Genomic DNA, 227,672 nt, shown 5'->3' on the forward strand with positions numbered 1-227,672 from the left:
TGCGCTTGGCGTCATCAAGGATGATCCGGACGCCGCGGCCAAGGCTATCGCTGCCGAAATCGGTTTGACCCCAGAGGAAACCGCCGGACAGCTCAAGCAGGGTGTGTACCTAACGCCGCAAGAGTTGGCCTCGGCCGAATGGTTGGGCACCGACGGCGCGGTGGGCAACATCGCGGCCAACTTGCAGAGTGCGTCGCAGTTCCTGGCAGCTCAGTCGCAGATTCCCGAAGCCGCGCCCCTGGAGACCTTGCAGAAGGCGATCTACACCAAAGGTCTGCCGGATGTCCTCACCCAGTGACGACGGTCGGGTCCGTATCCACAATGTGAGCCACCGCTACGGGCACGCCGGCGACGAGGTGACCGCGCTGGGGCCGGTGGACCTCGACGTCGAACCGGGAGCTTTTCTGGTGCTGGTCGGGGCATCCGGGTGCGGTAAGAGCACGCTCTTGCGGCTGATCGCCGGCTTCGAGCGGCCTTCGGAAGGCGAAGTGGCAGTGTCGGGTTCGCCACCGACACCCGGCGTCAGTGCCGGCGTGGTGTTCCAGCAGCCAAGGTTGTTCCCGTGGCGCACGGTCGGCGGCAACGTCGACCTGGCGCTCAAGTATGCCGAGGTGCCGCGGGAGCGGCGGGCGGAGCGTCGCGATCAGCTGCTGGAGCGCGTGGGCCTGGAAGGCACGGCAGGCCGCAAGATCTGGGAGATCAGCGGCGGTCAGCAGCAGCGGGTGGCCATTGCCAGGGCGCTCGCCGCCGACACACCGCTGTTCCTGCTCGACGAACCGTTCGCCGCGCTGGACGCCCTCACGCGGGAGCGGTTGCAGGAGGACGTCCGTCAGGTGAGTGCCGAGTCGGGCCGGACCACGGTGTTCGTCACGCACAGCGCCGATGAGGCGGCGTTCCTGGGATCGCGCATCGTGGTGTTGACCCGGCGGCCCGGTCAGGTGGCGTTGGATATTCCAGTTGACCTGCCGCGCAGTGGTGTTGATCCGGATGAGCTGCGCCGTTCGCCCGAGTACGCCGATCTGCGGGCCGAGGTGGGTCGGGCAGTGAAGGCCGCGGCAGCCTGACCTCAGCGATTTCGGCGTGATCACAGTCGATGAGCGACCGGATTCACGCCGAAATCGCAACTCAGATCAGGTCGATGACCTCGGCGATCGAGGGCAGGATGCGGCCGGGCCGGAACGGGTAGCGCTCGATGTCGGTCTCGGCGGTGGATCCGGTGAGCACCAGGATGGTGTCCAGGCCGGCTTCGATGCCCGCCACCACGTCGGTGTCCATCCGGTCGCCGATCATCGCCGTTTCCTCCGAATGCGCCTCGATGCGGTTGAGCGCGCTGCGGAACATCATCGGGTTGGGCTTGCCCACGAAGTAGGGCTCGCGGCCGGTGGCCTTGGTGATCAGCGCGGCGACAGAACCCGTTGCGGGCAAAGGGCCTTCGGCCGAGGGGCCGGTGACGTCGGGATTGGTGGCGATGAAGCGGGCACCCGCGCCGATCAGCCGGATGGCTTTGGTGATGGCTTCGAACGAGTAGGTGCGCGTCTCTCCGAGCACCACGAAATCCGGGCCGACATCGGTCAGGGTGTAGCCGACCTCGTGCAACGCCGTCGTCAGCCCGGCTTCGCCGATGCAGTAGGCGGAGCCGCCCGGCAACTGGTCGTGCAGGAACGTGGCCGTGGCCAACGCGGAGGTCCAGATGGCTTCTTCGGGCACCGTGAGCCCCGACCGGGCCAATCGTGCCGCCAGATCACGGGGAGTGAAGATCGAGTTGTTGGTCAACACCAGGAACGGACGACCCTTGTCGGCGAGTCGCTGCAGGAACTCGGCCGCCCCGGGGAGCGCATGTTCTTCACGGACCAGCACACCATCCATGTCGGTGAGCCAGCAGGTATTGGGGGAGCGCACGCCCTCGGCGCTCTAAACCGGAGGGTAAGCCGGGGGTGGGTACACGCCGCGCAGTGCCCAGGGGAACCACGAGAAGAAGTACTCGATCTCGTCGCTCGCGTCGTAATCCGGGTTCGGATCCATCAGATGCCTCCCAGCTGTACCAGTGAAATGCAGTCTACTCACCCGACGTTGCAGTACGGCACCGTTCGATGGGGATAAACTGACCAACCAACTGATTGATAGGGCGCCGACGGTCGGTGTTGAAGGAAGAGTGAACCATGGCTTCAGAGAACGGGCTGACTCGCCGCGAGGAGCTGCTGGTGGTGGCCACCAAGCTGTTTGCCGCCCGTGGCTACCACGGCACTCGGATGGATGATGTGGCCGACGTCGTGGGCCTCAACAAGGCCACCGTGTACCACTACTACGCCAGCAAGTCGCTGATCCTCTACGACATCTATCAGCGCGCGGCCGACAACACCCTGGCCGCGGTGCACGACGATCCGTCCTGGACGGCCCGCGAAGCGCTGTACCAATACACCGTGCGACTGCTCACCCAGATCGCCACCAACCCCGAAGGGGCCGCGGTGTACTTCCAGGAGCAGCCCTACATCAGCGAGTGGTTCACCGAGGAACAGGTCGCTGAGATCAAAGAGAAGGAATCCCAGGTCTATGAGCACGTCCACGGCCTGATCGACCGCGGCATCGCCAGTGGCGAGTTCTACCCGTGCGACTCGCACGTGCTGGCGCTGGGCTACATCGGCATGACACTGGGCGCCTACCGCTGGTTGCGGCCGCACGGCCGACGCTCGGCCCCAGAGATTGCCGCCGAGTTCAGCACCGCGCTGCTGCGCGGCCTGATCCGCGATGAGAAGGTGCGGGTGGAGTCACCTCTGGGCGAGGGCACCACCACCGCGTCGGGCTGAATCGCCCCCGCTCGCGGCCGCATCAGTCGTTAAGCGGGGCCGCTAGACTGCCCGCCATGCCTTTGGTGAGCAAGACGGTCGAGGTCGCGGCGGAGGAGTCCGTGATCCTGGGCATCGTGGCCGACTTCGAGGCCTATCCGCAATGGAACGAGGAAGTCAAAGGCTGCTGGATCCTGCACCGCTACCCCGACGGGCGACCCAGCCAGTTACGTCTGGACGCCTCCGTGCAGGGTAACGACGGCACCTACATCCAGGCCGTCTACTACCCGCAGCCCAACCAGATCCAGACCGTGATGCAGCAGGGTGACCACTTCTCCAAGCAGGATCAGCTGTTCTCTGTCGTGGGCATGGGCCCGACGTCTCTGCTGACCGTGGACATGGACGTCGAGGTGGATCTCGGGGTGCCGGTGCCGGCGATGATGGTCAAAAAGGTGATCAACGAGGCGCTGGATCACCTGGCCAACAACTTGAAGGCCAGGGCTGAGGCCCTGGCGACCAGCTAGGTATCCCAGATCCCGCTGCGTTCCAGCACTTCCGTCAGGCGACTGGCGCCATCGGTGAACTGCCACGCGGTGTGGGCCGCGGCGGCATCGGCGTCGCGCGCCCGCAATGCGGCGATGAGATCGCGGTGGTTGGTTACCGCGTCGGCGCCCCATTCCGGATCGGCTCCGTACAGCAATGCGGGCATGGACCTGGCCACGTGCAGCAGGTACCAAGCGAGCTTGATCCGGCCTGCCGCCCGGTTGAACGTGCGGTGGAAGGCGAACTCGGCCAGGACCACCGACTCGGAGTCGCCCGTCGCCACCGCCTCGGCGAGGTTGTCGTTGAGTCGTTCCAGCTGATCGATGTCCTCGTCGGTGATCCGGCTGGTGGCACTGATGGCCAATTCCTTGGCGATCGTCGACTGCAGCCAGAAGATGTCGGCGATGTCCTGCCTGCTCATCGGCAACACGACGTAGCCTCGGTGCGGCTCCAGCTGCACCATGCCCTCACCGCGCAGCGTCAACAGCGCCTCGCGCACCGGGGTGATGCTGACCCCGAGTTGCGCCGCGGTCTCGTCCAGCCGGATGAAGGTCCCTGGGCGCAGCGTCCCTGACATGATCTCCGCGCGCAGCCGTCCGGCCACTTCGTCGGAGAGTTGGGTGCGGCGCAGGCCGGTCCGCCGTGTTTCTGCTGGTGCGGGCACCGTGTCTGGGGCCTCCTCGTGCGTGTTGACTGCCGGGGTTGTCTTCGCCCGGTTTCGCGTCTTAGTGTGACCGGGACAACACAATGTTTGATCAAATGTAAGATTCCCGCAAGTCGGAAGGGGCGCCGAGCGTTGACCGCACAGTCGGCCGGACGAGCGATCACTGACACACCCGCCACGCAGCCGTATCTGGCCCGTCGTCAGAACTGGATCACCCAGTTGGCCCGACACGCGTTGATGCAGCCGCAGGACCCAGCGCTGCGCTTCACCGGCCAAACCACCACCTGGGCCGAGCTGCACCGCAGGGTGACCTCGCTTGCCGACGCACTCGCCCACCGTGGTGTGCGTGCTGGTGAGCGGGTCATGATCCTGATGCTCAACCGCCCGGAGTTCGTGGAGTCCTTCCTGGCCGCCAACATGCTGGGCGCCATCGCGGTGCCGGTGAATTTCCGTCTGACGCCGCCCGAGATCGCATTCCTGGTCTCGGACTGCGATGCCCGCATGGTGGTCACTGAACCGGTGCTGGCGCCGATCGCCATTGCAGTCCGGGATCTGGCGCCGACGCTCAACACCATCGTGGTGGCCGGTGCCCCCACCGATGAGGCGGTGCTGGGATACGAGGACCTGATCGACGAGCTCAACGATCCTCACGAGATCGCCGACGTACCCAATGACAGCGCCGCGCTGATCATGTACACCTCGGGCACCACGGGCCGGCCCAAGGGTGCGGTGCTTACCCACACCAACCTGACCGGGCAGACCATGACCGGCTTCTACACCAACGGTGTCGACATCAACAATGACGTCGGCTTCATCGGGGTGCCGCTGTTCCACATCGCGGGTATCGGCAACATGCTCACCGGGCTGGCGCTGGGAATCCCCACGGTGATCCACCCGCTGGGCGCCTTCGACCCCGGCCAGTTGCTGGATGTGCTGGAGGCCGAGAAGGTGACGGGCATCTTCTTGGTGCCGGCGCAGTGGCAGGCGGTGTGCGCGGCCCAGAAAGCCGCACCGCGGGATCTGCGGCTGCGGGTGATGTCGTGGGGTGCCGCCCCGGCCTCGGACACGCTGCTGCGTGACATGGCGGAGACCTTCCCTGACACCTTGATCCTGGCCGCGTTCGGCCAGACGGAGATGTCGCCCGTGACGTGCATGTTGCTGGGGGACGACGCGATTCGCAAGCTCGGCTCGGTGGGCAAGGTGATCCCGACGGTCGCCGCCCGGGTTGTCGACGAGGACATGAACGACGTCCCCGTGGGCGAGGTCGGTGAAATTGTCTATCGTGCACCGACTCTGATGGCCGGTTACTGGAACAATCCGCAGGCCACCGCCGAGGCCTTCGCCGGGGGCTGGTTCCACTCCGGGGATCTGGTGCGCATGGACTCCGACGGTTACGTCTGGGTGGTGGATCGCAAGAAGGACATGATCATCTCCGGCGGCGAGAACATCTACTGCGCCGAAGTGGAGAACGTATTGGCAGCCCACCCCGTGATCGTCGAGGTGGCGGTGATCGGCCGCGGTCACGAGAAATGGGGTGAGGTACCCGTTGCCGTGGTGGCCGCCAGCGAACCCGGCCTGACTCTGGAAGATCTGCAAGACTTCCTGGGCGACCGTTTGGCGCGCTACAAACATCCCCGCGTCCTGGAGATCGTCGAGGCTCTCCCGCGCAACCCCGCCGGCAAAGTGTTGAAGACGGAGTTGCGGGCCAAGTTCGGTGCTGGGCAAGAACGGGATTCTGGGGACGAAAGCTCCTGATACGGGCCACTTCTCGAATTACGTTCTAATTCTTGACGGGCGTGAAAATTTTGCACAGGCGGCGGTGGAGGGTTAATCGTGAGGATGCGGCACGCGCTGGCCCCGCCATCGGGTACATTCCTGTGGTCTGTCTTACTACTCGCGAGTAGGGAGACGGCTGCCACTAGTTCCGGGTCGGGCCAAGGAGCGAGCGTGCAACATAGCTCGTCGCGCTATCGCGACAATCGGGTGACCGGATTTCGGGTGCCCGCGTGACGGTGTCGTCCGACGGTCTGACCGGCTACGTGCGTGACCAGTTGCGTACGCCGCTGGAGTTGATCGGCGGGTTCTTCCGAATGTGTGTGCTCGCGGGCAAGGCCCTGCTGAGACCATTCGAATGGCGCGAGTTCATCGACCAGAGCTGGTTCCTGATGCGTGTCGCGTTCCTGCCCACCGTCGCCGTCTCGATCCCGCTGACGGTGCTCATCATCTTCACGCTCAACATCCTGTTGGCCGAGTTCGGCGCGGCCGACGTGTCCGGAGCCGGTGCGGCTCTGGGCGCGGTGACCCAGCTCGGTCCGTTGGTGACGGTGCTCGTGGTGGCAGGTGCCGGATCGACGGCCATCTGCGCAGACCTCGGCGCGCGCACAATCCGCGAGGAGATCGACGCACTCGAGGTGCTCGGCATCGACCCCATCCACCGCCTCGTCGTGCCGCGGGTGGCCGCGTCCACGTTCGTGGCCTTCCTGCTCAACGGCGCCGTCATCACCATCGGGCTGGTGGGTGGCTTCATCTTCGGCGTCTACATCCAGAACGTCTCGGCCGGGGCGTACGTCTCCACACTGACATTGGTCACCGGTCTTCCCGAAGTGCTGATCTCGGTCATCAAGGCGCTGACCTTCGGTCTGATCGCCGGTCTGGTGGGTTGCTACCGCGGGCTCACCGTGGCCGGCGGCGCCAAGGGTGTGGGAACCGCCGTCAACGAGACACTGGTGCTGTGCGTGGTGGCTCTGTTCGCCGTCAACGTCGTGCTGACCACCATTGGCGTCCGGTTCGGAACGGGGCGCTGATGTCCACCACACAAGTTCTGCGCAGCCGTTTCCCCCGCGCCTACGACAGTGCCGGGCGGTTGGTCGGCGGCCCGGGCCGCTTCCTCGAATCGATCGGCCACGTCGCATGGTTTGTCGTCACCGCCGTCGGATCCATCGGACACGCCCTGCGCTTCTACCGCCGTGAGGTACTGCGCCTGGTCGCCGAGATCGGGATGGGCACCGGCGCCATGGCCGTCATCGGCGGCACCGTGGCCATCGTCGGTTTCGTCACCCTCTCCGGCGGATCGCTGATCGCCATCCAGGGCTTCGCCTCGCTGGGAAACATCGGTGTGGAGGCCTTCACCGGCTTCTTCGCCGCCCTGGTCAACGTCCGCATCGCCGCACCCGTGGTCGCCGGTCAGGCACTGGCCGCCACGGTGGGTGCCGGAGCCACCGCCGAGTTGGGCGCCATGCGCATCAGCGAGGAGATCGACGCGCTGGAAGTCATGGGCATCAAGTCGATCTCGTACCTGGTGTCGACGCGCATCCTGGCCGGCTTCGTGGTGATCATCCCGCTGTACGCGATGGCGATCATCATGAGCTTCCTGTCGGCGCAGATCACCACCACGTTCTTCTACGGTCAGTCGCTGGGCACCTATGAGCACTACTTCCGGACGTTCCTGCGGCCCGACGACGTGATGTGGTCCTTCGTGCAGGCCATCATCATCTCGGTCATCGTGATGCTCAACCACTGCTACTACGGCTACAACGCCAGCGGTGGCCCGGTGGGTGTCGGTGAGGCCGTTGGCCGTTCGATGCGCGCCTCGTTGGTCCTGATCGTCGTCGTTGTCCTACTCGCCTCGTTGGCGCTCTACGGCGTCGACCCGAACTTCAATCTGACGGTGTAACCGATGACCGCACCCGGGCAGGTCACCTCGCCACCCAATACCCAGCGCACCCCGCCCTACAAGTTGGCGGGGCTGGTGCTGCTGGTCGTCGTGGCCGTGGTGGCCACCATGGTCTACATCCAATTCCGCGGCGGCTTCGCCGACAACACCAAACTCACGCTGGTCTCCAATCGTGCAGGCCTGGTGATGGACCCGGGTTCCAAGGTCACCTACAACGGGGTCGAGATCGGCCGGGTCGCCAAGGTGGCCCCGCTGGAGCAGGACGGCACCACCAAGGCGCAGCTCACTCTCGACGTCGACCCCCGCTACATCGACCTGATCCCTGCCAACGTCAACGCCGACATCCAGGCCACCACGGTGTTCGGCAACAAGTACGTGTCGTTCACCTCGCCGGACAATCCCAGCGCCGCACGGATCACCTCCGCCGACGTGATCGACGTGTCCAATGTGACAACAGAATTCAACACCCTGTTCGAGACGATCACCTCCATCTCCGAGCAGGTGGACCCGGTGAAACTGAACCTCACCCTGTCGGCCACCGCCGAGGCGCTGACCGGGTTGGGCGACAAGTTCGGTGAGTCACTGGTCCGCGGCAACACCGTCCTGGACAACATCAACCCGCGCATGCCGCAGATCCGTTACGACGTGCAGCGACTGGCCGACCTCGGTGAGGTCTACACCTCTGCCGCGCCGGACCTGTTCGACTCGCTGGACAACGCGGTCACGACGGCCCGAACCTTCAACGAGCAACGTGGCGACCTGGATGCCGCCCTGCTGGCGGCGGTCGGTTTCGGCAACACCGGCGCCGATGTCTTCGAGCGTGGCGGACCATTCCTGGTGCGCGGTGCCGAGGACCTGGTGACCACCGCCCGAACTCTGGACGAGTACAGCCCGGCGCTGTTCTGCACGGTCCGCAACTACGCCACCATCGCGCCCAAAGCGGCTGCTGCACTTGGTGGTAACGGCTACTCGCTGAACACCAACACCACGTTCCTGGGGGCGGAGAATCCCTACGTCTACCCCGACAACCTGCCGCGCGTGAATGCCAAGGGCGGCCCCGGCGGTGCCCCGGGCTGCTGGCAGGAGATCACCCGGGAGCTCTGGCCCGCACCGTATCTGGTGATGGACACCGGAGCCTCGATCGCGCCGTACAACCACTTCGAACTGGGCCAACCGATCCTCACCGAGTACGTCTGGGGCCGCCAAGTCGGGGAGAACACGATCAACCCATGAAAATCACCGGAACCGCGATCAAACTGGGTGCCTTCTCGCTGGTGCTCCTGATGTTCACCGGCGTGATCATCGTCGTGTTCGGCCAGATCCGCTTCGACCGCACCTCGGGATACTCAGCGGAGTTCGCCAACGCCAGCGGCTTGCGAGCCGGGCAGTTCGTGCGCGCCTCGGGCGTCGAGGTCGGAAAAGTGTCCAAGGTGGAGCTGATCGACGGCGGCCAGCGCGTGCGGGTCGACTTCGACGTGGACCGCACCCTGCCGCTGTACCAGTCCACCACCGCGCAGATTCGCTACCAGGATCTGATCGGCAACCGCTACCTCGAGTTGCAGCGCGGTCAAGGCGAGGGCTCTGACCGGATGCTGCCTCCGGGAGGCTTCATCCCGCTGGCGCGAACCACTCCGGCGCTGGATCTCGACGCGTTGATCGGCGGATTCAAGCCTCTGTTCCGGGCGCTGGATCCCGACAAGGTGAACAACATCGCGCAGTCCATCATCACGGTGTTCCAGGGTCAGGGCGGCACCATCAACGACATCCTGGACCAGACAACACAACTGACCAATGCACTGGCCGACCGGGACCAGGCCATCGGTGAGGTGATCACCAACCTGAACACCGTGCTGGCCACCACGGTCAAACACCAGAAGGAATTCGACCAGACGGTCAACGATTTCGAGGTGCTGATCACCGGGCTGAAAAACCGTGCCGACCCGCTGGCCGATTCGGTGGCTGACATCAGCAATGCCGCAGGCACACTGGGAGATCTACTGGCAGACAACCGCCCGGTGCTGCATGACACGATCGGTCATCTGGAGACCATCCAGCAGCCACTGATCGACCAGCAGGCCCAGCTGGAGGACACGCTGGTCAAGCTGCCCAATGCTTTGAAGATCATCGGCCGCGCCGGTGGTGTCTACGGCGACTTCTTCAATTTCTATCTCTGCGACCTGAACCTGAAACTCAACGGGCTGCAGCCCGGCGGCCCGGTCCGCACGATCAAGGTGTTCACCCAGCCGACGGGTAGGTGTACCCCACAGTGAGATCCATCGAAGGATCCAACCGGATCCACAGTGGCATCCTGGGCATCGTCATCCTGGTGCTCATCGTCGGTGTGGGACAGAGCCTCACCAGCGTGCCGATGCTGTTCGCCCAGCCCACCTACTATGGTCTGTTCACCGACTCCGGCGGCCTCAACACCGGTGACAAGGTGCGTATCGCCGGCATGGACGTGGGCACGGTGGACAGCGTGGTCATCGACGGAGACCACGTCAGGATGGGTTTCTCGTTGGGCGGCAACCAGATCGGTACCGAATCCCGGCTGGCCATCCGCACCGACACCATCCTGGGCAAGAAGGTCCTGGAGATCGAGCCCCGCGGCAACGAGATACTGCGCGCCTCCGGCGAGCTGCCCATCGGGCAGAGCACCACGCCGTACCAGATCTACGACGCCTTCTTCGATGTCACCAAAGCCGCAGGGGGATGGGATATCCAGACGGTCAAGCAGTCGCTGAATGTGCTCAGCGAAACCATTGACCAGACCTACCCACACCTGAGCGCCGCCCTGGACGGAGTGGCCCGCTTCTCCGACACCATCGGCAAGCGTGACGAGCAGTTCAAACAATTGCTGGCCAATGCCAACAAAGTGGCCGGTGTGCTCGGCGACCGCAGCGAGCAGATCAACCAGCTGCTGCTGAACTCTCGGACGCTGCTGGCCGCGATCAACGAGCGCAGCCAGGCGGTGAACTATCTGTTGGAGAACGTGTCGCTGGTCTCGCGTCAGTTCCAGGGACTGATCAACGACAACCCCAACCTGAACAAGGCTCTCGAACAGCTGCAGACTGTCAGCGCCATCCTCGAGCGGCACAAATTCGACCTGGCCGAGTCACTGAGCACCCTGAGTAAGTTCACCGCATCGCTGGCCGAGGCCATCGGCTCCGGGCCGTATTTCAAGGTGATCATCATCAACCTGCTGCCGGGTCAGGCTGTCCAGCCGTTCATCGACGCCGCGTTCAAGAAGCGCGGCATCGACCCCGAACAATTCTGGCGCAACGCCGGGCTGCCGGCCTTCCAGTTCCCGGACCCCAACGGGCAACGCCAGCCCAATGGTGCACCGCCGCCTGCTCCGCAGGTGGTGGAAGGCACGCCGGACTTCCCGGGACCGGCGGTGCCCAAGGGCTCGCCGTGCTCGTACACCCCACCCGCGGACGGGATTCCGTCGCCGGCAGACCCGTTGCCGTGTGCCGATCTGACCGTCGGTCCGTTCGGCGACAACCCGTACGGGCCCAACTACGGTCCTCCGGTGGGTGTCCAGACCTCGGCGCCCAATCCCGACGCCCCGCCGCCGGCACCGGGTGTGCCTGCGGCCAATGAGCCCGGCGGACTGGTGCCGACGGTACCGGGGATCCCCGCTCCGCCGCTGGCGCCGGGTCCGCCCGGAGCGCGCACCGTCCCGGTCGGGCCGCCACCGGGACCAGGGCCCGCTCCGGTGCCGGTGCCGCCGGTGGGGCCGGGCCCCGCGCCGGTACCCGGTCCGGGACAGCAACTCTCACCCAACACGGTGGCACCGTTGCCCGGCAATCCGCCGTTCATCATCCCGTCCACCACACCTGACGCCGTAGGGAACCGGTAGCGATGACGACAATCTTCAACGTGCGAAAGATGAAGCTGCCGCGGATGTCTCGCGCAGCGGTGATCATCGGCGCACTGGTGGTCGTGCTCGCGCTGGTGGGTGCCGTCGCCGGATGGCAGCTCTACAAGAAGCTGACCTACAACACAGTGGTCGCCTACTTCCCGCAGGCGCTGGCGCTGTATCCCGGTGACAAGGTGCAGATCATGGGCGTCCGGGTCGGGTCGATCGACAGCATCGAACCGGCCGGAGACCGGATGAAAGTCACCTTCAGCTACGAGAACAAGTACAAGGTGCCCGCCGACGCCACCGCCTCGATCCTGAACCCCAGCCTGGTCGCGTCGCGCACCATCCAGTTGTCCCCGGCCTACACCGGAGGTCCGGTGCTGGAGAACAACGCCGAGATTCCGTTGGAGCGCACCCAGGTTCCGGTGGAATGGGACGACCTGCGCAACCAGATCACCGATATCGTCTCGCAGCTGGGCCCCACACCTGAACAGCCCAAGGGTCCGTTCGGCGACGTCATCGAGTCGTTCGCGGACGGACTGGCCGGCAAGGGCGAGCAGATCAACACCACCTTGAACGCACTGTCGGAATCCGTCACCGCGCTCAACCAGGGCCGCGGCGACTTCTTCGCCGTGGCCAAGAGCCTGGCGCTGTTCGTCAACGCCCTGCATCGCAGCGACCAGCAGTTCGTCGAGCTCAACGACAACCTGGCCGAGTTCACCAACTCGTTCACCAACAGTGATCAGGAACTGGCCACCGCACTGCAGGACATCGACGGGTTGCTCACCACCGCACAGCAATTCATCAACGACAACGGCTCAGAGCTGTCCACCAGCATCAACAATCTGGCCAGCACCACCAATGCGATCCTGCAGCCTGAACCGCGCGACGGCCTCGAAACCGCGTTGCACGTCTTCCCGAACCTGGCGGCCAACCTGGTCAACATCTACGAGCCCACCAACGGTTCGCTGACGGCCATCCCGGTGGTGGCCAGCTTCGCCAATCCGATGCAGTTCATCTGCAGCTCGATCCAGGCGGGCAGCCGGCTCGGCTACCAGGAGTCGGCGGAGTTGTGTGCCCAGTACCTGGCACCGGTTCTGGATGCCATCAAGTTCAATTTCCCGCCCTTCGGAGTCAACCAGTTCTCCACGGCGGCAACGCTGCCCAAGTACGTGGCGTACTCCGAGCCGCGACTGCAGCCGCCCCCTGGCTACAAGGACACCACCGTGCCCGGTGTGTGGTCGCGCGACACCTTGTTCAGCCACGGCAATCACGAGCCGGGGTGGATCGTGGCGCCCGGCATGCAGGGCCTGCAGGTCCAGCAGTTGACCAAGAACATGCTGACACCGGACTCGCTGGCCGCGTTGATGGGTGGTCCGGACCCGGTGAGTTACCCGCCCGGTGGTCCGCGCGGTGGTGCGGTGCCCAATGCCTATGACCAGAACAACCCGTTGCCGCCGCCGTGGTACCCGCAGCCCGGACCGCCGCCACCACCGGCGCCGGACGTGATCCCCGGCCCGCTGCCACTGTCGCAGCAGGTCCCGGCTCCCGGTGGCCCACCGCCCGCGCCCGCCCCGTCGGGGCCACCGCTACCCGCCGAAGTGGGTGCCCGATGAGGCGCGCCGTGATGCTCACCCGAAAGGCCGCTTGGCGCACCCTGGTGCTGTCCGTCACCGCCATGGTGTTGGCCTCCTGCGGGTGGAAGGGTGTGGCCAACGTGCCGCTGCCCGGCGGACCGGGCACCGGCGGCGACACCATGACCGTCTACGTGCAGATGCCGGACACATTGGCGCTCAACGTCAACAGCAGGGTGCGGGTGGCCGACGTCTACGTCGGCTCGGTGCGCAAGATCGAGCTGGTCAACTGGGTGGCCACCCTGACGCTGGACATCGACTCGAGTGTGCAGCTGCCCGAGAATGCCACCGCCCGAATCGGCCAGACCAGCCTGCTGGGCACCCAGCATGTGGAACTGGCAGCGCCGCAGGATAATTCGTCGTCTCAACCGCTGCGCAACGGTGACACCATCCCGCTGGCCGACAGTTCGGCCTATCCCACCACCGAACGCACGCTGGCCAGCATCGCCACGGTGCTGCGCGGCGGCGGAATCCCGAACCTCGAGGTGATCCAGACCGAGGTCAACAACATCCTCGACGGCAACGCCGAGCAGGTGCGGGCCTTTCTCGGCAAGCTCGACGTGTTCACCGAGCAGCTCAACGCCCAGCGTGAGGATCTCACCCGGGCCATCGACACCACCAACGAACTGCTGTCCATCGTTGCCGCCCGCAACGACACCTTGGACCGAGTACTGACCGAGTTCCCGCCGCTGATCAAGTATTTCGCCGACCAGCGGGACCTGTTCGCCGACGCGGTGACGGCGCTGGGCCGGTTCAGCGCAGCCACCGACCAATACCTGTCGGCGGCCCGCGGTGACCTCGAGACCAACCTGCAGCTGTTGCAGCGGCCGCTCAAGCAGCTGGGCCGGGCTTCGCCGTACCTGGCCGGAGCGCTGACGTTCATGCTCACCGCACCGTTCCCCATAGACAACGTGCCGAAGGTGGTGCGCGGTGACTACATCAACACCTCGGCGACGTTCGACCTCACGCTGAGCACGCTGGACAACGCGTTCCTGACCGGCACCGGTTTCTCCGGTGCGCTACGGGCGCTGGAGCAGGCGTGGGGTCGCGACCCCAATCAGATGATCCCGGATGTGCGCTTCACCCCGAGCCCCAACTCGGTGCCCGGTGGTCCGTTGGTGGAGCGAGGTGAATAGGCGATGCTGACCCGTTTCATCCGAATTCAGTTGGCACTGTTCACCGCGCTGACGGTCATCGCACTGACCGCACTGGGTTGGTACTACCTGCGCCTGCCCAGCATGGCTGGGGTGGGTCAGTACACGCTGCACGCGGACCTGCCCGCCTCCGGTGGTCTGTACCGCACCGCCAACGTCACCTATCGCGGCATCACCATCGGCAAGGTCACCGAGGTGGAGCCCACCGAGTCGGGCGCAAGGGCCACGATGAGCATCGAGGACCGCTACAAGATCCCGGTGGACGCCTCGGCCAACGTGCACTCGGTCTCGGCCATCGGCGAGCAGTATCTGGACCTGGTGTCCGACAGCACCTCCGAGCAATACCTCTCGCCCGGCCAGACCATCACCGAAGGCACCGTGCCACGGGAGATCGGTCCCGCGCTCGATGCCGCCGATCAGGGCCTGGCAGTGCTGCCCAAGGAGAAGATCTCCGGGCTGCTCGACGAAACCGCCATGGCGGTGGGCGGTCTCGGCCCTGCGTTGCAGCGTCTGGTGGACGGTACGCAGGCCATCGTCACCGACTTCGACGCCAACATCGGTGACATCAACGACATCATCGACAACTCCGCGCCCATCATCGACAGTCAGGTGAATTCGGGGGAGGCCATCGGGCAGTGGGCGGCGAACCTGAACAGCATCACCGCCCAGGCCGCGCAGCAGGATCAGACCCTGCGCAGCGGATTGTCGAAGGCGGCGCCGACGGCCGACCAGGTGACGGCGGTGTTCAGCGATGTGCAGGAAGCGCTTCCGCAGACGCTGGCCAACCTGTCGATCGTGCTGGACATGCTCAAGCGCTACAACAAGGGCCTCGAGCAGACGCTGGTGATCCTGCCGCAGGGCGCCTCGGTGGCCCAAGCGGTGGCCGCGCCGTTCGAGAACGCCGCGGCGCTGAACTTCAGTCTGACGATCAACCAGCCGCCGCCATGCCTGACCGGGTTCCTGCCGGCCAGTGAATGGCGTTCGCCGGCGGACACCAGCACCGCGCCGCTGCCGAGCGGGATGTACTGCAAGATCCCGAAGGACACCCCGGCCAACGTGGTCCGTGGTGCGCGCAACTATCCGTGCGTCGACGTGCCCGGTAAGACCGCCGCCACACCACGGGAGTGCCGCAGCGACGAGCCGTACGTGCCGCTGGGATCCAACCCCTGGTACGGCGATCCGAACCAGCTGCTGAACTGCCCGGCACCGGGCGCACGGTGTGACCAGCCGGTGAATCCGGGGCGGGTGATCCCGGCTCCGTCGGTCAACAACGGGATGAACCCGCTGCCCGCTGACAGGCTGCCGCCACCTCCGCCGATCACCAGTGATCCGTTGACCCCGCCGGGCAGCGGTAGCGTGCAGTGCAGCGGGCAGCAACCCAACCCGTGCATCTACACGCCGGCGCCGGCGCCGGCCTCGGCGGTCTACAACCCGCAGGCCGGCGAGGTGGTGGGCCCCGACGGGGTGAAGTACTCGGTGAGCAATTCGACGAACACAGGAGAAGAGGGATGGAAGGAGATGCTGGCACCGGCCGGCTGAATCCCGATGACGTCCCTGACGTCCCCCACAACGAGGACGGCGAACAGGCGCCCGCCCCATCGCCCACCCGGCTGAACAGTCGAGGCTGGTTCCTCGGAGTGTGCGTCACTTTGGTGGTGTTGGCCGCGCTGGTGGCCACCGGCGGCTACTTCGCCCTGCGCACCAACCACGACGCCGACGCGGCGGCCCGCGAAGAGGCTGTGGCCACCCAGGCCGCCAAGGACTGTGTGGCGGCCACCCAGGCGCCCGACACCGCGGCCATGGCGGAGAGCCAGCAGAAGATCCTCGACTGCGCCACCGGGGACTACCAGACCCAGGCCACGCTGTACAGCGGTGTGCTGGTCGAGGCGTACCAGGCGGCCAACGCACAGGTAGAGGTCACCGACATGCGGGCCGCGGTGGAGCGACACAACGATGACGGCTCCATGGACGTGCTGGTGGCACTGCGGGTGAGGCTGACGAATTCCGAAGTACAGCAACAGGAAACGGGGTACCGTCTGCGTGTCCAGATGGCGCCGGAAGACGGCACCTACAAGATCGCGCGCCTCGACCAGGTGACCACGTGACCGCGGTGCTGGACGAGGCGACGGACACCGGAACCGCCACGGTGATCACCTACGGCAGCTGGCCGGCTCGTGCCGGAGCGTTCGTGATGGACGTCGTCCTCGGTGTTCTCACGGTGGCGACGCTGGTGCTGGTGGCCTGGTCCACGGCGCAACGCAGCATGCTCTGGTGGGTATGCGTGCTCATTGCCGGCTTGGTGCTGTTGGCGGTTGTGGTCAACCGGTGGCTGCTGCCCGCGCTGACGGGCTGGAGTCTGGGCCGGGCTGTGGTCGGGCTGCGAGTGGTCCGCGCCGACGGCAGTGGTTGCAAGCACTGGCGGCTGCTGTTCCGGGACCTCGCGCACCTGCTGGACACCGCTGCGGTCTTCGTGGGATGGCTGTGGCCGCTGTGGGATTCGCGAAGGCGCACCTGGGCGGATCTGCTGACCGGCACCGAAGTGCGCCGCACTGAGGACCGCCCGCAGCGGGCAGGCCGGCTGGCGGCAGCGGCGGCGGCGGCGGCGGCGGGCGCAGCCGCGGTGGCGGTGGCGGCGGCAGCGGCCGGTTATGTGGTTGTCTACCAAGCGGATCTGCGGGTGGCCCAGGCGCGCGAACAGCTGGCCGTCCAAGGTCCCAAGCTCGTCGAAGGCATGCTGAGCTACGACGTGCCTACGCTGGCAGAGGATTTCGAGCGGGCTGCGGGATTGGTGACAGATGGTTACCGCGAGCAGTTGACGGCCCAGCAGGACGCCATCAAAGCATCGGGGGCGACGGCCAACGAGTACTGGACCGCCAACAGCGCGGTCCTGACCAATACCGCCGATCGCGGCACCATGCTGTTGGCTCTGCAGGGCCAGCGCGGTGTGCCGCCGGAACAACGGTTCATCACCGCCACGGTTAGGGTGGACTTCGAGAAAACCGACGGCCAGTGGCGGATCGCGGGGTTGACGGTGCTGGCCAGCCCTCAGCGAGCGCCGCAATGAGCCCGAGGAAGCGGGTCGGGGCAGCCGAAGGCTTCAGCGAGCGGCCACCTCTGCGGCGGCGCCGGATCGGCCTGGCGGTGCTGGTCTCCTCGGCGGTGGTGGTGATCGTTGCCGCCCTGGCTGCCAGTGCGCTGCTGCTGGTCACTCACGAGGAACATCGGCGCGCGGCTGTCCGCGATGTTGCGGTGATCGGTTACGTGCGGTCATTCATGACGCAGTACACCTCGCCGGATCCCATGCGTGCCAATGACTATGCCGACGGTGTGCTGGCCCAGGCCACCGGGCAGTTGGCGCAGATGTACCAGGAGCGGATGAACGAGATCGTCGTGCAGGTGGCGCAGGCCGAGCCCACAACGGGCACCGTGCTCGACGCGGGTGTGGAGCGCTGGAACGATGATGGCAGCGCCGACGTGGTGGTGGCCACCAAAACGGTGACGACGTTCCCGGACGGTAGGACGTTCGAGGACGGTTCCCGCTGGGTGGCCACCGCGATCGAGGAAGGAGGCCAGTGGAAGATCAGCAATCTGCTGCAGGTGATCTGACCGACGACCAGGAATCTGCGCAACCGAAGACGCCGGTGGGCAAGGCGCGCCGCATGGCGCGCCGAGTGCCGGAGCCTGACGTGGCCGCGAATCCCGCCGATGCGGTGGAGGCGGCCGTCGCTGCGCGGCCCGCCGCCCCGCGGTGGGCGCCGGTGGCGGTCGGCGTCGCGGCGACGCTGTTCGTTGGTGCGAGCGCGTTCGGCGCTGCCACGGTGCAGCCGTATCTGGCGCAGCGCGCCCTTGTCGACACCAAACTCGACATCGCCCGTACCGCGGCCGAGGCCATCACGACGCTGTGGACCTACACACCGGACAACATGGAGACCTTGGCCGACCGGTCGGCACGGTTTCTCGGCGGCGATTTCGGCGCCCAGTACCGCAAGTACATCGACGCCATCGCGCCCACCAACAAGCAGGCTCAGGTCACCAACAGCACCCAGGTGGTAGGCGCTGCCGTCGAGTCGGTCAGCGGTACTGATGCGACGGCCATCGTCTACACGAACTCCACGGCCACCAGCCCGTTGTCCAAGGACATTCCGTCGCTGCGGTATCTCTCCTACCGGCTGACGTTGGAGCGCAACGACTCGCAATGGCTGGTGACCAGCATGAACACCCTGACGTCGCTGGACCTGACGCCCCAACTCTGAACAACGGTTGCCGAAACGTCAATAGATTTGGTCACGGTCGTGTACATTTCTTACCGCACGCTGTGAGCGGGCTGAGTGCGACGTGTCGGGGCGCTCGTAATCCGTCTGCTCACAGCGGGTATAGCTTGGGCAGTATCTGCCCCAACGCTGTCGGGGGCGGACGCCGGGGGCGGGCGCGCAACGGCGCCTCCCCGGTGTCTGACCATCAGCATTCCTGTTACCGGATCGGCGTACGGTCGGAGCTGACGACAGGAGTGGTCATGGCGAGTGTTCTGGTGACCGGGGCGTCCCGGGGTATCGGCAAGGCCGTCACGGTTCATCTGGCGCAGCGCGGCTGGCAGGTGTTCGCCGGCGTGCGCCGCAGCGAGGATGCCGCGCAGTTCGACGCGACGGCTGGGGTGACGCCGCTGCAACTCGACATCACCGATACGGATCAGGTTGCCGCGCTCCAGGATGAGCTGCCCGAACGGCTCGATGCCGTGGTCAACAACGCAGGCGTCGCCGTCGGCGCTCCGCTGGAGGCTGTGCCGATCGCCGAACTGCGTCGCCAGCTCGACGTCAACGTGGTGGGGCAGATCGCGGTGGCGCAGGCCGTGATCCCGCGACTTCGTGACTCCCGGGGGCGAATTGTGTTCATTTCCAGTGTGAATGGCCGCATTGCCGCACCGATGCTGGGTCCGTACTGCGCGTCGAAGTTCGCACTCGAAGCGGCCGCCGATGCACTGCGAATGGAACTGCGGCCGTGGCGCATTCGTGTCAGTGTGGTCCAACCTGCCCAGACCGCAACGGATATGTGGGACACCGCCGAGCAGGCGGCTGACGAGATGGAGTCGGCGATGACGCCCGGCCAGCGGGTGCTGTACGCCAAACACGTTGCGGGCTTTCGCAAGATGATCCCGATATCGCGAAAGATGGCTGTACCCGCGGAAAATGTGGCGCAGGTGGTCGAGAAGGCGCTAACGGATCGACGACCGAGACCCCGTTATGCGGTGGGGGCGGGGCCACGCCTGCAGATGGCACTGATCAACACGCTGCCCGACGGCGTTGCCGACGTGCTGGTGCGCAAAGCTTTCGCGCAACCCTAGCTGTCAGTTTCAGCAAACTTTAAATTCAACTGATCTTGATTTCTTCGTGCCAAAAATCGGATTCCAGCAATTCGCCGATTAGTTGGCGACGCTGATGTTACCGTCCCTGAGAGGAAGCTGAGGAGCCACGAAGGGACTGGTCAGATGGCATCCAAGCATCGCAAGTACGGTACGAGGGCGCGCAAGATCGCCACCGTCGGAGCCGCCACCGCAACGGTAACCGCCATCACCATGACCGCGGCCCCTCCTCCGCAGGCAAACGCGGCACCGCTGCCGGACGCCATCCTCGGCACTGCGGCCATTGACCCTGCACTGGTCGGAGGGCTCCTTTCGGCGCTGATCGGTGACAACAGTTCCGCCGCGCCTGCAGCCTTGGCGGCTACACCGGGCTCACCCGGTCTGCCGCCGATGGAGCTGGCTCCAGGCGCTCCGGACCCGGCCGACATCCCCGATCTGACTTTCGGGGTCGGGACGGTGCTCTACGACCAATTCCAGGACCTCGGCGCCGCTATCGAGCGGCTGATCCTGGACAACGTCAATCTGTCGGGCCTGCTGCGGGCGTTGGGATACGACCCCGAGCAGGTGGTCAACGATGCCCTGGGCACCATCATCACCCAGGCCCTGGCCGGGATTCCGCTGGACGTGTCCAGCATTCCCGTCGTCGGCCCCATCATCGCGCCGTTTCTCACCGGCGCGGGGATCACCGATGTGCTGGATCTGACGAACCTGTTGGGCCTCGATCTCAGCGACCCGCTGAACCTGGCGGGTGTGGCGGCCCCCGGGCTCAACATCATCACCTCCGGGCCTCCGTTGGATCTGCTGAAGTTCCTCGGCGTGGATCTGGGATGGGTCCCGGAGTTCCCGAACTCCGTGGCCGACGAGATCAATGGCACCCCGTATCTCAACATCGGCGTCGCGGGCATCCTGAACCAGCTGATCGCCGGAATCCAGGCCAATCCGGATCTGAACTTTCTGCAGAGAGCGGCATTGCTCACGCCGTTGCAGGTGGCCCTCGCCGAATTCGGCGGTCTCGATCTGGTGGACCTGCGCATCCCGGTGGTCGCAGGTTGGGGGCTGGGTGCGTTTGCCGCGGGCATGGCCTATCCGCAGGTGGTGGCAGAGCTCGCCAATCAGCCGGGTGGGGCGAACCACGAGGGGGACAGCCCCCTGCTCGGCAGCATCACCGTGCTACCAATGATCTTGCTGCGCAACCCCGGTCGCGCCAACGGCGGCCTCTTCGCCCGAATGTATCCGTTGGCGGCCCTGGCCGGTATCGACACCATCACCCCCGACACCGAAGCCGCCAGCAGCGTCGACCCCACCAGCACCCTGAACATCCCCATCCTGGGCACCGGCATCACACTCGGGGAGCCAACCTGATCCCGGTGAAGGTCGACGCCACCGTGCAGTACGACCCGCTCTCGGACTTCCCGTCCTGGGGCAATCCGGTGTCGCTGCTCAACGCCGGTGCGGCATTCCTCTTCCCGACGTACATCCTGCGCGGGCTGACGCTCACCGACCTGGTCTCCACACTCACCGACCAGGCCACCCCGCAGCTTGCCGAGGCGCTGGCCGGCGTGCTCACCGGGGATCCGCTGGCGCTGAACCTGTACCTGACGTTGCCCACCAACAGCCTGCCGCTGCTGGAGCCGATCCGGCTGCCGGTTGATTTCTTGAACCTGGTCACCGGGATGAACTTCAACAATCCGTTGGCGACCGCGCTGGAGCCGGCGCTGAAGATCCTGACCAACCTCGGGTTCACCGACGTCGACCAGGAAAACGGCTATGAGCGCACCCTGGACCAGGCCGACGTCATCACGCCGTTCGGCACCCTGCCGTCCAACATCGACTGGGGCCGGGTGCCCGGTGATGTGTTCGAGGCCCTGGTCGCCGGAGTGGAGCAGGCCATACAGGACGGCCTCATCAGTTCCACACCGGTGGACAATCCGCTGCGCACCCTGGTCAACATCGTCCGGGCGCTGCTCGGCGACGGCAGTCTCGAGTCGGCGCTCGGAGGTGTTCCCGAAGTCGCGGCGCTGGCCGCGCCTGAAGGTTCCCAACTGCGTTCGGCTCCAGCAGAACTGGTGGTCGAAGACGAACAGCCTGCCGAGAGACCACAGATCGCGGACGTCGAGCCCGCTGCGGGCACCGACGATGACGAGCCTGCTGCCGTCGACCCTCAGGACGCGGACGACGAAGCCGGCCAGGACGAGGCCGCGCAGGATGTTGCTGCTAGCGACTCCGACATCGATCGTGCCGCCAGGAACGCCTTCAAGCAGGTGGACACAGGCGTGAAGAACGCGTTGAAATCGTTGGACGACATCGCCAAGAAGGGCCGCGCTGAGATCGAGCGGGCCGTCCGCGGTGGCCAGGAGCGCGACAACCAGGGCGGCGACAAGGACGACGACACCTCGCGTTCGCGCAGCGAGAAGAAGTCCGAGAAGTCCGAGAGCTCGTCGGCGTCCTCGGCGTCACAGGATTGAGGACGTACTCTCCACAGTGTGTTCGTCAAACGCAACCGCACCGCGCCTGCGGACTTCTTCGCCTGCGAAGCGGTTGGCTTGCAGTGGCTTTCGGAGGCCGGCGGAGTGCGGTGCGCGACGGTGCTCGGGCATGACGACACCAGCCTGACGTTGGAGCGGCTGCTGCCCGGCCGTCCCACCGAAGCTGCCGCCAGGGAGTTCGGCGCCGCGCTGGCCCGCACGCACGACGCGGGCGCAGCCGCCTTCGGCGCCCCTCCGCAGGGGTGGGACGGGCCTGGCTTCTTCGGTCCGCTGGAGCAGCCGCTGCCGATGAGTTACTCCGGCCATGACCGGTGGGGGATGTTCTATGCGCGCGAGCGGCTGGCGCCCATGCTGGACCGCGCGCGCCCTGGACTGAGCGCCACCGCGGTGCGTGACGTGGAGGCTGTCATGCAGCGTTGTGTTGCAGGCGACTTCGATGACGATGACGGTCCGGCGCGAATCCACGGCGACCTGTGGAACGGCAACGTGATGTGGACCGCCGAGGGCGCGGTGCTGATCGACCCGGCCGCACACGGCGGCCACCGGGAAACAGACCTGTCGATGTTGGCACTCTTCGGTTGTCCGCATCTGAGCGTGGTGCTACAGGGTTACGGGAGTGTGCACCCGCTGCATGCGGGTTGGCAGCGGCGAATCGGACTGCATCAGCTCTACCCGCTGCTGGCCCATGTGGTGTTGTTCGGCGGCGGTTACGCCGGCCAGGTGGAGCGGGTGGCACGCGAACTCAGTTGAACCCCAACCAGCTCGGCAATGCGCGTTCGCGGGAGTCGCAGAGCACCGCGTAGGTGTCGCACGATCCCTTGGGAACCCCCGCGCCTGCCCACATCCCGCCGGTGTCGCGGCGCAGCACGATCGCCGACGAGCCGCCGCCGTCCAGCAGTATCGCGGTGTCGCTGCCCATGGCACGGAACAGGTCCTGGATCTGGTCGGGGGTGTAGCTGCCGCCCTGGAACACGTACATCTCGTCCTTGGGCTTCGAGTACGCGATCGCGGTGCGCGCCGCCGACGGACCGGGATCGTTGAGCTGGCCGGTGTCACCGGGGGCGAGCAGGCCCAGTCCGGCCACCGCCACGAACTTGCTGCCCTCGTCGATCATCCGGGTGATCACCGGGCCTGCGGCGTCGTAATCCTCAGTTGACTTGGGTGAGATCACAAATGGAGCTTCACCCGCCGGCAGGACCATGGTGGTCAGCGCCGTCCACTTCTCGTCGCCGCCGGACAACGCCTGCTTGCCCGCGTAGGGGATGGTGCCGGTGACCGCCATGTTGACCTTGCCCTGGCCGCGGGTGTTGTCGACGTACACACCCAGCGGTGAGCTGCACCCCGTCGTCTTCCAGGAGCCGCCCGACTGGCCGCGGATGTCGAAGAAGTTGGCGTTGATGGCGATGGTGGGTTGCCCCATGGCCTGCCAGGCTGCAACCGGGGTGTAGATCTCCGCGGACTGCCACAGCCCTTCGCCGGTGCGTGCACCTGGCGTCCGCTCACACCGGGCCTGATATCCGGCGTGGGTGTCGACCAGCAAGCGTGGCGTCAGGCGTTGGGAGGCAGCCTTGATGATCATCAGGAGCCCGCCGTTGTCCATCTCGTACTCGTGGCCCGCTGCGTTGAGCATGGGTGCCGGGTGGCCGCCGCCGAAGCTGTACACCAGATACGAGCCCTGTGTATTGGCGATGGCGGCCGCCAGGGTCTCTTTGCCGGACGCCCGGGCGACGGGTTCGCCGGCCGTGATCGCCAGGCCGGCGCTCAGCATCACCGCTGCCGCGACAGCGGCGGTGCGCCGGGCGACGGCGATAGCGGTTCTCACGTTTGCCCTCTCGGCGCATGTACGGCTATACGACAAGCATCACAATAGCCACAGCTGACACACTGTCAACTTTGATAACAGTGCAGAAACGGCACGGTTTCACGTGAATCACGTTGGCGCTTATTGACTTTGCTGTCAGTGCGTGTCAGCGCCCGGGTGGCGCCAATCGGTACACCGCGTCGGCGTAGTCGTCGGTGATGTAGACCGCGCCGTCGGGTCCGTCGACAGCGGCCACCGGACGGCCCCAGCGGGAGCCGTCGTCGGCCTGGAAACCGCCCACCAAGGTTTGCTGCCGGCCCAGGGTGCCACCGGTCCACGGGAAGAAGGACACCTCCGGCGCCCGCGGCGGAGATGCGTTCCAGGAACCGTGCACTCCCACCAACGCGCCGCTCTCGTACGGTGCGGGCAGCACGAAGTCGGTGAACGCCAGACCCAGCGGTGCGGAGTGCGCGGGGAAGCTCTGTTCCACCGGCGGCAGCGCCGCACAGTCCATCAGGGTGCCGTCAGGGTTGGTCTGGACGTCATCGACCAAAGGAAGGTTGGAGGGGCCGCCCTCGGGATTGCAGTAGGGCCAACCTAATTCGCGGCCCTCGGGCAGATACGCCATCTGTTCCGGCGGGTTGTCGGTGACGAACTCCTGCACCACCTGGCCGTCGCTGGGGCGGGCGATGTTGTCGCGGCCGTTGTTGGCCGTCCACAGCGATCCATCGGGGGCGGTGGCCAGGCCGGTGCCGTTGCGCACTCCGGTAGCCCATGGCCGGGGCGGACCACCCTCGGGGGCACGACCATGATGGTTGCCCGCGGCGGTGTGGCATCGCGGTCTTCGGCGGAGATGTTGCCCGTCGAGCCGATGGAGAAGTACACCGCGCCGTCGGTGCCCACGGCCACGCTCTTGAGCGCATGCGAGTAGGCGCCGCGCAGGTCAGGGCTGCGGGCATCGGGCAGATTGCCCGCAATCACCCGCCGCTCGCCGAGTTGGCCGTCGGCATAGGGGTAGGCCGTGATCTGGTTGCTCTCGGCGACGTAGAGGGTGTCGGTGCGGAAATCCAGGCCGTGGGGCTGGACGAGGCCGTCGAGCAGCACACTGGCCTGTGCGGTGGCGCCGTCCCGGGTCAGGCGCACCACCTCGCCGGAGTCGGGCGTCGAGACCAGCAGGGTGTTGTCCGGCAGCCACTGCGCCAACCGGGCCTCGGGCACCCGCGCCCACACGGACATCGTCCACCCCGGCGGCACCAGGGCGGTGCGTGCGGTGTCGAATGGCGCCGCGTCCATCCCGGCGGGAACCGTCACCGTCACCGGCTCCAACCCCTGCGCCGGTGGTGCTCCGATGCCCGTGCTGAGCGGTGCCGCGGACGTCGTCTGTTGCGGATCCTGGGCAGGCTGACTGCATCCCGCGATCAGGGCGGCCGCGGCACCGACGGTCAGGCTCTTAACCGGCCAACCCGGCATGCATCTCCCATACGAGGATCTCGGCGGGCTCGGTGGCCGTGACACGTTGGCCACCGGATGCGGTGAAGCGCACCGCATCCCCTTCGTTCAGTGCACCCGCGCCCTCGAGGCTGACCTGGCCACGCGGGACGAACAGGTGCAGGTACGGCGCTTCCGGCAGCTGCACACTCTCACCCGGCTGCAGGCGGGCGCCGTGCAGTGCGGCGTACTTGTTGCGGATGCCGATGGCCGTGTCACCCTGGTGCTCGGGCATGCCCGAGGCGATGGTGACCAGTTTGCCGCGCATCAGCTCGTCGTCGATTTCGAGCTGCTGGTAGCCGGGGGTGATGCCGGACTCGTCGGGAACAACCCACATCTGCACGAAATGCACGGGCTCACTGTGGTTTTCGCCGCCGGTGAGACGCCAGGAGTCGTTCTTCTCCGAGTGCAGGATGCCCTTGCCTGCCGACATGCGCTGGGCCAAGCCGGGATAGATCACCCCGGAGTGTCCGGTGGAGTCCTGGTGCACCAGGCTTCCGCGCAGGACCCAGGTGATGATCTCCATGTCGCGGTGCGGGTGGGTGTCAAAACCGGTGCCCGGCTTGACAATATCGTCGTTGTTCACCAGCAGCAGACCGTGGTGTGTGTTGTCCGGCTCGTAATGATGGCCGAACGAGAAGGAGTGCTTCGAATCGAGCCACGCGATCTTGGTCTTCGCGCGGTCATCGGCACGCCGGATATCGACTGCGGTTGCGGTGGTCATTGCGCACTCCTCGTGAATTGATGCCAGCCTAGCGCGGGCTCTGCAGTCGGCAACATGTATGACACGTCATGTATTCCGGTATGCTGCCGCCATGTGGCTCACCGCGGACCAGCAACGGGTGTGGCGTTCCTACTTGTCCATGGTCAGCGGGCTGCAGCTGGCGATGAACAGGCAGCTGCAGGCCGACTGCGGCATCTCACTCGGCGATTATGACGTCTTGGTGGCGCTGTCCGAGCGGGGCCCGCTGCGGGTGTTCGAACTCGGGGAGACCGTCGGATGGGAGCAGAGCAGGCTGTCGCACCAGCTGCGCCGGATGCGCGACCGCGGGCTGGTGGAGCGTCACGGCAGCGACGACGACCGCCGTGGTGCCACCGTGTCCCTGACTCCGGCCGGACGCGCCGCCTTGGACAAAGCCGCCCCCGGGCACGCCGAGCTGGTCCGCTCGGTGATGTTCGCTGGTGTCGATGCGTCGGATTTGGCGGTGTTGGACCGCTGGATTACCTCAGCGCTTACCAGTCTGACTCGTCGAATGTGATGACACCACGAATGTTCTTGCCGTCCAACATGTCCTGGTAACCCTGGTTGATGTCTTCCAGGCGGTAGGTGGTGGTGACCATCTCGTCGACCTTCAGCAGCCCGGACTTGTAGAGCCCGATCAGGCGCGGTGTCTCGATATGGCTGCTGCCACCGCCGAAGATGTTGCCCTTCAGCGTCTTCTGCAACATGGTGAACAGGAACAGATTGAGCTTGACGTCGGCCTCGAACATCGAGCCCATGCCGGTCACCACGCAGGTTCCGGTCTTGGCAGTCAGGGTCATGGCCTCCTCGATCATCTCGCCGCGGATCTCGCCGACGGCGATGATGGTTTTCTGCGCCATGATCCCGTGGGTGAGTTCCATGATCGGCATGATGGCTTCGGCCATGGTGGGGTAGACGTGGGTAGCGCCGAACTTGACCGCCTGGTCGCGCTTGTACTCCACCGGGTCGATCGCGATGACGTGCCGCGCCCCCGAGATGGCCGCGCCCTGCAGCGCGCTCATCCCGATACCGCCGACGCCGACGATGATCACCGTCTCACCGGGCTGCACCTCGGCGACGTTGGTGGCCGAGCCGAACCCGGTGGGCAGTGCGCAGCCCATGATGGCGGCGGTCTCGAACGGGATGTCGTGATCGATCTTGACCACCGAGTCCTTGTGCACCGTCATGTACGGCGAGAAGGTGCCCAACAGGTTCATCGGGGAGACCTCTTTGGACCCCGCGTGAATCCGCGAGGTGCCGTCGGCGATGGCCTTGCCGCCGAGCAGCAGTGCCCCGCGATCACACAGGGAGCGGAAGCCCTTCAGACATGGCGGGCACTCGCCGCACGCCGGGATGAAGGCCAGGATGACGTGGTCACCCTCCTTGAGGCCCGTCACGTTCTTGCCGACCTTGGTGATGACCCCGGCGCCCTCGTGCCCGCCGAGTGCGGGCAGGCCGATCGGCGTCGCCCCGGTGGTCAGGTGGTAGTCCGAATGGCACATGCCCGCCGCATGCATCTGGATTTGGACCTCATCGGCGACGGGGTCGCCGAGCTCGATCTCGTCGATGCGGAATGGGGTGTTGAGCTCCCACAGCAGTGCGCCCTTGGTCTTCATGGGAGGTGATCATAGTCACGTTTCTGGAACAAGTTCTAATTATCGTCAGGCCCCAGCGACTGAGCTGCGAGCTTGCCGACAACGGTGGGTTGTTCTCGAGCCCCGAAGGGCGCGGGATGTCAACGATGGACTACGCGGAAGTTGACATCTCATCGGGCGGCACGCAGCGCAGGCCGCTTGGCCAACTCGAGCGACGACGTGGTAAACCGGCAGCGCCTACAGATACTCCGGCAGCCCGAACTTCGGGAACACCGACGTGTCCAGGAACGCCACCACGTGTGACACCCCACCTGGTCTGATGTCGAGCACATGCAGCTGGAAGGGCAGGTGCTTGTCGCCTTCGGGACCGGGGGAGCGCATGTACATCGCTGCGGCGGGCTGACCGTTGGCGGTGGTGGGCAGCAGCCTCATGTCTCCGGGCTTCTCGGCCGGGCACTTGTCCCGGGCGAGGCCGACGATGGCCGCCGGGCCGATGTACCAGCTGTCGAACGGCGGCATCTCCCAGACCGCATCCTCGGTGAACAGCCGCACCAGCTTGTCCATGTCGTAGGACTGGAAGGCGTCGATGTAACGGTCCAGCAGATCCTTGGCCTCGGGAGACTCCGGCGGCGCGATGGTGTCGTTCTCCGACGGTCCGATCTCGTCGAGCTGGGCGCGTGCGCGCTGCAGCAGACTGTTGACGGCGGCGGTGCTGGTGTCCAGCGCAGCGGCCACCTCGGCGGCCTTCCACTGCAATACCTCGCGCATCACCAGGACCGCGCGTTGTCGTGGCGACAGGTGCTGCAACGCGGCGACGAACGCCAGCCGCACGGACTCGCGGGAGCCGACGATCACCGACGGATCCGTGGGGTCCTCACCTGTGGTGTCGGGCAGCGGCTCCAGCCACGGCACCTCGGTGCGGACGTTGAGGTCATCGGTGGGCTCGGAGGCGGGGCCGCCGAGCCCGCTGGGCAGCGGCCGGCGTTGCTTGCCCTCCAGGGCGGTCAGGCAGGTGTTGGTGGCAATGCGGTGCAGCCAGGTGCGAATGGACGCCTTGCCCTCGAACTTGTCGTAGGCCTTCCATGCCCGCAGGTAGGTTTCCTGCACCAGATCCTCGGCGTCGTGCAGGGAACCCGTCATCCGGTAGCAGTGCGCGAGCAGTTCGCGGCGGTACTGCTGCGCATCGGCCAGAAACGCGTCGCGACTGCTGTTCTGTTGCATTTCCTGCGCGAGGACGCTCACGGAACTCACCTTACGCAGCGGCCCTGACAAGTCCAGGGCTGTGGCGCGGCTACGCTGCCCTGGTGGTTACCACGCGCACGGAACGGGCCTTCACCGGCCTCGATGGTGTACATATCGTCTACGACACCTGGACGCCCGACAGGGAGCCCAGAGCGGTCATCGTGCTGGCTCACGGTCTCGGTGAACATGCCCGCCGCTACGACCACGTGGCCCAGCGGTTCGGCGACGCCGGCTTTGTCACCTACGCCTTGGACCACCGCGGCCACGGCCGCTCCGGCGGCAAGCGTGTCTATCTGAAGAGCATGGACCAGTACACCGCGGATTTCGCCACCCTGGTCGGCGTCGCCGCCAGCGAACACCCCGAGCTGCCGCGGGTGGTGCTCGGCCACAGCATGGGCGGTGCCATCGTCTTCGCCTACGGCACCGAGCATCCGGCCGATTTCGACCTCATGGTGCTCTCGGGCCCGGCCATTGCCGCGCAGGCCGCGGTGTCGCCGGTGTTGGCGGCGGTGGGCAAGGCCGTCGGTGCGATCCTGCCCGGGGTTCCGGCGCAGGAGCTCGACGCGGATGCCATCTCCCGCGACCCCGCGGTGGTGGCCGCCTACCGGGCCGACCCCCTGGTGCACCAGGGCAAGGTCCCCGCCGGGATCGCGCGGGCGCTGCTGCTGGTCGGGGATTCCATGCCGCAGCGAGCAGGCGGTTTCACCAAGCCGCTGCTGGTGGTGCACGGCGAGAAGGATCGCCTGGTCCTGGCCTCGGGCAGCGAACACCTGGTGGAGTGCGTAGCCTCTGAGGACGTGCATCTCAAGATCTATCCCGAGCTCTACCACGAGGTGTTCAACGAGCCGGAGCGCGACAGGGTGCTCGACGACGTGGTGTCCTGGATCGAGGCTCGGCTGTGAAAGCTGTTGCTGCTGCGCTGCTCTCGGCGGCCTTGTTGTTCACCGGATGTTCGTCGTCGCAGGATTCCGGCACCGAGGCACCCACGGCCGCCGAGCAGGCGGGCGAGTGGACCGAGGACGAGGTCACCTTCGACGCCGACGGTCTGACCATCCACGGCACCTACCGCCACCTCACCGATGACGCGCAGGGCCCGGCTGCCCTGCTGATCTCCGAAAGCGGGCAGACCGACCGCAACGGCGACAACGTCGTCGCGGGTCCGGTCGGCAACATGCGCCAACTCGCGGAATACCTGTCCGACCACGGTGTGGCCAGCCTGCGCTACGACAAGATCGGTACCGGCGCTACCGGCCTCGGCCCGTACGCCGACCGGCCGCAGGACGTGGGAAGCGCGGTCTACACCGCGGGAGCCAAAGCCGCCATCAACTACCTGGCCGCGCAGCCCGGCACCGACAAGGCCAAGGTGTCGGTGTATGGCCTGGGCGAGGGCACCACGCACGCCATGGCGCTGGCCACCAGCACCAATCCCGGCGCACCGCTGGTGCATTCGCTGGTGCTGCTGCAACCCCTGACCGGCCGCTACCTGGACCTGATCACCAGCCGGGTCCGAGCGGACAACGCCGCGCAGCTGAAGGCGGGCAGCAAGACCCAAGAACAGGCAGACGGCGTGCTCGCCGCCTGGCTGGGCGCTGTGGACCAGGTGCGCAAGGACGGCAATCTGCCGCCCGGGCAGCTGCCCGACGGGTTGAGTGCCATCCTCAACCCCGGCAACGTCAAGGCCGTCGCCGAGCAGGACGCCATCGACCCGCTGGCGCTGGCGGCCAGCGTCCCCGGCGGCACGCCGGTGCTGCTGACGTGCTCGGACTCCGACGGGCAGGCCTCCTGCACCGACATCAGGCCGCTGGCCGAAGCGTTGAAGCACACCGATCTGACGCTGGTGGAGCTCAAGGGCGTCAATCACGTCTTGCGTGACGATCCGACCGACAACGTGGCCAACTACGCCAACGGCGATCCGTTGTCCCCGCAGCTGACCGACGCGCTCGACAGGTTCCTGTCATGACCCGCGTGGTGATGGCCGATGCCTACGGGGGAGCGGAAGTCCTTGCGGTGCATCACGTCGAGCTACCACAGCCCACGCTCGAGCAGGTGCTCATCACCGTCCGCGCCGTGGGTACCAATCCTTTCGACTACAAGGTCTACAGCGGCGACATGGGGGACGACCCGGCGCGCCTGCCGTTGCCCGTGGGCTCAGAGGTGTGCGGGGTGGTCGCCGAGGCGTCCGCGCGCGCCGCCGGCTACACCGGCGCGCTGAAGGTCGGCGACGAGGTGATCGCCACCGGCGTCACCGGTGCCTATGCCGACCAAGTGCTCGTCGACGCCGATCAGGTGGGCCACAAGCCTGCGACGCTGACGACGGAGGAGGCGGCCGGGCTGCTGCTGACCGGAGGTACCGCCTGGCACCTGTTGACGAAAACCGATGTGGGGACAGGCGACGTCGTGCTCATCCACGGCGCCGGCGGCGGTGTGGGCCAGATGGCGGTGCAACTCTGTGTCGCCAGAGGTGCCACGGTGATCGCCACTGCCAGCGCCGGACGGCACGAGCAGCTGCGCCGCCTGGGTGCCCAGCCCGTGGAGTACGGCGCCGGACTGGCCGACCGGGTGCGGGCTCATGGGGCACCGACGGTGGCGCTGGATCTGGTGGGCACCGACGAAGCTCTTGACGTATCAGTCGAATTGGTCGCCGATCGCGCGCGGATCGCCAGCATCGCCGCCTTCGCCCGCGGCCCGCAACTGGGCATCGCCGTGCTGACCGGGGCCGACGGCGGCCAGGCCATCCGGGACGCCTCGCGGCCCGAACTGATCAAACTCGCCGCGGCCGGGCTGTTGAAAGTGACTGTCGACAAGGTGTTCCCGTTGGACCAGGCCGCCGAAGCCCACCGCTATCTGCAGACCGGGCACGCGCGCGGAAAAGTCGTGTTGGTTCCGTAGGGTCCCACCGCATGACCGACGACAAGATGCTCGCCCGCATCGCGGCGCTGTTGCGACAGGCCGAGGGCACCGACAATGCGCACGAGGCCGAGGCTTTCATGGCCGCGGCGCAGCGACTGGCCACCGCCACCTCCATCGACCTGGCGGTGGCCCGCTCGCACAGCGCCAAACGTGAAGCGGCGCAGACGCCGACACAACGCACCATCACCATCGGTGAGGCCGGCACCAAGGGCCTGCGCACCTATGTGCAGCTGTTCGCGGTGATCGCCGCCGCCAACGACGTCCGCTGCGACGTGGCGTCCAACTCCGCGTTCGTCTACGCCTACGGGTTCGCCGAGGACATCGACGCCACCCACGCGCTGTACGCCAGCCTGGTGGTGCAGATGGTGCGGGCCTCTGACTCCTACATCGCCTCCGGGGCCCACCGGCCCACCCCCACCATCACGGCCCGGCTGAACTTCCAGTTGGCGTTCGGCGCCCGGGTGGGTCAGCGGCTCTCCGATGCGCGGGACGAAGCCAAGCAGGAGATCATCAAAGACCAGCAGCGCTCGGCCGGAACAGCACTCGCCTTGCGCAACAAGGAGATCGAGTTGCACGACTACTATCGCGGCGCATCCCAGGCACGAGGCACCTGGCGGGCCACCCGAGCGTCGGCGGGTTATTCCTCGGCGGCCCGACGAGCCGGGGACCGGGCGGGTAAGCGGGCCCGGCTGGGTAACAGCCCCGAGTTGCCCGGTGCCCGCACCCCGCTGGACCGGTGAGCGCCCGGGATAGCCAACGCTCCAAGGTCTATGCCGCGGAGAGGTTCGCCCGCACCATGTTCGATCGAGCGTCGGAACGTGGCAGCACTGTCGACTTCTTCGGAACTTCGTTGACGTTGCCGCCGGAAGCCAGGTTCAGCTCGGTTGACGACGTGCAGCGGTACGTCGACCGGGTGCTCGGGCTGCCGTCGAGGCTGACGGTCCGGGCTCGGCGCGGTGCGACGGCGGCGCACTACGAGAACCGCAACGGCACCGGGGTGATCGCAGTTCCGGAGGTGTCCACCCGGTGGGCGCTGCGTGAGCTGGTGGTGTTGCACGAGATCGCCCATCACCTGTGTCCGTGCGATCCGCCGCATGGACCCGAATTCGCGACGGCAATGGCCGATCTGGCGGCGACGGTGATGGGGCCGGAAGCCGGCTATGTGCTGCGGGTGCTGTACGACAAGCAGGGGGTGAAGTTACGGTGAGCGACGTGCCTACGCCCGAGAACTGGACGCCATGCTGAACCAGGCCGTGCTGCCGCAGGACCCGGTGCTGGACGCCGCGCTGGCCGACAGTGCGGCGGCGGGCCTGCCCTCCATCGAGGTTTCGCCGCAGAGCGCTCAGTTGCTGGGCCTGCTGGTGCGGATTGCCGGCGCGCGACGGGTCTTGGAGATCGGCACGCTCGGCGGCTACAGCACCATCTGCCTGGCCCGCGCGGTCGGCGCCGACGGCTCCGTCGTCACCCTCGAGTACGAGCCTCGTCACGCCGACGTCGCCCGCAAGAATCTGGAGCGCGCCGGCGTCGGTGACCGGGTGCAGATTCACGTCGGCGCCGCACTGGACACCCTGCCCACGTTGTCCGGCGACTTCGACCTGGTGTTCATCGACGCCGACAAAGAGAACAATGTCGCCTACGTCCAGGCCGCCGTCGAACTCGGCCACCCCGGAACGGTCATCGTGGTGGACAACATCATTCGTGACGGCCGGGTGCTGAACCCGGCCGCCGACGACCTGCAGGCCGGCGCCGTCAAGGACATGCTGGAGATGATGGGCCGTCACCCGCGGCTGGACACCGCCGCCATCCAGACCGTCGGACTCAAAGGCTGGGACGGGTTCGCGCTCGCACTGGTCACCTGACCGGCCATTGGGCTCAAGCCTCGGCGCTGCCTCCGGGGAGGGCGTCGTCGCGCACCGGACGATCAGCGAGTTCCTCGGCCGTGCCGAACAGCAGCGGATAGGCCACACCGGCGATGGCCGCACCCACCAGCGGGGCCAACCAGAATGCCCACAGCTGCGCCGCAGCGCCGTCGCCGTTGAAGAACGCCACCGCGGTGGAGCGCGCCGGATTGACCGAGGTGTTCGAAATGGGAATCGAGATGAGGTGAATCAGCGTGAGCGTGAGGCCGATTGCCAGTCCGGCGAAACCGTGGGGCGCACGGTCATCGGTCGAGCCGAGGATCACCAGCAGGAAGATGAACGTGAGCACCACCTCGGCGATCAGCACCGCCGCCAGCGAATAGCTGCCGGGGGAGTGGGCGCCGAAACCGTTGGCCGCCATGTTGCCGGTGGCCGTCCAGCCTGCCTTGCCCTTGGCTATCGCGTAGATCACCAGGCCGGCGAGCAGGCCGCCGAGCACCTGGCTGATGAGGTACGCAGGCAGCACACTCCATTCCACGCGCTTGGCCAGCGCCGCCCCCAGAGTGACGGCCGGGTTGAAGTGCCCGCCGGAGATGGTGCCGAAAGCGTAGACACCGGTGAGTACGGTCAGGCCGAAGGCCAGTGACACACCGAGAAAACCGATACCCAGGGCGGACCCGTCGCCGGAGGTGAAGGTGGCGGCGAACACGGCGCTGCCGCAACCGCCGAGTACCAGCCAGAACGTGCCGATGAACTCCGCTGCGAGACGATGTGACAGGGTGGGTGTACGCATGGTGTGGCCTTGTGATGTGCGTGGCGTCGACACTCAAGCGTGGCACGTGTCCACACTCACCGCACGGGTTTGGCGCAACCTGCGAAGAGGCTGTATTGCATTGAATTCAGAACTCGCGCAAGTGATCCCGCAGCATAGTCGTGGTGTACTCGGTGCGGGTGAGACCCCGGCGCTGCAACGCGGGAACCAGGCCGTCGGTGATCTCGGTGAGGTAGCGACGGTTCAGTCGCAGCACCGGGCTGGTCAGTAGGAAACCGTCACCGCCCACCTGCTCCATCACCTCACCCATCTCGTCGGCCACCTCGTCCGGGGTGCCGCAGAACGGAGTGTGACTGGACAGGCCGCTGCCGGTGACCAGTTCACGCAGCGTCTTGTTCTTGTCGGTGCCCACGAACGCCGCCAGCGTGCCTCGCTCCCCATTGGTGGTCAGATCATCGGGTAGTGGCGAGTCCAGATCGAACTGACGGAAATCGATCTCGGTGATCGACGAGATCTCGGCCAGCATGTACTCGACGTACATCGGGTCGGTGAGCCAACGTTCCCGTTTGGCCAGCGCCTCCTCTTTGGTGTCGGCGACGATGGGAGAGGCCAGGTACAACACCTTGCAGTGCGACGGGTCTCGGCCGAAGGCTTTCATGCGGGCGTGGATGTCGTCGCGGTAGGCCTTCATCGACTCCACGCTGTCGGCGGGCGAGACGATGGTGTCGGCGTGCTGGGCGGCCAGAGCCCGTCCCGGCGGCGAGGCGCCGGCCTGGGCGATGGTTGGCCGGTACTGCGGCGAGGGAGCGGTGTTCAGCGGGCCCCGCGACTTGTAGTACTTGCCCTCGAAATCGATGGTGTGGACCTTCTTGTGGTTGGCGTAGGTGCCCGTCAGGTAGTCGCGCTCGACGGCGTCGGGCTCCCACGACTCCCACAGTTTGGACACCAGGTCCAGGTACTCGGCGGCGCGGGCGTATCGCTCGTCGTGCTCGTAGAGCTTGTCCATGCCGAAGTTCTGCGCCGAGCGGTCCTCGGCGGAGGTCACGACGTTCCAGCCGAATCGGCCGCGCGCGATGTGGTCTACGGTGCTGGCCAACCGAGCCAGGAGAAACGGCGGGTAGAAGCTGGTCGACATGGTCGGGATGACGCCGAGGCGGCTGGTGCCCGCGGCGATCAGGACAGCCAGCGGCACGGGGTCGTGCTTGGGGTTGACACCGTGTTTGAGGTCGTACTCCATGGTGTCGCCGTAGGCGGTGGACACCATGAGCTTGTCCTCGATCAGGACATAGTCGAACTTGGCCCGCTCCAGCGCACGAGCCACCTCGACGTAGAAGTCGCCGGTGAAATCGCGGCCGCCGTCACCCCAGGTGCCGTTCCACTCGTCGGCGACGAAGTTCAGGAACCAGCCCAGATGGAATTTCGTGGTCACCTCTACGAGCCAAGTCGTAGACCATTACTGGGCTGTGTCGTCCTGATAGCAAGGAGATTTCAGTGCAGCGCGTAAAGCGGCCACGATGATGTCCTCCTGGGCGAGGAATCGCTCGGTGGGCGCGGGTACCGAGATGGCGACCACCTGACCGCCGCTCACCCGGCCCGCGATCCCGGCAGCCGAGATACCAGGGGTGTGTTCGTCGCGGTCGAACGCGACGTCCGCGACGGCTCCGCCGGCCACGGCGACGGCGGCCTTGCCGTTGGCGGTGGAATCCACGGGGAAGCGTTCACCCACCGCGGACACGGCACGCAGGCGATGTGCCGACTCCACCTGGTCGCTGGCCGAGATGCGGTCGCGCCTCTGGATGGGCGGGCCGTACATCGGTGTGCACTGCGCGCAGGAAATGAATCACCTGGCCGGCTTCCTGCCGCAGTTGTACGCCCAGTTCTGCTGACTGCTCGACGAGGACAACGGCTCTAACTGCAGACCGCACCCACGGCCGCCGAGCCCACCAGCTTGGTGTACTTGGCCAGCACACCGCTGGTGTACACCGGCGGCAACGGTTCGAAACCGGCCTTACGCGACTCGAATTCGTCCTTGTCCACCAACAGGTCCAGCGTGCCGTTCGCGACGTCGAGACGGATCCTGTCCCCGTCGCGCACGAAGGCGATGGGGCCGCCGTCGACGGCCTCGGGTGCGATGTGTCCGACACACAACCCCGTCGTCCCGCCCGAGAACCGGCCGTCGGTCATCAGCAGCACGTTTTTGCCCAGGCCGGCGCCCTTGATGGCGCCGGTGATGGCCAGCATCTCGCGCATACCCGGCCCGCCCTTGGGGCCTTCGTAGCGGATGACCACCACGTCGCCGTGGGTGATGGTGCCGTCTTCCAGGGCGTCCAGGGCGGCGCGCTCCCGCTCGAAAACCCTTGCGGTGCCTTCGAACACGTCGGAGTCGAAGCCGGCGGACTTGACCACCGCACCCTCGGGGGCCAGCGATCCGTGCAGGATGGTGATGCCACCGGTGGGGTGGATCGGATTGTTCATCGCGCGCAACACCTTGCCGTCGGGGTCCGGCGGCTCGATGTGGGCCAGGTTCTCGGCCATGGTCTGCCCCGTCACCGTCAGGCAATCACCGTGCAGCAGACCGGCGTCCAGCAATGCCTTCATCACCACGGGCACCCCGCCGATCTCGTCGACGTGCTTCATCACGTAGGCGCCGAAGGGCTTGACGTCGGCCAGGTGCGGCACCCGCTGGCCGACGCGGGTGAAGTCGGCCAGCTCCAGCTTCACGCCCGCCTCCCACGCGATGGCCAGCAGATGCAGCACCGCGTTGGTGGAGCCGCCGAAGGCCATCACCACGGCAATGGCGTTCTCGAACGCCTCCTTGGTGAGGATGTCGCGGGCAGTGATGCCGCGGCGCAGCATCTCCACCACGGCCTCGCCGGACCGGCGGGCGTACTCCTCGCGGCGCTTGTCGACGGCCACCGGGGACGCGCTGCCCGGCAACGACATTCCCAGCGCCTCGGCCGCCGAGGCCATGGTGTTGGCGGTGTACATGCCGCCGCAGGCGCCTTCGCCGGGGCAGATCGCGCGCTCGATGATGTCGACGTCCTCCCGCGACATCAGCCCACGCGAGCACGCGCCGACGGCCTCGAAGGCGTCGATGATGGTGACTTCCTTCTCCGAGCCGTCGGAGAGCTTGGCGACGCCGGGCATGATCGAGCCGTTGTAGAGGAAGACGCTGGCCAGATCCAGGCGGGCGGCGGCCATCAGCATGCCGGGAATCGACTTGTCGCAACCGGCCAGCAGGACCGACCCGTCCATCCGCTCGGCCTGCATGACGGTCTCCACGCTGTCGGCGATCACCTCACGCGACACCAGGGAGAAGTGCATGCCCTCGTGGCCCATCGAGATGCCGTCGGAAACGGAGATGGTGCCGAACTCCAGGGGGTAGCCCCCGGCCTCGTGCACGCCGCCCTTGACCGCCTGCGCCAGGCGCTGCAACGACATGTTGCAGGGGGTGATCTCGTTCCAGGAGGAACCGACGCCGATCTGGGGCTTGGCCCAGTCGTCGTCGCCCATCCCCACGGCGCGCAGCATGCCGCGGGCAGCGGTCTTCTCCAGGCCGTCGGTGACGTCGCGGCTGCGGGGCTTGATGTCAGGAGTCTCTGAGGGCATGCCCGCCATTATCCCGGGCGGACAACGACCCCATCACGGTTTGAATACCCCTTGGGGGTATCGGGTACGGTGGTGTGATGATTGCTCGGAAGTCCACCCGCCTGGCCGCCGGCGTGGCCGCACTGGCCGCCGCCCTGTTCCTGACCGCCTGCAACAATCCGCAGCCGGCCTCCGACGGGCACACCGACCACTCCCACGAGTCCACCGAGCAGGAGCCCGTGATCGACGGTGAACCCGCCGCATTCAATGATGCCGACGTCAGCTTCGCCTCGATGATGGTGCCCCATCACGAGCAGGCCGTCGAACTGTCCGCCCTGGTGCCCGACCGGTCGACCAACCCCGAGCTGATCGCGCTGGCGCAGCAGATCCAGGCGGCGCAGGAGCCCGAGATCAACACCATGAAGGCGTTCCTGGTGCAGTGGAACGAAGGTGAAGACACTCACGCGGGTCACGACATGTCCACCATGGACGGCATGGTCGCGCCCGCGACGATGACGCAGCTCGAGTCGCTGCAAGGCACCGAATTCGACACACTGTGGTTGCAGTCGATGATCGCTCACCACGAAGGTGCCATCACCATGGCCCAGGCTGAACTGGCCGACGGTGCCAACGCGGACGCCAAGTCACTGGCGCAGCACATCATCGACGGACAGCAGGCGGAGATCGACCAGATGAAGAGCATGCTCGGAGGTGGCTAGTGGCAGATGAACCCGAGCACGGTTACTCACCGAACAAGGACAACTACGCCAAACGACTGCGGCGCATCGAGGGTCAGGTTCGCGGTATCGCGAAGATGATCGACGAGGACAAGTACTGCATCGACGTGCTGACCCAGATCAGCGCGGTCAACAGCGCACTGCAGTCGGTGGCGTTGGGTCTGCTGGACGAACACCTCGGCCACTGTGTGTCCCACGCGGTGGCCGAAGGCGGTGCCGAGGCGGACAAGAAGCTGGCCGAGGCGTCGGCGGCCATTGCCCGACTGGTGAAGTCCTGACCTAACCTTCCAGCTGGCGTTCCAGGCGCTCCACCTTGGCCGTGAGCTGCCCGGTGAAGCCTGGCCGGATGTCGGCCTTGAGAACCAGGCTCACCCGCGGTGACACCGCGGCCACCGCGTCGACGGCCTGCTTCACCACTGCCATCACTTCGTCCCACTCGCCTTCGATGTTGGTGAACATCGCGTTGGTCTCATTGGGCAGGCCGGACGCGCGCACCACGCGGACCGCTTCGGCCACCGCAGCGCTGACGCCACCGGTGTCGTCGCCGCCGGTGGGACTGATGCTGAAGGCAATGAGCATGACTCCAGACTGACATATCCAGGCCGGGAAGCTGCCCCGGGAAGTTCTTTGACACGCCCTCTGAGCTGGGATTTGTGTCACTTGATTGCTGCTGGGCGATGAGTGTGGTGGCGGGACTATGCCAAACTGGTCCTCGAGGGAAGCGGAGGGAATGGCTATGCGTCGCACTGTGGTGGCCATGTTGAGTACGGCCGGGGTGGCCGCATCGATGGTGTTGTCGGCAGCGCCGGCAGCCGCCGAACCGGTACCGGCGCCGCCGCCCCCAGCGCCCGCACCCTTCGGTTTCCCGCCCCCGCCGCCCAACCTGTTGGCGCCGGCGCCCGCAGCGGATCCGCTGGCCGCGCCGATGCCCGGTGCCGTTCCCGGGGCGCCCGGCGTCACCACCGGTACCGCCGCGGGCCAGAACCCGCTGCCCTTCACCGGTGAGCCGCCGTTCCGACCGCCGACGTTCAACCCGGTCAACGGATCGATGGTGGGCGTGGCCAAACCGATCATCATCAACTTCGCGGTGCCGATCGCCAACCGGCAGATGGCCGAGGACGCCATCCACATCTCGTCCAACCCGCCGGTCCCCGGCCGCTTCTACTGGCTCAGCGATTCGCAGGTGCGCTGGCGCCCGCAGGACTTCTGGCCCAAGGGCACCGTCGTCAACATCGACGCCGCAGGCACCAAGTCCAGCTTCCGCGTCGGTGAGTCCCTGGTGGCCACGGTGGACAACGACACCAAGCAGATGGAGATCATGCGCGACGGGGAACTCGTCAAGACCTTCCCCGTTTCGTTGGGCAAACCCGGCTACGACACCAAGAACGGCACCTACTACGTGCTGGAGAAGTTCGCCGACATCGTGATGGACTCCTCCACCTACGGTGTACCGGTCTCGGCTGCCGAGGGCTACAAGGTGGACGTCGAGGACGCCGTGCGCATCGACAACAGCGGCATCTTCGTCCACGGCGCACCGTGGTCGGAAGCCGATCAGGGCGTCCGCAATGTCAGCCACGGCTGCATCAACCTCAGCGCCGAGGACGCCCAGTGGTTCTACGACAACTTCGGCAGCGGTGACCCGGTGGTGGTGAAGAACTCGACCGGCCTCTACGACCAGAACGACGGCGCCCAGGACTGGCAGCTGTTCTGATACGGCGGGCTCGGCTGGTCAAGTGACAGCCAGTCACTCTGTGGCGGGAATTCGTACACATTTGCGCCCAGGAGTGACTGGCTGTCGTTTTTGGTGAGGGTGCACGACCGTCACCCCAAGGTGAGGGTGCACGACCGTCACACCCAAGGGATGTCGGGGAGCTTCAGGTGACCCCGAAGGCAACAGCCAGTCACCCTGTGGCGGGAATGCAGGCAGATTTCCGCCACAGAGTGACCGGCTGTCACCTTCAGTGGGCGCGCGGGTGCAACCAGCGCGCGACAGGTCAGTTCCAGATGCGGACGCGATGCTCCGGATCCAGGTACAGCGCGTCGTCGGCGGACACCTCGAACGCCTCGTAAAAGGCGTCCATGTTCCGGATCACGCCGTTGCAGCGGAACTCCGGCGGCGAATGCGGATCCACGGCCAGTCGCCGAATAGCCTCGGCCTCACGAGATTTGGTGCGCCACACCTGCGCCCAGCCGAAGAACACCCGCTGCACTCCGGTGAGCCCGTCGATCACCGGCGCCTCCTTGCCGCCCAGTGAGATCTGGTAGGCCAGCAGTGCGATGGACAGCCCGCCCAGATCGCCGATGTTCTCACCGACGGTGAACGCTCCGTTGACGTGATGTGCGGAATCGAGGTCACGGGGCGAGAACTCTTCGTACTGTTCGATCAGCGCCTTGGTGCGGGCACCGAACTCGGCGCGGTCGGCATCGGTCCACCAGTCGACGAGGTTTCCGTCACCGTCGTACTTGGCGCCCTGGTCATCGAAACCGTGGCCGATCTCATGCCCGATCACCGCACCGATGCCGCCGTAGTTCGCGGCGTCGTCGGCCTCGGCGTCGAAGAACGGCGGCTGCAGAATGCCTGCGGGGAACACGATCTCGTTCATCCCCGGGTTGTAGTAGGCATTGACAGTCTGCGGGGTCATGAACCATTCGTCGCGGTCCACCGGCCCACCCAGCTTGGCCAGCTCGCGCTCGAAGCTGACTTCGTAGCCGCGGCGGTAGTTGCCGTACAGATCGTCGGGTGCGATCACCAGTGCCGAGTAGTCCCGCCACGTCGCCGGGTAGCCGATCTTCGGGGTGAACTTGTCCAGCTTGGCCAGCGCCTTGCGTCGGGTCTCGGGCGTCATCCACTCCAACTGGTTGATGCTCACCCGGTACGCCTCGCGCAGATTGTCCACCAGCACGTCCATCCGCGCCTTCGACTCGGGCGGGAAATACCGCTCCACATAGAGCTTTCCGACCACATCGCCCAGCAGGCTCTCCACCAGGGACACCCCGCGCTTCCACCGGTCGCGGATGGCCTCGGTGCCGCTCAAGGTGCGCCCGTAGAACCCGAAGTTCTCGGCCACCAGAGCCTCGGTCAGATATCCGGCGCGCGCACTGATCAGCCGCCAGCGGGCCCACAACTTCCAGTCGCCGAGCGTCTCCGACGACCACAGCGAGGCGAACGCGGTCAGGTAATCCGGTTGGCGCACCACGAGTTCGGCCACCTGCTCCGGTGAGGTGCCCAGTGCACCCACCCACCCGGCCCAGTCGAAGCCGGGCGCCTCGGAGTCCAGATCGGCGAACCGGCGCAGGTTGTAGGTCAGGTCGGCGTCGCGGCGCTTGACCACATCCCAATGTGCCGCAGCCAGTTTGGTTTCCAGTGCGACGATGGCGGCGGCGCTGGCCGCGTAGTCCACCGGTGAGGCGTTGTACACCAGCCCGAACATCGCCGCGATGTGCTCGGGATACGCCGTGAGGATGGCCTCGTGCTGCGGGTCGCGGTAATAGGACTCATCCGGCAGGCCGAGGCCGGACTGGCTGACGTGCACCAGGTACCGCGTGGAGTTCTTGGAATCGGTGTCGACGTAGAGCCCGACACCTCCGCCGGCGCCGGTGCGCTGCAACGCGCCCAACGTCGCGGCCAGGGCGGCAGGACTGTCGGCGGCGTCGATCAGCGCCAATTCGTCGAGCAGTGGCTGCACACCGCGGCGCTCGACGGCGTCGGTGTCCATGAAACTGTTGTAGAGGTCGCCGATGCGCTGCTGATCGGTGCCCGCCTGAGCACCGGAGCCGGCTGCTTCGAGGATCAGGTCGCGAACCTGCTCCTCGGCGCGGTCGAACAGCGACCGGAAGGCGCCGTCGGTGGCCCGGTCCGCGGGAATGGTGTAGTCGGTGAGCCAGCGGCCGTTGACGTGTCCGAACAGGTCGTCCTGCGGCCGGGCTGATGGGTCGACGTAGCTCAGGTCGATGCCCGAGCGAATAGCTTCTACCGTCACTCCGCCAGTCTTCCAGAAGCCGTGCGGGTGCTCAGTCCCCTGAGAGCGAACAGGTAGCCTCACGCCATGCCCGACGAGGACGAGCAGGACATCGAAGTCCGGTCCATCACCGGATACGGCATCGGTTCAGCTGTGCTGGGGCTGCTGTGTGTCGGCGCGGTGGTACTGATCACGCTGATCTGGACGGGTCACCGAGCCGAGGAAACCGAGCTGCGCAACCGAGCGGCGGCCATGCAGGCTGCCGCTGACTGGACCCGCGTGCTGATCAACATGAACGCAGGCAACGTCGAACCCAGCCTGCAGACGTTGCACGACGGTACCGTCGGCGAACTGAACGCCGACTTCGACGCCGCCGTCGCACCGTACCGCGACGTCGTGCAGACGCTGCAGTCCAGCACCACCGGTGACATCAACGCCGTGGCCGTCGAAACCGTGCGCAACAACCTCGACGTCGAACCAGGTAGCGCCCCGCCGCCCGAGGAGCCGCCGCTGCAGCCGGGCATCGCCACCCGCACCGACACGGTGTTGGTGATCGCCACGTCGGTCAGTGAGAACTCCGGCGGTGAACCCCGGACAGTGCGGTGGAACCTGCGCCTGGACGTCTCGGACGTCGACGGCCGGCTGCTGATCTCCCGGCTGGAGTCCATGCGGTGAGAAACCTGTGGCGGGTAACGATTTTCGACGTGCTGGCACCGCTGGTGGCCATTGCGGCGATCGTGGTGATCGGTGTCTTTATGAGCTGGCCGGTGTGGTGGGTGGCCGGCGCGGCGATGCTGTGCCTGCTGATCGTCGAGGCGATGGCGGTGAACTTCTACCTGATGCGCCGTGACCGGGTGACGGTCGGCACCGACGACGACGGCCCGGCGCTGCGCTTGGGTGTCATCGGACTGGCCACCGTGGCGCTGGTCGCGGCAACCGCGGTCGGCTACGCCTACTGGACCGTGCCCGACGACGCCCTGGTCCAGGATTCGGGCGAGGTAGTGCGGTTGGCGACGGCGGTGTCGGAGGCCACCGCAACGTTCTCACCGCAGGACCCCTCCTCCTCGATCGATCGTGCGGCAGCTCTGATGGCACCCGAGGCAGCCGAGGCGTTCAAGTCGAATTTCGGCAGGTCCACCGAAGATCTTGCGCGGCGCAACATCTCGGCGCAGGCGCAGACCATCTCGGCAGGGGTGGAGGCCATCGGCCCCGCCGCCGCCAGCGTGGTGGTGGTGATGCGGGGCACCCAGAACGTGCCGGGGCAGCAGCCCAGCCGCGCGGTGCTGGCGCTGCGCGTGACGTTCACCAAGGTCGACGGCCGGTGGCTGGTGATCGACGTGGCGCCCACGGGGGCCTAACGACCTCCGACGAGTTCAGCGTGGTCCACCTTCAGGCAGCGGTCCATCACCACTTGCAGTCCGGCGGCCTGCGCGTCGCGACCCACCTGCTCGTGAAACAGCCCCTGCTGCAGCCAGAGCGTTTTCGGCAGCGCCGGCAGCGCCAGTGTCTCGGCGAGCACTGACGGCAGATCGTCATAGCGCCGGAACACGTCCACCATGTCCGGCACCACCGGCAGATCAGCCAGGCTGGCGTACACCTTGTCGCCGTCGATGTCGGTGATGGTCGGGTTCACCGGGTACAGCTGGTAGTCCGTGTTGGCCTTCAGATAGCGGTACACGCCGTAACTCGGGCGCGACGGGTTGGCTGATGCCCCCACCACCGCGACCGTGCGTGTCTGACGCAGGATGTCCTCGAGTGTCAAGACTTCTCAACTCGGACCGGGGCGGGGTGAGCGCATCTTGGCGAAGCGGTCCGAGAGCCTGCGCATACGGATCATCAGCGATGCCGGCGGCGAGATCTCGCCATCGAGGTAAACCACGAGATCCGCGACGGGAACGCCGATGCGGGAGGCGAACTCCTGCTCCGAGAGCCCGGAGCGGTTCAGCAGCAGCCGAACGTGCCTGGCGGCCTCGGCGCGTTCATTGGCTTCCAGATGTTGTCGGCTGCGCACCAGCACCTCGGACAGTGCTTTGGAGATACCCAGCGGCTCGGACTTCTCCAGTACTTCCTCGACCTGGCGGGCGGTGCGGCCGAACGGGTCGCGCTTGATCGCCACCACGATGCGCTGCCAGACGGTGATGTCACCCGTTTCGAGGGCTGACCGGATGGCAGCGGTGGACCAGAACTCGACCGGCCGGTCGGCGCCGGCACCGGCTTGCAGGCCGGGGCGGTGAGCATCTGCGGCCAACGTCACCTCGCCTCCTCCAGCATCGCCACGGCCACCGTCAGGCAGCGCTGCCTGACTTTCTCCCAGTCTGCCTCAGCAGCGGGCCCGGCGTGCTCGTCGTTCGCGTCGTCGGGATGAGGATCGGCGAGCCTGCGGACCAACTGGGTGGCGACCCATTGTCCATCGGTCGGTTGCCCAGAGTAGTACCTGTCGATACCGGCCAGCGCGAGTGCGGCGGTCTGCGACTCCATGGCATCGACCAGGTCGGCGAACTCCGCGAAGTCGCGACGGTGGTTGCGAGACATGATCAGGTAACCCTTGAGCCGTATGGTCTCGGCGCCGGTCGGGATGCGCAGCCGGTCACCCGTGGGCAGCTGCACGTTGGTGGTCTCCACCGGACACTGCCTGCGCAGCGCGTGGTGGAAATCGCTACTGGGATCGTTTTGCACACTGAGGGCATCCAGTGCGACGGCCAGACGGCCCCGCCACATCGTGACGGGGTGGACGGGGCGCTGCACCCGGACGGTGGCCTGGCCGGAGCCGCCGTCCGGCGACGGGTTCTTCTCGCTGCGGTTGCGACGCAGCGGCAGACCCAGGCGCGCCTGTCTGGCGCTCACCGCGCGGGCGTCGTCGCTGCCCTTGACCTTGACCTTGAACGCGGTGGTGAGGGCACTGAGTCCGGTGCACCCGCTGAACGCCAGCGGATCGGCCACGGTGATGGCGTCCGGCGCCAGGTCTTTGAGCTTGGCCGCCGACTTCACCACCATTCGCAGGTCGGCCCCGGGCGCCACCAACGCCGAGATGTCGTCCGGAATGATCACCAGGTCGCCCAGGTCCACCTTGGGTAGTGGCTTCTCGAAGTCCACCGACGGCAGCACCCTGCCCAGCCACTTGGGCAGCCACCAGTTCCACTGGTCGAACATCGCCATCAGCGCGGGCACCAGCACCAACCGCACCACGGTGGCGTCGACGGCGATGGCCACCGCGCAGGCCACGCCCATCTGCGCCACGAGTGGCATTCCGGCGAAGGCGAAGCCGATGAACACGGCGATCATGATCAGAGCCGCGCTGGTGATGGTGCGGGCGCTGGTCGAGACGCCGTAGGCCACGGCGTCCCTGGTGTCGCCCGACTGCAGGAACCGTTCGCGGACACGGGTGAGCAGGAAGATCTCGTAGTCCATCGACAACCCGAAGGTCAGCGCGAGCACCAGCGGCGGAATGGTGCTGTCGATGGAGCCCAGTGGTTCGAAGCCCAGATCCTGCAGCCAGCCCCACTGGAAGATCATCACCAGGCTGCCGTAGGCGGCTGCCACCGACAAGATGGTCATCACCACGCCCTTGAGCGCCAGGAACACCGAGCGGATGGCTGCCAGCAGCATCACGAAGGCGATCGTCGCGACGAACACGAACACCCACGGCTCCATGTGCGCCACCCGCTCATCGAAGTCCTTGATGAGTGCGGTGGGGCCGCCGACGTCGACGGAGAGGTTCTCGGCACCCGGGGTCTGGGGCAGACGTTCGCGCAGGGAATCGATGGTGTTGCGGGCGGCGATGTCCTCGGGGTCGACGGCCAGGATTCCGGACAGCAGCGCGCTGCGGTTGTCGTCGGAAACCACCGCGGGGGTGACGGACACGATGTTGACCGTCCGGCCCATCTCGGCTCCGATGGCGTCGACGACAGCCATGTTCTCCGGCGCGCCGGCATTGCCGTCGGGGAAGGTGACCAGTACCCGGACCGGTCCCAGCGCACCGGGACCAAGCGCCTCGGCGGCTGCCCCCACGCCACCGCGAATCTCGTGGGTGGCTTCGAACTGGCGCAACATGCTGTTGCCCAACGACATCGACATCACCGGCGCCGCCAGCGCCAGCAGGAACACCGTGGCTCCCAACGCCGAGAGCCACGGTCGTCGCATCACCCCGCCGATCCAGCGGGTCCAGAACCGGGACTGGGTGGTCTCGGCGCGTCGACCCCAGTGCAGCACCCGGGACCGTTTGGCGGCCGCCCGCCCGAAGATGCCGAGCACCGCCGGGATCAGCGTGGTCGACGTCAGCACCGCCACCGCGACCGCGAGGATGGCGCCGGTGGCCATCGACGACAGCACCGGGGTGTCGATGAGGTAGATGCCGGTGACGGACGCGATCACCGTGGCCCCCGAGAGCACCACCGCCAGACCGGATGTCGCCATCGCGGCGTCGGTGGCCTGCTTGGCGTCGCGGCCCGCGCGCAGTTCCTCGCGGAACCGCATCAGGATGAACAGCGAGTAGTCGACGGCCAGCGCGATACCGAACATCGACACCGTCGAGGTCACGAACACCGACATCGTGGTGAACATCGACAGCAGGAACACCAGGCCCATGGTCACCACCACGGTGCACACGCCGATCAGCAGCGGGATGGCTGCGGCTGCCAACGAGCCGAACACCGCCAGCAGCACGATCAGGACGATCGGCAGGTTCCACTTCTCGGCTTCGGCGATGTCGTGTTTGGTGGCCTCCGACGCCGCGGCACCCACCGCGCCCTGGCCGATGACATACAGCCGGACCTTGCCGTCAGCGGTCTGACCGGGTTCCTCGCCGTTGATGCCGACCCTCTGGCGCAGTTGCTTGGCGGTGTCGACGGCGCCGGTGTTGTCGAAGCCCAGCTTCAGCGACACCACGTAGGGGCGGTCCGGCTGCGGCGGCGGCTGGGCGGGGTTGGGCACGATGGTGACCGCGGGAACCTCGGCGACCAGGCGTTCGAGCTCGGCTACCGCGGAGTTCATGTCCTCGTAACTGGCGTCCGCACGCGGGGCCGCCACCAACGCCAGGGGAGAGGCGCCCTCGTCCGGGAAGTGGTCCTCGACTTCGTACTGGACATGCAGGGACTGCGAGCCCTCGACCTCGAACCCGCCGCCGGTGAGGTTGCTCGATTGGGTGAGAATGAGCCAGACCGAGGGCACCAGGGCCAGTAACCATGCGGTGAAGACCAGCCAGCGGAACCTGCGTAACAGGCTGCTCAGTCGCATCATGAACTGCTGGATGGCGATCTCCCCGCATTCTCCCCAGTGGGTGCGAGCGTACCGCAGCAGGCTGTACGGCGAGTCGCCGTGAGATCTCGATCAGATACCGTCCGATCTCGATCGGACGCGCTGAATTCGCACGCCCCTGGAGTGGATGGCACTATCTCTGGTGGATGTAGACGAGGTCGGGGAACCTTGGACCGAAGTCGAACTGTCAGGAGTGCCCCAATGGCCTTCACGAAGACCGCCGCCATCACCCTGCTCGCCGGCGTCAGCGGCGTGGCCGCCGCGATCCTGGCCGCGCCTGCGGCCGTGGCCGCCCCGGATCCCTGCGCGGCCAGCCAGATCGCCAGAACCGTGGGTTCCGTCGGCACCAACACCGGCATCTACCTCGAAGCCAATCCCGAGACCAACGATGTGCTGACCATGCTGGCCGCCCAGCCCGCCGGACCCAACTCGATCGCGGCGCTGAAGCTGTACTTCGAACGGGATCCGCAAGCTGCCAAGGATCTGCAGGCCATCCAGACGCCGTTGACGTCGCTGAGCACCAAGTGCAAGCTGCCGATCTCGTTGCCGCAGGTCCTGAGCCTGATGCAGGCCGCGCAGGGCGCCGATCTCCCCGCGGCGGTGCCCGACGCGGCCAACGCCGTCATCGGAGGCCGTGCTGCCGCGCCGGTGTTGCCCGTCGGCACCGGCAACGGGTTGCGCTGAGGCTCGGGGCTGGCCTGTCGCTGGACGACGCAACCACGGTAGTGTGCCCACAACCCAGGAAACTGGGCACGGAATCTGATTAGCTTTGCAGGTCAGAATCACGGACCCCTCTTCAAAGGAGCCCATCAATGTTGCTCACAGCCCGTCGCACGGTTGTCGGAGTTGTAGGAGCCGGAGCGATGCTGCTTGCCGTCGCCCCCGCGGCGTTCGCCGAGCCGGTGCCGCCGCCCAACTGCACCGCCGCCGACCTTGCCGGCGTCGCCTCCGGGGTGTCAGCAGCCACCTCTGCCTACCTCTTCACCCACCCGGATGTGAACAACTTCTTCACCAGCATGCACGGCCTGCCGCATGAGGAAATCGGTCCCAAGGTGGAGGAGTACTTCGCCGCCAACCCGGTTGTCGCAGGCGAACTGACCAACATCCGTAAGCCCATTCAGGACATCCGGCTCCGCTGCGGTGACACCGATGGGGACGGCGACGTCGACATCCTCTAGGGTGCCGGCCGCAACCGAATCGCCCGTCAAGGGGACGGCGGGCCATATGGTGCTGATGGTCGACGACGATCCGGATGTGCGCACCTCGGTAGCCCGGGGCCTGCGCCATTCGGGGTTCGACGTCAGGGTGGCGGCCACTGGTAAGGAAGCGCTGCGGCTGCTTTCCAACGAAACGCATGACGCGCTGGTTCTCGACGTCCAGATGCCCGAGCTCGACGGGGTGGCCGTGGTGACCGCACTGCGCGCACTGGGCAATGACATCCCGATCTGTGTGTTGTCGGCCCGCGACACGGTCAACGACCGGATTGCCGGGCTCGAAGCGGGCGCCGACGACTACCTGACCAAACCCTTCGACCTCGGCGAGCTGGTGGCCAGGCTGCACGCACTACTGCGCCGCCGCGCCGCCTCCGAGGAACGCTCCGACGCCATGACGGTGGGCCCGCTGACCATCGACACCGCCCGTCGGCTGGTGTTCGTGGCGGGTGAGCGGGTGGAGCTGACCAAACGGGAGTTCGACCTGCTGGCGGTGCTCGCGGAGAACGCCGGAGTGGTGTTGTCCCGCCAGCGTCTGCTGGAGCTGGTCTGGGGCTATGACTTCGACGTCGACACCAACGTCGCCGACGTCTTCATCAGTTATCTTCGGCGCAAACTCGAACGCGACGGCGTGCCGCGGGTGATCCACACCGTGCGCGGGATCGGGTACGTGCTGCGGGACGACTCTTGAGTGTGACGGCCGACCCGGACGCCGCCACAGGATCGCTCTCGTTGTGGCGCCGGTTCACCTACCGGGTGTCGCTGCGCACCCGGGTCGCCCTGGCCGCCGGTATCGCCTCGGCGGCCGTGGTGGCAGTCCTGGCCATCCTGACGTCGGTGGTACTGGCCAACAACGACGAGGCTCAACTCGACCGCCGTCTCGACTCCATCGTCGACGCCAGCATGTACCCCGACCAGGTCCAGGACCCGCGCCGCGGCGTCCTGACCACCGGGCGCGCCAGGGCAGGCGGAGACGTGGTGTTCCAGCGCGGTTTTCAGCTCCCCGCGCTGCCGGAGGGCACCGAGACCGTGACCGTCAACGGCGTCGACTACCGGGTGCGGACCGTCCGACTCAAACAACAGGGTGTCGACGTCCTGATGTCCATCGGTATCCGGGCCGACAGCATCCTGCTGTCCAGCCAACGCATCCCGCTCTACATCCTGGTGGGTGTGGTGGCGGTGCTGTTCGCCGGCGGTCTCGGCTGGTTCCTGGCCGGCGCGGCCACCCGCCCGCTGCGCAAGCTGACCGAGCAGACCCGCCAGCTCGGCGACGGCGGCGTCGAGCAGATCATCCCGGTGCACGGCACCAAGGAGGCCGAGGATTTGTCCGAGGCCATGGTCGGCATGCTCAAACGACTGGCCGCCGCGCAGCAGTCCACTACCAATTCCCTGCAGGCCGCCCAGGATTTCGCCGCCAACGCCGCCCATGAGCTGCGCACCCCGCTGACCGCGATGCGTGCGGACCTGGACACCCTGCGCATCCACGACCTGCCCGCCGACGAACGTGCCGAAGTGGTCGCGGACCTCTCCCGTGCGCAGCGCCGGGTGGAAGCGACCATCACCGCGTTGGGACAACTGGCCTCCGGTCAGCTGGCCCAGACCGCCGATGTCGAGGTGATCGATGTCGAAGAACTGCTTGACCGGGTGGCCAGAGAGAACAGCCGTTCGACGGTGACGGCCGAGATCAGCGTCGAATGTGACGGCGCCGGAACCATTTTGGGCTGGCCCACCGGCCTGCGGCTGGCGGTGGACAACCTGGTGCGTAACGCCCTGACACACGGGCATGCCACCCGTATCGCGCTGTCGGCCGGCAGGCGCGGCGACTCCATGGTGATCGTGGTCGACGACAACGGCCGCGGGCTGCCGGTCGAGGAGCACACCGCTGTGTTGCAGCGTTTCTCCCGTGGCAGTACCGCCGAGGTGGGCGGTTCCGGACTCGGGCTCGCGCTGGTGGAGCAGCAGGCGCTGTTGCACGGCGGCACCATCGAACTGTCCGACGGCCCCCTGGGCGGGTTACGCGCGACGTTGACCGTCGCGGTGGCTCCACCGGCCGAACAGTAAGCGCCAGCCCAGCAGAAAGGCGGCGGTCACCGACGAGGCCACCACGATGAAGCTGGCGGCCACCGGGGCCGCGGTGAGCTTGCGCAGCACCATGCCCACCAGCACCGTGCAGACCCAGACGACCAGGCCCGTTGGCGTCACCGCTGCCGGCTTGCGCCAGCCGCGGCTGAGCACCCAGCCCACGGCGGTTCCGGTGAGGAACGGCCAGGTGGTGGTGGCGATGCCTTTGACCGTCAGCCCCTCGGCGTGGCTGCGTCTGCCGATGGTGCAGAAGGTGACCACGGCTGCGGTGTCGGCGGCAATTGCTACTGCTGTGTCAGATTTCATTGTCCGACAGAATAATTCATGATGTCGAGCTCCAGCGGGCTGACCTCGGATTCGTCCCTGGCGGCAAACCCCGTCTGCAGCGGAGCCGGCTTGCCGGTGAACAACACGTCGAGGCCCGCTGTCGACGCCATCCGCTGGGTCAGCCCGAAATTGTTGATCACGAACGGCAATCCGTTGGCCATCAGCGGATCCGGGCCGTCCATCACATGGAAGTGCAGGTGCGGCGCGTCGCTGTTGCCGGTGTTGCCCAGTTCGGCGAACGGTTGGCCGACGGCCAGATCGTCGCCGGGTTTGACCGTGATGGTGCCTGGCTGCAGATGCGCGTAGAAGGCGTAGTTGCCGTCGCCGAGGTCCTGGACCACGTGGTTGCCGCCGTACTCGTTCAACGGCAAACCTTTCGGCGTCTTGGTCGGCACCTGCTCGGGCAGACCATCCACCACCGCCACCACCTTTCCGTCACCGACGGCGTGGATCTGCGCCCCGAAGTAGGCGTAGCTCTCCGGGGTGGTGGCGCTACCCGAGTACAGCCTGAAGTCATCTCGCAACTGCACGTAGTCGATGGCGAATCGTTCTGCGGCGTATAGCTTTCCGTTGATCGGGTTGAGCGCCGTCCGGTGTGCGGACATGCTGCAGCAACCGTCACCGTTGAGCCAGTTCGGGCCGTCCAACGGCGGCGCGATCGACACCGGCTTGCGGGTCGAGACACTCACCGGGGCCACCGGCTGAGTCAGGGTCGCAGGCACCAGCCCCGGAATCGGCTTGGCCACCGCCAGATCCACGGAATGGGTCAGCTCCGCAGGGATCTCGGCGCCGGCATCCAGCACGACGTCCATCCAGACCGCGATGGTCTGCCCGGGCTTGACCACATCGGTGGGCTTGGCTGCCTCCCGAACGCCCGGGTCCAGAACGCCAGGTCATCACCGGTCAGGGTGGCCAGGGTCTGGTCGCCCGAACGCGCCGACAGAGAGGTCATGGTGACATCTGAGCCCAGGGTGTTGCTCAGCGTCAGCTCGTAGGCCAGATGGACGCGGCCGTCGGTGGCCGGGGTTGCGATCGGCTCGGCCACCGCCGAGCCGATCAGCGGTGTCAGCATCGGCGCCGGGCCTGTTTCGGCGGGTGGGCTCGGTTCGGAGTCCGAGGCGCAACCTGCCAGCGCCAACACCAACACTGAGGTCAACACCATGATGCGCATCAACGGTCCTCGTTCTGCTGCGGATCCTCGGTGTCCGGGGCTGCGGCAGCGGCCTCCACGTCGGGATCGATCTGGCTTTCGGTGCGGAACATGAAGAAGAACACCACCCAGCCGATCGCGGCGATGAAGATCCAGCTGACCAGCCGGTAGATCAACATTGCCGAGATGGCGGCGGGCAGCGTCATGCCACTGGACACCAGGCCGGGCACCAGCACAGCCTCCACCACCAACAACCCGCCCGGCATCAGCGGGATGGACCCGACTGCGCGCGCCGCGGCGTAGGCGACGGTGAGGCCGGCCAGCGAGGGGTGCCCGCCGGCGGCATAGGCGGCGAAGGCCAGGCACGCGACGTCGGCGATCCAGTTGAACAACGACCAGCTGAACGCCGTGCCCAGGGTGCGCCGGCTCATGCTCACCGACTCCAACTGCGCCAGGATTGCACGCCACTTGGTCACCCCGGTCTCGGCCGGCTTGTTGCGCAACTGGTTGAACCAGGACAGCACGCGCACCGCGATACCGTCGAGCAGTTCGGGCCGCGACACCACCGCCTGGGCGAGCAGCAGCAGGACGACGAAGCCGCCGAGGGTGAACAGTAGTGAGAACGGATTGTTCTTGGCGCCCAACAGGAATGCGCCGCCGAGGCCCAGCAGCGCCAGCCCCACCACCTGGAGTGCACCCGACATCACCAGCTGCCAGGACGCCACCACCGGGGATGCTCCCCAGATCCGCTGCTGGCGGTAGATGAAGGTGGCCGAGAGCACCGGACCGCCGGGCAGCGTGGTGGACAACGAGTTGCCCGCATAGAACGCCGCCTCCGAGCGCCACTGCCGCACCGTCACCCCGGCCGATTTCAGCAGGGTGCGTTGGATCTGGGCGAAGCTGTGCATCGACAGCATGGCCGCGGCGACGGCCGCCAGCACCCACCACCAGTTGGCGTCGAGCAGGCTGCGCCAGGCCTTGGCCAGCTGGTCCCACACCAGTGCGGCCTCCACCGCCAGCACGACCACCACGACAGCCAGCACCGCCCAGCGAACCCACCAGTACTTCCCGCGGGTCGCCTCCTGCGATTGGGTGGACTGCGCGTCGGAGGACACGCCAATCAGACTAACGGCGCAGGGTAGTGGGTTCGCCGCGTTGCCGCACGGCGCGCCCTGAGCCCGTTACAGTGACCGAATGCTGCCACCTGGGGCCGAGGACGCATCGGTCACACCGCTGGTCCGCAAAGCCGCCGCGTGGTCGTGGCGGCTTCTTGTGCTGTTCGGTGCGCTCATGGCGGTGCTGTGGGTGATCAAAGAACTCCTGGTTCTGGTGGTCCCGGTGGCGCTGGCCACCATGCTCGCGGCCCTGCTGATGCCGTTGGTGGACTGGCTGGACCGTCGCGGCGCGCCGCGTGGGGGAGCAGTGGCGCTGGTGCTGCTGAGCAGTTTCGCCATTCTGGGTGGGCTCCTGACGTTCGTGGTCAGCCAATTCGCGTCCGGTCTGCCGCAGTTGGTCAACGAGGTCACCCGAAGCATCGACAGCGCCCGCACCTGGCTCATCGAGGGCCCTGCGCACCTGAGCCGCGACCAGATCGACAACTTCGGCAACTCGGCCATCGAAGCTGTGCGCAACAACCAGGAGCGGTTGACCAGCGGTGCGCTGTCCACCGCAGCGACGGTCACCGAGATCGTCACCGGCGCATTGCTGGTGTTCTTCACGCTGATCTTCTTGCTGCACGGCGGCCGCAACATCTGGGCGTTCGTCACCAGGATCTTCCCGAGCACCGTCCGGCAACGGGTCAGTGAAGCGGGACGGGCCGGTTTCCACTCGTTGATCGGCTACATCCGGGCCACCTTCCTGGTGGCGCTCGTCGACGCCATCGGCATCGGCACGGGGCTGGCCATCATGGGGATCCCGCTGGCGCTGCCGCTGGCGTCGCTGGTGTTCCTCGGCGCGTTCATTCCGTTGGTCGGTGCCGTCATCACCGGGTTCCTCGCCGTGGTGGTGGCACTGCTGGCCAAGGGCGTCGTCTACGCGCTGATCACCTTCGGCCTGATCATCGCGGTCCAGCAGCTCGAAGCACATGTGCTCCAGCCGTTGGTGATGGGTCGCGCGGTATCCATCCATCCGTTGGCCGTGGTGCTCGGCATCGCAGGTGGTGGTGTCATGGCGGGCATCGTCGGCGCACTGCTGGCGGTACCCACCATCGCGTTCGTCAACAGCGCCATTCGCGTGCTGCTGGCGGAGGACCCGGACGCCGAAGCGGCCAGGATGGAAGCCGATGACGGTCCCATCGTGGACGCCGAACCCGACGAAGTGCCGGATTCTCGGCGCCAGTAGTCAGAGCTTCCTACCCTCGCGACGGAGCAGGTCCTGGGCGCTGACCCCGCCGCCGCGACGCCGCTTCTCCTCGGATTCGCCGCGGGCGTTCATCTTCTCCGTGGCGGCATCGGCATCCCGCGGCTTCGACACCGGGATGGCCCGGGTGGCGGAGTCGTCCTCATCCTGAGGCTGCGGCTGCGGCTGAGCGGCGAAGGCCGTGGTGGCGTCCTCGGTGTTGTCGTCCCCGGAATCCGAGCCTCCGGCTTCCGGACCCATCGAACGGGTGGGCTCGGCCGACGGCGGTTGCACCGGTGGCTGCTGGCCGGTGGCACCCGGCTTACCACGCAGCTCACCGAGCCACGATTCGATCTCGCGCTCACCGGTGCCACCCTGGGGTGGCCGCGGTCGGGTGCCGGCACCGGAGACGGCGCTGCGAACAGCGTTGCGTGCCGAGGCGAACCGCGTGGTGGGAGCTTCGCTGTCACCCGGACCCGCCACCGGGGAACCGGGGGAGGAGTCGGGATACGGGTGGTGGCACCGGCCCCACCCGAGGGCAGTGCGGACCGCGGGGGAATATGACGCGGGCCGGCGGGGCCGGGATGCGTCGGGTCGTGCACAGGGCGGTTGCGCGGTGGCACGGGGGCACCCGCCCCGACGAGTTCGCGGTCGTCGTCGGTGTCCTGAGTGACGACACGCTTGCGTTCGTCGGGCAGGTGAGTCTCGCCGAGCCCGACCTTGACCTGGATCCGCTTCATCCAGCGCGGTGCCCACCAGCAGTCGTCGCCGAGCATCTTCATGATCGCGGGCACCAGGAACATACGAATCACGGTGGCATCCAACAGAAGCGCGATCAGCAGACCGAACGCCAGGTACTTCATCATCACCAGGTCGGAGAACACGAAGGCGCCGGCCACCACCGCCAAGACCAGGGCGGCGCCGGTGATCAGCCGGCCCGTGGTCGCGGTGCCGATTCGGATGGCCTCCGCTGTCGACATCCCGCGTTCGCGGGCCTCGACCATCCGGGACACCAGGAACACCTCGTAGTCGGTGGACAGACCCCAGATCACCGCGATGATCAAACCGATCATCGGCGCCATGAGGGGCTGTGGCGTGTAGTTCATCAACCCGGATCCGTGGCCGTCGACGAACATCCACGTCAGGATGCCCATCGTCGAACCGAGTGTCAGCGCACTCATCAGCGCGGCCTTGATCGGCAGCACCACCGACCCGAACGCCAGGAACATCAGGATGGTCGTGGTGACGATCAGCACCACCACCATCAGCGGCAGCTTGTCGAACAGGCTCTGGATGCTGTCCTGCTCGAGGGCGGGCGTACCACCCACCGATACCGTCACCCCCGGGGTCGGGGAGATGGACCGCAGCTCTTCGAGTTTCTGGGCGGCGTCGTTGCGGTTCTCCAGACCGTTCTGGATCACCCGGACCGACGGGTCCTTCGAGGCGCCGTCGAGGTAGGGCCGTTCGGTCCACATCTTGTCCGGATCGTTGTCCGGGTCGATGAAGCCGGGGACTTCCATGGCCTTGCTGCGCACCGCGGCGATCTGGTCGTCGGTGACCGGCTTGCCGTCGGTGCTCTGGATGACCATGGTCAGGGGCTCGGTGCGGAAGCCGGGGAAAGTGCGGTCGAACTCCTCCTGCGCCTGGCGCACGGAGTTGTCCGGCGGCAGGTACTTCTCGCTGATGCCGCCGAGAGCCAGCTGACCCAGCGGAATGATCAGCACCACCATCACGATGATGATCGGGATGGCGAACACGGCGGGCCGCTTCATCACGCGGTTGACCAGCTTGCCCCAGAAACCCTTCTCGACCTCTTGGCGGGTCTTGGTCTTCTGGGTCTTCTCGGCCAGCCAGTTGAGCCACCATTCAAACGGCTTGCGGAACCCTGGGACGTACCGCGCAATCGAGAGCAACGCGACGGCGCCGAAGATGAACACGGCGATACCGACCAGGATCCACACGATGACCGAGCTGGCGGAGCCTGAACGGTACAGCTCGTAGAGGCCGTAGCCGACCCAGGCGGCCATGCTGACGTAGCCGAGGATCAGCCCGATGAGGGCGAACTGGGCACCCTTGTCCTGGGTGCGGCGGATCTGATGGCGGGCCAGGTGGCCGGCGGCGATGCCGAGGGGCGGGAGCAGCAGGCCCAGCGGAATGGCCGCCACGGCGAAGGGGTTGGTCTTGGTGGCCGCGGGGTCCGAGTAGATGGTGTCCGGGGCGGTGAACCGCAGCAGCATCTTCACACCGAGTGCGTCGACTCGCGGACCGAGGATGGCCAATGCTGCCGCCAGGACGGTGATCGACAGGATGGCCGCCAGCATCACCGAGGCGATGATCGCGTAGGTGATGGACTTCAGGAAGCCCTGCGGGAACAGCAGCAGCGGTACCGAGGACGCCACGATGATGACTGCGGAGAACACCACCGTGCGGCCCGACGTCATCATCGTTCTTCGGATGGCCACCTCGGTGTCGTAGCCCTCGGCGATCTCCTCGCGGAACCGGCTCACGATGAACAGGCCGTAGTCGATCGCGATACCCAGACCGATCAGCGTCACCACGGGCTGGGCGAAGAAGTGCACCGGGATGAAGTCGGCGGCAAAGCGCATGATGCCCAAGGCCCCGAGGATGGTCAGGCCGCCGATGAACGCCGGCAGGAACGCGGCGACCACGGTGCCGAACACGAAGAACAGCACGACGGACACCAAGGGGATGGCTGCCACCTCGGCGCGCTGCTGGTCCTCGCCGATGGTGCCCGTGAGTTCGTTGGCCAGCGGCTGCAGGCCGGCGTACTGGACGTCGACGCCCTCGTCGCGCAACTTCAGCAGATCCGGCTGGACCAACTTGTAGTTGTTCAGGATGGTGTCGTCGTTGTCGCCCTTGAGCTGGATCGACATGAACGCGTGCTTCTTGTCCGCGTCGGACATGTTGTCCAGCAGCTCGGGGCTGCGGAAGTAACCGATCGACCGCAACACCTCGTCGGGGTGGTCTTCCTGGAGCTTGTCGAGGCTGTCGACGATCTTCTTCTGGAAGGCCGGATCCTCGACCGTCTTGCCCTCCGGCGCGGTGTAGACACCGATGATGTGTGACGAGGTGTCACGTCCATACGCCTCGTCGGCCACCACCGACGCGTGGACCGAGTCACTGCCCTCGTCGTAGAAACCGCTCTGCGTGACGTGCTGTCCCAGGCTGAATCCGTAGATGCCGCTGCCGACGCACAGTGCGACCATCACCCCGATAACCAGATACCGGAAGCGGTACACCATCCGACCCCACCAGGCGAACACGTGAGCTCCTAACCTTCACTGCAAGTTTTGGCGCGATCTCGCGCGCATGTGGCTCTGAAGTTTTAAGCCCGGGACGCCAACAACGACGACAACGGCCGGAACGGTTGCAGCCACGCTCCCTCGTCCGGAAGCGAATCCAGCCCGATTCGCGGCAACGGTTCCCGGAAAACGCCGGGAATGTCCTCCAGGTCGACGAACTCCAAGGTATCCGACGCTAGCGCCCAGCTCGCATGTTCGCGAAATCCGAGCACATGAACCGGTGTCCCGTCATCGCGGGCGATCTCCTCCAACGGCTGGCGAAAGGCCTGACCGTCGGCGGAGGCCACGATCAGCGCTGCCAGGCCCTCGCTGCGCCGCAGCGAGATGTGGTTGAGCATGTCGACGTCGACGTCACTGTCTTCGTCGACCTTGGGTTTCGCAAAAACCGCGAAGCCCACGTTGCGTAGTGCTTCCACCCAGGGCCGGACCACATCGGCGCTGCCAGGGGCGATATTGGTGAAGACGGTGGCTTCGGGTTCCAGTGTGGCGGTACCCGTGCCCGCGGAGATGTCGGCGGTGCGGCTGAGCAGCCACCGGCCCAGGGCGTCGAAACGGGGTCGGTGTGCGGCGGTTGGCCTGCCGCCGAGGATGGCGCCGAGGCCCATGTCCAGGTTGGGGGCATCCCACACCAGCAGCACCCGCTCACGGGCGGCAGCAACGGGGTTCTGGTCGAGCTGGGCCAGGTCCTCGATCTCGATGCTCACCGGCGCTCCCAGATGAGTTCGGTCACGGCGCTGCCTGCATGCTGCGCTTTGCCCTCGTATTTGGTGACGGGCCGCATGACGGAGATGGGCAATGTTGTTAGCCGGTCTGCGGGTACGCGGCGCAACAGCGGTTCGGCATCGCCGACCTCGGCGATCTGTTCTGCGTAGCCGGCGTGGTCGGTGGCGGCGTGTAGAACCCCGCCCGGGCGCAGCCGATCGGCGATCATCGCGACATTCGACGGCTGCAGGAACCGGCGTTTGTGGTGTCGTGACTTGGGCCAGGGATCCGGGAAGAAGACCCGGACACCGGTGAGCATGCCCGGGACCAGCAGATATTCCAGTACGTCAACGGCGTCGCCGCGGATCAACCGGATGTTCGGCACGTTCTCGCGGTCGATGGCCGACAGCAGCTGCGCCAGGCCGCGCTTGTAGACCTCGACGGCGATCACGTCGATGTCCGTCTCGACCCGGGCCATGGCCAGTGTCGAGGTGCCGGTACCGCAGCCGATTTCCAGTACCAGCGGTGCGGTGCGGCCGAACCAGGCTCCGGCGTCCACGAGTGGTGCAGGTTTGTCACCGAGGCGGGCCTGGGTCCCGATCTGCGGCCACAACCGGTCCCAAGCCTCTTGTTGGGATTCGGTGAGGGTGGAGCGGCGGGAGCGAAAACTGGTGATCCGAGGGTGCGGATGCCCTGGTTCCGGGCCGGTGGGTCGGGTGAACTCGTCCACCGACTCGGCTCCGCGTTGGGCACACATCGGTCCATGGTCTCTCATCTGACCGGGTGAACCTGCATCGTGGTGCGATTTGATACCCAACAGTTGCCTGAAGAGGTCACGTCACAGGAGTGTGTGGCTCTCCACAGGCCGGTCGGCAGTGGCTCGCGCCACCAGGGCCCGGATGCCACGATGGGTTCACATGAACGAAGCGGAGCAGTTCAGGGCCGCGGCCCGGCAGCGGGTGGCGGTACACGGCCGACCGGGGGTGGGCACCGGCGCGGTACTGGCGGCGCTGCGGGCGCTGGACCGGTTCGATGTCAGTGACGTCGACGTCGACGTCACCGTCCGGGTGGTGGCAGAAACCGTCAAGCCCGAGGACGTGCAGGCTGTGATGGCGGCCGCCGGGCCGGTGCTGGTGGTGCTCACCAAGGCGGACACACACCCTCTGGGGCGGGGTGGTCCCGTCGAGACCGCCCGCAGGCGGTGCGACGCGTTGGCGGAGGTCGCCGGGGCGCCGGTGGTGCCGATGGTCGGTCTGCTGGCCGTGGCCGCGCTGGATCCGTCGGTGCTCGATGACGAACTGATGCGGGCCGTGCGGACGTTGGCCGTCGAACCTGCGGATCTGAGGACGGCGGACGCTTTCCTCTCCTGTGCCCACGGGCTGCCGGTCGGTGTCCGGCGGCAGCTGATCGAGAAGCTGGATCTGTTCGGGATCGCGCATGCGGTGGTCGCGGTGCGCAACCACCCCGCGGCGACGGTCGATGACGTGCGGGCGGCGTTGCGCCGAGCCGGCGACCTGGATGTGGTGATCGACCTCATCACCGATCTGGGGGCCGAGGGCCGGTACCGCCGACTCCGGGCCGCCCTGGCCACGCTGGAACTGGCGGCCATCACCGACCGATCGGTGGCCGGTCTACTGCACTCCGATGAGGTGATACTGACCCGGATGGCGGCGGCAACGCAGGTGCTGTGTGCCGCGGGCGCACCGATCGGTCCGGTGGAGCACGTGGAACGGGCGCGGCATTGGCAGCGATATGGGCAGGGCCCGGTGTCGGCGGTGCATCGGGCCTGCGCGGCAGACCTCACCGCGGGGTCGTTGTTGCTGTGGAGCAGCCGGTGACCGACGTCGACCAGCTGATCGGCGCCCTTGCACCGGAGGTCGAGCGGCCCGCCGCCGCGCCGCGGGCCGACACCGTGCTGGTCACCGGTCCGTGGCTGGCCGGATGCACCAGTGTGGTTGCGGCCCTTCGTGATCAGCTGCCGGACAACATCGTGGTGGAGTCCGGTGAGCTCGCCGGTGAGACGCCTGCGGTGATCGTCTTCGTGGTGTCGGCCGCCGCGCCGCTCGCCGAGTCGGACTGCGCGCTGTTGGACGCTGCGGCGTCGGGGACCGACGCCGTGATCGGTGCGGTTTCCAAGGTGGACGTCCATCACCGGTGGCGCGACGTGCTCGAGCGCAACCGCGAACTGTTGGGTGGCCATCGCCGGTATCGGCGGATGCCCTGGGTGGGCGTGGCCGCCGCCCCGCAGCTCGGCGAACCGCAACTCGACGATCTGGTGACCCAGGTGCGCGGCCAGCTGGCCGACCCGACGCTGGAGCGGCGGAACAGGTTGCGGCAGTGGGAAAATGCGTTGGAAGCAGCGCGGCTGGCGCACGATGACGCTGCCGACGACCACGAGGAGGTCGCCAACCGGATCCGCGCCAAGCGTGCCGACGTGCTGAGCGAGCGTCGGGTGGATCGCTCACAACGGTCCATCGTCTTGCGCAACGCGCTGCAGCAGGCCCGCGTGCAGCTGTCCTACTTCAGTCGGAGCCGGTGTGCCTCGGTGCTCACCGAACTGCAAGAGGATGCTGCGGGGCTGCGCCGGCGGGGTATGCCGGAGTTCCCCGCCTATGTCCAACGGCGGGTCGATGAGGTGATCGGCGAGGTCGACGACGGCATCACAGCGCACTTCGCCGATGTCGCCGCAGAGCTGGAGTTGCCGGCGGTGTCGGTGCCGGCCTCCGGTTGTGCACTCGAGGTGGGTGGCCCGCCACTGCGGTCACGCACCTTGGAGACACGATTGGTGATGCTGCTCGGCGCGGGTTTCGGGCTGGGTGTCGCGGTGACGTCGAGCCGGTTGGTGGCCGATCTGGCGCCCGGGCTGACGCTGGCAGGCGCCGTCCTGGGGGCGGTGGTGGGTGTGCTGGTGACGTTGTGGGTGGTGGGCACCCGCGGCGTGCTGCAGGACAGGGCAGTGCTGGACCGTTGGGTGAGCGAGGTGATGGCCCGGGTCCGTGCGACCACCGATCAACTGGTGGCCACCCGGGTGCTGACGGCGGAGGCGGAGTTGACCGGCGCGCTGGCCGACCAGGAGGAGGCCGCCACTCGGCGGACGGCGGACCGGATCTCCGAACTCGACGCCCGACTGCGCGAGCACGCATTGGCCCGCGCTCGTGCCGCCGCGGTCCGTGATCGCACTGTGCCGGAACTGGCCCGCGCGCTCGCAGTGGTGCGGTCGGAACTCGACGCTTGTCCTACCGGTGAGTAAAGAGTGGAAAAACCAGACGAATTCGTACTGAATCGTTTCAACGAATTGGATGTCGGGCGAACTGAATCGATGAATAGCGCAGATAAGGCCAATCTGAATCGTTCCTGTGAGTCAATGGACATACTCTCGGTTTACGCCGGGTATGTCACCGGGGTTAACCTCTAGAACCAGGGACGTTCGTGTTCGCCGTCGGGGCATCCGCGCAGCGGAATGGGCATTACGTTCTGGCGGTAAAACCTATCCAGGAGAAATTGATGACCTCAGCGACCATTCCAGGTCTGGACGCAGCACCGACCAAACACCAGGGCCTGCTGGCCTGGGTGCAAGAGGTCGCCGAACTGACACAGCCAGACCGGGTGGTGTTTGCTGATGGCTCGGAAGAAGAGTTCGAGCGCCTGGCCGCGCAGCTCGTCGAAGCCGGCACATTCGAGAAGCTGAACAACGAGAAGCAGCCCAACTCCTACCTGGCCCTGTCCGATCCGTCCGATGTCGCGCGCGTCGAATCGCGCACCTTCATCTGTTCGGAGAAAGAGATCGACGCGGGTCCCACCAACAACTGGATGGATCCCGACGAGATGCGGTCCATCATGAAGGACCTCTACCGCGGCTCGATGCGTGGACGCACCATGTATGTGGTGCCGTTCTGCATGGGGCCCCTGGGTGCCGAGGATCCCAAGCTGGGTGTCGAACTCACCGACTCCGAGTACGTGGTGGTCTCCATGCGCACCATGACCCGCATGGGGCAGGACGCGCTCGACAAGATCGGCGAGGACGGCTTTTTCGTGAAGGCGCTGCACTCCCTGGGTGCGCCGCTGGAGGAGGGCCAGGCGGACGTCCCGTGGCCGTGTAACGACACCAAGTACATCACCCACTTCCCCGAGACCCGTGAAATCTGGAGTTACGGTTCGGGTTACGGCGGCAATGCCCTGCTGGGCAAGAAGTGCTACTCGCTGCGTATCGCCTCGGCCATGGCGCACGACGAGGGCTGGCTGGCCGAGCACATGCTGATCCTCAAGCTCATCTCGCCGGAGAACAAGGCCTACTTCATCGCGGCGGCCTTCCCCTCGGCGTGTGGCAAGACCAACCTCGCGATGCTGCAGCCCACCGTCCCCGGCTGGCGCGCCGAAACCGTGGGTGACGACATCGCGTGGATGCGGTTCGGCAAGGACGGCAGGCTGTACGCCACCAACCCCGAGTTCGGCTTCTTCGGGGTTGCCCCCGGTACCAACTGGTCCTCGAACCCCAACGCCATGAAGACGATCGCGGCCGGCAACACCGTCTTCACCAACGTCGCCAAGACCGACGACGGTGACGTGTGGTGGGAGGGCCTGGAGGGCGAACCCGACCATCTGATCGACTGGAAGGGCCAGGACTGGATCCTCCGCGAGACGGAAACCAAGGCCGCACACCCGAACTCGCGTTACTGCACCCCGATGTCGCAGTGCCCCACCCTGGCTCCGGAATGGGACGACCCCCAGGGCGTGCCCATCTCGGCCATCCTGTTCGGTGGCCGCCGCAAGACCACGGTGCCGCTGGTGACGCAGGCCCGCGACTGGCAGCACGGCGTGTTCATCGGTGCCACGCTGGGCTCCGAGCAGACCGCCGCTGCCGAGGGCAAGGTCGGCACCGTGCGCCGCGATCCCATGGCCATGCTGCCGTTCATCGGCTACAACGTCGGCGACTACATGCAGCACTGGATCGACACCGGCAAGAACTCCGACGAATCGAAGCTGCCGAAGGTGTTCTTCGTCAACTGGTTCCGTCGCGGTGACGATGGTCGGTTCCTGTGGCCCGGATTCGGTGAGAACAGCCGCGTGATGAAGTGGATCATCGAGCGCGTCGAGGGCAAGGCCAACGGCGTCTCGACGCCCATCGGCATCGTGCCCAGTGCCGCTGATCTCGATCTGTCCGGTCTGAACGTCGACTCCGCCGACGTGGACGCCGCCCTGGCGGTCAACGTCGATGAGTGGCGCGCCGAGCTGCCGCTGATCGAAGAGTGGTTCGAATTCGTCGGCGAGAAGCTGCCCACCGGCATCAAGGACGAGTTCGATGCACTGAAAACTCGTCTGGCAGAGGCTGACTGACACCCACATATCGCAGCGCTCGGTACGGCCCCCGGTCTTTTGGACCGGGGGCCGTACCGCGTCTTGCCGCTCTTTCTTCTGCTACGTTGGTAAGTACGTACTTAATACGTAGATAGGTGGCGGGATGTCGATCGGCGAACGGCTCATGGGTTCACGGCCCGGCGAGAGCGTCATCCACCACCCGCGGACCTACGAGCTGATGGCCGACCTGCACTTCCTGGGTTCCCGTCGTCGTCGCCGTGTCTGGGCGGATCTCGTGGCGGCCTCCGGGGCGCGCCCCGGCGATCGGGTTATCGATATTGGCTGCGGCACCGGGTATTTCGCTTCCGCCCTGAGTTCAGCAGTGTCGCCCGGCGGAGCGGTGGTGGGTATCGACCCGTCGCCGACGCTGGTCGACTACGCAGGTCGTGCCAATCCCGGGGGCTGCACTTTTGCTGTGGCCGGGGCCGAGGATCTGCCCTTCGCGGACTCCTCTTTCGATGTCGCGGTGTCCAGCCTGGCGTTCCATCACATTCCCCAGCGACTCTGGTTGTGGTCGATGTGCGAGATCCATCGGGTGCTGCGTCCGGGCGGGCTGCTGTTCCTCGCGGACTTCCGCCCGCCGCGGTTGCCCCTGGGGGTGCGCAAGGTGCTGGCCCGCACCGGCGCCGAGCAGATGATCACCGACGCACGTGTCGATCTGCGGGACGCCATCACCGGGGCCGGTCTGTCGATCGTCCGGGCCCGCGAACACCCCCGCATGCACAGCATCGCCGCCGTCAAGCCGGTCTGACATATCGAGCTCTGATCGTCAGGTCGGAGCTTTCCGCGAAAACCGGTCTTGACACCTGTCAACTGAGGCGCAGTAAAGTCGGCACATGCAGATCCGCGAAACCGCCCAGTCCACTCCGGACAAGCCGGCCATCATCATGCACCCGTCCGGGACCGTGGTGACGTTCGGCGAACTCGAGGCCGGGGCCAATCAGCTGGCGCACCACTTCCGGCAGGCCGGCCTGGTCGAAGGTGATGTCGTCGCGATACTGATGGAGAACAACGCCCACATGCATGCGGTGATGTGGGCAGCACGTCGGGCGGGGCTGTACTACGTGCCCATCAACACCCACCTCGCGCCGGCAGAAGCCGCGTACATCGTCGACAACAGCAGCGCCAAGGCCATAGTGGGGTCTGCTGCGCAGGTCAAGACGCTGACCGACCTCGCTGAGCACCTGCCCCGCGGGCTCCCGGAGCTGCTGCTCATCGCCGACGGCGACTTGGACGGCTGGCAGCGCTACCCCGAAGCGGTTGCCCACCAACCTGTTACGCCCATCGCCGACGAGATCGAAGGCGATCTGCTGCAGTACTCCTCGGGTACCACCGGCCGGCCCAAGGGCATCAAACGCGCACTGCCGCATGTCCCGCCGTCGGAATCGCCCGGCCTGATGGCCGCGCTGGTGTCATTCTGGATGCACCCCGATGCCGTGTATCTGAGCCCCGCGCCGCTCTACCACACGGCGCCGTCCGTATGGTCCATGCAGACGCAGGCGGCCGGTATCACCACCGTCGTCCTCGAGAAGTTCGACGCCGAGGGATGTCTGGAGGCCATCGCGCAGCACCGGATCACGCACGGCCAGTTCGTCCCGGTGATGTTCACCCGGATGCTGAAGCTGCCCGAGGAGGTGCGCAGCTCCTACGACGTGTCCAGCCTGGAGCGGGTGATGCATGCCGCCGCACCGTGTCCGGTGGATATCAAGAAACAGATGATCGACTGGTGGGGCCCCATCGTCGACGAGTACTACGCCTCCTCGGAAGCACACGGCTCCACGCTGATCTCGGCAGAGGAATGGCTGACCCACCCCGGCTCGGTGGGTCGCCCCCTGGCCGGCGTCCTGCACATCGTCGGTGAGGACGGCAACGAACTGCCCGCGGGCGAGGCCGGCGAGATCTACTTCGAGGGCGGCTTCGATTTCGAGTACCTCAACGACGCCGAGAAGACCGCCAAGTCACGTCACCCGCAGGGCTGGAAGACGGTGGGCGACATCGGTTATGTCGACGACGATGGTTACCTGTATCTGACCGATCGCCGTCACCACATGATCATCTCCGGTGGGGTGAACATCTACCCCCAGGAAGCGGAGAACTTGCTCGTCACCCACCCCAAGGTGATGGACGCCGCGGTGTTCGGTATCCCCGATGACGAGATGGGCCAGAGTGTCAAGGGAGTGGTGCAGACCGTCGACCCCGCCGACGCCACCGACGAAGTCGCCGCCGAGCTCATCGGGTGGCTGCGCGAGAGGTTGACCCACTACAAGTGCCCGCGGTCCATCTCCTTCGAGGCCCAACTGCCGCGCACGGACACCGGCAAGCTGTACAAGCAGTCCCTGGTGCAGAAGTACTCGGTCTCCTAGTTGCGCAGGCCGAGGTAGGTTGCCGCGCAACGGAGTTCACGAGCAGATGCTGGGCCTGCCCACCAGGTAGTTGCAGGTGTCCGGGAAGCGGTGCACCATCGGAGGATCCTTGACCTCGCGAAGGCTCAGCGTGAACGGCACCTTTGTCATGCCCGGCGGGGTGCCGCACTCGTCGCCCCACAACGTCGTGCGCATTCCGGTGAGTGCCCTGGAGTCATAGGCGAAGGTGTCGGTCACCGGCACCTTCCTGCCGTCCGGGCAGATCCGGCCCGAGCTCCAGATGTTGCTGAAGGTCCACAGTCCGCCGGTCAGCCGGGCGTCACCCGCGGTGTTGAGCAGCTGCTCGTCCTGGGTGACCTTGTTGTCTGTGCGGCTGGTGACACGACTGAGGCAACCCATGCTCTGGATGGTGATGTCGCTGTAGTCCTGTTGCGCACGGGTGCCGTTGGCCTGGATGCAGACGGTGCTGATCTCCCACACCGCCGCAGGCTTGCCTGGCTCGCTGTAGCTGTAGTTGCCGTCGACAATGGGGACCAGGACGTCGGCCTGTGCGGGTGCCGCGGCACACACCGCAGCCACCAGGACACCTACTGCGCCCGCATAGCGCAATTGCATGCTCGCTCCCCTTCGAACGGTGCTTCTGTGTCTATCACCGCAGCACGGTCGTCACGGCGTTTCGGGGAAGATCCATCGTTTCTCCGCGCTTGTTGTGGCAACGCGGATACGATCCGGTGTTCGCCGCATCCTGTGCACCCGTGACCCAACCGGCGGGACATACTGGCAGGGTGGGCGACGAGTTCGATACTTCCGAAGTGTGCCACCGCGATGACCTGCGCAGCCTGTTCCTCTTCGAGTCACTGTCGGACAGTCAGCTCGAGACGCTGTGCCGCGACGGCAAAGTGGTGCATGTCGAGCCGGGTCCACTGATCGCCGAGGGTGAGCCCGCCGCCAGCCTGTTCGTGCTGTTGGACGGTGAAATAGTGCTCACCAAACGCTCCGGTGAGACGGATATCGAAACGCTCAGGAGCTCTCAGCGTGGGTCGTACTTCGGTGCCTGGTCGGCGTTTCTCGAAGAGGAGCAGCGCTACGAGACCTCTGCCCGCGCGTCTGCGCCGTCGCGGATGTTCGTCATCGACGCCGCTGCGCTGGGGCGATTTCTGCGCACCGAGTTCCCGATGGCGTGCCACTTCCTGGTGGGGTCGACGGTGGGCCGGTCCAACCAGAACCGGATCGTCGGGCCGCACGACAGGATGGTGCAGTTGGGGCAGCTGACCGCCGGGCTCACCCATGAGCTGAACAATCCGGCGTCCGCGGCGGTACGTGCCACCTCGACCCTGCGCGATCGCATCGCCGGAATGCGGCGCACCTTGGCCGTGCTCACCGCCACGTTCGACCAGGCCGCCATCCATGCCCTCGTCGAACTGCAGGATCGGGTGGCCGAAAGGGTGGCGAAATCGCGCGATCTCACGCCGCTGCAGAAATCCGACACCGAGGAAGCCATCGGTGACTGGCTCGAAGACCACGACGTTGCCACCCCCTGGGAGCTGGCGTCCTGCTTTTCCGAGGCAGGGCTGGATGTCGACTGGCTCGACACCGTGGAGGCCACGGTGGCCGACGCGAACGCGTCGGTGGGGCGGGTGCTGGAGTGGTTGCACTACACCGTCGAGACCGAGCTGTTGATGAACGAGATCACCGATTCCGCAGTCCGGGTGTCGTCGTTGGTGTCGCAGGCCAAGCAGTATTCGCAGTTGGACCGGGCACCGTTCGACATCGTCGATGTGCATGTGCTGCTGCGCAATACGGTGGCCATGCTGTCGCACACCCTGACGCCGGACATCGAGGTCGTCGAGGACTTCGACCTCACTCTCGCGCCGCTGGCGTGCTGGCCGGCCGAGCTGAATCAGGTGTGGACCAATCTGATCGACAATGCCGTCACCGCAATGCATTCCAATGCCGATCGGGGCACGCTGACGTTGCGCACCCGGCCGCAGGGTGACAGTGTGCGAGTCGAGGTCCGTGACACCGGCCCCGGCGTTCCGGAGGAGCTGCATCAGCGGATCTTCGATCCGTTCTTCACCACCAAGCCGGTGGGTGAGGGCACCGGGCTGGGACTCGATCTGGCGGCCAGGATCATCGACAAACACCGCGGGAACATGTGGGTGGAGTCGCAACCCGGCGACACGCGCTTTGTCGTGATGCTACCGATGGATCCTGCGATTCGGGCGTGATACCAACCGCTCAGCGACCGGAACCACGCCCAAATCGGCTCCGGCTCAGCTGGCTAACGCTGCTCGCAGATGCGACACCTGCTTGGCGAAGAACTCCTGTGAAACCTGCGATTTGGCCACGATCTGGTCGAACCCGTGGAAGGCGCCCTCCACCACTTCGAGCTCGCACGGCACACCCCGGCTGCCCGCAGCCGCTCGGCGTAGGCGATGTCTTCGTCGTGGAACAGGTCCAGGGTGCCCACCCCGATCCACGCGGGCGGCAGCCCGGCCAGGTCGGTACGTCGGGCAGGCACTGCCACACCCGGGTCTGCGTTACCCAGATAGGACGCCCAGCCGAACTGGTTGGAGCGCCGGGTCCACAGCCGGGCTTCGATGGCGTCGAGATGTGAGTGATGGGCGCTGCGGTCATCGAGCATCGGATACACCAGAAGCTGTGCGACGGGCGTGATCTCGCCCCGGTCGCGGGTCAAGAACGCGAGGGCGGCCGCCAGTCCGCCACCGGCACTGGCCCCACCGATTGCGATGCGCGACGGATCCACCGCGGGCAGGCGTGTCAGCCACTGCAGCGCTGCGTAGCAGTCCTCGAGCCCGGCGGGGTAGGGATGTTCGGGCGCCAGCCGGTACTCGGTGGCGGCGACGGTGACACCGAGTTCGCGGGCCAGCTTGCGGCACAACCGGTCATCCTGGCGTGCGGTCCCGATGATGTAGCCACCGCCGTGGATCCACAGCAGCGCCGGACCGGGCTCGCTGCCACTGGGCGGGCGGTGCAGCCGTATGTTGATGCCGTCGGAGGTGGTCAGCTCCTCGACGCCCGGAGAAGGGCGGTATCGCTGTAGCTGCTCCAGGCGCCGTACGAGGGGAAGAAGCGACGGGCGGATGGATGCGCGGGGAAGCCGACGGGCGGCGTTGCGGAGTTCGGGATGGAAGTCGGTGAGCGCCACGAGCCCGAGACTACAAGTCCCGGGCTCGTGGCGGCCGGTCAGACGGCGGCGAGCACCTCGGTGGTCAGCAGTGCCTGACCCACGCCGGCGACGATGGACGCCAGGCGGATGGCCTCGAAGATCGCCGTACGGGAGACGTCGTCGTCACGCAGGGTGGCCTCGTGTGCGGCCAAGCAGTGTCCGCAGCCGTTGATCGCCGATACGGCCAGCGACCACAGTTCGAAATCCGCTTTGGGCACACCGGGATTGCCGATGATGTTCATCCGCAGCCCGGCGCGCAGGTCGTCGTAGCGGCCGTCGAGCTGACCACGTGTGCGGTAGAAGACGTTGTTCATCCCCATGATGGAGGCGGCGCCGAGGGCGGCGTGGTAGGCCTCCTCGCTGAGCACGTCGAGGGCGTCCTCGGAGATCTCCTTGAGCAGGCGCGACGACTTGGTGGCCGCCGCGGTGGCCACCAAGGCGCCCCACAGCTGCTGCTCGGTGAGCTCGGTGGTCTTGACGATGCTGCTCAGGTTGAGCTTGAGATCCTTCGCGAAATCCGGAAGCGCTTCCTTGATGTTGTCGATGCTCATGCTCAGACCGCCTCGGCCAGCAGCTCGCCGGCGTTGATGGTGGGGTCGCCCTTCTTCCAGTTGCAGGCGCACAGTTCGTCGGACTGCAGTGCGTCGAGCACGCGCAGCACTTCGTCGACGTTGCGGCCGACGGAACCGGCCGTCACCGAGACGAACTGGATCTCGTTGTTGGGGTCGACGATGAACGTGGCGCGGTCGGCCACCCCTTCGGCGTTGAGGACGCCGGTGGCTGCGGACAGCTCGCGGCGCAGGTCCGACAGCATCGGGAATGGCAGCGTCTTGAGGTCTTCGTGCTGCGCGCGCCACTGGAAGTGCACGAACTCGTTGTCCACGGAGACGCCGAGCACGCGGGTGTCGCGGTCCTCGAAGTCCTCGTTCAGCTTGCCGAAGGCAGCGATCTCGGTGGGGCAGACGAAGGTGAAGTCCTTGGGCCAGAAGAACACGACGCGCCAGAGTCCGGCGTGGTCGTTGGAGGTGACTCGGGTGAAGTAGTCGTCGGGCTGCTTGGCGTCGACCTTTGACAGGTCGCCGCCGATGACGGCCTGCAAGTCATAAGTGGGGAACTGGTCGCCGATCGAGAGCAATGGCACGGGTGTACACCTTTCTGGAACATGTTCAGTTAATTGGACTCAGTCCAGTCTTAATCGACATGTTCAGTCTGTGCCCGACGGCGGCTTTTGGGAAGGGTGATGGCAAACACATCGAGGCTGACGAAAGACGTTCAGTACCACGGACTGTCGCAAGCATCAACAGCTGGGGTGCGGCGTCGGTCACACTGTGGTAGACAGATTTGCAATGTTGTTTCTCGGCGGGGTGGTTCCGTTGGGTAGCTAGGGGGAGCCCGCGTGGCATCGACACAACCCGAGGTCCGGTACCCCGGACCGACGATGTGGACGCGGGTCCGTTGGCTGGCCAAAGCCCGACCCTCGGACTACCTGTTGGCACTGAGCGTGGGCTCGGCCTCCCTGCCGGTCGTGGGGAAGTACTTCGAACCACTCGGCGGTATGACCGCCATGAGTATCTGGGGCGTCAGGCACGCGCCCGAATTCCTGGAAGCCAGCGCCAAGTCCTGGTTCACCCCGGGCATCGGTGAGATCAAGAAGCTGGAACGCGACCAGACCCACGCCGTGTCCGACGCCGCACTGCGCGGTGTGGTGCCCGCCGCCGACCTCGCCATCGACTGGCCCGCCCCTGAGCGGACGCCTCCGCTGTGGAAGGCGCTGCAGCACCGCAAACGCATCTACCGGTCGTCGGTGCAGTACGGCAGCAGTCCGTCGCAACTCCTCGACGTCTGGCGGCCCACGGATCTGCCCACCGAGCCCGCTCCGGTGCTGCTGTTCGTTCCCGGTGGCGCGTGGGTGCACGGCAGTCGGATCCTGCAGGGCTACGCACTCATGGACCACATGGCCGAGCAGGGCTGGGTGTGTCTGTCCATCGACTACCGCGTGTCACCCAATCACCGCTGGCCACAACACATCACGGACGTCAAGGCTGCCATCGCCTGGGCCCGGGCCAATGTCGACAGGTTCGGCGGCAACCGCAACTTCATCGCGATCGCGGGCTGCTCGGCGGGTGGCCATCTGGCTGCGCTGTCGGGGTTGACGCCCAACGACCCGTCCTTCCAGGCTGATCTGCCCGACGGTTCGGACACCTCGGTGGATGCCGTGGTGGGCATCTATGGCAGGTACTGCTGGGAAGACCGCTCGACTGTCGAGCGCGCCAGATTTGTCGACTTCCTCGAGCGAGTGGTGGTCAAACGCAAGATCGACCGCCATCCGGAGCTGTTCCGGCGGGCCTCGCCCCTGGCGGCGGTGCACGCGGATGCCCCGCCGTTCCTGGTCATCCACGGCAGTGGCGACTCGGTGATCCCGGTGGCGCAGGCCCGCAGCTTCGTCGAACGTCTGCGCGCGGTGTCGCGGTCGGTGGTCAGTTACATGGAACTTCCGGGCGCCGGGCATGCATTCGACATGACCGACGGTGCCCGCACCGGCGCCATGGCAACGGCAATAGGTCTGTTCCTGAACCACATTCATCGAACCCACACGACCATCCCTGCCAAAGAGGTCATCTGACGCCCATCAATGCTTGTATCGTCCCTCTACATGAAGCGACTGAGCGGCTGGGACGCGATGCTGCTGTACGGGGAGACGCCCACCGTGCACATGCACACGCTCAAGATCGCGATCATCGAACTCGGTGACCTCGGCGGTCGCAGATTCGGGGTCGAAGAGTTCCGTGATGTCATCGGAAGTCGCCTCCACAAGCTCGCCCCCTTCGCCTACCAATTGATCGACATTCCCTGGAAGTTCCACCGCCCCATGTGGCGTGAGAACTGCGAGGTGGACCTGGCCTACCACGTCCGGCCCCTGACGCTGCCCGCTCCCGGCGGTCGACGCGAGCTCGATGAGGCCATCGGCGAGATCGCCAGCACCCCACTGGACCGAGGCCACCCGCTGTGGGAGATGTACTTCATCGACGGTCTGGCCGACGGTCGCATAGCCGTGGTCGGCAAGATCCACCACGCGTTGGCCGACGGAGTGGCCTCGGCCAATCTGATGGCCCAGGGCATGGACCTGCAACCCGCTCCCGAAGCGGATGGCACCACCTACATCGCGGACCCACCGCCATCGCGAGGAGAACTGGCGCGCAGCGCATTTCGTGATCATCTCCGCCAGCTGGCCAGGGTCCCCGCGACAGTGCGTTACACGGCCCAGGGAGTCAACCGGGTGCGCAAGAGCACCCGCAAGCTGTCTCCGGAGCTCACCCGGCCCTTCACTCCGCCGCCCAGCTTCATCAATCACCCGTTGACGGCCGAGCGCAGGTTCGCCACTGCGTCCTTGGCGTTGGCCGACGTCAAGCAGGCCAGCAAGCACCTCGGTGTCTCGATCAACGATCTGGTGCTGGCCATCTCGGCCGGTGCACTGCGAAAACTGTTGCTGCAATACGACGGAGTGGCCGACCACCCCCTGCTGGCCTCGGTGCCCATGAGCTTCGACTTCTCCAAGGAGCGGATCTCGGGCAACTACTTCACCGGCGTGCTGATGACCATTCCGGTGGAGAGCGCCGACCCGCTGGAAAGGGTGAGGCTGGCGCACGAGGCCGCGGTGACCGCCAAGGAGAGCAGCAACCTGATCGGTCCGGAGTTGATCAGCCGGTGGTCCAACTACATGCCGCCGGTGGCCGCCGAGGCTCTGTTCAAATGGCTCGACGACAACGACGGCCTGAGCAAGATGTTCAACCTCAACATCTCCAATGTGCCCGGCCCCCGCGAGCACGGACGGGTGGGCGGCGCGCTGGTCACCGAGATCTACAGCGTGGGTCCGCTGACCTCCGGCAGTGGCGTCAACATCACGGTCTGGAGCTACGTCGACGAGTTCAACATCTCGGTGATCACCGACGGCGCCACCGTCGACGACCCTCACGAGATCACCCAGGCCATGCTCGAGGAATTTGTCGAGATCCGGCGCGTAGCAGGACTTTCCACAGACCTATCGGTTGTCGACAAGGCGATGGCACAAGCCTAGGTCAGCTCTTGGCGTGCACCCACGACAAGAATCGCTCGATGGCCTCGGCGGTGTAGTGGCCGCGCGGTGAGCCGAAGAAGTCGAACGCGTGCTGCGCATGCGGCACCTCGCAGTAGGCCACCGTGGACCCCGAGACCTTGCGCAGCTCGTCGACGAACTCGCGACCCTCGGTCACGGGGATGATCGAGTCGTCGGTGCCGTGCAGAATGAAAAACGGTGGGGCATCGGAACGCAACCGGTTGATGGGGGAGGCGTCGACGTAGACGTCGTGGTGGTCCCGGAATGACGTCTTGGTGACGAATTTCTGCAGGAACTTGATGAACTGCGGACGCCCCTCTCCGCGGGTGCTGTGCCAGTCGTAGCGTCCGTACACCGGGACCGCGGCCACCACCGAGGTGTCGGCGTCCTCGAAACCTGGCTGCCACTGCGGATCTCCCGGTGTCAGCGCAGCCAGTGCGGTCAGGTGCCCACCGGCCGAACCGCCGCTGATCGCGACAAAATCGGGGTCACCGCCGTAGTCGGCAATGTTCTCCTTGATCCATGCCAGAGCCCGTTTGACGTCGACGATGTGATCCGGCCAGGAGTTCCTGGGGCTCACCCGGTAGGCCATCGACACGCAGATCCAACCGCGTTCGGCCAGGTGGCTCAGCAGCGGATACGCCTGCGGGCGGCGCATTCCGATGGACCACGCACCACCGGGCACCTGGAGCAGCACCGGCGCCTTGCCGTCGAGTGGCAGATCGGAGCGGTGCCAGATGTCGGCCAGGTTGGCCCGGCCGTGCGGGCCGTAGCGCACGGTGTCGAGCTTCTTCACGTAGCGCCGCCGGGACCACCCGGTGGCGAACACTCCTGCGTGCTTACGCGCGGGTTGTGACGCCGACGCCACCGAGTGGTAGTCGTCGCCCAGCGAGTCGCGCAGGGCCGCCTCGAAAATTGGCTCGGATCTCACGTTGCGGCGCTGGATCAGCACCAGCAGTACCCAGGCCGCTGCCGTCACACCCAACGCGATGCGGCCCTGGGCGCCGCGGAAGTCGCCTCGGGTTCCGCGGCGCACCGCGTCGAGCACCGAACCGGTCAGGTACAGCGGCGCCATCTCGCTGGTGGGCCAGCCCAGGAAGAACACCGGAATGGTGACGTAGCCCTTGCGCGCCAGCGGTCGAACACCGTTGGCGGCATTGGCCAGTTCGACGGCCGCCCGGAGCAGTGTGAGTCTAGCCACGGGCTGCTCGCTCTTGCAGTTCGCGCCGCAGCACCTTGCCGGTGTTGTTGCGCGGCAACTCGTCGAGAACCGTGATCTCCCGCGGCACTTTGTAATTCGCCAGGTTGTCACGGACATGCTGCTTCAGCTCGTCGGTGGACGCCTCACCGGAGAGCACCACGAACGCGACCAGACGCTGGCCGTAGGATTCGTCGTCGACGCCGATCACGCCGGCCTCGGCCACCGCGGAATGGCTCATCAGGGTTTTCTCCACTTCGATCGGGTACACGTTCTCACCCCCGGAGACGATCATCTCGTCGTCGCGGCCCACCACGAACAGGCGGCCATCGGCGTCGAGTCGCCCCAGATCTCCGGATGCCATGAAGCCCTCGTGGAAGGTCCGTCCTTTTCCGGTGGATTCGCCGGTGTACCCATCGAACTGGCTGGTGTTGCGGACGAAGATCTGCCCCACCTCACCTGGGGGCACCTCGGCGAGAGTGTCGTCCAGAATCTTGATCTGCGTGCCCACCACCGGCCGGCCCGCGGTGTCGGGGGCGGCACGCAGGTCCGCGGGCGTGGCGGTGGCGATCATGCCGGCCTCGGTGGCGTTGTAGTTGTTGTAGATGACGTCGCCGAACCTGTCCATGAACTTGATCACCACGTCCGGGCGCATCCGCGACCCGGACGCCGTCGCAAACCGCAGGGAGCGACCGCTGTAGCGGTCCAGCACCTCATCGGGCAGATCCATCATCCGGTCGAACATCACTGGCACCACGCACAATCCCTCGGCGCGATGCTTGTCGACCAATTCCAGGGTGGCTTCGGGGTCGAACTTGCGCCGGGTCACCACCGTGCAGGCCATGGATGCGGCGAACACCAACTGAGAGAACCCCCACGCGTGGAACATCGGTGCTGCCACCACGACGGTGCGGTCGGTGTGCCACGGCACCCGTTCCAGGATGGCCTTCAACTCGTTGACGCCACCTCCGGTGCGGGCCGCGCCCTTGGGGGTACCGGTGGTGCCGGAGGTCAACAAGATCAGTTTGCCCTTGCCGGAGGGCTTTACGGGATGCTGCCCGGCGTACTCGCCGATCAACCCGGCGACGGTGGGTAACTCGCCGGGATCGGTGTCCGTCCACCCCAGGACACGTACGGTGTCGTCGAGGCCGGTCAGCGCAGTGTCCACGCTGGGGGCGAACTCCTGGTCGTAGATGACCACGTCCACGCTTTCGCGGGCCACCACCTCGGCCAGAGCGGGCCCGGCAAACGACGTGTTGAGCAGCAGCACGTCGGCTCCCACCCGGTTGGCCGCGATCAACGACTCGACGAACCCGCGGTGGTTGCGGCACATGATCGCAACGGTGAAGGTCGAACAGTGAGCTCTCCTTGGCAGCGCAGCCAGCGCCGCAGCCAGCGCGTCACCACGTTGATCGAGCTCCCGGAACGTACAGGTGCCCAGTTCGTCGATCAGGGCGGCACGGTCCGGACTGCGTTGTGCCGACATCGCGAAACCGCTTGTCACGGAAAGCCCGTCGCGTTGTGCGGCGGCCATGATCCGCAAGTACTTGTCCGGGCGCATGGCCGTGATGACACCGGCGCGCACCATCGTCGACACCAACCCGACACTCGCTGCCAGATCAACCACCGGGTCAGCCGATCACCGGGAGTCGGCGCTGCGAGGCGAGTTCGTCGAGGGCCCGCTGCATGACGAGGCGGACATGCGCGTCCACCTCGTCGATATCGGGGTCTTCCCCGAATTCGGCGGTGATGTCGATGGGATCGAGAACCTGCATGACGATCTTGGTGGGCAGTGGTGCATTGAGGGGAACCACCGCGCTCAGGCCGAAGGGGAAGCCGATGCTGACGGGCAGGATCTTGGCCCGTAGCAGCTTGTCGAGCCGCAGCGCCTTGGCCAGCCAGGTGCCGCGGGTCAGATAGATCTGGCTTTCCTGCCCGCCGATCGCCACCGACGGCACGATGGGCACCCCGGCGTTGATCGCCGCCCGTACGTATCCGGTGCGGCCGTCGAAGTCGATCTTGTTGCGTTCCGTGGTGGGGCGATAGACGTCGTAGTCGCCGCCGGGGAACACCTGCACCACGCCGCCGGAGCGCAGCGCCTCCTCGGCGTTCTCGTGGTTGGCCCGGATGAACCCGATGCGTCGGAAGAAATCGGCGGTGGGGCCGGTGAAGATCAGATCGAAGCTCAGCGTGAAGACCGGCCGCTCATAGCCGAAGTGGTCGTAGAACCCGGTGGCGAACACCGGCATGTCCATGGCGAACAGTCCGCCGGAGTGGTTGCCCACCACCAGCGCGCCGCCCGCAGCGGGAAAGGACTCCAACCCACGGATCTCAGCGCGGTGATAACCCTTGATGAGCGGGCGTAACAGGCCGATGACCCGTTCGGTGAAAGCGGGATCCCATTTGGCGACGTCGGTCTTCACTGGCACCCCTCGGCGAAGTGGAACGTGTTCTAGTTTTGTGATCGTACCCGGTCATTCGGACGGACTGATCTGCAACGCCACCCGCGGCTTGCGACCGCCGGCCAACAGCGCCTCGAGCAAGGTGATGACGCGGAACTGCAGCCCGTATTTGTTCTTGATCAGCGCTGCGGCCCGCGATACGTATCCCGGCTCGTCGATCACCGCGGCGGTGCCCTTCAGCACCGGCGCACCCGCCGCGAATTTGCCCGTTCGGCTGCACGGGCGCATCTCCACCCGCGGGTCCCGGCGCACCCGCTTGACCTTCCACGAGTCAGCCGGCGTCCACACCACCAGGCGGTCGTCATCCCGGGCGATCCACATCGGCACCGACACCGCTGAACCGTCCCGCTTGAACGTCGTCAGCGCCACGAAGTTCTCGGCGCCCATCCGTGTCATCAACTCATCCGTCACGGTGGCGGTGTACCCGCAGTTGTGCCGTCGGATTCACCAGGAAGGGACCGGCACATGAATCCCTTGACCTCAACCATGGTTGAGGCACCATCATGGTCGGCATGTCTCACGGCTTCGACGTTCCGGCCTACCTGAAACGCATCGGGTACGACGGCACCCTGGTGCCGTCTCTCGACACTCTCGACGCACTTGCCGCCGCTCACCTGCGCAGCATCGCCTTCGAGAACCTGACCCCGTTGATGGGCCGGCCCGTGTACGACCTCGGCGCCGACACTCTGTTCGACAAGATGGTGCACCACGCCCGCGGCGGCTACTGCTACGAACAGAACGGCCTGTTCGGCTCTGTGCTGGCCGAACTCGGCTTCGAAGTCGCGGCCCGCAGTGCCAGGGTGGTGTGGATGAGCCCCGACGGTCTCGACGGCCCCCCGTCGGCGAAAACCCATCAACTGCTGGCTGTAAGAATTCCCGGCGACCAGCACCGGTACCTCGTGGACGTGGGATTCGGCGGCCAGACCCCGACTTCGGCGCTGCGCTTCGTCCACGACGAGGTGCAGCAGACGCGTCACGAGCCCTACCGGTTGCGTGGGCATGGTGGCGAGCACGTACTCGAGACGCTGATCGCAGACCAGTGGCGGCCCATCTACGTCTTCGCCGACCGGCCGGTCCCGCTGATCGATCTGCAGGTCGGGAGTTGGTATGTGTCAACACATCCCGAGTCGCATTTTGTCACCGGGCTGTCGGTGGCCATGGCCACCGACGAGGCGCGGTGGAACCTCGGTGGCCGCCATCTGAGCGTCCATCACCGCGACGGGCGTACCGACAAGACGGAACTGCGCAACGCCAGTGAGGTACTGGGTGTCCTGATGAACACCTTCGGTCTGGACGTCGGTGGCCTGGGTGATGTCCACAAGCGCATCACCGAAGTCATCTGAAGGTATCGAGACCGGGTGTCCTACGACCAGGCTCGCAGGTCGACGCCGGTGAGCACATCCCAGAGGGCGCCGTCATCAGCTGAGCTGGTGAGTGCCACCCGCCCGAGGCGGCGCGCGAACGACTGGGTACTGCCGAACTCACCCGCCCAGGAGTAGGAGCGGCTGGTCGCCGACCACAGCCGGTGCTCGACGGTGACGCCGATGGCACCGTGGAGCTGGTGTGCAACGGTGTTCACCACGGGTACCACTCGGCCAGTGACGATCTTTGCCAGTGTCACCGCGTAATCGGTTGCCGGGTCGGCAAAACCGTGCTCGGCGGCGGCCTCGACAGCCAGGCTCACCGAGGCCCGTGCGCGTTCGATCTCCCCGGCCATCCCCGCCAGTGCATGCTGCACCGACTGGAACCTGCTCAACGGCTTGCCGAACTGAACCCGGTCCCGGGTGTGGGCCACCGACATCTCGGCGGCCGCGTCCAGTGCGCCGATGATCTGCACACACCGGGCCCAGGCCCCGCGTCGTTTCAGCTCGGTCACCACCTCGGCGTCCACCTCGGTGCCCGCCACGTCAAATGCGACGGTGTCCCTGGGCTCACCGGCCAGGTTGTGGCCGTCAGTGATGTCCAGATCACCCGGTTCCACGCTCGCGGCGTGCCACCGTCCACCGGCACACAGCACCAGCACCACCCGCGCCGCTGCCCTGGTCCACGGCACCTCGTACGCGGTGCCGGTCAACCGAGTGCCCTCGGCGTCGGCGTCGGCGATCGCCACGGTCAGCGGGCCGTCGGCAGGCACGTCCAAACCGGTTGCGGAGGCCAACCACGCTGCCAGCAGATCGGTTTCGGCCACTGGTGCGGCCACCGCGTGACGCGCCAGCTCGCGCAAAACCACCGCGGATTCGACGGGGCCGGCGCCCTCGCCGGTGGTGATCCGGCTCAGGCCCGTCTCCTCGAGATGAGCCCAGACGCCGGTATCGAAGTTCTCGGGCAAGCGGTGTCCGGCGGCCTGCCTGCCGATGTCGTCGACCAGCCCGCGAAGCTCAGCCAGTTCGTCGTCGGACGATGCGGCGAACACGCCGCCTGCCAGCACACTCATCGCAATCCCATCCCCCGCGCGACCACTCCGCGCAGCACCTCATTGGTTCCGCCCCGCAACGTGAACATCGGGGCGTGCAGCCGCGAAGCTCGAAGCAGCACAGCCAGCTCCGGGTAGTTCGGATCGCTGTGGTGGACGAACTCGAACAACTCGGCAGCCAGATCCACCGACTCCTGTTCGAAGCGGGTGCCCAGGTCCTTGACCAGGGCGGCCTGGTTGGCTGCGGCTTCGCCGGCGGCCAGGGCGCGGGCCACCGACACCGACAGCTGCCGCAACGACACCAGCCTGGCCACCAGGTGCCCGATGGCGGCGGCGTTGCCGTCGTCGATGTCTGCCCGGCCGGACAGCGCCCGCAACAGCGGCAGCAGTAGTGGGGCGGTGCTCAGAATCCGTTCGGGGCCGCTGCGTTCGAAGGACAGTTCCGAGGTCACCTGGTGCCAGCCGTTGCCCACCTCGCCCAGTACGGCGTCGTCGTCCACAAACGCGTCCTCGAAGACGAGCTCGTTGAAATGGTGCTCGTCGTCCATGGTGATGATCGGGTCGACAGTCAGGCCCTCGATGCCCGTCGGCACCAGGAACTGGCTGAACCCGGCGTGGCGGTGTTCGGGATCGGCGGGGCTGGTGCGGGCCAGCACCACGATCTGGTGTGCCAGGTGCGCACTGCTGGTCCACACCTTGCGACCGTTGAGTATCCAGCCGCCGTCGGTGCGGGTGGCCCGCGTGGAGGCGGCGGCCAGATCCGAGCCGGCCTGCGGTTCGCTCATGCCGATGCCCGAATAGAACTCACCTCTGGCGATGCGGGGGAGGATGCGCTGACGCTGCTCCTCGGTGCCGTAGGTCAGCAAGCCCGGCGCCACCTGTCGGTCGGCGAACCAGTGCGCCGCCACCGGGGCGCCCGAGATCAACAGCTCTTCGGTCACGACATAGCGGTGCAGATGCCCGAGACCGTGCCCCCCGTACTGCTCAGGGATGGTCAGACCGAGGAAGCCGGCGGCACCCAGCCGGGCGCTGAACGCCGGGTCCGCGCCGCACAGCCAGGCGTCCACCTCGGGCCGCCAACCGTATTCGGTGCGGTCGGCGGCGACGAATTCGCGCACCCGGGTGCGCAGTTCGTTCAGTTCGGTCATCAAAGCCCTCGCGGATCGGCGGCGACGCGGCCGGTCAGGGCCACCTTCCCGTCGTCGCCCATGGCTTCGGCGTCACCGACCGCGGTCCGGTGGCCCACCCGCATCGGAGTGCCAACATAGCGCGAGGTGGCACCGGCGAAGAACGGTCGCAGGAAATTCAGGCGGTGGCACCCTCACCGCCTGGCGGCGACTGCGTCGAACTGCGGCGCGGTGATGCGGCATGGGACTTGCCCGGCTGAATCACCCCAGCAGGAAACGTCATGTTCAAGCGGGCGGCCGGTGACCATACTCGGTGGTCGTGACCGCTGAACCTTCACCGCAGGGCCGGGACCGATTACGGGAACTGCTCGACGCCATCGTCGAAGGCGAGAACTCCAGCGTCGAAGGCATGGCACGCAGCACATTCGTCTCGGAGTTCCACTTCTCCCGCGAAGTCCGCAGGCTCACCGGTGAACCTCCGGCCGCGCTGCGCCGCCGCATCATGCTCGAACGCGCGGCATGGCGGCTCCAGCGCGGCGAAGCAGTGGCTGCCGTCGCCGCCGATGAGGGGTGGTCGTCGGCGGAGGTGTTCTCCCGCGCGTTCCGCCGCAGTTTCGGTACCCCGCCGTCACAGGTGGGCGCCCAGTTCCGGCTGCCCGCCCCCAACGGTCTGCACTTCCATCCGCCGCAGTCGTTGTGGCTGGACGCCGAGGCCCCCGCAACCACCGATGTCAGCGCTCTGATGATGTCTCACGACATCGCCGACACCGGTTATCTGCTCGGCCGAGCCGCTGAGCTGACCGAACAGCAATGGCTACAGGAGGTTTCACCGGGGCAGACGGTGCTGGACTGGGACGGGCCGGAACCCAGCGTCGGCGCGGTGTTGTGCGCTGTGGTGTGGGCCAAGGAGGTCTGGCTGGCCAGTATCGAGGGCCGCGACTTCCCGTCCCGCGACGCCACCGACCCCGCCAGAACGGGACCGCACGAGCTGGCCACCCACCACGACGACATCGCTGCGCATTGGATCGCGACCATCACCCGACTGGGCGCCGACGGCCGGATGGGCGACACCGTGATCGACGCGCTCTGTGATCCGCCGGAGTCGTTCCAGCTCTACGGCATCGTCGCCCATGTCTTGACCTACTCGGCGCACCGCAGGCACCTGGCGCGCGCCATGCTGGCGCGCCTCGGCGTCGAGACCCATCGCGGTGACCCCCTGGAATGGATGAGAGGAAGCTAGATGAGCACGATCTACTACACCGCCTCGAGCCTCGACGGCTTCATCGTCGACCCCGACGGCAGCCTCGACTGGCTGATGTCCCGGGCCATCGACCAGGAGGGCCCGTTCGGGATGGATGAGTTCATGGCGGGCGTGGGAGCCCTGGTCATGGGGTCGGCCACCTATCTATGGCTGCTGGACAACCAGCCCGGTGACTGGATGTACCACCAGCCCAGCTGGGTGATGACACACCGCCCGGAGATCATCGCCGCCGGCCACCCGGTGCGGGTGTATGCGGGAAGCGCCGCCGAGCTGCATCCGATGCTGGTCGAGGCGGCCGCGGGCAAGAACGTCTGGGTGATGGGCGGCGGGGACATGGCGGCACAGTTCGTCGCCGACGGTCTGGTCGACCAGATGATCGTCAGCTATGCGCCGTGCACGCTGGGTGCCGGATCCCGGGTGCTGCCGCTGCGCTCGGAGTGGCGACTGGCCGAGTCCGCCGTCAACGGTGATTTTGTGGTTGCTCGATGGGAGCGCCCCTGAGCATGCACTCAGCCCGTCGAGACAGAAGTCAGACAACAGAAGTCGACAAGATCGTCGTCTGAGTTCTGCCTCAAACGGCTGCAGAGACTGTCACTCACTCGGGTGTGTAGCCGAAGGGGAGCAGTACACTCTTCGACTCCGTGTACGAGGCGATGCCCTCCGGTCCGTTCTCGCGGCCGATACCCGAGTTCTTGTACCCGCCGAACGGGGCACCTGGATCAAATGCGTACATGTTCACCGCATAGGTACCGGTGCGAATCTTCTTGGCCACCTTGATCGCTCGCGCGAAATCGGTGGTGTACACGCTGCCGGCCAGGCCGTAGGCGGAATCGTTGGCGATGCGGATCGCGTCGTCTTCGGTGTCGTAGGGGATGACCGCCAGCACCGGTCCGAAAATCTCCTCCTGCGCGATGGTCATGGAGTTGTCGACATCGGCGAACACCGTGGGCTGCACGTACCAACCCGAGTCCAGTCCTTCCGGCCGGCCGCCGCCCACCACCACGCGGGCACCTTCCTCGATGCCCTTCTTGATGTAACCCTCCACCCGGTCGCGCTGCTTCTCCGAGATCAGCGGGCCGATCATCGCGGCGGGGTTGTCGGGCAGACCAGCCAGCATCCCGGAGACGCCTGCGGCCAGCTTCTCCACCACCTCGTCGTAGCGAGACCGCGGCGCCAGGATGCGGGTCTGCCCCACACATGCCTGCCCGGAGTTCATCAGCCCGGAGAACACCAGCATCGGCAGGGTGGAATCCAGGTCGGCATCCTCGAGGATGATCGCCGCCGACTTGCCACCCAGCTCGAGTGTGCAGGGCTTGAGCTTCTCGGCGGCCACCTTGCCGATCTCCTTGCCGACGGCCGAGCTGCCGGTGAACGTCAGCTTGTCCAACTCGGGGTTGGTCACCAGCGCACGGCCGGTGTCCACGCCGCCGGGCACGATCGACAACACCCCCTCGGGCAGGCCGGCCTCGGCGAACGCCTCGGCCATCGCATTGACCGACAGCGGGGTCTCGGCCGCGGGCTTGAGCACGATGGTGCAGCCGGCCAGCAGCGCCGGGCCCAGTTTGTTGCACGCCAGGAAAAACGGCACATTCCACGCGATCACCGCGCCCACCACACCCACCGGCTCCTTGAGCACCAGCGTCTGGCCGTAGATGCCGTCGCGGATGTCCTGCCAGGTGAACTTGTCGGCCGCCCCCGCGTAGTACTGCAGCGTGGACATCCCGGCGCCGTACTGCATCATGTCGACGATCGTCGCGGGCTGCCCGGTTTCCAGCGTGAGCAGGTGCTTGAACAGATCGGCCCGCTCCTCGATCAGCTTGGTGGCGCGCTCGATCACCGCGGCGCGTTCGGCCGGTGCCATGGTGGGCCACGGCCCCTCGTCGAAGGCTGTGCGCGCGGCGGCGCAGGCGGCATTGACGTCGGCCTCGGTGGCCAACGGCACCTGACCCACCTTCTCGCCGGTGGCGGGGGAGAAGACCTCGATCACCTCGCCGGTGGCAGGTTCGGTCCACTGGCCGCCGATGAACAGCTTGTCGTACTCGGTCTTGTACGCGGCATCAACGCTCTGTGTCATGAACATCACAGTACCGAGAATCCGGACAAACGAGAACCTGTTCCAGTTCCGGATCTCAGGGCTTGTGCAGCACCAGCACCAGATTGCTCACCAGAAACTCCCGGACGCCGGGGATCGACGTCAACCACCAAGCCCATCGTGGGTGGTAGCGGGGAAATGCCGCCACCAGAGTGCCGGTGCTGGCGGCCCACTCCAGCCCGTCGGCCGCCGACACCGCAAAAAGCGACGATCCGTAGTTGTTCTTCGGTGGGTGGCCGTGTTTGCGGGTGTAGCGGGCCGCGGCCCGTGCCCCACCCAGGTAGTGCGTCAGGCCCATCTCGTGGCCGCCGAAGGGGCCCAGCCAGACCGTGTAGGACAGGATCGCCACACCGCCGGGCCGTACCACCCGCAGCATCTCCGCACCCAGCTGCCACGGCGCCGCGACGTGCTCTGCGACGTTGGACGACAGGCAGACGTCCACGCTGTCGTCGGCGAACGGCAGCGCCATCCCCGACGCCCGGATGAACAGCCCGGAGCCGCCGAGACGGCCGGGCGCGGCGTGCATCTCGCGCGGGTCGGGCTCGACGCCGATGTAGGTGACGCCGTGGGAGGCGAATGCGTCGGCGAAATACCCGGGCCCGCCGCCCACGTCGACGACCGTGCGTCCGGCCAGGGTGGTCCCGGTGACGCCGCGCCACAGGTCGTCGACCATCAGGGCGGTGTCCTGCGCCAGCGCTCCGTAGAACCGGGCGGGATCGGTCTGCTCGAACCGGAACTGTGACAGCAGCCGCACTGACCGTGCCAGCGTCGCCCTCGTCGCGAACAGGTCCGTGGCCGTCATCGGAGGCGAGGTTACCGAACCAGCCCATTACGCTGGCTGGCGATGACACTCACCGGCGACCAGCAGCGCGGAGTCCGCTCCGTGCTGCTGCTGTGCTGGCGTGACAGCGGCCACCCGCAGGGCGGCGGCAGCGAGGCCTATCTGCAGCGCATCGGCGCGCAGCTGGCTGCCACCGGGGTGCGCGTCACCTTGCGCACCGCCCGCTACGCCGGTGCTCCGCGCCGAGAGACCGTCGACGGGGTCCGGATCAGCCGCGGCGGTAGCCCCTACACGCTCTACATCTGGGCGGGCCTGGCCATGGTGTTGGCCCGCCTCGGGCTGGGGCCGCTACGAACGGCGCGCCCCGATGTGGTGATCGACACCCAGAACGGCATCCCGTTCCTGGCCCGGCTGGCCTACGGACGCAAGGTCGTCCTGCTGGTGCACCACTGCCACCGCGAGCAGTGGCCGGTGGCGGGGCCGGTGCTCGGCCGGATCGGCTGGTTCATCGAGTCGCGGCTGTCGCCGTGGATGCATCGCCGCCACCAGTACGTCACGGTCTCGCTGCCCTCGGCGCGCGACCTCACCGCACTCGGAGTGGCGCAGGAGCGGATAGCGGTGGTGCGCAACGGTCTCGACGAGGTGCCGCCGATCACGGCGCAGCGCTCTGCGACACCCAGGGTGGCGGTGTTGTCGCGGCTGGTGCCCCACAAGCAGATCGAGGATGCGCTCGACGCGGTGGCGGCGCTACGCGCGCGCATCCCGGATCTGCACCTGGATGTGGTCGGCGGCGGGTGGTGGCACCAACCGCTGGTGGACTACGCCGAACTGCTGGGCATCACCGACGCCGTGACCTTCCACGGCCACGTCGACGACGCCACCAAACACGATGTGGTGCAACGGGCCTGGGTGCATGTGCTGCCGTCCCGCAAAGAGGGCTGGGGGCTGGCGGTGGTGGAAGCCGCCCAACACGGCGTGCCCACCATCGGTTATGCCTCCTCGGGTGGCCTCGCGGATTCCATCGTCGACGGGGTGACGGGCATCCTGGTGGCCGACCGTGAGGAACTGGTGCAGCGGCTCGAGGAACTGTTGGGTGACGCCGAACTGCGCACCGGCCTCGGCGACAAGGCCCAGGCCCGCAGCGGCGATTTCTCCTGGCCGCAGAGCGCCGCTGCGATGCGGACGGTGCTCGACGCGGTCCACCGCGGACAGCGAGTCAGCGGCGTCGTGTGACGCGGGGCCGGAACCCGGCCAACCCCACCAGCAGCAGTGCGAGCCACCCGCAGTGTGCGGCCAGCACCATCGTGCGCTGCGCGGACCCGGCGCCGGGAGCATCGCCGCCGACGCGGTAAAGCGTCATCTGCTCATTTTGGTAGGTCACCGGGAGGTGCTCCAGAGTGCTTGCCGCCGAACCGAACTCGCCGGCCGAGCCGGTCTCCGAGACCACCCATCCCACACCCGCGTCGGAGAGCCGGTGCGGGTCGGCGCCCTCGAGCAGCAGATTCTGCACCGCCCGCGCATGCCCGCCTTCACCCAGCACTGTGTCGCCGGAGATGGACAGATCTCCGGTGGTCAGCACGTCGGCCCGCACCCACCGGGGTAGCGGATCGAGCACCGGCGCGGGCCCGGACCACTCGAACAGCCGCATGGAGTCGGCGGGCAGCACCGCCACCGGCCGCGGGTCGGCGTTGATCTGCGCAGCCACCTCGGCCCAGCCGTCGGGGTAGCGCACCGGCGACACCTTGCCCCAGACACCCCACGCCAGGTCGGGTAGCACGGCGATCACCGCCACGCAGCAGACCACCGCGGCGACGGCCGGTTTCAGCCGGATCCGGACCAGCGTCTGCACCGCCCCGGCAGCGGCCAGCGTGTATCCCGGCATGGCCAGCGCAACCCACTTCTGCGCATCCCGCAGCACCCCGAGTCCGGGCAGGGTCTCCACCACCGCGCGCGTCAGCGCCAGACCGGGCGGGGTGGCCATCAACGCCGGCACCACCACCGCCACCGCCGCCAGGACCAGCAGGGGCACCGCGGCCCGCACCCGGGCCGCCACCGGCAGCCCAAGGCCCAGCACCACCAACAGCACAGCCGTCGCCGCCAAGGCGAACAGCGTCGACCGCGATCCCGGAACCGCTTCGGCGTTCCAGATGCCACCCAGCCCGGCAAGGCTGCCCAGAGTCCCGAGCCCCGGTTCAGCGCGCGCGGCGAACGCCTCCACCCCGGGCACGCCGGCCGCCCGATATGTCGACAGCGACGAGGCGACTGCCGCCGCCACCAGCCACGGCAGCGCCGCAAGCGTCGACAGCCCTGTCACCACCGCGCCCAACCGCAGCCGCCCGGCCGAGCCCGGCACCGTCACGCAAACCGCCGCAACCACCGCCGCCAACAGCAGACCTGTCGGCGTCAGCCCGGCCAGCGCCAGCCAGAACGCCAACTTCAGATACCCGGGTTGACCGGCCCGCAGCCGCAGCACGGTCACCGCCACCCACGGCAGTGCGCCGTAGCCCACCAGCAGACTCCAGTGGCCCTGCAACAGACGCTCGGCGACGTAGGGATTCCAGACGGCGACGGTGGCAGCGACGAACTGCCCGGGAAGACCCGCGCCCAGCACGTGCGCGGCCAGCCGAGCAGCGCCCCAACCTGCGGCCCACAACCCGGCGATCAGCAGGATCTTGGTCACCAGCCCGCCGTCGATCAGCGTCGACGCCCATGCCATGGCGAAGTCCTGCGGCAGCGCCCGTGGAGCGGCTTCGCTGAGTCCCAGCGCGGCGTCGGACAGATAGGACCGCGGTGTGGACACCGCATCGCGCAACAGTAGATAGCCGGGCCCCAATAGTGGCGCGGTGATCAGCAGGCTCAGTGCCAGGGCGTACCCCGGCACCACCCGGTTACCGACGGTCGGGCGGACCCGGATCGGGGTGCAGGTCCGGTCGCTGTGCCGGCAGCTTCTCGGTCTCGGCTTCGGCGGCGGGCATGGGGCCGGTGTCGTCGGCACGCCTGCCACCGAGGCCGGCGAAGAAACCACCGCTTTCGCCGTCGCCCGGGTCGATCAGGGCGGCCTCGGCGCGCAGGCTGAACGATCCCAGCAGCGCCCCGCCCACCAGAGCGATGAGCCCGGCGGCGGTGAAGGTGATGGGGAGCACGCTCGACCACAGACCGATCCGGTCACGTTCATCGCGGGCGGCGGCCACCTGTGATTCGACGGTCTCCTCGGTGGACGTCACCGTGTAGTCGGCGAGGGTGACCTCGGGCCGTAGCTCGTCACGCGAATAGTAGTGATTGGCATGATCTTCGGACTTGACGATCACGCCCGACACCGGATCCACCCAGAAGGTCTTCTGAGCCGCGTAATACCGCGTCATGGTGATCGGCTCTTCGGGATCACCTTCCAGCCCCCACTGCTGAGCGCGGGCGGTGGTTTCGCTGTCCTCGTTGTTGTCGTAGAGCGACGTGTACTTGATGGGCTCGACCAGCTGGCCGTCGGCGTCGTAGCCGATGTTCTGGGTGAAGCGGTAGGTGGTCAGCCCGTTGACGTCCTCTTCACCTTCGTAGTTGGTGTCGAATGCGCGCTGGGCGATCGGATCGAAGAGGGGGTAGGTCTTCTTCTCGGTGTTGAACGGGAAGCGGTAGGACAATCCGTCGTGCGGCAGCGCGATGTTGGTCGGCGGCTTGGTGTCCTCGATGGTGCGCGGCTTCTGCACGGAACCACCCGGGTGGGTGTCGTCGGAGATGGCCATCGCGGTCTCGCGGTTCATGGTCACCGTGTCGACCATGGCCAGCAGTAGACCGTTGTCCTGCTGCTGATCGGTTCGCCGCACCGTGGTGCCGACCTGCAGTGTCACCACGTCGGCGTTGGACGGCGATTCGACGGAGACCTGCTGCTGGGAGACCAGCGGGACGTCCTCGTTGGAGACGAAGCGCTCCCCGAGCAGCGATGCCGGATCCAAAGCGGTGCCGGTGCCTTCACTGACCAGTGAGGCGTCGATGGTCAGCGGGATCCGCTCGATCTTGCCCGCGGTGTAGGTGGACAGCAGCAGCGCGGCTATCAGCAGGGCTGCGCCCAGACCCAAAATGCCGCACGCCGCGATACGCAACATGACTGCTCGGTTCACGTTGTGCGTGCCTTCCTTCCGTATCACCGCTGGCGGGGCAAACCTCGTTGACCCTAACAGCAGACTCTAAGGCGCTGACTTACCCGAGTTCTGTACCCATTGGCACACTGGACCCGATGTCTGACGATCAAGTAGGCGGCACTCGCAGCTTCCTGCCCGCCGTCGAGGGTATGCGTGCGTGTGCGGCGATCGGTGTCGTCGTCACCCACGTAGCCTTCCAGACCGGTCATTCCGCCGGGGTGGACGGCCGCCTGCTCGGCCGGTTCGACCTCGCCGTGGCCGTGTTCTTCGCGCTGTCGGGTTTCCTGTTGTGGCGTGGTCATGCCGCCGCGGTGCGCGGGCTGCGGCATACACCGCCGACAGGCCGCTATCTGCGGTCTCGGCTGGTGCGGATCATGCCGGGATACCTGGTTGCCGTCGTCGTGATCCTGTTGCTCATGCCCGACGCCACCGGTGCCAGCTGGACGGTGTGGTGGGCCAACCTGACGCTGACCCAGATCTATGTGCCGTTGACGCTGACTGCCGGGCTGACGCAGATGTGGAGCCTGTCGGTCGAGGTCAGCTTCTATCTGGCGCTGCCGCTGTTGGCGCTCTGCGCGCGGTGGCTGCCGGTGCGGGCACGCATCCCGGTGATCGCCTTCGTCGCGGTCGCCAGCTGGGGTTGGGCGTGGGCGGTGTCGGCTCTTGACCTGGCTCCCGAGGGTCTCAACCCGTTGAACTGGCCGCCTGCGTTCGCCTCCTGGTTCGCGGCGGGCATGTTGGTCGCCGAGCTGACCGTCAGCCGGGTGGGTTTCTTTCATCGACTGGCGCGACGACGGGTGCTGATGGCCCTGGTTGCGGTGGTTGCGTTCCTGGTGGCGGCGTCACCGGTGGCGGGTCCCGAGGGTTTGGTGCCCGGCACCGCGTCCCAATTCGCCGTCAAGACCGCCATGGGCGCCGTGCTGGCGGCCGCACTGCTGGCGCCCCTGGTACTGGACGAGCCTGGGACGCCGCACCGAATCCTCGGCAGCCGGGTCATGGTGACGCTCGGTCGCTGGTCCTACGGGCTGTTCGTCTGGCACCTCGCGGCGTTGGCCATGGTGTTCCCGATCATCGGCGAGTTCGCGTTCAACGGTCACATGCCGACCGTGCTGGTGCTGACGCTGATACTCGGGTTCGCGCTTGCTGCTGTGTCCTACGCGCTGGTGGAACAGCCCTGCCGACAGGCGCTGCGGCGCTGGGAGTACCGCTCTAAACCACCGGCTCTGGACAGCTCGGTCACCGATACCCCTGAACCCGCGGAGGCACGATGAAACCCGTCATCGCGATCCTGAACGACTACCAGGGTGTCGCACTGTCGTTCGGTGACTTCGATTCTCTGCGTGCGTTTTTCGAGATCCGGGTCTATCGGCATGCTTTTGCCTCCGATGCGGAGGCGGTGGCCGGGCTGGCCGATGCCCAGGTGCTGGTGGCCATGCGGGAACGTACTTCCCTGGGCCGTGGCGTGATCGAGGCGCTGCCGCAGCTGAAATTGATCGTCACGACGGGAACGCGCAATGCGGCCATCGATCTGGCCGCCGCCGCCGAACGTGGGGTGGTGGTCAGCGGCACCGGCATGTCCCGCCATGCCGCCGGCGAGCACACCTGGGCACTGCTGATGGCGGCGGCCCGCCACATCCCCGCCGAGGTGGCGGACGTACGTGCCGGCGGCTGGCAGACGTCGGTCGGGACCGAACTGCACGGACGGACGTTGGGCATCGTCGGCCTCGGGCACATCGGCAGTCAGATGGCGCGGTATGCGCAGGCGTTCGGGATGAGGGTACTGGCGTGGAGCACCAACCTCGATCCCGCCCGCGCCCGTGAGCTGGGAGTCGAGCCGGTCGCCAAGGAGCGGCTGTTTGCCGAATCCGACATCGTGACACTGCATCTGGTGCTCAGCGAACGCTCACGTGGGGTGGTGGGTTCTTCCGAGTTGGAGGCGCTGGGTCCGCGTGGGTTGTTGGTGAACACATCGCGCGGCCCGCTGGTGGACGAGGCTGCACTGGTGGCGGCGCTGTCCTCGGGGACTCTGGGTGCCGCCGCGCTGGACGTGTTCAATGTCGAGCCGCTGCCTGTCGATCATCCGCTGCGGACACTGCCCAATGTTGTTGCGACGCCACACATCGGGTTCGTCACCGATGCCGCCTACAGCACGGCCTACTCGCAGGCAGTGGAGGACATCCACGCCTGGTTGCAGGGCGCGCCGATCCGGTTGCTCTAAAACGGCGGCGGGCCGTTGTCCAGTGTGTTACGGGCGCGCTCGGCGTTGATGCGATAGGTGCGCTGTTTGGCGCGGTTGCGTTTCCGGTATCCCTGGATGTGGTCGACTTTGTCCGGCGGGGTAGGTGTCGGTGGTGGGGTGTCGATCGGGGCTGACGTGGTGCAGATCTTTGGGAAGTAGAGGGTGCTGGCGGGCTTGCTGGTGTAGGTCTGTCCGGTGGGCGTGGTGATGGTGATGGTGCCATCGGCAGCTTGGCTGTCGGTCCATCCGGCCCAGAACGTTTTGCCGAAATGATGGAGTTTGCAGTACATCTTGCCGCCGGAAGCATGGGTCTTGCCCTGAGGCCAGGGGGTCGTGTGGTCGAACTCGCAGAACTGCGCGGGCCGGTCGCAGTGCGGGAACCGGCATGTCAGATCGCGGGCTCGGGTCCACTCATCGAGGGCGGTTGATGGGCGGTAGCGGCTTTCGGGGCCGGTCCCGGGTGGTTTGAGGTGGCGGACTTTCGCGCCCTTGGCGATGAGTGCGGCGATCAGCGGCGCCGGCATGGCGCCGAAGCCGACGAGGATGCCCGGCGGTGGGTTGGGCGGTGGCGCCTCCGCTGTTTCGCTCTTGCCCTCGGGCCCTGCCGCGCTCTCGGGCCCGGCAGGCCAATCCTGTTCCACGCCAGAGACTTCACTGTCCGGTGTTGGCCGGCATTCGGCAGGTGAGCTGTCGATGATGGCCTGCGGTTCGCGGGTGCCGTCGGGGTGCACGCGGGTGCCGTCAGGGTAGACCAGGGTGGCGTTCATCGGTCGCTGATGCGGATCCGCCGGTAGCGGGGCGTCGCCGTCCATCAACGAATCAGGGGCAGCGTCCAGAGTCTCGGGTTCGGAGTAGATGTGCACCACCACATGCGAGGCGCGGCCATCATCAGTGGCGGCCGAGCACTCCGGCGACCCGCACTGGCAGGCCAAATGAAAGAACCCCGCCCCCAACGCGCCATGGGCATCGGCGCGACGCTGGTCCAACGTCCGGGGATCGTCTTTGCAGACCCCCTTGGCCATCCCGGTAATCCGCTGCCAGAACAGCGCGGCATCGGCACCGGTCAGGCGCGCCAAGACCTCGGTCACCCCGTCTTTGGTTTCCAGGATGTCCACACCGCGGTCGCGGACCCGCACCCGCACCTGGCGCACCGCGGCCGGGTCGTAGCGGTTGACCCACACATCGATGGCGTCGTCGAGCTTCTTCACCGACAGGGCACCCCAGGTGGTCGCGGCCTCCGCGATGTGTGCCTCCACGGTGGCCAGCACCGCGGGGTCGACGATGTTGAAGGTGCGGTGCACGATGCGCCGGGCGATGTACTCCGAAATCTGCCCGCTCAAGAGCAGGTCAGCGATCTTCGGCAGCTTGTTGGACAGCGCCAACCCGATTTCCATGTCCCCCGCCGCGCGGCCGTGGCTGCCCCCACTGGCCAACGACACCTCGGCGGCGGCGGATTTCCAGGCCGCTTCGGTGTCGTCGACACTGTCGGAGTCGTCGCTGTAGGTGCGGCTGGTCTTTTCGGCGATGAACAGCAGCCGGTGGGCGGCGACGGTGGCGGCCAGGGCGGTGTAGGTGGTGATCGCATCGTCGAGTTCGGCGTCGGTCATCTGCGACCGCGCTGTCGAATCCGGAATTCCTGCGAACATGCCTTCACGATAAACAAGGGGTCCGACAAAACTCAGCCATCGAAAACGGAAGTGACGGATGAGATTAACCCCTCGCGAGTGTGGGGTTGTTCCGCGCCGCACCGCTCCAGAGGAGGCACAACTCCACACTCGGCGGGGAACAGAACTACAACCTAGCCAGGATCTCGTCACGCACCGCGGAGCGCCGCGCCTTGCCGGCGTCGTCCCGCAACGGGCGATCGACGAACTCGATGATTCGCGGCACCTTGTAACTCTCCAGCCGCGACCCGACGAATTCCAGCAGCTCGTCGGCGCTCAGCGGGCCCAGCGGCTGCACCAGTGCGTACGGTACTTGGCCCAGATCGTCGTGGGGAACGCCGACGACCAGGCAGGACAACACATCTGGATGAGCAGACAGTGTGTTCTCGATCTCGGCGGGGTAGGTGTTGCGGCCGCCGACGGTGAACATGTCGACCCGCCGATCGCTGAGATAGAGGAAACCCTCGGTGTCGAACCAGCCCAGATCACCCAGTGAATCCCAGCCGTCGCGGGACTTCGCCGAGGCGCCCACATACCGGTAGGTCGGCGAACTTCCCGGGGCCGGTCGCATGTAGATCTCGCCGACCTCACCCGGCGCGCACACCCTGCCGTCGTCGTCGAGCACGGTCATCTCCCCGGCCACCACCACACCCACCGAACCTCGATGGGTCAGCCACTGCGTTCCGGAGATGAACGTCAGTGCCTGTAACTCCGTGCCGCCGTATAACTCCCACACCGCGTCGGGACCCACCAGCTCGATCCACGCCTCTTTGACCGCCGGTGGACACGGGGCGGCCAGATGCCAGAAGCGCCGGATCGACGACAGATCGTAGGCCGACGGCGAGGACCGGTACACCGGCAGCAGTCGCTGCATGATGGTCGGTACGGTCGCCAGGAACGTCACCCGGTGCTCGGTCACCAACCGGAGGAACTCGGCCGGCTCGAAACGGGGCATCAGCACCAGATGGTGTCCCAGCAGCAGGCCCATCACGGCGGTGGTGAATCCGGTGTTGTGGCTCAACGGAACCGAGACAAGGTTCACGTCGCCGGGTTCGGCGCCCAGGGGATAACCGATCGCCGCCGGAACCCGGCTACCGCCACCGGCTTCGATCAGCTTCGGCCGCCCGGTGCTGCCGCCGGAGGCCATCGCCTTCCACACCGGTGATTCCACTTCGGGCAGCGGGTCGCAGGACTCCGCCGACTCGTGGCCCGCGGGAACGTACATCGCCAGCCCCCGCGGATCGGGCCGCCCCACCACCAGGGCCCGCGGCACCAGGTCCAACAGCGCCGCGTACTCGGCGTCGGGCAAGCGCGGCGACAGCGGCTGGGGCACCGCGCCCAACTTCCAGCAGGCGATCACCGACTGCAGCCACTCGATCGAATTATCCACCGCCACAGTCACATAGGATCCTTGCTCAACGCCCAACGAAGAGTAGGCGCGCGCCAGCTGGTTGGTGGACCGCTCCAACTCGATGCGGCTCAGGGTGCGGCCACCGCAGGTGACCGCCGGGGCGTCGGGAGCCGCGGCGGCCAGGGCAGCCAGTTGCACCGGGATGGTGTCGGTCATCTCAGTAGCCGCCGCTGCGCTCGAAGATGGTGCGCGGGTTGGTGATCAGCATGGTGTCGATCTGCTCCTGGGTGACACCGCGCTCCAGCAGGGCCGGGATGACGTCGGTGTGGATGTGCAGGTAGTGCCAGTTGGGCAGCGCGACGGGAATGGTCTCCTCGGGCAGGGCGTCGAAGTAGCAGGCCGCGTCGTGCGAGAGCACCATCTTGTCGGCGTGCCCGCGCGCACACATCTGCGCGACGGTGTTCACCCGGTCTTCGAACGGCAGGTAGACGTCGATGCCGAAGCGATCCATGCCGATGTAGGAGCCGGCGGCGATGAGCTCCTCGAGGTAGTCCAGATCGGTGGTGTCGCCGCAGTGCCCGATCACCACCCGCGACAGGTCCACTCCCTCCTCGGCGAAGATCTTCTGCTGTTCGAGACCGCGACGGGTCTCGGCGTGGGTGTGCGTGGAGATCGGCACCCCGGTGCGCCGGTGTGCGGCGGCCACCGCCCGCAGCACTCGCTCGACGCCGGGAGTGACGCCGGGTTTGTCCGTGGCACTTCAGGATTGCGGCCTTGATCCCGGTGCCGGCAATGCCCTCTTCGATATCACGGACGAACATGTCGGTCATGATCTCGGGACCACCGAGTTCGGCGCCGGGTCCGAGATAGTGGAAGTACATCGGGACGTCGTTGAAGGTGTACAACCCGGTGGCGACGACGATGTTCAGCTCGGTCTGCGCGGCGATGCGGGCGATGCGAGGGATGTAGCGACCCAGCCCGATCACCGTGAGGTCCACGATGGTGTCCACCCCGCGGGACTTCAGTTCGTTCAGCCGGGCCACGGCGTCGGCTTCGCGTCGGGCTTCGTCGCCGAACGCGTCGGGGTAGTTCTGGGTGATCTCCGTGGTCATCATGAACACGTGCTCGTGCATCAGGGTCACGCCGAGGTCGCTGGTGTTGATGGCTCCTCGCGCGGTGTTCAGCTCAGCCACCGTGCCGATGCTAGAAGCCCGATCGCCCTTCGTGGGCAGAATCCTCGCCGAACCTCACCACCGACGCGGCCAGTAGGCCCACCGCGATCAATGCCAGCAGCTGCACGCCGCCGGAGAATCCCACATAACCGTCCACTGATCGCCAGGGATTTCGGGACAGCACGGCTCCAGCCAGGATCAGCCCGCCGCTGACTCCGGCGAGTGTCACCCGCTTCCAGTAGACCGGACGCAACCGCAATGACCACAACAGTCCGGCCGCGCAGGCGAACACCAGCAGCCCGGCGATTCCCCCAGCAGGAAGCCCACGCCCAGCACCGCAGCCGTCATCCACGGTCCCGGATGCCACGCCCTGGCACCACCGGAGCTCACCCGTCGCGCCGGCCACAGCGCCAACAGCACCAGCAGCGGTAACAACGCCAGACCCGTCGCCAGCCCGGCGCGGTACACACCGTTGGCTCCGAACTCCAGCGTCACCGGCCCCTGCACCCCGGCAGGGATCACGAACCCCTGCTGCCAGCCGTTCACGGTCACTTCTCGCAGAGCACTGCCGTCGGCCGCGCGCGCGGTCCAGCCGGGATTGACGCTCTCGGGAACCACCAGCACCCGCTCGGTGTCGGAGGCATCAACGTCGACTTCTCGATGGTCGGCTCCCCAGGCGCCTGTGCGGGCAGTCTCGGTGCGTGGGCTGGGCAGCGTGGCGAAGGCGGGTCCCGTCAGCTGGATGCCGTCGACGAAGAATGCCTTGCCGGGGCTGACCAGCACCTCCTGCTGTCCGGCGGGCAGCGTCAGCGGCGTGCGGTCGCACACCTGCGCGGCGATCGGCCCGCCGTCGAGCAGCGCCCCGACAGTGGTGGACACCGAGGTCTGCAGGAACCGGCCCGCCGCGCCGATCACCGGGCCCTCGCCGCACGGAATCGTCACCGAGCGCATCCGGTTCGTGTCGGCGTCGGCCGCGGCGATGGGGCTACCGTCGGGCCGCAGCGCCACCACCTCGGCCAGGCCTGGTGGTTTCACCTGATCGAATCCCAGTGCGGTGCGGTCGATCACGTCGGCCCAGTCCAGCAGGCTGATCCTGATGGTGTTGGTGACGGCTGGACTCAGCTCCAGCGTCTGGGCTCCGTCGGGTTCCATGCTGCGTACCTGCGGGCCGTTGCCCAGATCGACGGCCACCAACGACGGGTGGGTGGGCAGCGGTGAAGCGCTGGGGGTGAGTTCGACGGCACTCACCAGCGTCGGCTCGGGCAGCGTCAACGTCAGCGTCGGGGAAGTCCGCTGTTGCACCACCCCCTGGGGTGCCGTCCACGAGGTGCGGGGATCGCCGTCCGCGGCGGCATACGCCGTCCCCAGCACGTCGAACGAGTCGGCGTCTCCGTCGGCGCGGGCAGTGCCTGGCTGGCGGATCAGATTGGCCAGTTCAGGTCCCTGACGCGGCCGCACCCACACCTGCGGAGTGAGTGAAATCTCTTCTGGCACAGTCAGTGTCCTGCTGAGGCTGCCCAGCTCCTCGGGTGACAACGACAGCGGGGACGCGCAGTGCACCCCGTCGGGGGTGTCTACGCAGCCGGGGCGGCCCAACAACTCCGAACCCAGGTCCCACATCGCCACCTCTGCACCGTCGGGTGGGCCCGGCACCAGCGCGGTGTGCCGCAGATTCACCGGATGTGCGAAGCCGGATGCGTCGTACTGCGTGACGGCCAGATCGGTGATGCCGAACTGCACTCCACCGGATCCGTCGACGGTGCTGATGGCAGTGACGCGAACCCAGGGCGTCTCGCCGTAGGGCAGGGCCACGGTCACCGGGGTTCCCGGTTCGTCGACGCCGACGCTGGTGGTGCCGTTGGCGGTGGACACCTGGAGTCGGTTCACCTGCGCCCCCAGCGTCGAGGCGCTGGGGGTCAGGGTCATGGTGGCGTTGGTGACCGGATGATCGAAGTCCACTTGCAGCCATTGGCCCACCGCAGCCTGCAGGGCATTGGACACCCAGCTGGTGGCGGAGTCGGAGTCGATGGCGGCGGGCGGACCGGAGGCGGGCGCCACGTCGGGCAGGGCGGTGGAGTCCGCGGCTGAGCTGGACACGCTGATACGGCCACCGTCCCAGCCGCCGTAGACCAGCTCCTGACCAGGGGAGGGGTAGTCGCGGACCCGGTTGTGGGTATGCCGCGGATCGCCGTCAGCCAGGATCGCCGACGAGTGGTCGTCGACGCGGCCGTAGTCGGTCTCCCGCGCCACCGGGGTGTCGGTGACCGTCACCACCGGAGCCGTCAACCCGGCGGCCAGGGCGTCGCCGGTCAGCAGCGTCGGGCCCAGTGGCTGCTGGCCCAGCAGACGGCGGCGCTCGTCGAGACGCAGTAGCGACTCTGGGCCTCCGTCCACCCGGGCCATCGTGTCAGCGTCGGCCAGATAAGGAGCGCTGGAACCGCCGGACACCCGGTAGATCTCCACTGCCGGGTATCGCAGCCGCAGGCCGCTGTCACTGATGAAACCCTCCAGCGTGCCGGGCCCCACCGGGTCACCGAACTGCGCCACCTTCTCCAGTCCCGGTGAGTTGTCCATGACGCGATGCACCAGGATCGGGCGGGCCGACCGTGACGTGTCCGGGTCCAGATCGTTACGGACGACGACGTACGAGATACCTTGGCGGGCAAGGGTATCGGCCAGACCTGCCGACGGCCGGCCCGCCGCGAACAATCGCTGCACCGAATCCAGGGCGCGGATGGTCTGCGGCGGGGTCAGCGGTATGGAGTCGCGCACACCCCAGGGGCTGTCGCCCAGGACCTGCAGCGGTTCGTCGTGGCTGCTGCCCCACACCTGGGTGGCGAACGGTGAACCGGGTGCCACCAGCACCCGTCCGCGCTCGGTGTTGTTGGTGTCCAGCCAATCTGCGGTTTCGTGCCAGTAGGACGGAATCGCGGTGAAGGTTCCCGGCGGGGTCAGCCGTCCCGTCCACGCCAACGACGTCGCCACCGCCACCGCGGTCAGCACCACGATGCCCACCGCCACCCGCTTGTTCTTCTCGGGGTGGGCAAAGGACCGCACGCTCATCGGCACCCGGCCCAGCAGATGCGCCAGGCCCAGGGCGATCGGCAGCCGCAGCAGGGGTTCGAACTTGTGTACGTTGCGCAGCGGGGCGCCGGCGTCGTCGAGGAACAGCTGGACCTGGTTTGCGATCGGGGACCCCAGGCCGCCCGCATAACCCAGCCCCATCAGCACCAGACCGACCAGAAGCACCGTCACCACCCGGCCGCGGGCAGGCATGCTCCGCAGCGCCAGACCTGCCAGGCCCGCCGCCGCCACCAATGTGGTGGCCAGCACCGCCACCGGCCCGGTCACCAGCGAGGTGCCCGCGGTGGCGCCCGGCGCCACGAACGGCGTCCACGCCGCGGTGCCGCGCAGCATCTCCGTCAGCGAGGTCCACTGCGTCGTGACACCCGAGGATTCGATGTAGTCCAGGAAAGGTGGGCTGATCCGGCCCAGCGACAGCAGCGCCACCACCCACCACGCCACGGCCAGCGCGCTGCACAGCAGCCACCAGCCGCTGAAGCGCAGCCAGACGCGGTTGGGCCGGTGGCAGGCCCACCACACGACTGCGGGCAGACAGGCGGTGAAGGTGGCGACGGCGTTCACCGCACCCATCAAGGCCAGCGCGATCCCGGCGCGGGCGGCCAGCACCCGCAGTGAACGCCCCGAGTCGCCGCGCAATGCCAGGATCACCGGTAGCAGCACCCACGGGGCCAGCATCATCGGCAAGGTTTCCGAGGAGATCGAGCCCAGGGTGGTGAGCACGCGCGGGGACAGCGCGAACGCCGCTGCCGCCACCACCCGTGAGGCCGTCGTACCGATGCGCAGCGCCTCGGCCACCCGTAACAAACCCCAGAACCCGGCGGCCAGCAGCAGCGCCCACCACAGCCGTTGGATCACCCAGGCGGGCAGCCCGACAACATCGCCGGCCAGGAAGAACGCGCCGTGGGGGAACAGGTAGCCGTAGGCCTGGTTCTGCGCCTGCCCGAACGGCAGGTCGCTGTTCCACAGGTTGGCCGCACGGGCCAGGAACCGCAGGGGATTGGCGGTGAGATCGAGTTTGGTGTCCGGGGAGATCAGGCCAGGGGCTTGGGCGAACGACAGCGCCAGTGAGACGGCGCCGACGAGGCAGAGCCAACGCCGGGAAAGTCCTCCCGGTAGGACCCCTGCTTGAGTGCTCAGGTCAGCCGCGGTCGCCGTACTCGACGCGGTTGAGCACCGAGGACGCCGGATCGCCTGCCACCAGTGGCGGCTTGGTGTCCTGCTGCACCATCAGCGTCACGCCGAACACCGCGGCCGCACCGAGCAGCAGACCGACCACGATGCTGGCTGCAGCTGGCACCACGAACCGGGTCATGCGGGGCTCTCCTCAGCGGCTGGTCGGACGGTCGGACACACAAATCCAAGAACGCCCGCCAACCTAGCATGGCCGGGTCACTGCCCCGGTGGGACGATCAGCACCGGACGGCCGCCGTGGCGCAGTACGCGGTCGGCGACACTGGACTGGATCAGCGAACGCACACCGGTGGTACCGCGGGTTCCGGTGACGATGAGATCGGCGTCCAGTTTGTCGGCGGCGTCGATGATGGTGCGCCACACCGTCCCCGATATCGCCACCACCAGTGTCTCTGCATTCAAGCCGGCCTCGCGGGCCAGCTCGGCTCCTTCGTCATTGGTGCGCTGCGCGTCGGCGAAGGCGATGTCCAGATCGTCCTCGTCCAGCAGGTCAGGAGGGCCGTCGAGGTCGATGCTCACGGAGTCGGTGCTGCCGCGCATCGGCTCCCAGACAGTCAGCACCACGGCTCGATCTGCGGCACTGCCGCGCGAGAGAAATCGGCCCGCGTAGAGGACTGCGCGGCGCGCATTGTGGGTGCCGTCATAGGCGATCATCAAGACCGTCATGCCTCATGATCGCAGGTCCGTTGACCAGGCGTGGGGGCAACAGCTTTCAGACGTGGTGGCCCGCATGCAACAGTGAGGGCATGGTTCTGACCCGGACACTGCTGTCCCTGGCCGCGCTTCCCGTGCTGTTGGGGGCCTGTTCACCTGCGGCGCAAGCACCCACCGAGGTCGCGGCGCCCGTACAGGAACAGGTGACCACCCCACAGTCCACCCCGCTGTCCAACCCGGTTCCGGCGGCGCCCGTACCGGCGGCCTGCGGTGATCCGGTCGCGACCATGTCGACCCGCGACAAGCTGGCCCAGCTGCTGATGGTGGGGGTTGCCGGCGGCGCCGACGCCCGGGCGGTGGTCGCCGACCATCATGTCGGCGGCATCTTCGTGGGCAGTTGGACCGACAAGTCGATGCTCACCGACGGCACCGCGGCTGCCCTGAACGACATCTCCGGACCGATGCCGGTGGCGGTCAGCGTCGACGAGGAGGGGGGCCGGGTCTCGCGCTTGTCCGGGCTGATCGGGTCCCAGCCGTCGGCGCGGTCACTGGCGGCGAGCAACACGCCCGAGCAGGTCTACCAGATTGCGCTCGAGCGGGGCCGGGCGATGCGAGGGCTGGGCATCACCATCGACTTCGCGCCGGTGGTGGACGTGACCGGCGCCGGTGCCGACACCGTCATCGGGGACCGCTCCTTCGGGTCAGATGCCGCCGTGGTGACCGAGTTCGCCGGCGCCTATGCGCGCGGGCTGCGCGACGCCGGGGTGTTGCCGGTACTCAAGCACTTCCCCGGGCACGGCAACGGTTCTGGTGATTCGCACACCGGCGCGGTGACGACGCCGCCGCTGGAGGCGCTGTTGGCCTCCGACTTGGTGCCCTACCGCACGTTGACCACACAGGCGCCGGTGGCGGTCATGGTCGGCCATCTGGAGGTGCCGGGGCTGACGGGTGCCACGCCGGCCAGCCTCAGCCCGGCGGCCTACCAACTGCTGCGCAGCGGGGGCTACGGCGGACCGCCGTTCAACGGGCCCGTCTTCACCGACGACCTGTCCGGCATGCAGGCCATCAGTGACCGCGTCGGCGTGCCCGACGCCGTGCTGGGTGCGCTGCAGGCCGGCGCCGACACCGCCCTGTGGTTGTCGACCTCGGAGGTGCCTGCGGTGCTGGACCGACTGGAGCAGGCAGTGGCCTCCGGCGAACTGTCGATGGCCGCGGTGGACGCCTCGGTGGCGCGCATGGCTCAGTTGAAGGGACCCAATGCCCGCTGCGGCGGCTGAGCTCTTGCCGCCTCGGCGACCGGACTGAGCTCTTTGTAGTCCGGCCCGCCTTCCCCGGCTCTTTACCTTGCTTCGCTGGGGGAGTCCGGCTGCCGCCTCGGCGACCGGACTAGCCTGATCCCATGGCTGGTGGGACGAAGCGGCTGCCGCGGGCGGTCCGTGAGCAACAGATGCTTGACGCGGCCGTGCAGGTGTTCTCCGTCAACGGCTATCACGAGACGTCCATGGACGCCATCGCTGCCAAGGCGGAGATCTCCAAGCCGATGCTGTATCTCTACTACGGCTCCAAAGAGGAACTCTTCGGGGCCTGCCTGACGCGGGAGTTGAGCCGTTTCGTGGAGGCGGTGCGTGCCGACGTCGACTTCACGCTGCCTCCGAAAGACATGCTGCGCAACACCATTCTGTCGTTCCTGCGCTACATCGACGCCAACCGGGCCTCGTGGATCGTGCTGTACACCCAGGCCACCAGTTCCACGGCGTTCGCCCACACCGTGCGTGAGGGCCGTGAGCGGATCATCGACCTGGTGGCGCGGCTGCTCAGTGCGGGCACTCGAAACCCGGAGCCGGACACCGACTTCCAGATGATGGCCATCGCTCTGGTGGGTGCGGGCGAGGCGGTGGCGGCGCGGGTGAGCACCGGTGACGTGGACGTCGATGACGCTTCGGAATTGATGATCAACCTGTTCTGGCGCGGCCTCAAGGGCAAGCCGAATGCTCAGTGAGCTGGTCGCGCTGCCTGGGGGCACTTACCAGATGGGCGCGACGCGGTTCTATCCCGAAGAGGGGCCCGTGCACGCTGTGACGGTGGCCGCCTTCAGCATCGAGCGGCATCCCGTCACCAACGCCCAGTTCGCCGACTTCGTTGACGACACCGGTTATGTCACGGTTGCCGAGCGGCCGCTTGACCCGGCGCTGTACCCCGGTGTGGCACAAGCTGATCTGCTTCCAGGTGCGCTGGTGTTCCACCAGACATCGGGCCCGGTGAACCTGCGCGACTGGCGACAGTGGTGGACGTGGGTACCCGGCGCATGCTGGAAACACCCGTTTGGTCCGGAGTCCACCGTTGCCGACCGGCAGGATCATCCGGTGGTACAGGTGGCCTACTCGGACGCGGCGGCGTACGCGGCCTGGGCGGGCCGGCGACTGCCCAGCGAAGCGGAGTGGGAGTACGCGGCCCGAGCCGGGGCGAGCACCACTTACGCGTGGGGTGACGAGGCGGCACCCGGGGGACGGTTGATGGCCAATACCTGGCAGGGCCGGTTCCCCTACGCCAACGACGGAGCCCTCGGATTTCGCGGCACCTCCCCGGTGGGAACGTTTCCGCCGAACGGTTTCGGGTTGGTCGACATGATCGGCAACGTATGGGAGTGGACCACCACCCGGTTCGACTCCCGGCACCGAGGCGGCGGCTGCTGTCCGGCGCCGCCCGATGCCGATCCGTCGGTGAACCAGGCACTCAAGGGCGGTTCACACCTGTGCGCTCCGGAGTACTGCCACCGCTACCGGCCCGCGGCGCGGTCACCGCAATCGCAGGACAGCGCCACCACCCACATCGGATTCCGCTGCGTGGCCTGACTACAGCCCGCGCACCGTTGCGGTCAGGTGTGGATAGCCCTTCTTCAGGTTCAGCAGTGAGATGTCCCAGCCACTGTCCACCCGGTCGATGTACACACCTGCGGTGGCAGGCAGGATCACCGGCTTGCCGAACTTGACGTGATAGCTCACCGCGTCCGGCAGCTGGCCCTCGATGTTCGCCAGCACGGCTGCCGCGCTGAACATTCCGTGTGCGATCACCGTCGGGAATCCGAACAGTTTGGCGGCGATGGGGCTGATGTGGATGGGGTTGTGGTCCCCGCCCGCTGATGCGTAGCGGCGGATCTGTCCCGGCGTGATCTTCAGCAGACCCTGCGGCGAAGGCAGCTTCTGCTGCTTGCGTGGCGGTGCCTTGGGTTCGTCGGACAGGCTGGTGCGCTGTTGGTGCAAGAACGTGGTGATCTGGTGCCAGGCCAGTTCGTTGCCGACGCTGACTTCGGTGACGACGTCCACCAACAGGCCCTTGCGGTGCTCGCGCAGGTTCTCCGCGTGTGTCCTGACACCAACGGTGTCGGTGACAGCGATCGGCCGGTACTGGGTGATCGTGTTCTCCACATGCACCGAACCCATTGCGGCGAAGGGGAAATCGAAAGCCGTCAGCAGCGACATCACGGACGGGAAGGTGAGCGCAAACGGGTAGGTCAGCGGCACGGTGTCGCCGTATCGCAGGCCTGTCACGGCGGCGTACCTGGCCACATGGGCTCGGTCGATTGTCAGTTCATCAAGGCTCAGGGTGCGCTCCGGCAGGCTGTCGCCGCGACGCACGAACGGCAGTGCGCCCGCCGCCGCTCGAGCCATGTTCAGCAGTCCGTTCGGCTGCTCTGACATCTCACGCTCCCAACATGGCCTGGCCGCACACCCGGATGGTGTTGCCGGTCACGGCATTGGATGCGGGGCTGGCGAAGTAGGCAATGGCCTCGGCCACGTCGACAGGTTTGCCGCCCTGAAACAGTGAGTTCAGCCTGCGACCGACCTCGCGGGTGGCCAGCGGGATGGCGTCGGTCATCTTGGTCTCGATGAAGCCGGGAGCGACGGCGTTGATGGTGATGCCCTTGTCGGCGAACGACGGCGCCAGCGCCTGGGTCATGCCGATCATTCCGGCCTTGGTGGCGGCGTAGTTGGTCTGGCCGCGGTTGCCCGCGATGCCGGCCATCGAGGACAGGCCGACGATGCGCCCGCCTTCGCCGATGCTGCCGTTGCCCACCAGCCCCTCGGCAAGTCGTTGCGGGGCAAGGAGATTCACCGCGATCACCGAGTCCCACTTGGCGTCGTCCATGTTTGCCAGCAGCTTGTCGCGGGTGATGCCCGCGTTGTTGACCAGAATGTGAGCCCGGCCGCCCGAAAAATCCTCGTAGTGCTCGGTCAGGTGTTCGGTGATGCGCTGCACGGCATCCTCGGCGGTGACGTCCAGCGCCAGTGCGGTGCCGTCCACCTTGGCGGCGGTCTCGGCGAGGGCATCGGCGGCGTTCTCGACGTCCACGGCAACCACCTTCGCGCCGTCACGGGCGAACACCTCGGCGATGGTGGCGCCGATACCGCGGGCGGCGCCGGTCACGATGGCGACCTTGCCGGCCAGAGGCTTGTCCCAGTCGGCCGGCGGCGTGGAGTCCGCGCTGCCGACGTAGAAGACCTGCCCGTCGACATAGGCCGACTTCGCCGACAGCAGGAATCGCAGTGTGGATTCCAGACCGGTGACCCCGGGCTTGGCATCGGGGGACAGATACACCAGGCCGATGGTGGCGCCGCGCTGCAGTTCCTTGCCCAGCGAGCGGGTGAAGCCTTCGAGCGCGCGCTGGGCGATCCGTTCGTCGACGGAGGTGATGGAGTCAGGGGTGGTGCCGACCACGACGATGCGCCCGGATCGGCCCACATTGCGCAGCAGGGGTGTGAAGAACTGGTGTAGCGCCTTGAGTCCGACCGGGGTGGTGATGCCGGTGGCGTCGAACAGCAGCCCCCCGAACTGGTCGGCCCAGCGACCTCCCAGGTTGTCGCCCACGAGGTCGTAATCCTGCGCCAGCGCCGTACGCATGGGCTCGGCAATGCGTCCTTCGCCGCCGATCAGCAGCGGGCCGGCCAGTGCGGGTTCGCCGGGTTTGTACCGGCGTAGCGTCTCCGGCTGCGGCACGCCGAGTTGTTTGGCGAGGATGGAGCCGGGTGCCGAGTTGACGATTTGTGAGAACAGATCGGAAGCCACAGGCCTGCCTCTCGTGTCTTGTCCAGGTGATGTCCACAACGAACTTACTCCAGAGTAATATAGCTCGGTAGTATGAGGGTAAACACCACACGTGACGTCTAGACGGAGGTTCCCGTGACCAGTTCGAACAGCCAGACCCGCCGCAGGGTGGCCGTCCTCGGTGGCAACCGGATCCCGTTCGCGCGGTCCGACGGCGCATATGCCGAGGCATCCAACCAGGACATGTTCACCGCAACCCTGGACGGGCTGGTGGACCGTTTCGGTCTCGCCGGTGAACGTCTGGGTGCGGTTGTCGGCGGTGCGGTGCTCAAGCACTCGCGCGACTTCAACCTGATGCGCGAATGTGTGTTGGGTTCCAAGCTGTCGCCCTACACGCCGGCCTACGACCTTCAGCAGGCCTGTGGCACCGGTCTGCAGGCCGCGATCGCCGTCGCCAACGCCATCGCGCTGGGGCAGTACGAGTCGGGAGCTGCGGGTGGGGTGGACACCACCTCCGATGCGCCCATCGCCTTCGGCGACAACCTGCGTCAGGTGCTGCTGGGGCTGCGCCGGGCGAAGTCGAACGTCGACCGCCTCAAATTGGTTGGCAAGCTGCCCGCGGCGCTGGGGGTGGAGATCCCCACCAACGGCGAACCTCGCACCGGGATGTCCATGGGCGAGCACGCCGCCGTCACCGCCAAGCAGATGGGCATCAAGCGCGTAGACCAGGATGCGCTGGCCGCTGCCAGCCACCAGAACATGGCTGCCGCTTACGACCGCGGGTTCTTCGACGACCTGGTGACGCCGTTCCTCGGCCTTTACCGCGACAACAACCTGCGGGCCGACTCCACCGCGGAAAAGCTGGCCAAGCTGCGCCCGGTGTTCGGCGTGCGTAATGGCGACGCGACCATGACCGCAGGCAACTCCACCCCGCTGACCGACGGTGCGTCGGTGGCCCTGTTGTCCAGTGAAGAGTGGGCCGCCGAGCATGGGCACGAGCCGTTGGCGTACTTCGTCGACGCCGAAACTGCCGCCGTGGACTACGTGAGCGGCGCCGACGGCCTGCTGATGGCGCCCACGTATGCGGTACCGCGGTTGCTGGCGCGCAACGGCCTCACCCTGCAGGATTTCGACTTCTACGAGATCCACGAAGCCTTCGCCTCGGTGGTGCTGGCCACGCTGGCGGCCTGGGAGTCCGACGAGTACTGCAAGGAGCGCCTGGGGCTGGATCAGGCGCTGGGCTCCATCGACCGCAGCAAGCTGAACGTCAACGGCTCGTCGTTGGCGGCCGGGCACCCGTTCGCCGCGACCGGCGGTCGGATCGTCGCTCAGTTGGCCAAGCAGTTGGCCGAGCGCAAGAAAGCGACGGGCCAGCCGGTGCGCGGCCTCATCTCCATCTGCGCCGCCGGCGGGCAGGGCGTTACTGCGATCCTCGAAGCCTGATGTCAGGAGCATTCGGGAATTTGCTGAAAAAAGTTGAAAAAACCTTCGGGAGTTTGTAACGCACCGCTTCGGGTAAGCGATGTACCGGATAGCTCCGTGTTGCCGTCTGACCCCCCGACCCGACGGCAACACGGGGCATCCTCTTTCCTCACCACATTCGGTTTTGTGGTTGGAAGGTGCCGCCGCTGGAGCCGAGGGGATTCCGGCGGCGGTTTCCGCCGGCCTGGTCAGCCACCGCTCTAGCGGAACAAACGTCCCCCGAAACACAAAAACCCCCGCCGAGGCGGGGGTTTTCGCGTACCAGCCGAATCAGAACGCGGCTTCGTCGAGCTCCATGATGTCGTTGTCGATGTTCTCGATCACGGCCCGGGTGCTGGTCAGCAGCGGCAGGAAGTTCTTCGCGAAGAACGACGCCACCGCGACCTTGCCGTCGTAGAAGGACTTGTCCGCGCCCGTGGCCCCGGCGTCGAGAGCCGCAATGGCCACGGCGGCCTGGCGGGCCAGCAGCCAGCCGATCATCAGGTCGCCGACGGCCATCAGGAAGCGCACCGAACCGGTGCCCACCTTGTAGATGCTGGCGGCGTCTTCCTGAGCTGCCATCAGGTACCCGGTGAGTGAGGCGGCCATGCCCTGGACGTCGGTCAAGGCGGTGGCCAGCAGTTCACGCTCGGTCTTGAGCCGGCCGTTGCCCGACTCGTTCTTGATGAACTGTTCGATCTGGCCTGCGACGTGAGCCAGTGCCACACCCTTGTCGCGGACGATCTTGCGGAAGAAGAAGTCCTGCGCCTGGATGGCCGTGGTGCCCTCGTACAGCGAGTCGATCTTGGCGTCGCGGATGTACTGCTCGATTGGGTAGTCCTGCAGGAAGCCGGACCCGCCGAAGGTCTGCAGGGACTCGGTGAGCTTGGCGTAAGCCTGCTCGGAGCCCACGCCTTTGACGATGGGCAGCATCAGGTCGTTGACCTTGGCGGCGAGCTCGGGCTCGATACCGTGCAGGGCCTTGGCCACTTCGGCGTTCTGGTGGGTGGCGGTGAACAGGTACAGCGCCCGCAGACCCTCGGCGTATGCCTTCTGCGTCATCAGCGAACGTCGCACATCGGGGTGGTGTGTGATGGTGACGCGCGGCGCGGTCTTGTCGGTCATCTGGGTCAGGTCGGCACCCTGGACGCGATCCTTGGCGTAGGCCAGAGCGTTCAGGTAGCCGGTGGACAGCGTGGCAATAGCCTTGGTGCCCACCATCATTCGGGCCTGCTCGATGACGTCGAACATCTGCGCAATGCCGTCGTGCACCTCGCCGACCAGCCAGCCCTTGGCCGGCACCCCGTGCTGACCGAACGTCAGCTCGCAGGTGGTGGAGACCTTGAGACCCATCTTGTGTTCGACGTTGGTGACGAAGACGCCGTTGCGCTCACCGGGCTCGCCGGTCTCGTGGTCGAAGTGGAACTTCGGCACGAAGAACAGCGACAGGCCCTTGGTGCCGGGGCCCGCGCCCTCGGGGCGGGCCAGCACCAGATGCATGATGTTCTCGAACAGGTCGTCGGAGTCCGCCGAGGTGATGAAACGCTTCACGCCGTCGATGTGCCAGGAGCCGTCTTCCTGCTTGACGGCCTTGGTGCGGCCGGCGCCCACGTCGGAGCCGGCATCGGGCTCGGTGAGCACCATGGTGGCGCCCCAGCCGCGCTCGGCGCCGAGCACTGCCCACTTCTTCTGCTCGTCGGTGCCGTTGTTGTAGAAGATCTCGCACATGCCCGAGCCCATGGCGTACATGTAGGCCGCCGGGTTGGCGCCGAGGACATGCTCGATCAGGGCCCACTGCAAGGCATTCGGCATGGGCATGCCGCCGAGTTCCTCGGCCAGGCCGACCTTGTCCCAGCCGCCCTCGAGCAGCGTGCGCATCGACTTCTTGAATGCGTCGGGCAGCTTGACGGTGTGGGTCTCCGGGTCGAACACCGGGGGATTGCGGTCGCCGTCGACGAAGGACTCGGCGATGGGGCCTTCGGCCAGACGCGCCATCTCGTGCAGCATCTCGCGCGCGGTGTCGACGTCCAGATCGGCGTAGGGGCCGTCACCAAGGGTCTTGTCGACCCCGAGTACCTCGAAGAGGTTGAATTCCTGGTCGCGAACATTGGACTTGTAGTGGCTCACGTGCTTCCTCCTCGATGAGAATCCACTCAGGCTGGGCAAGCTTTCCGGTTGGGTACTGGGCGTAAGTTACCCACCAGTAACTCCTCCAACTATACCCACCGGTAACCCAAACGCAAGTCTGTGTGAGCTAGTTCAGTCCACTAATCAACCCACTGGTTGGCCTGGCGCGCTGTTGACGACCGTCAAAAGAGAGATTTCGCAGGCCAGAGTGGGTTACCGTGAGCCGCATGCAGCTACGTGTCGCAGTGTGGGGAACCGGCAATATGGGCTCCACGGCCATCCGTTCGCTACTCGCGTTCCCCGGATTGGCACTGTCCGGAGTGATCACGTCGTCGCACGACAAAGTGGGTACCGACGCGGCGACGTTCGCCGGTCTGGACGACGTCACCGGCATCCTCGCCACGACCGATGCAGGCCCGGTTCTGGCGGAGTGTGACGCGGTGGCCTACATGGCCTCCGGGGACATCCGCCCCGACGACGCGGCCGCCGACATCGAGCGGTGCCTGCGCGCGGGTGTGCATGTCGTCACCCCGGCGCTGTACTCGCTCTACGACCCCACCTCGGCGCCCGCCGAACTGCGGGACCGGCTCAGCCAGGCGGCCGAGGCCGGTGGTGTGTCGCTGTTCGTCAGCGGCGTCGACCCGGGCTGGGGCAATGACGCGCTGGCGGTCATCGCGGCCGGGCTGTGCACCCGAATCGACACCATCCACTGTCAGGAGATCTTCGACTACTCCACCTATGACCAGCCGTACTCGGTGCGCGAGTTGTGTGGTTTCGGTAAGTCGCTGAACGACACGCCGATGATGCTGCTGCCGTCCATCCCGACCATGGTCTGGGGCGGCAACGTCCGCCTGATCGGGCGTGGGTTGGGCCTCGACATCGACGAGATCACCGAAGAGTTGGAACGACGGCCGCTGGAGACCGCCGTCGACAACGTGATGGGGCACTTCGAAGCAGGAACGCAGGGAGCGTTTTGGTTGAAGGTGATAGGCAAGGCGGCCGGCCGGCCGCGCATCGTCATCGACCACATCACTCGCATCGACGCGTCCTGTGCGCCGGACTGGCCCCAGCCCGACCAGGGCGCCGGTGATCACCGGGTGGTCGTGCACGGCGACCCCGACTTGACGATCACGGTCCGTGCCGATGTCCCCGGCGGTACCAGGGCTGACGGTGGCAACACCACCGCTGCCAACCGCCTGCTGGGGGCGCTGCCGTGGCTGGCGCAGCAGAAACCCGCCATCTATGACGGTCTGGACGTACCCATGCGGTCGGACAACCCGCCGGCGGTGGAAACCGGCCGGTGGTCGCCTCGGTGAGGGTTCCGATCACGGGGATTTTTGCTGATGCCACTGGCACCGGGATCGCGTAGGTTCAGAAGCGATGAGTGCACGCAGCGACCTGTCTCCAACCAACCTGCGGGAGGCCTTCGGCCACTTCCCGTCAGGGGTCATCGCCATCGCCGCCGAGGTGGACGGCACCCGGATAGGGCTGGCGGCCAGCACGTTCGTGCCGGTGTCGCTGGACCCGCCGCTGGTGTCGTTCTGCGTCCAGAACAACTCGACCACCTGGCCCAAGCTCAAGGACCTGCCACTGCTGGGCATCAGTGTGCTCGGCGAGGCGCATGACGCCGCCGCGCGCACGCTGGCTGCCAAGACCGGAGACCGGTTCGCCGGCTTGACCACGGTGTCGACCGACGGGGGTGCAGTCTTCATCGACGGCACCAGCGTGTGGCTGGAGAGCGCCATCGAGCAACTGGTGCCCGCCGGTGACCACACCATCGTGGTGCTGCGGGTCAGCTCACTGACCGTCCACGAAGAAGTGGCACCGATCGTGTTTCACCGCAGCACGTTCCGTCGGCTCGGCAGCTAGGGCCGCGCTGCGAGCTGCTCGCGGTAGCCCTGGACCCGTTGCTCCAATTCCTTGGCGTCTGCCTCGCGGCCTTCTTTGCGCGCGAGGTCTGCACGAGCACCGAGCTCACGGATGGCTGTGCGAATGTTGTTGACGCTGGTGGTTTCTCGCATCATTGTGGCTGCCTCTCATCGTTGACTGGCCGCTACTGCGAGGGTACCCGCGATCGCTGACAAAACCAGGGCACCGACCTATCGCCGGCTTCAGGGTCTGCTTCCGCTCTTCACCTTCGCAAGCTCAGGTTCATCGCCGGCTTCAGGGTCTGCTTCCGCTCTTCACCTTCGCAAGCTCAGGTTCATCGCCGGAAGAGTTTGTTCCCCAGCCACACGATCGGGTCGTATTTGCGGTCGGCCACCCGTTCCTTCATCGGGATCAGCGCGTTGTCGGTGATCTTGATGTGCTCGGGGCAAACCTCGGTGCAGCACTTGGTGATGTTGCAGTAGCCGAGCCCGAAATCGTCTTGCGCCATGTCTTTGCGGTCCACGGTGTCCAACGGATGCATGTCCAACTCGGCGATGCGCATGTGGAAACGCGGACCTGCGAAATTCTCCTTGTTCTCCTCGTGATCACGCACCACGTGACACACGTTCTGGCACAGGAAGCACTCGATGCACTTGCGGAACTCCTGCGAGCGGTTCACATCCTCCTGCTGCATCCGATACTCTCCGGGCTGCAGGTCCTTGGGCGGCGTGAACGACGGGATCTGGCGCGCCTTTTCGTAATTGAACGACACGTCGGTCACCAGGTCGCGCATCACCGGAAACGTGCGCATCGGCGTGATGGTCACCGTCTCGGCGGGGTCGAACGTCGACATTCGGGTCATGCACATCAGGCGGGGGCGGCCGTTGATCTCTGCCGAGCACGACCCGCACTTACCGGCCTTGCAGTTCCACCGCACGGCGAGGTCGCCGGCTTGGGTGGCTTGCAGCCGGTGGATGATGTCGAGCACCACCTCGCCGTCATTCACCTCAACGGTGTAGTCCCGCAGCTCGCCGCCGCCTGCGTCGCCACGCCACACCCGCAGGTTCACTTCGTTCTTCTCGGATATGTCAGCCATGACTCAGGCCTTCCGGTCAGGGTGTTCGGCCAATTGATCGTCGGTGTAGTACTTCTCGAGTTCGGACAGCTCGAACGTGGCCAACAGATCGGGCCGCATCACCGGCTGCTGCTCGGGTATCACTTCCACGTCCGGAACCACGCCGCCACCGGCGGTTCGGCATACCAGCAGCTTGTTGCGCCAGTGGCTGTCCATCTTGGGGTGATCGTCGCGGGTGTGGCCGCCTCGGCTCTCGGTGCGCAGCAGCGCCGCCTTGGCCACACACTCACTGACCAACAGCATGTTGCGCATGTCGATGGCCAGGTGCCAGCCCGGGTTGAACACCCGACCACCCTCCACCGTGACGTTCTCGTAGCGCTTCTTGAGCTCGTCGATCTTGACCAGAACCTCTTCGAGTTCGGCTTCCTTGCGGATGATGCCGGCCAGGTCGTTCATCGACTGCTGCAACTCGGAGTGCAGGGTGTACGGATTCTCTGGATTGGGCTTGGGTTTGAAGGGATCCAAGGCCAACGTGGTGGCCGCCTCGATGGCCTCAGTGCTGACCTTGGGTCGAACATTCAGTGCCCGAACATAATCCGCTGCGCCCAGCCCGGCTCGGCGGCCGAACACCAGCAGGTCGCTGAGCGAGTTGCCGCCAAGGCGGTTCGAACCGTGCATGCCGCCCGAGCACTCACCGGCGGCGAACAGGCCCGGCGTCGCGGCTCCACCACTGTCCGGGTCGACCTCGATGCCGCCCATCACGTAGTGGCAGGTGGGGCCGACTTCCATCTCGTCTTTGGTGATGTCGACCTCGGCCAGTTCGATGAACTGGTGGTACATCGACGGCAGCCTTCGTTTGATCTCCTCGGGGGGCATGCGGGACGCGATGTCGAGATAGACGCCGCCGTGCGGAGTTCCGCGGCCGGCCTTGACCTCTTCGTTGATGGCGCGGGCCACCTCGTCGCGGGGCAGCAGGTCAGGGGTGCGGCGGGCGGAGTCGTTGTCCTTGAGCCACTGGTCGGCTTCTTCCTCGGTTTCGGCGTACTGCCCTTGAACACATCGGGGATGTAGTCGAACATGAACCGCTTGCCCTCGGAGTTCTTCAGCACGCCACCGTCACCGCGCACACCCTCGGTGACCAGGATGCCCTTCACTGACAGCGGCCAGACCATACCGGTGGGGTGGAACTGGATGAACTCCATGTTGATCAGCCCGGAGCCGGCCCGCAGCGCCAGGGCGTGACCGTCGCCGGTGTACTCCCACGAGTTCGACGACACCTTGAAGCTCTTGCCGATGCCGCCGGTGGCCAGCACGATGGCCGGCGCCTCGAACAGGACGAACTTCCCGGTCTCCCGGTAGTAGCCGAACGCCCCCGCGATCCTCCCGTTGTCGAGGATCAGGTCGGTGATCGACGTCTCGTGGAACACCCGGATCCGGGCGTCGTAGTCGCCGAGCTCGCGCTTGTCCTCCTGCTGCAGGCTGACGATCTTCTGTTGCAGGGTGCGGATGATCTCCAGCCCGGTGCGGTCACCGACGTGCGCCAGCCGCGGATAGGTGTGCCCGCCGAAGTTGCGCTGGCTGATCTTGCCGTCTTTGGTGCGGTCGAACAGCGCGCCGTAGGTCTCCAGTTCCCATACCCGGTCCGGGGCCTCCTGGGCGTGCAGCTCGGCCATCCGCCAGTTGTTGAGGAACTTGCCGCCGCGCATGGTGTCACCGAAGTGCACTTGCCAGCTGTCCTTGGTGTTGACGTTGCGCATCGCCGCGGCGCAGCCACCCTCGGCCATCACGGTGTGGGCCTTGCCGAACAACGACTTGGTCACCACGGCCACCCGCAGGCCTCGTTCCCTGGCCTCGATAACCGCTCGCAAACCCGCCCCGCCGGCGCCGATCACGACCACGTCGTAAACGTGTCGTTCCAGGTCACTCATCGAAGATCCTCACTCCTCTATTGAGTTGTCAGCCAACGAATCTCAGGTCGGAGAACCAGCCGGCGGCCAGTGCCATGACGTAGAAGTCGGTGAACATCAGGGTGCCCAGCGTCACCCAGGCATAGAGCTTGTGCCTGGTGTTCAACTTGCTGATCTGGGTCCAGAGCCAGTACCGCACAGGGTGTTTGGAGAAGTGCTTGAGCCGGCCGCCTGCGACGTGCCGACAAGAATGACAACTGATGGTGTAGGTCCACAGCAGTATCACGTTGACCAGGAGGATGACGTTGCCGAGCCCGAATCCGAATCCGCCGTCGGGCTTGTGGAAGGCGATGACGGCGTCATAGGTGTTGATCACGGAGATGATCGCCGCGATGTAGAAGAAGTACCGGTGGGTGTTCTGGATGATCAGCGGCAGTCGCGTCTCGCCGGTGTACTTCGCGTGGGGTTCGGCCACCGCGCAGGCCGTGGGGGCCTGCCACACCGAACGGTAGTAGGCGCCTCGGTAGTAGTAGCAGGTCAACCGGAACAGCAGCAGAAACGGCAGGGACAGCGCCGCGTAGGGCAGTATCGGCCAGTCGGGGAGGAACTGCCCGAAATGGCTTGCTTCCGGAACACATCCGACGCTGATGCAGGGGGAGTAGAACGGTGTCAGGTAGCCGTACTCCGGCACGTAATACCAGGTCTGCATGAAGGCCCGCACCGTCGCGTAGATGATGAAGGCGGCGAAGCCGAGGTCGGTGACGATCGGCGATTTGAGCCAGTTGTCGGTGCGCAGTGTGCGCTGTGAGATCTGAGCGCGCCCGGGTGAGAAGACTCCGGTGGCACGGCGGTCTGACGTGGGCGCGCTCATCTCATGGCTCCTGCATCTGTGAAGGGACGCGCGATGAGCTGAGCACTCATCGTGTTCGGTTGTGGCCGCCCACGCCTTCGTCGTCGACGTCGCGCCAGAAGTCGCTGTCGTACTGGGTGTCCGGGATGCCGATCTTCTCGGCCGAATGCTGGACCACGCAGCGGGTCAGATCGAGGTCATGAGCGTCGAGATCGAGCATCTCGACGTCGTTGAGGATGCGCTCGGCGTCCAAGACGATGCGCCTCATTGCCGGGCTGTCGCCATACCTCGATCGCAGCGAGGTGACACATCGCCGGAGTCCGCTGATCAGTTCGTGCAGTTCGGTGAGTTCGGTGGTGGTGGACAAGTGACCTCCTTGGGCTGAAGGGTGTCGTGAATCACATTACGACACCCAATGCTAGCCACTTCACAAACAGAACGTGACCCGCGTCACGTATCGGAATGCCATCGATGCGGCTGCGATTGGCTAGGAGCGACACCTATGACACCCGAGGAGGGTTCCCTTGAGCGACATCTCCACTGCGGCTCTGGCGGCGAAGGCCGACGCGCTGCTTGCATTGCATCAGCCTGGAAATCCCGTGGTGTTGCCGACCGTGTGGGACGCGTGGTCGGCGGCGCTGGCGGTGGACGCCGGATTCGTGGCACTCACCGTGGGCAGCCACCCGGTGGCCGATTCGATCGGTAAGCCCGACAACGAGGGCATGGCGTTCGAGGACCTGCTGACGCGGGTCGCGCAGATCACCGCCAAGGTCGATGTGCCGATCTCGGTGGACATCGAGTCGGGTTACGGGCTGCCCGCCGAAGAGTTGGTGTCGGGCCTGCTGCGGGTGGGTGCGGTGGGGCTCAACATCGAGGACACAGTGCACGGTGAAGGCGGGCGGTTGCGCTCGTCGAGCGAGCATGCCGCTCTGGTGGGTGGCCTGCGCGCTGCTGCCGACGGCGCCGGCGTGCACGTGGTGGTCAACGCCCGTACCGATTACATCCTCAACCAGCACGGTGACGAGGCCGACCGCGTGGACACCGCGATTGCGCGGATGAAGGACGCCGCCGAGGCCGGCGCCGACAGTCTGTACCCGGTGGGTCGCCACACCGATGAGGTGCAGCGTCGTCTCACCTCCGAGCTGCCGCTGCCGGTGAACGCCATTGCACTGCCGGATCAGGACGATCCGGCGTCGTTCGGGTCGCTGGGGGTGGGTCGGATCAGCTTCGGTCCGTTCTTCCAGATGGCGTTGGCCGCCCGGGCCAAGGAAATTCTCGGGCGCTGGAGCTGAGAGCAGTCAGGGTCGCAGATCGGTGCTGATCTGCGACCCTGACGGTTTGTCTCGCTACTTGCTTTCGATGGCGATGCGCCGGGCGCCCGGAACCTCGGGCTTGCGGTGCGCGCCGGCCACCCGGATGTTCAGCACCCCGGCGTCATAGGACGCGGTGACGTCCTCACCGGTGATGTGCTCCGGGAGGGCGAAGGAGCGGCGGAAGCTGCCGTAGCGAACCTCGCGCACCGTGCGCTCGGCACTCTGCTCGGCGCGCTCGTCGCGACGCTCCCCGTGAATGACGAGACGGCCGTTCTCCAGCTCCACGGTGACGTCCTTGTCGGCGTCGACGCCGGGGATCTCGAGGCGGACCACGGCGTCATCGCCGTCCTTGACCACCTCGGCCGCCGGGCTGAACCCGCCGGGTGCCGGCGCGAACCACTCCTGGCTGGTTGCCGGGCCGAAGAACTCGCGCACCCACCGGTCAGCGTTCCATGCGGGACGGGACCAGAGCGTTACCTGACTCATGACGCACTCCTCATCTATGTTCCGGCCGGCGCGTTCCGGCCTCTCGATGAGTGAAACGTGAGCGTACCACGCTCAAGTTCCAGCTGGGCGTTCGCCGTCAGCGAACCGTCTCACACGGGCGCCTCGGCCAAAGTGAGCACAGTGTGATTGCCGGTTCACACACAGCGACATCGCGGCAATATGGCCTTTCTAGCCTGACGCCATGCAGTCCAAGCGGGAACTCGTGGTTGTGGGCCACGGCATGGTGGCACACCGTCTGGTGGAGGCGGTGCGCGCACGCGACGAGTCGGGGCAGTGGCGAATCACCGTGCTGTCGGAGGAAGCCGACGCGGCCTATGACAGGGTGGGGCTGACGGCCTACACCGAGCACTGGGACCGTGCCCGGCTGGCACTGCCGGGTAGCAGCTACGACGGCGACGCCGCCGTGCAGCTGCGCCTCGGTGCCACCGTCGTCGAGATCGACCGGCAGGACAAAGTAGCCGTGACCGCTGAGGGAGAGCGGTTCGGCTACGACGCCCTGGTGCTGGCGACGGGCTCCTATGCATGGGTGCCCCCGGTTCCCGGCCACGATCTGCCCGGGTGTCACGTCTACCGCACGCTCGACGACCTGGATGCCATCAGGTCCGACGTGCAGGCTGCGCTGCAGGCCGGGCACACCAGCGCCGGTGTGGTGATCGGCGGCGGGCTGCTCGGTCTGGAGGCGGCGAATGCGTTGCGCAGCTTCGGTATCGATGCCCACGTGGTGGAGCGCGCACCCCGCCTGATGGCCCAACAGCTCGACCCGGCGGGCGGGGCTCTGCTCAGTCGGATGATCTCCGGCCTGGGCATCTCGGTGCACGTCGACGTCGGCACCGACTCCATCGAGCGCACCGATCACGAGACGCTGGCTGTTTCCCTGTCTGACGGCACCCTGATCGATGCCGGACTGGTGATCTTCGCCGCCGGAGTGCGACCGCGTGACGAGCTGGCCCGAGCAGCAGATCTGGAAGTCGCCGATCGCGGTGGCGTCATCACCGACTTGTCCTGCACTACAAGGGATCCCAACATATTTGCGGTCGGCGAGGTGGCGGCCATCGAAGGCCGGTGTTATGGCCTGGTGGCCCCGGGTTATGCCGGTGCCGAGGTGGTGGCCGACCGGCTGCTCGGCGGCGGAGCCGAGTTCCCCGGGGCCGACATGTCGACCAAGCTCAAGCTCCTCGGCGTCGACGTGGCCAGCTTCGGCGATGCCATGGGTGCCACTCCGAACTGCCTGGAGGTGGTGGTCAACGACGCGGTGAATCACACCTACGCCAAACTGGTGCTCTCCGACGACGCCACGACACTGCTCGGCGGTGTTCTTGTCGGCGATGCGTCCGCCTATGGTGTGCTGCGACCCATGGTCGGGGGGCAGCTGCCAGGTGATCCGATGTCCCTCATAGCACCTCAGTCCGCCAGTGGCACACCAGCTCTCGGTGTGGGAGCCCTGCCTGACAGCGCGCAGGTATGCTCATGCAACAACGTCACCAAGCATGATCTGAAGTGCGCGATCGCCGACGGCTGCGCCGATGTGCCCGCGCTGAAGAAGTGCACCGCCGCGGGCACGTCGTGCGGATCGTGTGTGCCGCTGCTCAAGCAGCTCCTCGAGGCCGAAGGCGTCATCCAGTCCAAGGCATTGTGTGAGCACTTCCCGCACTCGCGCGCCGAGATGTACGAGATCATCACCGCGACCGAGGTGCGTACCTTCTCCGGGCTGCTGGAACGCCACGGCCGTGGAAGCGGTTGTGACATCTGCAAACCCGTGGTCGCGTCCATTCTGGCATCCACCAGCTCCGATCACATCCTCTCCGGCGAGCAGGCTTCGCTGCAAGATTCCAATGACCACTTCCTGGCCAACATCCAACGAAACGGCAGTTACTCGGTGGTGCCACGGGTGCCCGGCGGTGACATCACACCTGAGCATCTGATCCTGATAGGCCAGATCGCCAAGGATTTCGGGCTGTACACCAAGATCACCGGTGGTCAGCGCATCGACATGTTCGGCGCGCGGGTCGATCAACTGCCGCAGATCTGGGCTCGCCTCGTCGAGGGGGGAATGGAGTCCGGACATGCCTACGGCAAGTCGCTGCGCACGGTGAAGAGCTGTGTCGGCAGCGACTGGTGCCGCTACGGGCAACAGGATTCGGTGCAGATGGCCATCGATCTGGAGCTGCGCTATCGCGGCCTGCGGGCCCCGCACAAGATCAAGATGGGCGTGTCGGGCTGCGCTCGTGAGTGCGCAGAGGCGCGCGGCAAGGACGTCGGCGTGATCGCCACCGAGAACGGCTGGAATCTCTACGTCGGCGGCAACGGTGGGATGACACCGCGCCACGCCGAGCTGCTGGCCGGTGACCTGGATGCCGAAACCCTGGTCCGCTATATCGACCGGTTCCTGATGTTCTACATCCGCACCGCTGACCGATTGCAGCGCACCGCGCCCTGGGTCGAGTCGTTGGACGGTGGCCTGGAGCATCTCAAAGACGTTGTGTGCAATGACTCCCTGGGCTTGGCCGCCGAATTCGAGGCCGCGATGGCGCGGCACGTCGAGGGTTATGCCTGTGAGTGGAAAGGCGTGTTGGAGGACCCCGACAAGCTGTCCCGGTTTGTCTCGTTCGTCAACGCCCCAGGTGCCCCTGACCCCACGGTGACGTTCGAAAAGCGTTCCGGTCGAATGGTTCCGGTTGGTATGCCGGCCATGCCCGCCAAGGAGAAGAGCTCATGACACTACTCGGTGACATCAAGAACGACGTTCAGATCTGGACCGCGGCCTGCGCCTACGATTTTCTGATCCCCGGCCGCGGGGTGGGCGTGCTGCTCGACGACGGCTCGCAGGCCGCGCTGTTCCGGCTCGATGACGGCAGTGTGGTCGCGGTGGGCAACATCGATCCGTTTTCGGGGGCGGCGGTGTTGTCCCGCGGTATCGTCGGAGACCGCGGCGGACGCGCCTGTGTGCAGTCGCCGATCAAGAAGCAGGCCTTCGCCTTCGAAGACGGCACCTGTCTCGACGACCCGTCGGTGTCGGTGCCGGTTTATGCGGCGCGGGTCGACGACGACGGCACCGTGCACGTCGGTCGCTGACGTGTGATGTGTGGAGTCTCAGCGGTGGTGGGCGCCGCTGAGGCTCCACACATCACCGGAAACCTGGGCCCGCCGAAAGCGATTGGCGATCAAGCGCACCGTGCCCAGATGCAGGCCCAATGGCTCGCTGACCACATCGGCACCGGAGTCTCGCAGCCGATCCTGGAACAGGCCGTCGGCCAACAGGTAGGAGGCCACCACCACCCGCCGCGCACCACGCTCACGCAATGTGGCCACCGCATCCGCCACGCGGGGTTCCCCGGTGGCCGCGTAAGCCAGTTCCACCCGGCTACCGAGGGCGGCCGACAGCAGTGTCGCCGTCACTCGAAGGTCGTGCTGGGCATGCGGATCGGATGTGCCCGCAGCGGCCATGATCACCGAATCTCCATGGCGCCAGCCTGATTCGACCAGGCGATCGGTCACCACTCGCACCATCTGGGGGCACGGCCCCAGCGCCTTTGTCACCCTCACGTCGGAATGACCGCTGGCCTCGACATGCTCAGGAATGTCGCGGCGGACGTGATAGCCCGCAGACAGGAACGCCGGAACCAGGATTGCCGGGCCGTCGACGGTGCGCAGCACCTCGGCGGGCGTGGGGCCCAGTACGTCGACAAAGGCCACCCGAACTCGCTGCCCCAGCTGGGAGGAGACCCGGTCGGCCAGTTCGCCGATCATGTCCACGCCCGCCGCTTTCCGGGTGCCGTGTGCCACCAGTATCGGGTTCACAGCTGGTCAACCGCCAGCCGGTAACCGCGTTTGACGACGGTGGCGACGATGTTCTTGTCGCCCAGTGCCGTTCGCAGCCGCAGCACGGCCGTTTCGACGGCGTGGGTGTCGGTGCCCGCTCCCGGCAGTGCGGCCAGCAGGTCGTGGCGGGAGACTACGGTGCCCGGCCGCAGTGCCAGTGCCCGCATGGTGACCATCGCGGCGGGTGACAGTGACTTCACCACGCCGTCCACCAGCACGCAGGTCCCGCGGATCTCCACCAGGTGACCGGCGGCGGTCAGCACCCGCGACTGCAGCACGGGCAGCTCGTCGGTGATGTGACGGGCCAAGGCGCCCAACCGCATTCGCTCCGGGGCTGATGTCGGCACGCCCAGCCGCACCAGCGGGCGAGCCGTCACCGGACCGACACACATCGCGTGCACGTTGGTACGCAGGGCCATGATCACGGCGTCCTCGATGCCCATCTCCCTGGCCCTCATCAACGTCGCGGCCACCGCAGGAGCCGAGGTGAAGCTCACGGCGTCGAACTGTTGCTCGGCGATGCCCGTCACCAACTGGTCGAACGCGCCTCCGGTGGGCGCCGGCGTCCAGCGGTACACCCGGATGGGCACCACATGAGCGCCGGCGTTACGCAGCTCGTCGAGGAACTCGGGGAACGGATCCCACTCGTCGGTGGCTCCGTGCAGCTGCACCGCGATGCGCTGGCCGCCGACGCCCTTCTCCAGCAGGTAGCGCAGTACCTCGCGGGAGGACTCGGATTCCGGCGACCACTCCTCGGGCAGTGATGCCGCGCGCAGCGCGCCGGTGGCCTTCGGGCCCCGGGACACCACGCGAGCCTGCGACAGTGCGGCGATCAACTCGGCCGCCAGGCCCCAGCCGTCGGCGGCGGCCACCCACCCGCGGAAACCGATTCCGGTGGTGGCCACCACGATGTCCGGCGGCGTCTCGATGAGTTCCTCGGTGTACTGGTGCAGTTCGACATCGTCGGGCAGCGGCACCATCGCGATGGCGGCGGCACTGGTCACTGTGGCACCCCGGCGCCGCAGCAATGCGCTCAGCTCCTCGGAACGGCGGGCCGATGTCACGGCAACGCGATATCCGGTGAGCGGGGCCCAGTCCACCTCACTCATTTGACCTGTGTATTCAGTGATTGTTTCCACGAGATTATCCGCGTATTGCGCACGCGTGTCGCATCAGATGGCGGGTCTGTTCCTGGGGGCTGTCAGGATTCATCTACTCACCGTAGGGGTGTTGTATTTCCCGAAGTCGCCCGCCGGTGACCCGGTCGTGAAATTGCCCTCACCCGGCGGCGGAACCGCCTGTGAGGTCTACCAGACGTCCCCGTCCCGCCAGTCACACGTCAGCTCAGCGGAGGTGTCGACGTCGACCGACACCGGAAACACGAACACCGCGCCGTCATCGTCGGGGGTGCGGGTCAGGCCGTCGGGAGCCAGCACGGAGGTGGCGCCGCGCCACGGCAACCAACCACGCTGTTCGTACACGGGTCGGCCCAGTTCGGAGGCGGACAGTGCACCGATCTGATGTGCCCCGCGGATCACCTGCTCGGCGGCGTCCATCAGGGCGGTCGCCAAACCCTGGCCCCTGTGGTCCTCGCGCACCGCAAGCGCTTCGACGTACCCACAGCGCAGAGCCTTGTTCTGATAGAGAAGGTGGCGCTGTACCACCGCAGCATGGGCCAACAGGGCGCCGCGATGGCAGATCAGTGCATGCATGCCGCCCAGTGCGTGTTCCCAGTCGGCCTCGCTGAACTCGCCGGCAAACGCCTCGAGGACCATCGTTCGCGCGTTCTCGTGGGTCTCGGCACCGAGATCCGAGGTATGGACCAGGCGGGCGGTGAGGACCTGGGTGTGCACACCCGCAGGTCTACCAGGAATCTGGTTTCTAAGCAGCCGTTCGTGGTCGTGACCAGTGCAGCCGCACCGGCTGCCCGGGGCGGATCTGTGCCACCTTGTCGATGTCGGCGTCGATGATCACCCCGGCGACGGGATAGCCGCCGGTAACCGGGTGGTCGGGGCCCAGGATGACGGGCTGGCCGTTGGGCGGCACCTGGATGGCGCCGCGGGTGGCTCCTTCCGACGGCAGCTGTCGGTCCGGCCAGCGGTGCTGCATCGGGGTGCCGGACAGGCGCATGCCCACCCGGTCACTGCGCTCGGACGCCACCCACACTGTGTGCACCAGGGCATCGGGGTCGGCGAACCAGTCGTCGCGGGGGCCGGGAGCCACCCGCAGATCGAGCATCCGGCCTTCGATGGGTGCGACGGGAGCCTGATCGAGTTCGGGGTAGTCGTCGCTGTGTCTGCCCACCGGCAGGGTGGCGCCGGCTTGCAGAGGCAACGGTCCGATCGCCGACATCACGTCGTAGCTGCGCGACCCCAGGACAGGATCGACGGCGATACCACCGCGGACGGCGAGATAGCTGCGCATTCCGGTGGCGGGAACTCCCAGTTCGATCAGCTGACCGTCGCGGACATGCTGAATGCTGTTGGTGCCGAAAGGAACTCCATTGACCGACGGGTCGGTGTCGGCGCCGGTGACGGCGATGTCGAGGTCGCCGCCGGACACCCGGGCGGCGAACCCGCCGAAGGTGATCTCGACGGTGGCCCAGTCATCGGGGTTGGCCACAAGTCGGTTGGCCAGCCGATGGGCACGCCGGTCCGCCGCACCGGAGCGCCCCACGCCCATGTGCGACAGCCCGGCGCGGCCCAGGTCCTGGATCAACGCCAGCGGCCCGGTGCGGAGTACCTCCAACGTCGGTGCGCGTCCGGTGTTCGTCCCTCGTGCACTCGCTTCTCGCTGGAAAGTGCTCATGAGACGGCCTTGAACTGCACCCACATGCCCGGCGTCAGTAGGGCGGGGTTCGGGCGGTCGATGTCCCACAGCACCGCGTCGGTATGCCCGATCAATTGCCACCCGCCGGGAGATTCCCGCGGGTAGACGCCACTGAACGGGCCGGCCAGGCCCACTGCGCCCGCGGGCACCTTGGTGCGCGGCTCGGACCGCCGTGGTACTTCGAGCCGGGGATCGCCACCGATGAGGTAGGCGAAACCCGGTGCGAAGCCGCCGAATCCGACGCGCCACAAGGTGCCGGTGTGTGCGGCGACGACGGCCGCGGTGTCGAGGCCGGTGAGGCGGGCCACCTCCTCGAGGTCGGCACCGTCGTAAGTGACGTCGATGATGACGTCGGCCTGTGCGTCGGCAGCCGTCGTCGCCGCGGCCTCCTCGATGGACAGGGCGGCCAGCCGTTGCCGGGTGGGCGCCTGGAAGGCCGGTCTGTCCAGCTTGATCAACACGGTGCGGGCCGCGGGCACGATGTCCAGGACACCGGGCAGAGCTGCCTTGGTCAGGACGTCGGTCCAGGCCAGCACCTCGTCGGTGTCTGCACATTCGAGCAGCAGCGCCTGGTCGCCGTAGTCACGAACGGCCATTCGGGTATCCACGATCGCGCTCATGCCACGAAGTTACTCGCGGGTAAGGACGGCTGCTAGGCACTTCAGAGACTCGCCAGAGATGCCTTAACCACCGCTCAGGCTCACCGCAGAGGTTGATAGCTGGGCTCACGATCTTTGACGAACGCGATCACCCGGTAGGTGACGGGCAGCAGCGCGGCCTCGACGGCGCACTTGTAGATCCAGCCCAGCGCGGCGTACACGGCGAACGACGACATGTCACCGAATCCGATGATCGGCGCGGCCACGGCGCAGAAGACCAGAGTGTCGGCGAACTGGCCGACGACGGTAGAGCCCAGCAGGCGCGCCCACAGGTGAGACTCCTTGGTGCGCTGCTTGATTCGTACCACGAGATAGGCGTTGACCAACTGGCCGACCAGGAATCCGGCGAGCCCGGCGACCGCGAGACCAGTGATGGATCCCACCATGGTCTCCAGGACCGCCTGGTTCTCGTATCCCTCGGCGGCGGGCAGTCGGACGGTGCTCCAGAGCGCGGCGACCAGTAGCGCCTGCATGAGGAAGCCGACGATGATCGCGCGTCGCGCGGCTTTGAGTCCGTAGACCTCGGATAGCACGTCGCCGATGACGTAGGTGAGGGGGAACACCAGGAATCCGCCGTCGGTCAGCAACGGGCCGAAGGCCACCCCTTTGGTGGCGGTGATGTTGGAGATCAGGACGAGGGCGGTGAACACCGCCACGAGGATGGGGTAGTACGAAGCGCCCACCGTTGCGTACCCGGTGGGCTGCCCAGAGTGTTCGATGCTCATCTGTTTGTTGCTGTTCACCCGGATATCCAAACAGATGTCGCTGGCAGTCTCAGCCGCCCAGAGCTCCGACCAGCAGGGGCGGCAGTTGGTCGGCCACCACCGGCAGCGACAGCGGGGAGGAGAATGCGATGGCTCCGGCGAGTTCCTTGGTGGTGAACACATTGCGCCTGCCGAAACCGGCGATATCGGGATGAGCCAGCAGAGCGGCCTGCTCAGCTTCGCTTTCGGTTGCCCAGATCAGCACGTCGATGTCGGCCAGAGCAGGGCGCAGCTGATCCAACGGGAGGGGATCGAGGTCGGCGACGACGAAGCCCATCTGGGTCAGGAAGTCGGTACGCCAGCCGGGCGCGGTGACCGTGATGGCGCCGTTCCATGCAGTCCCCGCCAACAGCGCCACGGTCTTGTCCTTGAACTGTGGGTGTGCCGTCCCTGCCGCCACCACCTGTTCATCGACCCCCTGGATCAGCGCTTCCATGGCCTCGCGCTGGAAGACGGCCGTGGCGATGCTGACGGCCTGGGTCTTCCACGGTTCGAAGAAGGCGTCGCGGCCCGACTGGGGAATCGTCGGGGCGATCGCCGACAGCGCCGCATAGGTATCGGCGTCCACGCCGGCGTTGGTGGCCACGATCAGGTCCGGTTGCATGGCGGCGATCTCACCGACCTGGATGCCGTTGGCCAGGCTCAGCACGCGTGGTTGTGCCGCGCCCAGCGCGGCGCGGGCCCACGGCCAGACGGCAAACGGTTCGCCGCCGAACCACTCCGTCGTCGCGATCGGCACCACCCCGAGGGCCAGCAGGCTGTCCTGCTCAGTGAAGCCCAGGCTGGCCACCCGTTGCGGAGGTGCGGGCACTGTCGTCTCGCCGAAGGCGTGGGTGACTGTGGCGGTGTTCGCTTCGACCGTGGTCTTCGTCGATGTACATCCGGCGACCAGCAGCACACCTGCGGCGCCCAGGAACGTTCTGCGAGTGCATCGCACCCGCAGAGGGTATCGGTCAGCTCACCTCGAAACCGGGAACTTGGTGGATCGCGCCGCCGCGGCCAACCCAACGTCAGTGCTTGGCCAGGCGTTTGTTGATGGCGCGGGTCAGCCAGGCCGGGGAGAACCGGGAGCCGAGCGTCATCGCCTTGGAGCGCCCGCCCACGGGGTAGTGCACCTGGTGCATCGCTTTTCGTAACCGGCTCCCGGACACCGCAGCCACGATGGCGTCGGCGACGTCCTGGGCGGTGAGGTTGATGCCGAGCGACTGGGTGGTGCCGGTGCTGATGTTGGAGGTCATCGCCGTCTGCACGTACAGCGGCCACATGGCGATGACGCGGATGTCGTGCCCGCTCCACTCGATGTCGAGCGCTTCGGTGAGACCGCGGACGAAGAACTTGGTGGCGCTGTAGGTGGCGAGTTCGGCTTGCCCGTAGATCGCCGATGCCGACGCCAGGTTCACCACCACGGCACCAGGGGTGGACCGCAGATACGGAAACGCCGCATACAGGCCGTTCACCACGCCTTTGGTATTGATGTCGATCTCGCGGTGTTGTGCGGACAGATCCAGCTTCTCGAACTGGCCCGCCAACAGGATGCCCGCATTGTTGATCAACACATCCAGCCTGCCGCCCGCTGCTCCGGCGAATTCTCTTGTCCGCAGCGTCATCTCATCGGCATCAGTGACGTCGAGGTGCCCGGTCAACGCAGTGCCGTGCAAGGCGGCGATCTCGGCGGCCAGGGATTCCAAGCCGCCGGAGTCGACGTCGTAGGCACCGACGGTGTAACCGCGGCGGGCGAAGGCCAGTGCGGTGGCCCGGCCGATCCCGGCGGCGGCGCCGGTGATGAAGACCGCTTTGGAGTGAGTCATCATCCCATTGTGACGAGGTTGCGCCACAAGGTGGTGAGGCTGTCGGTGCCGCCGAACAGGGTGGTGAAGTGTGTGGAGTCGATCAGGACGATGTCACCGGCGCGGTCACCGTGGGGCGGCAGCCAGAGCACGGCGTTGAATTCGGTGTTGCCCGCATCGGTGAAGGGATGAGGCCGTCGGGGGTCGATGCGCTGGGTGCCGAGCACTCTCACGCCGCTCTCGTTCGCGAGTTCGTAGTGCGGAAGGTGTTGGTGCAGGCTCAACGTGCTGACCCCGGCAAGGAGTCCGATGCCGTCGAGGTCCGGAAACCGGGTCAGCGGAACCGGGTCCCGGGTGCCGTCCACCACCGCGGGACACAGTCCCCACGTGTTGTGTACCGGGACGTCCAGCTGGTGCATGAGCGAGCGGGTGTACAGGCCGAAGCGCTGCTGCCGTGGGACCAGGCGATCGCCATGGTGGCGGTACTCGACCTGCCGCTGCGCCAGGTCGTCGGTGAAGCCGACGTCGTGGTGCGGCGCCAGCACCAGGCAGGTACCGTCCCGGCGTAGCCAGGCCCGGATGGCGTCGGCCTCGGCGTCGTCGGCGGTCTGTTCGGACAGCAGGTGGTCGAGTCCGAAGACCATCAGGGTGTCGGTGTCCTCGAGTATCCGTTCGTCGATGGGCAGCGGATAGCCGGCCTGGTCGGTGCGTTGGAACACCGCGACTGCGTGTCCGGTGACCTCAGCGGACAGGGCTTGGAAGCTCAGTGTCGAACGGTGGAACAACTCCAGCGTCCCTGCGACACCCTGTAGGAAGTTCGAGGCGCTGAACTCCGGGGTTTCGTAGGCCGGCCACACCGCGTTGCGCACTTCGGTGATGGTGGAGAACCGATTGTCCAGCATGGCCGGATCCCGTTGAGCCTCCCAGGGATAACTCCACGTCCAGTAGATGCTCACCCGCCTGTGCCCGTCGCGGCGACGGACGATGTGGTTCTGGTTGTAGGTGCGCGCCGCGCTCATGTCAGGCCGGCCAGGTATTGCAGGCCGCGCAGTCCCGGCAGGAAGAAGTACGCCCCTCCGGTGACGGTGGTGAAGGCGGGTATCCCTCTGTGTATCTTCCGGATCGGGCGCTTCGGCACGGTGAAGTCCAGGGTGCCGTCCTGGGTTCCACAGATCGGGTCGTGCTCGTTGCCCAGTTCGTGGAACGACGTGTCGTTGATCCAGACGTTCTGGGCGAACTCGAACTGTCGCACCAGGCTGGCGCAGATGATGAATGCCGCGATACCGCGGTCGGCGCCGTCCTCGGGTGCGTTCGGCGCCAGCGCGGGACCGTAGGTCGCCCCGCGGCGGATCATCCGGCGTCGGTTCATGTTGACGGCCGTGTCCCGGGGGTTGAGGCGACGCGCGTGGGCACCCAGTGGACAGGCGTAACCCAACGGGTCCATCGCCTTGTAGTTGAAGTCGTTGTTGCGCTGTGGATCTCCACCGAGCTCGGGGTCGTCGCGCTCCGGCGCAAGCACCAAGGGGGCGCCGCTGCGCCAGCGGCCCATGAACTTGGCGGCCAGCAGCTCCTCGCCCTCCGCGCCTTCTGCGTGTGAGCGCAGGTAATCGCGAAACAGGCCGACATGCTCGCGTAAGCGACGGTAAGCCATGAAACTGCCGTTTCGTGAGAGGGTCTCGGGCTGAGGCAGATTGACCGGAGGTCCGTTCTCATCCCGGTAGCCCAGGATGAATTCACCGGGTTCGAGCGGGTCGCCCGACCCCGGCGTCGGCTCCTCACCGCTGCCTTTCAGCACGGGCTGTGACAACCGATCCCGGAAGCCGAAGTGGTCATGCGCGTGGTCGAACGGTGGGGTGGCGTTGAGATCCAGGTGCGACAGTCTGCGTGCCCCTGGCACACGCGCCAACAGACGGTCGTGTTCATCGACACACCGGATCCTCTCGGATTCGTTGCGCGCGAACAGGATCGCTATGGCGTGCAGCTCGCTGGAGGCCAGGCCGCCGCTCCAGTGCTGCGGCGCGTTCGGGCCGGTGTCGCCGAGGATCTGGGCTCGAGCTGCCATTCCCTCCTGGAATTCTCTGGGGAAGGTGGACAACGCTTGCTCGGGCACGCCCAGTGCCCGCAGTCCAGTCCAGGTGAGCGCCACTGTCACCCACCGCGATGCGGAATCCAGGGTGTCGACGGCGTCGGCCGCGGATTGTGTCGTGGTCAGCATCTCGGACAGCCATTTTCGGCCGGCCGCCGGTGTCTCGAAGGACAGAAACTCGTAGCGGCCGGTCATTGCCGGCGTGCGCGTCAACAGGATGTGCTGGATATCGTCGAGTTCGAGCACCGCGCCGCCTACTGCATCTGATCCAGCATCGCCGAGAAGGCGTTTTTCAAGCGCAGGGCCTTCTTGATCTCCTCGGCAGTCACATACGGGTATTCGCCGTACTCGAGAAAGCTGGGGTACTGGTGTGACCGGACGAACTGGATGAAGGCGTCCGGGTTCTCCTTCCAGTCGTCCGGGAATCCTTCCAGATTGGTGAATACGGTGGTTATCCCCGTTTGGCTGAACAACGTCACGGCGTCTTCGGTGTATTTGTCGAAGTCGGTGTCGAAAATGCCCTGGTACTGGAAATGTAGCCCGGACCCGACGTCGAACAGGACCCACCGCAGATAATGCAGACGCAAGGGCGCAAGGACGTCCGGAGTGTTTGCGATGGCTTCTTCGATCTGTTTGCCGTAGGCGCGTACGGCACCCTCGCGACCCTCTTTGACCTTCGCGATGATCGAGAAGCCGTGACAGGCTGGCGTACGTGGATACACCGGGCCGTACCTGCCGCGATTGAATTCGAAGTAGCCTTCGGGTGGCAGGGCCGTCGCGGCGGGCCGCGACCATTCGGGTGTGGGCATGGGATCTGTCCCGTCTGTGGAGTTCGTCTGGACGCTACACCCGGTGAGAATTGTTTTGCCGTTGAATATGGCGGTAATTCGGTCGATCTGATTTGAATGGCAGCCCTGTAATTGAGGGTAGGCAATCCATTGTCCCGAAACGAATGCATCGTTATAACTGAGCATTAGTCCCAGAAAATGAATCTCGTCGTTTTCGCACCGTGGATGACCTGCGGACTTATTCTGGCGACGACGGGGCCAATTCCCGTCGAGCGTTGAACGGCACGCAACAGGTCGGGGGACCGGTCGACAGGTCGCCCGGAATGGTGCATGCGGAGAGGACGTGGGTTATGTATGCCCCATTAGCCACTCTGATGACTTTGGTCGCGATCTCGCCACTGCCCATAGGCACCGTCCTGGCAGCGACAGCCGCCGCGGACTGCACCAGCTCGGCAGGTGTGACCCTCTGCTCACAGGGCGACGTTCGCGGCTCGGACACCGGCGACGGACCTTCGGGTTCGGGGCCGTACGTGCCTTACCCGTGCGAATACGACTACCTGTGTGACGACGACTATGGCTGGGGGGTCGCGTTCGATCTCGATGCCGATCTCAATCCGCCCCCAATCCGCCCAGATCGTCCGGACCGGCCCAACCGTCCGCGGGGCGGTGGTCGGCGATGACAAAACCGAACAACTCAACTGAAACCTTCATAACCGAAAGGAATGACCATGTCGCTCTGGACAAGTGGGCGTCGAGCTCTCGCGATCACCATCGGTGCCGGTGGATTGGTGGTCGGTGCGGGGGCGGCGATCGCCGATGCGGAACCGCTGCCACCACCGCCGCCGCCCAACTGCACGGCGGCAGATCTTGCCGGTGTTTCCACCGGTGTCTCGGCGGCCACGTCGGCCTATCTGTTCACTCATCCGGACGTCAACTTCTTCTTCACCAGCCTCAAAGGCCTACCAAGGGAAGAGATCCGGGCCAAGGTGCTGGAGTACGCCGACGCCCACCCGCAAGTCAGGGCGGAGCTCCAGGGTATCCGCCAGCCGATGGTCGACTTCCGTAATCGCTGCGGCGGACCGGTTCTGCCCGCCGAATAGCGTGCCGTCGGCACGGTGGCACCGCAGACCGGGCCACGTGCCGCCGCATGCGGAAAGGAAGTGTGCCGTGCAGATCGTGAAACTCTCACTTGCGGCTGTGCTCACGCTGCCCGCAATGTCTTTGGGCCTCGTCACCGCCGCTCCCGCAGCAGCCGATTGTGTCAACTCCAGCGGAGTTTCGTTGTGCTACGAGGGATCCAACCAGACTGGTGCCTCGGTGGCACTGCCGGTCGTGCCGTATCCGTGCGACGACGACTGGTTGTGCAGCTCGGGCGGCCTGTCGGCGTTGGACCCGGGCCCCGGCGGGCTCAACACCAATCGGGACACCCCCGGAGGCAGCTACCTGGACTAGTCCAGCGGCAGTGCCGTTGTCAGGAATGCCAGTCCCCGTTCCACCGGCTCTTCGGGGACAGGCGTTCCGTCCGAGGCTGCCATCAGCACCCCGACGATGGCGCCGGCCAGCACCCTGCGCTCGAAATCGCCTGTGGGTTTGGCCAGCCGGAGTTCGAGGGCATCGGCGATCAGGTCGATGCAACGCATGTACTCGCCGTAGAGCAATCCGCGGGCTTCCGGGATCGCGTACATCAGCCGCTGACCGCGGAAGGCGTCATCACGGTCGTCGTCGGACATCTCGGCGAATGTCTGCCGGACGGCGTGCTGGTAAGCCGGAATGGGGGACAGTTCCGCGGGCGCGGTGACAAACGCGTCCATGATCGGTTCGATCAGGTCGTCGGAGATCAGAACCGACTCCTTGGAGGGGAAGTACCGAAAGAACGTGCTGGTGGAGACGTCGGCGGCGTCGGCGATCTGCTCGACCGTGGTGTTGGCGTAGCCCTGTGTCTCGATCAGCCGGAACGCTTCGCGGCGAATTGCTCGCCGCGTCTTGATCTTTTTTCGCTCGCGCAGCCCGAGGGAGGGGTTCATGCCCTAATTGTGCCCGTTTCGGATGCATGGGCCACCTATCGGGCGAATCTGCTCATATGAGTGTCTGGGGGTAGATCGAGGGGGTTGGGCGCCCGGGCGGCCGTGCGGAGGTCTCGGCGGCCGCGATGGCCAAGGTGTGAAACGCTTTTCCGTTCGGGACGCATCGGCGTACTGCACCGCTGTGGCTGCCAGGTTTCACCAGGCCGGTCAACCGGCAGGACTGCATCGCGCTCGCCGAACAATGACCGCCAGTCACTCTCGGGCGGGGCGAGGTTCGAATTCCCGCCCGTGAGTGACGGGCAGTAGCCGTGGTCAGGCGACGGCCAGCGCGACGCCGAGCGAGACCATGGTGGCGGCGATGATGCCGTCCAGGACCCGCCAGGTCAGCTGTGTCGCAAACAGATTCTTCAGCCGCCGTGCCCCGAAGCCCAACATGGTGAACCACACCGCACTTGCTGTGACCGCCCCCACCCCGAACAGCCAGCGGTTGTCGGCGTGGTCATTGGCCAAGGCGCCCAACAGGATCACGGTGTCGAGGTACACATGCGGGTTGAGAAACGTCAGTGCCAGGCACGTCGCCACCACGCCGGCCAGTCGGGCCGGAGTGGAGTCGGCCGGGGTCAGCGTTCCCGGATTCAACGCCCGTCGTGCTGCCATGAGTCCGTAGCCGATCAAGAAGGCGGCACCCCCGAGGGTCGCGATGGTGACCACACTCGGGTGCGCGGACACCAGAGCTCCGAAACCGGCGATGCCCGCCGTGATCAGCACCATGTCCGAGAGCGTGCACAGCGCCACCACAGCGACCACATGCTCCCCGCGGATGCCCTGACGCAACACGAACGCGTTCTGCGCGCCGATGGCCGCGATCAGTGTCAGCGAGGTCAGGAATCCGGTGGCGAGGACGAGTGTGGTGGTGCTCATGAGGCTCAACGCTAGGTGGCTGGACGTGTTCAGTACACCTAATGTTTCTTCATCCGAGTTAGCGTTTCTAATCTGGCTACAGGAGGCATCAGGCCCTCGGCGGTCATCGCGGCTTGCGGACCGCCAGATAGTGCTCGGATTCCGGCACCCCGTCGACGTACCGCTCGACGGCCTCCTCGATCAACCGATCCTGGCCGGTGAGTCGGGTGTAGTGCTGGTGCATGTGCTCACCCCATGACCGCACCACGAACGTCTCCACGAAGGTGGACTGCCGCTCGACGCTGCGGTACACCCGCCACTGGGAGGCGCCGGTGCGCTGGCGGGACCTGCCGAGGATGTCCATAGCGGCCAGGAAGCCGGCTTCGTCTTCGGGCGCGATGCGGTAGGACGTGATGACCAGCACCGGCCCGTCGAGTGGTTCGGGGTCGAAGACCAGGTTCGGTTCAGGCCAGTGCGTCGACGGGGTGAGGTCCAGGTCGCCGGTCTTGGCGTGCAGCGGCCACCACAGTGAGGACAGCCCGCACACCAGCAGCAGGGCCGCACTGATCAGCAGGCTGGTGACGGTGGACGTGGCACCGGCGACCAGGCCCCAGGCCAGCGAACCCAACGCCTGGCCGCCCATGAACACCAACTGGTAAACCGACAATCCCCTGGCGCGCACCCAGGACGGCAGGCTCAGCTGCATCGAGGCGTTGAGCGTGGACAGTGACAGCAGCCACGAGGCGCCGCCGACCAGCAACACCGCCAGCACGATGGCGAAGTTGGGCACCAGTGCCAGCACCACGGTGGCGGCGGCGAAGCCGGCTGCCGCGACGGTCAACAGCGTGTTCTGGCCGAATCGGGACCGCAACCGCGACAAGAGGAACGCACCCAGGACCGCTCCGGCCCCCAGCGCGCCGAGTAGCAGACCGTAGCCCGACGACGACAGCCCGAGTTGGTCGGCCGCGATCACCGGTAGCAACCCCCACAGTGCGCTGGCCGGTGCGACGAACAAGGCGGCACGCAGTAGGATCCGCCGCACGATCGGTGAGCTGCGGATGAACCGCCCGCCGGCACTCAGAGCTGCCAGGGCGCGCTCGGAGGGGTAGTTGTGCTCGACAGCGGGCTGACGCCACCACATCAGGACCAGGACGGTGCCCACGAAAGACAGAGCGTTGAGGGCGAACACGAGTGTCGGCCCCGACAGCGACACCAGCACCCCGGCGATCGCGGGTCCGATGGCCCTTGCCAGGTTCATGCTCATGCTGCCCAGTGCAGCTGCCGCCGGGATCTGCTGGGCTGGAACGAGATCGGGCTGGATTGCCTGCCACGCCGGCATGACGAGGGCCTGCCCGCAGCCGATCAGGAACAACAACGTCAGCAGTACCGCGGGCGTCGTCAAACCGGCACCGGTCAGCGCTGCCAACAGACCCACACCGGCGGCCATCGCCCCCATCGTCGCGATCAACAACCGGCGGCGGTCCAAGAGGTCGGCCAACACGCCGGACGGCAACGCCAGCAGCATCACCGGCAGCGTCGTGGCCGTCTGTACCAGCGGAACCAGGACATCTGCGCGGGGGTCGCCGACGAGCATCCACTGTGCGCCGACGGTCTGCATCCAGGTCCCGAGATTGGACACCAGCTGTGCGATCCACAGCATGCGATACACCGGCGATCGCAGCGGCGCCCAGGTCGAGGTCATGGGGACAACTGTAGAAGGGCGCTTCGTTCTGCTGACAGCAGCGTGAGCAGCCCGGCCGTCCGCCGCTGAGGCAGGGTCGAAGCCATGACCGACAACAAACCACGACTGTTCACTGCACAACTGCGCGACGATCTGTTCCGCAAGCGGGTGCTGGTGCTCGACGGCCCACTCGATGATGACAACGGCACCGTGCTGGTGACCCAGATGCTCTCACTGGCCGCTGATTCCGACGATGACATCGCTTTGTGGATTCACTCGCCGGGAGGTTCGGTACCGGCCATGCTGGCCATCCGCGACGTCATGCGGCTGGTGCCGTCCGACGTCAGCACACTTGCTCTCGGATTGGCCTGCAGCGCAGGACAATTCCTGCTGTCATCCGGAACCCCAGGCAAGCGGGGCGCGCTGCGGCACGCCAGAATTCTCATGCACCAGGGTTCGTCCGGTATCGCCGGTTCCGCCGTCGAGGTGGAAGTGCAGGCCGACGACCTGCGGTACACCCGCGACACAGTGCTCGGATTGATCGCGCAGGACACCGGTCAAGACATCGACCGTGTCTTCACCGATTCGCTGCACGACCGTTGGTTCACCTCGGAGCAGGCCAGGGAGTACGGGTTCGTCGACACCGTGGTGGACCGCTTCGAGCAGGTCGTGCCGAACCACAGGGCGCAGTTCGGAATCAGCGCATGAGCACCTACACCATCCCCAACGTGATCACCCGCAGCCCTGCCGGCGAACGGGTCATGGATGTGTACTCGCACCTGCTGGCCGAGCGCATCGTCTATCTGGGCACCGGTATAGATTCCGGGGTCGCCAATGCGTTGATCGCCCAACTCTTGCACCTGGAAGCCGACAATCCCGAACAGGAGATCAGCCTCTACATCAATTCCGAAGGTGGTGATCTGTCGGCGATGCTGGCGGTTTACGACACCATGCGTTTCATCAAGGCGCCGGTGGCCACCACGTGTATAGGCCAGGCCGTCGCGGCGGGTGCGGTGCTGCTGGCAGCAGGTGCGGCCGGACGTCGAGCGGTGTTGCCGCACAGTCGAATTGTGCTGCATCAGCCCGCCGCGCAGGGCAGGGGCACCATCCCGGATCTGATCCTGCAGGCGGACGAGGTGGTGCGGGTGCGCAGTCAATTGGAGGCCATCCTGGCGCGGCACACCGGACGTGGTGTCGAGCAACTGCGGCATGACACCGACCGCGACCGGGTGTTCGATGCACACGATGCGGTGGCGTATGGCCTGGCGGACGTTGTGCTGCAGGACAGAGATCGGGCCGATGGATGAGCCGGGTACCGGACCGCAGAGTTCGGACGGTCCTATGCGGCCATCAACATGGGGCCGGTGGCAGTGCCGCCGACTCGGGTGAAGTCGGCCGCGATGCTGCCCAGCACACGAACCAGATTGACGTCCAACGCTCCGCATATGGCGGCGATCATCTCGCTGGAGGGTTCTTTGCGGCCGCGCTCGATCTCGGACAGGTACTGCGGTGACACTCCCGCGCGTTCGGCGACGTCCACCAGACGGTCGCCGCGGCGCTCCCGGATGTCGCGGAGTCGACGGCCCAGGAGTTCCCGCCACAGCGGCTCGGGTGCCCGCACCGCTGCGCGGTGGCGGTGTATGCCGATGACCTCACCCATGAAGCCATCCTTGCTCAGTACGCAGCCTGCGTCGAACGGTGTTCGCCGCAGGCGAAATCAGCGGACTCGAGCGCTGACGCGAGGCGCAGGTGCGACGACGGCAGACGACCTCGCCACCGGAGCCGGCCGCCTGCGCGACGTCTGTTGACCGACGCGACGTGTCAGGGCCCGCAGATCGCGCTTGGACACTGCGTGCATCCGATTCGCCAGCAGGTCGAGCTGCTGCCAGCTCAGACCGTCGAGTTCGCCGTCGGCGTCGTGGGTGGCGATCACCACCGCCCCACGCAACAGGGGAACATTCTTGGCAGTGAATCGGGTGGTTGCCAGCAGCATTTCGGTGGCACTGTGGTTCACTCGCTGCTGACAGCGGCGAGCAGTAGGGGCGAACCAGAAGTCGAATTGCCGATCAGCACTCGTCAAGCTCTCGAGTCCGCGATCAGCTACCAGTTCGGAGATATCTGCCCTGGTGTAGGCACGTGTCTCGTAGGCGACACCATTGGGGCTGAAATACAGGACCGTGTTCATCGCGATTGTCCTATTCAGAGGTGGTGAATATCGCTGGAGTTATGCAGCGACCGGTTCGATCGCTGCATAACGATTTGCCGCATAACGATTGGGATAAACCGAAATCACAAAAAATTTCACTGATGTGATTCAGGTGTTCAGACCGCTGATGACGCGGACGGGGCCAGATGTGCCACGGCGAAGTCCGCTGCCTGGTCGGCCATGCCGTTGCTCTTGTACGAGCTGTGGGCCGCCCTGTCGAAGCCGCCCGGGAAACACACCGGATCGCCGGGGGCGCACAGTTGCAGGGTCTTGGCGGCGTACTGCTGGCCCACAGTCACCGGAGGCGCACTGCGATCCACCAGATTCAGGAACCAGTTGTCCGGAGTGCCGAACAGCACCACGGAGGAGACGTGCTGGGCTGTCGACGCGGGCATCGGGCCAAGTCCGGCAGGCAGATTGAGCCCGGCGGGCACCGCGTCGAAGGTGGTGTATCCGGCCACGGCCGCACCTTGGGAGTAACCGCCGAGCACCACAGCGGTGGTGGGGCAGCTGGCGGCCACCGCCTCGATCTTGTTCGCGGCATCGGCCACACCGTTGGCGGCGGCCGAGAAGTCAAGGGAAGCGGGGTAGTTCACGGGGTAGACGTCGACGGACTTGCCGGGCAGCCGTGCACTCAAGGCGTTGACGAAGGCCTGTCCGGTGTCGCCCACGCCGGGGGCCTCGAAGGTGCCACGGGCGAACACGACTTCGACGTCGGGACACGCCTGGGTGGGTGCGGCCACGGCCACGCCGGTGGCGGAGGGGGCGAACAGGGCCGCCAGGGAGACGGCGACTGCGCCGAGCCCGGCGGAGATCCGCTTGGGTGAGGATGCTGATTCACGCATGGTCGTACCTTTCGCAGGGCTCAGTGAGTAAAAGAAGACTCCCGCGAACGGCGTTTCGACACATCGACGCTGGCCTCCATGTCAGGGAACCGCTAGTGGCAACGGCCTATTCCGGCTAACCGGAACCGGATTTCTGTTGGGCCGTCGCTCTGATCCCCGGTTGCAGGCGGCAGGACGACGCCGACCGGGCCCTGTCGACGTCGGCGGCGCGAATGTCATCGGCGATAATGCGTCGAATGCAGACCCGACCCTCCTGGCTCCGACGCGCGGCCATCACCCCGGCCGACGTGGCACAGGCCGCGGTGTTCGCCGCGCTGATCGCCGCGCTCGGGCTGCCGGGCACCATCACCATCGGAGCCAGCGGCGTGCCCATCACCTTGCAGACACTCGGGGTGATGTTGGCCGGGTCCATCCTAGGCGCGCGCAAGGGAGCGCTGGCCGTTGCACTGTTCGCGGTGCTGGCCATCGCCGGCCTGCCGATCCTGGCCGGCGCCCGCACCGGGCTGGTGTCCCTGGCGTCGCCCACCGCGGGGTTCTTCGTCGGCTGGCTGCCCGCGGTGATCGTCATCGGCGGCCTCACCGCGCTGATGATCCCGAAGTACCGGGTGCTCTGGGGCATCGTGATCAACATCGTCGGCGGCATGGGGGTGATCTACGCCTTCGGCACCGCGGGCCTGATGATCCGGACCGACATGTCGTGGTGGGCCGCGTTGTCCACCAACGGGATCTACATCCCCGGCGATGTCGCCAAGGCGGTGGTGGCCGCCGTGGTCGCCGCGCAGGTGCACCGGGCGCGTCCCGAACTCATCACCCCGTGGCGCCGTCGACGTGCCGGCGCCTGACACCACCGGCATCGTCTTCGATCGGGTTTCGCACTCGTTCGGGGAACGTGTTGTCCTGAAAGATGTTTCGCTGTCACTGACCGAACAGAGGATCGGGATCCTCGGTGCCAACGGAAGTGGCAAGTCCACCCTTGCGCGGATGATCAACGGACTGGTGCTGCCGGACAGCGGGACGGTACACGTTGATGGTCTTGACACCAGGAAATCGGCCCGTGCGGTGCGCCGCAGCGTCGGGTTCGTGTTCACCGACCCCGACCGTCAGATCCTGATGCCGACGGTGGCCGAGGACATCGAACTGTCCCTCTCGCGCCACAAACTGTCCCGCGCTGAACGCCGCGAACGTACGCGGCTGGTCCTGCAGCGTTTCGGTCTCGCCGGACACGCCGACCACCCCGCACATCTGCTCTCAGGCGGCCAGAAGCAACTGCTGGCGCTGGCGGCGGTGCTGGTCACCGAACCCGCGATCGTAGTGGCCGATGAACCGACGACCTTGCTGGATCTGCGTAACGCCCAGATGCTGCGCGGTGCTCTCGGCCGCCTGGAAACCCGTTTGGTCGTGGTGACCCACGATCTGGAGCTGGTGCACGATTTCGACCGGGTTCTGGTGATCGACGACGGCCAGGTCTGCGCTGACGACGTACCGTCGGCTGCGGTCGCCGCCTACCGGAAGCTGATGGCATGAACGTGCTGGGGAGCTATGTCCCGGGCGCCACGGTGCTGCACCGAATGCCGGCGGGGTTCAAGCTGCTGGGGCTGGGGGCGGCCATCACGGTGATGTCGTTGGCGGTCGATTCGCCGATACGTCTCGCGGCGGCCGCCGCGCTGGTGGCGGCGACGGTGCTCGTCGCCGGTGTGGGCGTGCGGGCGCTGGCAACGCAACTTCGCCCGGTCCTGTGGGTGGTGGCCTTCATCTTTGGTTTCCAGCTGTTGTTCACCGACTGGTCTCGCGCGGTGCAGGTGTGCGGAATCCTGCTGCTGTCAGTGACTCTCGCAGCCGTAGCCACAGCCACCACCCGCACCACGGACATGCTGGCGGCCATCACCCGTGCGTTGCAACCGTTGGGGCGCATCGGTTTTCCCGTCGAGCAGGTGGCGCTGGCCCTGGCGCTGACCATCCGCGCCATCCCGTTGATGATCGAGACGGTGCGACAGGTGGAAGAGGCTCGCCAGGCCAGGGGGCTGCGATTTTCCCCCAGGGTGGTGGTGGCGCCGGTGGTGATCGCCGCGCTGCGCACGGCGGACGGGTTCGCCGATGCTCTGGTGGCCCGCGGTCTGGATTGATTCGACGTGCATTCGACGGGTAATCACCCTGGATGTCCAGTGAATTGGAAGGCCGCAGGATCGCCATCCTGGCGGCAGACGGCGTGGAGAAGGTCGAACTCGAACAACCGCGTGCGGCGGTGCAGGAAGCCGGCGGGCGGGCCGAGGTGTTGTCGTTGAGTACCGAAGACATTCACGCATTCAGCCACGACATCGAACCGGCGGGCATGTTGTCGGTGGACCGCGCGGTCGACGACGCACGCGTCGACGATTACGACGGGCTGATCCTGCCGGGAGGGACGGTCAACCCGGACAAGCTGCGACTGGACAAGTCGGCTGTGGAGTTCGTGCGGAGTTTTGTACTTTCGGGCAAACCGGTGGCTGCCATCTGCCACGGCCCGTGGACTCTGGTCGAAGCCGATGTGCTCGGCGGCAGGACGGTGACGTCCTACCCCAGCATCCGCACCGATCTGCGTAATGCCGGCGCCACAGTGGTGGATCAGCAGGTGTGCATCGACGGCAACCTCATCACCAGTAGGTCACCAGATGACCTTCCCGCGTTCTGCCAGGCCATCGTGGACCGGTTCTCCAGAACCCCGGCCCACACCTGAGCGTCAGCTGTTCTGGTCGGCCCAGCCATCGTCGTTGTGGGCCAGGATCTGCAATTCCCGCTCCCAGGACCGGGCTCGCATCCGGTCGAGGCCGAAGCGGGCCGCGCCGGCGGCCAGTGCGGCGAACGCGACAGTGGACACCCACACCGTCCAGGCTCGGCCGGAGGCGATGGCCCTGGCCTGCTGCGGTGTTTCCGGCGCGCTGACCACGGCACCTGCAGCGTTGGTCCACACCGTCACGGTGTCCCCGGCCGTCACCGGTGTGGGGCTGCTGACCAGTGCGGTGCGCGACTGAGTGCCGTCATTCCACTGGACGCGCACGGGTCCGGGTCGGCTGTACCGACCGGCGGAGAAGCTGTTGCCGCCCAGCGCGGTAGCGTCGATCTGGTTGATGGTCCGCATCTGTTCGTCGATCACCTGCATGCGGGCGTCGTAGGCGTCGTCACCGGCCTGTGCGGCAAAAGGGATGGCGATCAACGCGACGGCGAAGACGAGCAGGATGGCCAGGGCTTCGAGTCGGTCGCTGGTACGCACCAAGGGATTGCGGCCGAGTGTCAGTGACATCCAGCGGCAGCGCAGGGCCAGCGACCGAAACATCAGCCGATCCCGTCTCGTGTTACGTGCATGTTTCCATCGTGTCACATTCAGTCGTGGCGGCCAAGATTCATCACGATCGGATGTGTGGGCTTGAACAACTGCTGACCCTGACGATGGGGGTACCCGATGCCCGTTGATTCAAAGCCGTGGGGAGGACGCCGTTGAGCAGCGAATGCCGGCAAGACGAAGGACGGCCGCCGAAAGCGCTGGAGTCGGAATGGGAATGGCAGTTGCAGGGGAGATGCCGGACGTACCCGGCTCACGTGTTCTTCCCCGACGACCATCGTGGCCAGGCGTTGCGGGAGCGTGAAGAGACGGCCAAGCGGGTGTGCCGGGGTTGCCCGGTGTTGGCCACGTGCCGCAACCACGCCCTGCAGTTGCCTGAGCGGTTCGGTGTCTGGGGGGCGATGACCGCCCGGGAGCGCTCGCGCACTCGGAAGGCCGAGGCGGACAGCCGAGGCGCCTGAGCCTGGACAGAGCAGACATGCCGCGGGTCTGACCGGAGGTCGACCCGTCGCCGCGTGAACGGCGACGGGTCGTCCGATGGCATCAGCCTGCGACGAATTCCTCGTACGCGCTGGCCAGGTACGGCGGCAGCACCGTGGTGTTGCACGCGCGCTGGGTGTCGCCGATGGGTGCCAGGATGCCGCGCAGTTCGTAGTACTCACCCGGGTTGGCGGTGAAGTAGCTGCGGATATTGGCCGAGGCCACCTCACGCGGCTGCGTGACGGCCGCAGAGACGACGCCGCCGGCGCCGGGGTGTGCGGCCAAATACTGCTGTGCCGCCACCGTCACCGAGTCGACGGTGCCGTTGATGCCGGCGGGGCTGCAATCGGGCGCCGCCGACGCCGCGGGTGCGGCGATGGTTGCTACTGCCAGTCCCCCGAAGAGGCATCCGGCAGCGGTGGCGGCGATGCGCCGGTGTGCGGAGTTGCCACTGAACATCATGATCACTTCTCTCTCGTCTGCGAATAGTCGCGAATTCCCCTTCCCGAAAAACAAAGTACCCAAGCAGATTTCGAGGTCAACCGGACCAGAGCCGCTGATTCCTCGAGATGGCTGGGCGTTACATCGTCCAGGGGTGATGTTCGCCGCAATCCGCCCAGGGGGATGTGCTGTGAGTGAACAAAGCTGCACTCCCATTGAGATTCCTCAGAGTTTGCAGAACTTCCTTAAGTTAACGTCAGTCCGATCGTGACCGAGTTGTGATGCGGAGGATTGATGGCACAGGCCCACGAAAGCCGGCTCGGCGCCGATCAACTGGCGGCGTTGGCTGCGGTGGTCGAGTTCGGCAGTTTCGATGCCGCGGCCGAACAGCTGCATGTCACACCGTCGGCGGTGAGCCAGCGGATCAAGGCGTTGGAGCAGCGGGTTGGGCAGGTGCTGATCGTCAGGGAGAAGCCGTCCCGGCCTACTGCGGCGGGCGTGCCATTGCTGCGGCTGGCCGCGCAGACCGCGCTGCTGGAGGCCGAGGCACTGGCCGAGACCACGGGCGGTTCGGCGCAGCGCACCAGGGTCGCCATCGCCGTCAACGCCGATTCGATGTCCACGTGGTTCGCCGCGGCGCTGGGGCAGCTGCCACCGGTGCTGCTCGACATCCGGATCGAGGACCAGGACCACTCGGCCCGACTGCTGCGTGAGGGCGCGGTGATGGGGGCAGTGACCACCGAACGCACGCCGGTGTCCGGCTGCCGGGTCCAGGCGCTGGGCGTCATGCGCTATGTGCCGGTGTCCGGTCCGGCATTCGTGACCAGGTACCTGCCCCACGGGTTCACCCGCGACGCGGTGTCACAAGCGCCGTCGCTGGCTTGGAACCGCGACGACGCCCTGCAGGACATGCTGGTGCGCAAGGTATTTCGTCGAACACTGACCAGGCCGGTGCATTACGTGCCGACGGCCGACGGTTTCGGTGCGGCCGTGCACGCCGGGCTGGGGTGGGGGATGTACCCCGAGCACCTGGCCGCCGCTGCCTTGGCCGACGGCTCCTTTGTCCGTATCTCCGCCGCACACCTGGACATTCCGCTGTTCTGGCAGTGCTGGAAACTCGACAGTTCGACCGTCGCCGCCATCACCGCGGCCGTCCGAGCCGCCGCGGCGGCAGTCCTGCGCTGATCAGGCGTGCTTCTTGTGCTTGCCGAAGGGCAGCACCGAGATGACGGCCACGACGATGGCACCCACCACCAGACCGATGACAGCCGAGGCGGCGGTGTTGATCAACCAGGCCAGCACACCGCCCGCGCCGGCAATGTGGTGCACCGCCTCCTCGGCGTGATGCACCAGGGCGTAGGGCGCGTGCCAGCCCAGTTCGTCGACACCCACCAGCAGGATGTGCCCGCCCACCCACAGCATGGCGGCAGTACCCACCACCGAGAGTGTGGAAAGCAGTTTGGGCATGGCCGCCACCAGGCCGCGGCCCACCTTCTGGGCGAACGACGAACTGCGTTTCGTCAGGTGCAGCCCGACGTCGTCCATCTTCACGATGCCCGCCACCACGCCGTACACCACGGCCGTGATGAACAGCGCGACCACCACCAAGATGATCAACCGGGGAAAGAAGGACTGGTTGGCCACTTCGTTGAGCGCGATCACCATGATCTCGGCGGACAGGATGAAATCGGTGCGGATGGCGCCGGTCACCATGAACTTCTCGGCATCGGGACCGGCGGCGGCGACCGGAGTCGCATGCGCGTCGTGGCCGGTGATCTTGCCCCACACCTTCTCCGCGCCCTCGTAACAGAGGTACGTCGCACCCAGCATCAGGATCGGTGTCAGCAGGAATGGCGCGAACTGGCTCAGCAGCAGCGCCGCCGGGAGGATGAACACCAGCTTGTTGCGCAGGGAACCGATGGCGATCTTCTTGATGATCGGCAGTTCACGGGACGGTTCGATGCCCTGGACGTACTGCGGGGCAACGGCCGTGTCGTCGATCACCACACCGGCGGCTTTGGCGGTGGCGCGACCCGCTGCCGCGCCGATGTCGTCGACGGACGCGGCCGCCAGACGGGCGATCGCGGCAACATCATCCAACAGCCCGAACAGACCGGCGCTCATGAAGCGCAAGGCTACCGGCTTCTGATGAACCGCGACGAAAAGTGTCGCCCCCGCCGCTACTCCGGACAGCGGGGTAGCGACGGGGGCGGGAAGCGTGCCGAGGGAAACGGCTAGTGGGCCTTGTGGGTGTCCTTGTGGCGACCCTTGATCAGGTATGCGAGCCAGCGAACGTCGATCAACATGTGTGTTCCTAACAGCTCAGGCGGTCTTGGCGAGGAAGGGCAGGAGGCGACGACGTTCGGTCATCGCGTCGGAGAAGCACTGCAGGGCATCGGGGACAGAAGATGCGGTGGGCTGGTCGCCGGTGAGCATTTCCGCGACGGCGGGGCTGGGGATCAGCATCCACTCATCGGCGGTGCGCCGGCAGGCCTCGTCCACGGCGGTCAACAGTGCGACGGCGATGGGCGCGAAGGACTCCACCTCGCTGAGATCGAGGACGAACGGCTTCTCCCGGATGATGGACCGGGTGACCTGACGGATCAGCTGGTCGACGTTGGTGGCGTCGACATCGCCCGTCACCCGCACGACGGTCGCGAGCTGCCGGCACTGCGAACGCACCTGTGCGCCAGCGATTTCGACAACCGGGTTGCCATAGTGGAATGCGGTGGGCATGTGACTGCTCCCTCGGGACGCGGTGTATCGAACTTCCGTGTCTTCGACAGTAAGGAGCGTTTGTAAGGTACTTGGGAGTAGGGACTAACGCTTCACTAAGAGAATTTCAGTGCGGACGGAACTGACCGCCCGAATAGTTCTCCCACGGCGAGTAGTCGGCGATCAGGTCCTCCTGAGGAGGGCGGGTCCCTTCGGGAACGTGCTGGAGATTGATCCGGATGCGATACCAGATGGAACTGGGCCCACGCATGCCGTCCACCAGAACGTCGACGGGCTCGAGGCGCTCGGCCACTTGCGGATATCTCTGCTTCCAGGTGTCCAGGGCGGCCATCGCCTCGTCCTTGGTCTTGGTGCGCGCGATCTCGATGAGCGGCACCTTGCGCGCGCCCTTGGGCGCCTTCTCCGGCGGACCCAGTTCGTCGGCCAGTGTCAGCAGTTCCGTGAGGTCGCCGGGGGCGTCGTCCATGCCCTCCCACGGGTCACCGATCTCGGCGTAACGGGTGGGCACGGTCTTGACCGTGAACGCCTCGGGCACACAGCCGGGCACCTCCGACCAACACAACGGCGTCGACACCCGGGCGTCTGGGCGGGAGCGCACCGAGTACGCCGAGGCCACGGTGCGGTCCTTGGCGTTCTGGTTGAAATCGACGAACACGCCCTCGCGTTCCTCTTTCCACCACCTGCTGGTCGCCAGGTCCGGCGCCCGTCGCTCCACTTCCCGGGCAACCGTCTCGGCCGCCAGACGTACTTGCTTGTAGGGCCAGCGCGGATGGATGCGGGCGTAGATGTGGAAGCCACGTGAACCCGAGGTCTTGGGCCAGGCGGTCAGCCCGTGGTCCTCGAGCACATCCTTGGCCACCTGTGCGACGTCGAGAATGTTCTGCCAGGTCACGCCGGGCATGGGATCGAGGTCGACGCGCAGTTCGTCGGGATGGTCCAGATCGCCGGAACGCACCGGGTGTGGGTTGAGATCGACGCAGCCGAGGTTGACGGCCCACACCAGTCCGGCGGGTTCACGCAGCACGGCCTCTTTGGCTGACGTGCCCGAGGCGTACTTCAGCTCGGCGACGTCGATCCACTCCGGGCGCTTCTCCGGTGCCCGCTTCTGGAACACGGCCTCTTCGGTGATGCCTTTGACGAAGCGTTTGAGGATCATCGGCCGGTCGTCGACACCGCGCAGCGCACCGTCGGCGACGGACAGGTAGTACTTGATCAGATCGAGCTTGGTGACGGCCGCTTCGGGAAACACCACCTTGTCCGGGTTGGTGACGGTGACCAGGCGGGTGCCCACTTCCATCTGCAGCGGAGCGGCCATGACGCCATGGTAATTGCGCCGCTGTTTCCGGACCGCGGTGCGACACCCGTCACATAGGCTGGGCGCCATGCCCAACCTCACTGACCTCCCGCTCGCTGCGGTGGCCAAAGCGCAGCAGCTCGCCGAACGCGGTTCAGCCGAACTGCACTACGCGCGCAAGATGTTCGAAGCCGGCGCCTTCAAGCTCGAACCGCCGCAGAACATCGTGGCGATGCTGGCCGACATCCGTCGGTGGGGTGAGTTCGGCATGATCCCGGCGCTGAATGCGCGACGTACCCCCGATCGCACGGCCATCATCGACGACGACGGCGAGATCACGTTCAAGGAGCTCAACGACTCGGCCAACGCCGTCGCCAACGCGCTGCTGGCCAAAGGCGTCAAGGGTGGCGACGGGGTGGCGCTGCTGATCCGCAACCACCGGTGGTTTCTGATCGCGCTCTACGGCGCGGCCAAGGTCGGTGCGCGGCTGATCCTTCTCAACAGTGAGTTCTCGGGCCCGCAGATCAAGGAGGTCGGCGAGCGCGAGGGTGCCAAGCTGATCATCCACGACGACGAATACTCCAAGGCTGTCGCCGCCGCTGATCCGCCGCTGGGCAAACTGCGCGCCCTGCCCACCAACCCGGATACCGACGCTCCGTCGGAGAGTGACGCCGAGACCCTCGAGCACCTGATCGCGCACACGTCGACCGCGCCGCCGCCCAAGGCCGCCAAACACTCCAAGATCATCATCCTGACCAGCGGCACCACCGGAACGCCCAAGGGCGCCAACCGGAGCACGCCACCGTCGTTGGCGCCCATCGGCGGGGTGCTCTCGCACGTGCCGTTCAAGGCCGGTGAGGTGACCTCGCTGCCCGCGCCGATGTTCCACGCACTGGGCTTCCTGCACGCCACCATCGCGATGATGCTGGGCTCCACCCTGGTGTTGCGGCGCCGCTTCAAACCGGCCACGGTGTTGGCCGACCTGGAGAAGCACAAGGTGACGGCCATGGTGGTGGTTCCGGTGATGCTCTCGCGGCTGCTCGATGAGCTGGAGAAGACCGACCCCAAGCCGGACCTGTCGAGTCTGCGCATCGTCTTCGTGTCCGGCTCACAGCTGGGGGCCGAGCTGGCCACCCGAGCGATGACGGATCTGGGGCCGGTGGTCTACAACCTCTACGGCTCCACCGAGATCGCGTTCGCGTCCATCGCCCGACCGCAGGATCTGAAGAAGAACCCCGCCACCGTGGGTCCCGTCGTCAAGGGGGTGAAGGTCAGGCTGTTCGACGAGAACGGTGTCGAAGTACCCCGCGGCGAGGTGGGCCGCATCTTCGTCGGCAACACCTTCCCCTTCGAGGGCTACACCGGCGGCGGTGGCAAGGCCATCATCGACGGCCTGATGTCCTCCGGTGACGTCGGCTACTTCGACGAGCACGGTCTGCTCTACGTCAGCGGGCGCGACGACGAGATGATTGTCTGCGGCGGTGAGAATGTGTTCCCCGCCGAGGTCGAGGATCTGATCAGCGGGCACCCCGAGGTGGTCGAGGCCACCGCCCTCGGGGTCGAGGACAAGGAGTGGGGTCACCGGCTGCGGGCGTTCGTCGTCAAGGTCGAAGGCGCCAGCGTCGACGAGGACGCCATCAAGCTGTACGTGAAGGAGAACCTGGCGCGCTACAAAGTGCCGCGAGAGGTCATCTTCCTCGACGAACTGCCGCGCAACCCCACGGGCAAGATCCTCAAGCGGGAGTTGAAGAAGCTCGCCGTCGGCGGAGCCGACAGTCCTGAGCAGGTCGAGTCCGCGTCGGAATAGTCCGTCCGCCGGCTTCGTCGTACTCACTTGTGAACATCAATCTCTCCGGCAAAACCGCACTCGTCACCGGTTCCACCCAGGGCATCGGTCTGGCCATCGCCTCCGGGCTGGCGCAGGCCGGAGCTCGTGTGGTCGTCAACGGCCGCAGTCAGCAGCGCGTCGACGAAGCCGCGGCACAGATCGGTGGTGACGTCCTGGGTGTCGCTGCCGACGTCACCACCGACGACGGCAGCGCCGCGCTGTTGGAGGCGGTGCCGGCGGTGGACGTGTTGGTCAACAACCTCGGCATCTTCGAGGCCGTCCCCGCCCGTGAGATCACCGACGACCAGTGGCGCCGCTACTTCGACGTCAACGTCCTGTCCGCTGTGCGGCTGATCCGCTCCTATCTGCCCGGTATGGCCGAAAAGGGTTGGGGCAGGGTCGTTCAGATCGCCAGTGATTCAGCGCTGGTGACGCCCGCGGAGATGATCCACTACGGCGTGTCCAAGACGGCGTTGCTGGCCGTGACACGCGGTTTCGCCAAGGATGCGGCGGGTACCGGGGTGACGGTCAACTCGGTGATCGCCGGGCCGACGCACACCGCCGGGGTCGAGGACTTCGTCTATCAATTGGTGGACAAGGCTTTACCGTGGGAAGAGGCGCAGCGGGAGTTCATGAAGCTGCATCGCCCGCAGTCACTGCTGCAGCGTCTCATCGAGCCCGAGGAGATCGCCAACATGGTGGTGTACCTGGCATCACCGCTGGCGTCGGCCACCACCGGCGGCGCATTGCGGGCCGACGGCGGCTACGTCGACTCGATCGTCCCCTGACCTGTCACTGTTTCTGCACCAGGGCCGTGGAATCGCGAATCCACCGCCCTGGTGCAGAAAAGAAGCCCGATCTACGGGTCGCGGGGCAGCCCCAGTAGCCGTTCGGCGATGATGTTCAGCTGCACCTCGGAGGTGCCGCCGTAGATGGTGGTGGCGCGGCTTCCCATCAGCCATTCGATCCATTTGCCTTGCGGCGTACCGGTATCGCCGATCACCGCGTCGGTGCCGAACGAGGACACGGCGAACTCGGCGTAGCCCTGTCCGGTCTTCATCGCCAGCAGCTTGGAGATCGCCGCCGACGGCATCGCATCACCGCCGGCCAGGGTGAGCAGCGTCGAGCGCATGTTCATCAGCTTGGCGGCGTGACCTTCGGCGATCAGCGTGCCCGCACGGTTCTGCTCGATCTGGTCGAAGTGCCCGTCTTTGATGAACTGCACAAAACCGTCGAGGGTGGCCAGGAAGCCCGGCTCGCTGCTGCCGATCGAAACCCGTTCGGCGGTAAGGGTATTGCGGCTGACTTCCCAGCCTCGGTTGACCTCACCGAGCACCATGTCGTCGGGCACGAACACGTCGTCGATGAAGACGGTGTTGAACATGGCGTGGCCGGTGAGCTCGCGCAGCGGCTTGACCTCCACGCCCTCGGCTTTCATGTCGAGCAAAAAGTAGGTGATGCCCTGGTGTTTGGGGGCGCTGGGATCGGTGCGGGCCAACAACGCACCCCACTGCGACACCTGGGCGCCGGTGGTCCAGATCTTCTGGCCGGTGATGCGCCAGCCGCCGTCGACCTTGGTGGCCTTGGTGCTCAGGCTGGCCAGATCTGATCCGGCGCCGGGCTCGGAGAACAGCTGGCACCAGATCAGCTCGCCGCGGAATGTCGGTGGCAGGAAACGCTGCTTCTGCTCGTCGGTGCCGAAGGCAACGATCGACGGGATCAGCCACGCCGCGATGCCCATGGCGGGACGGCGCACCCGACCGGCCGTGAACTCCTGGGCGATGATGATCTGCTCGATCGGGGTGGCTGCGCGGCCCCACGGGGTGGGTAGATGCGGCTGCACCCAGCCGGCCTCGGCAATGGCGACAGTGCGCTCCTCACGCGGAAGTTCTTTCAGCGCAGTTACTTCGGCGCGGATCTCTTCGCGCAGCTTCTCGGTGTCGGGATCGAGGTCGATGTCGATGCCGCGCATCCCGGTGGTGGTCGCGGTGTCCACCACCTGCTGCGGGTAGTCCTCGGCACGGCCGAAGCATGCGGCCAGCAGCAGTGCGCGGCGGTAGTAGACGTTGGTGTCGTGCTCCCAGGTGAAGCCGATGCCGCCGTGCACCTGGATGCAGTCCTGCGTGCAGTGCTGGGCGGCCACGGGTGCCAGCGTGGCAGCGACGGCCGCGGCGAAATCGATGTGTTCGTCCTGTTCATCGATCGCTCGCGCCGCGTCCCACACCGCGGCGGTGGCTCGTTCCGTGGTGGCGATCATCCCGGCGCACTTGTGCTTGACGGCCTGGAACTGCCCGATGGGCCTGCCGAACTGCTCGCGGATCTTCGCGTACTCGGCGGCGGTGTCGGTGGCCCAGCGCGCGACGCCGACGGCCTCGGCCGACAACAGGGTGGAGATCAGCGCCCGGGCGCGCGGCCTGCTGAGGTTGGACAGCACCCGGTCGTCGGGGACCTCGACGGCGTTGACGCGCACGTGGGCGACTGGTCGCAACGGGTCCACACTCTGGACGGGCTCGATCTCGACGTCGTGGTCGTTTTCGAAGGCGTCGAGCACCACCCATTCGTCGCTGGACTCGATGGCGACGGGCAGCACCAGGATCGACGCCTGCGCCGCGGCGGGCACCGCACGCACCTCACCACGGATCACCAAGGCGTCACCCTGGCGCGTCGCCGTCAGTCCGGAGTCGATGGCGTAGGCCGCGATGGCCGCACCGGAGGCCAGGTCCGTCAGCAGCGCGCTGTTGGGGTCGTGCGCTGCGATCAAAGCGCTCGCGACGGCCGACGGCACAAAAGGCCCCGGCACCGCGCCATAGCCGAATTCGGCCAAGGCGATCGCCAGCTCGAGGATGCCGAACCCTTGCCCACCGACGGACTCCGCGAGGTGGAGGCCCTGCAGTCCCTGATCTGCGGCGGCCTTCCAGTAGGGCGGCGGGTTCCCCAGCGGCGTCTCGAGCGCCTCGTGCAGAACCTCCGACGGCGCCACCCGCGCCACCAGCGACCGCACCGAATCGGCAAGGTCTATGTGCTCAGGATTGATCGCAATCGGCATCGTTGCCCATCCTCTGCTTCAACCGGTTGGTTGGGACGAGCCTACAGGGCACGTGACAGGTGTCAGCCGACCTGGTTGATGACGCAGTACGACGGCTTGCCCTCGTAGAGACGCCGGCAGTTGCGCACCGCCGAGGCCAGGTAACGGGCCACTGTGTCTGCGGTGTAGTAGCTGACGTGCGGCGTGAGCAGCACGTTGTCCAATGCCAACAGCGGGCTGTCGGTGGGTGCGGGCTCCACGGCAAACACGTCGAGGCCGGCGGCAGCCAACTGGCCGCTGCTCAGCGCGTCCACCAGCGCGGCCTCGTCCACCACTGCGCCGCGCGAGGTGTTGACCAGAATGGCGCCGGGCTTCATCTTCGCCAACGCGTCAGCGTTGATCAGCTTCTCTGTTGCGGAGGTCAGCGGCAGGTGCAGTGACACCACATCGCTGGCCTTGAGCAGGTCGTTGAGCGACATCCAGCCGACATTGTGCTCATCGCGGGTGGTGCTGGTGTGCACCACCTTGGTGCCCATGGCACGCAGGATCTGTTCGACGCGCTTGGCGATGCTGCCGTAGCCGACCAGACCGACGGTGCAGCTGCCCAGGTCGCGGACCTTGTCGCCGAGGCTCGGATCAGCGGGCCAGCCGCTGCCGTCACGGGTGGACCGGTCGAGTTGGGGCAGCCGGCGCATGGCGGCCAGCATGAACAGCACGGTGGCCTCGGCCACCGACGCCGCATTGGCGCCCGGGATGTTGGCGACGGCAACACCACGTGCGGTGGCGGCCTCGACGTCGATGGTGTTGACGCCCGCGCCCAGCTTGTTGATCAGCTTGAGCTTGGATGCCTTGGCAATGTCGTCGGCGGACAACGGACGCAGGTTGTGCCAGATGACCTCGGCCTCGGGCAGTTCACGGTAAAAGGTCTCGTCGTCGTCCTCGGCCACCCAGTGGATGTCGAGCCACTCGGATTCTTCGGCGACCTGTTCGACGGCTTTGCTGCTGGGCTGGAAATGCGCGAGGACTCTCAGCGCCACCGTTTTGTTATCCACTTGGCGATCGTATCGGCCTGCTCACTGCGAGCCCCCGGCGTGGTGAAGTAGTGGTCGGTCTCCATGGAATGCAGAGTTTTGTCGGCGCCGGCCAGAGCGTCGTGGATCCGGCGGGCGTCGGAGGGGAACACACCGGTGTCCTGGTTGGCGTTGATCACCAGCGCAGGGCAGGTGATGCGCTGCAGGTGCGGGTCGGCGCGGGTCTGCGCGTGCCGCAGGCTCCACATGCTCAGCCAGTTGCGCAGGGTGCAGGCCGCCGCGATGCCGTGGGCGGACCGGTTGGCCCTTGCCGGCACCCCGGCGTAACAGAGATTGGGCGTGCGATTGGTGGGCTCGATGGACGGGTCCACCATCCGGGGGTCGGCCCACGTGCGCATCACGGTGAACGGCCGATCCGAGAATCCGGCGGCGCGCACCCGTTTGAACTCCTTTTCCACCCAGTCGGTGATCGCGTGGTTGCGGGAGGCCTGGGCCTTGCGATAACGGTTGACGAAGGCCGCGTCGAACGGGGTGCTGCGCCCGGAGAACAGATCGAGTTCGGGGTCAGTGGCCACCGGGTCGTGTTCGTCGATCACCGCGGCGTCCATCCAAGCGGTCAGCACGTCGGGTCTGCCGGGATGAGCGGCGCTGGCGATGTAACCGTCGGCCGGTGGCAGTTCCCCGAGCCCGGGGGCGGGCCGCATCCCGTCCAGCGGGCGTACGTTGGGGTCGACCGCCTGGGACTGATATGCCGCCATCAGCGAACCTCCACCCGAATTGCCCAGCAGAACAACGGTTTCCACGCCGGCGACGTCTCGGAGCCAACGTACGCCCACGCCGATGTCCACCAGCGCGTGGTCCAGCAGGAAGCTGCTCTCGAAGCCGCGGAAGCGGGTGTTCCAGCCCAGGAAGCCGATACCGCGGGTGGCGATGTAGTCGGCGAGATAGTGCTCGGAGAAATCGATTTGGTAGTGCGAGGCGATCAGCGCGACCTTGGGTTTGCGGCCGACGCCGCGGTAGTACAGGCCTTGGCACGGATGCCCGCCCGCGCCGGCGCGCCGTGCAGAGGGTGACGACAACCCGACGAACTCTCTGATGACCCCCGGTGTGCTCATGGCAGGTCAATGTCCTTCCCGAGTACTGGATCCGATGTTAGGTTCTGGGATCGGTTGTCGAGGAGGTTTGCAGCACCCGAGGCGGCGGAACTCCGGCACCGTCGTGAATTCAGGCGCGGAACAGTCGCGGTTCGTTGAGTTGGTCCAGGATCGTCTGAAGTTGGTCCACCAGATCCTCAGGACTCAAGGCGATCTCGCCGGACAACCACGCTGACAGTGCCTGACCCACGCCACCCACGACGAAGTGGGCGATGGCGCTGATGCGGCTGTTGCCGGGCATCTGCAGCGCGGACTGGATGTGTTCGCGCGACAGCATCGCGAAGATGCCACCTTGCTCGGCGCGCTTGAGTAGCAGCACGCGGTTGGACAGCCTTGTGCTGAACAGGAGTCTGCCCACTCGGGGGTCCTCGGCGATGATCGCCACGATGTTGGCGATGCCGGCACGGTTCTGTTCGGCCGCCGGTGCGGCCGCCACCGCTGCCTGCGTGGTGGCGGCCAGGCGGCCCGTCACGGAGTCGAACACGGCGGCGACGAAGGCCTCCTTGTCGGTGAAATTCTCGTAGAAGTACCGCAGTGCCAGCCCGGCCTGGCGGCAGATGGTGCGCACCGTCAGGTCCTCGGGGGCGTCCTCCCCGCCCAGCAGGTCCAGTCCGGCGTCGAGGAAGCGTTGGCGGCGCGACGCATCGCGATCACGTGCGCCGACGCCGCGGTAGGGCCGTAGCTGTGCCACGCGAGACATCTTGACACCTGTCGACTGCCGTGGGCAAGATCGTGAAACAGCTGTTCTCACATTTAGCCATGGGGTGAGTTCTATGACGATCGCGGATCCGGCTTCCAACGTCGAACGGGCGATGAGTGAGGCCCCGCGGACGCCTACCTCGTCGCGCCGGTCCCGCCGCGTCAGCGGTATCGATGACGGGCTGATGGGCATCGCGCTGCTGCTCGGCCCGGCGAACGTGATCATGCAGCTGGCCCGCCCCGGCGTCGGTTACGGAGTGTTGGAGAGCCGGGTCGAGAGCGGACGGGTGGACAGGCACCCCGTCAAGCGGGCTCGCACCACCTTCACCTATCTGGCGGTGGCGGGCCGCGGTTCCGATGAACAGAAGGCGGCATTCCGCCGGGCCGTCAATCGGGCGCACGCGCAGGTGTACTCCACCGACAAAAGCCCGGTGAAGTACAACGCCTTCGACAAGGACCTGCAGCTGTGGGTCGCCGCCTGCCTCTACAAGGGTGCGGTGGACGCCTACCGGACGTTTGTCGGTGAGATGGACGACGAGATGGCCGATCAGCACTACGCCGACAGCGTGCACCTCGGGACCACGCTGCAGGTGCCCGCGCAGATGTGGCCTGCCGACCGTGCCGCTTTCGACAAGTACTGGCAGAGCTCGCTCGAACAGGTCCACATCGACGACGCCGTCCGCGACTACCTCTACCCGATCGCGGTCAGCCGGATCCGCGGAGTGCGGTTGCCCCGGTTGCTCCAGGAGCGCTGCGAGGCACTGGCACTGCTGATCACCACCGGTTTCCTGCCGCAGCGATTCCGCGACGAGATGCGGCTGCCGTGGGACCCGCAGCGGCAGCGCCGGTTCAACCGCCTGATACGAGTGTTGCGGACGGCCAACGGGGTGCTGCCCCGGCCCATCCGGCAGTTTCCGTTCAATGTTCTGTTGAAGGACCTGGACTGGCGCATCAGGACGGGCCGTCCGCTGGTCTGAGCGTGTCGGCCGTAGTGGAACGCAACACTTTCGGGAACTGCCGGCCGCCGTCGGGCGGTGCGTCGTGACGATCACCTCTCTGCGGGTGCCGCCGCCGCGCGCCTCTGGGTAAAAGACCTGTTCAGGGCGGCAATCGGATTGCCCGCGGGGGCCTACGTGACCGGACGAACGTCTCGACAGTTAGCTTATGCAATGCTAACTTCAGCAAAGTTGGCCATGGCCTGACCAGCCAGGAGAGACGCGGGGGTTGTTCTGTTGTGTCCCCGATACAGGAGCCCATGAATACTCGGTTTGACACCCGGCGCGTCGATGGGGACATCGTCAGTCGGTTCGCGACGTCCTGCAAGGGCCTCGGGTTGACGGTTTATGACCGCCGCCGTCCGGCTGATCTGGCCGCGGCCCGGTCGGGCTTCGCAGCGCTGACCAGGATCGCCCATGACCAGTGCGACGCGTGGACCGGACTGGCTGCCGCCGGCGACGTCTCGTTGCCGGTGTTGCAGGCGATCTCGTCCACCGCGGACACCGCGGGCGTGCTCCAGCGCCTGGTCGAACTGTCCCCTGGCGCCCTCTGCTTCACCTACGACACGGGGTTGTATCTCCAGTTCCAGGCCGACGGGCCCGACGACTTCCACCTTGCCTATGCAGCGGCCCTGGCCGCTGATCAGAAGTTTGCCGAAGCGGATGCCATCGTGACGCAGGTGCTGGCCCGACGGCCGCATCTGGCACAGGCTCGCTGGGTCGCTGCCGCACTGCACTTCCGCGCCCAGCGGTGGTCGGACGTGGTGAAACTGCTGACTCCCATCGTCAACGACACCGCGCTGGACCCCGTCTTCAGCCACGCCGCCAAGATCACCCTCGGCACGGCCCTGGCTCGGCTGGGCATGTTCGCGCCTGCGCTGTCCTACCTCGAGGAGCCGGCGGGACCCTGCGTGGTGGCCGCCACCGACGGCGCACTGGCCAAGGCACTCGCGCTGCGCGCCCACGGTGAAGAGGCCGAAGCCGCCGAGACGCTGCAGGATCTCTACGCCGCGCACCCGGAGAACCAGCAGGTCGAACTCGCACTGTCGGACCCGAGCTTCCACATCGTCACCACCACGGCCGCCCGGATAGACGCACGGTCGGACCCGTGGGATGTCCACACCGAACCTGGCGAAGCGGACTTCGTCGACCCCGGCGCGCACGACCGAAAAGCCGAACTGCTGGCCGAAGCCGAACAACAACTCAGTGAGTTCATCGGCCTCGACGAGGTGAAGGACCAGGTGGCGCGGCTGAAGAGCTCGGTCGCCATGGCACTGCTGCGCCAGGAACGTGGCCTGGCCGTCGCACAGCGCTCACACCATCTGGTGTTCGCCGGCCCCCCGGGAACCGGTAAGACCACCATCGCCCGGGTGGTCGCCAAGATCTACTGCGGCCTGGGCTTGCTGCGCAAGGAAAACGTTCGCGAAGTGCACCGCGCCGACCTGATCGGCCAGCACATCGGTGAGACCGAGGCCAAGACCAACAGCATCATCGACAGCGCGCTCGACGGAGTGCTGTTCCTCGACGAGGCCTATGCACTGGTGGCCACCGGCGCCAAGAACGACTTCGGGCTGGTGGCCATCGACACCTTGCTGGCCCGCATGGAGAACGACCGCGACCGCCTCGTGGTCATCATCGCCGGGTACCGAGCAGACCTGGACCGCTTCTTGGACACCAACGAAGGCCTGCGCTCCCGCTTCACCCGCAGCATCGACTTCCCGTCCTACAACGCTGCCGAACTGGTCGAGATCGCCAATGCGATGGCCAAACAGCGCGACAGCGTCTTCGAGCAGGCCGCCCTCGACGACCTGCAGGAGCTGTTCGGTCAGCTGGCCACCTCCACCAGTCCCGACGCCGCAGGCGTGGAGCGCCGCAAGCTCGACATCGCGGGCAACGGCCGCTTTGTCCGCAACGTGGTGGAGCGGTCCGAGGAGGAACGTGAGTTCCGCCTGGATCACTCCGAACAGGCCGGAACCGAAGCATTCACCGACGAGGAGTTGATGACCATCACCGCCAGTGACGTTCGTGGCGCGGTGGTGCCGCTGCTGCGTGGGCTCGGCCTGGCGGTGCCCGCATGACAAGCGGGGGCGACGACAGGCAGGGCTTTTCGTCCCGCACACCGGAGAACTCGAACCCGCAGAAGGTGACCTACCGCCGCGGGTTCGTCACGCGCCACCAGGTCACCGGCTGGCGGTTCGTGATGCGGCGCATCGCCTCCGGCGTGGCGATGCACGACACTCGGATGCTGGTCGACCCGCTGCGCTCGCAGTCGCGCGCAGTCCTGATGGGCGTGCTGATCTTGGTCACCGCAGTGCTGGGCTGCTTCGTGTTCTCCTTCATCCGACCCGGTGGCGCGGCAGGGGATGACCCCGTGCTGGCCGACCGTGACACCGCGGCGCTGTACGTGCGCGTCGACGACCAGCTGCATCCCGTGCTCAACCTCACCTCGGCCCGGCTGATCGCCGGCCGAGCGGTGAACCCGGAACAGGTGAAAAGCTCTGAGCTGGACCGCTTTCCGCGCGGCAGCATGATCGGAATCCCGGGGGCGCCGGAACGCATGGTGCAGGCCGCCGACCGCGGCGCCAACTGGACGGTCTGTCAGGGCAGCGACGCCATCGCTCCCGGAGTGACCGTGCTGGCTGGCGCGCCGTCGGGTGCCGGCGAGCAGGCCGCTGCGCTGGCCGCAGATCAGGCGGTGCTGGTGGACACCGGTTCTGGAATGTGGCTGCTGTGGAACGGGCAACGCAGCCCCATCGACCTGAATGACCGCGCCGCCACCGGCGCGCTGGGACTGGGCACCAGTCTCCCTGCGCCGCGGCCCATCTCGACAGGTCTCTTCAATGCCATCCCGGAGGGGGTGGCGCTGCGCGCACCACAGATCCCCGGTGCGGGCGAGTGGGCACAGTTCCCCCTGCCGGTCGGGGCGCCGGTCGGCTCGGTGGTGGTGGCCTACGGTGCCGACAACACCCTGCTGTACTACGCGGTGCTGTCGGACGGCCTGCAGCAGATCTCGCCGGTGCTGGCGGCGCTGCTGCGCAACGCCAACTCCCACGGTCTGCAGCAGCCGCCGCGCCTCGGCGCCGACGAGATTGCCGCGCTGCCGGTGTCGCAGGTGCTGGACGCTGACGCCTACCCGGACCAGCAGCTGCGGCTGGTCGACGCGGCCAGCTCCCCGGTGACGTGTGTCAACTGGGCCAAACCCGTTGACGCCAGCACCAGTTCGTTGACCCTGCTGGCCGGGGCTGCGCTGCCGGTGGCCGACGGGGTGAGCACCGTCGACCTCGCCGCCGGCCCGGCCAGCCGGGTGGCCATCCCGGCCGGCACCGGCTACCTGGTTCAGACCGTGGGAGCCGAGGCTGCCGCACCCGCTGCCGGTGCGCTGTTCTGGGTGTCCGACACCGGCGTCCGGTACGGCATCGAAGCCGCGGGGAACGCCGATGAATTGGCCAAAACTGTTTCTGCGCTGGGATTGACGGAGCCAGCCACCCCCATTCCGTGGCCGGTGTTGTCGTTGTTCAGCCCCGGCCCGGCGCTGTCGAAGGATGGTGCTCTCGCGGTGTACCAGACGCCGTCCCAGAATCCAGGCAACGGTGAGATCCGATGAGCCGGCTGATTTTCGAGGCCCGGCGTCGGCTGCCCCGGCCGAAGGCGAGCAAGGGCACCATCACCATCGAGGCTCCGCCGGAGTTGCCGAGGGTGGTGCCGCCGTCGCTGTTGCGTCGTGCGCTGCCCTACCTGATCGTGCTGTTGATCGTCGGCATGATCGTGGCGCTGGTGGCCACCGGAATGCGGCTGATCTCGCCGACCACGCTGTTCTTCCCCTTTGTGCTGCTACTGGCCGCCACCGCTCTCTACCGCGGCAACGACAACAAGATGCGCACCGAAGAGGTGGACGCCGAACGGGCCGACTACCTGCGTTATCTGTCCGTGGTCCGGGACAACGTGCGCGCGCAGGCGGACGCCCAGCGCGCGTCGCTGCAGTGGTCGCATCCCGAGCCGGCCGCCTTGGCGACGGTGATCTCCGGGCCGCAGGGCCCTCGTCGGCTCTGGGAGCGTGACCCGCACGATTCCGACTTCCTGGTGCTTCGGGCCGGGCGCCACGACGTGCCGCTGGACACGGCGCTGCGGGTCAAGGACACCGCTGCCGACATCGACCTGGAGCCGGTGTCCTACAGCGCATTACGCAGCCTGCTCGACGCGCAGCGCACGGTGCACGCCGCACCGGTGGGGATCGATCTGACCAAGGTCTCGCGCATTACCGTCGTCGGGGACATCGACGAGTCCAGGGCGGCGGTGCGCGCCTGGCTGGCGCAGGCCGTCACCTGGCATGACGCCGGTGTCGTCGGCGTGGCACTGGCCAGCCCACAGCTGGAAGACCCGGCCTGGTCGTGGCTGAAGTGGTTGCCGCACAGCGATATTCCGGGACAGATCGACGGTACCGGTCCGGCTCGTCATCTTGCCGCCACCGCCGACGAACTGATCGCGGGCATCGGTCCCGCACTGGCCGACCGTGAGCTGTTCACCGGCACCGCCGACGACACCTTGCGGCACTTGATCATCGTGATCGACGATCCCGACTACGACGTGAGCGGATCGGTGCTCTCGGTGGCCCTTGCCGGCGTCACCGTCATCCAGATCTCCCGCACCGAACCTGATGCAGACCAGTACCCGGATCCCGAGCGACCGGTTCTGAAGGTGTCAGCAGGCAGCATCCAGCGGTGGCTCACCGGTGGTTGGCAGCCCTACATCGATCAGTCCGACACGTTGAGCGCGGCCGAGGCCGGCCATCTGGCGCGCCAGTTGTCGCGCTGGGACTCCAACCCCACACACGCCGGACTGCGTTCCGCGGCGACTCGAGGCGCCTCGTTCACCACCTTGTTGGACATTGCCGATGCCTCCCAGTTGGACGTACCCACCCTGTGGGCGCCGCGGCGGCGTGAGGACGAACTGCGGGTTCCCATCGGCGTCACCGCCACCGGCGAACCGTTGTTCTTCGACCTCAAGGACGAGGCCGAGGGCGGGATGGGGCCGCACGGCCTCATGATCGGCATGACAGGCTCGGGTAAATCCCAGATGCTGATGTCGATCCTGTTGTCGCTGTTGACCACTCATTCGGCCGAGCGGCTGATCGTCATCTACGCCGACTTCAAGGGCGAGGCAGGCGCCGACATCTTCCGCAATTTCCCCCAGGTCGTCGCCGTGATCTCCAACATGGCCGAGAAGAAATCGCTGGCCGAGCGGTTCGCCGACACCCTGCGTGGTGAGGTGGCCCGACGCGAGAACGTGCTGCGTGAGGCGGGCCGTCGCATCCAGGGCAGCGCGTTCAACTCTGTGACCGAGTACGAGGCGGCCCGCCAGAATCAAACACAGTCGGCGGCCATCGATCTTCCCCCCATGCCCACGTTGTTCGTGGTGGCCGACGAGTTCACCCTCATGCTGGCCGATCATCCGGAGTATGCGGAGTTGTTCGATTACGTTGCGCGCAAGGGCCGCTCGTTCCGGATCCATATCCTCTTCGCGTCGCAGACCCTTGACGTCGGCAAGATCAAGGACATCGACAAGAACACGTCGTACCGGATCGCTCTGAAGGTGGCCAGCCCGGCGGTGTCCCGCCAGATCATCGGTGTCGAGGACGCCTATCACATCGAATCGGGCAAGGAACACAAAGGCGTCGGCTTCCTGGTGCCCGCACCCGGCGCCGAGCCCGTGAAGTTCCGCAGCACCTACGTCGACGGCATCTACGAACCGCCACGTCGGCCGACATCGTTCGTGGTGCCGGCGTCGCCGGAACCCAAATTGTTCACTGCCGCAGCGGTGGAACTCGATCAGGACGTCGTGCTGCTGGAGTCCGGCGAAGTCCCCGTGGGGCCCCCGAAGAAACTGGTGGCCACCGTCGGTGACCAACTCATGCACTACGGACCGCAGGCGCCCGCGTTGTGGCTGCCGCCGCTGGACGAGCCGGTACCACTGACCTCGGTGCTCGCCAGTGCCGGCATCGGCGAGCGGCAGTGGCGCTGGCCGCTCGGCGAGATCGACCGGCCTTTCGAGATGCGCAGGGATGCACTCGTGTTCGACGCCAGATCCGCATCCGGCAACCTGGTGATCCACGGCGGGCCCAAGTCGGGCAAGTCCAGCGCCTTGCTCACGTTCATCCAGTCCGCGGCAGAATTGCACAGTCCCCGCGAGGTGACGTTCTACTGCCTGGATTACGGCGGCGGCGCCCTGCAGGAGATCGCGGACCTGGCGCATGTCGGCAGTGTCGCGTCCCCACTGGACGGCGAGCGCATCCGGCGCACCTTCGGTGAAATCGAGGCGCTGCTGGAGTCCCGCCAGCGCAGTGGTGACCGCGCAGTCAACGGAGTCTTTCGGGATGGCTACGGACACGTGTTCCTGGTGATCGACAATCTGTACGCGTTCGGCAGGGACAACACCGATCAGTTCAACACCCGTAACCCGTTGCTGGCCAAAGTGACCGAGCTGGCCAACTCCGGCCTGGCGTACGGCATCCACGTGGTGCTGACCACCCCGAACTGGCTCGAGGTGCCGCTGTCCATGCGGGACGGCCTCGGGCTGCGTCTCGAACTGCGGCTGCCGGATCCGCGGGACAGCAACGTGCGTGTCACCGGCGCGCTGCGCAGGCCGGCCGAGAGCGTGCCGGTGGACCAACCGGGCCGCGGTCTGACCATGGCCGCCGAGCACTTCCTGTTCGCTGCTCCACAGCTGGAGCGGGTCGCCGAGCTCAACGCCCGCCACGCGGGGGTGGCCGCGCCGCCGGTGCGCCTGCTGCCCACCAATCTCGAGCCGGCTGCGGTGGCACCGCTGTACCGCGGCGGCGAGCGCATCGTGATCGGGCAGCGCGAGGACGATTTGACGCCGGTGCTCGCCGACTTCGCCGAGCAGCCGTTGATCATGGTGTTCGGTGACACCCGGTCGGGAAAGACCACCCTGCTGCGGCATGTCATCCGGACCGTGCGGGAGAACTCGACGGCCGACCGGGTGGCGTTCACAGTGATAGACCGCCGTCTGCACCTGGTCGAGGAGCCGCTGTTCCCGGACAACGAGTACACCCCGAACATCGACCGGATCACCCCGGCGATGCTGGGGCTGGCTGGGTTGATCGAGAAGCGCCGTCCGCCGCAGGGGCTGTCGGCACAGGAACTGCGGAACTGGAGCTACTCCGGGCACATTCACTATCTGTTGATCGACGATGTGGACGCCATCCCGGACACCCCCGCGATGTCGGGGCCATATGTGGGACAACGGCCGTGGACCCCGCTGATAGGCCTGCTGTCGCAGGCGGCAGACCTCGGGCTCCGGGTGATCGTGACCGCGCGGGCCACCGGATCGGCGCATGCGCTGATGACCAACCCGTTGTTGCGTAGGCTCAACGATCTGCAGGCGACCACGCTGCTGCTGTCGGGCAACCCCGCCGAGAGCGGAAAGATCCGCGGACATCGCTTCAGCCGCCAGCCTGCAGGTCGTGCGCTGTTGCTCGACGACAGCGATTCAGCAACCCATCTACAGCTGGTGAACCCGCTGTTGGGGTCCGAAATCGAAGACAGTCGGCAAAGTAGAGGAAGGCATCAGTCATGACTCTTCGTGTAGTTCCACAAGCTTTGATGGCCGCTAGTGCGGCAGTGGAGGCCCTGACCGCCAGGTTGGCGGCAGCGCACACCGCGGCAGCTCCGGCCATCACCGCGGTGATTCCCGCCGCCGCCGATCCGGTGTCGATTCAGACCGCGGCGGGTTTCGGGGCGCAGGGCGCCGAGCACTCCGCGGTTGCCGCCCAGGGTGTCCAGGAACTCGGGCGTTCCGGAGTGGGTGCCGGTGAGTCCGGCGCGAGTTACGCCACCGGCGACGCCCAGGCTGCCGTCACATATCTGATCGCTCGCGGCGGCTCATGACCGCGCCGGTCTGGATCGCCTTCCCACCTGAGGTGCACTCCGCGCTGTTGTCGGCAGGTCCGGGCCCCGGCCCGCTGCTGGCGTCATCGGCGGCGTGGAGTTCACTGTCGGCCGAGTATGCCGCGGCCGCAGCGGAACTCACCTCGATTCTGGGTTCGGTCCAGGCCGGAGCCTGGCAGGGGCCCAGCGCGGAGCAGTATGTCGCCGCCCACGCGCCCTACCTGGCGTGGCTCACCCAGGCCAGCGCCAACAGTGCCGCAGTCGCGGCTCAGCAGCAGACGGCCGCAGCGGCTTACACGGCAGCACTGGCCACCATGCCCACGCTGCCTGAACTGGCCGCAAACCACGCCCGGGGCGCCGTGCTGGTGGCTACCAACTTCTTCGGCATCAACACCATTCCGATCGCGGTCAACGAAGCGGACTACGTTCGGATGTGGATCCAAGCTGCCACCGCCATGGCCACCTACCAGGCGATCTCGGGTACCGCGCTGGCCTCGGCGCCGCGCACCACACCCGCACCGTTTGTGCTGACACCCGGTGTGGGAGAGGTCGGTTCGATGTTCGCCACACTCACCGGCGCCGGCGCGCAAGCCCAGGCCACGGAGTCGGGGTCGGCCACCGACATCGCCAACATCATCAGTGAACTGCTGAAGTTCTATCAGCAGTTCACCGACTCGTTATTCCAACCGCTGATCGACTTCTTCCAGGATCCGATCGGCAACACCATCAGGCTGATCACCGACTTCCTCACCAATCCCGTTGCTGCACTGCAGACCTGGGGTCCATTCCTGTTTGCCGTTGCCTACCAGGCGGTGTCGTGGATCGGCGCCTCGTTGACCTATCCCCAGTTGCTGATCCAGCCGCTGCTGGCCCTGACGCTGGGCATTCTGGGCGGCGTGGCCCAGAAGCTGCTGGAACTGCTCAAGCTGCTGGAGCTGCTGCTCAACCTGCCGCCACTCGACATCCCCGCTGCGGCAGCGCCCGTGGCAAACCAGCCGAGCTTGCCCGCGGCCGGCATCTCCTCCCCGGGCGGTGGCACTGCCGGCACCACAGCCACTGCACCAGGTCCTGGAACGGCCACCACACCCGCAGGCAGTGCGCCTGCGGCGCCCGCGGCCCCGGCGGTGCCGTATGCGGTGCAGGGGATGGATCCGGAGGGCGACGCCGGCCCCACCCTCACCGAAGGGGACAAAGCCAGTGCCCCGGCCTCGGACATGGCTGCCGCCAGTTCGGCTGCCGCACTGGCCGCGACGCAGGCGCGCCGCAAGGCCCGCCGTCGCCGCGGCTCCGAGATCAAAGACCGCGGCCACCGCGACGAGTTCATGACGATGGACGGTGGACCGAGCGCGCCGGCGGCCGAGGAGGAGCCGGCCCAGCGCATCACCGCGCAGTCGTCGCAGCAGGGTGCCGGAACCCTGGGCGCCTCCGGGTTCAGCGGCACCCAGACCAAGACCGACGCGGCCGATGCCGCGGGACTGACCTCGCTGGAAGGTGATTCGTACGGCAACGGGCCCAGCGTGCCGTTGCTGCCCAACACCTGGGCCGCCGACGAGGCCTCTCGAGGAGAGGGGGAGCCACCTGAGCGAGGTCGCTAGTGCCCCGAAAACTGTTTATCGACAAGGAGAAAAATCATGAGCATGTTGGATGCCCATATCCCACAGATCGTGGCGTCGGAGTCCGCCTTCGCCGCCAAGACGGCGCTGATGCGCAGCACCCTCGCCCAGGCCGAACAGGCCGCGATGTCGGCGCAGGCTTTCCACATGGGTGAGTCCTCGGCCGCTTTCCAGGCTGCGCACGCCCGCTACGTCGAGGTCGCCGCCAAGGTGAACGCCCTTCTTGACCTCGCACAGGTGAACCTCGGTGAGGCAGGGGCCACCTACGTCGCGCAAGATGCCGCCGCCGCCACCACGTACGGAGGAATCTGATGTCCCAGATCATGTACAACTACCCGGCGATGATCGGTCACGCCGGTGAGATGTCCGGTTACGCAGGGGCGCTGCAGGCCGTCGGCGCCGACATCGCCGCCGAGCAGGCTGCGCTGCAGGGCGCTTGGCAGGGTGACACCGGCCTGACCTACCAGGCCTGGCAGGCGCAGTGGAACACGGCCATGGAGGAGCTGGTCCGGGCTTACCGCGCCATGGCGGCCACGCATGAGACCAACACCGTCTCGATGCAGGCTCGCGATCAGGCCGAAGGCGCCAAGTGGGGCTAGTGGGACGACCGTGCGCGCAGCCAACGCCGTCGAACTGACCGTAGACGGAGCCTGGTACATCGCCGACGCCGTGGGCGCAGGCACACTGCCGTGGGTGCTGGGTATCACCACTCCGTACCAGGACGCCGGCCAACGAGCCGGTTTTGTGGACGGGCAGATTCAGGAGTTGACCTCCCTCGGTGTCATCTGCGGTGGGCGCATATCCCCGGCGGTCGAGGAATGGTTCCGGGTGGTGTGCTTCCCGCAGCGATGGTTGGAGCTGCGGTACGTGCGGGGCGCTTCCGGAGAACTGTTGCGCGGCATTGTTGCCCGACGCGGCGAGCACACCGTGGTGGCGCTGCGTAACGCCCAATTGGTGACGCTGAGCGCGTTGTCGGTCGACGACCCCTATGCGCTGGTCCCGATCCTGGCTGTCGGACTCGGCAATCGGGACGCCGCCCGCTTCGAGGAGTTCTCGCTGCCCGCCCGGGTGGGGGCCCGCGCCGACGCCCAGTTGCGTGACGGAGCCGATCTCGCCGGGGTGCTCGACTACCTCGGTGTCCCGGACTCGGCCCGCCACGTGGTCGAAGCGGTGTTCCGTGGCCCGCGCAGTTATGTGGAGATCGTCGCGGGGCAGCGCGGCGACGGCACCCACAGCACCACGAAGGTGGGCATCGCCCTGGTGGACACCGAAGAAGGACGCCTGGTGGTCAGCCCGGCCAAAGCCGCCGACGGCGAGTGGGTCTCCACCTTCGCGCCGGGCACCTCGTTCGCCATCGCCATGGCGATCGACAACCTGACCGCCACCCTGCCCGACGGGCAGTGGTTCCCCGCAACGCATCTGGCGCGCGACTTCACCGCGCGCCGGGCCTGATCGACGAAAACCGAAAGAGAAGAACCGCTACATGAGTGAGTCCACGACTTACGAACTCACCCCGGGCCACACGCCGGTGCTGCCGATCGTCCGCGTGGCGATCCTGTCCGACAGCCGGATCGCCGAGGTGGCACTGCCCGCCGAGCTGCCGCTGCGTGAGATCCTGCCCGCGGTGCACCGGCTGCTGCCCGGCGGTCCAGCGGACTCCACGCCACAGCAGGTCAGCCTCGCCCCGATCGGCGGCGCACCGTTCAGCCTGGACGCCAGCCTGGACACCGTTGGTGTTGTCGATGGTGATCTGCTTGCCCTGGCACCCGTTCCGGCGGGCCCGGCCGCACCCGGCATCGTCGAGGACATCGCCGATGCCGCGGTCATCTTCTCGACCTCGCGACTGCGGCCGTGGAACATCCGCCATGTCCAGCTGGGGGCACGGGCGGCGGTAGTGGCGGTGATCCTGGCCGTCACCGCTGTGTCTGTGACCCACACACTGGCCGCCAACCTGCCCTACGGTCTGTACGCCGTCGCCGTGCTGGCCGCCGTCACCGCCGTCGCCGCACTACTGCTGCGGGCCCGCTCCCAGAGTGCCGCGGTGGAGGTGTCGATTGCCGCGCTGGCGCCCATCGGCGCGGCGTTCTATCTCGCCGTCCCCGGAGACCTCGGCTCCGCGCAGGTGCTGCTGGCCGCGGCAGGTGTCACCGCATGGTCGCTGATCAGCGTCATCCTGGCCCCCGAGAACTCGGTGGCCCCACGTGCCTTCTTCACCGCCGCCACCGTCGTGGGCGCCGGAGTTCTGCTGGCAGCCGGTGTTTCGGCCATCTGGCCCTCCCTGCCGGTGATGTCGCTGGGGTGCGGGCTGATCGTCGCAGCGCTGCTGGTGACTGTGCAGGCGGCGCAGCTTTCGGCCATGTGGGCACGGTTACCTCTGCCCGTCATCCCGGCGCCCGGTGACCCCACACCGTCGGCACCGCCGTTGTCGGTGCTGCGCGACCTGCCGCGACGGGTGCGCATCAGTGAAGCGCACCAGACCGGTTTCATCGCGGGTGCGGTGGTGCTCTCGGTGCTCGGGGCGGTCGCCATCGGGGGACGCCCCGAGTCGCCCAGCCTGTGGGGTTGGTACGTGGTGGTGGCCACCGGGGTGGCCGCCGTCCTGCGGGCCCGCGTGTGGGACACCGTGGCCTGCAAGGCGTGGCTGCTGGCGCAACCTCACCTGGTGGCCGTGATCCTGCTGGTGGTGTTTCTCACCCAGGGCCGCTACTTCGCCGCGCTGTGGACCACCGCGGTGCTCCTGGGTCTGGTCGCGGTGTGGATCTTCGTGGCCGCCAACCCGAAACTTGCTTCCGCCGAGAGCTATTCGCTGCCGATGCGCCGCCTGGTCGGATTCCTGGCTTCCGGTGTCGACGCCTCGCTGATCCCTGTGATGGCCTATCTGGTGGGGATCTTCACCTGGATCCTCGATCGATGATCCGGTTCGCACTCCGGTGCGTGGCCGTCGGCGCGGTGATGACGCTGGCCGCGGCCCCCGCCGCGTGGGCCATCACTCCGCCGGAGGTCGACCCGAACTTCGTGCCGCCACCCGGTACGGCGGGGCCACAGACACCGATGACCCAACGCGGCGAATGTGTGGTCACCGGGCTGACGTCGGGATTCGACGCCGCCGCGGTTCCCGGTGCGCAGACCATGCTGAATCTGGCTGGGGCGTGGCAGTTCTCGCGCGGTGAAGGTCAGACGGTGGCGGTGGTGGACACCGGGGTGCAACCCGGCCCGCGGCTGCCCAACGTCGACGGTGGCGGCGACTACGTGGCCAATGGCGACGGGCTCACCGACTGCGACGGCCACGGCACCCTGGTGGCCGGCATCATCGCCGGCCAACCCGGTGCTGATGGCTTCTCCGGCGTGGCGCCGGCCGCTCGGGTGCTGTCGATCCGTCAGACCTCGGCGATGTACGCGCCCACCAGCCCCAGTGAGGATCAGGACGCACAACGGGCTTCGATTGCCGTCGACTCGCTGGCCCGCGCCGTGGTGCGCGCCGCCGACGAAGGAGCGCGCGTCATGAACATCTCGGCGATCACCTGCCTGGGCACCGACAGCACCATCGACCAGAACCCGCTGGGCGCGGCCTTACGCTACGCCGCGGTGGAACGCGACGTGGTGATCGTGGCCGCCGCGGGCAACGCGGGTCCCGAGGGTATGGGTGGTGGTCTGGCGTGCCAGTCGAATCCGCTGAACAACACCGGAACTCCGGATGATCCGCGCAACTGGGCCGGCGTGGTGTCGGTGTCGCTGCCGTCGTCGTGGCAGCCCTACGTTCTTTCCGTGGGATCGCTGGCACCCGACGGCCAGCCGTCGCCATTTGCCATGTCGGGTCCGTGGGTGGGAATCGCCGCGCCCGGACAGAACATCGTGTCGGTGAGCAACTCCGCGGAAGGTGGCCTGGCTGATGGCATCCCCGACAACCGTGACGGCCTGGCTCCCGTCCACGGGTCCAGTTACGCCGCGGCCTATGTGGCGGGAGTGGCGGCACTGGTCCGCAGCCGGTTCCCGGACATGCCTGCGGCACAGGTGATCGAACGCCTGACCGCCACCGCGCACAACGGCGCGCAGACTCCGTCCAATCTGGTGGGCGCCGGGACTGTCGACCCGGTGGCTGCCCTGACCTGGCAACTGCCGGAACCCCAGGCTGCGGGCATCACCCAGATCGCCGCCCCTGAACCGCCGGAGCCGGCCAACCAGCTGCCACGCAATATCGCCCTCGGCGGCACCGCGGCACTGGCACTTGTGGTCGCTGCGACCGCCCTCGTGGTGCAGCGCCGGAAGGAGACAACTCGATGACGGGCCGATTGATGCTTGCCCTGCTGGCGGTGATCCCCGCCGCGATGGCCTACCCGTGGCAGAGCACCCTGGACTGGTGGCTGCTGGGTATTGCAATCACTGTGGTGATCGTGGTGTTCGCCTGGTGGCGAGGGACTTTCGCTACCACCGTGGTGCGCAGGCGGCTGGCTCTGCTGCGTTCTCACGACGAGCCGCGGCACCTGGTGGCGCACACCGACTCCGACGCCCACACCACCGTGGTGCTGACGGTGCAGTCCGGCTCAGAGGTGCCGCTGCCGACGTTGGCGAGCTATCTCGACCGCTACGGCGTGCGTTGTGAGGCGGTCAGGGTGACTCGCCGCGACACCGTGGCCGGCACTACCACCTGGGTGGGGCTCACACTCTCGGCTGCCGCCAATCTGGCTGCGCTGCAGGCGCGTTCCCAGGATCTTCCGCTGCGGAAGACCGCGGAAGTGACCTTACGTCGACTGGCTGATCACCTTCGTGAGCTCGGCTACCAGGTCTCGACCGTCGATGTCGACGTTCCCGAGCTGGCCGGCCCGGACGCCAAGGAGCGCTGGCGCGCCGTCGAGGACGGCGCCAAGGGGTACGTCACGTGTTACTCGGTACCCGCCGACGGCGGACTGGACCAGACTCTCGACGAGCTGCGTACGACAGTGGGTACCGAGGTGTGGACCGCCGTCGAACTCACCGGGGTACCCACCCGTCCCGACATCACGGCCGTCTGTGCCGTGCGCAGCGAGGAGCCGCCCGCCGCAGCCCCGTTGCCGAACCTGCAGCCGCTGCGTGGACGGCAGCGTTCGACGCTGACGGCGCTGCACCCGGAGTCCACGCGGTTGCTTGCCGTCAGTACATGACGGGTGCCGGGAACTCCGTCATCCGCCGCAGGTAGCCCCCAGGTCGGCGATCACCAAGAGGTCGACGGTGGCGCGCTGAGCCGTCGTCAGTTCGCAACGGTTGGGCCCGCGTCCGCCGGCGTCAGCGCCAGGTACGCCCAGGAGCGGATCGGTGTGATGGTGACGCGTGTTGTCATTCCAGTCCGAACAGCCGGGCGGCGTTGTCGAACAGCACGTTGCGCACCCAGCGATCGTCGACACCTGGCCTGTCGGTGATGGCGCGGAGTGCGTCGGCGTAGCTGTAGGGGATGTTCGGGAAGTCGCTTCCGAACAGGATCCGTTCACCCGCGTCGCGGAGCTGCGGCGTGAGCTCGGAGGGAAACGGCATCGTCTCCTCGGAGAAGCCGGTGAACGCCATGGTCGTGTCCAACCGCACCTGCTCGTGCGACAGGCACAGATCGAGGAACTCGCCGTACTCGGGCATGCCCATGTGCGCGATGATCAGCGGCAGCCGCGGAAAGCGGCTCAGCAACCGCGCGATCGGGGCGGCTCCGGTGTGGTTACCGGCCACCGGACCAGAGCCGCAGTGGATGACCACCGGCACCTGTGCGTCCTCGACGGCACCCCACGCCGAGTCCAGCAGGGGGTCGTTGGGGTCGTAGTCGCCGACCTGGATGTGCACTTTGAACACGCGGGTACCACCGGCGATGGCAGCGTGCACATACCCCGTGGCTGTGGGTTCCGGATAGAACGTGGCGGTGGACAGGCAGTCCGGTGTCTCGGCGGCGAATCGGGCTGCCCACTGATTCAGCCATGCCGCCATGTCCGGCTTGTGCGGGTACACCAGCGACGTGAACGCCCAGACGCCGAAGTCGCGCAGGGTGCGCACCCGCTCAGCCTCGTCGGCGCGGTAGGTGATGGGCCATTCCCGGCCGATCAGCGGGCCTTGGGCATCGAAATACTGCCACACCTTGTCCATCACCGGCTTCGGCATGAAGTGGGTGTGTACGTCGATGACGCCGGGCAGTCCCAGGGACTCCCAGATGGCTCGTACTGTTTGGGTCTCGGGCATCGTCCACCATGATTACAGGTGTGTGGAACCCCGATGTGTACCTGGCTTTCGCTGATCACCGCAGCCGCCCGTTTTTCGACCTGACGGCGCGCATCGACTGTTCGGAGCCGAGGCGGGTGGTGGATCTGGGCTGCGGTCCCGGTAACTTGACTGCCACGTTTGCTCAGCGCTGGCCGCAGGCGGTGATCGAAGCGCTGGACAGTTCGCCGGAGATGGTGGATGCGGCGCGGGCCCGTGGTGTGGACGCCTCGGTGGGCAGTGTCACGGATTGGTCGCCGGCCGCCGACACCGATGTGGTGGTCTCCAACGCGACGCTGCACTGGGTGCCCGAGCATCCTGACCTGGTGGTGCGCTGGGCGCAGGAGCTGGCTTCGGGTTCGTGGCTGGCGTTCCAGGTTCCGGGCAACTGGGAGGCGCCGTCACATACGGCACTGGTGGACGTGGCCAGGCGGGAACAGTTCGCAAAATCCTTACAAGACATGCCCTTCCAGGAAGGTCCGGTGGTGCGGGCTCCTGCTGACTATGCCGGCTTGCTGATTGACGCCGGGTGCACGGTCGACGCTTGGGAGACCACTTATGTGCACGAACTCACCGGGCCGACACCGGTTCTGGATTGGATCACCGGGTCTGCCCTCACCGCGGTGACGAGTCGGCTGTCCGAGGAGGCCTGGCAGCAGTACCGTGAGCAGCTGATCCCGCTACTGGCCCAGGCCTATCCGGCCCGCTCCGACGGCCGCACTTTCTATCCGTTCCGGCGGATATTCGTGGTGGCCCGCAAGAACTGAATCCACCCCCACGCCGAAACCGGCGATGCGTCAAAACCCCTGTGTCACTTGGGTATCTGATGTCACACGGCTGGCTTTTCTGTCGGACCCCAGGTCTAGTTTTGTGTCATGGGCAGATCAGCGGTGCAGGACAGGGAGGCAATGCTGGCTGACCAAGCGCTGATCGAAGCCGCCACCGCACGAATGAACCGATACTCGGTTGAGGGGTTCACCCATCTGGAACTGTTGGAGCTTCAGGAGCGCCGCGAAGCGGTGGCAAGGGCCCAACCGGTGCTGGATCACTCGGTGTATCAGAAACTGACCAGTGAGACCTCGCCGACGGCGTTGGGGGCCAGCAGTTTCCCGAAGGTGCTGGCAGCCCGATTGCGGATCAGTGAGGCCGACGCGCGACGCCGATTGGATGACGCGGAGCGTCTGGGGCCGCGACGATCGATGACCGGTGAGTCCTTGCCGCCGAGGATGCCGACGGTGGCTCGTGGGCAGGCCCAGGGGTTGATCGGTGCCGAGCATGTCAAACACGTCCGGTGGTTCGTCGGCAGGTTGCCGGTGAGTGTGGATTACCAGACCCGGCAGAACGCCGAAGAGCAACTGGCTCAACATGCCTGTGAGCTCGGTCCGGAGGCATTTCGCAAAGCTGCTGCCCACCTGCTGTATCTGCTCAACCAGGATGGTGAGTTCTCTGACGAGGATCGTCAGCAGCAAGCGTATCTCCGGTGCGGAAAGCAGCGTCCTGACGGGTTGGTCCCGGTCGAGGGGCTGTTGACCCCGGAGATGTGGGCCAGTTTGGAGCCGTTGTTGGAGAAGAACGCGGCACCGGGGATGAACAATCCGGACGACCGAACGCCCTGCATCGATGGTCAGCCCACCGAGGAGCAGAAGCAGGCCGATCGCCGCTCAGCAGGCAAACGCAATCATGACGCACTGCTGGCGCTGTGCCGCAAGATCCTCACCTCGATGCCCACCGGCACGATCAATGGTTTCCCGGCGAACATCGTCATCACCGTCAGTCTGACGGACCTGGAGAAAGGCATTGGGCACGGTCTGACCGCCGGCGGGACAATGATCCCGATGTGCGATGTCCTCAAGATCGCGGCGCATTCGCGGCCGTGGTTGGCGATCTTCGACGGCAAGGGAATTCCGTTGCATTTCGGACGCGCCCGACGTACCGCGACCCTCGCGCAACGCCTGGTCCTGCTGGCGAAGCACCGAGGTTGCACCATGCCGGGCTGCACAGCCAGTGCCTACCGCTCGCAGGTTCATCACGCGAACACAGACTGGAAAGCCGGCGGCGACACCGATATCGAGGATCTCACCCTGGCTTGCGGACCCGACAATAGGATGGTCGAGACCACCGGCTGGACCACCCGCAACCGGCCCGAAGATGGTCTGACGGAGTGGATTCCTCCACCGGAACTCGATTGCGGGCAGTCCCGCACCAATAATGTTCATCATCCGGAACGGATCATCGACCCTGACGATCCGTAACCCCGAGTGCACCCCCAGCCGACGGACTCACCTGGTCCGCCGGCTGTCGGTGGGTGTCTATGCCGGCTTCTTCTCGCGGCGGGTGGCCCGACCGGTGGCGCGGGCGACGGTCACGGAATCCTCGGCCCTGACGAGCCTGATGACGAAGATGTCCTCGCGCGCCAGACGTTCGGCGACTTCTGCGGAAGCCACCAGAAGGTCACCCTCGTAGGCCGGAGCCAGGTAGTCGACGTGGATGGAACTCACCACACCGCTGTGAGTTTCGTTGTTGGCTGCCGCGGCCAGAGCTGAGCCGATGACGCTGTACAGCAGCGCGCCGTGGGCGGTGCGGTGCGGGTTGAGGTGATTGCCGTTGATGGTCAGCGTCGCGGTGGCGTTGCCGTTGCCGAAGTTCTCCACCTCGACACCGAGAAACTGTGCGTAGGAATCGATGTTCACAGCAGTGCCTTCTTCTGGACCTTGCCCATGGCGTTTCGCGGCAGCGCTGACACGAAGCGCACCTCGCGTGGACGTTTGTGCCAAGACAGGTCGTCTGCGACGTGGGCGATCAGAGCCTCAGCCAGCTCATCACTTCCGGAGTCGGACTCGGACACCACGAACGCGACGATGCGCTGTCCGAGGTCGTCGTCGGCCATGCCGATCACGGCGACCTCGTGAACCTCGGAACGGGCCAGCAGCGAGGTCTCGATCTCGCCGGCACCGATCCGGTAGCCACCGGACTTGATCAGGTCGACCGATTCGCGACCGACGATACGGTGGAATCCCTGTTCGTCGATGGCGGCCAGGTCGCCGGTGACGAACCAGCCGTCGTCGGTCCAGCACGCGGCGGTGACTTCGGGCAGATTGAGATAGCCGTCGAACAGCATGCTGCCGCGAACCTGCAGTCGCCCAATCGATTCCCCGTCATGGGGTACGTCATGGCCGTCGTCGGTCTGAATCCGGGTCTGCGCACCTGCGATGGGGAGGCCGACCCAGCCGGGCCGACGTTCACCGTCGGCGCGGGTGCTCAGGGTGATCATGGTCTCTGTCATGCCGTAGCGCTCTACCGGAGGCTGCCCGGTGAGTTCGCGCAGACGCTCGAACACCGGGACCGGTAGAGGTGCACTGCCGGATACCAGCAGACGCGCCGAGGACAGGGCAGCCGCCGAGACCTCGTCGCGCACGACACGGGTCCACACCGTGGGCACGCCGAAGTACATGGTTCCGCCGGCTTCGGCGTAGCGCTCCGGTGTGGGCTTGCCGGTGTGGATCAACCGGGATCCGATGTGCAGCGACCCCAGCACCCCGAGGATGAGACCGTGGGTGTGGAACAACGGCAGACCGTGCACCACAGTGTCCTCGGACGTCCATGACCAAGCCTCTGCCAGTCCTTCGATTCCGGCGGCAATGGCACTGCGGCTCAACAGAACACCCTTGGGTGCGCCGGTGGTGCCGGAGGTGTACAGGATCATCGCCGGACGCTCGGGCGAATTCCCCCGAGGCGGAAGTGCTGTTCCACCGGTGGTTGCGGGCTCCAGTACGGGCAGCGTCACTCCGTCGCGAAGTGGGCCCACCCAGCAGGTGGCGCCGGAGTCGGAGACGATGTGCGCCACCTCTGCTACTCCGGCGTCGGGTGGTACCGGAACCACTGGGATTCCGCCGAGGAGGGCACCGGTGACAGCGACGACGGTGGTCAGCGTCGGCACGGCGCAGACGGCGATGACGGGGGAGTCCTGACCGTCGAGAACCTGGGCGGCGAACGCGCAGGCCGCGTCGTGTAAACCGCGGTGGGACAGCGATTCACCGTCGACGGTGACGAGCTTGTCTTCAGAGCGCTCCTGCAGGGCGCGCAGCGGTACCTCGCTCATGCGAACACCATCCCGGGGAGGATCAGCACCAGTGTGAGCGCGACGGGCCCTACCACCACCATGGACAGACCCCAGCGGGTGAGAAGTTTTGTCATCCGGGGTCGGGCGTCCTCGTCGACGGTGGTGGCCACGTACGTCGCCCCGACCGTCGAGAACGGGGAGACATCCACGATGGACGCGCACACGCCGATGGCGCAGATCAGAGCCCAGCCGGGGATGCCACCGTCGGCGATCAACGGAAGAGCCAGGGGGACAAGGGCGGCCAGCATGCCGGTGGTCGAGGCGAACGCCGAAATCAGGCCGGCTGCCGCGCACAGCAGCACCGCGGCCACCAACGGCGAACCGAGATGGACCGCGCCTTCGCCCAGCATGTCGACCACACCCATATCGGTGAGCACACCGACGTAGGTGATGATGCCGCCAACCAGAAGCACTGAGCCCCAGTCGATCCGGCTCATGGCCTTCTTGCCGGAATTGGCGTCCAGCAGGGCGGCCGCAGCGCCAAGACCGTAGCCGAGGACGCCGATGTCAGGCGTCATGCCCATGAGGGACATCACCACAACGGCTGCGATCAGTACCACCATCATCGCGATGGTCAGCATCTGCATGCCGGTGGGCCGGCCCGGCGCCACGAGATCATCGTCGTCATCGCCGCCGCGGCTGTCGATGTCCAGGGTGGAACCGCCGTATTGAGGCAGTGCCGCTCCGCGGGCCACCATCGCCTCACTGAAGGCAGGCGCCTCGGCGTTGACCCGCTTGTTGCGGCCGAAGAGCAGATAGGCCACGGCAAGCAGCAGCAGGTTCAACGCGACGGCCACCCCGAACAGCAGCAGCGGGCTCAGTTCGATGCCCGCCTCGTTGGCGGTGCCCCAGGTGATGATGCCGAACAGGCTGGTGGGCGCGAAGGCGCCTGCGCTCAGGCCGCAGCCCATCGCCAATGCCATCAGCATGGGGTCGATGCCACGCTTGTGGGCGATGCTCATGCCCATCGGGGCCATCACCAGGCCGCCCAGGGGCGCGCCCATTGCGGAGATCACCGCGGTGAGGGCGAAGAACACCGCCGGGAACAGCGCGTCACGGCTGCCCACGCGCGCCAGTGAAGCTTGGATCAGCCAGTCGATGGTGCCGTTGCTGTGGGCGATCCCGAAGAAGTAGGTGACGCCGACCAGCAGCACCAGGATGCTGAGCGGGAAGCCACTGATGATGTCCGTGAGACTCAGATCGGCGATGAACAGGCCAACGATGCAGGCAACCGGGAACATAACGATGCCGATGTTGACGTTGCGCATCGCGCTGATTGCGAATACGGCGACGAAGATCGCCAGCGCTATGAGTTGCGCCGTCATGATCACCTCTCTTGACAGCGGTCCGTAGAATGGACCAGTGGTTCGTCTGATAGACCGATGCGACGTAACCTAGCTCACAACTGAGGAGAGAGGCAACCGTGGCCACTGAAAGCGTGGTGTCGGCGTTCCGGGTACTGGAGGCCGTGGCTGCAACCCAGCCGGTCGGACTGTCCGAGCTTGCCCGGACCGTGGGAATGCCCAAGAGCACTGTGCAGCGGGTGCTGCTGACCCTGCAGGAGGTGGGCTGGTTACGGCCCACGGAGACGACGCCGACGCGATGGCAGTTGACGTATCGCGTGGTCGCCGTGGTGGGTCGAGCGGGCGGCGGGGAGAGCTTGCGCGACATCGCACTGCCGGTGATGAACGAACTGCAACTGGCCACCACCGAGACCATCCATCTGGCCGCCCCCGACGGCGACTCCCTGGTGCTGGTGGAGCGCCTGGATACCCCGCACCGGTTGCGGGCCTTCCTGCCGCTCGGCGAGCGGATCGCACTGCACGCCTCGGCCACCGGCCTGGCGTACCTGTCGGCATGCGAGAAGAATTATGTCGATCAGTACCTGGCCGGCCCGCTGCCGGCGCAGACCCCCGACACCATTACCGATCCTGATCGAATTCGTCTGGTGTTGGACGAAATTCGTGAACGTGGGTATTCCGTGAACATCGGCGGACTGTCGTCGGGAATCAGCTCGTTGGGCGCGCCCATCGGCAGTCCGGGACGCCCGGTCGCCGCCCTCTCCATCTCGGGGCCCAGTAGCCGCCTGACTCCTGACCGGTTCGACGAGCTGGGCCGCCAGGTCCGAGACGCCGCCGCGAAGATCAGCCGTTCGTTGTGAAATATGGTCCTTACAAACTGATTTCGTGGCGAACTGCGGTCCGCTGTGGGCACCTGCCGCAGTGGGTCAACCCCGCAGCTTGTTGAGAGTCTCCAGCACTTGCGCCACCAGCGCATCGATGTCGGCGCCGGTGGTGTCGAGTACCAGATCAGCGTTCTCCGGCGGCTCGTAAGGCGCATCGACACCGGTGAGCCCCTTGAGCTCACCTGCACGTGCCCGCTGGTACAGCCCTTTCGGATCCCGCTTTTCGCATTCGGCCACCGAGGTCGCGATGTACACCTCGATGAACGGCAGCTTGGCCGCCTCGTTGAGGGTGCGCGCGATCTCGCGGTCGGACTTCAACGGCGATACCAGTGATGCCAAAGCCACCACACCGGCGTCGGCCAGCAGTCGAGTGAGATGCCCTACGCGCCGGATGTTCTCGGCTCGGTCACCCGCCGAGAAGCCCAGATCGTCGGACAAACCGTGGCGCAGGTTGTCCCCGTCCAGCAGGTACGCCACCTCGCCGGCCTCCACCAGCGCACGTTCCACGGCCACGGCCACCGTCGACTTACCCGAGGCGGGCAGCCCGGTGAACCAGATGGTGGCACCACGCTGACCGGTCTTCTGCCAGCGATAGTCGCGGTCCAGGCTCGAGGGGTGCCAGCGGATGTCGTTGCGCGTCTGGACGCCCGCCTTGATTTCCCTGGCTTCGGTGATGGTGCCCGCGCCCACGGTGTCGTTGGACGTCTCGTCGATCAGGATGAAGGCGCCGCTGTCGCGGTTGTCGGCATACGGGTCGGCCACCACGATGGAGCTGGTGCGCAGCGTCACCGAACCGATGTCGTTGAGCGCCAGCTCAACCGGCCCGTCCAGGTCGTCGAGCGTTTCAGGATCCAGCCTGGTGTGCAGCTCCTGCACCGTCGCCCGCACCGTCCGCGCACCCTGTTTGAGCGACAGCCGGTCGCCGGCCCGCAGTGGGGTGTCGGTGAACCAGCAGATGGTCGAGTACAGCTCGCGCGCCAGTACCGGCAGCACGGCGTTCTCCTCCCCGCTGACCAGGACGTCGCCTCGGCCCACGTCGATATCGTCGGCCAGTTGGATCGACACCGACAGCGGTGCCACCGCGACATCGCGCGCATCGTCGAGGGTGTCCAGCGCCGTGACCGTGGACGAGGTGCCCGAAGGAAGCACCACCACTCGGTCGCCGACACTGAGGGTGCCTGCCGACAGGCGACCGGTGTAGCGGCGGCGTTGTTCGGCAGTGGGTCGCGACACCCACTGCACGGGCATCCGCAACTTTGACGACTCAGGGTGCGGTGCAACCAGTTCGATGTTCTCCAGGTACTCCAACAGGGAGGGGCCGTCGTACCACGGGGTGTGCGTCGAACGGTGCACCACGTTGTCGCCGTGTTTGGCGGCGATCGGGATGACAGCCAGGTCGTGGGCGCCGAGCCGGGCGGCCAACGTGTGCAACTCCGCCTCCACGTCGGCAAAGCGGCCCTGGTCGAAGTCGACGAGGTCGATCTTGTTGATCGCCGCCACAAAGTGCTTGATACCCAACAGCTTGGCGATCCTGGCATGGCGACGGGTCTGCCGTAGGACCCCGGCGCGGGCGTCCACCAGCAGGATCGCCACGTGGGCATTGGAAGCGCCGGTGAACATGTTGCGGGTGTAGCGCTCGTGGCCGGGGGTGTCGGCGAGGATGTAGCTTCGGGTTTCGGTGGAGAAGAAGCGATAGGCGACATCGATGGTGATGCCCTGTTCCCGTTCGGCACGCAGCCCATCGGAGAGCGCGGCGAGGTCGGCGATGCCTTCTTCGTCGGTGACAGCTTCCAGATGATCCAACGGAAGGCTGTCGGTGTCGTGCAGCAGCCGCCCGATCAGGGTGCTCTTGCCGTCATCGACGGAACCCGCGGTGGCGATACGCAGGAGTTGACGAGTCATGTCAGAAGTAGCCTTCCCGCTTGCGGTCTTCCATTGCCGCCACGCTGGTGCGGTCATCAGCACGGGTCTCACCACGCTCGGACACGGTGGCGGCCGAGATCTCGCTGATCACGCCGGTGATGTCGGTGGCCCGGGACCGGACGGCGCCGGTGATGGTCAGATCACCGACAGTGCGGTAGCGCACCCACTCCACGGCGGAGGTCTCGTCACCCTGCGGCTGCACGTAGTCCGAGACAGCCAACAGGATGCCGTCGCGCGCAACCACTTCCCGTTCGTGGGCGAAATAGATCGACGGCAGTTCGAGGTCCTCCAGTTCGATGTAGCGCCAGATATCCAGCTCGGTCCAGTTGGACAGCGGGAAGACCCGCACCTGCTCGCCCTTCTTGATCCGGCCGTTGTACAGCGACCACGGTTCAGGTCGCTGCGCGCGGGGATCCCACTGTCCGAACTCGTCGCGGAAACTCAAGATGCGTTCCTTGGCGCGGGCCCGTTCCTCGTCGCGGCGGGCACCACCGAATGCGGCATCAAAACCGCCCTCCTCCAACGCATCCAGCAGTGTTCGTGTCTGTTGGCGGTTACGGGAAGCACCTTCGCCCGGGTCGGCCACCCGGCCACTGTCAATGGTGGCCTGCACCGAGCCGACGATGAGCTTGTGATCGGCCACCCGGCGGTCGCGGAACTCGATCACCTCCGGGAAGTTGTGGCCGGTGTCGACATGCAGGACCGGGAACGGCAGAGGTGACGGGCGAAACGCCTTCTCCGCCAACCGCAGCAGCACGATCGAGTCCTTGCCTGCCGAGAACAGCAGCACAGGGCGCTGCAGCTCGGCTACGACCTCGCGGATGATGTGAACGGCTTCGGCCTCCAACAACCGGAGTTCGTCGACGTGGGTGGTGTCGATCGTGGTACTCATGTGGGCAGTCCTTCCTTCTGGGCGTCGGCGCGGTAGCGCTCCACCCATTCGTCGGAACGCTGGTCGGCCTGGCGCTCCAGCACCGGGTCCGGAGCCAGTCTGCGGTCCAGGCTCAACGCCTCGAGCACGTCACCCACCACCTCTTTGAGGTTGCGCCACAACACCGGATAGGGCACCTCGATGGGGTCCACCTGCTCCTCGGCGAACCAGTTGCGCCAGCCTTCTTCCTGTTCTCTGAGCATGGTCACCACATGGGCGATGGCGCCTGCGTGATACTCCGCGCGTTGATCGCGGATCGGGTCGGCGCGGCCCCGCCACACCCGGGTCTGCACGGCGCGCCAGAACGACACCGCTTGAGACACCACGTCGGGACGGTGGACATGGATCAGCACCGGATCGCTGCCCACTACATCGCCTATTGCGGCGAGTAGTCCGTCACCGGAACGCTCGGGGAGGTTCTTGGCGCGCTGCAGCAGCAGCGGTGTCTGGTTCCACATCAGCTTGCCGCCCCAGATGCCGTTCGGGGTGCGTCCGACAGTGCGGATGTAGTCACGCCAGATCTCGGCGGGCGCCAGATCAGGCTTGCCCTCGACCAGGGGGTCGAGCAGTCGCAGGATCGACGGGTCCTCGACAGTGGCGAACCATTCGCGCGGTTGCGGTGACATGCTGGTGTGGGGGAGGTATTGGAAGAACTCCTGCGGCTCACCGGCCATGCCGGTGGCGCGCAGTGATTCGACCAGCAGTGTGCTGCCACTGCGTTGCGACGCCAGAACCAAATAGGCGGTGCGGCTGGATGCCATGCGCGAGAGCCTATAGGCAATTCAATTCACGCGCATACAGCCATTTATCTTCAGGATGAAAAAAACTATTGTTTTGTGGATGCGCCAATGCCTCGTTCTATGGCGATGGCTGATCGGCTGGGCAGTTTCAAGCCCTGAATGTGGGCGTAGGTCTGGGTGTAGCGCTCGGCGATCCTGGCGCCGGCGAATTCTGACGGAATGACGTCATTGGTTTTCACCCGCCAGCTGTTGAGTTGCAGTGCAAGCTCCCGCGCAATGGCCTCATGCGTGTCACTGACCTCGCCGATCAGCAGGTTTCGGGTTTCTGTCGGGTCGGCGTTCAGGTCGTAGAGTTCACGTTCGGGGCGCGGAGCCGTTGACAGCGGACCCACCAGCTGACCTGGCGCGCTCTCCTCGATATCCCATGGCAGATCGAGCAACGGACGATGCGCGTAGTTCTCGATATAACTGTATTCCTTGGTTCGAATGGCGCGAATGGGATCAAAAGAGTCGTGATATGTCTTGGTGGTGAAAACGGCGGTACGCACCTCGGCGTCGCCATTTGAATTCACCAAATTCGGGGCATGTGACACACCGTCGATATCGTCGGGAATCTCTTGGCCGAGCAATTCCAGCAGAGTGGGCAGCAGATCGACGCCACTGAACAGATCGTCGTACACGCGGCCTGCCATCTGACGCCCTCTGGGCGGCCGGATGATCGTCGCGATGCCGGTACCTGCGTCGTACAGCGTCGACTTGGCCCGGGGCAGGGCAGGGCCGTGATCGGTCAGGAACACCACCCAGGTGGTGTCGGCCAGTCCCGTATCGTCCAGCGTTTCGAGAAGTTGGCCCACGGCGGCGTCGGCGGTGTTGATGGCCCCGTAAAAATCGGCGAGATCCTGACGGACCTCCGGGGTGTCGGGCAGATAGTCGGGTAACTGCACACCAGAGGGCTCGGCGGGTTCGTAACGCTCGTGCGGGTAGGGGCGGTGTGTTTCGAAGAAACCCGCGGTGAGCACGAACTTCTGCGGGGGAGCGTCGCGCAGCCATTGGGTGGCGCGTTCCACCACGTACTCGCAGAAGGAGTTGGACACGTCATACTCGTCGAAGCCGAGTCGAGCCGGGAAGCTGGTCTCGTGTTGCATACCGAAAAGTGCAGTGTGCCAACCAGCTTCGCCAAACAGCTGCGGTAGTGTGCGGACGCCCGAGCGATACTCCCAACCGTGGTGTGCCAGGCCCACCAACCCATTGGTCTGCGGATAGCGCCCGGTGAACAGCGATCCGCGCGACGGCGAACAGAGCGGGGCGGTGGAGTGCGAGCGGGTGAACAAGATGCCCTCATGCGCCAAGCGATCCAGGTTCGGGCTGTTCACGTCGTCGTGGCCGTAGACGCCGAGGTGGCGGCCGAGGTCATGCCAGTGGACGATGAGGACGTTCTCGTCGGAGCTCACGGGTCTAGCTTGCCTGTCCGCGGTCCGGGTTTCATCCGAAGGTCCGGGTTTCAGGCGACGAACCACCCGATGACCTGCCCGCAACGAAACCGGTGAATCGTAGGCTGTCGTGACGGCGAGGGTGCGAAAGGCAACCCTCGCCGTTCAGCTGCCGATCAAGCCGGATTGGCCCTGGTTGTGCAGGATGAAGTACGGATCGATGGTGTCCCACGTGTCGGCGTAGAACTGCTGCTTGGCGGCGAAGGCCTCGTCCTCGGTGTTCAGCAGGTCGGCGATCTGGTCGTAGCCGTAGTACAGCATCGACACCGGGCCGGTGGCCAGTAGCAGCTGGTTGATCGCGATCTGCGCGCCGGTCTTGTTTCCGAGCAACGCTTGGATCAGTGCGGGAACGATCTCCGTGACCGGCAGCACCACGTTGACACCCGGGACGATCTGGCTGGCGCGGTACGCCAACTCGAAGCCCTCGCGGAACACTTCTCTGGCCGGTGTGGGAAGAACCAGCATCACCAGGTTTCGCGTCTGGATGAGGATGGCGGGCATTCCGATGGGATCGGGGTCGTCGGTGCGGAACGGGTCACTGCCCGGTGCGTCGGCCTGAGAGCTCACGGCCGCAGCGAGTTTCACCGTCGTCGTTTCCTGCGGCGGGGTTGTGATCTGCCCGGGCGAGGACGGTGACAGCGGCAGCCCCGACTGGCCCCGGTTGTGCAGCAACGCAAACGGATCGAGGATGTCCCATGTCGTCGCGTAGAACAGCTCTTTGAGCTCCTGGGCCTCGTACTCCAGGTTGATGAAGTCGGCGATCTCGTCGTAGCCGTAGTACAGCACCGACACCGGGTGGAGGGTCACGATGAGGTTGTTGATGATGTTCTGTGTGGCCGTCTTGAAGACCACCGGATCGCCGCTGGCGAGGTTCGGGAACTGGTTGATGATGTTGATCGCCGGGATGACGGCGTTCACGAAGGGGATGAACTGGCTGCCGCGGAACGCCGCTTCGTAACCCTCGCGGACGAACGGCTGCAGGAAGGGCACCCCTGAGAAGGCTTGGATGAGCTGCTGCTCGATGGTCCACAGCGGGCCCGGCATGTCATTGGGAGCAGGCTCGGGCGGCATGGGCCGGAACGGGTTGATGCTCCACGGCACCGGCCCGGGCTCTTCGTCGGCGTCGGTGTCGGCGGTGGTCTGGGCAGTGGCGGCCGTCGAGATGGACGGCTTGGACAGCGCGGCCACGACTTCGTTGGCCTTGTCCGCCAAGTCCCCCAGCGGGTCGAACACCACCGGTGTGGTCGCAGCTTCTTCGGGCTCGGGCTCGGGTTCCGGTTCGGGTTCGGTCTCGGCGGGCGGTTCTGGTTCGTCGACGTCCTCTACCACCTCGTCGACGTCCTCGGATTCCTCGGTGGCCTCGTCGTCGGCGTCGTCTTTGGTCTGGGCCTTGGTGGGCTTTCCGAGGCCGAACTGCTTGGTCAGTTCCTGAACGGCCTTGGCGGGATCGAACGTGGGCTTCGAGGGCTTCTTCGGTGCGTCGTCGTTGCTGACCGCCGCGACGGTGTCCTTGGTGTCCTTCTCGGTCTTGTCCGCTTTGTCCGCTTTGTCCTGCTTGGAGGACTCGGACGACGTCGCCGGGGACGTGTCGGTGTCCGCGTACGCGGTGCCCTGTCCCGCAACGGCGATGGCCGCCCCGACTCCGGCGGCGACAGCCGCTCCGCCCAGGTACCCCATGTACTTTGCTGACGCCACTATCGCCCCTTCGTAGACCAAGGGGATCGTAGAGGGTCTGAGCAAATTCGGCACGACAACACTGTGATACGAGTGTGAGGGTGGGTCGACGAACAGAAGCTGCGGCACTGGCCGCCATTGTGGTCTTCGCGGCGATGTGGCTCGGCTACGTGCAGAGCTGGGCGTGGCTGTCCGAGGTGGATTCCTGGTTCCTGGATGCCCTGCACCCCATCGGGCAGGCGCATCCGGGCTGGATCACCTCGTGGGACGTCTTCTGCACCGTCCTCGGGCCGACGATGTTTCGCATCGCCGGAGTGGGGTTCATCATCTGGTTGTTGGCTCGCCGCTACCTGCGCGCGGCGCTGTTCCTGGTACTCACCGCCGAGCTGAGCGGGCTGGTCACCGAGGTTGCCAAACATCTGGTTGACCGCGCCCGGCCAGACACGGCGATGGTCCATGCCTATGGCACGTCGTTCCCGTCCGGGCACGCCCTCGGCGTGATGGTGGCGGTGCTGGCGTTCCTGACGGTCCTGCTGCCGCTGGTGTCAGCTCGGTGGCGGACGCCGTTGATTGTCGTGGGCGCGGCGGTGGTGATCCTCGTCGGCGTCGGGCGGGTGGTGCTCAACGTTCATCACCCGTCCGACGTGGTGGCGGGATGGGCGCTGGGCTTCGCCTGGTACGTGCTGTGGCTGAGGGTGCTGAGGCCGCTGCCGTTGGTCACGTCCGTGGCTGAAACACCTGCAGGGCCCGGTAACACGACCTGAAGGTCACCTTGTCGAACTCCTCGCCGACTTCGCCGTCGTGGGCGACCGGAATGGGACCGTCGACTGCTTCGAACGTGAACTCGGGCACCTGCAGTTCGTGATACAGCGGGCTGCGAGGAAGTCGCCCCAGCGCCAATGACACCAGAATCCTGGTGCGGGCCAGGCGTTTTCCTGTCTCCAACAGGCGGATGTCGATGAGCCCGTCGTCCATCCTGGTACGCCGTGACGGAGCGAACCCCGTCGGCAGATACACCGAATTCCCCAGGAAGAACAGCGACGTCTGCACCGTCTTGTTGTCATAGCGGATGGTGACCGGAGTGTCGTTGCGCAGCGTGTGCACCATGGCGTAGATCCCGGCCAGCGGCTTGCCGATCTGGTGCTCATGCTTCTCGCGGGTCTGCACGAAGAACGGGTAGGCACCGACACTGGCGGTGTTGATCACCATCTTGTTCTCGTTGATGCGCACCAGGTCCACGCAGCGGATCTGGCCGTGGCGGATGGCATGCACGGTGCGCGCCACGGTTTCGCAGCCGATGTCCTTGGCGAAGTGGTTGAACGTCCCGGCCGGGAATACCGCCAGCGGCAGACCGGCCTCGACGGCGATGGCCGCCGCGGTGGACACCGTGCCGTCACCGCCGGCGATGGCGAGCACCTCGGCACGTTGGGCCGCGTCACGCAGCACCTGCTCCGGGTCGTCATCCGCGCTGAGTTCGATGATCTCTGCGCGCGGCAACTCCTGTTTCACCTCGTCGAGGACGCGGGCGCCCGTACCACTACCCGAGGCCGGATTGACCACGAGCACCACACCGGCGCCCTCGGGACGGTTGAGGGTGGTGACATACAGCGGTTCTGTCTTTGGCAGCTGGGTCTCCACCACCGGCGGCACCAGCTTGCCGCCGAGGACGGCGATGCCGGCGCCGATGCCGAAGCCTGCGACCACATCGCCGGGATAGTGCGCACCGGTGGCCACGCGGGACAGGCCGACCAGGCCGGCCAGCAGGGCCAGCCCGAACCCCAGCGGCGGGCTCTCCAAGCCGACGCCCACCGCGAAGGCCGCCGCGCTGGCCGAGTGGCCCGACGGAAGCGAGTTCGATGTCGGAAAGCGCCGGATCTGCCGGGGCAGTGGCACCGAGGTGCGCAGTGGTCGCGGCCGCGTCCAGATGCGTTTGGCCAGCTGGTTGGTGAACAGACTGGTGACGCCCAGCGTGACTACCCCACGCGCTGCGCCCCTGGTGGCTTTTGGCTTGCCCGAGACGGCCAGAGCGGCGGCGACGGCGAACCACAGCTTGGAGTGGTCCGCCGCGCGCGTCAGCGGCGGCATCAAGGTGTCCAGCAGCGGAGTGGGGGAGTCTGCGATGGCTTCGAAGACTTCGCGGTCCAACGTGCCGAGGCCTTGCGTGATCTGACGGATTCCTCGAGCGCGTTGCCAGGGCCAGCGGTTCATCCACCCGAGCCTAACCGGGGCGGGTCACTTGCCCTTCTCATCGGTGTCGGGTTTGTCGGTCGGCACGACGATACGCCTGGTAGACACCGGTTTTCCTTCGACGTTCTTGGTGACGGTGGGCGCGGCGGGCGGCGGAGTGGAGATTCGGCCCTGCACTGGGGCGCCATTCTTGACCGCCGGTGCCGAGACGCGCTTGGTGGCTGCCTTGTCGTCCTTGTCCTGCGCGCCGCCGGCACCGCCCATGGCTCCCGGCGGCATCATCGGAAAGCCACCCATGCCGCCCATCGGGGTGCTGGTGTGAGGAGCTGACGCCGCCGCCGGGGCGATGCCGGCTGCCCGGCCGGACGTCGGTGCGGTTGACCCGGTGGGCGTGGCGGCCGGGCCGAGCGCCGACATCGGCGCCGTGCCACCGATTCCACCGCCACCACCGCCGGATCCTCCACCGCCGGAACCGGTTTCAGGCTCCTGGTTGAAAAATTCGGGAACTTCGGCGCCCAAGTCCTCCGGACTGACTTCTCCACCGGCCTTCTGCATGGCACCCATGCCCTGCTGCAGCAGCTGTTGGCCGGTCTGGGCGAGCTGTTGTGGGATCTGCGACAGTGGCTGCAACGCTCCGCCAAGCGCACCCGAAATCGCTCCTGCCACACCGCCGATCATCTGCGGCATCTGCTGGGCCATTTGCGACATCTGGTCGACGCCCTGCATCTCGCCTTTGGCGGCTTCGTCCTGGGCGGGGAACTTCTGCAGAGCCTCCTCGGTGATGGCCTTGCGCTCCGCGTAGCCTTTTTGTGCCTCAGCGTTGTCTTTCGGATCGCCCTGATTTGCGGCCAGGATCAGGGTTTGGAGCAGTTGCTCGATGGGGGTTGTGCCGGCTATCGGCGGATCCGAGACGATGGGCGGCGGCATGGGTGCACCGTCTGCCGCAAGCCACCCTGGCAGATCGACATTGAGCTGGTTGCCCCCGGTTACTGGCCCTGTCATCGTGTTCCCCCTTGTGTTGCCATGCTCAGCGCTTGGAACCAAGCGAAGTGGTACTTCAGAGTGGTCTTGTCCTGCGCGATCAGTCCGCTGATCGCCGCAAGTAGCTGCCAGTTGCCGATGTCCGAAGCCTCGATGTCGTCAGGGTACGAGCGAACCACCTTGTCTCGGGCGGCAGTCAGGTGCTCATAGAGCAGATCGGCCTCGGCCTCGAGGACACCGGTGCCCGCGATGCCCGCTTTCGTGAGAGTATGCGCCAGCCTCGGGAGCCCATCACGCCAGTTGGTGGCCCGGGTGAGTTCCCAGTTGAGCTCATCGATGTCCGGGACCTGTCGCGCGCGGAATGTCATCTCCACGGGCTCAACATCTTTGGCATTGGGTAGGTAGTGTCCGGGGGTCCAGATGGAATGGTTGGTGGTCTCACCTAACAGATGTTCGAGGCCGCCTCGGCGTTTCTGGGGTTGCAGCAGTTCGACACCCTTGGGGATCTCGATGTGTGGCGGTATCCAGCCGGAGGCCAGGTCGGTGACCAAGATTGTGGTGCCGTCTTCGCGATCACCAATGGCCCACTTCAGTTTTGGTTCTTGGCGGGCGACTGCTTCGAGCAGGCGATCGAGGCGGGCCTGCTCGATGGACTGTTGGGCTGCTGCGCCGGCGAGGGCGCCGGTGCTGGCGGCGCCGAGGGCATTCTCGACGATGCCGGTGGGGGTGACGCCGCTTCCTGGTGCCGCCGTGGGTTGTTGGCGGACGACGGCAGGTTGGTTGCTCGCGGCGGTACCGCTGGCAGGGTTTACTGCGGCAGAAAGCGGTGCCGCTGCTGCCGGTGGTGGAGGTGGCGCTGCTGCGGGTGTGGCTGGGCGGAGGTCTGAGCCGTAGGCGGGCAGGGGGCCTGCGGCGGCTGGCGGTGGAGGCGCCATGGGTGCGGCGGGCGCTGCTGGTGCTGCGGCCACGGGCGCGGCGTACATGGTCTGTTGGTGTGTATCCGCCGCTGGCGCCTGGGCTGCCGCGGGCTCGGAATACTGTTGTGGTGCTTCGTAAGTGAATCCGCTCGACGGGACCGTGGGTGCGACAGGAGCGGGCGGTGGGGTGTGGTTCTGTGTTGTTGGTTGCGCTGCCTCGGTGATGCCTTCCGACAGCGCTCCGGCGCCGGCGCCAGCTGGAGCTCCGGCTTGCATGCCGCTGTTGAAGCTCTGGGCCAGGGACTCAGGGCTGAGCGGTTGCGGTGCTTGGCCGAAGCCGCTAGTGGACGGGAGGCTTGGGTTGCCGGCTGTGGTGGTGGAGGCACCGGCTAGGCCTCCACCTAGATTGGTTGTTCCGCTTACCCCGCCCACACTTCCGGTGATGGAGCCTCCTCCTGCGTGACTGCCACTACCAACAGTTCCTGTACCTAGATTGGTGCTGATTCCACCTTGATCCCTAGGAACGGTATTCGGGATTGCTGCAGCTGGCGAGTCGCCGTTCAACGACGAAGCCGAAAGCGTGTCTCCGGTCGTTGTTGGGGAAGGGTTAGCCTGTGCGGGCAGGCTGGAAGCCGCCAAATTCGAGGGGTTTACCTGCTTTGGATTGAGTTGGCTGGCTGCATTATCGCTCAGCGAACCGGCATTAGCTAGATCTGACTGTGAACCACCCTTTGAGGTCAAGGAGTCTAGTCGATTGTTCACCTGCTGTGTCAGCGAGCTGTCCGTTTCTGCGGTTGGGCTTCCGAGGGCGATCCCGTTATCGCGGGCGAAATCCTCAAGGCTTCGGGTATCGCCATTAGCAGCCAAAATGCGTCCCGCAGCAGATGCGATCTTGCTGCCCTGCATCGAGGACATCCGGGCTGATTCCGCGTTAGAAGCGGTAACTATCTGAGCGATGGGCGTGACCTTGTCCAGGATGGATGAATTCTGCTGAATCTCATCGATCGCTAAATTTCCCATCGCCGCAATTGTCCGCAGATCGGATCGTAGGTGCTCTAGTGCGTCACCAGCGTCGGTAAACGCTTCGGCTTTACCGAAATTCTGCTCTGCGATTTGAGTTGCGCGAACCTTGCCTTTGTTAAAGAGCGTTTGTGCGGCGGTAGCGGTTTCTCCTTCTTGCTGAGCCAGTGCGCTACTTACTATGGTATTTAGCACCATTCCGTAGTCTTCGAACTGTGTTGCGGTCGCAGTGCGGCTAGTTGCTGACTGGATAGCAGCGTCGGTAGACGACGAACTCGGCCACCATGCCCCAACGAGTAGGTCGGACCAGTTTCCGGGCGGCAAGTCGCTCATTCACAGACCTCGGCGGCCTCCGCGTCGGCTGCGTCGAGATTGCCGTTCGCTTCCTGAAATGACTCCGTGGGAGCATCGGCGAGTTGGCCTAGGAGAATATCTTCGTAGGCTGAAGCCATTTCACGAAAAATGCGCGCCTTATCTGCGGGCAAGGCGGGATATTCCGTCAATGTTTGTCGCAGAAAACTTGAGTTGGCCAAGAGTGTCAGTCGAGTATTTACAGCGATGATGAATTTCGCATTCGGATCATCGCTGGTTCGGCCGCCCGCGGTCGTGAGTGCTTTGCTTGTCTTACGGTAGGTATCGCAGATCGCCTCGGTGGCCTCTTGTTGCTCTTGGCTGGTGTACTCCGGTGCCGAAGCTGATTGCTGGACACCGACGTCGGGTAGTGGGCGGAGCCATGCGCCCGCAGCTGCCAACATCGCGATGACAGCGACAGCAAGGGACACGATTACCGGGCCCCGCAACTGCCGAGGTCCTTGCGGAGGTCGCCCAGATGGACCGGTTGGCGGCTGCCAATATCCCCCTGGAGTGACTCCGTATGGTGAGCCAGTCATGGCTTGATGGTATCGCCGTTGCTGGAAGTTGCCATTCACTTGTTACGAGACCACAACTACCTCGGATACGGAAGTACTGAGTTGTCCAAGGATGTCGCACCGGAAGCCGCCGAGCAATTCGGACGCCCTAATACAGGGTGAATTGACGTGTTCTGAAGTCGAAGTACCCTCGGAGCTAGGTTGCTATCGGGGGTCGGTATGGAAGTCGATGTCGAGGTCATGCGCACCGGCGCGAACCGCTCATACACAGCGGCAAGCCTTGCCGACGAGGGGGCAAGTGCGCTGGGCCGAGGCTCCGTTACGGCAGGCGTCTTCGGCGGATTTGCTGCTGCCGGCGACTTCGAGGCGATCATGGCCGAGGCGCACAGCCAGCATGTGGCGCGGCTTCGCAATCACGAGCGGCGACTCGGCGTCCTCGGCGACAAGGGGCACGTCGCGGCCTCGGCATTCGTCGACATGGAAGAGCGCAATGCGGAGGCTCTGCGGGCGGTGGCGTGGCAGATTACCCAAATCTGACTCACATCCCGCTCAGGGAACTCCTCAATCGAGGTAACCCGTGGCAGGCAGATGAGACGCTGCAGAGCGGAGATCCTGGAGAGATAGCGCAGTTGGCATCGGCCTTTCAGAACGCAGGCGGGTGTACCGAAGAGACGTGGACAGAATGGGTGCAAGCCAAGGAACGATTTCACCAGTCTTGGAATGGAGAGGGTGGGGCACACCCCATCGCCGATTCTGATGAAGTTCAGCGTGCAACAACACAACTGTTTGTGCAGAAGGACCAGCTGCCACTTATCGCTGTAGATCTGCAGAACATCGCCGCGGATCTGGCCGAAGCCGAGAAGCAATCGGGTGCAAAGCTCGACAAGCTGAATGGCCAGTTGGAACTGCTCGACACCTGGGTGGGCCAGCGGATCGCTGACGACGAGGACTGGACGGATCTTCTCGATGAAGCTAAAGGCCTCACCGGCGCAACCGACGATGAGGTTGAACGTATTCGCGACCAGTACACCGACAAGCTCGAAGCAACTGCCTTCGACCTACGGAAGAACCACGGCTACGATCCGGCTGGCATCGAGGACGTCGACGGCGATGGTGTCGTCAGTCCTGAGGAGCGTGGCCGCACCGCGCCGGAGCACTACAACACCAATCAACGTCCCAAGGATGAGGCGCTCGTCGAAGAACCCGGACCATGGACAGTTGAAAAGACCGATGCGCAAGCGCGATTGAACGATTACGCAATCGCAACGGCACCTTCCGATGCACAGGTAACCCAGCAGCAACGGGAACTGGCTCAACAGCGGCTCGATGACTTTCGCATGGCCAACTTCGTCGGTCCCCTGCCACGTGATCCACTGCTCGGTGGCGACGCGCGAACTCGGGCGCAGGGGCGCCTTGATCTCCAGCGGCAGCTCGAGCAGGGGACGCTGGGATTTCCGCCTATGGATCGTGACGCGGTAACTCAACTTATGAATCGGGGTGAGTCGTTTGCGCGAGTCACGACCACCAGGGAGGCATACGTGGCCTTGACGACTGCTGGAATGTCGGGTGAAGGCGCAGTTCGGGTGATCGCGAATGTTGTGGACGCCACCGGTCCGGGTGTGGACGGCTTGCGGGCATATGCGCAATCAATTCCGCAGGGCCGACACGCCTTGCCGGTCGATTTGCTATCTGCCACCGACGCCGAAGTGCTCAAGAATCTCACGAAGAAGGCTGGCAATTTCGGAGATGTATTAGGACTCGGACTTGCAGGCTGGGATTACGTCACCGACACACAGAACGAGCGACGGAACGAAGAACTGGGTGGCGCGTTAGGGAGCTTCCTTGTAGGCGCTGGTGGAACAGCAGGCGGTATTGCACTCGCAGGCTCGTTCACGAACCCTGTCACTGCCGCTATCGCTGTCGGAGTAATCGCCTATGCGTCGAGCGAGGCTGGCGAGTACATCGGCGGCAATATCGGCAGCACATTCGACACCCCTAGAGCCAACAGCGGAGGCTGACCACAACGATGTCTCAAGTGCTCTTTTGGGCCGGTGTAGCTGTGATGGCTGTCGGGTCGGTGGGTGGGTTTTACCCGCTGTGGAAGTCCGCGAACCTCTCGCCCGACGCCATTCAACGCCGTGTGTATTGGTCTGCTTGCCCAGTTGTTGCGGTGCTGTTCTTTCTGTCGCAGCTCCCTGATTGGCGTTCGGGCCTCTTCTTTGGGCTGGGCAGCGCGCTGGCGCTGGTGGCTATCGCGTTCAATTGGACGGGACATATCAAGATCAGGGGCCGGATCTACGCGGCATTTCCCGATGATCGCCGCCCCGACCGTCCGCCGGCGCTGAGGGGCGAGAGTGATTGATGCCGCAACCACCTCGAATGTGCGGACTCGGTAATACCTTGAGTAGCAACCTATTTCTCTGGGTTGGACCGGCGATGTTAGCCATCGGTGCAATGGGAGGTCGCGTGCCGTTGTGGAAATCAGCGAAGCTATCGCCAGGTTCGATTCCGGGACGTGCGTAGTGGGTTTTCGTTGCCGCTGAGTGCAATCTTCGCCGTGGCGGCCCGCCAGTGTTCAGCAACGACCCACGAGATCGACGCCAGGGCTGATGAACAGTTCAGGTCATGACCGTGAGAGCAATCTCGGAGCCGAAGCCAAACAGCAACCAAACCTTGACTTGACCCTTGACGGCCGCGGCCCGAACGATGGATAGATGCGCCGACTTCTCCGCGTGCTGTGCGCTGCTGTGTGCGCCGCGATGATCGGCGCCGTTTCAGTTCCGACAGTTGCGGCGCAGACGCCGTGGTTTGTCAACGGTGTCGGCAATGCGACACAGGTGATTTCGGTTGTCGGCGTGGGCGGTTCAGACGCCAAGATGGACGTCTATCAACGGACGGGAGCAGGTTGGCAGGCGGTCGCAGCGGGCATTCCCGCGAAGATCGGCTCCAGGGGCATGTCGCCGGACCACTACGAAGGCTCCATGATGACCCCGCAGGGCGTCTACAGCTTGGACTACGCGTTCGGCACAGCGGCCAATCCCGGTGGCGGTTTGCAGTATGTGCAGGTGGGCCCGGACCACTGGTGGGACGGCGACGTCAACAGCCCTACCTACAACACCATGCAGATCTGTCAGAAAGATCGATGCCCGTTCAGCATGTCCGGCGGCACCGAGAACCTACAGATCCCGCAATACGCCCACGCCGTCGTCATGGGTGTCAACAAGCAGCGCGTAGCCGGCAAGGGTAGCGCCTTCTTCATTCACAGCACCGACGGCAGCCCTACGGCCGGGTGCGTCGCGATCGATGACGCCACGCTGGTCAGCATCATGCGCTGGCTCCAGCCGGGAGCCGTCGTCGCTGTCGCGCAATAGTCGCTCATAGGCGGGCATTTCGAACATGGCCTCCGCCTGGGCGGCAGCTCGGGCGGCCATATTCTGCCAAGCCTGGTGTATTGGCTGCCAACCGGGAAATGGGGTGCTGACGTGCGCGGTTATGTCTGGCAGACCGGAACGAGAAACCCCTCCCGCCCCGATCCGAACACCACGTAGAAGAGCCACCCAGAGAGAAGCAGAGATCATGACCAAGTTCGGATTCGCCACCGCCATCGCCACCGCCGCCACCGCCGCGTTCCTGGGATTGGCTGCCCCCGCGATGGCCGCCCCCACCGGTGCCGGCAACGCCCAAGACACCATCTCCAGCTTGCAGGACCAGGGCTACAAGGTGATCGTCAACCGCCTGTCGGACACCCCGTTGGCCGATGCCAGCGTCGTCTCCGTCGGTGCAGGCCCGACCTTCCAGCACACCAACGCCAACAACCGCAGCGAAGGCGGCTACAGCCCCAACGCCGACAACCAATTCGCCCCCGAGACCGTCAAGACCGTCTACGTCAACGTCCGCTGACGTAAACCCGACAGGAGCGCCCCGCCCATCAAGGCGGGGCGCTTCGTTTTAGCACCGGTGACTACATAGTTCACGCCGGGTCAGGTACTTTCCAGTTGTGGGGGTCACGCTGGCAGACCTGGACCGCTGGGACGCGGGGGCCGTGCAAGCGGTTGCGGACGTGGCAGACCAGCGCGCCAATGCGAACCGTGCGGTGGGGCATGACGTCGTCGGCATCATGACTCGGCTGCAGTGGCAGGGCTATTCCGCAGTAGAGGCGCGTGCGGCGGCTGAGCGAATCAGTAGTGAACTACTGATTCACGCAGACGAATGCGACCAAGCCGGCCACATTGTGCGCAACGCGGCCTCTGACGTAGCTTCCATCAAAGCCAACTGGGCGGCGCTGCAGCGCACTGCAGATCGCTGGGGCATCGTGATCGACACTGCCGACGGTTCGCTCAGCTGGTACGAGCCGGAGGACCCCGAGGACAAAGCCGAGATGGAGCGGCGTGTCAACATCGTCCAAGCTGAGATCCAGGATCTGCTGCGGCGGGCAGATTCCACGGATGAACGCCTGTCCTCGGCGGTCGAAGGTGCGATCTCCGATATGGCCGACGCGTTGGGCACCGACCACATCGAGTCGCAGGAAGACGCCCGCAAGACAGTGGAAGACGCGCTGGCCGGCAACCACGATGCCGCCGATCAGGTGAAGTCAGTACTGGATTCGATTCGGCCTGAACAAGTCTCCGGCGCAGAACCCTTGACGCCACTGCAGGCGCAGGTGCTCAGTCAGATGCAGGCGCAGCAGCACGGTATGTCGCTTTCTGAACTCACCGCCGCAGAAAACCGTCTGGGCGATGACGGGACCATCATCGGCGATTCGTGGCAGCTCATGAGCAATCCGGATGTCCTCTTCCCGAAGACGGAGCTGTCGCCAGGCGCCCTCGACAACCCGGAGAACATCTCGGCTGGTTCGTTTGGCCAGCTGCCGACCAGCGTGCAGGCAGTGCTGAGTTCGAAGGGAATGTCGCAGCTCGGTGAGATGAGCCAGCTGACCAACATCGTCAAGGATGGCAGCGGGAACCTCCGACATGGCACGGAGTTGGATCGCGGCATGCTCAACAAAGCGACCGAAATGATGTCCGCGGAGACCTTCCACGGCACCCCTATGGGTGGGCGAGGACCCGCCACGATCGCCAATGATGGCATGCCTTTGGCATTGGATGTACTCGCAACAGCCGGCCAGGATCACCAAGCCGTGCACGGCATTGTCAACGATCCGAACTACGCCGAGCGTTTTATGCGGGGATCGTTGACCAACGAGTGGAGTGACGACGGCAAGGCTGTGAGCGACATGTTCAGCTGGACGGGCGACCCCTCACACGGACTCGACGCCAAGCTGGCCGCCGAAACTGCATCCGCCTACGGCGGCTGGGTCGGGAGGCTCGAGGACGAGCTGATGACCATGGAGGGTAATCAGACGCTGGGGCAGGTGAATCCTGAAGCTGTACAGGGTCTTGCGTACGGATTGGCTCCGTACATCCCGGACATTGCTGACATGTCCCAGGGGACTCATGATGGGTTCAACACCGTTGATGCAGACGGCGACATCGGGAATGGATCGATGCCCATTGCCAAGGGGATCTTCTCGGTGCTCAGCACAGATTCGGAGGCGTCGGACTACTTCAATGGTGCGGCCGCTCGCGAGATCGCCCAGTCTCAACTCGACTACGCCAACGGTTTCAAGGATGGTCTACCGGCATCGGAGAACAACAGGAACCTGTTCGATTCGATGACTGTGCAGGGTTTGATGGATTCCGGAATCCACAGTGCCACCAACACATCCGATATGAATGACGCTGCGAAGAACGAGGCTGCCTACAACGCCAAGAAGTCGGCAGTTGAGTTCGGGTTCGCGGGTCTGGATGCCGCAGGCGTCCCCGGCATGGATCTGGCGTCCAAGGGGCTCACGGAAGCGATCATCGGAGAAGCGCCGAAAGCCAGTTGGGGCGACAATCCTGACCTTCCGAACCTCGCCCTCAGTGACGCCAACCGGCAGGTGCTCAATGCGCTTGCGGATGCAGGTGTGACCATCAACGGCCTCGATGAGGGATTTTTGGCGCCGGTAGATCCGGCAAACCCTGATGCGCCGCGCCGTGTTTTATCGCTCGAGGAATACAACTCCAACCTTGGGCAGCGACTCCCGGTCGGGGAATACAACGACATGGTGAGGGCTGCGATTACCTCGACGATGGGTGCCGATACTGTTCGGGACATCAACACTGAAATGACGACTCGCTACGACGGTGTTACAGATGATGTGGACCCGCAGTGATGCACATTGCCGGGGTGTCCAGGGCGATCGCAGGTCTTGCTCTGGTCGCCGTGCTGGTGAGTGCATGTAGTCGGCCGACGCCATCGCCGAAAGCCGCTGGACCGCCTACTCGGTGGCCGGCATTGATGTCGGACACGACTTTTGTGTGGAGTGCCGAACCTGGAATCGATCTGCTGTCGGGTCCTGCGGTGGTGGTGCGCGCGTACTTGGAGTCCAAAATCGTGGCATCTCTGGGTGGCAGCGATGATTATCTCTATCCCGGTTTTGCGCGCGCGGTGGGTCCCGATCCGGGGCCTGAGTTCGAGCCGCCCCCTGGCACCAGTGCGCTGTGGCCGGAGCTCGGATTTCCGTTGACAGGCCCGCGGGCCGGTTCGTTTCAGGAACACATCCTGCGTGTTGTCGACGGGGATCGCGACGTTACTGTCACGGTTTGTGACTGGGGTTGGGGGACTGCGGAATCCAAGGCTGACGGCGGCCCTTTTAGGTCATGGCCGAACAACCCTGCTGCGCCCGGAATCTCGATTACTCGCTTCAAGCTCGTCGCACCTGTCTCCCCAGGTTCGCCGTTGCCTGTGCAGCAGGGGCCTTCAAAGTTCCCTGTCGATGACGTGTTCGGTGACTGGCGTGTGGTGGGTGTGAACTCGGCCATCGGGCCGATCGGCGCCGGACCGGAGTGGCCCGAATTCAACCAGGATCTCGCGACTTGTAATGCCCTGGCGCCGGAATCGGCTGAACGTCGTCAGTTCCTGACCACCGGTGAGCATCCTCGTTCGGACTTCCCGACGCTGCCTACGTACCCCGGTTGGCCTGTGGAAACTCAATAACCGCTACAAATCGATGTTGCGGGATTGCTCACCAACAGCTTTCAGCTTCTCAGCGTGCCGCTCTTCCATCTCGGCGAACAGCTTGGCTGCGGTGTCCATGCTCAGTGCTTGATTCTCTATTGCCGTGCTGTGGCGGTCACTGATGCGCTGCCACTTCTGCGACATCGCCACCAGCGCGTCCGCTGAGGAGCCGACCCAGCCGGCCTCCGCGTCGCTGAGCGAGAGCATCGACTGCCGGTGAGCTGCTGACAACACCCCCGCGCGGTGAGCCACGTCGGCGCCGCCCTGGATCAAGCCAGGGATGTCGACCTCGAACTTCTCGGGCATGCCTAGAGGCTAGCCACCTCGCCACGTGCACACACTTCAGTTGGCCCGGTCGGTCATATTCTGCCAAGCCTGGTGTATTGGCTGCCAACCGGGAAATGGGGTGCTGACGTGCGCGGTTATTCGTGGCAGACCGGAACGAGAAACCCCTCCCGCCCCGATCCGAACACCACGTAGAAGAGCTACCCAGAGAGAAGCAGAGATCATGACCAAGTTCGGATTCGCCACCGCCATCGCCACCGCCGCCACCGCCGCGTTCCTGGGGTTGGCTGCCCCCGCGATGGCCGCCCCCACCGGAGCCGGCAACGCCCAAGACACCATCTCCAGCCTGCAAGACCAGGGCTACAAGGTGATCGTCAACCGCCTGTCGGACACCCCGTTGGCCGATGCCAGCGTCGTCTCCGTCGGTGCAGGCCCGACCTTCCAGCACACCAACGCCAACAACCGCAGCGAAGGCGGCTACAGCCCCAACGCCGACAACCAATTCGCCCCCGACAACGTCAAGACCGTCTACGTCAACGTCCGCTGACGTAAACCCGACAGGAGCGCCCCGCCCATCAAGGCGGGGCGCTCCTGTTATCGAGAGTGAAATCAACGGACTTCCGGCACATCGAGTATCCATAAGGTGGAGCTGCGATGAGAACAAGGGTCGCCAAGCGGCCGGGCGGAGGGCAGCATGACCATGACGATGACGACTCGCAACGACGGTGCTACCGATGACCTGGACCCGCAGTGATGCACATTGCCGGGGTGTCCAGGGCGATCGCAGGTCTTGCTCTGGTCGCCGTGCTGGTGAGTGCGTGTAGTCGGCCGACGCCGGCACCGCAAGCTGATGAACCGCCTGCTCGGTGGCCGGCATTGATGTCGGACAGCACTTTTGTATGGAGTGCCGAACCTGGGATCGATCTGCTGTCGGGTCCTGCGGTGGTGGTGCGCGCGTACTTGGAGTCCAAAATCGTGGCATCTCTGGGTGGCAGCGATGATTATCTCTATCCCGGTTTTGCGCGCGCGGTGGGTCCCGATCCGGGGCCTGAGTTCGAGCCGCCTCCTGGCACCGGTGCGCTGTGGCCGGAGCTCGGATTTCCGTTGACAGGCCCGCGGGCCGGGTCGTTTCAGGAACACATCCTGCGTGTTGTTGACGGGGATCGCGACGTTACTGTCACGGTTTGCGACTGGGGTTGGGGGACTGCGGAATCCAAGGCTGACGGCGGCCCCTTCAGGTCATGGCCGAACAACCCTGCAGCGCCTGGCATCTCGGTCACTCGCTTCAAGCTTGTCGCACCTGTCTCCCCAGGTCCGTCGTTGCCTGTGCAGCAGGGGCCTTCAAAGTTCCCTGTCGATGACGTGTTCGGTAACTGGCGTGTGGTCGGCTCGCTTCTATCAACCGATGACATCGGCGCCGGACCGGAGTGGCCCGAATTCAACCAGGATCTCGCGACTTGTAATGCCCTGGCGCCGGAATCGGCTGAACGTCGTCAGTTCCTGACCACCGGTGAGCATCCTCGTTCGGATTTCCCGACGCTGCCTACGTACCCCGGTTGGCCTGTCGATAGTCAGTGACGGCTACAAATCGACGTTTGTGAGACATCATGACCGAGCTCGGGCATTGACCGCGAAGAAACTAGAGTGCCAAGGCGGCGCCGGGGGAGAGCTTGAAGTCCAGGCCTTTCAACGACAACGTCGCCTCGTAGGTGCGTTGGTAGCCGGTCGACGCGATCTTCCACCCGGAGTCGGTGCGGCGGTAGGTGTCGCGGTAGAAGGCCGCACCGATCAGCATGAAGTCGAAGTCGGCGACGATCACCCGGTCCTGCAGGTACCAGACACCCGTCGCGGTATCGCCTGAAACGACAATCTCGGGATGTGTCACGCGGTGCTCGGTGATCACGTTGGCGGGCAGTGACGCCCGCATGTACTCCACCAGTGCCGCCCGATCGGTGAAGTGGTGCTCCTCGCCGACCGACGATCCGTAATCACCGATGACGTCCTCGGTCAGCGTGTCTGCGAAGTCGTCCCAGAACTTGGTGTCCAACGCCCGCAGATAGCGGTACTTCACGGTTTCGATATCTTCCCGATCACCCATGAATGAACAGATAGCACGGCTTACAGTCTTCGCGTGACAAAACTCGTTGACGGGTATCTCAAGTCACCGTTGTCGGGCATCGCGCCGTGGATTCTGTTCTCGGTGCTCTCGTCGCCGGGGCGATTCGAGGTCGCGGTATCCACTGCGCTGGGCCTGGCGCTGCTGACGCTGTGGCTCAGCCATCGCCGCGGGCAGGGCGTCTTTGCGTTGGACGTGATCGGTGTGTTGTTCTTCGCGGTACTCGCCGCCGTCGGGCTGATTGCCGATGACGGGACCATCGACACCCTTGAGCTGTGGGCCGGAGAGCTCACCAACCTGGTGCTGGTGGTGTTCGTCATCACCACCATCCTGGTTCGCCGCCCGTTCACCCTGGCGTACGCCAAAAAAGATGCACCCGAGGAGTATTGGAACACTCCGTTGTTCCTGAAGATCAACTACGTCATCTCTGGAGTGTGGGCGGCGGCCTTTGCGTTCAACGCCGTCGTCGGCTTCATCGGCGACGCGGTGTTGAAGGACCCGGACAACTTCTGGACCGCCTGGGTGCTGCAGCTTGCGGCGACCTTTTTTGCCATCAACTTCACCGAGTACTACCCGGACCGCGCGACGGGCGACAAGCCGGCCGCGCTGGTGAAGCTCTTCGAGTGGGTGCCGATGTTCGTGCTGATTGCCGGCATCTTCGGGTGGGTCACCGATGCGTTACCCGATGCAGCGGGCATCGCCATGATTGCTGTGGGAATCATCGGTAGCGTTTTGGTGGGCAAGTTGTCCCCGGCAAAGGAGCAGACATGAGCAAGTTGAGCGTCATCTACTATTCGGCCACTGGGCACGGCGCCAAGATGGCCAAGCGGGTTGCCGACGCGGCCGAAGCGGCCGGTGCCGAAGTGCGACTCCGGCATATCGCTGAAACGCGGGACCCCGAGACCTTCAAGAACAATGAGGCCTGGACTGCCAATTACGAAGCCACCAAGGATCTTCCAGCGGCCTCGGGTGAAGACATCGTGTGGGCGGACGCGGTGATCTTCGGGACCCCCACCCGGTTCGGTTCGCCGGCTTCGCAGTTCCGGGCCTTCATCGACACCCTGGGTGGGCTCTGGGCGCAGGGCAAGCTCGCTGACAAGGTGTACTCGGCATTCACCTCGTCGCAGACCGAGCACGGCGGCCAGGAGACCACACTGCTGGCGCTCTACATCTCACTGATGCACTTCGGCGGCATCATCGTCCCACCTGGTTACACAGATGGTGTGAAGTTCGCCGACGGCAACCCCTACGGCGTCGGCCACGTCACCGGGCCGGAGAACAAGGCAGACCTGAGCGAGGCCACCACCAACGCGCTGGACCACCTGGCCAAGCGCGTGGTGTCCATTGCGGACAGACTCAACTGAGGTACTGCACCGCCATATCCACCAGTGTTCGGCGCTCCCGCTGCCAGTCGATGGACTGGTTGACAATCATTTCGGCCAGCACCATGCCGCGGAGCGCCGCCCAGATCACCTCGGCCACCTCACGATCAGCCGGATCATCGGAGATCAACCGGCCCAGCCCACTGAGCGCCGCGCTCATCTCCAGCAAATGCCGCTTCGGCGACTCCCCACGAGTGGCTCGCAGGATCTCGAAGGCAGCCATCGAGGTGGGGCTGCTGTAGCAGCCCCAGGCCAGGTCCACCACGGTCTCGATACGCTGCTGCAACGGCAGATCGGAGACCTCCGCCGCCGACAGGCTCTCCAGCAGCTTGGCTACCCCGTCGTCCACCACTGCGGCCAGCAGTCCGTTTCGGTCGCCGAAGTGGTACTGAATGACGCCCCAAGTGACTCCCGCGCGCTCGGCGACGTGTTTGGCCGTCGCGGCCGGGAAGCCCTCTTCGACGATGCAGTGCACGGTTTCGGCGATGATCTTGGCGCGCGTGTCGTCGCCGCGCTTACGGGGAGCGGACGTGGAACGGGTCGCGACCGAAGTTTTCATCGTTGACTTTATAACATTGCCAGCTCTATGTTTGGGGCGTGACCGCAGCCCACAGCCGTTACGCGTCATTGTCCAGGGACGAGCTGGCCACCCTGGTGCCGGAGCTCCTGCTCATCGGCCAACTGATCGACCGGTCCGGAATGGCCTGGTGTATCAGTCATTTCGGTCGCGAAGAGATGCTGCAGGTCGCCATCGAGGAGTGGATGGGCGCCAGCCCCATTTACACCCGTCGCATGCAGAAAGCGCTGAAGTACGAAGGCGTCGACATCTTCACCATCTTCAAAGGTCTGCAGCTCGACATCGGAGCTCCGCCGCAGTTCATGGACTTCCGCTACACCGTGCATGACCGCTGGCATGGTGAATTCCATCTGGACCACTGCGGCGCACTGCTCGACGTCGAGCCGATGGGTGAGGATTACGTGCGCGGCATGTGCCACGACATCGAGGACCCCACGTTCGATGCGACAGCCGTGGCGACCAATCGCCGCGCCCAGATCCGCCCGATTCACCGTCCGCCGCGCACCCCGGCCGACCGCCACCCGCACTGCGCCTGGACGGTGACCATCGATGACTCCCATCCTGAAGTCGAGGACCATCCGCATCTGGCGTTGGTGGACGAAAGTAAAGCTGCCAGTTGGGAACTGAGGCCGATCGACCTCAGCGACGACGGCCAGGCCGACTACTCCGGGGACCTGCAGGCCGATTTCGATTTCGCCGCGTTCTCGAAATCCGCGCTGGTTCGCATAGCCGACGAGGTGTGCCTGCAGATGCACCTGCTGAACCTCTCGTTCATCATCTCTGTCAACAAGCGCGCCAACGAAGAACTGGCCAAGGAGATCTGCACCAAACAGCTGATCGGCCTGGCGGGCATCGCCGCTGAACGCATTCACCGGGCCCTCAAGCTGCCGACGGGTATCGAGGAAGTGCAACGCGTGCTCGAGCTGCACCCGCTGCTCAACCCCGCCGGCTACGTCGACGCCGAGTTCGAGCGCGGTCGGGTGCATGTTCGACGCTCAGCCGCCCACGACGACGGCGCGTGGATCTCGCTGTGCGGTCCTGGGGTGACGGGGCCTCTGCAGGCCGTTGCCACTGCCGTCGACCCGTACGTCGCCGTCGATGTCACCGGCACCGACACCGACTGGACCGCTGAACTGCAGCACAGTGACACCGCCGCCAAGGAATCCTCCGAAGTCGAAGTGGTCAAGTTCAGCGGCGGCGCCAGCTTCACCTTCGAGTCCCGTAAGTCCTTGCCGCTGACCGTCGTCTGATGCCCTATCGGGTGGTGCAAGGGGCCCCGTGAGATTGGCCGCGAATCCCTGTGCGGTGCCTGGTTGTCGTACATAGCCAAGTCATAGCTTCCAGGGTGGGTGTCGGGTTGCCCCTGGACGGCGTTCAACGGCTAGGGTGGCCTCTCGACTGCCGTCCAGTACAAGGTGTGAGAAGTGAGCGACCCCTACGGGTTGTCCATCGGGACAACCAACTTGGTTGCCGCGCGTGTCGGAGCTCCGCCGGTGACGCGCCGCTCCGTGTTGACCCTGTACGGGCACCGGCCTGCCGAGGTGGGCCTGCCGTCGGACAATCCGAACCTCACCGAACCGGGCTTGGTGCTGCGCGGATTCGTCGAGCGTATCGGCGACCCGGTGCCCCTCATCGCCGTCGACGGCTCACCGCATCAGGCTGACCAGCTCCTGGTCGAAGCGCTCGGCGCCATGGCCGACGCGGCCGGCGGTCCCGGGCCCGGTAGTGACATCGTGATCTCCGTTCCCGCGCACTGGGCAGGGTCGGCGGTGCGTGCGCTGGAAGCAGCGCTGCGCGGCAACCGCAAGCTGGCGCCGTCCGGGGTGGCTCCGCGACTGCTGTCCGATGCGGTGACCGCATTGACGGCCCTACAGGTCAACCCGGGGCTGGCCGCCAGCGGCATCGTCGCACTGCTCGACTTCGGCGGCAGTGGCACCAGCATCACCCTGGCCGACGCTGTAGCAGGGTTCCGGCCGATCGCCGAAACGGTGCGTTTTACTGAGTTCTCCGGCGACCAGGTGGATCAAGCCTTGCTCACCGCGGTCTTGGCCGACATCGGCAACCGCGGTGACGTGGATCCGGCTGCCACCGCGGCCGTGGGCTCGCTGGCGCGATTGCGGGACGAGTGCCGCCGCGCGAAAGAACGGCTCTCCGCTGAGACAGCGACCACAGTCAGTGTGCAGCTGCCCGGGGTCACCACTGAATCCCGTGTCACGCGAGGCGAACTGGAGGCACTGATCCGGCCGTCGCTCGACGGCGTGCTCACAACACTCGGCGATCTGTTGCAGCGCAACCGGATCGACTGGTCGCAGCTCAGTGCTGTCGGCACGGTGGGCGGTGGAGCCTCCATACCGCTTGTCACACAGATGCTCTCGGAGCGCTCGGCTGTGCCGGTGGTCACCACGGCATCGCCGGCACTCGACATTGCGGTGGGGTCGGCACTGATCGCCGCCCGCGGCCCCGATGCCGACGCTCCGACCGGCTTGTCCACGGCCCTGGGAGATGCTGCCACCTCGTCGTTGGGTGCCGCGGCGCTGCAGCCTGATCCGTCTGCGCCCGGTTCGTCGACGTTCCGTGCGCTGGCGTGGTCGCAGGACGACGACAATGTCGCCGACCCGGTGCCGTACCAGGGCGAGTACGAGAGCCCTTACGAGCAGGCGAATCCGTACTCGATGCCCACCGGCGCCCGCCCGCAGATCCAATACACCCCCGCCACCGGGACTTTCGAAGAGCCGAAATCGAAGTTCCGCTTTCCGCAATTGGCGCTGGCCGCGGCGGCACTGATCGCCGTGGTGGCAATCGGGGGCGTCGCCTACACGCTCACCACTGATTCGTCGAGCACGGCACCCACCACGCCGACCACCGTTGCCCCGCCACCGGTGACCACCACGGAACTGCCGCCTCCGCCGCCGGTCACCACCGAGCCGCCGCCCCCGCCGCCGGTCGAGACCACCTACGTTCCACCGCCGCCGGAGACGACGTACATCACCATCACCCCGAGCCAGGAGCCGCCGCCGCCACCGCCGGAGACGACGACCACCACGCCGCCAACTACGACAACAACGACCACCACAACGACGACCACCACAACAACAACCACGACGACCACGCCGACCACCACGACAACGACTCCGCCGCCGATGACGACGACACATCTGAACATCCCGTTCCTGCCGGTGCCCATCCCGATCCAGGTACCCAACCGCGACGCGCAGCCGTAGCCTCGGTGTGCTCGTGACCGGTGGCACACTGGAACCATGAGCAGCAGCAATAATCCCTTCGGCTTTGATCCCGAAGACTTCGACCGCATGGTGCGCGAAGCAGGAGAAGGTCTGCGCGAAGCATTCGGACGGGTTTTCGAACCCGGAAGCCAGCGAGGCGGCTGGAACGTGTTCTTCGACCAGGGTCGCACCACCCGCGCCCGCCAGGAACCCGAGACCACCGGTGACGCCGGTGACGGGGTGTGGGCCATCTACACCGTCACCGACGACGGGTCCGCCACGGTGGAACAGGTGTTCGCCACCGAGTTGGACGCGCTACGCGCCAACAAACACAACACCGATTCCAAGCGCAAGGTGCGGTTTCTGCCCTACGGAATCGCAGTCAGCGCACTGGATGACACAGTTAGCGACGAGACTTCGTAGCCGCTGTCGAACACAGCGACCACGCCACCACCACCGGCTGAAACAGCAAACGCATAAGCCGCTCGGTCTCGCTGTTGCGCCCGAAGCCGTCGCCGTGGTTGAGGAATTGCGCGATGTTGCCGGGGAACACCGCCACGAAGAACCCCGCCAGTAGGCGTGAGCAGTGCCAATCCCACGCCGAGTGCTATCTCGACGCCGCCGGTGGCCATGCCGACACCGTCGGCATCCATCGGAACTGATGTCGGCACCGGTGTCTTGAACTCCTCGCGGCCCCAGAACAGATGAGAGAGCCCGGCGAAAATCGTGGCGCCGGCGAGCACCAGTCGTGCCGTAGTGCGGGCGGGCGTGGTGAGCGGCGGGGGAGGTAGCTCAACTCGCATCGTGCGGGATTTTTCCCCACTACGACCCGCTCAACCAACCGGTTGCGCGGGCGTAAGTTTCAGGAATGTTTCCTGTCAAAGGGCTGTGAACGCTGGAAAATTTCCGGCCTTAAGGTGCATTTTCTGACTTTTTCGCCCAAGATGGCTACCCGAATCCTGTGAGAAGCGTAGCTGTGGACGGGTCGTGCCCCGGAAAATATCCGGTGCCCGCGCAGCCCACGGAACGAACTGAGGAGCGAGCATGTCCATGTTGGGCACAACTCTGCGCAAAGCAGTTGCCCTGATCTCTGTCGGCGCGGTCGCCGCTTTCGGCGTCGCTGCCTGCGGGAGCGACGACGAAGGGGGCGGGTCGGGTGGATCCGGCGGCTCGGGTGGAGGAGGCGAGATCAACATCACGATGACGTCGTTCCCCGACTACATCGACCCGCAGCTGTCCTACACCGTGGAGGGGTGGGAGACGCTCTACAACGTCTACACGCCTCTGCTGACCTACAAACACGCCAAGGGGGAGGACGGCACCGAGGTGGTGCCGGCGCTGGCCGAGGCCATGCCCGAGGTCTCGCCCGACGGCTTGACCTACAAACTCAAGCTGCGTTCTGACATGTTGTACTCCGACGGCACCCCGATCAAGGCCTCGGATTTCACCTACGCCATCCAGCGCCTGTTCAAAGCGGACTCGGGTGGATCGGTGTTCTTCAACGGCATCGTCGGCGCACCGGAGTACGCCGAAGGCACCGCCGACACCATCAGCGGCATCGTCACCGACGACGCCACCGGTGACATCACCATCACCCTCGACGCGCCGAACGGCACTTTCGAGAACGTCCTCGGCCTGATGTTCGCCGCGCCCGTTCCGCCCAGCACGCCGCTGGCCGATGACGCGACCAACAGCCCGCCACCGTCCAGCGGACCGTTCATGATCACCAATGTCGAAGCGCCGCAGACGTTGACGCTTGAGCGCAACCCGAACTTCAAGACCGTCAAGGACGCGGGGGCCACGGAGGTGGCCGACGCGGGCGTCGACAAGATCATCGTCACCCAGAACAAGAGCAACACCGCGCAGGTGACCGGGGTGGAGCAGAACACCATCGACTTCATGGTGGACCCGCCCGACGCCGATCGCCTGCAAGAGGTGAAATCCCGTTTCGGAGAACGTTTCCGAATGGAGGAGTCGATCAACACCTACTACTTCTGGATGAACAACCAAACCGCGCCGTTCAACGACGTGCGGGTACGCCAGGCGGTCAACTACGCCATCGACCCGGAGGCGCTCAACCGGGTGTTCGGCGGCCGGATGCACCCAACTCAGCAGATCCTCCCACCGGGTATGCCCGGCTACCAGGAATACAAGCTGTACCCCGGCCCGGACATGGACAAGGCGAAAGCGCTGCTGGCCGAGGCCAATCCGTCCGACATGGACATCACGGTGTGGACCAACGACGAGCCGGACCGCAAGCGCATCGGCGAGTACTACCACGACGTGCTCAACCAGCTGGGCTTCAACGCGACGCTGAAGGTGCTCGCCGGTGACGTCTACTTCACCACCATCGGCAACCAGTCCACGCCGGACCTGGACACCGGTTTCGGCAACTGGTTCCAGGACTTCCCCACCCGGACGACTTCTTCCGGCCACTTCTGGACACCGACGCCATCCTTCCGACCAACGGCAACAACTTCTCGAGGGCGTCGATCCCCGAACTGGACGCCAAGATGGATGAGCTGCTGACCAAGCAACTCACCGACGAAGGGGTGGAGCAGGGGTACGCCGACCTGGACAAGGCGTACATGGAGCAGGCGGTGTGGGCGCCGTACGGCAACGAGCAGTACACCACCTTCGTCTCAGACCGGATCGACTTCGACAATGCCTACAGCCATCTCCTGTTCAACCAGGACTGGTCGGCTCTGTCGCTGAAGTAACGGTGTCCACCCCGACTGAGCCAGTGGAGGCGCCCGGGGAGCCCGTGCTCCCTGCGGGCGTCCCCGCTGCGCAGATCCGTGGTCGCAGCCCGTGGTACCTCGCGTGGCTGCGCCTGCGGCGCAACAAGATCGCGCTCGCCTTCGGCGTGCTGTTCATCCTGATCGTCGGATTCTGCCTGGCGGCGCCGCTGTGGGCCGACTATGTGGCCCACACCGGCCCGAACGAGAACCACATCACCGACACCGTGACGATCGACGGCCAGGAGACGGACGTGGTGTCACCCGACGGCACCCCGATTGGCCCCGGCCTGCACGGCCGGTATCTGCTGGGCGCCGACCAGAACGGACGCGACGTGATGGTCCGCCTGATGTACGGCGGGCGGACGTCTATCTACATCGGCGTGGCAGCGGCGGCCATCACCACCGTGCTGGCGGTGCTGGTCGGCCTGGTCTGCGGGTACTTCCGCGGCTGGATCGACGCGGTGCTGTCCCGTGTGATGGACGTGGTGTGGGCCTTCCCGGTGCTGCTGCTCGGCATCGCGTTGGGTACCGCACTTGCGTTGGGCGGGTTGAAGATCGGCGGACTCGAGGTCGCCGGGGACTCGCTGTGGATCCCGATCATGATCATCGGTCTGGTGTACGTGCCCTACATGGCGCGGCCCATCCGCGGTGAGATCCTGGCGCTGCGCGAGAAGGAGTTCGTCGACGCCGCGGTGGCGCAGGGCAAGGGGCCCATTCGCATCATGGCCACCGAGCTGCTGCCCAACGTGGTGTCCACCATCATCGTGTTCTTCACGCTGAACATCGCCAACAACATGCTGCTGGAATCGGCGCTGTCGTTCCTGGGGGCCGGCGTGCGGGCACCCAACGCCTCGTGGGGCACCATGATCGCCGACGGCTACCAGAACATCTACACCGCACCGCACCTGACCATCGTTCCCGGCCTGATGATCGTGTTGACAGTGCTGTCGCTCAACGTCTTCGGTGACGGCCTCCGGGACGCGCTGGACCCGCGCGCCAAGATCAGGATGGAGCACTGATGGTCCGCTTCGTCACCCGGCGCCTGATCGGGATGGTGGCGGTGCTGTTCGCCATCTCGATCCTGGTGTTCCTGATCTTCAACGTCATCCCGAACTCCGACCCGGCGGTACGCATTGCCGGCAAGAACGCCGACCCGGAGCTGATCGCCAGGGTCAGCGCCGATCTTGGCCTCGACCAACCGCTGCCGGTGCAGTACTTCACCATGATGAAGCAGATCCTCACCGGTGAGTTGACGTCGTACGCCAGCTCGCTCAACGTGGGCGAGCAGATCTGGAAAGGTCTGCCCGCCACCCTCTCGCTGTGTGTGGGTGCCGCGGTGCTGTGGATGGCGCTGGCCGTGGTGTTCGGGTACCTGTCTGCGGTGCACGCGGGCAAGTTCACCGATCGGGCGCTGACCGTGCTGTCTCTGGTCGGTATTTCGATGCCGGTGTTCTGGCTCGCGGCAATCCTGCTGTACTACTTCACGTTCAAGATCCCGATCTTCCCCACCAGCAGTTACGTGCCGCTGACGAAAGACCCGGTGGACTGGGCGTATCACCTGATCCTGCCGTGGATCACCTTGGCGGTGCTCTACGTCGGTTTCTACAGTCGCGTGCTGCGCTCCAACATGCTCGACGTGATGAACGAGGACCACGTGCGCACCGCGCGGGCCAAGGGCATCAGCGAACGGCAGGTGCGGATCAAACACGTGCTGCGCAACTCGATGATCCCGATCGTCACCCTGTTCGGCCTCGACTTCGGGGCGGTGGTGGGTGGTGGGGCCATCCTCACCGAAACCGTCTTCAACATCAACGGGGTCGGACTGTACGCGGGGCAGGCGATCGGCACTCTGGACCTACCGCCACTGATGGGAGTCACGATGTTCGGGGCGTTTTTCATCGTGTTGTTCAACACGCTGGTCGACATCGCCTACGCGTTCCTGGATCCGCGGATCCGACTGGGACAGGAGGCCCCGGCATGAGCCCGATCCTCGAAGTCCACGATCTGCGAGTGGGTTTCGCCACCGAGGACGGTGTGGTCAGCGCTGTCGACGGGGTGTCTTTCGACCTGAAGGCCGGCGAGGTGTTGGCCATCGTCGGCGAATCCGGCTCCGGCAAGAGCGTCACGGCACAGACTCTGATGGGGCTGACCCGCGCCACGAACGCCAAGATCGCCGGCTCCGTGCTGTATCGCGGCGAGGACCTGACCGAATTGGGTGACGACGAGTTGCGCAAGGTCCGCGGTGAGAACATCGCCATGGTGTTCCAGGACCCGATGACCTCGCTGAACCCGGTGTACCGGGTGGGTGACCAGATCGCCGAGATGATCCGCGCCCACCGCGACGTGTCCCGCTCGGAGGCGCGTGATCAAGCTGTGGAACTGCTTCGCTCGGTGGGGATTCCGAATCCCGAGCGCCGCATCAAGGATTACCCCCACGAGTTCTCCGGAGGCATGCGCCAGCGCGTGATGATCGCGATGGCGCTGGCTCTGGAACCCGATGTGCTGATCGCCGATGAGCCCACCACCGCGCTGGACGTCACCATCCAGGCGCAGATCCTACGGCTGATCGATGAACTCAACCGCGAGCGTGAACTCGCGGTCATCCTGATCACCCACGATCTCGGTGTGGTCGCGGAGGTGGCCGACCGGGTGGTGGTGATGTACGCCGGGCACGTCGTGGAGGACGCGACGGTCGAGGAGATCTTCTACAACCCCCAACATCCGTACACGTGGGGACTTTTCGGGTCATTGACACCGCTGGACGCACCGCAGCACAGCCGGCTGCCGCAGATCGGCGGAGCCCCGCCGTCGCTGCTGTCACTGCCCACCGGGTGCCGGTTCGCGCCGCGGTGCCCGCACGTGTTCGACGCCTGTTCGCAGCCGCCACCTCTGACCGGTGACACACACCTGGACCGGTGTTGGCTCGAGCCGTCGCAGAAGCAGAGCCTGCGTGAGGTCGACGGCAGGATCGGACTGCGGAAGCCGGTGGCGTCATGAGCGCCCCGCTGCTCGAGGTCACCGATTTGGTGAAGCATTTCCCGATCAAAGCCGGTGCGGTGGTGGAGCGTGAGGTGGCTCGGGTGCGCGCGGTTGATGGCGTGAGCCTGGTGTTGCACGAGGGCGAGACGCTGGGGCTGGTGGGCGAGTCGGGCTGTGGGAAATCGACACTGTGCCGGCTGATCCTGCAGTTGATGACGCCGACGTCGGGGTCGGTGCGATTCGACGGCCAGGAGTTGGTGGGCCGAACGCGGCGCGAACTGCGGCCCATCCGGAAGAACATCCAGATGGTGTTCCAGGACCCCTACGCGTCACTGAACCCGCGCAAGCGCATCGGTCAGATCATCGGCGACGCCATGGAACTGCACGGCCTGGCCAGTGGTGCCGACGCCAAGCGCCAAGTGCAGGAGCTGCTGGACCGGGTGGGGCTGCAGGCTGAGCACTACAACCGGTTCCCCCACGAGTTCTCCGGCGGTCAGCGGCAGCGCATCGGGATCGCTCGGGCGGTGGCGTTGCGACCGAAGTTGATCATCGCCGACGAGCCGGTGTCGGCCCTGGATGTGTCCGTGCAGGCACAGATCATCAATCTCCTCGAAGACCTCCAGACCGAGTTCAAGCTGTCCTACCTGTTCGTTGCGCACGATCTGGGTGTCGTCCGCCATGTGTCCGACCGGGTGGCCGTGATGTATCTGGGCAAGGTGGTGGAGACTGCTACGGCAAACGAGCTGTACAACAAGCCGTTTCACCCATACGCCAACGCGCTGTTGTCCGCGGTGCCGATCCCGGACCCGCGGCGCAACGCCGCCCGCGAGCGCCTGATACTCGAAGGCGACGTCCCCAGTCCGATCGATCCGCCGCCGGGCTGCCGGTTCCACACCCGATGCCGGTGGGCCACCGATGTGTGCAAGGTCGAGGAGCCACTGCTGGTGGAGCGTGAGTCCGCGCACCTGGCCGCATGCCACCATCCACGGCACCTCGAAGCGGTAGGGGCGCCTTAGTAGCTTGTCTCAGCCGCCTCCCGGGCGGGAGCGCAGGGACCCGGCTACTGCGCCTGCCAGGCGCGGGCGGCCAGCAGCTCAGGGACCAACACCTCGGTGAGCAGCCGCACGTCGTCGTCGGTGTCATGGGGATAGCGCAGTGTGGACCGCGCCCCGGGCACGTCGCCCCCCACCCCGACCACGGTGCTGCCGCGGGCCGTCGTCCACTCCGACAGCTGTGCCTCCCAGGCCGAGCCGGCGAACACCAGCAGTCGGTAGTCGGTGGTCTTGGTGAGGTAGACGTCGACGTGACTCCAGTCGCCCGTCTCGCAGCCCGCTGCAGGCCGTCGCGGACCCTCCCGCAGCATCAGTGCACCCTGCTGCGCACTACTGAAGCGGTGTGCGGGCGCGCACAGATGGGTGCCATCTGGTCCCATCAGGAGATCGGAAAGTACAGGACGCCAGTCATTCTCGGTGCTCAGCAGATGTTCGGTGGCGTCCGCCGCCATGGTCAGGGATTCGACGGGCATCGGGGTGCCGAGCAGCTGAGACTCCAGCGCCATCAGCAGTGCCAGGGTGTGTTGGTAACTGCGGCAGGCCACGCCACCTATTTCGGTGTCGGCGTGCAGCAGCACGGTCTCGGAGCAGGCCTGCGTGACGGCCGAGCCGGGGGTGTTGGTCAATGCCACCGTGCGTACCCCGGCGGGCAACCGCTGCAGCGCGTCCAGCGTCTCCACCGATCCGCCGGTGGCGGAGGTGGCCACCACCAGGGTGCCGGGGCCCCAGTCCGGCAACACGGTCGAGGACGCCAATTCCGAGGTGGCCACGATGCCGCGGGCCCGCATCCTGGCGGCGACCACCCCGGCGGCGTAGGCCGACGAACCCATACCGAGGAACACGACACGCTCGATGCCGGCAGCCGTTGCCGCCCAGGGATTCCCGCCACCCAGCACCTCGGCCAGGCCGCGCAGCATTTCGGGCTTGCGGGTCAGGTCGGCCAGGAATCCGTCGGGCTTCACAGATCGGTCCTTTCATCGAGTAGCGCCGGTAAGGCGGCGTCGGGAACATACATCCAGCGAGACAGGTGTCGTGCAGCGTAGACGATCTCGCGAAGCACCTGTTGCAGACGGAAGGGCCGCAGGGCGGTGCCGTCGTAGACGGGGTGGGTGAGATGCCGGCTGTAGGAGGCCAGAAAGGCTGCCCGTCCTGCGGCGTCGACCTCCGCTACCGCGTCGGCGTCGAGTTCGGTGTACTTGCAGGCGACCACCGCGGCGTGTACCAGCGACTGCGCCAATCCGGCGACATCGAGGGCGGCGGGAATGGGCAGCATCCGCTCGTGTACCGGCAGCACCGGGTTGCCGTCGAAATCGGTTACCACAAACCGGCCCTGGGCGCGCAGGATCTGCCCGACATGCAGATCACCATGTCCGTGCAGGACGGGACTGCCCGCCAGCGTGCCCAGTTGGTCGAGTACCGCGGTGATGTCGTCACGGCGCTCTCTGGCCAGGACGGCGCTACGGGAATCAACTGAACCGCAGGCGATGTCGAGTGTCTGCAAGGCGGAATCGCGCCAGCGGGCCGCATCCTGCGCCGAGGCCGTCGAAGCGGTGCCGGCGAGCGCGTCATGGAGCCCGGCGATCAGGGCACCCAGGTCAGCTGCCGCAGAGACCAGCGGGGCGGGATCACGCTGCAGCGCAGCCGTGGTGATCAACTCCACCGCCCAGGTCCAGCCGTCCACCGCCCCGGGAAGGTACTCGTCGACGCTGGCCACCAACGTCTCGTCACCGTCGGGGGTGCGCCAGGTGATCAGCCCCCACGGCCGGGGCATCCCGGTGAACCCGGCGTCGCGCAGGGTTGTGATCCGACCCGGGGCGGGGTGCGGGCCCAGCTGCAGATGTGTCGCCCACTTCACCACCGCCGCGTCGCCGACGATCACCGACTCGTTGGTCTGGTCCACACCGATGGCGCGTTCCCCGGTTGCGGAGCTCCTGGACCAGGATTGGACGGTGAAGCGGCCCAGTGTGTTCGACCCCTGGGCCAGCAGTGCCAGCAGTGCCTCGGAGGCGCCGTCGCCGGGACGAGCGCGAGATTCACCGATCATCGGAACCACGCCCGGCGTGCCGTCGTCGTTCACGACACTCAGGCACCTGCCGCCGGGCAACTGGAGCGTGTCGAGCAGCTCAGCCATCCCGGTGCTGCAGCCCGACCCGTTCGATCACGTCCGCGCCCACCCGCAGCCCGTTTCGCTCGCGCACCGCCGCACCGATCTCGGCGAGTCGTTGCCGCAGCGCGGTGTCCGCAAGCAGCTTGTCGACAGCGGCGGTCAGCTCGTCGTCGGCGAAGGCGTAGGTGTCCAGGCGCACACCGAAGCCGAGTTCATCGATGCGTTGGGCATTCTCGTACTGATCCCAGAACAGCGGCAACACGATCAGAGGCTTGCCGAAGTGCAGGGTCTCGGTGACGGTGTTGTTGCCGCCGTGGGAGATCACCAGGTCCACCTGGGGAATGACCTTTGTCTGGGGGAGCATCTGCGCACCGACCATGTTGTCTGTCAGTGTGATCCGGGAAGCCTGCGGACCCATGCTGACGATGAAGCGGTGCCGCGTGGTGCCCAGCACGTCGACCAGGCGTTGCATCAACTCGACGTCCGCGCCGCCGAGTGACCCGAGTGAGAGATAGATCAGGGCACTGCCTTCGGGGCGGTCGGCCACGGCGTCGGGAACCACATAATCCTCGTCGGTTTCACGCACGCTCGAGTCCATCCGCGTCCAACTGTCGTCCAGCGGACGGACTTCGGTGTAATCCGCTTCGACGGGGTAGACGTACAGGTTGGCTGCGTTGTCCCGCGGCATGAACTCGATCTCGGGTAGCGGGGGAGCGCCCTGAGCCTGGACCCAGGAGTTGAAGTCCTCCCAGACCGGGCGGTGGGTGCGGTCGTACTCGGCACGGTAGGAATCCCATTCAGAGCGGTCTGCGCTCGGCAGCCCCGAAAAGGGCGGCGGAATGTCGGCGCCGGGGACTTCGAGCGGGCTGCACGAGACGATCCGAATGAACGGGGCACCGGCGGTCACGAGTGCGGGGAACAGCACCACGTTGTCCTCGACGATGACGTCGGGGTGGTGGGTGGCGATGATGTCGCGAAGCCGCGGCTCGCAGTACTTGGCGCCGTCGATCAGCGCCTGGTAGGTGGGCCGGACGAACGACTCCAGCTGTTGGTGAGTGGGCTTGCGGAACTCGGGGGCCGTCTCGGCGATGAAGTCAGTCCAGAACTTGCCTGGGTCCTCGTCGGCGGCGCCCTCGGCGGGTTCGGCCAGATCCACCAGTTCCTCGATGAATCCCAGTGGTGCGAGTTTGCCTGCCCAGGAACTCTCGGCGGCGAACACGATGGTGTGTCCGCGGTCGCGCAGGATGGCCGCCAGGCCGATGCACTGATTGGTGGGCCCGTAGGCCGACTCCGGCCAGAACATGATCTTCAGCGGTTGCGGCATGTCACGAAGATACCGGTGATCCGAGGTTTGGCTTTAAGTCAGCGATATCGCAGGAGAGTTCCTAGGATGCGTAAATGCCATCCGGTGCGGCCGTGTCAGAGCCGAACGCAGATCTGGTCGTGCCCCGGATCGAGCTGATCGGTGTCCGGAAGGAGTTCGGGGACAACGTCGTAGCGGTCGAAGGCGCCGACCTCGCCATCGCCGACGGTGAACTCTTCGCGATCCTCGGTCCGTCGGGCTCGGGAAAGACCACGCTGCTGCGGCTGATCGCCGGGTTCGAGGAACCGACAGCCGGCACCGTGAAGCTCGGTGGCAAAGATGTCACCGGATTGCCCCCGGCCCGACGTGACACCAACACGGTGTTCCAGCAGTACGCACTCTTCCCGCACATGACTGTGGCCCAGAACGTCGAATACGGTTTGCGGGTGCGAGGGGTCGCCAAACCCGAACGCCGACGCCGCGCCGCCGAGGCGCTCGAGATGGTGCAGCTCTCCGGATACTCCGCCCGCAAACCTGCCGAACTGTCCGGCGGCCAACAACAGCGGGTCGCGTTGGCGCGCGCACTCGTGGGACGCCCCCGGGTGCTGCTGCTGGACGAACCGCTGGGCGCGTTGGATCTCAAACTGCGCGAACAGATGCAGATCGAACTCAAGGCGATCCAACGCGAAGTCGGCATCACCTTCGTGATCGTGACGCACGACCAGGACGAGGCGCTGACACTGTGTGATCGGCTGGTGGTTCTCAACCACGGTCACATCGAACAGATCGGCGCCGCCCGCGAGGTGTACGAGAACCCGGCGAACCGGTTTGTCGCCGACTTCGTTGGCACCTCCAATGTGCTCGACGGGCCCGTCGCCGAGGCGGTGATCGGCAGGCCGGGCACCTTCGCGATCCGGCCCGAACGCATCACCGTGCTGGACCAGAACACCCCGGTGCCGGCCTGGCAGCGCAGCGTCTCAGCCGAGGTCGCCGAGGTGGTCTACGCAGGCCCGATCACCCGGGTGGCTGCCACCGTCACCGGTCTGGCGGAGCCCGTACGACTCGTCGCGACGCTGCTGTCGGCCGAAGCGTCGTCAGCCGTTCAGCACGGCACTCCCGTCACCCTGGCCTGGCCGGACACTGCAGTCCTCGATCTCACATCGGATCAATCGAAGGAGTCCTGATGAGAAACATCTACCGTCTGGGTTGTGCACTGGCAGCGGGGACGCTGCTGATGGCGGGCTGCTCCAGCTCCGAGGATTCCGGCGGCACCGCCGACGGCCCGCCGCAGATGGAGGCTGCCACCGAGGTGGGCGACGGTGAGGGCGAGCTGAACCTGGTCGCGTGGCCGGGCTACGCCGAGGACGGCTCGAATGACCCAGCCGTGGACTGGGTGACGCCGTTCGAGCAGGAAACCGGCTGCAACGTCAACGTCAAGATCGGCAACACGTCCGACGAGATGGTGCAACTGATGCGCTCCGGTCAGTACGACGGAGTGTCGGCGTCGGGAGACGCCACCCTGCGGCTCATCTACGCCGGGGACGTGGCACCGGTGAACACCGAGTTGACGCCCAACTACGCCACCGTGGTGGATTTCCTGAAGGACAAGCCGTGGAACTCCGTGGACGGCCAGATGTACGGCGTGCCGCACGGCTGGGGCGCAAATCTGCTGATGTACAACGCCGATGAGGTGACTCCGGCTCCGGATTCCTGGAGTGCGGTGTTCCCCGGAGCCCCGGAGTTCAAAGGCAAGGTGACGGCCTACGACTCGCCGATCTACATCGCCGATGCCGCACTGTATCTGTCCAAGACCCAACCCGATCTCGGCATCAAGGACCCGTATTCGCTGACCACCGAACAGCTCGAGGCGGCGGCAGATCTGCTGAAGCAGCAGAAGGAGAACATCGGCGAATACTGGTCGGACTACACCAAAGAGGTGCAAGCGTTCGAATCCGGCACCACCGTGGTGGGCACCAGTTGGCAGGTGATCGCCAACACCATCGACGCCGACGGCGTGGTCAAGATCGGCACGGTGCTGCCCAAGGAGGGCTCCACCGGGTGGTCGGATACCTGGATGCTTTCGTCAAAAGCCGCCCACCCCAACTGCATGTACAAGTGGATGGACTACATCATCTCCCCGGAAGCCAACGCGCAGGTGGCGGAATACTTCGGTGAAGCGCCGGCACAGACCAAGTCGTGTGATCTGACCGCGGACAAGGCGCACTGCGAGACCTATCACGCCACCGACGGTGACTACGCCGCCCAGATCCATTACTGGACAACGCCGCAGAAGAAGTGCGTCGACGGCAGTGGCGACAACTGCACCAGCTACGACGAGTGGGTCACCAAGTGGCAGGAGATCAAGGGCTGATGCCCTCGACGCCGGCGCCGCGCAGACGGGACCGGGTGGCGCTGGCGTTCCTGCTGATCCCGCCGCTGGCCTGGTTGGTGGTGGCCTATCTGGGATCGCTTGCCGTGCTGATGGTCTCGGCGTTCTGGGGCACCAACAGTTTCACCGGCGCGGTGGTGCACACCTTCACCACCGACAACCTGATCCGGGTGTTGACCGATCCGGTGATCCGGACGGTGGCACTGCGGACCTTGGGCGTGGCCCTGACGGTGACGGTGCTGTGCGCAGTGCTCGCGGTGCCGCTGGCGCTGTACATGGCCAAATTCGCCTCACCGATGATGCGGGTGGTGCTCGTGGTTGCCGTCACCACACCGCTGTGGGCGAGCTATCTGGTGAAGGCCTACGCATGGCGCATGCTGCTCTCACCGGAGGGGCCGCTGTCGTGGGCCACCGGCTGGTCACCCGGCTACGGGTTGGTCGCCACCGTCATCACGTTGACCTATCTGTGGTTGCCCTACATGGTGATTCCGGTGTTCGCGGCATTCCAGCGGGTGCCTGATGCGCTGGTGGACGCCAGTTCCGATTTGGGCGCCTCCGACATCAACACCCTGCGCTTGGTGGTGGCGCCCATGGTGTTTCCCGGGATCGCCGCCGGCTCCATCTTCACCTTCTCGCTGTCGCTGGGCGACTACATCGCGGTGACCATCGTCGGCGGCAAGACGCAGATGCTGGGCAATGTCATCTACGGGCAACTGGTCACGGCCAACAACCAGCCCATGGCCGCGGCCCTGTCGTTGATTCCGTTGCTGGCCATCGTGTTCTACCTGCTGGCGATGCGACGAACCGGTGCATTGGAGAACGTCTGATGTTGTCTTCACGGCTGCGCGGGTTCACCGTCGTGTGGACGGTGCTGGTGCTGGTGTTCATCTACGCACCGCTGCTGCTGGTGGTGGTCAACGCCTTCAACGCGTCGAACACCTTCGCGTTCCCGCCCTCGGGATTCACCGTGGAATGGTGGCGCGCGGCGTGGAACAGCGACGGGATGTGGGCGTCACTGGGTAACTCTGTGGTGGTGGGCCTTATCGCCACCGGGGTAGCGCTGGTGCTGGGCACCATGGTGGCTTTCGCCGTACAGCGATATGACTTCTTCGGCAAGCAAACCGTCAATTTACTTGTGGTGCTGCCCATCACGCTGCCCGGCATCGTGACCGGTATCGCCTTGAACGCGACCTTCACCTCCGCGCTGGGTATCACCCTCGGCATGGCGACTGTGATCATCGGCCACGCCACCTTCTGTATCGTCATCGTGTTCAACAACACTCAGGCCCGGCTGCGCAGGCTGGGGCGCAGCCTCGAGGACGCCTCAGCTGATCTGGGTGCGTCCTCGTGGCAGACGTTCCGGTTGGTGACACTGCCGATGATGCGCGGAGCGCTGGTGGCCGGCGCCATCCTGGCGTTCGCGTTGAGCTTCGACGAGATCGTGGTGACCACGTTCACCGCGGGGCCCACCGTGCAGACGCTGCCCATTTGGATCTTCGGGAACCTGTTCCGCCCCAACCAGGCTCCGGTGATCAACGTCGTCGCCGCGGCGTTGACCGTCGCCGCCATCATCCCGGTGTGGCTGGCGCAGCGGATCGGTGGTGATCCGGCAGGAACGAGGATCTAGAACGCCGGGACTGGAGAACGTCACCTCCGGCCACTGGGCATCATCTCCTGAGAAAGTCCGTAAACAGCGTTGCCAACGGGCTCCGGCGATCCCGGTTGCCGAGAGGCCCAGCAGAATTCATTCTGAGGGCATGCAACGTGAGACCCGCATGGTGCCCTTCGGTCAGTACGAAACCTGGGTGCAGATCACCACGCCCGATGCTCCGGTTGCCGGGCGCCTTCCGCTCTTCGTGCTGCACGGCGGGCCCGGGATGGCGCACAACTATGTGGCCAACATCGCTGCCCTGGCCGACGAATCCGGGCGGGTGGTCATTCACTACGACCAGGTGGGCTGCGGGCAGAGCACCCATCTGCCCGATGCGCCCGCCGATTTCTGGACGCCCCAGTTGTTTGTCGACGAGTTCCACGCCGTCCGTGCGGCGCTGGGTGTCGAGACCTACCATCTGCTCGGGCAGTCCTGGGGCGGGATGCTGGGCGCGGAGATCGCCGTGTGCCGCCCTGCAGGGCTGGTGTCGCTGGAGATCTGCAACTCGCCGGCGTCGATGGCGCTGTGGGTTCAGGGCGCCAACACACTGCGCGACCAACTGCCCGAGCAGGTGCGTGCCGCCCTGTCCCGTCACGAGGCGGCCGGCACCGTCACCGATCCGGAGTACTCGGCCGCCACCGAGGAGTTCTATCGCAGGCACGTGTGCCGGGTGTATCCCTTTCCGCAGGACTTCGACGACAGCAGCGCACAGATGGAGGCCGAGCCCACCGTCTACCACACGATGAACGGGCCCAACGAGTTCCACGTCATCGGCACCCTGCGGGGCTGGAGCATCATCGACCGCCTGCACCAGGTCGCGGTGCCCACCCTGGTGGTGGCCGGCGAGTTCGACGAAGCCACCCCGGCGACCTGGCGGCCGTTCGTGGACCACATCGCCGGCGCCCGCCAGCATGTGTTTCCGGACACCAGTCACTGCACGCATCTGGAGAAGCCGCAGGAGTTCCGTGCCGTCATCGCCGAGTTCTTGGCAGAGTGTGACGGCGTCGAGTCCACGTGAAGTCTGGCGGCAGGCCGGAGCCGAGGGTGACGGAAGGCTTACGGCAGCGACAATACCGCCGCCGCGCAGCGGGCCATTGGTTATCGTCCGACCGTGACGTCGCGACGGTGGGCGCTGTGGATGGCGACAATAGGCGCGGGAGCGTGCCTCGTTTTAGGCACCGGACACGGCCTTGCGTTCGCAGACGTGGACGGTGGCTCCTCCGGTGACAGCGCCGGACAGTCCGCCCACGGCGAAGGCCAGGCGCCGTCACGCGACCCGGACGCGCCGGCGAAGCGGTCGGAGACCGAAACGGTGGCCGATCACGACTCTGGCAACGACACTTCCGACACCAGACAGGACGCACCGTCGGCGTCCGATCGCGATGACCTCGACACTGAGGCCGTAGCCGATCCAGACGACGAGGCTGACAGAGACACAGAACGCGGCGCCCGGGACCAGGACCGCTCCACAGAAAAGGTCGCCGAGTCACACCGCCTGAGTAAGCATTTTGGTAACCACGAGGCGAAGCTCAGCAAGAAGCACTCGGACAACACCGCTGTCGACGACACCCCGGCGACCGGGCCAGCGGCTGAAGCGCATGTTGACGGGTCCGAACTCAGCGGCACACCGACACCCGCGGTGACACCCGAAGCTCCGGCCGTGGCGGCCCGCCCGCTCGGGCCGCTAGCGACGGCGGCATTGAACTTCCTTGCCGCGCTGGGGTGGTCACCGCGTCCCGAGGTGGACGAGACGTTCCCGGCTCCCGCGTCCACAACGGTGACCGGCGTCCGTACCGGTCACTCCTCACTGACGATCCCGCTGGGTGCCAACGGGTTCACCACGCCGGCTGATTGGTACTTCCCGACGCAAGCTGACGGTTCGGTCTCGGCGACCGGTGTGATATGGCTGCAGCACGGCTTCCTCGCGGACAAGTCGTTCTACTCTGCGCTGGCAAAAACGCTGTCGCAGCAGACCAACAGCGTGGTGGTGGTGCCCAACGTGCCCTCATTTTCTTTCCGGTGCTCGGGGTGCACGCTGAACGACGCAGCTATTCAGCAGGCCGTGGCGACCATGTTCGACGGTGATCAGCAGGCACTGAACACCAGCGCCATGAAGGCGGGTCTCCAGGGCACGCTGCCGGAACAGTTCATCCTCGCCGGGCACTCCGCGGGCGGCGGGTTCGCGGCGGGCGTCGGCGGTTTCTACGCCACCAACCCCAATCAGCGTCGGCTGCGTGGTGTGGTGATGTTCGACGGGGTGGCCCGCGATGGGGCGTTGGACCGCGCGCTGGACGGCCTCGGTGGTATCCCGGTGTATCAGATCGCGGCGCCGCCGCAGCCGTGGAATGCGTTCGGAGCCGCCACCGACGATCTGGTGGCGGCGCGGCCGGGCCAGTTTGTCGGTGTCACCCTGGCTCGGGGTTCGCATGTGGACGCCCTGATCGGTGGCAATCCGATCTTCGATTTCTTTGCGCAGTTGGTGACCGGATTCTCCCCGCGCGGCAACACCGCTGCGGTGTACACCCTGGCGAACGGCTGGATCAACGACCTGTACCAGGGGTTGGGCCCAGCCGATGGCACCGGCATTTACGGGCTACCGGATCAGTACATCGTGCTGGGTGACGCCGCCGCCGTGGTACTGGCTCCGGCGCCTACTGTCGACCTGAATCGGTACCTCGGCACCTGGTATGAGGTGGGCAGCGTCAAGCAGTTTTTCTCTCTCGGACTGGTGAACACCAAGGCCGTGTACAGCCTCAACCCCGATGGATCGGTCCGGGTGGAGAACTCCGGCAACTACTTCTTCGACAATGGCCCCGTGTCGCGCATCGTCGGTGTGGCGCTGCCGGTCGACACGACCAATAACAAGCTCAACGTGACGTTCTTCGGTCCGGCATCTGACAACCCGCCAGGAAATTACTGGATCGTCGATCTGGACCCCGAATACCAGTGGGCCATCGTCAGTGATCCCAGCGGTTTCAGCGGCTTCCTGTTGACCCGCACACCCGTGATCTCCGACGAGCTTTACCGTGAGCTGCTGAACCGGGCGTCTGTAAAGGGAGTGCGGGGCTGGATCACCAGGACCCGACAGCCTGCAGCGCATTCCGCGACGGCGATTTCGGTGTGAGACGTCCTGCGGCGCGGGGAGATCGGATTCGTGTCAGCGCCGGTTCAGGATCCAGATGTGTGTGGACAGCACGGTGGCGAACGCGCACCAGGCCGGATAGAGACCCAACGGCGTCGCCGAGGCTCCACGTACTGCGACAGCGCGCCGAGTCAGGTCAGCGCTGCTGACGGTCAGCGCGCCCGCGGCGATCGCGGAAGTGCCGAGCATCCGCCGGTTGAAGAACAACCAGGACCAGCTGGCGTTGAGGACGAGATTGGCGACGAGGGCTTTGATGTAGCGGTTGCGTTCGGCGCTCTCGCCGCGACGCTCCAACTCGTCGAGCGTGGCCGAGGACACTGCCGCGATATCGGCGTAAAGGACAGGCCAGACGATCGGAAACGCGTGTCGCGGAGGCTGATACGGAGGTTTCTTCAGCTTCGCGAACCACGGCGACTGTGCGGGCCGGCTGGCCAGGCCGCCCAGGATCGCCGTGGCGGTGACAGCCAGCATCGAGGGAACCAGAGTTGTTCTGCGCGGTGACGTTGGCACCGGTCAAGCCGACTGGAAAGCGGAGAGCCGACGACGACAGCGAGACACCGGAAACCGCTGCGCAAAAGGCCGACCGGAAGGCAACCGCCTTGGCCGCGCTATCGGTAGCCGAAGCGACCGACCGCCTGGCGCTCGATTGGTCGGCCTCATTGCGTCACCAGACGTTCTACAAGGCCGTGTTCCGTCCTGCGGTATTGCGAGCCAATCGCCTAGCTCACCTGGCGGGGGACCAAACCGACGTTCTGCCAATGAAATTCAAGTTCCACGGCCTACGGCACACGTACGCGAGCCTGTGCGCGGCTGCCGGTATCGACGTGGCCGACGTAAGCCGGAACTTGGGTCATTCAAAGGTCACCACTACGCTGGACATCTACACGCACCTGTTCCGTACCGATGACAGCGCCAGCGCCGCCATGGCCAAGCTGGCGGCATTGGCTACGCCAATCGGCCCGAACGTGGTCCCGCTACGGCAGCGGATCTGAGTCCTCAAACAGAACGTCCACCTGGGCAGCGGTTTCGGGGGATCTGCTCTCCATTTCGTGACGAGCCAACATGATGCCAACGGGCGACAACTGAAAGCTGAGTGCGTCGGTCCGTTGTAGGTGATCCAAGAACTGCGCCAGCTCTGGGCTTTCCTCGCGAAGGATGGACGTGAATTGTCGCTCGTCCACCGATCGATTCCGAAGAAAATCGCGGAACTTGGTTTCTGCGCCGCTGAGACCGTTAATGACTTTTGTGTCGACCGACAGGATTCTCTTGACTTTATCGGTCCTGAGCTTGAATTTCTGTGATCCTGAAATCGCGTACGGAACCTCAATCAAGTGCACTATGTGGTTCAAATCTGCCGTCAGTTGATCTATCGATTCGGTATAGAACTGGGTCAGCTCGTTGACGTCAATTGGGTCATACATTGCATTTCTGTGCGCTGTATAGATTCTGCTGTAGACCGTGCTGCTCAAGGTGGGCATGTAGGTTCCAGCCTGCGTTGCACCCATATAGCTGTAGTCGAATGAATCTGACGGAACTTCACCAAAATATGGCCGAAGCTCACCATCCAACAATGAGACCAGTTCCTTTGGGCCGAGCGCGAGATTGTGACCAACGCGGGTAACGCGAAAAATCACGGTCAAAGCGTTAAGGTGGCGTGTCGTCAATTTTGGAGCGCACTCTATCGACTCGCGTAGAACGATTTCGCGACGAGTTCGGATTGGCTCGCCCGCCAAGTCGGCAAGTAAACCTGACAGAATTCCGCCCAGTTCCGGATCGCCTGTTTCGGCATAACTGCGTTGACTAGATGCGAGCGGTCCGAGGAATCGAGGATCTCTAAATCGCTCGTAGAGTTTCTCGTCCTTTTCGGCAATTTTGCGTATTACTTCATCAGTAATTTCTTCGGTCCGTGCGTTGATCAAGTCTTTAGCGATTGGAAGCGAGTCCAGAAACACCGATTTGGCTACATCGAGTGCAATTGCTCGTATCTCGGTGACTGTTAGGACAGTACCGTAATTGATAGTGCCGTAGTCGGTATGGAGTTGGGTCGCGTCGTCGCCAGCCGTCATATCGGGCACGGCTCACTTACCCTTCTTGTGTTCGATATTGAATGTGCCGCCACCCTCGTTAATGATCTGGGTGGCGTTATCGCCTGCGGTCATCGTTGGCTTTTGTTCGACCTTTTTAACCGGAGCGACAGCGTCAGCCTGGTCGTTGGATCCCCATACGCGCGGAAATGTGAAGGCGGCCAGGAATCCGAAGACAACGCCGATGGTGAACCAGACCCACCGAGGGCCGAAATCGACGGGCAATACGCCGATGACGAGACCTGCCAGAGCGATAACGGTAGTGCTGAACCATCCCAGGTATTTGGCCACTCGCTATTCCCCTCCGTCTCGCTAGAACTCACGATGTTAGCCCACGAATGATTTCCAGAGGCCTGATTCCCCAAGCCCAGTGACTCCGTCGCGCCATATTCTTGCCCGGTTTTCTGCGAACTTGTTTGTTTCCCAGCCAAATACGTTTTCAATGCGGCCTGTGGTCAGTTCATCGCCCATTGTCACGATCAGGATTTTGGGCGGTTGCCGACGCGCTAGCCAAGCCCGCTTCAAAAGATCATTTACGCACGTATCTTTGAACGAATAGCCAACGATGAGCCAGTGTTCAGAATCGCGAAAATCTGTGTCCGCGATCTCGTAGGCCAGTTGAAATGGATCACGTTTAACGTGGTCGATCTTGTCATGCTGATTGGCCAGCACAACCAAAGGCTCGGCGTCTATCGCGCCGGTTCTGTATCTCTCCCATAATTCGGGCTTTCTAGCGATGGCCAGGGGGATCTTTACTTGACGATTGCCGACCCGCCAAAACGTGACGGCACCGTGAAGATCGAGTAGCCGAATTAGGTGCGGTAGGTTGTTTTTGTCTCGCAGCGGGAAAGCAGAGAAAGGGCTATCGAGAACGTTGTCTATCTGAAATTCACCGTAACCCGCACCTAAGTCGCAAAATTTGCCGTCATATTTATCCCTGCTGAACTCCGTTAGAATTAGATCGTCATAGTTCAAGTTGGCAATGGTCACATAACCTGTGAATTGATCTGCAGCGAGGCTGAAAAAATTGGAAATGGTGCCAAAGGATCCGTTATCAGGTTTGGAATTTTCTACAATAACTTGTAGCGTGTGCCCGATTCCGCGTTGTCTAACTTCTTGGACGAATTTACGCACCTTGGTGATCGCCTGCGACATATCTGGGTTGTCCTCAGTGAGGCTGGCATAGCGATTGAGATCACCCAATATGTCGGACTGGCCACCGAAAGCGCCAATTAGGGTTTCGAAATTGGTAGAGGGATCGTCGTCGGCCTTGGCGCGAATCGCAACCTGGCGCATGGCTTGGGCCACTTCGTCACTTCTACCCTCGTATTGCACGGTCAGGCGTTCGATGACTTGTTGCGTAATGTTGCTCAACAACAGATTCGTGCTGAAAGCGATGCTCAGCCCGTTTCCGACCAGCATTGCAAGGTTGTCGTTCGGCATGGCCCCCCCGGGTGTATTGACGTGGCCGTCAGAGGATACCGGCGCGATGCCACTACCTGCGGCAACTCAGCAAATCGAACGTACGTCCTTGCCGAACAAACTCCGAACAAAATGGCCTGAAAATAAACCTAGGGGAGCTAGTTACCAGCTCTGAGCTGTGGTCTTGTGGAGCCGATGACGGGAATCGAACCCGCGTATTCAGCTTGGGAAGCTGATGTTCTGCCATTGAACTACATCGGCGTGTGGCTAGACAGACTAGCAGGGCATCAGCGGGCGCCGGTCCGGGGCGACAAACAGCGTTGTGAGCCCAACCCTGTGTAGAACCTGAAAGGTAGCCCCCAATTGACTTGGCCGATCGGCTAGACTTCGCTCGTCCGCCTTACAGCAAATGCATCGGAGTCCAGAAGGTATGGGGTACAACGGGTTTCATCGATCTGTCAAAGCTGGCGTAGCGCTGGCGGGCGTTGGAGCCATCGCCTTCGCGACCGTGCCGGTGCCGACGCCGCTGGAAGACGTCGTGGTGGCCGCACCTGCGGCCTACGTCGCCCCGCCCCGCGTGGTGAACACCGAGGTCGAGCCCGTCGTTCTGGCGACCGTCCTGGAGATCCTGGCCAAGGGTGTCGTCGACACCGTTTCGGACACCGTTGAGGCTATCCAGTACGACGTCCCGGCCATCTTCAACCGGGTCGTCGAGCAGTGGCCGGACATCGAGCTGACCGCCTGGAACCACAGCCTGGTCGCCGCCGCTCTGCTGGCACCCATCGCTCCGCTGGTGGTCGGACCGTTCAATTACGCCGTGGCCGATGCCGTGGCCACTGTCTTCCCGCAGTACGGCGACGAGATCCGGCAGGGCATCCCCGAGTTCACCCAGTACGCGTTCTCGCGCCTGGTCGGGCCGTTCCTGAGCGCCTTCGGCTCCACCGGCGCCATCCATCAGGACTACTACGACGCCGGCATGGAGGGCGACCGCCTGGGCCAGAACCTGGTCCTGCTCGGTGCGCCGGCCAGGGTCATCGAGGCCTTCCTCTTCGGCGGCTACGGCGACCTGGGGCCGCTGCTGACCGGTGACCCCAATGCTGAGCGCGTGGCCGCGCCCGGGTTGTTCACCCCGTGGGGACAGTGGCCGGTGGACCGCAACATCAGGACCGAAGACGACGGCCTGCCGGACAACGAGTTCATCCCGCTGTCGGTCAGTGCTGAGCTCACCGAAACGTCCACGGTCGCGCTGGAGACGACTGTCGAGGACGCGACCGTCACGCAGGCTGCTGTCGAGACGGCTGTCGTCGACGAAGCCGCCGTGGACACCACGGAGGAGACCACCGAGGAACTGGTCGTCGAGGAAGCCGTCACCGAGGAGACCGTCGCCGACGACGAGACCGAAGAGACCCCGGCGCCCCGCTTCGGCATCCAGAAGGGCCTCGATGACCTGCGCAAGGGTGTCGAGAACCTCTTCACCGGCGGCAAGAGCGGCGCAGCCAAGTCCTCCGAGAAGTCGGACGACGCCGACACCGACAAGGCCGACAAGGCCGACAAGGCCGACAAGACCGAGAAGACTGAAAACGCCGACAAGGCAGACAAATCCGAGAAGTCGGACAAGTCCGATTCGGGCAGCAGCGACTCCGAATAGCTCGAACCCACCCGGCGCGCGGACAGCTTTCCCAAGCTGTTCGCGCGCTGTGCTGTTGGCCCGAGGTGCCCACCGGCCACAGCTGGCCGATACGCTCGTCGCGTGCTGCTCTCTGACCGCGACATCCGTGCCGAAATCGCCGCCGGACGGTTGGGCATCGACCCGTTCGACGACACCATGGTGCAGCCGTCGAGCGTCGATGTCCGGCTCGACAATCTGTTCCGCGTGTTCAACAACCTGCGCTACACCCACATCGACCCGGCGCAGCGCCAAGATGATCTGACCAGCCTCGTGGAGGTGGCTTCGGGGGAGCCGTTCGTGTTGCACCCCGGCGAGTTTGTTCTCGGCTCGACGCTGGAGCTGTGCACGCTGCCCGACGATCTGGCCGGCCGGCTGGAAGGCAAGTCGTCGCTGGGGCGGCTCGGGCTGCTGACCCACTCGACTGCCGGGTTCATCGACCCGGGTTTCAGCGGCCACATCACCCTCGAACTCTCCAACGTGGCCAACCTGCCGATCACGCTGTGGCCCGGCATGAAGATCGGGCAGCTGTGCCTGCTGCGGCTCACCAGCCCGGCCGAACACCCCTACGGCAGCGCCAAGGTGGGCTCGAAGTACCAGGGCCAGCGCGGGCCCACGCCGTCGCGCTCCTACCTGAACTTCGCCACGGAAAACTGAAGCGCGAGGTGTGATCCGCGTACCCTGGGACGGGTTGGACCTCGGGGTGTCCAGCTAATCGCACGAAGCTGTAACGCCAGCGCCCGGATGATCGATGAAACATCTAGCTGGCAGCAATTGTGGCGTGTGCGGACGGGGTGGACGAGCGCGCTGCAGCAAAGAGTTTTGGAGGGGTAGTGGACATCGTACTCGGTGTGTCCATGACACCGACCACGGTGCGTATGGTGCTGGTCGAAGGCGAAAAAGCGGACGGCGTCACCGTTGATCACGACGTGTTCGACATCCCTGCAGGGGATCCGTCGGCAACGGCGCCGCAGCAGGTTGTCGCCGCGATTCTGGGCACCAGGGAGAGTGCCGCCGAAGGCGGTCACCGTCTGGTCGGCACCGGTGTCACCTGGCGCGATCACGCGGAAGCCGCGGCACTGCGCGACGCATTGGCCGCACACAACATCGACGACGTCATGCTGGTCTCCGAACTGCATG

General features: G+C 66.0%; 215 protein-coding genes, 1 tRNA gene and 8 pseudogenes (2 of these 224 only partly in view). 121 read left to right on the plus strand and 103 right to left on the minus strand.

All coding sequences use genetic code 11. The annotated features are described in order from the left end of the window. A protein-coding gene (locus BVC93_RS14985; RefSeq protein ID WP_083738151.1) for a taurine ABC transporter substrate-binding protein crosses the window boundary here: on the plus strand, positions 1-298 show its end. It extends 731 nt beyond the left edge of the window; only the last 298 of its 1,029 coding nucleotides appear in the window; its start codon lies beyond the left edge, outside the window; the stop codon is at positions 296-298. Further along, on the plus strand, positions 282-1,064 hold the full coding sequence (locus BVC93_RS14990; RefSeq protein WP_083738152.1) for an ABC transporter ATP-binding protein: 783 nt from the start codon (positions 282-284) through the stop codon (positions 1,062-1,064). Before BVC93_RS14985 ends, BVC93_RS14990 begins: the two co-directional genes overlap by 17 nt. Before the next feature lie 61 nt (positions 1,065-1,125). On the opposite strand, the gene BVC93_RS14995 is transcribed toward BVC93_RS14990, so the two are convergent. Next, positions 1,126-1,899, minus strand: coding sequence for an HAD-IIA family hydrolase (locus tag BVC93_RS14995; protein WP_083738153.1), 774 nt, complete (start codon positions 1,897-1,899; stop codon positions 1,126-1,128). Between the two features lie 12 nt (positions 1,900-1,911). Next, positions 1,912-2,025 (minus strand): hypothetical protein, encoded by a 114-nt coding sequence (locus BVC93_RS34035; RefSeq protein ID WP_442929088.1) that lies wholly within the window; start codon positions 2,023-2,025, stop codon positions 1,912-1,914. Positions 2,026-2,159: 134 nt separating this feature from the next. On the opposite strand from BVC93_RS34035, the gene BVC93_RS15000 reads away from it, so the two are divergent. Both BVC93_RS15000 and BVC93_RS15005 read left to right on the plus strand, forming a co-directional pair. Beyond that, positions 2,160-2,804: a TetR/AcrR family transcriptional regulator gene (locus BVC93_RS15000; protein ID WP_083738154.1), complete on the plus strand. Its 645-nt coding sequence runs from the start codon at positions 2,160-2,162 to the stop codon at positions 2,802-2,804. A 56-nt stretch (positions 2,805-2,860) separates the two neighbouring features. Further along, complete coding sequence (locus BVC93_RS15005; RefSeq protein WP_083738155.1) at positions 2,861-3,307, plus strand: SRPBCC family protein; 447 nt, start codon at positions 2,861-2,863, stop codon at positions 3,305-3,307. Here BVC93_RS15005 and BVC93_RS15010 read toward each other — a convergent pair. Next, the gene (locus BVC93_RS15010) at positions 3,304-3,990 is read right to left on the minus strand and encodes a GntR family transcriptional regulator (RefSeq protein WP_236950368.1); all 687 of its coding nucleotides are present in this window, start codon (positions 3,988-3,990) and stop codon (positions 3,304-3,306) included. The genes BVC93_RS15005 and BVC93_RS15010 overlap by 4 nt on opposite strands. Positions 3,991-4,122: 132 nt before the next feature. On the opposite strand from BVC93_RS15010, the gene fadD5 reads away from it, so the two are divergent. The 17 genes from fadD5 to BVC93_RS15090 all read left to right on the plus strand — a co-directional run bounded on the left by fadD5 (position 4,123) and on the right by BVC93_RS15090 (position 22,905). Next, a complete protein-coding gene (gene fadD5, locus BVC93_RS15015; RefSeq protein WP_083738156.1) occupies positions 4,123-5,745 on the plus strand; it encodes a fatty-acid--CoA ligase FadD5 in 1,623 nt (540 codons plus the stop codon). Between the two features lie 335 nt (positions 5,746-6,080). Beyond that, positions 6,081-6,794 carry an MlaE family ABC transporter permease gene (locus BVC93_RS15020; protein ID WP_442929089.1) on the plus strand — a complete coding sequence of 238 codons (714 nt, stop codon included), beginning with the start codon at positions 6,081-6,083 and terminating at the stop codon, positions 6,792-6,794. Beyond that, positions 6,794-7,663 carry an MlaE family ABC transporter permease gene (locus BVC93_RS15025; protein ID WP_083738158.1) on the plus strand — a complete coding sequence of 290 codons (870 nt, stop codon included), beginning with the start codon at positions 6,794-6,796 and terminating at the stop codon, positions 7,661-7,663. The genes BVC93_RS15020 and BVC93_RS15025 overlap by 1 nt, the downstream gene beginning before the upstream one ends. A 3-nt stretch (positions 7,664-7,666) precedes the next feature. Next, positions 7,667-8,896 carry an MCE family protein gene (locus tag BVC93_RS15030; protein WP_083738159.1) on the plus strand — a complete coding sequence of 410 codons (1,230 nt, stop codon included), beginning with the start codon at positions 7,667-7,669 and terminating at the stop codon, positions 8,894-8,896. After that, complete coding sequence (locus tag BVC93_RS15035) at positions 8,893-9,933, plus strand: virulence factor Mce family protein (RefSeq protein WP_083738160.1); 1,041 nt, start codon at positions 8,893-8,895, stop codon at positions 9,931-9,933. Before BVC93_RS15030 ends, BVC93_RS15035 begins: the two co-directional genes overlap by 4 nt. Then, positions 9,930-11,522: a virulence factor Mce family protein gene (locus BVC93_RS15040; protein ID WP_083738161.1), complete on the plus strand. Its 1,593-nt coding sequence runs from the start codon at positions 9,930-9,932 to the stop codon at positions 11,520-11,522. The genes BVC93_RS15035 and BVC93_RS15040 overlap by 4 nt, the downstream gene beginning before the upstream one ends. Before the next feature lie 2 nt (positions 11,523-11,524). Beyond that, the gene (locus tag BVC93_RS15045) at positions 11,525-13,141 is read left to right on the plus strand and encodes a virulence factor Mce family protein (protein ID WP_083738162.1); all 1,617 of its coding nucleotides are present in this window, start codon (positions 11,525-11,527) and stop codon (positions 13,139-13,141) included. Between the two features lie 11 nt (positions 13,142-13,152). Beyond that, positions 13,153-14,295 carry a virulence factor Mce family protein gene (locus BVC93_RS15050; protein WP_236950449.1) on the plus strand — a complete coding sequence of 381 codons (1,143 nt, stop codon included), beginning with the start codon at positions 13,153-13,155 and terminating at the stop codon, positions 14,293-14,295. Positions 14,296-14,298: 3 nt separating this feature from the next. Further along, the gene (locus BVC93_RS15055) at positions 14,299-15,852 is read left to right on the plus strand and encodes an MCE family protein (RefSeq protein WP_083738164.1); all 1,554 of its coding nucleotides are present in this window, start codon (positions 14,299-14,301) and stop codon (positions 15,850-15,852) included. Beyond that, on the plus strand, positions 15,822-16,418 hold the full coding sequence (locus tag BVC93_RS15060; protein ID WP_083738165.1) for a hypothetical protein: 597 nt from the start codon (positions 15,822-15,824) through the stop codon (positions 16,416-16,418). The genes BVC93_RS15055 and BVC93_RS15060 overlap by 31 nt, the downstream gene beginning before the upstream one ends. Beyond that, entirely contained in the window at positions 16,415-17,377 is a 963-nt protein-coding gene (locus tag BVC93_RS15065; RefSeq protein ID WP_083738166.1) for an RDD family protein, read from the plus strand. Before BVC93_RS15060 ends, BVC93_RS15065 begins: the two co-directional genes overlap by 4 nt. Beyond that, a complete protein-coding gene (locus BVC93_RS15070) occupies positions 17,374-17,919 on the plus strand; it encodes a mammalian cell entry protein (RefSeq protein ID WP_083738167.1) in 546 nt (181 codons plus the stop codon). The genes BVC93_RS15065 and BVC93_RS15070 overlap by 4 nt, the downstream gene beginning before the upstream one ends. Beyond that, positions 17,886-18,566 carry a hypothetical protein gene (locus BVC93_RS15075; RefSeq protein ID WP_083738168.1) on the plus strand — a complete coding sequence of 227 codons (681 nt, stop codon included), beginning with the start codon at positions 17,886-17,888 and terminating at the stop codon, positions 18,564-18,566. Before BVC93_RS15070 ends, BVC93_RS15075 begins: the two co-directional genes overlap by 34 nt. A gap of 260 nt (positions 18,567-18,826) precedes the next feature. After that, on the plus strand, positions 18,827-19,651 hold the full coding sequence (locus BVC93_RS15080) for an SDR family oxidoreductase (protein ID WP_083738169.1): 825 nt from the start codon (positions 18,827-18,829) through the stop codon (positions 19,649-19,651). 144 nt (positions 19,652-19,795) lie between these two features. After that, positions 19,796-21,031: a hypothetical protein gene (locus BVC93_RS33595; RefSeq protein WP_192860330.1), complete on the plus strand. Its 1,236-nt coding sequence runs from the start codon at positions 19,796-19,798 to the stop codon at positions 21,029-21,031. A 5-nt stretch (positions 21,032-21,036) separates the two neighbouring features. Continuing rightward, positions 21,037-22,134: a PE-PPE domain-containing protein gene (locus BVC93_RS15085; RefSeq protein WP_192860331.1), complete on the plus strand. Its 1,098-nt coding sequence runs from the start codon at positions 21,037-21,039 to the stop codon at positions 22,132-22,134. A gap of 18 nt (positions 22,135-22,152) precedes the next feature. After that, positions 22,153-22,905: a fructosamine kinase family protein gene (locus BVC93_RS15090; RefSeq protein WP_083738171.1), complete on the plus strand. Its 753-nt coding sequence runs from the start codon at positions 22,153-22,155 to the stop codon at positions 22,903-22,905. Here the strand turns inward: BVC93_RS15090 and BVC93_RS15095 are convergent. The 3 genes and pseudogenes from BVC93_RS15095 to BVC93_RS15105 all read right to left on the minus strand — a co-directional run bounded on the left by BVC93_RS15095 (position 22,898) and on the right by BVC93_RS15105 (position 26,168). Continuing rightward, on the minus strand, positions 22,898-23,923 hold the full coding sequence (locus BVC93_RS15095; protein ID WP_083741074.1) for a phosphodiester glycosidase family protein: 1,026 nt from the start codon (positions 23,921-23,923) through the stop codon (positions 22,898-22,900). The genes BVC93_RS15090 and BVC93_RS15095 overlap by 8 nt on opposite strands. Positions 23,924-24,122: 199 nt before the next feature. Next, positions 24,123-25,426: pseudogene (locus BVC93_RS15100) on the minus strand (PQQ-dependent sugar dehydrogenase). Beyond that, positions 25,407-26,168: a pirin family protein gene (locus tag BVC93_RS15105; RefSeq protein ID WP_083738172.1), complete on the minus strand. Its 762-nt coding sequence runs from the start codon at positions 26,166-26,168 to the stop codon at positions 25,407-25,409. The pseudogene BVC93_RS15100 and the gene BVC93_RS15105 overlap by 20 nt, the downstream one beginning before the upstream one ends. Positions 26,169-26,259: 91 nt before the next feature. Here BVC93_RS15105 and BVC93_RS15110 point away from each other — a divergent pair, with 91 nt between their 5' ends. Next, a complete protein-coding gene (locus BVC93_RS15110) occupies positions 26,260-26,703 on the plus strand; it encodes a MarR family winged helix-turn-helix transcriptional regulator (protein WP_236950369.1) in 444 nt (147 codons plus the stop codon). On the opposite strand, the gene BVC93_RS15115 is transcribed toward BVC93_RS15110, so the two are convergent. Beyond that, on the minus strand, positions 26,678-27,802 hold the full coding sequence (locus BVC93_RS15115) for an NDMA-dependent alcohol dehydrogenase (protein ID WP_083738174.1): 1,125 nt from the start codon (positions 27,800-27,802) through the stop codon (positions 26,678-26,680). The genes BVC93_RS15110 and BVC93_RS15115 overlap by 26 nt on opposite strands. 216 nt (positions 27,803-28,018) lie before the next feature. Next, the gene (locus BVC93_RS15120) at positions 28,019-29,053 is read right to left on the minus strand and encodes a sigma-70 family RNA polymerase sigma factor (RefSeq protein WP_083738175.1); all 1,035 of its coding nucleotides are present in this window, start codon (positions 29,051-29,053) and stop codon (positions 28,019-28,021) included. 32 nt (positions 29,054-29,085) lie between these two features. On the opposite strand from BVC93_RS15120, the gene BVC93_RS15125 reads away from it, so the two are divergent. From BVC93_RS15125 to BVC93_RS15150, 6 genes are read left to right on the plus strand one after another with little or no spacing between them, the layout of a single operon-like run. Continuing rightward, positions 29,086-29,925, plus strand: coding sequence for an alpha/beta hydrolase (locus BVC93_RS15125; RefSeq protein WP_083738176.1), 840 nt, complete (start codon positions 29,086-29,088; stop codon positions 29,923-29,925). Then, positions 29,922-30,983, plus strand: a complete 1,062-nt coding sequence (locus BVC93_RS15130; RefSeq protein WP_083738177.1) for an alpha/beta hydrolase — start codon at positions 29,922-29,924, stop codon at positions 30,981-30,983. The genes BVC93_RS15125 and BVC93_RS15130 overlap by 4 nt, the downstream gene beginning before the upstream one ends. Then, positions 30,980-31,912, plus strand: a complete 933-nt coding sequence (locus BVC93_RS15135) for an NADP-dependent oxidoreductase (protein ID WP_157516935.1) — start codon at positions 30,980-30,982, stop codon at positions 31,910-31,912. Before BVC93_RS15130 ends, BVC93_RS15135 begins: the two co-directional genes overlap by 4 nt. An 11-nt stretch (positions 31,913-31,923) precedes the next feature. Then, on the plus strand, positions 31,924-32,673 hold the full coding sequence (locus tag BVC93_RS15140; protein WP_083738178.1) for a DUF2786 domain-containing protein: 750 nt from the start codon (positions 31,924-31,926) through the stop codon (positions 32,671-32,673). Further along, entirely contained in the window at positions 32,670-33,140 is a 471-nt protein-coding gene (locus BVC93_RS15145) for a TIGR04338 family metallohydrolase (RefSeq protein WP_083738179.1), read from the plus strand. Before BVC93_RS15140 ends, BVC93_RS15145 begins: the two co-directional genes overlap by 4 nt. Positions 33,141-33,171: 31 nt before the next feature. Continuing rightward, positions 33,172-33,792, plus strand: coding sequence for an O-methyltransferase (locus tag BVC93_RS15150; protein ID WP_083738180.1), 621 nt, complete (start codon positions 33,172-33,174; stop codon positions 33,790-33,792). A gap of 13 nt (positions 33,793-33,805) precedes the next feature. On the opposite strand, the gene aqpZ is transcribed toward BVC93_RS15150, so the two are convergent. The 3 genes and pseudogenes from aqpZ to BVC93_RS15165 form a co-directional block, all read right to left on the minus strand. Beyond that, positions 33,806-34,585 (minus strand): aquaporin Z, encoded by a 780-nt coding sequence (gene aqpZ, locus BVC93_RS15155; RefSeq protein ID WP_083738181.1) that lies wholly within the window; start codon positions 34,583-34,585, stop codon positions 33,806-33,808. Between the two features lie 106 nt (positions 34,586-34,691). Continuing rightward, positions 34,692-35,993 (minus strand): NtaA/DmoA family FMN-dependent monooxygenase, encoded by a 1,302-nt coding sequence (locus BVC93_RS15160; RefSeq protein WP_083738182.1) that lies wholly within the window; start codon positions 35,991-35,993, stop codon positions 34,692-34,694. A gap of 24 nt (positions 35,994-36,017) precedes the next feature. Further along, a pseudogene (locus BVC93_RS15165) lies at positions 36,018-36,362 on the minus strand (IclR family transcriptional regulator domain-containing protein); the annotation flags it as partial. On the opposite strand from BVC93_RS15165, the pseudogene BVC93_RS34760 reads away from it, so the two are divergent. Then, a pseudogene (locus BVC93_RS34760) lies at positions 36,322-36,450 on the plus strand (DAPG hydrolase family protein); the annotation flags it as partial. The pseudogenes BVC93_RS15165 and BVC93_RS34760 sit on opposite strands and share 41 nt — an antisense overlap. A gap of 22 nt (positions 36,451-36,472) precedes the next feature. Here BVC93_RS34760 and ilvD read toward each other — a convergent pair. Then, positions 36,473-38,173, minus strand: coding sequence for a dihydroxy-acid dehydratase (gene ilvD, locus BVC93_RS15175; protein WP_236950370.1), 1,701 nt, complete (start codon positions 38,171-38,173; stop codon positions 36,473-36,475). Positions 38,174-38,250: 77 nt separating this feature from the next. Here ilvD and BVC93_RS15180 point away from each other — a divergent pair, with 77 nt between their 5' ends. Both BVC93_RS15180 and BVC93_RS15185 read left to right on the plus strand, forming a co-directional pair. Beyond that, positions 38,251-38,871 carry a DUF305 domain-containing protein gene (locus tag BVC93_RS15180; RefSeq protein ID WP_083738186.1) on the plus strand — a complete coding sequence of 207 codons (621 nt, stop codon included), beginning with the start codon at positions 38,251-38,253 and terminating at the stop codon, positions 38,869-38,871. After that, the gene (locus BVC93_RS15185) at positions 38,871-39,167 is read left to right on the plus strand and encodes a metal-sensitive transcriptional regulator (protein WP_083738187.1); all 297 of its coding nucleotides are present in this window, start codon (positions 38,871-38,873) and stop codon (positions 39,165-39,167) included. Before BVC93_RS15180 ends, BVC93_RS15185 begins: the two co-directional genes overlap by 1 nt. A gap of 1 nt (position 39,168) precedes the next feature. On the opposite strand, the gene BVC93_RS15190 is transcribed toward BVC93_RS15185, so the two are convergent. Further along, positions 39,169-39,468 carry a thiamine-binding protein gene (locus BVC93_RS15190; protein ID WP_083738188.1) on the minus strand — a complete coding sequence of 100 codons (300 nt, stop codon included), beginning with the start codon at positions 39,466-39,468 and terminating at the stop codon, positions 39,169-39,171. 157 nt (positions 39,469-39,625) lie between these two features. On the opposite strand from BVC93_RS15190, the gene BVC93_RS15195 reads away from it, so the two are divergent. After that, positions 39,626-40,600, plus strand: coding sequence for a L,D-transpeptidase (locus tag BVC93_RS15195; RefSeq protein ID WP_083738189.1), 975 nt, complete (start codon positions 39,626-39,628; stop codon positions 40,598-40,600). Positions 40,601-40,883: 283 nt separating this feature from the next. On the opposite strand, the gene BVC93_RS15200 is transcribed toward BVC93_RS15195, so the two are convergent. Then, a complete protein-coding gene (locus tag BVC93_RS15200) occupies positions 40,884-42,869 on the minus strand; it encodes a M13 family metallopeptidase (protein WP_083738190.1) in 1,986 nt (661 codons plus the stop codon). A gap of 66 nt (positions 42,870-42,935) precedes the next feature. Between BVC93_RS15200 and BVC93_RS15205 the strand changes: the two genes are divergently transcribed. Both BVC93_RS15205 and BVC93_RS15210 read left to right on the plus strand, forming a co-directional pair. Continuing rightward, positions 42,936-43,523: a hypothetical protein gene (locus tag BVC93_RS15205; RefSeq protein ID WP_083738191.1), complete on the plus strand. Its 588-nt coding sequence runs from the start codon at positions 42,936-42,938 to the stop codon at positions 43,521-43,523. Next, positions 43,520-44,206, plus strand: a complete 687-nt coding sequence (locus BVC93_RS15210; RefSeq protein WP_083738192.1) for a hypothetical protein — start codon at positions 43,520-43,522, stop codon at positions 44,204-44,206. The genes BVC93_RS15205 and BVC93_RS15210 overlap by 4 nt, the downstream gene beginning before the upstream one ends. Here the strand turns inward: BVC93_RS15210 and BVC93_RS15215 are convergent. From BVC93_RS15215 to BVC93_RS15225, 3 genes are read right to left on the minus strand one after another with little or no spacing between them, the layout of a single operon-like run. Then, entirely contained in the window at positions 44,203-44,610 is a 408-nt protein-coding gene (locus BVC93_RS15215) for a CoA-binding protein (protein WP_083738193.1), read from the minus strand. The two genes, BVC93_RS15210 and BVC93_RS15215, sit on opposite strands and share 4 nt — an antisense overlap. A 6-nt stretch (positions 44,611-44,616) precedes the next feature. Further along, the gene (locus tag BVC93_RS15220; protein ID WP_083738194.1) at positions 44,617-45,102 is read right to left on the minus strand and encodes a transcriptional regulator; all 486 of its coding nucleotides are present in this window, start codon (positions 45,100-45,102) and stop codon (positions 44,617-44,619) included. Then, the gene (locus tag BVC93_RS15225) at positions 45,099-48,083 is read right to left on the minus strand and encodes an MMPL family transporter (RefSeq protein ID WP_083738195.1); all 2,985 of its coding nucleotides are present in this window, start codon (positions 48,081-48,083) and stop codon (positions 45,099-45,101) included. The genes BVC93_RS15220 and BVC93_RS15225 overlap by 4 nt, the downstream gene beginning before the upstream one ends. Before the next feature lie 219 nt (positions 48,084-48,302). On the opposite strand from BVC93_RS15225, the gene BVC93_RS15230 reads away from it, so the two are divergent. From BVC93_RS15230 to BVC93_RS15245, 4 genes are all read left to right on the plus strand, one after another. Then, complete coding sequence (locus tag BVC93_RS15230; protein WP_083738196.1) at positions 48,303-48,785, plus strand: hemophore; 483 nt, start codon at positions 48,303-48,305, stop codon at positions 48,783-48,785. Positions 48,786-48,913: 128 nt separating this feature from the next. Beyond that, positions 48,914-49,279 carry a heme-binding protein gene (locus tag BVC93_RS15235; protein ID WP_083738197.1) on the plus strand — a complete coding sequence of 122 codons (366 nt, stop codon included), beginning with the start codon at positions 48,914-48,916 and terminating at the stop codon, positions 49,277-49,279. 46 nt (positions 49,280-49,325) lie between these two features. Then, positions 49,326-50,003 carry a response regulator transcription factor gene (locus BVC93_RS15240; protein WP_157517234.1) on the plus strand — a complete coding sequence of 226 codons (678 nt, stop codon included), beginning with the start codon at positions 49,326-49,328 and terminating at the stop codon, positions 50,001-50,003. Between the two features lie 41 nt (positions 50,004-50,044). Continuing rightward, positions 50,045-51,373, plus strand: coding sequence for a sensor histidine kinase (locus BVC93_RS15245; protein WP_083741076.1), 1,329 nt, complete (start codon positions 50,045-50,047; stop codon positions 51,371-51,373). On the opposite strand, the gene BVC93_RS15250 is transcribed toward BVC93_RS15245, so the two are convergent. Genes BVC93_RS15250 through BVC93_RS15260 form a run of 4 tightly spaced genes read right to left on the minus strand, consistent with a single transcriptional unit; the run spans position 51,326 to position 53,986 of the window. Next, on the minus strand, positions 51,326-51,700 hold the full coding sequence (locus tag BVC93_RS15250; RefSeq protein WP_083738199.1) for a DUF3054 domain-containing protein: 375 nt from the start codon (positions 51,698-51,700) through the stop codon (positions 51,326-51,328). The two genes, BVC93_RS15245 and BVC93_RS15250, sit on opposite strands and share 48 nt — an antisense overlap. Continuing rightward, on the minus strand, positions 51,697-52,533 hold the full coding sequence (locus BVC93_RS15255; RefSeq protein WP_335583136.1) for a M23 family metallopeptidase: 837 nt from the start codon (positions 52,531-52,533) through the stop codon (positions 51,697-51,699). The genes BVC93_RS15250 and BVC93_RS15255 overlap by 4 nt, the downstream gene beginning before the upstream one ends. Continuing rightward, positions 52,488-52,892 carry a hypothetical protein gene (locus tag BVC93_RS34625; protein WP_335583137.1) on the minus strand — a complete coding sequence of 135 codons (405 nt, stop codon included), beginning with the start codon at positions 52,890-52,892 and terminating at the stop codon, positions 52,488-52,490. Before BVC93_RS34625 ends, BVC93_RS15255 begins: the two co-directional genes overlap by 46 nt. Continuing rightward, positions 52,892-53,986: a lysylphosphatidylglycerol synthase transmembrane domain-containing protein gene (locus BVC93_RS15260; protein WP_083738200.1), complete on the minus strand. Its 1,095-nt coding sequence runs from the start codon at positions 53,984-53,986 to the stop codon at positions 52,892-52,894. Before BVC93_RS15260 ends, BVC93_RS34625 begins: the two co-directional genes overlap by 1 nt. Positions 53,987-54,065: 79 nt before the next feature. Here BVC93_RS15260 and BVC93_RS15265 point away from each other — a divergent pair, with 79 nt between their 5' ends. Continuing rightward, the gene (locus BVC93_RS15265) at positions 54,066-55,211 is read left to right on the plus strand and encodes an AI-2E family transporter (protein ID WP_083738201.1); all 1,146 of its coding nucleotides are present in this window, start codon (positions 54,066-54,068) and stop codon (positions 55,209-55,211) included. An 89-nt stretch (positions 55,212-55,300) separates the two neighbouring features. On the opposite strand, the gene BVC93_RS15270 is transcribed toward BVC93_RS15265, so the two are convergent. The 3 genes from BVC93_RS15270 to trmB form a co-directional block, all read right to left on the minus strand. After that, positions 55,301-58,492 (minus strand): MMPL family transporter, encoded by a 3,192-nt coding sequence (locus BVC93_RS15270; protein WP_236950371.1) that lies wholly within the window; start codon positions 58,490-58,492, stop codon positions 55,301-55,303. 62 nt (positions 58,493-58,554) lie between these two features. Continuing rightward, on the minus strand, positions 58,555-59,235 hold the full coding sequence (locus BVC93_RS15275) for an NYN domain-containing protein (RefSeq protein ID WP_157516938.1): 681 nt from the start codon (positions 59,233-59,235) through the stop codon (positions 58,555-58,557). After that, a complete protein-coding gene (gene trmB / locus BVC93_RS15280; RefSeq protein WP_442929055.1) occupies positions 59,232-60,008 on the minus strand; it encodes a tRNA (guanosine(46)-N7)-methyltransferase TrmB in 777 nt (258 codons plus the stop codon). The genes BVC93_RS15275 and trmB overlap by 4 nt, the downstream gene beginning before the upstream one ends. Positions 60,009-60,150: 142 nt before the next feature. Here trmB and BVC93_RS15285 point away from each other — a divergent pair, with 142 nt between their 5' ends. The 5 genes from BVC93_RS15285 to fadD4 all read left to right on the plus strand — a co-directional run bounded on the left by BVC93_RS15285 (position 60,151) and on the right by fadD4 (position 66,951). Further along, the gene (locus BVC93_RS15285; protein WP_083738203.1) at positions 60,151-61,071 is read left to right on the plus strand and encodes a hypothetical protein; all 921 of its coding nucleotides are present in this window, start codon (positions 60,151-60,153) and stop codon (positions 61,069-61,071) included. After that, positions 61,068-62,483, plus strand: a complete 1,416-nt coding sequence (locus BVC93_RS15290; protein ID WP_236950372.1) for a hypothetical protein — start codon at positions 61,068-61,070, stop codon at positions 62,481-62,483. The genes BVC93_RS15285 and BVC93_RS15290 overlap by 4 nt, the downstream gene beginning before the upstream one ends. A 254-nt stretch (positions 62,484-62,737) precedes the next feature. Beyond that, on the plus strand, positions 62,738-64,567 hold the full coding sequence (locus BVC93_RS15295; RefSeq protein ID WP_083738205.1) for a phosphoenolpyruvate carboxykinase (GTP): 1,830 nt from the start codon (positions 62,738-62,740) through the stop codon (positions 64,565-64,567). A 124-nt stretch (positions 64,568-64,691) separates the two neighbouring features. Further along, the gene (locus BVC93_RS15300) at positions 64,692-65,339 is read left to right on the plus strand and encodes a class I SAM-dependent methyltransferase (RefSeq protein WP_083738206.1); all 648 of its coding nucleotides are present in this window, start codon (positions 64,692-64,694) and stop codon (positions 65,337-65,339) included. Between the two features lie 85 nt (positions 65,340-65,424). Continuing rightward, a complete protein-coding gene (fadD4, locus tag BVC93_RS15305; protein ID WP_083738207.1) occupies positions 65,425-66,951 on the plus strand; it encodes a fatty-acid--CoA ligase FadD4 in 1,527 nt (508 codons plus the stop codon). Positions 66,952-66,987: 36 nt separating this feature from the next. Here fadD4 and BVC93_RS15310 read toward each other — a convergent pair whose 3' ends face one another. Beyond that, positions 66,988-67,566 (minus strand): hypothetical protein, encoded by a 579-nt coding sequence (locus BVC93_RS15310; RefSeq protein ID WP_083738208.1) that lies wholly within the window; start codon positions 67,564-67,566, stop codon positions 66,988-66,990. A gap of 170 nt (positions 67,567-67,736) precedes the next feature. On the opposite strand from BVC93_RS15310, the gene BVC93_RS15315 reads away from it, so the two are divergent. Then, the gene (locus tag BVC93_RS15315; RefSeq protein ID WP_083738209.1) at positions 67,737-69,179 is read left to right on the plus strand and encodes a sensor histidine kinase; all 1,443 of its coding nucleotides are present in this window, start codon (positions 67,737-67,739) and stop codon (positions 69,177-69,179) included. Between the two features lie 45 nt (positions 69,180-69,224). Here the strand turns inward: BVC93_RS15315 and BVC93_RS15320 are convergent. The 3 genes and pseudogenes from BVC93_RS15320 to BVC93_RS15330 form a co-directional block, all read right to left on the minus strand. Next, positions 69,225-70,120 (minus strand): annotated as a pseudogene (locus BVC93_RS15320) (alpha/beta hydrolase). A gap of 38 nt (positions 70,121-70,158) precedes the next feature. After that, entirely contained in the window at positions 70,159-70,692 is a 534-nt protein-coding gene (gene ahpD, locus BVC93_RS15325; protein ID WP_083738210.1) for an alkyl hydroperoxide reductase AhpD, read from the minus strand. Positions 70,693-70,694: 2 nt separating this feature from the next. Next, positions 70,695-71,282 carry a peroxiredoxin gene (locus BVC93_RS15330; protein ID WP_083738211.1) on the minus strand — a complete coding sequence of 196 codons (588 nt, stop codon included), beginning with the start codon at positions 71,280-71,282 and terminating at the stop codon, positions 70,695-70,697. Between the two features lie 297 nt (positions 71,283-71,579). Between BVC93_RS15330 and BVC93_RS15335 the strand changes: the two genes are divergently transcribed. Then, positions 71,580-72,764 (plus strand): alpha/beta hydrolase, encoded by a 1,185-nt coding sequence (locus BVC93_RS15335; protein WP_083738212.1) that lies wholly within the window; start codon positions 71,580-71,582, stop codon positions 72,762-72,764. Positions 72,765-72,794: 30 nt separating this feature from the next. After that, positions 72,795-74,216, plus strand: coding sequence for a WS/DGAT/MGAT family O-acyltransferase (locus BVC93_RS15340; protein WP_083738213.1), 1,422 nt, complete (start codon positions 72,795-72,797; stop codon positions 74,214-74,216). Position 74,217: 1 nt separating this feature from the next. Here the strand turns inward: BVC93_RS15340 and BVC93_RS15345 are convergent, their stop codons facing one another. Genes BVC93_RS15345 through BVC93_RS15360 form a run of 4 tightly spaced genes read right to left on the minus strand, consistent with a single transcriptional unit; the run spans position 74,218 to position 78,305 of the window. Beyond that, on the minus strand, positions 74,218-75,435 hold the full coding sequence (locus BVC93_RS15345) for an alpha/beta hydrolase (protein WP_083738214.1): 1,218 nt from the start codon (positions 75,433-75,435) through the stop codon (positions 74,218-74,220). Then, on the minus strand, positions 75,428-77,020 hold the full coding sequence (gene fadD12 / locus BVC93_RS15350; RefSeq protein WP_083741078.1) for an acyl-CoA ligase FadD12: 1,593 nt from the start codon (positions 77,018-77,020) through the stop codon (positions 75,428-75,430). Before fadD12 ends, BVC93_RS15345 begins: the two co-directional genes overlap by 8 nt. Positions 77,021-77,063: 43 nt before the next feature. Further along, positions 77,064-77,855 carry a lysophospholipid acyltransferase family protein gene (locus tag BVC93_RS15355; RefSeq protein WP_442929056.1) on the minus strand — a complete coding sequence of 264 codons (792 nt, stop codon included), beginning with the start codon at positions 77,853-77,855 and terminating at the stop codon, positions 77,064-77,066. A 51-nt stretch (positions 77,856-77,906) separates the two neighbouring features. Then, entirely contained in the window at positions 77,907-78,305 is a 399-nt protein-coding gene (locus BVC93_RS15360) for a PPOX class F420-dependent oxidoreductase (protein WP_236950373.1), read from the minus strand. Between the two features lie 101 nt (positions 78,306-78,406). On the opposite strand from BVC93_RS15360, the gene BVC93_RS15365 reads away from it, so the two are divergent. Beyond that, on the plus strand, positions 78,407-79,237 hold the full coding sequence (locus tag BVC93_RS15365; RefSeq protein WP_083741080.1) for an arylamine N-acetyltransferase family protein: 831 nt from the start codon (positions 78,407-78,409) through the stop codon (positions 79,235-79,237). Positions 79,238-79,257: 20 nt separating this feature from the next. Here BVC93_RS15365 and BVC93_RS15370 read toward each other — a convergent pair whose 3' ends face one another. Together BVC93_RS15370 and BVC93_RS15375 are read right to left on the minus strand one after the other, a co-directional pair. Then, positions 79,258-80,328 (minus strand): acyl-CoA dehydrogenase family protein, encoded by a 1,071-nt coding sequence (locus BVC93_RS15370; RefSeq protein ID WP_083738216.1) that lies wholly within the window; start codon positions 80,326-80,328, stop codon positions 79,258-79,260. After that, the gene (locus BVC93_RS15375) at positions 80,325-81,455 is read right to left on the minus strand and encodes an acyl-CoA dehydrogenase family protein (protein ID WP_083738217.1); all 1,131 of its coding nucleotides are present in this window, start codon (positions 81,453-81,455) and stop codon (positions 80,325-80,327) included. Before BVC93_RS15375 ends, BVC93_RS15370 begins: the two co-directional genes overlap by 4 nt. 298 nt (positions 81,456-81,753) lie before the next feature. Here BVC93_RS15375 and BVC93_RS15385 point away from each other — a divergent pair, with 298 nt between their 5' ends. Both BVC93_RS15385 and BVC93_RS15390 read left to right on the plus strand, forming a co-directional pair. Then, a complete protein-coding gene (locus BVC93_RS15385; RefSeq protein ID WP_236950374.1) occupies positions 81,754-82,674 on the plus strand; it encodes a helix-turn-helix domain-containing protein in 921 nt (306 codons plus the stop codon). After that, positions 82,675-83,196 carry a dihydrofolate reductase family protein gene (locus BVC93_RS15390; RefSeq protein WP_083738218.1) on the plus strand — a complete coding sequence of 174 codons (522 nt, stop codon included), beginning with the start codon at positions 82,675-82,677 and terminating at the stop codon, positions 83,194-83,196. A gap of 94 nt (positions 83,197-83,290) precedes the next feature. Here the strand turns inward: BVC93_RS15390 and BVC93_RS15395 are convergent, their stop codons facing one another. Beyond that, complete coding sequence (locus tag BVC93_RS15395) at positions 83,291-84,769, minus strand: aldehyde dehydrogenase (RefSeq protein ID WP_083741082.1); 1,479 nt, start codon at positions 84,767-84,769, stop codon at positions 83,291-83,293. Between the two features lie 55 nt (positions 84,770-84,824). Continuing rightward, a complete protein-coding gene (locus BVC93_RS15400) occupies positions 84,825-85,589 on the minus strand; it encodes a class I SAM-dependent methyltransferase (RefSeq protein WP_083738219.1) in 765 nt (254 codons plus the stop codon). Between the two features lie 42 nt (positions 85,590-85,631). Here BVC93_RS15400 and BVC93_RS15405 point away from each other — a divergent pair, with 42 nt between their 5' ends. Further along, positions 85,632-86,801, plus strand: coding sequence for a glycosyltransferase family 4 protein (locus BVC93_RS15405; protein WP_083738220.1), 1,170 nt, complete (start codon positions 85,632-85,634; stop codon positions 86,799-86,801). Here BVC93_RS15405 and BVC93_RS15410 read toward each other — a convergent pair. Both BVC93_RS15410 and BVC93_RS15415 read right to left on the minus strand, forming a co-directional pair. After that, positions 86,785-88,452 carry a hypothetical protein gene (locus BVC93_RS15410; protein WP_083738221.1) on the minus strand — a complete coding sequence of 556 codons (1,668 nt, stop codon included), beginning with the start codon at positions 88,450-88,452 and terminating at the stop codon, positions 86,785-86,787. The genes BVC93_RS15405 and BVC93_RS15410 overlap by 17 nt on opposite strands. 4 nt (positions 88,453-88,456) lie before the next feature. After that, positions 88,457-89,680: a DUF3068 domain-containing protein gene (locus BVC93_RS15415; protein ID WP_083741083.1), complete on the minus strand. Its 1,224-nt coding sequence runs from the start codon at positions 89,678-89,680 to the stop codon at positions 88,457-88,459. Positions 89,681-89,796: 116 nt separating this feature from the next. Here BVC93_RS15415 and BVC93_RS15420 point away from each other — a divergent pair, with 116 nt between their 5' ends. Both BVC93_RS15420 and BVC93_RS15425 read left to right on the plus strand, forming a co-directional pair. Next, a complete protein-coding gene (locus tag BVC93_RS15420; protein ID WP_083738222.1) occupies positions 89,797-90,972 on the plus strand; it encodes an acyltransferase family protein in 1,176 nt (391 codons plus the stop codon). Further along, the gene (locus BVC93_RS15425; RefSeq protein ID WP_083738223.1) at positions 90,969-91,919 is read left to right on the plus strand and encodes a D-2-hydroxyacid dehydrogenase family protein; all 951 of its coding nucleotides are present in this window, start codon (positions 90,969-90,971) and stop codon (positions 91,917-91,919) included. Before BVC93_RS15420 ends, BVC93_RS15425 begins: the two co-directional genes overlap by 4 nt. Here the strand turns inward: BVC93_RS15425 and BVC93_RS15430 are convergent. From BVC93_RS15430 to BVC93_RS15455, 6 genes and pseudogenes are all read right to left on the minus strand, one after another. Continuing rightward, positions 91,916-93,586 (minus strand): DUF222 domain-containing protein, encoded by a 1,671-nt coding sequence (locus tag BVC93_RS15430; protein WP_083738224.1) that lies wholly within the window; start codon positions 93,584-93,586, stop codon positions 91,916-91,918. The two genes, BVC93_RS15425 and BVC93_RS15430, sit on opposite strands and share 4 nt — an antisense overlap. A gap of 145 nt (positions 93,587-93,731) precedes the next feature. Then, entirely contained in the window at positions 93,732-95,171 is a 1,440-nt protein-coding gene (locus BVC93_RS15435) for an AMP-binding protein (protein ID WP_083738225.1), read from the minus strand. Position 95,172: 1 nt separating this feature from the next. After that, positions 95,173-96,148, minus strand: a pseudogene (locus tag BVC93_RS15440) (phosphotriesterase-related protein). Between the two features lie 10 nt (positions 96,149-96,158). Next, positions 96,159-100,348 (minus strand): annotated as a pseudogene (locus BVC93_RS15445) (alpha-(1->3)-arabinofuranosyltransferase domain-containing protein). A 1-nt stretch (position 100,349) separates the two neighbouring features. Next, positions 100,350-100,523 (minus strand): DUF2613 domain-containing protein, encoded by a 174-nt coding sequence (locus BVC93_RS15450; protein ID WP_083738226.1) that lies wholly within the window; start codon positions 100,521-100,523, stop codon positions 100,350-100,352. 77 nt (positions 100,524-100,600) lie between these two features. Beyond that, positions 100,601-101,068 (minus strand): universal stress protein, encoded by a 468-nt coding sequence (locus BVC93_RS15455; RefSeq protein WP_083738227.1) that lies wholly within the window; start codon positions 101,066-101,068, stop codon positions 100,601-100,603. An 80-nt stretch (positions 101,069-101,148) separates the two neighbouring features. Here BVC93_RS15455 and BVC93_RS15460 point away from each other — a divergent pair, with 80 nt between their 5' ends. From BVC93_RS15460 to BVC93_RS15470, 3 genes are all read left to right on the plus strand, one after another. After that, on the plus strand, positions 101,149-102,333 hold the full coding sequence (locus BVC93_RS15460) for a glycoside hydrolase family 3 N-terminal domain-containing protein (RefSeq protein ID WP_083741084.1): 1,185 nt from the start codon (positions 101,149-101,151) through the stop codon (positions 102,331-102,333). A gap of 122 nt (positions 102,334-102,455) precedes the next feature. Beyond that, positions 102,456-103,055 (plus strand): TetR/AcrR family transcriptional regulator, encoded by a 600-nt coding sequence (locus BVC93_RS15465; protein ID WP_083738228.1) that lies wholly within the window; start codon positions 102,456-102,458, stop codon positions 103,053-103,055. Continuing rightward, positions 103,045-103,908 (plus strand): formylglycine-generating enzyme family protein, encoded by an 864-nt coding sequence (locus tag BVC93_RS15470; protein ID WP_083738229.1) that lies wholly within the window; start codon positions 103,045-103,047, stop codon positions 103,906-103,908. Before BVC93_RS15465 ends, BVC93_RS15470 begins: the two co-directional genes overlap by 11 nt. On the opposite strand, the gene BVC93_RS15475 is transcribed toward BVC93_RS15470, so the two are convergent. Together BVC93_RS15475 and BVC93_RS15480 are read right to left on the minus strand one after the other, a co-directional pair. Next, positions 103,909-104,754: a MaoC/PaaZ C-terminal domain-containing protein gene (locus BVC93_RS15475; RefSeq protein ID WP_083738230.1), complete on the minus strand. Its 846-nt coding sequence runs from the start codon at positions 104,752-104,754 to the stop codon at positions 103,909-103,911. Between the two features lies 1 nt (position 104,755). Further along, on the minus strand, positions 104,756-106,120 hold the full coding sequence (locus BVC93_RS15480) for a 3-oxoacyl-ACP reductase (protein ID WP_083738231.1): 1,365 nt from the start codon (positions 106,118-106,120) through the stop codon (positions 104,756-104,758). A 114-nt stretch (positions 106,121-106,234) separates the two neighbouring features. On the opposite strand from BVC93_RS15480, the gene BVC93_RS15485 reads away from it, so the two are divergent. Next, positions 106,235-107,542, plus strand: coding sequence for an acetyl-CoA C-acetyltransferase (locus BVC93_RS15485; protein ID WP_083738232.1), 1,308 nt, complete (start codon positions 106,235-106,237; stop codon positions 107,540-107,542). A gap of 309 nt (positions 107,543-107,851) precedes the next feature. Here the strand turns inward: BVC93_RS15485 and BVC93_RS15490 are convergent, their stop codons facing one another. Continuing rightward, complete coding sequence (locus BVC93_RS15490) at positions 107,852-109,687, minus strand: acyl-CoA dehydrogenase (RefSeq protein ID WP_083738233.1); 1,836 nt, start codon at positions 109,685-109,687, stop codon at positions 107,852-107,854. A 227-nt stretch (positions 109,688-109,914) separates the two neighbouring features. Between BVC93_RS15490 and BVC93_RS15495 the strand changes: the two genes are divergently transcribed. Next, positions 109,915-111,003: an NAD(P)H-dependent amine dehydrogenase family protein gene (locus tag BVC93_RS15495; protein WP_083738234.1), complete on the plus strand. Its 1,089-nt coding sequence runs from the start codon at positions 109,915-109,917 to the stop codon at positions 111,001-111,003. Between the two features lie 64 nt (positions 111,004-111,067). Continuing rightward, positions 111,068-111,556 carry a flavin reductase family protein gene (locus BVC93_RS15500; protein WP_083738235.1) on the plus strand — a complete coding sequence of 163 codons (489 nt, stop codon included), beginning with the start codon at positions 111,068-111,070 and terminating at the stop codon, positions 111,554-111,556. On the opposite strand, the gene BVC93_RS33130 is transcribed toward BVC93_RS15500, so the two are convergent. The 5 genes and pseudogenes from BVC93_RS33130 to BVC93_RS15520 form a co-directional block, all read right to left on the minus strand. After that, the gene (locus BVC93_RS33130; RefSeq protein WP_157516940.1) at positions 111,553-111,711 is read right to left on the minus strand and encodes a hypothetical protein; all 159 of its coding nucleotides are present in this window, start codon (positions 111,709-111,711) and stop codon (positions 111,553-111,555) included. The genes BVC93_RS15500 and BVC93_RS33130 overlap by 4 nt on opposite strands. A 179-nt stretch (positions 111,712-111,890) precedes the next feature. Beyond that, a complete protein-coding gene (locus BVC93_RS15505; protein WP_083738236.1) occupies positions 111,891-112,652 on the minus strand; it encodes a succinate dehydrogenase/fumarate reductase iron-sulfur subunit in 762 nt (253 codons plus the stop codon). Between the two features lie 3 nt (positions 112,653-112,655). Continuing rightward, a pseudogene (locus BVC93_RS15510) lies at positions 112,656-114,559 on the minus strand (fumarate reductase/succinate dehydrogenase flavoprotein subunit). Between the two features lie 28 nt (positions 114,560-114,587). After that, positions 114,588-115,409: a hypothetical protein gene (locus BVC93_RS15515; RefSeq protein WP_083738237.1), complete on the minus strand. Its 822-nt coding sequence runs from the start codon at positions 115,407-115,409 to the stop codon at positions 114,588-114,590. Between the two features lie 46 nt (positions 115,410-115,455). Next, positions 115,456-115,755 (minus strand): hypothetical protein, encoded by a 300-nt coding sequence (locus tag BVC93_RS15520; RefSeq protein ID WP_083738238.1) that lies wholly within the window; start codon positions 115,753-115,755, stop codon positions 115,456-115,458. Between the two features lie 166 nt (positions 115,756-115,921). Here BVC93_RS15520 and BVC93_RS15525 point away from each other — a divergent pair, with 166 nt between their 5' ends. After that, entirely contained in the window at positions 115,922-116,680 is a 759-nt protein-coding gene (locus BVC93_RS15525) for an isocitrate lyase/PEP mutase family protein (RefSeq protein WP_083741085.1), read from the plus strand. Positions 116,681-116,734: 54 nt separating this feature from the next. Here the strand turns inward: BVC93_RS15525 and BVC93_RS15530 are convergent, their stop codons facing one another. Further along, a complete protein-coding gene (locus BVC93_RS15530) occupies positions 116,735-117,187 on the minus strand; it encodes an Hsp20/alpha crystallin family protein (RefSeq protein ID WP_083738239.1) in 453 nt (150 codons plus the stop codon). Between the two features lie 202 nt (positions 117,188-117,389). Between BVC93_RS15530 and nirB the strand changes: the two genes are divergently transcribed. Both nirB and nirD read left to right on the plus strand, forming a co-directional pair. Beyond that, the gene (nirB, locus tag BVC93_RS15535; protein WP_083738240.1) at positions 117,390-119,924 is read left to right on the plus strand and encodes a nitrite reductase large subunit NirB; all 2,535 of its coding nucleotides are present in this window, start codon (positions 117,390-117,392) and stop codon (positions 119,922-119,924) included. Continuing rightward, positions 119,921-120,280, plus strand: coding sequence for a nitrite reductase small subunit NirD (nirD, locus tag BVC93_RS15540; RefSeq protein WP_083738241.1), 360 nt, complete (start codon positions 119,921-119,923; stop codon positions 120,278-120,280). Before nirB ends, nirD begins: the two co-directional genes overlap by 4 nt. A gap of 18 nt (positions 120,281-120,298) precedes the next feature. On the opposite strand, the gene BVC93_RS15545 is transcribed toward nirD, so the two are convergent. The 11 genes from BVC93_RS15545 to BVC93_RS15595 form a co-directional block, all read right to left on the minus strand. Next, positions 120,299-121,006, minus strand: a complete 708-nt coding sequence (locus BVC93_RS15545; protein ID WP_083738242.1) for a sirohydrochlorin chelatase — start codon at positions 121,004-121,006, stop codon at positions 120,299-120,301. Continuing rightward, positions 121,003-122,136, minus strand: coding sequence for a uroporphyrinogen-III synthase (locus BVC93_RS15550; protein ID WP_083738243.1), 1,134 nt, complete (start codon positions 122,134-122,136; stop codon positions 121,003-121,005). The genes BVC93_RS15545 and BVC93_RS15550 overlap by 4 nt, the downstream gene beginning before the upstream one ends. Before the next feature lie 198 nt (positions 122,137-122,334). Beyond that, positions 122,335-122,880 (minus strand): GNAT family N-acetyltransferase, encoded by a 546-nt coding sequence (locus BVC93_RS15555; protein WP_083738244.1) that lies wholly within the window; start codon positions 122,878-122,880, stop codon positions 122,335-122,337. Between the two features lie 28 nt (positions 122,881-122,908). Continuing rightward, positions 122,909-123,835 carry a 5-oxoprolinase/urea amidolyase family protein gene (locus BVC93_RS15560; RefSeq protein WP_083738245.1) on the minus strand — a complete coding sequence of 309 codons (927 nt, stop codon included), beginning with the start codon at positions 123,833-123,835 and terminating at the stop codon, positions 122,909-122,911. Next, on the minus strand, positions 123,832-124,476 hold the full coding sequence (locus BVC93_RS15565; RefSeq protein WP_083738246.1) for a 5-oxoprolinase subunit B family protein: 645 nt from the start codon (positions 124,474-124,476) through the stop codon (positions 123,832-123,834). Before BVC93_RS15565 ends, BVC93_RS15560 begins: the two co-directional genes overlap by 4 nt. Positions 124,477-124,556: 80 nt before the next feature. Then, on the minus strand, positions 124,557-125,240 hold the full coding sequence (locus BVC93_RS15570; RefSeq protein WP_083741086.1) for a queuosine precursor transporter: 684 nt from the start codon (positions 125,238-125,240) through the stop codon (positions 124,557-124,559). A gap of 49 nt (positions 125,241-125,289) precedes the next feature. Further along, a complete protein-coding gene (locus tag BVC93_RS15575) occupies positions 125,290-126,222 on the minus strand; it encodes an ABC transporter substrate-binding protein (RefSeq protein ID WP_083738247.1) in 933 nt (310 codons plus the stop codon). A gap of 67 nt (positions 126,223-126,289) precedes the next feature. Beyond that, on the minus strand, positions 126,290-127,087 hold the full coding sequence (locus BVC93_RS15580; protein WP_083738248.1) for an SDR family oxidoreductase: 798 nt from the start codon (positions 127,085-127,087) through the stop codon (positions 126,290-126,292). Beyond that, entirely contained in the window at positions 127,087-128,085 is a 999-nt protein-coding gene (locus BVC93_RS15585) for a hypothetical protein (RefSeq protein ID WP_083738249.1), read from the minus strand. Before BVC93_RS15585 ends, BVC93_RS15580 begins: the two co-directional genes overlap by 1 nt. Further along, a complete protein-coding gene (locus tag BVC93_RS15590) occupies positions 128,082-129,398 on the minus strand; it encodes a Dyp-type peroxidase (RefSeq protein ID WP_083738250.1) in 1,317 nt (438 codons plus the stop codon). Before BVC93_RS15590 ends, BVC93_RS15585 begins: the two co-directional genes overlap by 4 nt. Before the next feature lie 8 nt (positions 129,399-129,406). Continuing rightward, entirely contained in the window at positions 129,407-129,961 is a 555-nt protein-coding gene (locus BVC93_RS15595; protein WP_083738251.1) for a hypothetical protein, read from the minus strand. Between the two features lie 701 nt (positions 129,962-130,662). Between BVC93_RS15595 and BVC93_RS15605 the strand changes: the two genes are divergently transcribed. Both BVC93_RS15605 and BVC93_RS15610 read left to right on the plus strand, forming a co-directional pair. After that, positions 130,663-131,040, plus strand: a complete 378-nt coding sequence (locus BVC93_RS15605) for a heme-binding protein (protein WP_083738253.1) — start codon at positions 130,663-130,665, stop codon at positions 131,038-131,040. A gap of 67 nt (positions 131,041-131,107) precedes the next feature. After that, positions 131,108-131,392 (plus strand): hypothetical protein, encoded by a 285-nt coding sequence (locus tag BVC93_RS15610; protein WP_157516941.1) that lies wholly within the window; start codon positions 131,108-131,110, stop codon positions 131,390-131,392. Here BVC93_RS15610 and BVC93_RS15615 read toward each other — a convergent pair. From BVC93_RS15615 to BVC93_RS15625, 3 genes are all read right to left on the minus strand, one after another. Continuing rightward, positions 131,389-131,964: a TetR/AcrR family transcriptional regulator gene (locus BVC93_RS15615; RefSeq protein ID WP_083738255.1), complete on the minus strand. Its 576-nt coding sequence runs from the start codon at positions 131,962-131,964 to the stop codon at positions 131,389-131,391. The genes BVC93_RS15610 and BVC93_RS15615 overlap by 4 nt on opposite strands. Positions 131,965-132,276: 312 nt before the next feature. After that, positions 132,277-132,885, minus strand: coding sequence for a LysE/ArgO family amino acid transporter (locus BVC93_RS15620; RefSeq protein ID WP_083738256.1), 609 nt, complete (start codon positions 132,883-132,885; stop codon positions 132,277-132,279). Between the two features lie 103 nt (positions 132,886-132,988). After that, entirely contained in the window at positions 132,989-134,566 is a 1,578-nt protein-coding gene (locus tag BVC93_RS15625; protein WP_083738257.1) for an MFS transporter, read from the minus strand. An 84-nt stretch (positions 134,567-134,650) separates the two neighbouring features. Here BVC93_RS15625 and BVC93_RS15630 point away from each other — a divergent pair, with 84 nt between their 5' ends. After that, positions 134,651-135,253 carry a ClpP family protease gene (locus BVC93_RS15630; protein ID WP_083738258.1) on the plus strand — a complete coding sequence of 201 codons (603 nt, stop codon included), beginning with the start codon at positions 134,651-134,653 and terminating at the stop codon, positions 135,251-135,253. After that, positions 135,250-135,852, plus strand: a complete 603-nt coding sequence (locus BVC93_RS15635; RefSeq protein WP_083738259.1) for a ClpP family protease — start codon at positions 135,250-135,252, stop codon at positions 135,850-135,852. Before BVC93_RS15630 ends, BVC93_RS15635 begins: the two co-directional genes overlap by 4 nt. Positions 135,853-135,884: 32 nt before the next feature. Here BVC93_RS15635 and BVC93_RS15640 read toward each other — a convergent pair whose 3' ends face one another. From BVC93_RS15640 to BVC93_RS15650, 3 genes are all read right to left on the minus strand, one after another. Then, positions 135,885-136,205 carry a helix-turn-helix domain-containing protein gene (locus BVC93_RS15640; protein ID WP_083738260.1) on the minus strand — a complete coding sequence of 107 codons (321 nt, stop codon included), beginning with the start codon at positions 136,203-136,205 and terminating at the stop codon, positions 135,885-135,887. 57 nt (positions 136,206-136,262) lie between these two features. Beyond that, positions 136,263-136,730 (minus strand): hypothetical protein, encoded by a 468-nt coding sequence (locus tag BVC93_RS15645; RefSeq protein ID WP_083738261.1) that lies wholly within the window; start codon positions 136,728-136,730, stop codon positions 136,263-136,265. A gap of 137 nt (positions 136,731-136,867) precedes the next feature. Then, a complete protein-coding gene (locus tag BVC93_RS15650) occupies positions 136,868-137,596 on the minus strand; it encodes a cutinase family protein (protein WP_083738262.1) in 729 nt (242 codons plus the stop codon). A gap of 236 nt (positions 137,597-137,832) precedes the next feature. On the opposite strand from BVC93_RS15650, the gene BVC93_RS15655 reads away from it, so the two are divergent. Genes BVC93_RS15655 through BVC93_RS15670 form a run of 4 tightly spaced genes read left to right on the plus strand, consistent with a single transcriptional unit; the run spans position 137,833 to position 140,309 of the window. Continuing rightward, positions 137,833-138,438: a biotin transporter BioY gene (locus BVC93_RS15655; protein WP_083738263.1), complete on the plus strand. Its 606-nt coding sequence runs from the start codon at positions 137,833-137,835 to the stop codon at positions 138,436-138,438. Next, positions 138,425-139,120: an energy-coupling factor ABC transporter ATP-binding protein gene (locus BVC93_RS15660; RefSeq protein WP_236949980.1), complete on the plus strand. Its 696-nt coding sequence runs from the start codon at positions 138,425-138,427 to the stop codon at positions 139,118-139,120. The genes BVC93_RS15655 and BVC93_RS15660 overlap by 14 nt, the downstream gene beginning before the upstream one ends. Next, positions 139,117-139,719: an energy-coupling factor transporter transmembrane component T family protein gene (locus BVC93_RS15665; protein WP_083738265.1), complete on the plus strand. Its 603-nt coding sequence runs from the start codon at positions 139,117-139,119 to the stop codon at positions 139,717-139,719. Before BVC93_RS15660 ends, BVC93_RS15665 begins: the two co-directional genes overlap by 4 nt. Before the next feature lie 32 nt (positions 139,720-139,751). After that, positions 139,752-140,309, plus strand: coding sequence for a type 1 glutamine amidotransferase domain-containing protein (locus BVC93_RS15670; protein ID WP_083738266.1), 558 nt, complete (start codon positions 139,752-139,754; stop codon positions 140,307-140,309). 3 nt (positions 140,310-140,312) lie between these two features. Here the strand turns inward: BVC93_RS15670 and BVC93_RS15675 are convergent, their stop codons facing one another. Beyond that, positions 140,313-140,906 carry an Rv1733c family protein gene (locus BVC93_RS15675; RefSeq protein ID WP_083738267.1) on the minus strand — a complete coding sequence of 198 codons (594 nt, stop codon included), beginning with the start codon at positions 140,904-140,906 and terminating at the stop codon, positions 140,313-140,315. A gap of 161 nt (positions 140,907-141,067) precedes the next feature. Here BVC93_RS15675 and BVC93_RS15680 point away from each other — a divergent pair, with 161 nt between their 5' ends. Beyond that, the gene (locus BVC93_RS15680) at positions 141,068-141,373 is read left to right on the plus strand and encodes a WhiB family transcriptional regulator (RefSeq protein ID WP_083741087.1); all 306 of its coding nucleotides are present in this window, start codon (positions 141,068-141,070) and stop codon (positions 141,371-141,373) included. Positions 141,374-141,455: 82 nt separating this feature from the next. On the opposite strand, the gene BVC93_RS15685 is transcribed toward BVC93_RS15680, so the two are convergent. Continuing rightward, positions 141,456-141,854 (minus strand): heme-binding protein, encoded by a 399-nt coding sequence (locus tag BVC93_RS15685; protein ID WP_083738268.1) that lies wholly within the window; start codon positions 141,852-141,854, stop codon positions 141,456-141,458. Between the two features lie 273 nt (positions 141,855-142,127). On the opposite strand from BVC93_RS15685, the gene BVC93_RS15690 reads away from it, so the two are divergent. Continuing rightward, on the plus strand, positions 142,128-143,018 hold the full coding sequence (locus BVC93_RS15690) for a LysR family transcriptional regulator ArgP (RefSeq protein WP_083738269.1): 891 nt from the start codon (positions 142,128-142,130) through the stop codon (positions 143,016-143,018). Here BVC93_RS15690 and BVC93_RS15695 read toward each other — a convergent pair whose 3' ends face one another. The 3 genes from BVC93_RS15695 to BVC93_RS15705 form a co-directional block, all read right to left on the minus strand. Continuing rightward, positions 143,019-143,957, minus strand: a complete 939-nt coding sequence (locus BVC93_RS15695) for a DUF808 domain-containing protein (protein WP_083738270.1) — start codon at positions 143,955-143,957, stop codon at positions 143,019-143,021. 198 nt (positions 143,958-144,155) lie between these two features. Continuing rightward, positions 144,156-144,569 (minus strand): STAS domain-containing protein, encoded by a 414-nt coding sequence (locus BVC93_RS15700; protein WP_083738271.1) that lies wholly within the window; start codon positions 144,567-144,569, stop codon positions 144,156-144,158. A gap of 106 nt (positions 144,570-144,675) precedes the next feature. Continuing rightward, positions 144,676-145,884, minus strand: a complete 1,209-nt coding sequence (locus BVC93_RS15705; RefSeq protein ID WP_083738272.1) for a DNA polymerase domain-containing protein — start codon at positions 145,882-145,884, stop codon at positions 144,676-144,678. A gap of 67 nt (positions 145,885-145,951) precedes the next feature. Here BVC93_RS15705 and fadD2 point away from each other — a divergent pair, with 67 nt between their 5' ends. Beyond that, positions 145,952-147,670, plus strand: coding sequence for a long-chain-fatty-acid--CoA ligase FadD2 (gene fadD2 / locus BVC93_RS15710; protein ID WP_083738273.1), 1,719 nt, complete (start codon positions 145,952-145,954; stop codon positions 147,668-147,670). 29 nt (positions 147,671-147,699) lie between these two features. Beyond that, entirely contained in the window at positions 147,700-148,479 is a 780-nt protein-coding gene (locus tag BVC93_RS15715; RefSeq protein WP_083738274.1) for an SDR family NAD(P)-dependent oxidoreductase, read from the plus strand. 71 nt (positions 148,480-148,550) lie between these two features. Here BVC93_RS15715 and BVC93_RS15720 read toward each other — a convergent pair whose 3' ends face one another. The 4 genes from BVC93_RS15720 to BVC93_RS15735 form a co-directional block, all read right to left on the minus strand. Continuing rightward, the gene (locus BVC93_RS15720) at positions 148,551-150,737 is read right to left on the minus strand and encodes an acyl-CoA dehydrogenase (protein WP_083738275.1); all 2,187 of its coding nucleotides are present in this window, start codon (positions 150,735-150,737) and stop codon (positions 148,551-148,553) included. Positions 150,738-150,799: 62 nt separating this feature from the next. Beyond that, positions 150,800-151,768 (minus strand): 2-hydroxyacid dehydrogenase, encoded by a 969-nt coding sequence (locus BVC93_RS15725; RefSeq protein WP_442928959.1) that lies wholly within the window; start codon positions 151,766-151,768, stop codon positions 150,800-150,802. Beyond that, on the minus strand, positions 151,744-152,862 hold the full coding sequence (locus BVC93_RS15730) for an alpha/beta hydrolase (RefSeq protein ID WP_083738276.1): 1,119 nt from the start codon (positions 152,860-152,862) through the stop codon (positions 151,744-151,746). Before BVC93_RS15730 ends, BVC93_RS15725 begins: the two co-directional genes overlap by 25 nt. A 109-nt stretch (positions 152,863-152,971) precedes the next feature. Further along, entirely contained in the window at positions 152,972-153,601 is a 630-nt protein-coding gene (locus BVC93_RS15735) for a TetR/AcrR family transcriptional regulator (RefSeq protein WP_083738277.1), read from the minus strand. Between the two features lie 73 nt (positions 153,602-153,674). Between BVC93_RS15735 and BVC93_RS15740 the strand changes: the two genes are divergently transcribed. The 12 genes from BVC93_RS15740 (at position 153,675) to eccE (ending at position 169,250) form a co-directional block, all read left to right on the plus strand. Further along, positions 153,675-154,577, plus strand: a complete 903-nt coding sequence (locus BVC93_RS15740) for an oxygenase MpaB family protein (RefSeq protein ID WP_083738278.1) — start codon at positions 153,675-153,677, stop codon at positions 154,575-154,577. A 278-nt stretch (positions 154,578-154,855) separates the two neighbouring features. Further along, positions 154,856-156,673 (plus strand): type VII secretion AAA-ATPase EccA, encoded by a 1,818-nt coding sequence (gene eccA / locus BVC93_RS15745; protein ID WP_083738279.1) that lies wholly within the window; start codon positions 154,856-154,858, stop codon positions 156,671-156,673. After that, the gene (eccB, locus tag BVC93_RS15750; RefSeq protein ID WP_083738280.1) at positions 156,670-158,199 is read left to right on the plus strand and encodes a type VII secretion protein EccB; all 1,530 of its coding nucleotides are present in this window, start codon (positions 156,670-156,672) and stop codon (positions 158,197-158,199) included. The genes eccA and eccB overlap by 4 nt, the downstream gene beginning before the upstream one ends. Continuing rightward, entirely contained in the window at positions 158,196-162,188 is a 3,993-nt protein-coding gene (gene eccCa, locus BVC93_RS15755) for a type VII secretion protein EccCa (RefSeq protein ID WP_083738281.1), read from the plus strand. Before eccB ends, eccCa begins: the two co-directional genes overlap by 4 nt. Beyond that, on the plus strand, positions 162,185-162,499 hold the full coding sequence (locus BVC93_RS15760; RefSeq protein ID WP_083738282.1) for a PE family protein: 315 nt from the start codon (positions 162,185-162,187) through the stop codon (positions 162,497-162,499). The genes eccCa and BVC93_RS15760 overlap by 4 nt, the downstream gene beginning before the upstream one ends. Then, positions 162,496-164,094, plus strand: coding sequence for a PPE family protein (locus BVC93_RS15765; protein WP_083738283.1), 1,599 nt, complete (start codon positions 162,496-162,498; stop codon positions 164,092-164,094). The genes BVC93_RS15760 and BVC93_RS15765 overlap by 4 nt, the downstream gene beginning before the upstream one ends. 36 nt (positions 164,095-164,130) lie before the next feature. Further along, complete coding sequence (locus BVC93_RS15770) at positions 164,131-164,424, plus strand: type VII secretion protein EsxS (RefSeq protein WP_083738284.1); 294 nt, start codon at positions 164,131-164,133, stop codon at positions 164,422-164,424. Further along, positions 164,424-164,711 (plus strand): WXG100 family type VII secretion target, encoded by a 288-nt coding sequence (locus BVC93_RS15775; protein WP_083738285.1) that lies wholly within the window; start codon positions 164,424-164,426, stop codon positions 164,709-164,711. Before BVC93_RS15770 ends, BVC93_RS15775 begins: the two co-directional genes overlap by 1 nt. Before the next feature lie 10 nt (positions 164,712-164,721). Further along, a complete protein-coding gene (locus tag BVC93_RS15780) occupies positions 164,722-165,564 on the plus strand; it encodes an ESX secretion-associated protein EspG (RefSeq protein WP_236949981.1) in 843 nt (280 codons plus the stop codon). Between the two features lie 31 nt (positions 165,565-165,595). Then, a complete protein-coding gene (eccD, locus tag BVC93_RS15785; protein ID WP_083738287.1) occupies positions 165,596-167,026 on the plus strand; it encodes a type VII secretion integral membrane protein EccD in 1,431 nt (476 codons plus the stop codon). Then, on the plus strand, positions 167,023-168,393 hold the full coding sequence (gene mycP, locus BVC93_RS15790) for a type VII secretion-associated serine protease mycosin (protein ID WP_083738288.1): 1,371 nt from the start codon (positions 167,023-167,025) through the stop codon (positions 168,391-168,393). Before eccD ends, mycP begins: the two co-directional genes overlap by 4 nt. Continuing rightward, the gene (eccE, locus tag BVC93_RS15795) at positions 168,390-169,250 is read left to right on the plus strand and encodes a type VII secretion protein EccE (RefSeq protein WP_083738289.1); all 861 of its coding nucleotides are present in this window, start codon (positions 168,390-168,392) and stop codon (positions 169,248-169,250) included. Before mycP ends, eccE begins: the two co-directional genes overlap by 4 nt. A gap of 172 nt (positions 169,251-169,422) precedes the next feature. On the opposite strand, the gene BVC93_RS15800 is transcribed toward eccE, so the two are convergent. Beyond that, a complete protein-coding gene (locus BVC93_RS15800) occupies positions 169,423-170,301 on the minus strand; it encodes an amidohydrolase family protein (protein ID WP_083738290.1) in 879 nt (292 codons plus the stop codon). Positions 170,302-170,321: 20 nt separating this feature from the next. Between BVC93_RS15800 and BVC93_RS15805 the strand changes: the two genes are divergently transcribed. Both BVC93_RS15805 and BVC93_RS15810 read left to right on the plus strand, forming a co-directional pair. Next, a complete protein-coding gene (locus BVC93_RS15805) occupies positions 170,322-171,086 on the plus strand; it encodes a trans-aconitate 2-methyltransferase (protein ID WP_083738291.1) in 765 nt (254 codons plus the stop codon). 108 nt (positions 171,087-171,194) lie between these two features. After that, entirely contained in the window at positions 171,195-172,571 is a 1,377-nt protein-coding gene (locus tag BVC93_RS15810; protein ID WP_083738292.1) for an HNH endonuclease signature motif containing protein, read from the plus strand. A gap of 57 nt (positions 172,572-172,628) precedes the next feature. Here the strand turns inward: BVC93_RS15810 and BVC93_RS15815 are convergent, their stop codons facing one another. From BVC93_RS15815 to BVC93_RS15825, 3 genes are read right to left on the minus strand one after another with little or no spacing between them, the layout of a single operon-like run. Continuing rightward, positions 172,629-173,009: a PaaI family thioesterase gene (locus tag BVC93_RS15815; RefSeq protein WP_083738293.1), complete on the minus strand. Its 381-nt coding sequence runs from the start codon at positions 173,007-173,009 to the stop codon at positions 172,629-172,631. Continuing rightward, positions 173,006-174,418 carry an acyl-CoA synthetase gene (locus BVC93_RS15820; RefSeq protein ID WP_083738294.1) on the minus strand — a complete coding sequence of 471 codons (1,413 nt, stop codon included), beginning with the start codon at positions 174,416-174,418 and terminating at the stop codon, positions 173,006-173,008. Before BVC93_RS15820 ends, BVC93_RS15815 begins: the two co-directional genes overlap by 4 nt. Beyond that, on the minus strand, positions 174,415-175,764 hold the full coding sequence (locus tag BVC93_RS15825; RefSeq protein WP_083741089.1) for an SLC13 family permease: 1,350 nt from the start codon (positions 175,762-175,764) through the stop codon (positions 174,415-174,417). Before BVC93_RS15825 ends, BVC93_RS15820 begins: the two co-directional genes overlap by 4 nt. 98 nt (positions 175,765-175,862) lie before the next feature. On the opposite strand from BVC93_RS15825, the gene BVC93_RS15830 reads away from it, so the two are divergent. After that, positions 175,863-176,600 (plus strand): IclR family transcriptional regulator, encoded by a 738-nt coding sequence (locus BVC93_RS15830; protein WP_083738295.1) that lies wholly within the window; start codon positions 175,863-175,865, stop codon positions 176,598-176,600. A 66-nt stretch (positions 176,601-176,666) separates the two neighbouring features. Here BVC93_RS15830 and cysC read toward each other — a convergent pair whose 3' ends face one another. The 5 genes from cysC to BVC93_RS15855 form a co-directional block, all read right to left on the minus strand. Then, a complete protein-coding gene (gene cysC / locus BVC93_RS15835; protein ID WP_083738296.1) occupies positions 176,667-178,526 on the minus strand; it encodes an adenylyl-sulfate kinase in 1,860 nt (619 codons plus the stop codon). Position 178,527: 1 nt separating this feature from the next. Further along, positions 178,528-179,439, minus strand: a complete 912-nt coding sequence (cysD, locus tag BVC93_RS15840) for a sulfate adenylyltransferase subunit CysD (RefSeq protein ID WP_083738297.1) — start codon at positions 179,437-179,439, stop codon at positions 178,528-178,530. Beyond that, a complete protein-coding gene (stf0, locus tag BVC93_RS15845; RefSeq protein ID WP_083738298.1) occupies positions 179,436-180,239 on the minus strand; it encodes a trehalose 2-sulfotransferase in 804 nt (267 codons plus the stop codon). The genes cysD and stf0 overlap by 4 nt, the downstream gene beginning before the upstream one ends. A 65-nt stretch (positions 180,240-180,304) precedes the next feature. Further along, on the minus strand, positions 180,305-181,669 hold the full coding sequence (locus BVC93_RS15850; protein WP_083738299.1) for a sulfatase family protein: 1,365 nt from the start codon (positions 181,667-181,669) through the stop codon (positions 180,305-180,307). 144 nt (positions 181,670-181,813) lie between these two features. Continuing rightward, positions 181,814-183,403, minus strand: coding sequence for a hypothetical protein (locus BVC93_RS15855; RefSeq protein ID WP_157516943.1), 1,590 nt, complete (start codon positions 183,401-183,403; stop codon positions 181,814-181,816). Between the two features lie 134 nt (positions 183,404-183,537). Here BVC93_RS15855 and BVC93_RS15860 point away from each other — a divergent pair, with 134 nt between their 5' ends. Then, a complete protein-coding gene (locus tag BVC93_RS15860) occupies positions 183,538-184,146 on the plus strand; it encodes a phosphatase PAP2 family protein (protein ID WP_083741090.1) in 609 nt (202 codons plus the stop codon). On the opposite strand, the gene BVC93_RS15865 is transcribed toward BVC93_RS15860, so the two are convergent. From BVC93_RS15865 to BVC93_RS15880, 4 genes are read right to left on the minus strand one after another with little or no spacing between them, the layout of a single operon-like run. Continuing rightward, positions 184,100-185,590 carry a bifunctional phosphatase PAP2/diacylglycerol kinase family protein gene (locus BVC93_RS15865; RefSeq protein ID WP_083738301.1) on the minus strand — a complete coding sequence of 497 codons (1,491 nt, stop codon included), beginning with the start codon at positions 185,588-185,590 and terminating at the stop codon, positions 184,100-184,102. The genes BVC93_RS15860 and BVC93_RS15865 overlap by 47 nt on opposite strands. A 24-nt stretch (positions 185,591-185,614) precedes the next feature. Further along, positions 185,615-186,571, minus strand: a complete 957-nt coding sequence (locus BVC93_RS15870) for a hypothetical protein (protein WP_083738302.1) — start codon at positions 186,569-186,571, stop codon at positions 185,615-185,617. Further along, entirely contained in the window at positions 186,568-188,820 is a 2,253-nt protein-coding gene (locus BVC93_RS33135) for a DUF5632 domain-containing protein (RefSeq protein ID WP_157516944.1), read from the minus strand. The genes BVC93_RS15870 and BVC93_RS33135 overlap by 4 nt, the downstream gene beginning before the upstream one ends. Continuing rightward, positions 188,817-189,269 carry a hypothetical protein gene (locus BVC93_RS15880; RefSeq protein WP_083738304.1) on the minus strand — a complete coding sequence of 151 codons (453 nt, stop codon included), beginning with the start codon at positions 189,267-189,269 and terminating at the stop codon, positions 188,817-188,819. The genes BVC93_RS33135 and BVC93_RS15880 overlap by 4 nt, the downstream gene beginning before the upstream one ends. A 366-nt stretch (positions 189,270-189,635) precedes the next feature. Here BVC93_RS15880 and BVC93_RS15885 point away from each other — a divergent pair. The 7 genes and pseudogenes from BVC93_RS15885 to BVC93_RS15915 form a co-directional block, all read left to right on the plus strand. Beyond that, positions 189,636-189,893, plus strand: a pseudogene (locus BVC93_RS15885) (DUF2563 family protein); the annotation flags it as partial. Next, positions 189,872-191,374 (plus strand): putative alpha/beta hydrolase, encoded by a 1,503-nt coding sequence (locus tag BVC93_RS15890; RefSeq protein ID WP_157516945.1) that lies wholly within the window; start codon positions 189,872-189,874, stop codon positions 191,372-191,374. The pseudogene BVC93_RS15885 and the gene BVC93_RS15890, both read left to right, overlap by 22 nt. A gap of 17 nt (positions 191,375-191,391) precedes the next feature. Beyond that, entirely contained in the window at positions 191,392-191,718 is a 327-nt protein-coding gene (locus tag BVC93_RS15895) for a hypothetical protein (protein ID WP_083738307.1), read from the plus strand. Positions 191,719-192,070: 352 nt separating this feature from the next. Continuing rightward, positions 192,071-192,727 (plus strand): L,D-transpeptidase family protein, encoded by a 657-nt coding sequence (locus BVC93_RS15900; RefSeq protein ID WP_083738308.1) that lies wholly within the window; start codon positions 192,071-192,073, stop codon positions 192,725-192,727. 205 nt (positions 192,728-192,932) lie between these two features. Next, the gene (locus BVC93_RS15905) at positions 192,933-193,256 is read left to right on the plus strand and encodes a hypothetical protein (RefSeq protein ID WP_083738309.1); all 324 of its coding nucleotides are present in this window, start codon (positions 192,933-192,935) and stop codon (positions 193,254-193,256) included. A 97-nt stretch (positions 193,257-193,353) separates the two neighbouring features. Next, a complete protein-coding gene (locus BVC93_RS15910; RefSeq protein WP_083738310.1) occupies positions 193,354-195,570 on the plus strand; it encodes a TPR repeat region-containing protein in 2,217 nt (738 codons plus the stop codon). Positions 195,571-195,695: 125 nt separating this feature from the next. Next, positions 195,696-196,394 carry a hypothetical protein gene (locus BVC93_RS15915; RefSeq protein ID WP_157516946.1) on the plus strand — a complete coding sequence of 233 codons (699 nt, stop codon included), beginning with the start codon at positions 195,696-195,698 and terminating at the stop codon, positions 196,392-196,394. 3 nt (positions 196,395-196,397) lie between these two features. Here BVC93_RS15915 and BVC93_RS15920 read toward each other — a convergent pair whose 3' ends face one another. Then, entirely contained in the window at positions 196,398-196,721 is a 324-nt protein-coding gene (locus BVC93_RS15920; RefSeq protein WP_083738312.1) for a hypothetical protein, read from the minus strand. A 202-nt stretch (positions 196,722-196,923) separates the two neighbouring features. On the opposite strand from BVC93_RS15920, the gene BVC93_RS15925 reads away from it, so the two are divergent. After that, entirely contained in the window at positions 196,924-197,247 is a 324-nt protein-coding gene (locus tag BVC93_RS15925; RefSeq protein WP_083738313.1) for a hypothetical protein, read from the plus strand. A gap of 332 nt (positions 197,248-197,579) precedes the next feature. Next, positions 197,580-198,278: a hypothetical protein gene (locus tag BVC93_RS15930; protein ID WP_083738314.1), complete on the plus strand. Its 699-nt coding sequence runs from the start codon at positions 197,580-197,582 to the stop codon at positions 198,276-198,278. Positions 198,279-198,339: 61 nt separating this feature from the next. On the opposite strand, the gene BVC93_RS15935 is transcribed toward BVC93_RS15930, so the two are convergent. After that, on the minus strand, positions 198,340-198,798 hold the full coding sequence (locus tag BVC93_RS15935; protein ID WP_083738315.1) for a nuclear transport factor 2 family protein: 459 nt from the start codon (positions 198,796-198,798) through the stop codon (positions 198,340-198,342). Positions 198,799-198,831: 33 nt separating this feature from the next. On the opposite strand from BVC93_RS15935, the gene BVC93_RS15940 reads away from it, so the two are divergent. Beyond that, positions 198,832-199,587, plus strand: coding sequence for a DUF2929 family protein (locus BVC93_RS15940; RefSeq protein ID WP_083738316.1), 756 nt, complete (start codon positions 198,832-198,834; stop codon positions 199,585-199,587). Beyond that, a complete protein-coding gene (wrbA, locus tag BVC93_RS15945) occupies positions 199,584-200,180 on the plus strand; it encodes an NAD(P)H:quinone oxidoreductase (RefSeq protein WP_083738317.1) in 597 nt (198 codons plus the stop codon). Before BVC93_RS15940 ends, wrbA begins: the two co-directional genes overlap by 4 nt. Here wrbA and BVC93_RS15950 read toward each other — a convergent pair. After that, the gene (locus BVC93_RS15950) at positions 200,173-200,757 is read right to left on the minus strand and encodes a TetR/AcrR family transcriptional regulator (protein ID WP_083738318.1); all 585 of its coding nucleotides are present in this window, start codon (positions 200,755-200,757) and stop codon (positions 200,173-200,175) included. The two genes, wrbA and BVC93_RS15950, sit on opposite strands and share 8 nt — an antisense overlap. A gap of 38 nt (positions 200,758-200,795) precedes the next feature. Here BVC93_RS15950 and BVC93_RS15955 point away from each other — a divergent pair, with 38 nt between their 5' ends. From BVC93_RS15955 to BVC93_RS15995, 10 genes are all read left to right on the plus strand, one after another. Further along, on the plus strand, positions 200,796-202,025 hold the full coding sequence (locus BVC93_RS15955) for a hypothetical protein (protein WP_083738319.1): 1,230 nt from the start codon (positions 200,796-200,798) through the stop codon (positions 202,023-202,025). 174 nt (positions 202,026-202,199) lie between these two features. After that, entirely contained in the window at positions 202,200-203,996 is a 1,797-nt protein-coding gene (locus BVC93_RS15960) for an Hsp70 family protein (RefSeq protein ID WP_083738320.1), read from the plus strand. A 36-nt stretch (positions 203,997-204,032) separates the two neighbouring features. After that, the gene (locus BVC93_RS15965; protein ID WP_083738321.1) at positions 204,033-204,419 is read left to right on the plus strand and encodes a hypothetical protein; all 387 of its coding nucleotides are present in this window, start codon (positions 204,033-204,035) and stop codon (positions 204,417-204,419) included. A 113-nt stretch (positions 204,420-204,532) separates the two neighbouring features. Beyond that, on the plus strand, positions 204,533-204,658 hold the full coding sequence (locus BVC93_RS34630) for a hypothetical protein (RefSeq protein ID WP_335583094.1): 126 nt from the start codon (positions 204,533-204,535) through the stop codon (positions 204,656-204,658). A gap of 382 nt (positions 204,659-205,040) precedes the next feature. Continuing rightward, the gene (locus BVC93_RS15975; protein ID WP_236949982.1) at positions 205,041-206,525 is read left to right on the plus strand and encodes an ABC transporter substrate-binding protein; all 1,485 of its coding nucleotides are present in this window, start codon (positions 205,041-205,043) and stop codon (positions 206,523-206,525) included. After that, complete coding sequence (locus BVC93_RS34045) at positions 206,510-206,716, plus strand: hypothetical protein (RefSeq protein WP_236949983.1); 207 nt, start codon at positions 206,510-206,512, stop codon at positions 206,714-206,716. Before BVC93_RS15975 ends, BVC93_RS34045 begins: the two co-directional genes overlap by 16 nt. 2 nt (positions 206,717-206,718) lie before the next feature. Further along, positions 206,719-207,756: an ABC transporter permease gene (locus BVC93_RS15980; protein ID WP_192860007.1), complete on the plus strand. Its 1,038-nt coding sequence runs from the start codon at positions 206,719-206,721 to the stop codon at positions 207,754-207,756. Continuing rightward, the gene (locus tag BVC93_RS15985; RefSeq protein ID WP_083738323.1) at positions 207,756-208,718 is read left to right on the plus strand and encodes an ABC transporter permease; all 963 of its coding nucleotides are present in this window, start codon (positions 207,756-207,758) and stop codon (positions 208,716-208,718) included. Before BVC93_RS15980 ends, BVC93_RS15985 begins: the two co-directional genes overlap by 1 nt. Beyond that, positions 208,715-209,734 carry an ABC transporter ATP-binding protein gene (locus BVC93_RS15990; protein ID WP_083738324.1) on the plus strand — a complete coding sequence of 340 codons (1,020 nt, stop codon included), beginning with the start codon at positions 208,715-208,717 and terminating at the stop codon, positions 209,732-209,734. The genes BVC93_RS15985 and BVC93_RS15990 overlap by 4 nt, the downstream gene beginning before the upstream one ends. Beyond that, entirely contained in the window at positions 209,731-210,732 is a 1,002-nt protein-coding gene (locus tag BVC93_RS15995) for an ABC transporter ATP-binding protein (protein ID WP_083738325.1), read from the plus strand. The genes BVC93_RS15990 and BVC93_RS15995 overlap by 4 nt, the downstream gene beginning before the upstream one ends. Before the next feature lie 44 nt (positions 210,733-210,776). Here BVC93_RS15995 and BVC93_RS16000 read toward each other — a convergent pair whose 3' ends face one another. From BVC93_RS16000 to BVC93_RS16010, 3 genes are read right to left on the minus strand one after another with little or no spacing between them, the layout of a single operon-like run. Next, positions 210,777-211,730: an SIS domain-containing protein gene (locus BVC93_RS16000; protein ID WP_083738326.1), complete on the minus strand. Its 954-nt coding sequence runs from the start codon at positions 211,728-211,730 to the stop codon at positions 210,777-210,779. Then, entirely contained in the window at positions 211,727-212,899 is a 1,173-nt protein-coding gene (locus BVC93_RS16005; RefSeq protein WP_083738327.1) for a glucosamine kinase, read from the minus strand. The genes BVC93_RS16000 and BVC93_RS16005 overlap by 4 nt, the downstream gene beginning before the upstream one ends. Continuing rightward, positions 212,892-214,199, minus strand: a complete 1,308-nt coding sequence (locus BVC93_RS16010) for a glycosyltransferase (RefSeq protein ID WP_083738328.1) — start codon at positions 214,197-214,199, stop codon at positions 212,892-212,894. The genes BVC93_RS16005 and BVC93_RS16010 overlap by 8 nt, the downstream gene beginning before the upstream one ends. Positions 214,200-214,273: 74 nt before the next feature. Here BVC93_RS16010 and BVC93_RS16015 point away from each other — a divergent pair, with 74 nt between their 5' ends. The 6 genes from BVC93_RS16015 (at position 214,274) to BVC93_RS16040 (ending at position 221,342) form a co-directional block, all read left to right on the plus strand. Further along, complete coding sequence (locus BVC93_RS16015; protein WP_083738329.1) at positions 214,274-215,362, plus strand: ABC transporter ATP-binding protein; 1,089 nt, start codon at positions 214,274-214,276, stop codon at positions 215,360-215,362. Next, entirely contained in the window at positions 215,362-216,549 is a 1,188-nt protein-coding gene (locus BVC93_RS16020) for an ABC transporter substrate-binding protein (protein WP_083738330.1), read from the plus strand. Before BVC93_RS16015 ends, BVC93_RS16020 begins: the two co-directional genes overlap by 1 nt. Next, positions 216,549-217,394 carry an ABC transporter permease gene (locus BVC93_RS16025; protein ID WP_083738331.1) on the plus strand — a complete coding sequence of 282 codons (846 nt, stop codon included), beginning with the start codon at positions 216,549-216,551 and terminating at the stop codon, positions 217,392-217,394. Before BVC93_RS16020 ends, BVC93_RS16025 begins: the two co-directional genes overlap by 1 nt. Further along, a complete protein-coding gene (locus tag BVC93_RS16030) occupies positions 217,394-218,194 on the plus strand; it encodes an ABC transporter permease (RefSeq protein ID WP_083738332.1) in 801 nt (266 codons plus the stop codon). The genes BVC93_RS16025 and BVC93_RS16030 overlap by 1 nt, the downstream gene beginning before the upstream one ends. Positions 218,195-218,324: 130 nt before the next feature. Next, positions 218,325-219,236, plus strand: a complete 912-nt coding sequence (locus BVC93_RS16035; protein WP_083738333.1) for a proline iminopeptidase-family hydrolase — start codon at positions 218,325-218,327, stop codon at positions 219,234-219,236. A gap of 93 nt (positions 219,237-219,329) precedes the next feature. Further along, a complete protein-coding gene (locus BVC93_RS16040) occupies positions 219,330-221,342 on the plus strand; it encodes a lipocalin family protein (protein ID WP_236949984.1) in 2,013 nt (670 codons plus the stop codon). Between the two features lie 33 nt (positions 221,343-221,375). Here the strand turns inward: BVC93_RS16040 and BVC93_RS16045 are convergent, their stop codons facing one another. Beyond that, positions 221,376-221,831 carry a TspO/MBR family protein gene (locus BVC93_RS16045; RefSeq protein WP_083738335.1) on the minus strand — a complete coding sequence of 152 codons (456 nt, stop codon included), beginning with the start codon at positions 221,829-221,831 and terminating at the stop codon, positions 221,376-221,378. A gap of 26 nt (positions 221,832-221,857) precedes the next feature. On the opposite strand from BVC93_RS16045, the gene BVC93_RS16050 reads away from it, so the two are divergent. Then, on the plus strand, positions 221,858-222,352 hold the full coding sequence (locus tag BVC93_RS16050) for a tyrosine-type recombinase/integrase (protein ID WP_236949985.1): 495 nt from the start codon (positions 221,858-221,860) through the stop codon (positions 222,350-222,352). Here the strand turns inward: BVC93_RS16050 and BVC93_RS33140 are convergent. The 4 genes from BVC93_RS33140 to BVC93_RS16070 all read right to left on the minus strand — a co-directional run bounded on the left by BVC93_RS33140 (position 222,335) and on the right by BVC93_RS16070 (position 225,127). Continuing rightward, positions 222,335-223,426, minus strand: a complete 1,092-nt coding sequence (locus tag BVC93_RS33140; RefSeq protein ID WP_335583140.1) for an LPO_1073/Vpar_1526 family protein — start codon at positions 223,424-223,426, stop codon at positions 222,335-222,337. The two genes, BVC93_RS16050 and BVC93_RS33140, sit on opposite strands and share 18 nt — an antisense overlap. A gap of 12 nt (positions 223,427-223,438) precedes the next feature. Next, positions 223,439-223,735: a hypothetical protein gene (locus tag BVC93_RS16060; protein ID WP_083738337.1), complete on the minus strand. Its 297-nt coding sequence runs from the start codon at positions 223,733-223,735 to the stop codon at positions 223,439-223,441. Between the two features lie 36 nt (positions 223,736-223,771). Further along, positions 223,772-224,887 (minus strand): SIR2 family protein, encoded by a 1,116-nt coding sequence (locus BVC93_RS16065; protein WP_083738338.1) that lies wholly within the window; start codon positions 224,885-224,887, stop codon positions 223,772-223,774. Positions 224,888-225,053: 166 nt separating this feature from the next. Beyond that, positions 225,054-225,127 (minus strand) — tRNA-Gly (locus BVC93_RS16070). Positions 225,128-225,374: 247 nt separating this feature from the next. On the opposite strand from BVC93_RS16070, the gene BVC93_RS16075 reads away from it, so the two are divergent. The 3 genes from BVC93_RS16075 to BVC93_RS16085 all read left to right on the plus strand — a co-directional run. After that, positions 225,375-226,514 (plus strand): hypothetical protein, encoded by a 1,140-nt coding sequence (locus BVC93_RS16075; protein WP_157516949.1) that lies wholly within the window; start codon positions 225,375-225,377, stop codon positions 226,512-226,514. A 102-nt stretch (positions 226,515-226,616) separates the two neighbouring features. Further along, on the plus strand, positions 226,617-227,189 hold the full coding sequence (gene dcd / locus BVC93_RS16080) for a dCTP deaminase (protein ID WP_083738340.1): 573 nt from the start codon (positions 226,617-226,619) through the stop codon (positions 227,187-227,189). Positions 227,190-227,365: 176 nt separating this feature from the next. Beyond that, a protein-coding gene (locus BVC93_RS16085) for a DUF7159 family protein (protein ID WP_083738341.1) crosses the window boundary here: on the plus strand, positions 227,366-227,672 show its 5' portion. 1,508 nt of this gene lie beyond the right edge of the window; only the first 307 of its 1,815 coding nucleotides appear in the window; its start codon is at positions 227,366-227,368; its stop codon lies beyond the right edge, outside the window.

Source organism: Mycobacterium sp. MS1601 (genome assembly GCF_001984215.1).
Taxonomy (GTDB): domain Bacteria; phylum Actinomycetota; class Actinomycetes; order Mycobacteriales; family Mycobacteriaceae; genus Mycobacterium.

Bases quoted from the DNA above. Each gene is read 5' to 3' on its own strand.
- BVC93_RS14990 (WP_083738152.1), top strand. From the start codon at position 282: ATGTCCTCACCCAGTGACGACGGTCGGGTCCGTATCCACAATGTGAGC.
- BVC93_RS15000 (WP_083738154.1), top strand. From the start codon at position 2,160: ATGGCTTCAGAGAACGGGCTGACTCGCCGCGAGGAGCTGCTGGTGGTG.
- BVC93_RS15005 (WP_083738155.1), top strand. From the start codon at position 2,861: ATGCCTTTGGTGAGCAAGACGGTCGAGGTCGCGGCGGAGGAGTCCGTG.
- BVC93_RS15020 (WP_442929089.1), top strand. From the start codon at position 6,081: ATGTGTGTGCTCGCGGGCAAGGCCCTGCTGAGACCATTCGAATGGCGC.
- BVC93_RS15025 (WP_083738158.1), top strand. From the start codon at position 6,794: ATGTCCACCACACAAGTTCTGCGCAGCCGTTTCCCCCGCGCCTACGAC.
- BVC93_RS15030 (WP_083738159.1), top strand. From the start codon at position 7,667: ATGACCGCACCCGGGCAGGTCACCTCGCCACCCAATACCCAGCGCACC.
- BVC93_RS15035 (WP_083738160.1), top strand. From the start codon at position 8,893: ATGAAAATCACCGGAACCGCGATCAAACTGGGTGCCTTCTCGCTGGTG.
- BVC93_RS15045 (WP_083738162.1), top strand. From the start codon at position 11,525: ATGACGACAATCTTCAACGTGCGAAAGATGAAGCTGCCGCGGATGTCT.
- BVC93_RS15050 (WP_236950449.1), top strand. From the start codon at position 13,153: ATGCTCACCCGAAAGGCCGCTTGGCGCACCCTGGTGCTGTCCGTCACC.
- BVC93_RS15055 (WP_083738164.1), top strand. From the start codon at position 14,299: ATGCTGACCCGTTTCATCCGAATTCAGTTGGCACTGTTCACCGCGCTG.
- BVC93_RS15060 (WP_083738165.1), top strand. From the start codon at position 15,822: ATGGAAGGAGATGCTGGCACCGGCCGGCTGAATCCCGATGACGTCCCT.
- BVC93_RS15070 (WP_083738167.1), top strand. From the start codon at position 17,374: ATGAGCCCGAGGAAGCGGGTCGGGGCAGCCGAAGGCTTCAGCGAGCGG.
- BVC93_RS15080 (WP_083738169.1), top strand. From the start codon at position 18,827: ATGGCGAGTGTTCTGGTGACCGGGGCGTCCCGGGGTATCGGCAAGGCC.
- BVC93_RS33595 (WP_192860330.1), top strand. From the start codon at position 19,796: ATGGCATCCAAGCATCGCAAGTACGGTACGAGGGCGCGCAAGATCGCC.
- BVC93_RS15095 (WP_083741074.1), bottom strand. From the start codon at position 23,923: ATGCTGAGCGCCGGCCTGGCGATCACGGCCGGCGAACCCGTCGCCCGG.
- BVC93_RS15105 (WP_083738172.1), bottom strand. From the start codon at position 26,168: ATGACCACCGCAACCGCAGTCGATATCCGGCGTGCCGATGACCGCGCG.
- BVC93_RS15110 (WP_236950369.1), top strand. From the start codon at position 26,260: ATGTGGCTCACCGCGGACCAGCAACGGGTGTGGCGTTCCTACTTGTCC.
- BVC93_RS15115 (WP_083738174.1), bottom strand. From the start codon at position 27,802: ATGAAGACCAAGGGCGCACTGCTGTGGGAGCTCAACACCCCATTCCGC.
- BVC93_RS15135 (WP_157516935.1), top strand. From the start codon at position 30,980: ATGACCCGCGTGGTGATGGCCGATGCCTACGGGGGAGCGGAAGTCCTT.
- BVC93_RS15140 (WP_083738178.1), top strand. From the start codon at position 31,924: ATGACCGACGACAAGATGCTCGCCCGCATCGCGGCGCTGTTGCGACAG.
- BVC93_RS15150 (WP_083738180.1), top strand. From the start codon at position 33,172: ATGCTGAACCAGGCCGTGCTGCCGCAGGACCCGGTGCTGGACGCCGCG.
- aqpZ (WP_083738181.1), bottom strand. From the start codon at position 34,585: ATGCGTACACCCACCCTGTCACATCGTCTCGCAGCGGAGTTCATCGGC.
- ilvD (WP_236950370.1), bottom strand. From the start codon at position 38,173: ATGCCCTCAGAGACTCCTGACATCAAGCCCCGCAGCCGCGACGTCACC.
- BVC93_RS15180 (WP_083738186.1), top strand. From the start codon at position 38,251: ATGATTGCTCGGAAGTCCACCCGCCTGGCCGCCGGCGTGGCCGCACTG.
- BVC93_RS15190 (WP_083738188.1), bottom strand. From the start codon at position 39,468: ATGCTCATTGCCTTCAGCATCAGTCCCACCGGCGGCGACGACACCGGT.
- BVC93_RS15195 (WP_083738189.1), top strand. From the start codon at position 39,626: ATGCGTCGCACTGTGGTGGCCATGTTGAGTACGGCCGGGGTGGCCGCA.
- BVC93_RS15205 (WP_083738191.1), top strand. From the start codon at position 42,936: ATGCCCGACGAGGACGAGCAGGACATCGAAGTCCGGTCCATCACCGGA.
- BVC93_RS15225 (WP_083738195.1), bottom strand. From the start codon at position 48,083: ATGATGCGACTGAGCAGCCTGTTACGCAGGTTCCGCTGGCTGGTCTTC.
- BVC93_RS15230 (WP_083738196.1), top strand. From the start codon at position 48,303: ATGGCCTTCACGAAGACCGCCGCCATCACCCTGCTCGCCGGCGTCAGC.
- BVC93_RS15235 (WP_083738197.1), top strand. From the start codon at position 48,914: ATGTTGCTCACAGCCCGTCGCACGGTTGTCGGAGTTGTAGGAGCCGGA.
- BVC93_RS15240 (WP_157517234.1), top strand. From the start codon at position 49,326: ATGGTGCTGATGGTCGACGACGATCCGGATGTGCGCACCTCGGTAGCC.
- BVC93_RS15250 (WP_083738199.1), bottom strand. From the start codon at position 51,700: ATGAAATCTGACACAGCAGTAGCAATTGCCGCCGACACCGCAGCCGTG.
- BVC93_RS15255 (WP_335583136.1), bottom strand. From the start codon at position 52,533: ATGGACGTCGTGCTGGATGCCGGCGCCGAGATCCCTGCGGAGCTGACC.
- BVC93_RS34625 (WP_335583137.1), bottom strand. From the start codon at position 52,892: ATGCGCATCATGGTGTTGACCTCAGTGTTGGTGTTGGCGCTGGCAGGT.
- BVC93_RS15265 (WP_083738201.1), top strand. From the start codon at position 54,066: ATGCTGCCACCTGGGGCCGAGGACGCATCGGTCACACCGCTGGTCCGC.
- trmB (WP_442929055.1), bottom strand. From the start codon at position 60,008: ATGAGAGACCATGGACCGATGTGTGCCCAACGCGGAGCCGAGTCGGTG.
- BVC93_RS15285 (WP_083738203.1), top strand. From the start codon at position 60,151: ATGAACGAAGCGGAGCAGTTCAGGGCCGCGGCCCGGCAGCGGGTGGCG.
- BVC93_RS15295 (WP_083738205.1), top strand. From the start codon at position 62,738: ATGACCTCAGCGACCATTCCAGGTCTGGACGCAGCACCGACCAAACAC.
- BVC93_RS15300 (WP_083738206.1), top strand. From the start codon at position 64,692: ATGTCGATCGGCGAACGGCTCATGGGTTCACGGCCCGGCGAGAGCGTC.
- fadD4 (WP_083738207.1), top strand. From the start codon at position 65,425: ATGCAGATCCGCGAAACCGCCCAGTCCACTCCGGACAAGCCGGCCATC.
- BVC93_RS15310 (WP_083738208.1), bottom strand. From the start codon at position 67,566: ATGCAATTGCGCTATGCGGGCGCAGTAGGTGTCCTGGTGGCTGCGGTG.
- ahpD (WP_083738210.1), bottom strand. From the start codon at position 70,692: ATGAGCATCGACAACATCAAGGAAGCGCTTCCGGATTTCGCGAAGGAT.
- BVC93_RS15335 (WP_083738212.1), top strand. From the start codon at position 71,580: ATGTGGACGCGGGTCCGTTGGCTGGCCAAAGCCCGACCCTCGGACTAC.
- BVC93_RS15340 (WP_083738213.1), top strand. From the start codon at position 72,795: ATGAAGCGACTGAGCGGCTGGGACGCGATGCTGCTGTACGGGGAGACG.
- fadD12 (WP_083741078.1), bottom strand. From the start codon at position 77,020: ATGGTGCGCGCCGGTGTCATCACGGCCATGCGCCCGGACAAGTACTTG.
- BVC93_RS15365 (WP_083741080.1), top strand. From the start codon at position 78,407: ATGTCTCACGGCTTCGACGTTCCGGCCTACCTGAAACGCATCGGGTAC.
- BVC93_RS15370 (WP_083738216.1), bottom strand. From the start codon at position 80,328: ATGAGTGTGCTGGCAGGCGGCGTGTTCGCCGCATCGTCCGACGACGAA.
- BVC93_RS15375 (WP_083738217.1), bottom strand. From the start codon at position 81,455: ATGACCGAACTGAACGAACTGCGCACCCGGGTGCGCGAATTCGTCGCC.
- BVC93_RS15390 (WP_083738218.1), top strand. From the start codon at position 82,675: ATGAGCACGATCTACTACACCGCCTCGAGCCTCGACGGCTTCATCGTC.
- BVC93_RS15395 (WP_083741082.1), bottom strand. From the start codon at position 84,769: ATGACACAGAGCGTTGATGCCGCGTACAAGACCGAGTACGACAAGCTG.
- BVC93_RS15400 (WP_083738219.1), bottom strand. From the start codon at position 85,589: ATGACGGCCACGGACCTGTTCGCGACGAGGGCGACGCTGGCACGGTCA.
- BVC93_RS15405 (WP_083738220.1), top strand. From the start codon at position 85,632: ATGACACTCACCGGCGACCAGCAGCGCGGAGTCCGCTCCGTGCTGCTG.
- BVC93_RS15420 (WP_083738222.1), top strand. From the start codon at position 89,797: ATGTCTGACGATCAAGTAGGCGGCACTCGCAGCTTCCTGCCCGCCGTC.
- BVC93_RS15425 (WP_083738223.1), top strand. From the start codon at position 90,969: ATGAAACCCGTCATCGCGATCCTGAACGACTACCAGGGTGTCGCACTG.
- BVC93_RS15430 (WP_083738224.1), bottom strand. From the start codon at position 93,586: ATGTTCGCAGGAATTCCGGATTCGACAGCGCGGTCGCAGATGACCGAC.
- BVC93_RS15435 (WP_083738225.1), bottom strand. From the start codon at position 95,171: ATGACCGACACCATCCCGGTGCAACTGGCTGCCCTGGCCGCCGCGGCT.
- BVC93_RS15450 (WP_083738226.1), bottom strand. From the start codon at position 100,523: ATGACCCGGTTCGTGGTGCCAGCTGCAGCCAGCATCGTGGTCGGTCTG.
- BVC93_RS15455 (WP_083738227.1), bottom strand. From the start codon at position 101,068: ATGACGGTCTTGATGATCGCCTATGACGGCACCCACAATGCGCGCCGC.
- BVC93_RS15460 (WP_083741084.1), top strand. From the start codon at position 101,149: ATGGTTCTGACCCGGACACTGCTGTCCCTGGCCGCGCTTCCCGTGCTG.
- BVC93_RS15465 (WP_083738228.1), top strand. From the start codon at position 102,456: ATGGCTGGTGGGACGAAGCGGCTGCCGCGGGCGGTCCGTGAGCAACAG.
- BVC93_RS15470 (WP_083738229.1), top strand. From the start codon at position 103,045: ATGCTCAGTGAGCTGGTCGCGCTGCCTGGGGGCACTTACCAGATGGGC.
- BVC93_RS15475 (WP_083738230.1), bottom strand. From the start codon at position 104,754: ATGTCAGAGCAGCCGAACGGACTGCTGAACATGGCTCGAGCGGCGGCG.
- BVC93_RS15495 (WP_083738234.1), top strand. From the start codon at position 109,915: ATGCAGCTACGTGTCGCAGTGTGGGGAACCGGCAATATGGGCTCCACG.
- BVC93_RS15500 (WP_083738235.1), top strand. From the start codon at position 111,068: ATGAGTGCACGCAGCGACCTGTCTCCAACCAACCTGCGGGAGGCCTTC.
- BVC93_RS33130 (WP_157516940.1), bottom strand. From the start codon at position 111,711: ATGATGCGAGAAACCACCAGCGTCAACAACATTCGCACAGCCATCCGT.
- BVC93_RS15505 (WP_083738236.1), bottom strand. From the start codon at position 112,652: ATGGCTGACATATCCGAGAAGAACGAAGTGAACCTGCGGGTGTGGCGT.
- BVC93_RS15515 (WP_083738237.1), bottom strand. From the start codon at position 115,409: ATGAGCGCGCCCACGTCAGACCGCCGTGCCACCGGAGTCTTCTCACCC.
- BVC93_RS15530 (WP_083738239.1), bottom strand. From the start codon at position 117,187: ATGAGTCAGGTAACGCTCTGGTCCCGTCCCGCATGGAACGCTGACCGG.
- nirB (WP_083738240.1), top strand. From the start codon at position 117,390: ATGCAGTCCAAGCGGGAACTCGTGGTTGTGGGCCACGGCATGGTGGCA.
- nirD (WP_083738241.1), top strand. From the start codon at position 119,921: ATGACACTACTCGGTGACATCAAGAACGACGTTCAGATCTGGACCGCG.
- BVC93_RS15550 (WP_083738243.1), bottom strand. From the start codon at position 122,136: ATGAGTGAGGTGGACTGGGCCCCGCTCACCGGATATCGCGTTGCCGTG.
- BVC93_RS15560 (WP_083738245.1), bottom strand. From the start codon at position 123,835: ATGAGCACTTTCCAGCGAGAAGCGAGTGCACGAGGGACGAACACCGGA.
- BVC93_RS15565 (WP_083738246.1), bottom strand. From the start codon at position 124,476: ATGAGCGCGATCGTGGATACCCGAATGGCCGTTCGTGACTACGGCGAC.
- BVC93_RS15570 (WP_083741086.1), bottom strand. From the start codon at position 125,240: ATGAGCATCGAACACTCTGGGCAGCCCACCGGGTACGCAACGGTGGGC.
- BVC93_RS15580 (WP_083738248.1), bottom strand. From the start codon at position 127,087: ATGACTCACTCCAAAGCGGTCTTCATCACCGGCGCCGCCGCCGGGATC.
- BVC93_RS15585 (WP_083738249.1), bottom strand. From the start codon at position 128,085: ATGAGCGCGGCGCGCACCTACAACCAGAACCACATCGTCCGTCGCCGC.
- BVC93_RS15595 (WP_083738251.1), bottom strand. From the start codon at position 129,961: ATGCCCACACCCGAATGGTCGCGGCCCGCCGCGACGGCCCTGCCACCC.
- BVC93_RS15605 (WP_083738253.1), top strand. From the start codon at position 130,663: ATGACCATGTCGCTCTGGACAAGTGGGCGTCGAGCTCTCGCGATCACC.
- BVC93_RS15615 (WP_083738255.1), bottom strand. From the start codon at position 131,964: ATGAACCCCTCCCTCGGGCTGCGCGAGCGAAAAAAGATCAAGACGCGG.
- BVC93_RS15620 (WP_083738256.1), bottom strand. From the start codon at position 132,885: ATGAGCACCACCACACTCGTCCTCGCCACCGGATTCCTGACCTCGCTG.
- BVC93_RS15625 (WP_083738257.1), bottom strand. From the start codon at position 134,566: ATGACCTCGACCTGGGCGCCGCTGCGATCGCCGGTGTATCGCATGCTG.
- BVC93_RS15630 (WP_083738258.1), top strand. From the start codon at position 134,651: ATGACCGACAACAAACCACGACTGTTCACTGCACAACTGCGCGACGAT.
- BVC93_RS15635 (WP_083738259.1), top strand. From the start codon at position 135,250: ATGAGCACCTACACCATCCCCAACGTGATCACCCGCAGCCCTGCCGGC.
- BVC93_RS15640 (WP_083738260.1), bottom strand. From the start codon at position 136,205: ATGGGTGAGGTCATCGGCATACACCGCCACCGCGCAGCGGTGCGGGCA.
- BVC93_RS15645 (WP_083738261.1), bottom strand. From the start codon at position 136,730: ATGAACACGGTCCTGTATTTCAGCCCCAATGGTGTCGCCTACGAGACA.
- BVC93_RS15650 (WP_083738262.1), bottom strand. From the start codon at position 137,596: ATGCGTGAATCAGCATCCTCACCCAAGCGGATCTCCGCCGGGCTCGGC.
- BVC93_RS15655 (WP_083738263.1), top strand. From the start codon at position 137,833: ATGCAGACCCGACCCTCCTGGCTCCGACGCGCGGCCATCACCCCGGCC.
- BVC93_RS15665 (WP_083738265.1), top strand. From the start codon at position 139,117: ATGAACGTGCTGGGGAGCTATGTCCCGGGCGCCACGGTGCTGCACCGA.
- BVC93_RS15670 (WP_083738266.1), top strand. From the start codon at position 139,752: ATGTCCAGTGAATTGGAAGGCCGCAGGATCGCCATCCTGGCGGCAGAC.
- BVC93_RS15675 (WP_083738267.1), bottom strand. From the start codon at position 140,906: ATGTTTCGGTCGCTGGCCCTGCGCTGCCGCTGGATGTCACTGACACTC.
- BVC93_RS15685 (WP_083738268.1), bottom strand. From the start codon at position 141,854: ATGATGTTCAGTGGCAACTCCGCACACCGGCGCATCGCCGCCACCGCT.
- BVC93_RS15690 (WP_083738269.1), top strand. From the start codon at position 142,128: ATGGCACAGGCCCACGAAAGCCGGCTCGGCGCCGATCAACTGGCGGCG.
- BVC93_RS15695 (WP_083738270.1), bottom strand. From the start codon at position 143,957: ATGAGCGCCGGTCTGTTCGGGCTGTTGGATGATGTTGCCGCGATCGCC.
- BVC93_RS15700 (WP_083738271.1), bottom strand. From the start codon at position 144,569: ATGCCCACCGCATTCCACTATGGCAACCCGGTTGTCGAAATCGCTGGC.
- BVC93_RS15705 (WP_083738272.1), bottom strand. From the start codon at position 145,884: ATGGCCGCTCCGCTGCAGATGGAAGTGGGCACCCGCCTGGTCACCGTC.
- fadD2 (WP_083738273.1), top strand. From the start codon at position 145,952: ATGCCCAACCTCACTGACCTCCCGCTCGCTGCGGTGGCCAAAGCGCAG.
- BVC93_RS15720 (WP_083738275.1), bottom strand. From the start codon at position 150,737: ATGCCGATTGCGATCAATCCTGAGCACATAGACCTTGCCGATTCGGTG.
- BVC93_RS15730 (WP_083738276.1), bottom strand. From the start codon at position 152,862: ATGAGCACACCGGGGGTCATCAGAGAGTTCGTCGGGTTGTCGTCACCC.
- BVC93_RS15735 (WP_083738277.1), bottom strand. From the start codon at position 153,601: ATGTCTCGCGTGGCACAGCTACGGCCCTACCGCGGCGTCGGCGCACGT.
- BVC93_RS15740 (WP_083738278.1), top strand. From the start codon at position 153,675: ATGACGATCGCGGATCCGGCTTCCAACGTCGAACGGGCGATGAGTGAG.
- eccA (WP_083738279.1), top strand. From the start codon at position 154,856: ATGAATACTCGGTTTGACACCCGGCGCGTCGATGGGGACATCGTCAGT.
- eccB (WP_083738280.1), top strand. From the start codon at position 156,670: ATGACAAGCGGGGGCGACGACAGGCAGGGCTTTTCGTCCCGCACACCG.
- eccCa (WP_083738281.1), top strand. From the start codon at position 158,196: ATGAGCCGGCTGATTTTCGAGGCCCGGCGTCGGCTGCCCCGGCCGAAG.
- BVC93_RS15760 (WP_083738282.1), top strand. From the start codon at position 162,185: ATGACTCTTCGTGTAGTTCCACAAGCTTTGATGGCCGCTAGTGCGGCA.
- BVC93_RS15765 (WP_083738283.1), top strand. From the start codon at position 162,496: ATGACCGCGCCGGTCTGGATCGCCTTCCCACCTGAGGTGCACTCCGCG.
- BVC93_RS15770 (WP_083738284.1), top strand. From the start codon at position 164,131: ATGAGCATGTTGGATGCCCATATCCCACAGATCGTGGCGTCGGAGTCC.
- BVC93_RS15775 (WP_083738285.1), top strand. From the start codon at position 164,424: ATGTCCCAGATCATGTACAACTACCCGGCGATGATCGGTCACGCCGGT.
- eccD (WP_083738287.1), top strand. From the start codon at position 165,596: ATGAGTGAGTCCACGACTTACGAACTCACCCCGGGCCACACGCCGGTG.
- mycP (WP_083738288.1), top strand. From the start codon at position 167,023: ATGATCCGGTTCGCACTCCGGTGCGTGGCCGTCGGCGCGGTGATGACG.
- eccE (WP_083738289.1), top strand. From the start codon at position 168,390: ATGACGGGCCGATTGATGCTTGCCCTGCTGGCGGTGATCCCCGCCGCG.
- BVC93_RS15800 (WP_083738290.1), bottom strand. From the start codon at position 170,301: ATGCCCGAGACCCAAACAGTACGAGCCATCTGGGAGTCCCTGGGACTG.
- BVC93_RS15810 (WP_083738292.1), top strand. From the start codon at position 171,195: ATGGGCAGATCAGCGGTGCAGGACAGGGAGGCAATGCTGGCTGACCAA.
- BVC93_RS15820 (WP_083738294.1), bottom strand. From the start codon at position 174,418: ATGAGCGAGGTACCGCTGCGCGCCCTGCAGGAGCGCTCTGAAGACAAG.
- BVC93_RS15825 (WP_083741089.1), bottom strand. From the start codon at position 175,764: ATGACGGCGCAACTCATAGCGCTGGCGATCTTCGTCGCCGTATTCGCA.
- cysC (WP_083738296.1), bottom strand. From the start codon at position 178,526: ATGACTCGTCAACTCCTGCGTATCGCCACCGCGGGTTCCGTCGATGAC.
- cysD (WP_083738297.1), bottom strand. From the start codon at position 179,439: ATGAGTACCACGATCGACACCACCCACGTCGACGAACTCCGGTTGTTG.
- stf0 (WP_083738298.1), bottom strand. From the start codon at position 180,239: ATGGCATCCAGCCGCACCGCCTATTTGGTTCTGGCGTCGCAACGCAGT.
- BVC93_RS15860 (WP_083741090.1), top strand. From the start codon at position 183,538: ATGTGGCTCGGCTACGTGCAGAGCTGGGCGTGGCTGTCCGAGGTGGAT.
- BVC93_RS15865 (WP_083738301.1), bottom strand. From the start codon at position 185,590: ATGAACCGCTGGCCCTGGCAACGCGCTCGAGGAATCCGTCAGATCACG.
- BVC93_RS15870 (WP_083738302.1), bottom strand. From the start codon at position 186,571: ATGACAGGGCCAGTAACCGGGGGCAACCAGCTCAATGTCGATCTGCCA.
- BVC93_RS33135 (WP_157516944.1), bottom strand. From the start codon at position 188,820: ATGAGCGACTTGCCGCCCGGAAACTGGTCCGACCTACTCGTTGGGGCA.
- BVC93_RS15900 (WP_083738308.1), top strand. From the start codon at position 192,071: ATGCGCCGACTTCTCCGCGTGCTGTGCGCTGCTGTGTGCGCCGCGATG.
- BVC93_RS15905 (WP_083738309.1), top strand. From the start codon at position 192,933: ATGACCAAGTTCGGATTCGCCACCGCCATCGCCACCGCCGCCACCGCC.
- BVC93_RS15915 (WP_157516946.1), top strand. From the start codon at position 195,696: ATGTCGGACACGACTTTTGTGTGGAGTGCCGAACCTGGAATCGATCTG.
- BVC93_RS15920 (WP_083738312.1), bottom strand. From the start codon at position 196,721: ATGCCCGAGAAGTTCGAGGTCGACATCCCTGGCTTGATCCAGGGCGGC.
- BVC93_RS15925 (WP_083738313.1), top strand. From the start codon at position 196,924: ATGACCAAGTTCGGATTCGCCACCGCCATCGCCACCGCCGCCACCGCC.
- BVC93_RS15930 (WP_083738314.1), top strand. From the start codon at position 197,580: ATGTCGGACAGCACTTTTGTATGGAGTGCCGAACCTGGGATCGATCTG.
- BVC93_RS15935 (WP_083738315.1), bottom strand. From the start codon at position 198,798: ATGGGTGATCGGGAAGATATCGAAACCGTGAAGTACCGCTATCTGCGG.
- wrbA (WP_083738317.1), top strand. From the start codon at position 199,584: ATGAGCAAGTTGAGCGTCATCTACTATTCGGCCACTGGGCACGGCGCC.
- BVC93_RS15950 (WP_083738318.1), bottom strand. From the start codon at position 200,757: ATGAAAACTTCGGTCGCGACCCGTTCCACGTCCGCTCCCCGTAAGCGC.
- BVC93_RS15965 (WP_083738321.1), top strand. From the start codon at position 204,033: ATGAGCAGCAGCAATAATCCCTTCGGCTTTGATCCCGAAGACTTCGAC.
- BVC93_RS34630 (WP_335583094.1), top strand. From the start codon at position 204,533: ATGTTGCCGGGGAACACCGCCACGAAGAACCCCGCCAGTAGGCGTGAG.
- BVC93_RS15975 (WP_236949982.1), top strand. From the start codon at position 205,041: ATGTCCATGTTGGGCACAACTCTGCGCAAAGCAGTTGCCCTGATCTCT.
- BVC93_RS34045 (WP_236949983.1), top strand. From the start codon at position 206,510: ATGGATGAGCTGCTGACCAAGCAACTCACCGACGAAGGGGTGGAGCAG.
- BVC93_RS15985 (WP_083738323.1), top strand. From the start codon at position 207,756: ATGGTCCGCTTCGTCACCCGGCGCCTGATCGGGATGGTGGCGGTGCTG.
- BVC93_RS15990 (WP_083738324.1), top strand. From the start codon at position 208,715: ATGAGCCCGATCCTCGAAGTCCACGATCTGCGAGTGGGTTTCGCCACC.
- BVC93_RS15995 (WP_083738325.1), top strand. From the start codon at position 209,731: ATGAGCGCCCCGCTGCTCGAGGTCACCGATTTGGTGAAGCATTTCCCG.
- BVC93_RS16005 (WP_083738327.1), bottom strand. From the start codon at position 212,899: ATGGCTGAGCTGCTCGACACGCTCCAGTTGCCCGGCGGCAGGTGCCTG.
- BVC93_RS16010 (WP_083738328.1), bottom strand. From the start codon at position 214,199: ATGCCGCAACCGCTGAAGATCATGTTCTGGCCGGAGTCGGCCTACGGG.
- BVC93_RS16015 (WP_083738329.1), top strand. From the start codon at position 214,274: ATGCCATCCGGTGCGGCCGTGTCAGAGCCGAACGCAGATCTGGTCGTG.
- BVC93_RS16020 (WP_083738330.1), top strand. From the start codon at position 215,362: ATGAGAAACATCTACCGTCTGGGTTGTGCACTGGCAGCGGGGACGCTG.
- BVC93_RS16025 (WP_083738331.1), top strand. From the start codon at position 216,549: ATGCCCTCGACGCCGGCGCCGCGCAGACGGGACCGGGTGGCGCTGGCG.
- BVC93_RS16030 (WP_083738332.1), top strand. From the start codon at position 217,394: ATGTTGTCTTCACGGCTGCGCGGGTTCACCGTCGTGTGGACGGTGCTG.
- BVC93_RS16035 (WP_083738333.1), top strand. From the start codon at position 218,325: ATGCAACGTGAGACCCGCATGGTGCCCTTCGGTCAGTACGAAACCTGG.
- BVC93_RS16045 (WP_083738335.1), bottom strand. From the start codon at position 221,831: ATGCTGGCTGTCACCGCCACGGCGATCCTGGGCGGCCTGGCCAGCCGG.
- BVC93_RS33140 (WP_335583140.1), bottom strand. From the start codon at position 223,426: ATGACGGCTGGCGACGACGCGACCCAACTCCATACCGACTACGGCACT.
- BVC93_RS16065 (WP_083738338.1), bottom strand. From the start codon at position 224,887: ATGCCGAACGACAACCTTGCAATGCTGGTCGGAAACGGGCTGAGCATC.